Annotated in this window: 211 protein-coding genes, 1 pseudogene and 1 riboswitch (1 of these 213 only partly in view); of the genes and pseudogenes, 99 read left to right on the top strand and 113 right to left on the bottom strand. The window is 62.6% G+C overall.

Annotated elements, in window-relative coordinates; genetic code table 11:
• From ACQZ5H_RS11850 to ACQZ5H_RS11805, 10 genes are all read right to left on the bottom strand, one after another.
• Positions 1-711, bottom strand: the 5' portion of a protein-coding gene (locus ACQZ5H_RS11850) for an ABC transporter ATP-binding protein (protein WP_449097799.1). Its footprint begins 189 nt before the window's first position; the window shows 711 of its 900 coding nt (coding positions 1-711); the start codon lies at positions 709-711; its stop codon lies beyond the left edge, outside the window.
• Positions 708-1511 (bottom strand): ABC transporter ATP-binding protein, encoded by an 804-nt coding sequence (locus ACQZ5H_RS11845; RefSeq protein ID WP_449097798.1) that lies wholly within the window; start codon positions 1509-1511, stop codon positions 708-710. Before ACQZ5H_RS11845 ends, ACQZ5H_RS11850 begins: the two co-directional genes overlap by 4 nt.
• On the bottom strand, positions 1508-2386 hold the full coding sequence (locus ACQZ5H_RS11840; protein WP_413712516.1) for an ABC transporter permease: 879 nt from the start codon (positions 2384-2386) through the stop codon (positions 1508-1510). Before ACQZ5H_RS11840 ends, ACQZ5H_RS11845 begins: the two co-directional genes overlap by 4 nt.
• A 13-nt stretch (positions 2387-2399) precedes the next feature.
• Positions 2400-3377 (bottom strand): ABC transporter permease, encoded by a 978-nt coding sequence (locus ACQZ5H_RS11835; protein ID WP_449097797.1) that lies wholly within the window; start codon positions 3375-3377, stop codon positions 2400-2402.
• Positions 3378-3434: 57 nt separating this feature from the next.
• Positions 3435-5084, bottom strand: a complete 1650-nt coding sequence (locus ACQZ5H_RS11830) for an ABC transporter substrate-binding protein (RefSeq protein WP_449097796.1) — start codon at positions 5082-5084, stop codon at positions 3435-3437.
• A gap of 39 nt (positions 5085-5123) precedes the next feature.
• On the bottom strand, positions 5124-6146 hold the full coding sequence (locus tag ACQZ5H_RS11825; protein ID WP_449097795.1) for a glycoside hydrolase family 3 N-terminal domain-containing protein: 1023 nt from the start codon (positions 6144-6146) through the stop codon (positions 5124-5126).
• 24 nt (positions 6147-6170) lie between these two features.
• Positions 6171-6653: a GNAT family N-acetyltransferase gene (locus tag ACQZ5H_RS11820; protein WP_112712082.1), complete on the bottom strand. Its 483-nt coding sequence runs from the start codon at positions 6651-6653 to the stop codon at positions 6171-6173.
• A 185-nt stretch (positions 6654-6838) separates the two neighbouring features.
• Positions 6839-7480, bottom strand: coding sequence for a ThuA domain-containing protein (locus ACQZ5H_RS11815; RefSeq protein WP_112712080.1), 642 nt, complete (start codon positions 7478-7480; stop codon positions 6839-6841).
• Positions 7481-7497: 17 nt separating this feature from the next.
• Positions 7498-8598 carry a Gfo/Idh/MocA family protein gene (locus ACQZ5H_RS11810; RefSeq protein ID WP_449097794.1) on the bottom strand — a complete coding sequence of 367 codons (1101 nt, stop codon included), beginning with the start codon at positions 8596-8598 and terminating at the stop codon, positions 7498-7500.
• 35 nt (positions 8599-8633) lie between these two features.
• Complete coding sequence (locus ACQZ5H_RS11805; protein ID WP_449097793.1) at positions 8634-9833, bottom strand: ROK family protein; 1200 nt, start codon at positions 9831-9833, stop codon at positions 8634-8636.
• Positions 9834-10039: 206 nt separating this feature from the next.
• Between ACQZ5H_RS11805 and ACQZ5H_RS11800 the strand changes: the two genes are divergently transcribed.
• The 4 genes from ACQZ5H_RS11800 to ACQZ5H_RS11785 all read left to right on the top strand — a co-directional run bounded on the left by ACQZ5H_RS11800 (position 10040) and on the right by ACQZ5H_RS11785 (position 13868).
• Positions 10040-11347 (top strand): ABC transporter substrate-binding protein, encoded by a 1308-nt coding sequence (locus ACQZ5H_RS11800; protein ID WP_449097792.1) that lies wholly within the window; start codon positions 10040-10042, stop codon positions 11345-11347.
• A 69-nt stretch (positions 11348-11416) separates the two neighbouring features.
• Positions 11417-12355 carry a carbohydrate ABC transporter permease gene (locus tag ACQZ5H_RS11795; RefSeq protein ID WP_112712072.1) on the top strand — a complete coding sequence of 313 codons (939 nt, stop codon included), beginning with the start codon at positions 11417-11419 and terminating at the stop codon, positions 12353-12355.
• Complete coding sequence (locus ACQZ5H_RS11790; RefSeq protein WP_203430987.1) at positions 12348-13196, top strand: carbohydrate ABC transporter permease; 849 nt, start codon at positions 12348-12350, stop codon at positions 13194-13196. The genes ACQZ5H_RS11795 and ACQZ5H_RS11790 overlap by 8 nt, the downstream gene beginning before the upstream one ends.
• Before the next feature lie 63 nt (positions 13197-13259).
• Positions 13260-13868 carry a YdeI/OmpD-associated family protein gene (locus ACQZ5H_RS11785; protein WP_449097791.1) on the top strand — a complete coding sequence of 203 codons (609 nt, stop codon included), beginning with the start codon at positions 13260-13262 and terminating at the stop codon, positions 13866-13868.
• A 3-nt stretch (positions 13869-13871) separates the two neighbouring features.
• On the opposite strand, the gene thiD is transcribed toward ACQZ5H_RS11785, so the two are convergent.
• The 9 genes from thiD to ACQZ5H_RS11740 form a co-directional block, all read right to left on the bottom strand.
• The gene (gene thiD, locus ACQZ5H_RS11780) at positions 13872-14684 is read right to left on the bottom strand and encodes a bifunctional hydroxymethylpyrimidine kinase/phosphomethylpyrimidine kinase (protein ID WP_203430985.1); all 813 of its coding nucleotides are present in this window, start codon (positions 14682-14684) and stop codon (positions 13872-13874) included.
• Positions 14681-15316, bottom strand: coding sequence for a thiamine phosphate synthase (thiE, locus tag ACQZ5H_RS11775; RefSeq protein WP_449097790.1), 636 nt, complete (start codon positions 15314-15316; stop codon positions 14681-14683). The genes thiD and thiE overlap by 4 nt, the downstream gene beginning before the upstream one ends.
• Positions 15313-16116: a hydroxyethylthiazole kinase gene (gene thiM / locus ACQZ5H_RS11770; protein WP_449097789.1), complete on the bottom strand. Its 804-nt coding sequence runs from the start codon at positions 16114-16116 to the stop codon at positions 15313-15315. Before thiM ends, thiE begins: the two co-directional genes overlap by 4 nt.
• Positions 16117-16169: 53 nt before the next feature.
• Positions 16170-16266: riboswitch (TPP riboswitch) on the bottom strand.
• Positions 16267-16307: 41 nt separating this feature from the next.
• The gene (locus ACQZ5H_RS11765) at positions 16308-17369 is read right to left on the bottom strand and encodes an ABC transporter ATP-binding protein (protein WP_449097788.1); all 1062 of its coding nucleotides are present in this window, start codon (positions 17367-17369) and stop codon (positions 16308-16310) included.
• Positions 17370-17391: 22 nt separating this feature from the next.
• The gene (locus ACQZ5H_RS11760) at positions 17392-18246 is read right to left on the bottom strand and encodes a sugar phosphate isomerase/epimerase family protein (protein WP_449097787.1); all 855 of its coding nucleotides are present in this window, start codon (positions 18244-18246) and stop codon (positions 17392-17394) included.
• A gap of 34 nt (positions 18247-18280) precedes the next feature.
• A complete protein-coding gene (locus ACQZ5H_RS11755) occupies positions 18281-19519 on the bottom strand; it encodes an ROK family transcriptional regulator (protein ID WP_449097786.1) in 1239 nt (412 codons plus the stop codon).
• Positions 19520-19559: 40 nt separating this feature from the next.
• Positions 19560-20405, bottom strand: coding sequence for a carbohydrate ABC transporter permease (locus tag ACQZ5H_RS11750; RefSeq protein WP_130283764.1), 846 nt, complete (start codon positions 20403-20405; stop codon positions 19560-19562).
• Complete coding sequence (locus ACQZ5H_RS11745) at positions 20402-21331, bottom strand: carbohydrate ABC transporter permease (protein ID WP_449097785.1); 930 nt, start codon at positions 21329-21331, stop codon at positions 20402-20404. The genes ACQZ5H_RS11750 and ACQZ5H_RS11745 overlap by 4 nt, the downstream gene beginning before the upstream one ends.
• Positions 21332-21400: 69 nt before the next feature.
• Positions 21401-22699 (bottom strand): extracellular solute-binding protein, encoded by a 1299-nt coding sequence (locus ACQZ5H_RS11740; protein WP_112712052.1) that lies wholly within the window; start codon positions 22697-22699, stop codon positions 21401-21403.
• A 278-nt stretch (positions 22700-22977) separates the two neighbouring features.
• Between ACQZ5H_RS11740 and ACQZ5H_RS11735 the strand changes: the two genes are divergently transcribed.
• Positions 22978-24024 carry a Gfo/Idh/MocA family protein gene (locus ACQZ5H_RS11735; protein ID WP_112712050.1) on the top strand — a complete coding sequence of 349 codons (1047 nt, stop codon included), beginning with the start codon at positions 22978-22980 and terminating at the stop codon, positions 24022-24024.
• A 2-nt stretch (positions 24025-24026) separates the two neighbouring features.
• Here ACQZ5H_RS11735 and ACQZ5H_RS11730 read toward each other — a convergent pair whose 3' ends face one another.
• Positions 24027-25160 (bottom strand): winged helix-turn-helix transcriptional regulator, encoded by a 1134-nt coding sequence (locus ACQZ5H_RS11730; RefSeq protein WP_449097784.1) that lies wholly within the window; start codon positions 25158-25160, stop codon positions 24027-24029.
• A gap of 219 nt (positions 25161-25379) precedes the next feature.
• On the opposite strand from ACQZ5H_RS11730, the gene ACQZ5H_RS11725 reads away from it, so the two are divergent.
• Genes ACQZ5H_RS11725 through ACQZ5H_RS11715 form a run of 3 tightly spaced genes read left to right on the top strand, consistent with a single transcriptional unit; the run spans position 25380 to position 26608 of the window.
• On the top strand, positions 25380-25847 hold the full coding sequence (locus ACQZ5H_RS11725; protein WP_413712515.1) for an LBP/BPI/CETP family protein: 468 nt from the start codon (positions 25380-25382) through the stop codon (positions 25845-25847).
• 12 nt (positions 25848-25859) lie between these two features.
• Complete coding sequence (locus ACQZ5H_RS11720; RefSeq protein WP_449097783.1) at positions 25860-26354, top strand: NUDIX domain-containing protein; 495 nt, start codon at positions 25860-25862, stop codon at positions 26352-26354.
• Positions 26351-26608: a hypothetical protein gene (locus tag ACQZ5H_RS11715; RefSeq protein ID WP_449097782.1), complete on the top strand. Its 258-nt coding sequence runs from the start codon at positions 26351-26353 to the stop codon at positions 26606-26608. The genes ACQZ5H_RS11720 and ACQZ5H_RS11715 overlap by 4 nt, the downstream gene beginning before the upstream one ends.
• A gap of 21 nt (positions 26609-26629) precedes the next feature.
• On the opposite strand, the gene ACQZ5H_RS11710 is transcribed toward ACQZ5H_RS11715, so the two are convergent.
• Positions 26630-26830, bottom strand: a complete 201-nt coding sequence (locus ACQZ5H_RS11710; RefSeq protein ID WP_413711517.1) for a hypothetical protein — start codon at positions 26828-26830, stop codon at positions 26630-26632.
• A 301-nt stretch (positions 26831-27131) separates the two neighbouring features.
• On the opposite strand from ACQZ5H_RS11710, the gene ACQZ5H_RS11705 reads away from it, so the two are divergent.
• Entirely contained in the window at positions 27132-30158 is a 3027-nt protein-coding gene (locus ACQZ5H_RS11705; protein ID WP_449097781.1) for an alpha-mannosidase, read from the top strand.
• A gap of 20 nt (positions 30159-30178) precedes the next feature.
• Here the strand turns inward: ACQZ5H_RS11705 and ACQZ5H_RS11700 are convergent, their stop codons facing one another.
• From ACQZ5H_RS11700 to ACQZ5H_RS11690, 3 genes and pseudogenes are all read right to left on the bottom strand, one after another.
• On the bottom strand, positions 30179-32134 hold the full coding sequence (locus ACQZ5H_RS11700) for a response regulator (RefSeq protein ID WP_449097919.1): 1956 nt from the start codon (positions 32132-32134) through the stop codon (positions 30179-30181).
• A gap of 66 nt (positions 32135-32200) precedes the next feature.
• A pseudogene (locus ACQZ5H_RS11695) lies at positions 32201-33901 on the bottom strand (PAS domain-containing protein); the annotation flags it as partial.
• Positions 33902-34035: 134 nt separating this feature from the next.
• Positions 34036-34533 (bottom strand): cupin domain-containing protein, encoded by a 498-nt coding sequence (locus tag ACQZ5H_RS11690; RefSeq protein WP_203430972.1) that lies wholly within the window; start codon positions 34531-34533, stop codon positions 34036-34038.
• A gap of 132 nt (positions 34534-34665) precedes the next feature.
• On the opposite strand from ACQZ5H_RS11690, the gene ACQZ5H_RS11685 reads away from it, so the two are divergent.
• From ACQZ5H_RS11685 to ACQZ5H_RS11650, 8 genes are all read left to right on the top strand, one after another.
• Positions 34666-35193, top strand: a complete 528-nt coding sequence (locus ACQZ5H_RS11685; RefSeq protein ID WP_449097918.1) for a hypothetical protein — start codon at positions 34666-34668, stop codon at positions 35191-35193.
• 113 nt (positions 35194-35306) lie between these two features.
• Positions 35307-35675 carry a hypothetical protein gene (locus ACQZ5H_RS11680; RefSeq protein WP_449097780.1) on the top strand — a complete coding sequence of 123 codons (369 nt, stop codon included), beginning with the start codon at positions 35307-35309 and terminating at the stop codon, positions 35673-35675.
• Positions 35676-35753: 78 nt separating this feature from the next.
• A complete protein-coding gene (locus ACQZ5H_RS11675) occupies positions 35754-36827 on the top strand; it encodes an Ldh family oxidoreductase (protein ID WP_449097779.1) in 1074 nt (357 codons plus the stop codon).
• 108 nt (positions 36828-36935) lie between these two features.
• Positions 36936-37694, top strand: a complete 759-nt coding sequence (locus ACQZ5H_RS11670; protein ID WP_449097778.1) for a FadR/GntR family transcriptional regulator — start codon at positions 36936-36938, stop codon at positions 37692-37694.
• Positions 37695-37718: 24 nt separating this feature from the next.
• The gene (locus tag ACQZ5H_RS11665) at positions 37719-38693 is read left to right on the top strand and encodes a sialic acid TRAP transporter substrate-binding protein SiaP (protein ID WP_449097777.1); all 975 of its coding nucleotides are present in this window, start codon (positions 37719-37721) and stop codon (positions 38691-38693) included.
• 63 nt (positions 38694-38756) lie between these two features.
• On the top strand, positions 38757-39329 hold the full coding sequence (locus ACQZ5H_RS11660; protein ID WP_130283784.1) for a TRAP transporter small permease: 573 nt from the start codon (positions 38757-38759) through the stop codon (positions 39327-39329).
• 4 nt (positions 39330-39333) lie between these two features.
• On the top strand, positions 39334-40740 hold the full coding sequence (locus ACQZ5H_RS11655) for a TRAP transporter large permease (protein ID WP_112712024.1): 1407 nt from the start codon (positions 39334-39336) through the stop codon (positions 40738-40740).
• A gap of 9 nt (positions 40741-40749) precedes the next feature.
• Complete coding sequence (locus ACQZ5H_RS11650) at positions 40750-41784, top strand: L-idonate 5-dehydrogenase (RefSeq protein ID WP_449097776.1); 1035 nt, start codon at positions 40750-40752, stop codon at positions 41782-41784.
• Here the strand turns inward: ACQZ5H_RS11650 and ACQZ5H_RS11645 are convergent.
• From ACQZ5H_RS11645 to ACQZ5H_RS11620, 6 genes are all read right to left on the bottom strand, one after another.
• Positions 41781-42833, bottom strand: a complete 1053-nt coding sequence (locus tag ACQZ5H_RS11645) for an Ldh family oxidoreductase (RefSeq protein WP_449097775.1) — start codon at positions 42831-42833, stop codon at positions 41781-41783. The two genes, ACQZ5H_RS11650 and ACQZ5H_RS11645, sit on opposite strands and share 4 nt — an antisense overlap.
• Before the next feature lie 24 nt (positions 42834-42857).
• On the bottom strand, positions 42858-43820 hold the full coding sequence (locus tag ACQZ5H_RS11640; protein WP_449097774.1) for a hydroxyacid dehydrogenase: 963 nt from the start codon (positions 43818-43820) through the stop codon (positions 42858-42860).
• 55 nt (positions 43821-43875) lie between these two features.
• Positions 43876-44862 carry a 4-hydroxythreonine-4-phosphate dehydrogenase PdxA gene (gene pdxA / locus ACQZ5H_RS11635; RefSeq protein WP_112712016.1) on the bottom strand — a complete coding sequence of 329 codons (987 nt, stop codon included), beginning with the start codon at positions 44860-44862 and terminating at the stop codon, positions 43876-43878.
• 13 nt (positions 44863-44875) lie between these two features.
• Complete coding sequence (locus tag ACQZ5H_RS11630; protein ID WP_199625298.1) at positions 44876-46009, bottom strand: iron-containing alcohol dehydrogenase; 1134 nt, start codon at positions 46007-46009, stop codon at positions 44876-44878.
• A 308-nt stretch (positions 46010-46317) separates the two neighbouring features.
• Positions 46318-47508, bottom strand: coding sequence for a sialidase family protein (locus ACQZ5H_RS11625; protein ID WP_449097773.1), 1191 nt, complete (start codon positions 47506-47508; stop codon positions 46318-46320).
• A gap of 10 nt (positions 47509-47518) precedes the next feature.
• Positions 47519-48424: a dihydrodipicolinate synthase family protein gene (locus tag ACQZ5H_RS11620; protein ID WP_449097772.1), complete on the bottom strand. Its 906-nt coding sequence runs from the start codon at positions 48422-48424 to the stop codon at positions 47519-47521.
• A 283-nt stretch (positions 48425-48707) separates the two neighbouring features.
• Here ACQZ5H_RS11620 and ACQZ5H_RS11615 point away from each other — a divergent pair, with 283 nt between their 5' ends.
• The 7 genes from ACQZ5H_RS11615 to ACQZ5H_RS11585 all read left to right on the top strand — a co-directional run bounded on the left by ACQZ5H_RS11615 (position 48708) and on the right by ACQZ5H_RS11585 (position 56253).
• The gene (locus ACQZ5H_RS11615) at positions 48708-50348 is read left to right on the top strand and encodes an ABC transporter substrate-binding protein (protein WP_130283800.1); all 1641 of its coding nucleotides are present in this window, start codon (positions 48708-48710) and stop codon (positions 50346-50348) included.
• 138 nt (positions 50349-50486) lie between these two features.
• Positions 50487-51443 carry an ABC transporter permease gene (locus ACQZ5H_RS11610; protein ID WP_112712008.1) on the top strand — a complete coding sequence of 319 codons (957 nt, stop codon included), beginning with the start codon at positions 50487-50489 and terminating at the stop codon, positions 51441-51443.
• Between the two features lie 2 nt (positions 51444-51445).
• Positions 51446-52405, top strand: coding sequence for an ABC transporter permease (locus ACQZ5H_RS11605; protein ID WP_130283804.1), 960 nt, complete (start codon positions 51446-51448; stop codon positions 52403-52405).
• The gene (locus tag ACQZ5H_RS11600) at positions 52405-53409 is read left to right on the top strand and encodes an ABC transporter ATP-binding protein (protein ID WP_449097771.1); all 1005 of its coding nucleotides are present in this window, start codon (positions 52405-52407) and stop codon (positions 53407-53409) included. The genes ACQZ5H_RS11605 and ACQZ5H_RS11600 overlap by 1 nt, the downstream gene beginning before the upstream one ends.
• A complete protein-coding gene (locus tag ACQZ5H_RS11595; RefSeq protein ID WP_199625295.1) occupies positions 53409-54401 on the top strand; it encodes an ABC transporter ATP-binding protein in 993 nt (330 codons plus the stop codon). The genes ACQZ5H_RS11600 and ACQZ5H_RS11595 overlap by 1 nt, the downstream gene beginning before the upstream one ends.
• Positions 54398-55459 (top strand): four-carbon acid sugar kinase family protein, encoded by a 1062-nt coding sequence (locus ACQZ5H_RS11590; RefSeq protein WP_449097770.1) that lies wholly within the window; start codon positions 54398-54400, stop codon positions 55457-55459. Before ACQZ5H_RS11595 ends, ACQZ5H_RS11590 begins: the two co-directional genes overlap by 4 nt.
• Before the next feature lie 26 nt (positions 55460-55485).
• Positions 55486-56253 (top strand): FadR/GntR family transcriptional regulator, encoded by a 768-nt coding sequence (locus tag ACQZ5H_RS11585; protein WP_203430961.1) that lies wholly within the window; start codon positions 55486-55488, stop codon positions 56251-56253.
• On the opposite strand, the gene ACQZ5H_RS11580 is transcribed toward ACQZ5H_RS11585, so the two are convergent.
• The 5 genes from ACQZ5H_RS11580 to ACQZ5H_RS11560 all read right to left on the bottom strand — a co-directional run bounded on the left by ACQZ5H_RS11580 (position 56246) and on the right by ACQZ5H_RS11560 (position 60979).
• The gene (locus ACQZ5H_RS11580) at positions 56246-56638 is read right to left on the bottom strand and encodes a DUF779 domain-containing protein (protein WP_449097769.1); all 393 of its coding nucleotides are present in this window, start codon (positions 56636-56638) and stop codon (positions 56246-56248) included. The two genes, ACQZ5H_RS11585 and ACQZ5H_RS11580, sit on opposite strands and share 8 nt — an antisense overlap.
• 211 nt (positions 56639-56849) lie before the next feature.
• Complete coding sequence (gene adh / locus ACQZ5H_RS11575; RefSeq protein ID WP_112711994.1) at positions 56850-58358, bottom strand: aldehyde dehydrogenase; 1509 nt, start codon at positions 58356-58358, stop codon at positions 56850-56852.
• Positions 58359-58493: 135 nt separating this feature from the next.
• A complete protein-coding gene (locus tag ACQZ5H_RS11570; protein WP_449097768.1) occupies positions 58494-59456 on the bottom strand; it encodes a helix-turn-helix domain-containing protein in 963 nt (320 codons plus the stop codon).
• Positions 59457-59581: 125 nt separating this feature from the next.
• A complete protein-coding gene (gene tehA, locus ACQZ5H_RS11565) occupies positions 59582-60583 on the bottom strand; it encodes a dicarboxylate transporter/tellurite-resistance protein TehA (RefSeq protein ID WP_449097767.1) in 1002 nt (333 codons plus the stop codon).
• Between the two features lie 57 nt (positions 60584-60640).
• Positions 60641-60979, bottom strand: coding sequence for a carboxymuconolactone decarboxylase family protein (locus ACQZ5H_RS11560; protein WP_199625288.1), 339 nt, complete (start codon positions 60977-60979; stop codon positions 60641-60643).
• Between the two features lie 116 nt (positions 60980-61095).
• Between ACQZ5H_RS11560 and ACQZ5H_RS11555 the strand changes: the two genes are divergently transcribed.
• The gene (locus tag ACQZ5H_RS11555) at positions 61096-62010 is read left to right on the top strand and encodes an AraC family transcriptional regulator (protein ID WP_449097766.1); all 915 of its coding nucleotides are present in this window, start codon (positions 61096-61098) and stop codon (positions 62008-62010) included.
• An 18-nt stretch (positions 62011-62028) separates the two neighbouring features.
• Here the strand turns inward: ACQZ5H_RS11555 and ACQZ5H_RS11550 are convergent, their stop codons facing one another.
• The 6 genes from ACQZ5H_RS11550 to ACQZ5H_RS11525 form a co-directional block, all read right to left on the bottom strand.
• Positions 62029-63750 (bottom strand): ABC transporter ATP-binding protein, encoded by a 1722-nt coding sequence (locus tag ACQZ5H_RS11550; RefSeq protein WP_130283824.1) that lies wholly within the window; start codon positions 63748-63750, stop codon positions 62029-62031.
• Between the two features lie 250 nt (positions 63751-64000).
• Complete coding sequence (locus ACQZ5H_RS11545; protein WP_449097765.1) at positions 64001-64858, bottom strand: transporter substrate-binding domain-containing protein; 858 nt, start codon at positions 64856-64858, stop codon at positions 64001-64003.
• Between the two features lie 34 nt (positions 64859-64892).
• The gene (locus ACQZ5H_RS11540) at positions 64893-65657 is read right to left on the bottom strand and encodes an ABC transporter ATP-binding protein (RefSeq protein WP_449097764.1); all 765 of its coding nucleotides are present in this window, start codon (positions 65655-65657) and stop codon (positions 64893-64895) included.
• Positions 65654-66394: an ABC transporter permease gene (locus ACQZ5H_RS11535; RefSeq protein WP_449097763.1), complete on the bottom strand. Its 741-nt coding sequence runs from the start codon at positions 66392-66394 to the stop codon at positions 65654-65656. Before ACQZ5H_RS11535 ends, ACQZ5H_RS11540 begins: the two co-directional genes overlap by 4 nt.
• Entirely contained in the window at positions 66394-67113 is a 720-nt protein-coding gene (locus ACQZ5H_RS11530; RefSeq protein WP_449097762.1) for an ABC transporter permease, read from the bottom strand. Before ACQZ5H_RS11530 ends, ACQZ5H_RS11535 begins: the two co-directional genes overlap by 1 nt.
• Positions 67110-68534 carry a M20 family metallopeptidase gene (locus ACQZ5H_RS11525; RefSeq protein ID WP_449097761.1) on the bottom strand — a complete coding sequence of 475 codons (1425 nt, stop codon included), beginning with the start codon at positions 68532-68534 and terminating at the stop codon, positions 67110-67112. Before ACQZ5H_RS11525 ends, ACQZ5H_RS11530 begins: the two co-directional genes overlap by 4 nt.
• Before the next feature lie 173 nt (positions 68535-68707).
• Between ACQZ5H_RS11525 and ACQZ5H_RS11520 the strand changes: the two genes are divergently transcribed.
• The gene (locus ACQZ5H_RS11520; protein ID WP_130283836.1) at positions 68708-69343 is read left to right on the top strand and encodes a GntR family transcriptional regulator; all 636 of its coding nucleotides are present in this window, start codon (positions 68708-68710) and stop codon (positions 69341-69343) included.
• 47 nt (positions 69344-69390) lie between these two features.
• Here the strand turns inward: ACQZ5H_RS11520 and ACQZ5H_RS11515 are convergent, their stop codons facing one another.
• The 9 genes from ACQZ5H_RS11515 to ACQZ5H_RS11475 form a co-directional block, all read right to left on the bottom strand.
• A complete protein-coding gene (locus ACQZ5H_RS11515; RefSeq protein WP_112711970.1) occupies positions 69391-71115 on the bottom strand; it encodes an ABC transporter substrate-binding protein in 1725 nt (574 codons plus the stop codon).
• Positions 71116-71194: 79 nt separating this feature from the next.
• Positions 71195-71476 carry a DUF2160 domain-containing protein gene (locus ACQZ5H_RS11510; protein WP_112711968.1) on the bottom strand — a complete coding sequence of 94 codons (282 nt, stop codon included), beginning with the start codon at positions 71474-71476 and terminating at the stop codon, positions 71195-71197.
• A gap of 13 nt (positions 71477-71489) precedes the next feature.
• Positions 71490-72317 (bottom strand): carbohydrate ABC transporter permease, encoded by an 828-nt coding sequence (locus ACQZ5H_RS11505; RefSeq protein ID WP_199625279.1) that lies wholly within the window; start codon positions 72315-72317, stop codon positions 71490-71492.
• A gap of 14 nt (positions 72318-72331) precedes the next feature.
• On the bottom strand, positions 72332-73198 hold the full coding sequence (locus ACQZ5H_RS11500) for a carbohydrate ABC transporter permease (protein ID WP_449097760.1): 867 nt from the start codon (positions 73196-73198) through the stop codon (positions 72332-72334).
• 2 nt (positions 73199-73200) lie between these two features.
• Positions 73201-74271: an ABC transporter ATP-binding protein gene (locus ACQZ5H_RS11495; protein ID WP_112711962.1), complete on the bottom strand. Its 1071-nt coding sequence runs from the start codon at positions 74269-74271 to the stop codon at positions 73201-73203.
• A gap of 9 nt (positions 74272-74280) precedes the next feature.
• A complete protein-coding gene (locus tag ACQZ5H_RS11490; RefSeq protein ID WP_449097759.1) occupies positions 74281-75360 on the bottom strand; it encodes an ABC transporter ATP-binding protein in 1080 nt (359 codons plus the stop codon).
• A 42-nt stretch (positions 75361-75402) separates the two neighbouring features.
• Positions 75403-76932 carry a glycerol-3-phosphate dehydrogenase gene (gene glpD, locus ACQZ5H_RS11485; protein WP_449097758.1) on the bottom strand — a complete coding sequence of 510 codons (1530 nt, stop codon included), beginning with the start codon at positions 76930-76932 and terminating at the stop codon, positions 75403-75405.
• A 198-nt stretch (positions 76933-77130) separates the two neighbouring features.
• On the bottom strand, positions 77131-78363 hold the full coding sequence (gene pepT, locus ACQZ5H_RS11480) for a peptidase T (protein ID WP_449097757.1): 1233 nt from the start codon (positions 78361-78363) through the stop codon (positions 77131-77133).
• A gap of 77 nt (positions 78364-78440) precedes the next feature.
• On the bottom strand, positions 78441-79334 hold the full coding sequence (locus ACQZ5H_RS11475; RefSeq protein WP_449097756.1) for a LysR family transcriptional regulator: 894 nt from the start codon (positions 79332-79334) through the stop codon (positions 78441-78443).
• A gap of 128 nt (positions 79335-79462) precedes the next feature.
• Here ACQZ5H_RS11475 and ACQZ5H_RS11470 point away from each other — a divergent pair, with 128 nt between their 5' ends.
• The 3 genes from ACQZ5H_RS11470 (at position 79463) to ACQZ5H_RS11460 (ending at position 82604) form a co-directional block, all read left to right on the top strand.
• On the top strand, positions 79463-80074 hold the full coding sequence (locus ACQZ5H_RS11470; RefSeq protein ID WP_112717636.1) for a glutathione S-transferase family protein: 612 nt from the start codon (positions 79463-79465) through the stop codon (positions 80072-80074).
• 51 nt (positions 80075-80125) lie between these two features.
• Positions 80126-82180: a pyridoxamine 5'-phosphate oxidase family protein gene (locus tag ACQZ5H_RS11465; protein WP_449097755.1), complete on the top strand. Its 2055-nt coding sequence runs from the start codon at positions 80126-80128 to the stop codon at positions 82178-82180.
• A 76-nt stretch (positions 82181-82256) separates the two neighbouring features.
• Entirely contained in the window at positions 82257-82604 is a 348-nt protein-coding gene (locus ACQZ5H_RS11460) for a hypothetical protein (protein WP_449097754.1), read from the top strand.
• Between the two features lie 671 nt (positions 82605-83275).
• On the opposite strand, the gene ACQZ5H_RS11455 is transcribed toward ACQZ5H_RS11460, so the two are convergent.
• The 5 genes from ACQZ5H_RS11455 to ACQZ5H_RS11435 form a co-directional block, all read right to left on the bottom strand.
• A complete protein-coding gene (locus tag ACQZ5H_RS11455; RefSeq protein ID WP_449097753.1) occupies positions 83276-83914 on the bottom strand; it encodes an alpha/beta hydrolase family protein in 639 nt (212 codons plus the stop codon).
• A gap of 40 nt (positions 83915-83954) precedes the next feature.
• Positions 83955-84152 (bottom strand): hypothetical protein, encoded by a 198-nt coding sequence (locus ACQZ5H_RS11450; protein WP_112717644.1) that lies wholly within the window; start codon positions 84150-84152, stop codon positions 83955-83957.
• 92 nt (positions 84153-84244) lie between these two features.
• Positions 84245-85624, bottom strand: coding sequence for an aminotransferase (locus ACQZ5H_RS11445; protein WP_449097752.1), 1380 nt, complete (start codon positions 85622-85624; stop codon positions 84245-84247).
• A 36-nt stretch (positions 85625-85660) separates the two neighbouring features.
• A complete protein-coding gene (locus tag ACQZ5H_RS11440; protein WP_449097751.1) occupies positions 85661-87157 on the bottom strand; it encodes an NAD-dependent succinate-semialdehyde dehydrogenase in 1497 nt (498 codons plus the stop codon).
• 119 nt (positions 87158-87276) lie between these two features.
• Positions 87277-87774 (bottom strand): Lrp/AsnC family transcriptional regulator, encoded by a 498-nt coding sequence (locus tag ACQZ5H_RS11435; RefSeq protein WP_112717883.1) that lies wholly within the window; start codon positions 87772-87774, stop codon positions 87277-87279.
• A 160-nt stretch (positions 87775-87934) separates the two neighbouring features.
• On the opposite strand from ACQZ5H_RS11435, the gene ACQZ5H_RS11430 reads away from it, so the two are divergent.
• Positions 87935-88258 (top strand): DUF6074 family protein, encoded by a 324-nt coding sequence (locus tag ACQZ5H_RS11430; RefSeq protein WP_354541143.1) that lies wholly within the window; start codon positions 87935-87937, stop codon positions 88256-88258.
• A 4-nt stretch (positions 88259-88262) separates the two neighbouring features.
• On the opposite strand, the gene ACQZ5H_RS11425 is transcribed toward ACQZ5H_RS11430, so the two are convergent.
• From ACQZ5H_RS11425 to ACQZ5H_RS11350, 16 genes are all read right to left on the bottom strand, one after another.
• Positions 88263-88769, bottom strand: coding sequence for a hypothetical protein (locus tag ACQZ5H_RS11425; protein WP_112717650.1), 507 nt, complete (start codon positions 88767-88769; stop codon positions 88263-88265).
• A 68-nt stretch (positions 88770-88837) separates the two neighbouring features.
• Complete coding sequence (locus tag ACQZ5H_RS11420) at positions 88838-89869, bottom strand: CorA family divalent cation transporter (RefSeq protein WP_112717652.1); 1032 nt, start codon at positions 89867-89869, stop codon at positions 88838-88840.
• Between the two features lie 121 nt (positions 89870-89990).
• Positions 89991-92657, bottom strand: a complete 2667-nt coding sequence (locus ACQZ5H_RS11415; protein ID WP_449097750.1) for a nitrate reductase — start codon at positions 92655-92657, stop codon at positions 89991-89993.
• A gap of 207 nt (positions 92658-92864) precedes the next feature.
• Positions 92865-93200, bottom strand: a complete 336-nt coding sequence (gene nirD / locus ACQZ5H_RS11410; protein ID WP_112717658.1) for a nitrite reductase small subunit NirD — start codon at positions 93198-93200, stop codon at positions 92865-92867.
• 4 nt (positions 93201-93204) lie between these two features.
• Positions 93205-95655, bottom strand: a complete 2451-nt coding sequence (nirB, locus tag ACQZ5H_RS11405; protein WP_449097749.1) for a nitrite reductase large subunit NirB — start codon at positions 95653-95655, stop codon at positions 93205-93207.
• Between the two features lie 4 nt (positions 95656-95659).
• Positions 95660-96457 (bottom strand): ABC transporter ATP-binding protein, encoded by a 798-nt coding sequence (locus ACQZ5H_RS11400; RefSeq protein WP_449097748.1) that lies wholly within the window; start codon positions 96455-96457, stop codon positions 95660-95662.
• Positions 96458-96468: 11 nt separating this feature from the next.
• Positions 96469-97362 (bottom strand): nitrate ABC transporter permease, encoded by an 894-nt coding sequence (gene ntrB, locus ACQZ5H_RS11395; protein WP_449097747.1) that lies wholly within the window; start codon positions 97360-97362, stop codon positions 96469-96471.
• Between the two features lie 60 nt (positions 97363-97422).
• Complete coding sequence (locus tag ACQZ5H_RS11390; protein WP_112717666.1) at positions 97423-98721, bottom strand: CmpA/NrtA family ABC transporter substrate-binding protein; 1299 nt, start codon at positions 98719-98721, stop codon at positions 97423-97425.
• Positions 98722-99083: 362 nt separating this feature from the next.
• Positions 99084-100358 carry a CmpA/NrtA family ABC transporter substrate-binding protein gene (locus tag ACQZ5H_RS11385; RefSeq protein WP_449097746.1) on the bottom strand — a complete coding sequence of 425 codons (1275 nt, stop codon included), beginning with the start codon at positions 100356-100358 and terminating at the stop codon, positions 99084-99086.
• Positions 100359-100407: 49 nt separating this feature from the next.
• On the bottom strand, positions 100408-100995 hold the full coding sequence (locus ACQZ5H_RS11380; protein ID WP_112717670.1) for an ANTAR domain-containing response regulator: 588 nt from the start codon (positions 100993-100995) through the stop codon (positions 100408-100410).
• A gap of 106 nt (positions 100996-101101) precedes the next feature.
• A complete protein-coding gene (locus ACQZ5H_RS11375; protein ID WP_449097745.1) occupies positions 101102-102175 on the bottom strand; it encodes an ABC transporter ATP-binding protein in 1074 nt (357 codons plus the stop codon).
• Between the two features lies 1 nt (position 102176).
• A complete protein-coding gene (locus ACQZ5H_RS11370) occupies positions 102177-104105 on the bottom strand; it encodes a glycoside hydrolase family 127 protein (RefSeq protein ID WP_449097744.1) in 1929 nt (642 codons plus the stop codon).
• Positions 104106-104132: 27 nt separating this feature from the next.
• Positions 104133-104996 carry a carbohydrate ABC transporter permease gene (locus ACQZ5H_RS11365; protein ID WP_449097743.1) on the bottom strand — a complete coding sequence of 288 codons (864 nt, stop codon included), beginning with the start codon at positions 104994-104996 and terminating at the stop codon, positions 104133-104135.
• Positions 104993-105910 carry a carbohydrate ABC transporter permease gene (locus ACQZ5H_RS11360; RefSeq protein ID WP_449097742.1) on the bottom strand — a complete coding sequence of 306 codons (918 nt, stop codon included), beginning with the start codon at positions 105908-105910 and terminating at the stop codon, positions 104993-104995. The genes ACQZ5H_RS11365 and ACQZ5H_RS11360 overlap by 4 nt, the downstream gene beginning before the upstream one ends.
• An 83-nt stretch (positions 105911-105993) precedes the next feature.
• Positions 105994-107232 carry an ABC transporter substrate-binding protein gene (locus tag ACQZ5H_RS11355; RefSeq protein ID WP_112717678.1) on the bottom strand — a complete coding sequence of 413 codons (1239 nt, stop codon included), beginning with the start codon at positions 107230-107232 and terminating at the stop codon, positions 105994-105996.
• 40 nt (positions 107233-107272) lie between these two features.
• Positions 107273-108295, bottom strand: a complete 1023-nt coding sequence (locus ACQZ5H_RS11350) for a LacI family DNA-binding transcriptional regulator (protein ID WP_449097917.1) — start codon at positions 108293-108295, stop codon at positions 107273-107275.
• A gap of 196 nt (positions 108296-108491) precedes the next feature.
• Here ACQZ5H_RS11350 and ACQZ5H_RS11345 point away from each other — a divergent pair, with 196 nt between their 5' ends.
• The 4 genes from ACQZ5H_RS11345 to ACQZ5H_RS11330 all read left to right on the top strand — a co-directional run bounded on the left by ACQZ5H_RS11345 (position 108492) and on the right by ACQZ5H_RS11330 (position 111417).
• The gene (locus ACQZ5H_RS11345) at positions 108492-108773 is read left to right on the top strand and encodes a ribbon-helix-helix domain-containing protein (RefSeq protein ID WP_449097741.1); all 282 of its coding nucleotides are present in this window, start codon (positions 108492-108494) and stop codon (positions 108771-108773) included.
• On the top strand, positions 108763-109077 hold the full coding sequence (locus tag ACQZ5H_RS11340; protein ID WP_449097740.1) for a type II toxin-antitoxin system RelE/ParE family toxin: 315 nt from the start codon (positions 108763-108765) through the stop codon (positions 109075-109077). Before ACQZ5H_RS11345 ends, ACQZ5H_RS11340 begins: the two co-directional genes overlap by 11 nt.
• Before the next feature lie 128 nt (positions 109078-109205).
• Positions 109206-110399, top strand: a complete 1194-nt coding sequence (locus ACQZ5H_RS11335) for an acyltransferase family protein (RefSeq protein WP_449097739.1) — start codon at positions 109206-109208, stop codon at positions 110397-110399.
• A gap of 106 nt (positions 110400-110505) precedes the next feature.
• On the top strand, positions 110506-111417 hold the full coding sequence (locus ACQZ5H_RS11330) for an alpha/beta hydrolase (RefSeq protein WP_449097738.1): 912 nt from the start codon (positions 110506-110508) through the stop codon (positions 111415-111417).
• A 3-nt stretch (positions 111418-111420) separates the two neighbouring features.
• Here ACQZ5H_RS11330 and ACQZ5H_RS11325 read toward each other — a convergent pair whose 3' ends face one another.
• From ACQZ5H_RS11325 to ACQZ5H_RS11290, 8 genes are all read right to left on the bottom strand, one after another.
• Positions 111421-113424, bottom strand: a complete 2004-nt coding sequence (locus ACQZ5H_RS11325; protein WP_449097737.1) for a CocE/NonD family hydrolase — start codon at positions 113422-113424, stop codon at positions 111421-111423.
• Positions 113425-113480: 56 nt separating this feature from the next.
• Positions 113481-115112 (bottom strand): ABC transporter ATP-binding protein, encoded by a 1632-nt coding sequence (locus tag ACQZ5H_RS11320; protein ID WP_449097736.1) that lies wholly within the window; start codon positions 115110-115112, stop codon positions 113481-113483.
• Positions 115105-115932, bottom strand: coding sequence for an ABC transporter permease (locus ACQZ5H_RS11315; RefSeq protein ID WP_112717692.1), 828 nt, complete (start codon positions 115930-115932; stop codon positions 115105-115107). Before ACQZ5H_RS11315 ends, ACQZ5H_RS11320 begins: the two co-directional genes overlap by 8 nt.
• Positions 115929-116936: an ABC transporter permease gene (locus ACQZ5H_RS11310; RefSeq protein ID WP_199625249.1), complete on the bottom strand. Its 1008-nt coding sequence runs from the start codon at positions 116934-116936 to the stop codon at positions 115929-115931. Before ACQZ5H_RS11310 ends, ACQZ5H_RS11315 begins: the two co-directional genes overlap by 4 nt.
• A 92-nt stretch (positions 116937-117028) precedes the next feature.
• The gene (locus ACQZ5H_RS11305; protein ID WP_112717696.1) at positions 117029-118618 is read right to left on the bottom strand and encodes an ABC transporter substrate-binding protein; all 1590 of its coding nucleotides are present in this window, start codon (positions 118616-118618) and stop codon (positions 117029-117031) included.
• A 115-nt stretch (positions 118619-118733) separates the two neighbouring features.
• A complete protein-coding gene (locus ACQZ5H_RS11300; protein ID WP_449097735.1) occupies positions 118734-118949 on the bottom strand; it encodes a hypothetical protein in 216 nt (71 codons plus the stop codon).
• A gap of 377 nt (positions 118950-119326) precedes the next feature.
• Entirely contained in the window at positions 119327-120820 is a 1494-nt protein-coding gene (locus ACQZ5H_RS11295; RefSeq protein ID WP_449097734.1) for a carnitine 3-dehydrogenase, read from the bottom strand.
• 7 nt (positions 120821-120827) lie between these two features.
• Positions 120828-121730: a 3-keto-5-aminohexanoate cleavage protein gene (locus ACQZ5H_RS11290; RefSeq protein ID WP_449097733.1), complete on the bottom strand. Its 903-nt coding sequence runs from the start codon at positions 121728-121730 to the stop codon at positions 120828-120830.
• A 100-nt stretch (positions 121731-121830) separates the two neighbouring features.
• Between ACQZ5H_RS11290 and ACQZ5H_RS11285 the strand changes: the two genes are divergently transcribed.
• Positions 121831-122829 (top strand): GlxA family transcriptional regulator, encoded by a 999-nt coding sequence (locus tag ACQZ5H_RS11285; protein ID WP_449097732.1) that lies wholly within the window; start codon positions 121831-121833, stop codon positions 122827-122829.
• Here ACQZ5H_RS11285 and ACQZ5H_RS11280 read toward each other — a convergent pair.
• Entirely contained in the window at positions 122798-123673 is an 876-nt protein-coding gene (locus ACQZ5H_RS11280; RefSeq protein WP_449097731.1) for a LysR family transcriptional regulator, read from the bottom strand. The genes ACQZ5H_RS11285 and ACQZ5H_RS11280 overlap by 32 nt on opposite strands.
• A gap of 107 nt (positions 123674-123780) precedes the next feature.
• Here ACQZ5H_RS11280 and ACQZ5H_RS11275 point away from each other — a divergent pair, with 107 nt between their 5' ends.
• From ACQZ5H_RS11275 to ACQZ5H_RS11260, 4 genes are all read left to right on the top strand, one after another.
• Positions 123781-124689 carry a DMT family transporter gene (locus ACQZ5H_RS11275; protein WP_449097730.1) on the top strand — a complete coding sequence of 303 codons (909 nt, stop codon included), beginning with the start codon at positions 123781-123783 and terminating at the stop codon, positions 124687-124689.
• A gap of 132 nt (positions 124690-124821) precedes the next feature.
• The gene (locus ACQZ5H_RS11270) at positions 124822-125496 is read left to right on the top strand and encodes a dimethylsulfonioproprionate lyase family protein (RefSeq protein WP_449097729.1); all 675 of its coding nucleotides are present in this window, start codon (positions 124822-124824) and stop codon (positions 125494-125496) included.
• Between the two features lie 181 nt (positions 125497-125677).
• The gene (locus tag ACQZ5H_RS11265; RefSeq protein WP_449097728.1) at positions 125678-126634 is read left to right on the top strand and encodes a sulfonate ABC transporter substrate-binding protein; all 957 of its coding nucleotides are present in this window, start codon (positions 125678-125680) and stop codon (positions 126632-126634) included.
• Positions 126635-126720: 86 nt separating this feature from the next.
• A complete protein-coding gene (locus ACQZ5H_RS11260; protein ID WP_449097727.1) occupies positions 126721-128037 on the top strand; it encodes an LLM class flavin-dependent oxidoreductase in 1317 nt (438 codons plus the stop codon).
• A 17-nt stretch (positions 128038-128054) separates the two neighbouring features.
• Here the strand turns inward: ACQZ5H_RS11260 and ACQZ5H_RS11255 are convergent, their stop codons facing one another.
• The 3 genes from ACQZ5H_RS11255 to ACQZ5H_RS11245 all read right to left on the bottom strand — a co-directional run bounded on the left by ACQZ5H_RS11255 (position 128055) and on the right by ACQZ5H_RS11245 (position 130417).
• Positions 128055-128816: a hypothetical protein gene (locus tag ACQZ5H_RS11255; RefSeq protein ID WP_449097726.1), complete on the bottom strand. Its 762-nt coding sequence runs from the start codon at positions 128814-128816 to the stop codon at positions 128055-128057.
• A 33-nt stretch (positions 128817-128849) separates the two neighbouring features.
• The gene (locus ACQZ5H_RS11250) at positions 128850-130034 is read right to left on the bottom strand and encodes an MFS transporter (RefSeq protein WP_449097725.1); all 1185 of its coding nucleotides are present in this window, start codon (positions 130032-130034) and stop codon (positions 128850-128852) included.
• Between the two features lie 89 nt (positions 130035-130123).
• Positions 130124-130417 carry a hypothetical protein gene (locus tag ACQZ5H_RS11245; protein WP_199625238.1) on the bottom strand — a complete coding sequence of 98 codons (294 nt, stop codon included), beginning with the start codon at positions 130415-130417 and terminating at the stop codon, positions 130124-130126.
• 251 nt (positions 130418-130668) lie between these two features.
• On the opposite strand from ACQZ5H_RS11245, the gene ACQZ5H_RS11240 reads away from it, so the two are divergent.
• A complete protein-coding gene (locus ACQZ5H_RS11240; RefSeq protein ID WP_246777637.1) occupies positions 130669-131169 on the top strand; it encodes a Dps family protein in 501 nt (166 codons plus the stop codon).
• 53 nt (positions 131170-131222) lie between these two features.
• On the opposite strand, the gene ehuA is transcribed toward ACQZ5H_RS11240, so the two are convergent.
• From ehuA to ACQZ5H_RS11185, 11 genes are all read right to left on the bottom strand, one after another.
• A complete protein-coding gene (ehuA, locus tag ACQZ5H_RS11235; RefSeq protein WP_449097724.1) occupies positions 131223-132002 on the bottom strand; it encodes an ectoine/hydroxyectoine ABC transporter ATP-binding protein EhuA in 780 nt (259 codons plus the stop codon).
• Positions 131999-132691: an ectoine/hydroxyectoine ABC transporter permease subunit EhuD gene (gene ehuD / locus ACQZ5H_RS11230; RefSeq protein ID WP_449097723.1), complete on the bottom strand. Its 693-nt coding sequence runs from the start codon at positions 132689-132691 to the stop codon at positions 131999-132001. Before ehuD ends, ehuA begins: the two co-directional genes overlap by 4 nt.
• A gap of 12 nt (positions 132692-132703) precedes the next feature.
• Positions 132704-133369, bottom strand: a complete 666-nt coding sequence (gene ehuC / locus ACQZ5H_RS11225) for an ectoine/hydroxyectoine ABC transporter permease subunit EhuC (protein ID WP_130281052.1) — start codon at positions 133367-133369, stop codon at positions 132704-132706.
• Positions 133370-133430: 61 nt separating this feature from the next.
• Entirely contained in the window at positions 133431-134282 is an 852-nt protein-coding gene (ehuB, locus tag ACQZ5H_RS11220; RefSeq protein ID WP_130281054.1) for an ectoine/hydroxyectoine ABC transporter substrate-binding protein EhuB, read from the bottom strand.
• 61 nt (positions 134283-134343) lie between these two features.
• Complete coding sequence (doeB, locus tag ACQZ5H_RS11215; RefSeq protein ID WP_449097916.1) at positions 134344-135357, bottom strand: N(2)-acetyl-L-2,4-diaminobutanoate deacetylase DoeB; 1014 nt, start codon at positions 135355-135357, stop codon at positions 134344-134346.
• 7 nt (positions 135358-135364) lie between these two features.
• On the bottom strand, positions 135365-136543 hold the full coding sequence (gene doeA, locus ACQZ5H_RS11210) for an ectoine hydrolase DoeA (protein WP_449097722.1): 1179 nt from the start codon (positions 136541-136543) through the stop codon (positions 135365-135367).
• Positions 136540-137553, bottom strand: a complete 1014-nt coding sequence (gene eutC / locus ACQZ5H_RS11205) for an ectoine utilization protein EutC (RefSeq protein WP_449097721.1) — start codon at positions 137551-137553, stop codon at positions 136540-136542. The genes doeA and eutC overlap by 4 nt, the downstream gene beginning before the upstream one ends.
• The gene (gene eutB / locus ACQZ5H_RS11200; RefSeq protein WP_449097720.1) at positions 137550-138563 is read right to left on the bottom strand and encodes a hydroxyectoine utilization dehydratase EutB; all 1014 of its coding nucleotides are present in this window, start codon (positions 138561-138563) and stop codon (positions 137550-137552) included. Before eutB ends, eutC begins: the two co-directional genes overlap by 4 nt.
• Before the next feature lie 69 nt (positions 138564-138632).
• The gene (gene ehuR, locus ACQZ5H_RS11195; RefSeq protein ID WP_449097719.1) at positions 138633-140081 is read right to left on the bottom strand and encodes a MocR-like ectoine utilization transcription factor EhuR; all 1449 of its coding nucleotides are present in this window, start codon (positions 140079-140081) and stop codon (positions 138633-138635) included.
• Between the two features lie 138 nt (positions 140082-140219).
• Positions 140220-140525, bottom strand: a complete 306-nt coding sequence (locus tag ACQZ5H_RS11190; RefSeq protein WP_449097718.1) for a hypothetical protein — start codon at positions 140523-140525, stop codon at positions 140220-140222.
• Between the two features lie 31 nt (positions 140526-140556).
• On the bottom strand, positions 140557-141444 hold the full coding sequence (locus tag ACQZ5H_RS11185; RefSeq protein WP_449097717.1) for a LysR family transcriptional regulator: 888 nt from the start codon (positions 141442-141444) through the stop codon (positions 140557-140559).
• A gap of 112 nt (positions 141445-141556) precedes the next feature.
• Here ACQZ5H_RS11185 and ACQZ5H_RS11180 point away from each other — a divergent pair, with 112 nt between their 5' ends.
• The 3 genes from ACQZ5H_RS11180 (at position 141557) to ACQZ5H_RS11170 (ending at position 143707) form a co-directional block, all read left to right on the top strand.
• Positions 141557-142270: an SDR family NAD(P)-dependent oxidoreductase gene (locus ACQZ5H_RS11180; RefSeq protein WP_449097716.1), complete on the top strand. Its 714-nt coding sequence runs from the start codon at positions 141557-141559 to the stop codon at positions 142268-142270.
• Positions 142271-142361: 91 nt separating this feature from the next.
• Entirely contained in the window at positions 142362-142607 is a 246-nt protein-coding gene (locus ACQZ5H_RS11175) for a tautomerase family protein (protein ID WP_112717742.1), read from the top strand.
• Between the two features lie 32 nt (positions 142608-142639).
• Positions 142640-143707 (top strand): NAD(P)H-dependent flavin oxidoreductase, encoded by a 1068-nt coding sequence (locus ACQZ5H_RS11170; RefSeq protein ID WP_449097715.1) that lies wholly within the window; start codon positions 142640-142642, stop codon positions 143705-143707.
• 13 nt (positions 143708-143720) lie between these two features.
• Here ACQZ5H_RS11170 and ACQZ5H_RS11165 read toward each other — a convergent pair whose 3' ends face one another.
• Both ACQZ5H_RS11165 and ACQZ5H_RS11160 read right to left on the bottom strand, forming a co-directional pair.
• Positions 143721-144929, bottom strand: a complete 1209-nt coding sequence (locus tag ACQZ5H_RS11165; RefSeq protein WP_449097714.1) for a DUF3422 domain-containing protein — start codon at positions 144927-144929, stop codon at positions 143721-143723.
• Positions 144930-145066: 137 nt separating this feature from the next.
• The gene (locus tag ACQZ5H_RS11160) at positions 145067-145768 is read right to left on the bottom strand and encodes a GntR family transcriptional regulator (protein ID WP_162708721.1); all 702 of its coding nucleotides are present in this window, start codon (positions 145766-145768) and stop codon (positions 145067-145069) included.
• A 136-nt stretch (positions 145769-145904) separates the two neighbouring features.
• Here ACQZ5H_RS11160 and ACQZ5H_RS11155 point away from each other — a divergent pair, with 136 nt between their 5' ends.
• From ACQZ5H_RS11155 to ACQZ5H_RS11125, 7 genes are all read left to right on the top strand, one after another.
• Positions 145905-147416 (top strand): aldehyde dehydrogenase family protein, encoded by a 1512-nt coding sequence (locus tag ACQZ5H_RS11155; protein ID WP_449097915.1) that lies wholly within the window; start codon positions 145905-145907, stop codon positions 147414-147416.
• A gap of 145 nt (positions 147417-147561) precedes the next feature.
• Entirely contained in the window at positions 147562-148512 is a 951-nt protein-coding gene (locus tag ACQZ5H_RS11150; protein ID WP_112717750.1) for a sugar ABC transporter substrate-binding protein, read from the top strand.
• 66 nt (positions 148513-148578) lie between these two features.
• The gene (locus ACQZ5H_RS11145; RefSeq protein ID WP_199625224.1) at positions 148579-149598 is read left to right on the top strand and encodes an ABC transporter permease; all 1020 of its coding nucleotides are present in this window, start codon (positions 148579-148581) and stop codon (positions 149596-149598) included.
• The gene (locus ACQZ5H_RS11140; RefSeq protein ID WP_112717754.1) at positions 149598-150335 is read left to right on the top strand and encodes an ATP-binding cassette domain-containing protein; all 738 of its coding nucleotides are present in this window, start codon (positions 149598-149600) and stop codon (positions 150333-150335) included. Before ACQZ5H_RS11145 ends, ACQZ5H_RS11140 begins: the two co-directional genes overlap by 1 nt.
• Positions 150336-150364: 29 nt before the next feature.
• Positions 150365-151207: a 5-dehydro-4-deoxy-D-glucuronate isomerase gene (kduI, locus tag ACQZ5H_RS11135; protein ID WP_449097713.1), complete on the top strand. Its 843-nt coding sequence runs from the start codon at positions 150365-150367 to the stop codon at positions 151205-151207.
• A complete protein-coding gene (kduD, locus tag ACQZ5H_RS11130) occupies positions 151204-151959 on the top strand; it encodes a 2-dehydro-3-deoxy-D-gluconate 5-dehydrogenase KduD (protein WP_449097712.1) in 756 nt (251 codons plus the stop codon). The genes kduI and kduD overlap by 4 nt, the downstream gene beginning before the upstream one ends.
• A gap of 7 nt (positions 151960-151966) precedes the next feature.
• The gene (locus ACQZ5H_RS11125; protein WP_112717760.1) at positions 151967-152296 is read left to right on the top strand and encodes a cupin domain-containing protein; all 330 of its coding nucleotides are present in this window, start codon (positions 151967-151969) and stop codon (positions 152294-152296) included.
• Positions 152297-152320: 24 nt separating this feature from the next.
• On the opposite strand, the gene ACQZ5H_RS11120 is transcribed toward ACQZ5H_RS11125, so the two are convergent.
• The 5 genes from ACQZ5H_RS11120 to ACQZ5H_RS11100 form a co-directional block, all read right to left on the bottom strand.
• Complete coding sequence (locus ACQZ5H_RS11120) at positions 152321-154123, bottom strand: GGDEF domain-containing phosphodiesterase (protein WP_130281077.1); 1803 nt, start codon at positions 154121-154123, stop codon at positions 152321-152323.
• A gap of 155 nt (positions 154124-154278) precedes the next feature.
• A complete protein-coding gene (locus ACQZ5H_RS11115; RefSeq protein ID WP_449097711.1) occupies positions 154279-155853 on the bottom strand; it encodes an aldehyde dehydrogenase (NADP(+)) in 1575 nt (524 codons plus the stop codon).
• Positions 155854-155897: 44 nt separating this feature from the next.
• A complete protein-coding gene (locus ACQZ5H_RS11110; protein WP_449097710.1) occupies positions 155898-156728 on the bottom strand; it encodes a class I SAM-dependent methyltransferase in 831 nt (276 codons plus the stop codon).
• 603 nt (positions 156729-157331) lie between these two features.
• A complete protein-coding gene (locus ACQZ5H_RS11105) occupies positions 157332-158291 on the bottom strand; it encodes a hypothetical protein (protein ID WP_449097914.1) in 960 nt (319 codons plus the stop codon).
• Between the two features lie 158 nt (positions 158292-158449).
• Complete coding sequence (locus tag ACQZ5H_RS11100) at positions 158450-159274, bottom strand: bifunctional allantoicase/(S)-ureidoglycine aminohydrolase (RefSeq protein WP_449097709.1); 825 nt, start codon at positions 159272-159274, stop codon at positions 158450-158452.
• Between the two features lie 341 nt (positions 159275-159615).
• On the opposite strand from ACQZ5H_RS11100, the gene ACQZ5H_RS11095 reads away from it, so the two are divergent.
• The 5 genes from ACQZ5H_RS11095 (at position 159616) to xdhC (ending at position 166196) form a co-directional block, all read left to right on the top strand.
• Entirely contained in the window at positions 159616-160905 is a 1290-nt protein-coding gene (locus ACQZ5H_RS11095) for an NCS2 family permease (protein ID WP_413711442.1), read from the top strand.
• Positions 160906-161108: 203 nt separating this feature from the next.
• A complete protein-coding gene (uraH, locus tag ACQZ5H_RS11090) occupies positions 161109-161474 on the top strand; it encodes a hydroxyisourate hydrolase (RefSeq protein ID WP_449097708.1) in 366 nt (121 codons plus the stop codon).
• 2 nt (positions 161475-161476) lie between these two features.
• Positions 161477-162955, top strand: coding sequence for a xanthine dehydrogenase small subunit (gene xdhA, locus ACQZ5H_RS11085; protein ID WP_449097707.1), 1479 nt, complete (start codon positions 161477-161479; stop codon positions 162953-162955).
• A 3-nt stretch (positions 162956-162958) separates the two neighbouring features.
• Positions 162959-165313: a xanthine dehydrogenase molybdopterin binding subunit gene (xdhB, locus tag ACQZ5H_RS11080; protein ID WP_449097706.1), complete on the top strand. Its 2355-nt coding sequence runs from the start codon at positions 162959-162961 to the stop codon at positions 165311-165313.
• Positions 165314-165317: 4 nt separating this feature from the next.
• Positions 165318-166196, top strand: a complete 879-nt coding sequence (gene xdhC, locus ACQZ5H_RS11075; protein ID WP_199625211.1) for a xanthine dehydrogenase accessory protein XdhC — start codon at positions 165318-165320, stop codon at positions 166194-166196.
• Here xdhC and ACQZ5H_RS11070 read toward each other — a convergent pair.
• The gene (locus tag ACQZ5H_RS11070; RefSeq protein ID WP_449097705.1) at positions 166139-167080 is read right to left on the bottom strand and encodes a LysR family transcriptional regulator; all 942 of its coding nucleotides are present in this window, start codon (positions 167078-167080) and stop codon (positions 166139-166141) included. The genes xdhC and ACQZ5H_RS11070 overlap by 58 nt on opposite strands.
• Before the next feature lie 136 nt (positions 167081-167216).
• Here ACQZ5H_RS11070 and ACQZ5H_RS11065 point away from each other — a divergent pair, with 136 nt between their 5' ends.
• Both ACQZ5H_RS11065 and guaD read left to right on the top strand, forming a co-directional pair.
• Positions 167217-168458, top strand: a complete 1242-nt coding sequence (locus tag ACQZ5H_RS11065; RefSeq protein ID WP_449097704.1) for a urate hydroxylase PuuD — start codon at positions 167217-167219, stop codon at positions 168456-168458.
• Positions 168455-169789, top strand: coding sequence for a guanine deaminase (guaD, locus tag ACQZ5H_RS11060; RefSeq protein WP_449097703.1), 1335 nt, complete (start codon positions 168455-168457; stop codon positions 169787-169789). Before ACQZ5H_RS11065 ends, guaD begins: the two co-directional genes overlap by 4 nt.
• 62 nt (positions 169790-169851) lie before the next feature.
• Here guaD and ACQZ5H_RS11055 read toward each other — a convergent pair whose 3' ends face one another.
• Complete coding sequence (locus ACQZ5H_RS11055; protein ID WP_449097702.1) at positions 169852-170679, bottom strand: IclR family transcriptional regulator; 828 nt, start codon at positions 170677-170679, stop codon at positions 169852-169854.
• 166 nt (positions 170680-170845) lie between these two features.
• Here ACQZ5H_RS11055 and gcl point away from each other — a divergent pair, with 166 nt between their 5' ends.
• From gcl to ACQZ5H_RS11020, 7 genes are all read left to right on the top strand, one after another.
• Positions 170846-172630, top strand: a complete 1785-nt coding sequence (gene gcl, locus ACQZ5H_RS11050) for a glyoxylate carboligase (protein WP_449097701.1) — start codon at positions 170846-170848, stop codon at positions 172628-172630.
• A gap of 12 nt (positions 172631-172642) precedes the next feature.
• Positions 172643-173458 (top strand): hydroxypyruvate isomerase, encoded by an 816-nt coding sequence (gene hyi / locus ACQZ5H_RS11045; protein ID WP_449097700.1) that lies wholly within the window; start codon positions 172643-172645, stop codon positions 173456-173458.
• Positions 173459-173462: 4 nt separating this feature from the next.
• Positions 173463-174347, top strand: coding sequence for a 2-hydroxy-3-oxopropionate reductase (locus tag ACQZ5H_RS11040; RefSeq protein WP_449097699.1), 885 nt, complete (start codon positions 173463-173465; stop codon positions 174345-174347).
• A gap of 59 nt (positions 174348-174406) precedes the next feature.
• Complete coding sequence (locus tag ACQZ5H_RS11035; RefSeq protein WP_449097698.1) at positions 174407-175684, top strand: glycerate kinase type-2 family protein; 1278 nt, start codon at positions 174407-174409, stop codon at positions 175682-175684.
• 24 nt (positions 175685-175708) lie between these two features.
• Positions 175709-176311 (top strand): hypothetical protein, encoded by a 603-nt coding sequence (locus tag ACQZ5H_RS11030; RefSeq protein WP_112717796.1) that lies wholly within the window; start codon positions 175709-175711, stop codon positions 176309-176311.
• Between the two features lie 172 nt (positions 176312-176483).
• A complete protein-coding gene (locus ACQZ5H_RS11025) occupies positions 176484-177464 on the top strand; it encodes a sugar-binding transcriptional regulator (RefSeq protein ID WP_130281113.1) in 981 nt (326 codons plus the stop codon).
• Positions 177465-177523: 59 nt separating this feature from the next.
• Positions 177524-179578, top strand: a complete 2055-nt coding sequence (locus ACQZ5H_RS11020; protein WP_449097697.1) for a bifunctional aldolase/short-chain dehydrogenase — start codon at positions 177524-177526, stop codon at positions 179576-179578.
• 93 nt (positions 179579-179671) lie between these two features.
• Here ACQZ5H_RS11020 and ACQZ5H_RS11015 read toward each other — a convergent pair whose 3' ends face one another.
• The 3 genes from ACQZ5H_RS11015 to ACQZ5H_RS11005 are packed head-to-tail and all read right to left on the bottom strand — an operon-like array spanning position 179672 to position 183323.
• Positions 179672-180715 (bottom strand): substrate-binding domain-containing protein, encoded by a 1044-nt coding sequence (locus ACQZ5H_RS11015; protein ID WP_112717802.1) that lies wholly within the window; start codon positions 180713-180715, stop codon positions 179672-179674.
• Positions 180716-180765: 50 nt separating this feature from the next.
• Positions 180766-181809, bottom strand: coding sequence for an ABC transporter permease (locus ACQZ5H_RS11010; RefSeq protein WP_162708725.1), 1044 nt, complete (start codon positions 181807-181809; stop codon positions 180766-180768).
• Positions 181809-183323: a sugar ABC transporter ATP-binding protein gene (locus tag ACQZ5H_RS11005; protein ID WP_449097696.1), complete on the bottom strand. Its 1515-nt coding sequence runs from the start codon at positions 183321-183323 to the stop codon at positions 181809-181811. Before ACQZ5H_RS11005 ends, ACQZ5H_RS11010 begins: the two co-directional genes overlap by 1 nt.
• Positions 183324-183468: 145 nt before the next feature.
• Here ACQZ5H_RS11005 and mtnK point away from each other — a divergent pair, with 145 nt between their 5' ends.
• The 12 genes from mtnK to ACQZ5H_RS10945 all read left to right on the top strand — a co-directional run bounded on the left by mtnK (position 183469) and on the right by ACQZ5H_RS10945 (position 198895).
• On the top strand, positions 183469-184740 hold the full coding sequence (gene mtnK, locus ACQZ5H_RS11000) for an S-methyl-5-thioribose kinase (RefSeq protein ID WP_449097695.1): 1272 nt from the start codon (positions 183469-183471) through the stop codon (positions 184738-184740).
• Positions 184737-185831, top strand: coding sequence for an S-methyl-5-thioribose-1-phosphate isomerase (gene mtnA, locus ACQZ5H_RS10995; protein ID WP_449097694.1), 1095 nt, complete (start codon positions 184737-184739; stop codon positions 185829-185831). The genes mtnK and mtnA overlap by 4 nt, the downstream gene beginning before the upstream one ends.
• Positions 185832-185835: 4 nt before the next feature.
• On the top strand, positions 185836-186771 hold the full coding sequence (locus ACQZ5H_RS10990) for a transketolase (protein ID WP_449097693.1): 936 nt from the start codon (positions 185836-185838) through the stop codon (positions 186769-186771).
• A gap of 2 nt (positions 186772-186773) precedes the next feature.
• Positions 186774-187775: a transketolase family protein gene (locus ACQZ5H_RS10985; RefSeq protein WP_449097692.1), complete on the top strand. Its 1002-nt coding sequence runs from the start codon at positions 186774-186776 to the stop codon at positions 187773-187775.
• Positions 187775-188896 (top strand): RuBisCO large subunit C-terminal-like domain-containing protein, encoded by a 1122-nt coding sequence (locus ACQZ5H_RS10980; protein WP_449097691.1) that lies wholly within the window; start codon positions 187775-187777, stop codon positions 188894-188896. Before ACQZ5H_RS10985 ends, ACQZ5H_RS10980 begins: the two co-directional genes overlap by 1 nt.
• Positions 188897-189194: 298 nt before the next feature.
• Positions 189195-190502: an ABC transporter substrate-binding protein gene (locus tag ACQZ5H_RS10975; RefSeq protein WP_449097690.1), complete on the top strand. Its 1308-nt coding sequence runs from the start codon at positions 189195-189197 to the stop codon at positions 190500-190502.
• Positions 190502-191458 (top strand): carbohydrate ABC transporter permease, encoded by a 957-nt coding sequence (locus tag ACQZ5H_RS10970; RefSeq protein WP_203430878.1) that lies wholly within the window; start codon positions 190502-190504, stop codon positions 191456-191458. The genes ACQZ5H_RS10975 and ACQZ5H_RS10970 overlap by 1 nt, the downstream gene beginning before the upstream one ends.
• A complete protein-coding gene (locus ACQZ5H_RS10965; protein ID WP_112717818.1) occupies positions 191455-192276 on the top strand; it encodes a carbohydrate ABC transporter permease in 822 nt (273 codons plus the stop codon). Before ACQZ5H_RS10970 ends, ACQZ5H_RS10965 begins: the two co-directional genes overlap by 4 nt.
• A 4-nt stretch (positions 192277-192280) precedes the next feature.
• The gene (locus tag ACQZ5H_RS10960) at positions 192281-194332 is read left to right on the top strand and encodes an alpha-amylase family protein (RefSeq protein ID WP_449097689.1); all 2052 of its coding nucleotides are present in this window, start codon (positions 192281-192283) and stop codon (positions 194330-194332) included.
• Between the two features lie 138 nt (positions 194333-194470).
• Positions 194471-195505 carry a LacI family DNA-binding transcriptional regulator gene (locus ACQZ5H_RS10955; protein WP_112717821.1) on the top strand — a complete coding sequence of 345 codons (1035 nt, stop codon included), beginning with the start codon at positions 194471-194473 and terminating at the stop codon, positions 195503-195505.
• Between the two features lie 37 nt (positions 195506-195542).
• Positions 195543-196643, top strand: coding sequence for an ABC transporter ATP-binding protein (locus tag ACQZ5H_RS10950; RefSeq protein WP_449097688.1), 1101 nt, complete (start codon positions 195543-195545; stop codon positions 196641-196643).
• 2 nt (positions 196644-196645) lie between these two features.
• Positions 196646-198895 (top strand): glycoside hydrolase family 95 protein, encoded by a 2250-nt coding sequence (locus ACQZ5H_RS10945; RefSeq protein ID WP_449097687.1) that lies wholly within the window; start codon positions 196646-196648, stop codon positions 198893-198895.
• 44 nt (positions 198896-198939) lie between these two features.
• Here the strand turns inward: ACQZ5H_RS10945 and ACQZ5H_RS10940 are convergent, their stop codons facing one another.
• Positions 198940-199890 carry a LysR family transcriptional regulator gene (locus ACQZ5H_RS10940; RefSeq protein ID WP_449097686.1) on the bottom strand — a complete coding sequence of 317 codons (951 nt, stop codon included), beginning with the start codon at positions 199888-199890 and terminating at the stop codon, positions 198940-198942.
• 95 nt (positions 199891-199985) lie between these two features.
• On the opposite strand from ACQZ5H_RS10940, the gene ACQZ5H_RS10935 reads away from it, so the two are divergent.
• From ACQZ5H_RS10935 to ACQZ5H_RS10895, 9 genes are read left to right on the top strand one after another with little or no spacing between them, the layout of a single operon-like run.
• Positions 199986-200861: a dioxygenase family protein gene (locus ACQZ5H_RS10935; protein ID WP_130281141.1), complete on the top strand. Its 876-nt coding sequence runs from the start codon at positions 199986-199988 to the stop codon at positions 200859-200861.
• Positions 200858-201919, top strand: a complete 1062-nt coding sequence (locus ACQZ5H_RS10930) for a maleylacetate reductase (protein ID WP_449097685.1) — start codon at positions 200858-200860, stop codon at positions 201917-201919. Before ACQZ5H_RS10935 ends, ACQZ5H_RS10930 begins: the two co-directional genes overlap by 4 nt.
• Positions 201920-201976: 57 nt before the next feature.
• A complete protein-coding gene (locus tag ACQZ5H_RS10925) occupies positions 201977-203257 on the top strand; it encodes an ABC transporter substrate-binding protein (protein WP_199625170.1) in 1281 nt (426 codons plus the stop codon).
• Positions 203258-203310: 53 nt separating this feature from the next.
• On the top strand, positions 203311-204030 hold the full coding sequence (locus tag ACQZ5H_RS10920; protein ID WP_449097684.1) for an ABC transporter ATP-binding protein: 720 nt from the start codon (positions 203311-203313) through the stop codon (positions 204028-204030).
• Positions 204030-204752, top strand: a complete 723-nt coding sequence (locus ACQZ5H_RS10915) for an ABC transporter ATP-binding protein (protein WP_449097683.1) — start codon at positions 204030-204032, stop codon at positions 204750-204752. The genes ACQZ5H_RS10920 and ACQZ5H_RS10915 overlap by 1 nt, the downstream gene beginning before the upstream one ends.
• Positions 204739-205602 (top strand): branched-chain amino acid ABC transporter permease, encoded by an 864-nt coding sequence (locus ACQZ5H_RS10910; protein ID WP_449097682.1) that lies wholly within the window; start codon positions 204739-204741, stop codon positions 205600-205602. The genes ACQZ5H_RS10915 and ACQZ5H_RS10910 overlap by 14 nt, the downstream gene beginning before the upstream one ends.
• Positions 205603-205610: 8 nt before the next feature.
• Positions 205611-206726 (top strand): branched-chain amino acid ABC transporter permease, encoded by a 1116-nt coding sequence (locus tag ACQZ5H_RS10905; RefSeq protein ID WP_449097681.1) that lies wholly within the window; start codon positions 205611-205613, stop codon positions 206724-206726.
• Positions 206719-208473, top strand: a complete 1755-nt coding sequence (locus ACQZ5H_RS10900) for an FAD-dependent oxidoreductase (RefSeq protein ID WP_449097680.1) — start codon at positions 206719-206721, stop codon at positions 208471-208473. The genes ACQZ5H_RS10905 and ACQZ5H_RS10900 overlap by 8 nt, the downstream gene beginning before the upstream one ends.
• 7 nt (positions 208474-208480) lie before the next feature.
• Complete coding sequence (locus ACQZ5H_RS10895; RefSeq protein ID WP_449097679.1) at positions 208481-209368, top strand: intradiol ring-cleavage dioxygenase; 888 nt, start codon at positions 208481-208483, stop codon at positions 209366-209368.
• Between the two features lie 125 nt (positions 209369-209493).
• On the opposite strand, the gene ACQZ5H_RS10890 is transcribed toward ACQZ5H_RS10895, so the two are convergent.
• Positions 209494-210567, bottom strand: coding sequence for an ABC transporter ATP-binding protein (locus tag ACQZ5H_RS10890; RefSeq protein WP_449097678.1), 1074 nt, complete (start codon positions 210565-210567; stop codon positions 209494-209496).
• 98 nt (positions 210568-210665) lie between these two features.
• Between ACQZ5H_RS10890 and ACQZ5H_RS10885 the strand changes: the two genes are divergently transcribed.
• The 7 genes from ACQZ5H_RS10885 (at position 210666) to ACQZ5H_RS10855 (ending at position 217302) form a co-directional block, all read left to right on the top strand.
• Positions 210666-211343 (top strand): GntR family transcriptional regulator, encoded by a 678-nt coding sequence (locus ACQZ5H_RS10885; RefSeq protein ID WP_449097677.1) that lies wholly within the window; start codon positions 210666-210668, stop codon positions 211341-211343.
• The gene (locus tag ACQZ5H_RS10880) at positions 211340-212323 is read left to right on the top strand and encodes an alpha/beta hydrolase (RefSeq protein ID WP_449097676.1); all 984 of its coding nucleotides are present in this window, start codon (positions 211340-211342) and stop codon (positions 212321-212323) included. Before ACQZ5H_RS10885 ends, ACQZ5H_RS10880 begins: the two co-directional genes overlap by 4 nt.
• A 23-nt stretch (positions 212324-212346) precedes the next feature.
• Complete coding sequence (locus ACQZ5H_RS10875; protein WP_203430868.1) at positions 212347-213549, top strand: ABC transporter substrate-binding protein; 1203 nt, start codon at positions 212347-212349, stop codon at positions 213547-213549.
• Positions 213550-213613: 64 nt separating this feature from the next.
• Positions 213614-214537, top strand: coding sequence for a carbohydrate ABC transporter permease (locus ACQZ5H_RS10870; protein WP_203430867.1), 924 nt, complete (start codon positions 213614-213616; stop codon positions 214535-214537).
• Entirely contained in the window at positions 214534-215367 is an 834-nt protein-coding gene (locus ACQZ5H_RS10865; protein ID WP_413711404.1) for a carbohydrate ABC transporter permease, read from the top strand. Before ACQZ5H_RS10870 ends, ACQZ5H_RS10865 begins: the two co-directional genes overlap by 4 nt.
• 61 nt (positions 215368-215428) lie before the next feature.
• Positions 215429-216310 (top strand): sugar phosphate isomerase/epimerase family protein, encoded by an 882-nt coding sequence (locus tag ACQZ5H_RS10860; RefSeq protein ID WP_449097675.1) that lies wholly within the window; start codon positions 215429-215431, stop codon positions 216308-216310.
• Positions 216307-217302, top strand: coding sequence for a Gfo/Idh/MocA family protein (locus tag ACQZ5H_RS10855; RefSeq protein ID WP_449097674.1), 996 nt, complete (start codon positions 216307-216309; stop codon positions 217300-217302). The genes ACQZ5H_RS10860 and ACQZ5H_RS10855 overlap by 4 nt, the downstream gene beginning before the upstream one ends.
• A 10-nt stretch (positions 217303-217312) precedes the next feature.
• Here the strand turns inward: ACQZ5H_RS10855 and ACQZ5H_RS10850 are convergent, their stop codons facing one another.
• Entirely contained in the window at positions 217313-217492 is a 180-nt protein-coding gene (locus ACQZ5H_RS10850; RefSeq protein WP_449097673.1) for a hypothetical protein, read from the bottom strand.
• Between the two features lie 24 nt (positions 217493-217516).
• Here ACQZ5H_RS10850 and ACQZ5H_RS10845 point away from each other — a divergent pair, with 24 nt between their 5' ends.
• Together ACQZ5H_RS10845 and ACQZ5H_RS10840 are read left to right on the top strand one after the other, a co-directional pair.
• Entirely contained in the window at positions 217517-218269 is a 753-nt protein-coding gene (locus tag ACQZ5H_RS10845; RefSeq protein ID WP_449097672.1) for a COG4280 domain-containing protein, read from the top strand.
• The gene (locus ACQZ5H_RS10840; protein ID WP_449097671.1) at positions 218266-218487 is read left to right on the top strand and encodes a hypothetical protein; all 222 of its coding nucleotides are present in this window, start codon (positions 218266-218268) and stop codon (positions 218485-218487) included. Before ACQZ5H_RS10845 ends, ACQZ5H_RS10840 begins: the two co-directional genes overlap by 4 nt.
• Positions 218488-218734: 247 nt before the next feature.
• On the opposite strand, the gene ACQZ5H_RS10835 is transcribed toward ACQZ5H_RS10840, so the two are convergent.
• The 3 genes from ACQZ5H_RS10835 to ACQZ5H_RS10825 form a co-directional block, all read right to left on the bottom strand.
• The gene (locus ACQZ5H_RS10835; RefSeq protein WP_449097913.1) at positions 218735-219304 is read right to left on the bottom strand and encodes a dual specificity protein phosphatase family protein; all 570 of its coding nucleotides are present in this window, start codon (positions 219302-219304) and stop codon (positions 218735-218737) included.
• Positions 219305-219401: 97 nt separating this feature from the next.
• Positions 219402-220769, bottom strand: a complete 1368-nt coding sequence (locus ACQZ5H_RS10830; RefSeq protein ID WP_449097670.1) for an ATP-binding protein — start codon at positions 220767-220769, stop codon at positions 219402-219404.
• A complete protein-coding gene (locus ACQZ5H_RS10825; RefSeq protein ID WP_449097669.1) occupies positions 220756-221433 on the bottom strand; it encodes a winged helix-turn-helix domain-containing protein in 678 nt (225 codons plus the stop codon). The genes ACQZ5H_RS10830 and ACQZ5H_RS10825 overlap by 14 nt, the downstream gene beginning before the upstream one ends.
• A 196-nt stretch (positions 221434-221629) precedes the next feature.
• Here ACQZ5H_RS10825 and ACQZ5H_RS10820 point away from each other — a divergent pair, with 196 nt between their 5' ends.
• The gene (locus ACQZ5H_RS10820; RefSeq protein WP_112717907.1) at positions 221630-221893 is read left to right on the top strand and encodes a hypothetical protein; all 264 of its coding nucleotides are present in this window, start codon (positions 221630-221632) and stop codon (positions 221891-221893) included.
• A 20-nt stretch (positions 221894-221913) separates the two neighbouring features.
• Positions 221914-222690, top strand: coding sequence for a COG4705 family protein (locus tag ACQZ5H_RS10815; RefSeq protein WP_449097912.1), 777 nt, complete (start codon positions 221914-221916; stop codon positions 222688-222690).
• A 273-nt stretch (positions 222691-222963) separates the two neighbouring features.
• Here ACQZ5H_RS10815 and ACQZ5H_RS10810 read toward each other — a convergent pair whose 3' ends face one another.
• Complete coding sequence (locus ACQZ5H_RS10810; protein ID WP_449097668.1) at positions 222964-223404, bottom strand: hypothetical protein; 441 nt, start codon at positions 223402-223404, stop codon at positions 222964-222966.
• A gap of 22 nt (positions 223405-223426) precedes the next feature.
• Here ACQZ5H_RS10810 and ACQZ5H_RS10805 point away from each other — a divergent pair, with 22 nt between their 5' ends.
• The 3 genes from ACQZ5H_RS10805 to ACQZ5H_RS10795 all read left to right on the top strand — a co-directional run bounded on the left by ACQZ5H_RS10805 (position 223427) and on the right by ACQZ5H_RS10795 (position 225918).
• Positions 223427-223687 carry a phosphatase PAP2 family protein gene (locus ACQZ5H_RS10805; protein ID WP_449097667.1) on the top strand — a complete coding sequence of 87 codons (261 nt, stop codon included), beginning with the start codon at positions 223427-223429 and terminating at the stop codon, positions 223685-223687.
• A 158-nt stretch (positions 223688-223845) separates the two neighbouring features.
• Entirely contained in the window at positions 223846-224601 is a 756-nt protein-coding gene (locus ACQZ5H_RS10800) for an ABC transporter substrate-binding protein (RefSeq protein ID WP_449097666.1), read from the top strand.
• Positions 224602-224664: 63 nt separating this feature from the next.
• Entirely contained in the window at positions 224665-225918 is a 1254-nt protein-coding gene (locus tag ACQZ5H_RS10795; protein WP_449097665.1) for an NAD(P)/FAD-dependent oxidoreductase, read from the top strand.
• Positions 225919-226161: the final 243 nt, after the last annotated feature.

The raw sequence follows: 226161 nt of genomic DNA, 5'->3' as shown, positions 1-226161 counted from the left end.
ATCAGCCGTTGGCCCCCATTCGACGATCTGGCCGGAATACATTACGGCGATATCCTCGGCGACGTAGCGTGCCGTGGCGATATCGTGGGTGATGTAGAGAAGGCCGAGATTCATCTGCTGTTTCATCTCGTTCAGCAGGTTGAGGACGCCGAGACGCACGGAAACGTCGAGCATCGAAGTCGGCTCGTCGGCGACGATGATCTCTGGTTTTGCAGCAAGCGCACGCGCGATGTTGACGCGCTGGCGCTGGCCGCCCGAGAGTTCGTGCGGATACTTGGCGGCGACGATATCGGGGTCGAGGCGCACGCGCTGCAGAAGCTCGCGCACGGTCGCATCGATCGCCGATGTCTTGATATCGGGACGATGCAGCTTCAGCGGCCGCGTCAGGTGATAGGCGATCGTGTGCGCAGGGTTCAGCGAGGCGAACGGATCCTGGAAGATCATCTGCACCGAGCGGCGGTAGTCGGCGAGCTCGGCACGGCCGGCGGCGTCCACCGGCTTGCCCTTGTAGAGGATCCGGCCGGTCGTCGGCGCATATTCGCGCATCGCCATGCGGGCGCAGGTGGTCTTGCCGCTGCCGGATTCGCCGACAAGCGCCAGTGCGCGGCCGGGATGCAGCGAAAACGAGATCGAACGGGCGGCATGCACTGTCGAGCTGCCGTGGCCGAAGGTCTTGTTGACCTTGTCGAGAGAGAGGATCGCTTCGCTCATGCGAGCACGCCTCCATGCAATGAGGGGAAGGAGGCCCAGAGCTTCTTGGTGTAGTCATGCTGCGGCGTTTTGTAGATCGCCTCGGCCGTGTTCTGCTCCACAAGCTTGCCGGCGAGCATGATGCCGATGCGGTCGCAGAACTGCACCATCAGCCCGAGATCATGGGTGATGAACAGCACCGAGAAGCCGAACTGGCGGCGGAGCTCGTTGATGCGCTGCAGGATTTCGCGCTGAACGACGACGTCGAGCGCCGTCGTTGGCTCGTCCATGACGACCAGCTTGGGATCGAGCGCCATGCAGATGGCGATGACGATGCGCTGGCGCATGCCACCGGAAAACTGGTGCGGATAGTTGCGCATCCGGTCCGGGGGGATATCGACGAGCCTGAGCATCTCCGCGGCACGCTCGCGCGCCTGCGCCTTGGTCATGCCCTTGTGGGTCTTCAGCACGTCGTAGAACTGGTCCTCGATGCGCAGCACCGGGTTCAGCGAGTTCATGGCGCTCTGGAACACCATGGCGACTTCCCGCCAACGGAAATCGGCCAGCGCCTGCTTGTCGAGATCGAGCACGTCGCGGCCGGCGAGAAGGATTTCGCTGCCCTTGCGGATCAGCGCCGGTGGCTTGTGCAGGCGGCTGATGGCGAAGGCGATGGTGCTCTTGCCGCAGCCGGATTCGCCGGCGAGCCCGAAGACCTCGCCGGGGGCCACGTCGAAGCTCACATCGTCGACGGCGCGAAAGTCCTTTTCCTCGCCGATATAGTCGATGGTCAGGTTCTTGACCGAGAGAAGCGGCTTGTTCACAGGCGGCCCTCCCCGGTGCGGATCAGCGCCTTCCAGCGGCCGAGCTGGCCACCGGTGCGAAGCCGCGGATTGGCGACCTCGTCGACCGCGAAATTCAGAAGCGACATGCCGATGCCGAGCAGTGCCAGAGCAAAGCAGGGCGTCAGGATATCCCACCAGGCGCCGACCGAAAGGGCGGATGCCTTTTGTGCATTGTAGAGCATGGTTCCCCAGGACACGACCTTGGGATCACCAAGGCCGAGGAATTCCAGCGTCGCTTCGGTGATGATCGCGAAGATGACGCTGCCGATGAAGTTGATGCCGACGATCGAGATGACGTTCGGGAAGATCTCGAACATCATGATGCGCCATTGCGGCTCGCCCATCGTTTCGGCCGATTTGACGTAATCCTTCTGCTTCACCGAAAGCGTTTCGGCGCGGGTGACGCGTGCGCCCCAGGCCCAGGAGGTGCCGCCGAGGATCAGCGCGATGACGAGCGGGCTTGCCTGGCCGATGAAGGCGGCGAGCACGAGGAGCAGCGGCAGGTTCGGAACGACGAGCACCATGTTGGTGAAGAAGCTGATGACCTCATCGGTCTTGCCGCCGCGATAGCCGGCGATGATGCCAAGCGCGGTGCCGACGATGGTGATCAGCAGGCCGGCGCCGAAGCCGACGGCAAGCGAGGTGCGCGCGCCGTAGATCAGCCGCGAGAACACGTCCTGGCCGATGCGCGTCGTGCCGAGCAGATGATCGAGCGACGGCGCCTGGTGCGGCCGGCCGGTACGGGCCGTCGGGTCATATTGCGTGATCAGCGGCGCGGCGATGGCGACGATGATGATGAACAGGATGATGGCGACGCCGACGAGCGCCTTGCGATTGCGCAGGAGCCCGGAAATGAGGGTCTTCATGTCACGCTCCCTTCAGTCGCGGATCGAGCAGCACATAGCTGACATCGACGATGAAATTGGCAACCAGCATGGTCGTGGTCATGATCAGCAGCTGTCCCTGGATGACGGGATAATCGCGCGCCAGGATCGCCTGATAGAGGATGTTGCCCATGCCCGGGTAGTTGTAGACGACCTCGGTGACCAGCGAGCCGCCGAGGATGGTGCCGATGGCGATCGCCAGCGACGAGACGGTCGGCAGCAGCGCGTTGCGAGCGGCATACCAGATCATCACATGCCGGTCGGAGAGGCCCTTGGCACGGGCCATGACGATATAGTCCTCGCCGAGCAGGTTGATCATGTTGTTGCGCATGGTCACCGCAAAGCCGCCGGTCATAACGGCGCAGAGCGTCATCATCGGCAAGAAGGCGTGATAGAGGACGCTGCCGATATATTGCAGCGTGAAGGCCGGATCGAGCGACGGATCGGCGGCATAGCCATTCGGGAACCAGCCGAGCGTGAAGCCGAAGATGAAAACGACGATCAGCGAGGTGACGACGGCGGGAACCGAGGTCGCGAAGATCGCGACGACCGAGACGATGACGTCGAAAGCGCTGCCGCGGCGCCATGCGGCGAGAATGCCGAGGAAGCTGCCGATCGTGAAGCTGATGATCGTGGCGCTGCCCATCAGGCCGACGGTCCAGACGAGCGCGTGCCCTAGCACGGAGGTGACCGTCAACGGGAAATACTTGATCGACCGGCCGAGATCGCCGGTGAAGATGCTGCCGAGATAGGTCAGGTATTGCTGCCAGAGCGGGCCATCGACGAAGCCGAAGGTGAGCTTCAGCGCGTTCAGGCTCTCGGGCGGCAATTCGGCGCCGGCGCTGGAGAACATGATCTGCACTGGATCACCCGGCATCAGGCGCGGCAGGAAGAAGTTGATCGTCGCCGCCGCGATGAAGGCTGCCAGATAGAAGGCCAGGCGGCGTAACAGGAAAGCCATGGAAACTCCGTGAAATCGGGAGCGGCCGAGGGGTAGCCGCTCCCGAAGCTCCGTTGCTTACTTGACCGGCTCGAGGGCGAGCAGGTTCAGAAGGCGAGCGGGGTTGGTGCGCGAGATGGACGGATTGACGAAGGGGTTCTCCTTGGTCGACCAGCCGGTGAAGCGCTTGGTGTTGTACTGATACCAGTTCGGATTGTTGAAGACCGGGATCATCGGCAGGTTCTCGGCGACGATGCGCTGAGCCTTGTTCATCGCTTCCTTCTGCTTGTCGAGATCGGCAGTGTGCGTGAACTGGGTGACGAGGTCTTCGACTTCAGGGCTGAACCAGCGCTGCGCCGTAAAGCGCGTCTTGCCCTTGTCCGAAGCGCTGAAGGCGCGCTTGTAGGGATAGTAGGGCGAAGAGGATGCCGGCAGGCTGTTGATCGCGGCGTCGAACTTGCCTTCGATCAGGTCCGAGGTCCAGACGGCTTCCTCGGGGGTCTCGATCTTGGCGTCGATGCCGACCGCCTGCATGCCTTCGATGGCGATGTTGACGGTGTCGATCCAGTCGGTCCAGGAATTCGGAACGATGATCGTGAACGAGATCTTCGAACCATCCGGGTTGTCGCGGAAGCCGTCGCCGTCCTTGTCCTTGTAGCCGGCCTCGTCGAGCAGGGCCTTTGCGGCGTCGGCGTCATAGGCGGCGAACTTGCCGAAGTCGGCCTTCACGGACGGGTCAGCCCAGCTCTTGTAGAGCTCGCCCATCAGGCCCGGGTCTTCGTTCAGCGTCGGGTAGCCATAGCCGGCAACGTCGATCATCGTCTTGCGGTCGAGCGCCATGGAGACCGCGCGACGGAACTTGACGTCGTTGAACGCCTTCTTGTTGGCTTCGTTCGCTGTTTCCTGGTTGAACAGGAAGGCGACCATGCTGCTCGGCGAATACCAGTAGTGATAGTGGTCCGGGTCCTTGGAGACATAGACGTTGTCGATGTCAGGAATGAAGGAGACGCCCCAATCCAGCGTGCCGTCGGCGGTCGCCGTCAGGATTTGGTTGTTGTCGGCGAGCTGCGGGAAGCGCATGCAGTCGACCTTCAGGTGCGCGGCATCCCAGTAATTCGGGTTGCGGCACTGGTCGTAGGTCTGGCCGGTGAAACGCGGAACTTCGGTCAGCGGGCCGCTGCCGACGGGGTTTTCGTTGGCGAAGGTGACCGGATCGGCAACGTCCTTCCAGACATGCTCAGGAACGATCGGCAGCTGCGACAGCTGCTCGGCAGCGAGCGAGCTCGGGTCCTTCAGCGTGAAGCGGATGGTCTGGCCGTCGACGGCCTCGACGCCGGTGATGAAGCTCCAGATGCTGACGAAATCGAGCGCCGGGAACTTCTTCAGGTATTCGTAGGTGAACTTGACGTCTGCGGAGGTCAGCGGCTTGCCGTCCGACCACTTGAGGCCGTCGCGCAGCTTGAATTCGATCGTCTTCAGGTCATCCGACTGCTTGAAGCTTTCGGCGAGGCGATAGACCGGCTTGTTGCTGTCGAAGCGGTTGAAGATGACGAGCGGCTCGTAGATGAAGTCGAGCGTCGACTGGCGCGAGGACGTCTGGTTGAACGGGTTGAAATTGCGCACCCAGGTCGTTGCCGGTTCGATGTTCGCGGTCAAAACGGTTTGCGCCATGGCGGTGCCGGACAGCAGTGACAGAGCTGTCGCGGCGGCGAATATGTATTTTTTCACTTTATTCCCCTTGCTTGGTTACTTCGCGATACGTGCTGGTCAGGCGGCCAGCACGGTCTTGAACATGTCCTCGACTTCCGCATGGGCGGCGCGGACGTCGATCTTGAGATTGCCGAGACGGGCCTTGCCGGCCTCGATGCGGGCGATCGCTGCGTCGGTCAGCGGGCGGGCGGCCTTGGCGGCCGCTTCGCTTTCCGGGATGTCGCCATGGCTGTGGAGCGCGATGTCGAAACCGGCGTCCAGAACCTGAGCGACGCGCTCCGGCATGGTACCCTGCAGCGATTCCATGAAAATGCAGTCGGAGATCAGCACGCCTTCATAGCCCATGTCCTTGCGGATCACGTCATGCATGACCGGCGAGATGGAGGCGGGCAGCTCCTTGTCATAGGCCGAATAGACGACATGGGCGACCATGGCCCAGGGCGTATCCTTCAGCGCCACGAAAGGCTTGAAATCGGTCGCTTCGAGCGTTTCGCGGGAGGCGTCGACAACGGGGCGTTCCTTGTGGGAATCGAGCGTCGCGCGGCCGTGGCCCGGGATATGCTTCATGACAGGCATGTTGCCGGTTTCGAGCAGGCCATCGACGACCTCGCGGCCGAGGGCGGCGATGAAATCTGGATCCGGGCCGAAGGAGCGGGCGCCGATGACGGCGCTCGTCGTCGAAAAGACGAGATCGAGCACCGGCGAGCAGCCGCTCGAAAGGCCAAGTTCCGTCATCATCGCCCCCATGGCCTGGGAGGAAAGACGAAGGGCACGCTTGCCGAGTTCGAAATCACGTCCGGCGAGCTCGGCAAAGGCGCCGAAGCTGCGGAACAGCGGCCAGGGGCCGGCGTCGAGATGCTGAACGCGGCCGCCTTCCTGGTCGGTGAAAACAGGGGCGTCGTCGCGGCCGACGGCTTCGCGGAAGCGCTCGATCAGGATACGGACCTGTTCCGGGTTCTTCTGGTTGCGGCGGCCGACGAAGAGGCCGAGAGGATTGGTTTCGCGAAACATCGCAAATTCGTCGTCCGACAGGGTAGGGTTCGGCATGCCGACGAAAAGGGCGAGGGGGGTCTTGGACACTCTTTATGCTCCGGTCTTGAAATGTCAGGTCTTCGGCGCGCTTCTGAGCATGCCTTCGTAAACGCCCTTGTCGGGCGCGGGGATCGGCACGGCGCCGGCGGTCTTGGCGTAGAAATCGACAGGCCCCGCATCGCCGATGAAGGCGTAGGCGTGGCCGAGGGTCTTCATGGTCTGCAGGGAGGCGGAAAACAGCGCCAGGCCGATGCCCTTGCCGCGGGCCTCCCTGGCAACGCCTGTCGGGCCAAAGAAACCGCGGGCAGTCGTGTCGTAGCAGGCAAAGCCGAGCAGCTTTCCGTCCTCGACGGCGATGAGACAGGCATTCGGCTGGCGGGAAAAGGCGACGGTGACTTCGCTTGCCCAGTTCTCGCTGAAATGTTCGCGGACCCAGGAGGTGACGACATGCATTTCCGGCGGCAAGGCAGGCCGGATTTTGACACCGGTTTCAACCGCCTTTGATTTGAGTTCGTCGAGCTTTTTCGAATATAAGCTCACCAGCAGGTCGGGCACCTGTGATCCTCCGTATATTCCGTTATTACGGAATGTATCCCCTTTTAATGACATAGACTTCGCGATTTCGATCAGTCTTGTCAACAGGGAATCTGGCGGATGACAGAAGGCCGCGCCGTGCCGCGCCCAATGAAAATGGCCCGGCGCAGGGCCGGGCCATTAAAGAAACGCGAAAGATCAGATATTTACCTGGCTGCCCAGTTGGCGCCGCGGCGGAAGATGGTCTTCATCTGCGGCACGCTGAATTCCTTGGCCTGGTGGCCGAGCGAGGAATAGAAGACCCGGCCCTTGCCATATTTGCGCTTCCAGACGACGGGCATGACGACTCCATCGATCCAGTAGGCGTGGTCGCCGGTAAAAGTCGTCGTCGCCAGCACCTCGTTCGAGGGGTCGACATGCATGTAATACTGCTCCGACGTGTAAGGGAAATCGGTGATCCCCTCCATGACCGGATCGTCCGGGCGGGTGATATTGACCTTGTAGTCGATGATATTGCCGGGATGGGCCACCCACTGGCCGCCGATCATGAACTGGTATTCGACGCACTCGCGAAAGCTGTCGCCGGCGCCGCCATGATAACCGGCGATGCCGACGCCATTTTCGACGGCGGCCGCGAGATTCTTGATCTCTTCCTTCTCGATCTTCGACATCGTCACGATCGGCACGACGAGACTGAGGTCATGCACCGACGGGTCGGCAAACGCTTCGGTGCTGTGCTCGACATAGACCTTGAAGCCGTCCTCTTCGAGCATGTCCTTGATGATGGCGGCGCATTCCTGCGGCTCGTGGCCGCTCCATCCGCCCCAGACGATCAGTGCTTCACGCATTTCCATTCCTCCTGAAATTACTTGGCGAGCCGCCCGTCGACGAGCGATTCCGAGAGCGGCGCGGGCCGCTCGGTTGCCGTGGTGATGGTGACCGTGCGGCCGCTCTCGGACGCCGTATGGAAGGCTTCCATGACCTCGAGCACATGCAGCGCTAGGCTGCCATTGGCGCGGTGCGGCCGGTTCGAGCGGATGGCATGGGCAAGATCGGCGACGCCGATCGAGCGGTAATTGCCGTCGGCGTAAGGCGAGGTCAGGTCCTGCGGCTCGAAGCTGCCGCCCTTCTTCAAGAACTGCACCTCGCCGCCGAAGTGGTTCGGATCCGGCACGATCAGCGTGCCCTCGGTGCCGTAGACTTCCAGCGGCACATGCTTATGTCCCGCGACATCGAAGCTCATGCCGATCTGGACGACCGCGCCGTTCGCAAACGCCATGACGCCTGCGACATGGGTCGGCACGTGAACCGGGATCTTTTCGCCGTTTCGCGGCTCGCTGGTGATGACGCGCTCCTTGCGCGGCGAGACGGCAAAGCCCGCGACCTGCGCCACCGCGCCGAAGAGATTGACGAGGTCGGTGATGTAATAGGGGCCCATATCGAGCATCGGGCCGCCGCCGACCTCATAATAGAAGGCCGGGTTCGGATGCCAGCGCTCGTGGCCGGGGCACATGAAGGTGGCGGTGCCGCCGACCGGCTGGCCGATCACACCCTTGTCGATCAGTGTGCGGGCCGTCTGATGGCCACCGCCGAGGAAGGTGTCGGGTGCTGCGCCGATCCGCAGACCCTTGGCCTTGGCGGCCTCCGCCAATTTTTTCCCTTCCGCGAAATTAATGCCGAGCGGCTTTTCGGAATAGGTGTGCTTGCCTGCCTCAAGCGCCTGCAGCGCAACGGCGACATGGGCCTTCGGCACAGTCAGATTGACGATGATCTCGATCTTCGGATCGGCGAAGAGCTCATCGATATTTTTTGCGGGAACATTGAATTCGGCGGCCTTGGCATCGGCGAGTTCGCGGTTCAGATCGGCCACGCCCCTGATGTCGAGGATCGGGAAGGAGGCCATTGCCTTCAGATAAGCGCCCGAAATATTGCCGCATCCGATGATGCCGATACCGACCTTGTCCATGCTTTCCTCCCGATGGATATTCTGTTGTCAGCGCCCTAGAGCGCCGGCCCCGTGGTGCTCCAGGGCGATTCATAGAGTTCGTAGAGCGCGACGGCGGCAGCACCCTGCGCCCAGAAATCGTCGCTGGAATCGTCGAAGACGAGTTCGGTGACGCCCTTCAGCGACGGCGGGATCGCCACCGCATAGGCATCGCGCAGGCTGTTCAGGAACGGTTCGCCGAGCGCCAAGCTGGAGCCGACGAGGATGACGCGCGGCGGCGCGAATAGCGTGACGATATTGGCGATCGTCAGCCCCACGGCTTCACCGGCGCGGATCGCCGAGGCGATCAGCGTGTTGTCCTCGGCCTTGATCAGCGCCTGGGCATGGGTCATGCCGCGGCCGAGACGGATCGCTTCGGCAAACCGGCCATCCGCCTGCTGGTCGCCGAGGATGGCGCTCTCGCCTGCCTGTGTCGAAAGCCGGACCGTTCCCTGCGGTCCCATGCCGAGCACGAGGTCGCCGAGATTGTGGCTGAGGCCACCGGCGCCGCGGAACAGCTGGTTGCCGTGCAGCACCCCGAGCCCGAGCGTTTGTTCGAGCGAAATCAACACCATGTCTTCGAGATCACGGGCCTTGCCGAACCAGTGATGGGCAAGCGTGATCGCATGGGCGTCGCTCTCGACGATCGTCGATGTGCCAAGCCGCGCCGTCATCTCGGCTGCGAAATCGACATTCACCTCACGAAAGATCGGACTGCTGCGGACATGGCCGGTGCGATGCTCGATGACACCGGGAAGGCCGAGGCAGACAGTATCGACATCCTCGAGCGAGAGCCCGGCATCGACAACGCAGCGGCGCACGCCGTCTTCCACGAGATCGGCGATGACGGCGATCGGCTGCCGGTCGATCCGGATCGGAAGCGTCAGCTTCGACAGCACATCGCCGCGAAAATCGGTGACGACGAAGATCATCCGGTTGGCGGCGATCTTGGCGCCGACGACGCGGGCGGCATCCGGGTTCAGTTCCAGCATGACGCGCGGCCTGCCGCGCGCCGCCTCGTTGCGGATATCGCCTTCGTGGCGTGGCAGGATCAGGCCGTCGTCGAGCAGCGACGCGGTGATCGCCGAGACGGTTGTCGTCGACAGTTCGGTGCGCTCGCTGATCTCCACGCGCGAAATCGGCCCGTGGCGCCGGATCGTGTCCAGCACGTTCAAGCGATTGATTGCACGCATCAATTCGGGATCTGCGGTCTTCATGAAAAACTAGCCGGGCAATCGCATCTCTGGCCGAAACAGCCACATAATTTCGTCGGGGTGCGAATTAAATAACAGGCACATCCCGCCCACTGTCAAGCGCGATCGGCAAAAAATCAGGCGGTCGGGTTGACAATCGGGCCAAGCTCCATTGAATTATTCCGCATTGGGGAAAAATTGGTGAGGACAGTTCCCCTGGGAGGAAAATCATGACGTATATGCACAAGGGCCTGGCCCTTCGCGGCAAGCGCATTGCATTTCTGGCCGCCGCCGCAGGGGTCTCGCTGATGCTCGGCGCCGGTGCCGCCTCGGCCAAAACGGTCGTCAAATGGCTGCATCTGGAGCTCGATCCGAAATTCGTGGCGAAGTGGGAAGAGATCGTCAAGAAATACGAAGAGCTGCACCCCGATGTCGATATCCAGATGCAGTTCCTGGAAAACGAGGCCTTCAAGGCCAAGCTGCCGACGCTTCTGCAGTCGGACGACGTGCCCGATTTCTTCTACACCTGGGGCGGCGGCGTCCTGAAACAGCAGTCGGAGACCGGCGCGCTGCAGGAGGTTACCCCCGCGCTTGACGCTGACGGTGGCAAGCTGCGCAACCAGTTCACCCCGGCCTCCGTCAACGGCATGACCTTTGACGGCAAGGTCTGGGCGGTTCCCTACAAGGTCGGTCTGGTCAGCTTCTTCTACAACAAGGAGCTCTTCGCCAAGGCAGGCGTGAAGGCCGAGGATATCAAGAGCTGGGCGAACTTCCTCGATGCGGTGAAGAAGCTGAAGGATGCCGGCGTCGTGCCGATCGCCGGTGGCGGCGGCGAGAAGTGGCCGATCCACTTCTACTGGAGCTACCTCGTCATGCGCGAAGGCGGCCAGAAGGTCTTCGATGCCGCCAAGAAGGGCGAGGGCGAAGGCTTCCTGGATCCCGCCATCATCAAGGCCGGCGACGATCTTATCGAACTCGGCAAGCTGGAGCCTTTCCAGCCCGCCTATCTCGGCGTGACCTGGCCGCAGGCGCTCGGCGTCTTCGGCGACGGCAAGGCGGCGATGATCCTCGGCTTTGAAAATACCGAAGCCAACCAGCGCAAGAATGCCGGCGATGGCAAGGGGCTCGCCCCCGACAATATCGGCCGCTTCGCCTTCCCGACCGTCGAAGGCGGTGCCGGCAAGGCAACCGATACGCTGGGCGGCCTGAACGGCTGGGCGGTGACCAAAAAGGCATCCAAGGAAGCGCTCGACTTCCTCGCTTACCTGACCAACGCCGACAACGAACGCGAGATGGCAAAGAACGCCATGCTGCTGCCGGTCGCGGTCGGTGCCGATGATGGGGTCGTCAACCCGCTACTCGGCGAATCCGCCAAGCAGCTGGCTGGGTCCACCTGGCACCAGAACTTCTTCGACCAGGATCTTGGCGCTGCCGTCGGCCGCGTCGTCAATGATGTCTCGGTCGAAATCGTCTCGGGCCAGATGAGCTCCAAGGATGGTGCCCAGCAGATTCAGGACGCGTTCGAACTCGAGCAATAAGCCTCCCAGCAAGCACTCCCGGCGCCGCGTGGCGCCGGGATATGACACGCGCATGCGAAGGCAGGACATATGGCTGAGATTTCCGTTTCATCAGGCGTTCGGACCGCGCCGCCTAGCAAGGCCGCCCGAAAGAACCGCAGTTCGATCGCGCATGACCGCTGGGCGGTGCTGCTGCTCTTCCTGCCGCCGGCGCTGATCCTCTTCACGCTCTTCGTCATCATGCCGATGGGCGAGGCGGCCTGGTACAGCCTCTACAAGTGGAACGGCTACGGCACGCCGACCGAATATATCGCGCTCAAGAATTTCCAGGTTCTGTTCCGCAATGCCGCCTTCAGCCAGGCGCTGATCAACAACGGCCTGATCATCGTCGTTTCCATCGCCATCCAGGTGCCGCTGGCGATCTGGCTGTCGACGATGCTGGCGCATCGCATCCCCGGCGTCGTGACCTACCGGCTGATCTTCTTCCTGCCCTATGTTCTCGCCGATGTCGCCGCCGGCCTGATCTGGCGCTTCGTCTATGACGGCGACTACGGGTTGTTCGCGGCCATTGCCGGCTTCTTCGGCATGGCCAATCCCTATGTGCTCGCCGACAAGGACGTGGCGATCTATGCGGTGCTCGGCGTCGTCGTCTGGAAATATTTCGGTTTCCACATGATGCTGTTCATCGCCGGGCTGCAATCGGTCGACAAGAACGTGCTTGAGGCTGCCGATATCGACGGCGCCTCCGGCTGGCAAAAATTCCGCTACATCACGCTGCCGCTGCTCGGCTCGACGCTCAGGCTCTCGATCTTCTTCGCCGTCATCGGCTCCCTGCAGCTTTTCGACATGATCATGCCGCTCACCGGCGGCGGACCGTCGAACTCGACGCAGACCATGGTGACCTTCCTCTACACCTACGGCGTCATGCGCATGCAGGTCGGCCTCGGCAGCGCCGTCGGCGTCGTGCTGTTCATCATCTGCGTCACGCTCGCCTTCGGCTACAAAAGGATATTCATGCGCAATGACTGATACGACCGACACCATTCGCATGCCCGCGACGACGAAGGTCTATCTCTACGTCTCGTTGACCCTCATCGCCGCCCTCGTGCTGATCCCGCTGCTGACGACGGCCCTCGGCGGCTTCAAGACGCTCGGCGACCTGCGCGTCAATCCCTTCGGCCTGCCCGCCACATGGCAATGGTCGAACTATACGGATATCCTGTTCGGCGAGCGCTACTGGCTGCAGATCTTCAATTCGCTGGTCATCGCCGTCCTCACAGTGTCGCTGACGCTGATCGTCTCGTCGATGGCGGCCTTCACCTTCGCGCATGTGCGCTTCTTCGGCTCGTCCTTCCTGTTGAACTACTTCCTGCTCGGCCTGATGTTCCCTGCGGCGACGGCTATCCTGCCGCTCTTCATCCGCATCCGCGATCTCGGACTGCTGGACACCTATTGGGGCGTGGTGCTGCCGCAGGTGGCGTTCGGGCTCGGGATGAGTATCCTGCTTTTTAGAAACTATTTTCGCAACCTTCCGGAAGAATTGTTCCAGGCGGCATTCGTCGATGGCTGCGGCTACATGCGCTTCTTCTGGTACATCTCGCTGCCGCTGTCACGGCCGATCATCGCCACCGTCAGCATCATCTCCTTCGTCGGCAGCTGGAACAGCTATATCCTGCCGCTGATCATGCTGAATTCGGAATCGAAATATCCCTGGCCGCTCGGCATCATGGTCTATCGCGGCGAGTTCGGCACCGAATGGCAGCTGGTACTCGCCTTCATCACCCTGACGATCATGCCGACCGTCATCGTTTTCTTCCTGGCCCAGAGACACATCATCGCCGGCCTGACGGCGGGCGCGGTCAAATCCTGATGTTGCCGTTTCTGCCGCGGCCGTTACCATGGCCGCGGCACGGCATCATGGGAGAGCAGACGGTTGGCGCCGATAAAGGTCGATCCGGATAAGGTTCGCGAATTCAAGACGAAGCAGGATTTCTACGACTGGCTGGCCGCGCATCACGACCGTGAAAGCGAGGTCTGGATCCGCATCTTCAAGGTCGCATCCGGCTTGCCGTCGATCACGCCGGTCGAGGCGATCGACGCTGTGCTCTGCTGGGGCTGGATCGATGCGGTGAAGAAAAGCCTGGACGAGAAGAGCTATCTCCAGCGCTACACGCCGCGCGGCAGGAAGAGCATCTGGAGCCAGATCAACGTCAACAATGTCGCCCGCCTCGTCGAGGAGGGACGAATGACCGAGCACGGCCTTCGCGAGGTCCAAGCCGCGAAAGCGGATGGCCGGTGGGACCGGGCCTATGGCAGCGGCAAGGACCTGAAGATCCCCGAGGATCTGCAGACGGCGATCGACGCCGATCCCAAGGCCAAGGCGATGCTTGCGGCGCTCAGCGCGCAAAACCGCTTCGCGCTTGCCTTCCGCGTGCACAATATGAAGACGCCGGCGGGCCGCGAGCGGAAGATCGCGGCCTTCGTCGAGATGCTGGCGAAGGGCGAGACGATCTATCCGCAGAACAAGAAGCCGAAGGTCTGAACCTCAGAGATCGGCCTTGTCCCAGAGCGCGTGGAAATGCTGGACCGGGCCATGGCCGGAACCGACGGTGAGCGTTTCTGCAGCCGCAACGGCATCGGCGAGATAGCGCTTGGCGATCGCGACCGCTGCCTCCGGCGTCTTGCCCTTTGCAAGCTCGGCCGCCAAGGCGCTCGACAGCGTACAGCCGGTGCCGTGTGTGTTCTTCGTCGGAACCCTTGGAGCCTCGAACCAGGTAATATGGCCGGCGCTTGCCAGCACATCGGGGCTGTCAGTGCCGCCGAGATGGCCGCCTTTCAACAGTACCATGCGCGGTCCGCGATCCAGCAGTTTGCGCGCCTGCTGCTGCATGGCATCGCGGTCTTGGGCGTGGTCCTCGCCGAGCAGCGCCGCCGCTTCGGGGAGGTTCGGGGTCAGCATCGTTGCCAGCGGCAGAAGGCGGTCGGTGAGCGCGCCGATCGCGGCGATATCGAGGAGGGCGGCGCCGCCCTTGGCGATCATTACGGGGTCGAGCACCAGCGGGATGCCGCGATGCGGATGCAGCGCATCGGCAATTGCCTCCGCGATCCCGGCATTGGCGATCATGCCGATCTTGACGGCATCGACGCGGACATCGGCAAAGACCATGCGGATCTGCTCGGCGACGAAATCCGGCGAGACGGTCTGCACTGCTGAAACGCCGGTGGTGTTCTGCGCAGTCAGGGCCGTCAGCACAGCCATGCCATAGGTGCCGCGGGCGGAGAATGCTTTGAGGTCGGCCTGGATGCCGGCGCCGCCCGATGGGTCGGAGCCGGCGATCGAGAGAACGTTGCGGATCATTGTCCTGCCTTTCTGATGCGTTCGGCGATTGCAGCCGTCGCCGCTTGCGGATCCGGCTGGCCACAGATCGCCGAGACGACCGCAAGCCCTTCCGTGCCCGTTGCGAGCACTGGCTCCACATGTTCCGCCTTCAGGCCGCCGATTGCCACTGAGCGAACCGGGCAGACACGAACCAGCTCCTCCAGACCTGCGATGCCGATCGGTTGCTTGTGATCCGGCTTGGTCGCCGTCGCGAAAACGGGGCCGATCCCCGCATAGTCGACGATCGCGGGATCTACGGCTGCGGCAAGTTCAGGCGTCTCGACGGAGAGGCCGAGAATCATATCAGGCCCGATGCGGCGGCGGGCCTCGGCGGCGGCGAGGTCTTCCTGGCCGATATGCAGCCCATCGGCGTTGAGCGCGATTGCCGCTTCGACGTCGTCATTGACGACAAGCAGTGCTCCGCTTCCTGACAGGACCCGCTGCAGTGCCCGGCCCGTCTCGATCATCTGCCGGGTAGTCGCCGTCTTGTCGCGCAGCTGCACGATGGTCGCCCCACCGGCGACGGCTGCGCGGGCGGTCTCGACAAGCCCGTACCCGGCGCAGAGCTCCGGGTCGAGGACGAGATAAAGGGAGAGGTCGAAGCTCTTCACGCCTGGCTGATCCTTGCTGCGGCGTCGAGCGCCGGACCATCGAGCGCGGCAAGCGCATCGAGGAAACGCCAGGAGAAGGAGCCAGGGCCCTTGGCTTCCTGTGCCGCCTGTTCGCCGGCAACGGCAAACATTGCGAGAGCGGCGACCGTCGCATCGAAGGTCTCGTCAGAGGCGACCGCGGCGAAGGCGCCGGTCAGGCAGGTCAGCGAGCAGCCGAGCGCGGTGATCTGCGGCATCAGCGGCGAACCGCCGGAAATGCGAACGGCGCGGGTGCCATCGGTGACGAAGTCGACCGGGCCTGTGACCGCGACGACGGCGCCATATTGCGCCGCGATGCTGCGGGCGGCCCCTTCCGCCTGCTCGACGGGATCGCGGCTATCGACGCCCTGGCCACGGCTCTCGCTGCCGGCCAGCGCGATGATTTCGGATGCATTGCCGCGGATGATCGCCGGGTTGAGGTCGAGAAGTGCCGCGACGCTTTCGCGGCGGAAGCCGGTGGCGTAATGCGCCACGGGATCGAGAACCCAGGGTTTGCCATTGCGCGCAGCAGCCTTCGCCGCCTGCTTCATGCCGCTGACCCAGGCGGGCGAGAGCGTGCCGATATTGATGGTCAGTGCACCGGAGAATGCGGCGAATTCACCGGCTTCCTCCTCCGCATGCACCATGGCGGGCGAGGCGCCCGCGGCCAGCACGACATTGGCGGCGATATTCATCGCGACATAGTTGGTGATGCATTGAACGAGCGGCGGCGCGGCGCGCAGCGCAGTCAGCAATTGCCCGGGTGATCTCGAAGTCGTCATCTTGCGTCCCTTTTGGGGCGGGGCAAGACGCGGGAGGCCAGGCACATGGAAGCGAAGGGCCTCGAGCGACTCCCTCCGCCAGCATTATCTGGTTCAGGTTCGAAGGGTACTTCTCAGCCCGCCTTTCGGCGAACGCCCCTGTCTCTCAACACCACGGTCATCGCAAATTATCAGCGGCTTGTCACGCCCTATCAGTTGAGCCGGGCTTCGCCGCTGGCGATGCGCTGCTCGTCGGCGCCGAAGAGATGTACGGCATCGTGAATGGGCGCCACCTTAAGGATGTCGCCGGGCGCCGCTCTGATCCGCTCGCGGAAGACGCAGCTGATCGTCTGCGCGCCGAGCCGGGCGATCACCAGTGTTTCCGATCCGGTGGGCTCGACGACGACGGTGGTGATCTCGATGCCATTTGGGTCGAGCTGCAAATGCTCCGGGCGGATCCCGTAGGTCACCGCGTCGGCGGGGCGACGGTCGCTCGGCAGGGTGATGCCGTCCTCGGTGCGGAAGCCCGTATCCGTCATGCTGCCCTTGATGAAATTCATCGCGGGCGAGCCGATGAAGCCGGCGACGAAGAGATTGTTGGGCCGGTCATAGAGGTCGAGCGGCGAGCCCGCCTGCTCGATGCGCCCATCCCTCATGACGACGATCTTGTCGGCCATGGTCATCGCTTCGATCTGGTCGTGGGTGACGTAGATCGTCGTCGTCTGCAGCCGCTGATGCAGCTCCTTGATCTCGGAGCGCATCTGGACGCGAAGCTTGGCGTCGAGATTGGAAAGCGGCTCGTCGAACAGGAAGACGGCGGGATCGCGCACGATCGCCCGGCCCATGGCAACGCGCTGGCGCTGGCCGCCCGAAAGCTGCTTCGGATAGCGTTCGAGCAGGCTTTCGAGGCCGAGTATCTTTGCGGCATTGCCGACCCGCTTGTCGATCTCCGCCCGCGGCATGCGCTTCAGCCGCAGCGAAAAGCCCATGTTCTTGGCCACGGTCATATGCGGGTAGAGCGCATAGTTCTGGAACACCATGGCGATGTCCCGGTCCTTCGGCGCCAGCTCGTTGACGACATGCTTGCCGATCTGGATTTCGCCCGACGTGATGCCTTCAAGCCCGGCGATCATTCTGAGCAGCGTCGATTTTCCGCAGCCGGACGGGCCGACGAGGACGACGAATTCGCCGTCACGGATATCGACCGAGACACCCTTGATGGCCTTGAACGCGCCGTAGTCCTTGCGAGCATTATTGACTGAAACATGAGCCATTATCGTCCTCCCCAGGCTGCGATCAAAGCTTGTCCAAGACGGTTCTGAGATAGCCGAGGCCGACTCGTTCGCCTTCCTTGCGGGCCTCCAGGTCCTTGCCCGGCCAGCCATAGGCGGCATCTTCATGCTCGATCGAAATCGTGCCGTCGAAGCCGTAGCTGCGCGCCTGCTTCAGGAACCTCGACCAGTCGAGCAAGCCGAGGCCCGGCAGCTTGTACCGCCACCAACCCTTGCCATGGTAGCCGACCGCCTGCAGCGCGGTCGCATCGACCGCCGTGTCCTTGGCATGCAGGATGACGATGCGATCCTTGACGGCATCCAGCGCCAGATAGGGATCGATACCCGTCCGCAGAAAATGCGAGGGGTCGAATTCGAGCCCGAAACGCCGGTCCGGAATGCGCTTGAAGAGCTCCTCGTAGCCCTTTGGCGTCGTACCGACGAAATTGTCCTTCGGCCCAGGCCAGTTCTCGATGGCAAAGGTCAGGCCGCTGGACGCGGTCTCGGCGATCAGGCCGTTCATGTAAGCCGCGAAATCGTCGTAGTTGGCCTCGTCGCTGGCCTCGTCATTGCGGCCGGGGAAGATGACGAAAACCGGCACGCCGGTTTCGCCGATCGCCTGGGCGAATTCCGCGGTGCGCGAGCGCAGATCCTTGCGCTTGGCGTTGTCGGCGTCGAGCTGGTTGCCGAAATAGGTGATCGAGGAGACAAAGAGATTACGCTCGCGGGCAAGCGAGACGGCGGCCTTCACCCTGTCAGGGGTCTTGATGTGTCCGCCGACATCGATCTCGATGGCATCGAAACCGGCGGAAGCTGCGAAATCCACCACTTCTTCAAGCGGCCGGTCGTTGAACGTCGACGTATAGAAACCGATCCTCATCAAAATCCTCCCATGCGCCGCCGCAGCGGCCGTGCTAATTGTTCAGGCGATCCATGTATTTCAGCGGTGAACGGGTGCGTTGAACCTCATCCGATGACGCCAGCATCAGCGCCGCGGCCATCGGCATGGCGGCCGCCCCGATCGCCGAGGCATCCTCGCCGAGCGAGGCGCGGTGGATGGAGGGCAGGGCGCCGTCGCTGGCGTCCAGATGCTCGTGCACATAGCGCAGCAGCTCGTCGATCATGCGGATCGGCAGCCGGCCGCCGACCAGGATGGCATCGGGATCGACGATCATGCCGACATGACGGACGGCGACCGCGAGATGCGCGCTCATCTCCTTAAGCCACTGCGAGACCAGCCGCTTGCCGCGGGTATCGAGCGTCAGGAGATCCTGGGGCACACTGACCTTGATCCCATGCTCGGCGAGGAACTGATAGAGGCAGAAGAGCGAGAAGATCTCGCCGAGCAGGCGAACCTTCTGCGTGCTTTCGTCCTTTCCGTCGGCGATCGGCACCCAGCCGATTTCACCGCTGAGGCCCATGGCGCCGCGATGGCCATTGCCGTCGAGAACGAGACCGCCGCCGGGGCAGGCGTTGACGGCGATATAGAGGAAGCTGCGGCTCTCGGCGCCGAGCCCGTAATCGAGCTCGGCCAGTGCGGCAGCGTTGGTTTCGTTTTCGATGAAAACAGGATGCTGCGTCAGCTCCTCCAGAGCAGCGCGCACATCGAATTCCATCCATTCCCAATAGTCGGCGGGCCTGCCGGGAAAGGCGATTTCGCCGAGCCAGTCCGGCATCGCCAGGCCGATGCCGGCCAGATGCGCGTCATCGATCAGGCGGCTGCGCTGGAAATGCGATATCGCGTCCGCCGACAGCTGCATGAACTCGGCCGGCAGGATGTAGCGCTTTTCGTGATGGACACGGGCGCGGACGTTGCCGACGGCGTCGACTGCGAGGATGGTCAGATGGTCACGATCGATATTGATGCCGATCGCGAAGAAAGCGTCAGGATTGATCTCAAGCTCGATTGCCGGCTGGCCGCGCAAACCGTGGCGGCGGCGGGCCTCGATGATCAGCCCCTCGTCAAGCAGGCGGTCGACGATGCGGGCGATCGCCGGCTTGGTGAAGCCCGTCTGTCTTGCGATCTCCGCCCGCGAAATCGGCGCCTGCCGGTGGATGCAGCGCAGCACGACCGCGCGGTTATGCTCGCCTGCATCCTCGACATTGGCCCCGCTGAGATCGGGGGAGAGCTTGACATCAGGGGTCTGGTTCATGATCGCGATCCTTCGTCTTCCATCGACATCAGAGCCGCTCTCATCCCTTCACCGCGCCGCTTGTCATCGCGCCCAGGATCAATCGCTGGAGCGAGAGGAAAGCCACGATCGCCGGTACGACGGAGATCAGGCAGGCGGCGGCGAGCAGCTGAATGGACGAGTCGGTCTGCATGCCACGGAAGTTAAAGATCCCGACGCCGATCGGCATCAAGTTGTTTTGCGTCAGCAGCAGAAATGGCACGAGGAACTGCGACCAGCCGGCGATGACGGTGATGATGAAGACGGAAGCGATGCCCGGCGCCGAGAGCGGCAGGACGATCCGCCAGAACACCGAGAACCGGTTGCAGCCGTCGATCATCGCTGCTTCGTCGAGACTGCGCGGAATACCATCGACGGTGCTCTTCAATAGCCATGTCGCGAGCGGCACGCCGAGCGCGATATAGACCATGACCACGGCGAAATGCGTGTCGAGCAGGCCGAGCTTGTTCATGTAGCGGTAGAGCGGGACCATGATGACCAGCGGCGAGATCATCTGGAAGAGCAGCAGGCCCATCATCGACAGGCCCTTGCCGCGGAACTGGAAGCGCGAGAAGGCATAGGCGGCCGGCAACGCGACGATCAGCACCCCGAGGCCGCTGAGGGCGGCGAGTTTGAGGCCGTTCCAGAGGTAGATGGGGAAGTAGCTGTTGTTGAGAACCGTGACGAAGTTCTCCATCGTCGGGTTGTGCGGAATATAGCGGGCGACGCCGCGATAGATTTCCCGCCGGTCGCGAAGCGCCATCGACAGGAGATAGCTGAGGGGGCCGGCGAAGAAGACGAACATCGCCAGCATGAAGAGATAGCTCAGAAAGTCGCCGAGGCGGGTGCCGGTGCGCCTGCTGCTCATTGCTCTTCCTCCTTGGGCAGGAACGACGCATAGACGAAGGCAAGCCCGAGGCTGATGATCAGCATCAGCACCGACAGCACGCTGCCTCCCGACAGATCGTAATTTCTGAAGACGATGTTGAAGACATAGAGCGAGATCACCTCGGTCGCGCGGCCGGGGCCGCCGCCAGTCAGCGTGATGATCGCATCGAAGGTGTTGAGCGTCATGATCGTGATCAGGATCATGTTGACGAGGATCGCGGCGCGCAGCTGCGGAATGGTGACGAAGAAGAACTGCTGCGATCCCGTGGCGCCATCGACTTCGGCCGCTTCGTAGAGTGAAGGATCGATCGCCTTCAGCGCCGCATACATGACGACCATCGAGAAGGCCGTGCCGCGCCAGATGTTGGAGATCAGCGCCGACCAGGGCGCGATCGACGGATCGGAAAGCCAGGCGACAACGGGCAGATGCATCATCCGCAGGATACTGTTCAAGGCGCCATAGGGCGCTTCGGAAAACAGCATCTGCCAGATGATGCCACCGGCAATGCCGGGCACGACCCAGGCGACGAGGGCGGTGGTTCTGAGAATAGTGGTGCCGAACAAACCGCGCTTTTCGCCGCGAACGACGACGACGGCGACGGCAATCCCGAGGATCTGCTGGCCGACGACGCTGCCGCCGACGAAGACGAGGGTCGCCCACATGATATCGGGCAGCTGCGGAGAACTCAGCGCGTTGGTGATCGAGCCGAACGTATATTCCTGGTTATCGCCGATCAGCGTCGCATTGGTGAAGGACAGCCGGAAGACGTCGATCACCGGGTAAAGATAGAAAATGCCGATGACGATGATGACGGGCATGATCCAGGGCAGGGGCGCCCCGGCGAAACGGCGCATGAACGATCTGCTGTGAGGCGGGCTGGCAGCCTCGATGGCGATGGGGCTCATAGGGCTTCTCTATCCGGGTTTGACGGGACCGGCGGCGCCCGTCATGGGCGCCGCCGCGATCTCAAATCGTTAGAGACGCTTGTAGGCCTCCAGCGTCGCGTTGAACGCGGCGTTCAGAGCATCTTCGGGCTTCTTGGTGCCGGACAGCACGTCGCCCATCATGATCTGGATCTGGTTGGAAATCTCAGGATAGATCGGCGCACCCGGACGTGCCTGGCCATTCACCAGGGCATCGGCGAAGGTCTTGTTGGCCTCGGTCGCGAAGACATCGTACTTCGTGAACAGCGACTTGCGCGTCGGCAGCTGCTGTTGCAGCGCGTTGGCCGGGCCCATATAGACCTCGCGGGCGAGGTTGGCGCACATCTCGACCTTGTCCTTGTCCTTGGCAAAGGACGCGATCGTCCAGCCGCCTGTGCCGGTCGAGCGCTGATCGGCGGTCGGGCCCGGGATCGGCGAGAAGGTCCAGTTCTTGAACTCGTCCTCGTCGAGCGTTGCCTTCAGCTGCGCGTATTGCCAGTTGCCGCCGATGAAGAGCGCCGTGGTGCCCGCCGCAGCTGCGGCGTTCAGGTCGTCGTAATTGCCGATCGTGGTGACACGCTTCGGCGCAGCGCCTGAATCGACGAGGTCCTTGTAATAGTTGAGGGCCTTGAGGAATTTCTCCTTGTTGTCGCCTTCGCCGAAGACGGGTTTTCCGGAATCGTCGACGAGCTTGCCGCCGAGCGCCCAGTAGTTCGCGAGCCAGTCGAAGGTCGAGCCTTCATAACGGCCGGCATTGAAGAGGATACCTTCCATGCCTTCGCCAACGGACGCGATGCCGGCCTTCTTCAGGTCGTCCCAGGTCTGGGGTGCATCAGCCACGATCGACTTGTTGCGATAGAGGACGCGCAGATCGGTGTCCCACCACCAGGCGCGGATCGTCTGATCCTTGTCGGTGATGCCGCTGCGGATGAAGGGGAAGAGGTCGTCGATTTCTTCCTTCGAGAAATAGGGCGTGAAGTCGGCGAGAACCTTGTTGACCATGAACTGCGACAGCACGAAGGAGTCGACGGCGGCGCAATCGGGCGCGTTGCCGGCCTTCGCCTGCTCCAGCATCTTGGCCTGCTCGGTGCCGATATCGGCCGACATGAACTGCATCTGCAGCTTCCAGTCGGGATGCTTCTTGATGAACTCGACGAACAGCTTCTGGTAGCCTTCGGCAATCGCCGGGTCGGCATTGTTGGGACTATCGTTAGTCAACCGCACGATGAGCGTCTTCGGGGCATCGGCAGCGCCGATACGGTCCTTGGTCGCCAGTTCTTGGGCAAATGCGGCAGGCACTGAAAATAACATTGTGCTCAGCGCTAATGCGCTGACGAACGCTCTCTTCATGATGGGTCTCCTCCCCATTTTCAACGGATACAGCCTGGTGGTCAGTTGACCTCTCCTCAATTCCATGCTGCATTAATTAGATTAAGTTACTTTGATTTGATGTCAAGCCAGACTTGGGAGGAATGAGATGCTGGCGACATTCAATACAAGCTAGGCGGGCTGAACCGCACTTTCCAACGAGATCGACAAGGCGTTTTGCGGAGATCCGCAACACGCAAAGGATGTGTTTTGCCCGGCTGCCGTGGCGGCAGCCGCACCCGATATCTATGGAGGATAGAATGCGATTACTCATTCTCGGCACTGGCGGAATGGCCAATCAGCACGCCATGCGGTTCAAGGAGATCGAAGGCGTCAGCGTCGTCGGCGGTGTCGATGTCGTGCCCGAGCGGCTGGCGGCCTTCTGCAGCGAACACGGTATCGCCCATCAGTTCAGCTCGCTCGAGGACGCGCTTGCCTGGGGCGAATTCGATGCGGTGGCGAATGTCACCCCCGACCGCATCCACCACCCGACGACGCTGCAGGCGGTTGCCGCCGGAAAGCATGTCTTCTGCGAGAAGCCGCTGGCGACCGACGCCACCAAGGCAATGGAGATGACCGAGGCGATCGAGAAATCCGGCAAGGTCGGCATGGTGAATTTCACCTACCGCAACTCGCCAGCACTGCAGAAGGGCAGGCAGATGGTGCTCGCCGGCGAGATCGGCGAAGTCAGGCATGTCGAGGCCTCGCATCTGCAGAGCTGGCTGGTCGGCCGCCACTGGGGCGACTGGAAGAGCGAGAGCAAATGGCTGTGGCGCCTTAGCAAGAAGCACGGCTCGAACGGGGCACTCGGCGATATCGGCATCCATATTGTCGACTTCGCCTCTTATGGCTCCGGTCTCGACGTGGCGCATGTCTTTGCCCGGCTGAAGACCTTCAACAAGGCGCCGGGCCACAAGATCGGGGAGTACGACCTCGACGCCAATGACAGCTTCACGATGAATGTCGATTTCACCACCGGTGCAATCGGCACCATCCAGGCAACCCGTACCGCCGCCGGCCAGATGGACCAGCTGCGCCTTCGCGTCTATGGCGAGACCGGATCGATCGAGATGATCTACGACACCGGCAAATCGACGCTGCGCGCCTGCCTCGGCGAGGACGTCCACACCGCGACCTGGCGCGATGTTCCCTTCGATCCTGTCGAGACCAACTACCAGCGTTTCGTGCAGGCGGTTCGCGCCGGCAAGACGCAGGAGCCGTCCTTCCGGCGGGCTGCCAATATCCAGAAGGTTCTGGACAAGGCGCTCGCTTCCGACCTCAGCCATACGGACGAGGCACTGGCCTGAGATCAGGCCGAGACCGGCGGCAGCAGCGTGTTGAGGAAGGGCAGGAGTGCTGCCCCCAGCGCAACGCCGCCGCCGCTGAAACTTGCCGGTTTCATCGGCGAGATCCAGGGTGTCAGGAAGGGGCGCTTCGAGGTATCGCGGCGCTCCACCGACAGCTGATGGATCAGCGCCTCGATGACTCCGCGCGGCAGATCGCTGCCGATCATGATGACGCTCGGGGCGACGAAACCGGCAATGCCGATGATCGGATCGAGCAGGTGGCTCGCGACATCGCGGATCCATTGCGCCAGCTCGGGCGAGGAAATGTCCTCGCCTGACAGGAGCCGGGCACAGTCTTCCTTGCCGACCGCAGCGCAAAGCGAGCCGAAACCGGCAACCTTGTTCAGCGAAACGTTATCCGGCCCGGTCCGCATCTCGCCGATACCGCCGGCGCGGCCATGAACGCCGGAATAGGGAACGCCGCGAACCAGAAATCCCGCCTGCACGTCGTCATCGAGCACGATCATCGCCAGGCCGCCCGCAGGCGCCGGCGTGCCGATCGTGCGCTCGGCGAGCAGGCCGGCGGTGCATTCGTTTTCCGTCTCCGGCCGCGGCAGGCCGGATAGCGCGGCGAGCTCTTCGCTCTGAGCCTCGCTCCAGATGTTTGAGGCAATGCCGACGCCGACGATCGGCAGATCGGCATGGCGCTCGATCATCGATCCGATGGCCTCGCTGACCGATGCCGTGGGGGCCGCCGGATCGAGAGAGAAATAGATGCGGTCGTGGACCTGGCCGCTGAGATCGATCAGCACCGCCTCGCTGCGGCGGGCGCGCACCCGGATGCCGATCGAATAGGCGCCTTCCGGCCGCAGCGCGAATTCCGTCGCGGTCGGACCTCCGCCGGCGCCATTGCGCCGGTTCGAGATGACCAGTCCCTCTTCGCCGAGGCGGCGCAGGATATTGGTGATGCCGGGGCCGGTCAGGCCGGAATGCTGGCCAAGCTCCATGCGCGTCAGCGGCCCATGCCGCCGGATCGCCTCCAGGATGACGCGGATATTCCGGTCGGCGATCTCTCCGGATCGCAACCCCACCGTTTTGCCCCGCGCAACGCCCGTTTCCTGGGCCTGACGCCGCGGCCCTGATCGAAGATACCGCATGACCGACTTCCTTGAGCGCTTCACTGCTCTTTAGCCGAGAAAGTGATGAAAGTAACGCCCACCCTATCGTAAGTATCTGATTTCCTGCCGAAGAATTCCAAGTCTCCGCATGCGGGCAATTGGCGCCTTGCTTATGGCACAAGCGCCTGCGAATCCTAGATGAGGACGGCGGCCTCACAAAACGGCCGCTGCTGCGAGGAGAATGCAATGCGAAGATCGATGAACATGCTTGCCGCCGCGGCCTTGATCGCACCGATGACCATCCCCGTTCCGGCAAGTGCCGCAAATGCGCTTGAGCGCGCCATCGGCGAAGCCCAGCCCTGCCGATCGCTGAAGGCCAAGGCATCGAGTTTCGGGGTCAGCGTCGAGATCGGGGTCGACAAGCTCGACTATGTGAAGATCGACCAGCTGCAGCTATCGGTGAACGGCAACCTCGCCGACGCTAAGGTTCGCGGCACGCTTGCCTGCAAGACCTCCGACAATGCCATGGTCCAGGGCGGCTTCTCGGCGACCGCCGATGTCAGCGTTCATGTCGATCTCGCGACCTGCAAGACCACTGAAAGCTCGATCGAGATCACCGATACCGGCGGCAATCTCGGCGACGTGGTCAAAAGCCTCAAGGACGAGATCTCCGGCGCGCTGCGTCGCGGCCTCGAACGCAACATGTCCAAGCTCTGCCAGAAGTGAAGGGCGTATCCGATGGCGGTGCGTAGCGCAGGCCTACTCATCCATCGCGCCGCCGCCGGCGGCCCCGAAGTGCTGCTCGCCCATCCCGGCGGCCCCTTCTGGGCGCGCAAGGACGAGGGCGCCTGGTCGATCCCGAAAGGTATCGTCGAAGCAGGAGAGGAGGACCTCGAGGCGGCGATCCGTGAAACGCGCGAAGAACTCGGTGTCGTCATCGAAGGCGACTTTCGCCTGCTCGGCGAATACAGGCAGCCGGGCGGCAAGATCGTCATCGCCTGGTCGGTCGAAACCGATCTCGATGCCGATCATATCGAGAGCATAGAATTCGAAATCGAGTGGCCACCGAAATCCGGCAAAAGGAAGCGCTTTCCCGAGGTCGACCGCGCCGGATGGTTTTCGCTTGAACAGGCGGCGGAAAAGATGCTCAAGGGACAAAGGCCAATGCTGGACGACCTCCAGAAACAGCTGGCATTGTCACCAAAACCACAGTCCCGGAGGACGCCGCATTGAGAACGATCGTCATCGAGTGGGAATCGATGAATTCAGGCGCACTCTACGTCGCCCACTTTCCTGAACCCTTCCTGATGTCCGATGCCGACTACAGGGCATTCGAGGCGGTCTTCGCCAGCTGGCAGCGCCGCTACTGGGAAGGCGTCGGCGAGACGAGGGTGGAGGAAACCAAAGGACCGCAGGCGCTCGTCCGCGCGCTCCGCGGATTGGGATATGACGTCGCGAGCAGGGGGACTGTGCCGCCGGGTGTGTAGCGGCTCAGCTATCGAGCGAAGCTAGCGATCCTTCTGCGCTCTCCACCGAAGGAGATAGGCGAACCCCGGGGCAATCAGCGCTCCCGCCAGCATCCATTCCATCAGCGTCAGCGGCGTCTCGTCCGGGTCGTGCCCGGTCAAGAAGAGGAAAAGAAAGAACGCAAGAACGCCTGCTACGATCAGAGCGAGTGAGAAAAACAGGCTCTTGCGATGGCTTTGCATGGGTCGGCCTCTCCGGGAAGTGCAGATCGGCTGAAAGCTAGTAGTCGTTCGTTCTTTGGCAAGCGAGTTTATAGCAGGTGTTCGACAGCGAATAGGCGCGGGTCCGTGAGGCGTCGGATGCCACCACTCACGCAAATCTCCCATAACCGATCTCATCCGTCCTTGACGTGAAAACAAAGTTACTTAATCTAAGAGGCGTGGCGCGATCCGATGGAGGAGACGGATGCGCGGCGCGCTTTTTTGTGCGTGATCCCCCGTTCTCCCCGATGATCCGTTGCTGACATTTCCGATAGGACACGCCATGTCTCTGACCATTGCCCAACGCCTAGACAGCCTGAAGGCCCGCACCGCCGAGCTTGCGCATTGGCGCGACAGGCGCAGTGTTTCGATCGATGGCTGGACCTTCGATGGCGAGCCGATCGCCCACCGTCAGGACTGGCCGCATCGCAACGGCACGGTGCATTTCCAGGCTTCGGCAAAGGCGCCGGCCGATTGGCCGCTCGACAAGATCCGCCTGCAGCTCGATCTCGGCGGCGAGAGCCTGATCACGCTGAACTATGCAGGCGGGAAAGCCGAGACATTCGGTCTCGATCCCTATCACCAGGAATTTCCGGTCAAGGACCGGGTGTTTTCGATTACGACGGAGAGTGTCGCGCGCTTCCCTTTCGGCGAGCCGAACCGGGCGCCGAGGCTGAACAGGGCGCGGCTGATCTGGCTCGACGAGCCGGTGCACCGCTTGCATCTGCTATTGCGGCAGATCGCCGAGGCCGCTGGTGTCCTGGGCGAGCATGAGGCGGTTCCCTATCTGCTCGAAGCAGCCGAGCAGGCGCTCGCGTCGCTCGATTGGCCCTCGGATACCGCGGCCTATGTGTCGCGCACGTCTGGCGCTGTCATGCAGCAGAAGATCTGGGAGCTGCCGGAGCTGCAGGCCGATCCTGCCGGTCTCGACGACGAGCAGAGCGGTCTGGCGCAATCGGCCCATGATGCGCTGCTGGCCCGGCTGAAAAAGCTGCAGAAGCGCTTCCCGCCGAATGGCGAGCTGCTTCTGACAGGCCATGCCCATATCGATCTCGCCTGGCTCTGGCCCTATCGCGAGACGCGCCGCAAGATGCGCCGGACCTTCAATACGGCACTGTCGCTGATGGAGCGTTCGGCCGATTTCCGCTTCAACCAGTCGACCGCGCATTATTACGCGCAGATGGAAGAGGACGATCCGGAACTGCTGGAGCGGATCAAGGAAAAGGTTGCCGAAGGCAAGTGGGAAACGGTCGGCGGCATGTGGGTCGAGCCCGACACCAATATGCCGACAGGCGAAAGCCTGGCGCGCCAGGTGCTGTACGGCCAGCGCTATTTCGAGAAGATGTTCGGCACCCGCCACACCGTCTGCTGGCTGCCGGATTGCTTCGGCTTTTCAGGCGCCTTGCCCCAGATCCTCAGGCTCGGCGGCATTGACAGCTTCTTTACGATCAAGGTCAACTGGAGCGAGACGAACCATATCCCCTCTGACCTCTTCTGGTGGAAAGGGCTGGATGGCAGCCAAGTTCTGACCCACACCTTCGACAATCCGATGCATGGCTATAACGGCTTCGTGCAGCCCGATTGCTTCGTGCCGACCTGGAAGAATTTCCGCGGCAAGACCCAGCACGATACGTCGCTGCTTGCCGTCGGCTACGGCGATGGCGGTGGCGGCGTGACGCCTGAAATGGTCGAGCGCGAAGTGCAGCTTCGCGACTTCCCGGCGATCCCGCAGGCGCGCTGGGGACGGGTCGAGGATTTTTACAAGCGGGCGCATGAGGCCGCGTCCGAAAAGCAGCTTCCGGTCTGGGATGGGGAAATCTATCTCGAACTGCACCGCGCGACGCTGACGACGCAGAGCGGCGTCAAGCGCAAGCATCGCCAGGCCGAGCGTGCCCTGATCACCGCCGAAACCATCGCCTCGCTCGCCCATATGCTGGGGGCGGAGAAGCCGCGCAGCCTCGAAAGCGACTGGCGCGTCGTGTTGAAAAACGAGTTCCACGACATCTTGCCGGGGTCGAGCATTCGCGAGGTCTATGCCGATGCCGAGCACGAGCTCGACGGCGTGATCGGCAATGCGCGGCAAGAGCAGGCCGCGGGTCTTAATGCACTCACCGGCGTGTTGCCGAAGGGCGGCGTCTCCTCCGCTCTCGTTGCCGTCAACCCGTCACTGTCGTCTCGGCCGCTGAATGCGACACTTCCCGATGGCACGGTCATCTCGTCTGCCGATATCGTCGCGCCGCTCTCCGTCGCGGTGTTCGATCGCAATGGCCTGAAGCCGGCAGGTGCTCTGAAGGCGACCAAGCAGGGGCTGGAAAATGACCATCTTGCTATCGTCATCGGCAAGGATGGCTCGGTCACCAGCCTGGTTCACAAGGCGAGCGGCCGCGAGGCCATCGATGGTTCGGCGAACCAGCTCTGGGTCTATCCGGCCGACAAGCCGCGCAACTGGGATGCCTGGGATGTCGACGTCGACTATACGGCGAAGGCTATCCGCCTGGAGACGCCTGAGAGCATCGAGCTGGTCGAGAGCGGTCCATCGCGAGCGTCGATCCGCGTCGTCCACCGCTACCGGAACTCGCGCGTCACCAATACCTATGTGCTGACGGCCAATGGAAAGCGGCTCGATATCGAGACGGAGATCGACTGGCATGATCGGCGCACGCTGCTGCGCACGCTAAACCCCGTTGCCGTCAGCGCCCGCACAGCGACGTTCGAATGCGCCTATGGCGTCGTCGAGCGCGCCACGCATACGAACACCTCCTGGGAGCAGGCGATGTTCGAGGCGGCGGCTCACCGCTTCGTCGATATCAGCGAGCCGGGCTTCGGCGTCGCGCTGCTCAACAATGCCAAATACGGCCATAGCGCCCGCGGCAATGTCATCGGTATGAGCATCGTGCGTGCTCCGGTCTATCCCGATCCGCTCGCCGACGAGGGATCGCAGAAGTTCACCTATGCGCTGATGCCGCATGAAGGGGCATGGCATGAGGGCGGGGTGCTCGACGAGGCGCTCGACCTCAACCAGCCGCTGATGACGGTCGAGGCCAGCGGATTGGCCGTCGGCACGGTGTCTCCCGTCGCGGTCGAGGGGACTCCGGTTGCTTTCTCGGGGCTGAAGTCTGCGGAAGAAGGCGAGGGGCTTGTGCTTCGCCTCTACGAACCGGCAGGGCGCCGCGGCAAGCTTTCTCTGTCGCTGCCGTCGGGCTGGAAGGCATCCGGTCCGTTGAACATTCTCGAAGAGCCGATGGAGCGCAAAGGCGGGGCCGATATCATGCCTTTCGAGATCAGGACCTGGAAGCTGCAGAAGGTCTGAGAAAAATACCGGCGCGCTCGCTACCGCGAGCGCGTCTGCTTCAGAACGGCAGCCGTGAGATCGGCCTGGCTATAGGGTTTGACCAGCACGATGGCGCCGGCATCCGCCTCGAAGCCAGCGACCGATGAATTGCCGGTGGCGAAGATCACCGCGAGCCCGGGGTCGATCGCCCGTGCCTGCTTTGCGAGCTCCGCGCCCGAGATACCAGGCAAGCCGACATCGGTCAGCAGGATATCGAAGCTGCCGGGGCCGAGCTTCGGCAGGGCCTCCTCGGCGCTGCCCGCTTCGCTGACGGCATGGCCGGATTGCTGCAGCATTTCCGACGTATCCATGCGGATGAAGGCGTCGTCCTCGACATAGAGAATGCGCAGGGCTGTCGCCTCGGCCGGTGCTTCCTGCGGCGTGGTCCGGCGTTCATGGTGGGAGGCCTTGGCCATGTTGCGCTGGCGCTGGTTGTTCAGAACATGGCGGATCTTGCGGGCCAGCGCATCGCGGCTATAGGGCTTCGACAGCAGATCGACGCCGGCATCCAGCCGTCCGCCATGGACGATCGAGTTTTCCGTATAGCCGGACGTGAAGAGGACGGCGATCTCAGGCAGCCGTTCCTTCGCCTTGCGCGCCAGCTCAGAGCTTTTGAGCGGGCCGGGCATGACGACGTCGGTAAACAGGAGGTCGATCGCGATGCCGCTTTCGATGACGGTCAGTGCGCTCGCCGCATCTTTCGCCTTGAGAATACCGTAGCCGAGATCGGCCAGCATCTCGACGACGGTGGCACGCACCTCCTCGTCGTCCTCGGCAACTAGGATTGTCTCCTTGCCGCCGGTCGCCGGCCCATGATCGCCCTCGGCGAGCAGGTCCTCTTCCTCCAGCGTGCGCGGCAGATAAAGGCGCACGGTCGTGCCCTGGCCGATCTCGGAATAGATCTTCACGTGACCGCCGGATTGCTTGACGAAGCCGTAGACCATCGACAAGCCGAGGCCTGTTCCCTTGCCCACCGGCTTGGTGGAGAAGAAGGGTTCGAACACCTTGGTGATGATATCCGCCGGCATGCCGGAGCCGGTGTCGCTGACCGCCAGCATGACATATTGGCCGGGCGCCACGTCGACATGCTTGCGGGCATAGTCGTCGTCGATGGAGGCATTGCCGACCTCGATCGTCAGCTTGCCGCTGCCATCCATCGCGTCGCGCGCATTGATCGCCAGATTCAGGATGGCGTTCTCGATCTGCACCGGATCCACGAAGGTGTTCCACAGGCCACCGGCGCGGATCGTCTCGATCTCGATGGCCTCTCCGATCGTCCGGCGCAGCATCTCGCCCATATTGGCAACGAAGCGGCCGACATCGACCACCTTCGGTTCCAGCGGCTGACGGCGGCCGAAGGCGAGCAGCTGGCTGGCGAGCTTCGAGCCGCGGTTGACCCCGGCGAGCGCGTGCTCGATGCGCTTCTGGGCGCGCTCGTTGCCGCCGACATCCTTGCTCAGCAGGTAAAGATTGCCGGCAACGACCTGCAGCAAGTTGTTGAAATCGTGGGCGACGCCGCCGGTCAGCTGGCCGATCGCCTCCATCTTCTGCGTCTGGCGGATCAGCTCCTCGGCGTCGCGCAGCGCGGCTGCCTGTTCCTTCTCGGCGGTGACATCGCGGCCATAGGCGAAGACCATGTTGCTTTCGAAGGAAAAGCGCCAAGAAACAGTGCGTTGGCCGCCGTTCTTGTGGTTGAGGCTAAGCTCCAGCCCCTGCATCTCCTCGCCCGATACAGCCTGCTTCAGCGCTGCATCGAAAAGCGGCGGATCGCCGTCGACAAGGAACTCGCAGAGATGATGACCGGTAACTTCCTTGCGCCGGTGGCCGAGCAGATCGGACCAGGCCGGATTGATGGCGCGGACTTCGCCATCGGGACGCATGACAACGAGGATGTCGCCGGAATTGCGCCAGACGCGGTCGAGTTCGGCGCTGCGTTCGGCGACCTTCTTTTCCAGCGACGAGGCGAGTTCCTGCAGTGCCTGCTCGGCCCGGCGGCGCTCGACAGCGGTGCGGGTGCGCTCGGCAAAGTCGCGGATGAAATCGAGCTCGACCTCCGGCCACTCGCGGGGCACGGCATTGTTGAGGAAGAGGACGGCGGCGATCTGGCCTTCTTCGGTCAGTGGCACGGTGACGGCCGAATGGACGCCGATGCCCTTCAGCGCATAGGAGGTCGCGGCCGTACGCGGGTCCTTGTCGACATCGGCGAAGACGACGGTTTCGTTGCGCTTGAGGTCGTCGATATAGGTGCCATATTCCCGAAAATGCAGCGTGCCTGCGATGCTCGGATTGCCCGGCACGTTCCAGTCGCGCTCGATCGTCACCGTCTCGGCAATCGGATCGATCGTGCCATAGCCGGCGCGGGTGACATGCAGCGCCTTGCCGAGGATCTCGGCGGCGGCGTAAGCAATTTCAGCGGGTTCGGTGGTCTGGCGGATGCAGTCTGCGAGCTCGATCAGTGCCATGCGCCGCGTCTCCTCGCTGCGCGCGTCGGTGATATCGCTGTTGACGCCGATCATGCCCAGGAATTCGCCGCGCACATCGAAGCGCGGCCGGGCGTCGGTATGCAGCAGCCGGTATTCGCCGTCCGAATTGCGATAGCGGGCCTCGACGCCGAAGGCCTCGCGCTTGGCGACCGCCTTGCTGACGAAGGCCATCAGCGGAGCGACGTCGTCTGGGTGGATCGTGGCGTTCCAGTCGAAGGCCGAGACATCGGCTTCGCCCACGCCCCAGAACTGGCGCATCGCGGCGTTCAGATAGAGGCAGCGCATCTGGTCGTCGCTCATCCAGAGCATGACCGGCGCATTCTCGGCGACCAGCCGGAAGCGGGACTCGCTCTCGCGCGCGGCATCCTCCGCCTCTTTCCGCTCGGTCACGTCATAGCCCTGTACGAAGATGCCGGAGACGCGGGCATCTTCGCCAAGGAGCGGCTGATAGATGAAATCGAGATAGCGCTCGATGAGCTCCGCATCCGGCTTCTGCTGCAGCTTCACCAGCTGTTCGGAGCCGATATAGGGGATGCCCGTGCGGCGCACTTGGTCGAGCAGCGCCACGAAACCCTGCTCCTCGACTTCGGGCAGTGCCTCGCGGATCGTCTTGCCGACGACATCGCGATGGCCGACGAGCTGCTGGTATGCGGCATTGGCGATTTCGAAGCGATGCTCCGGGCCGCTCATCGTCGCGACGAAACCGGGCGCCTGCTCGAACATCTTCTGCAGACGGGTCTTTTCGGCGCGCAGCTGCTGCTCTGCCTTCACCTTTGCGGTGGTCTCGACGACGATCGCCATGACGGCAACCGGCGTGCCGCTCTCGTCGCAGATCGGCGAGTAATCGAGCTTCGTCCAGAGCCGCTCGGGCTCGCCGCTGCCGCCGCGATAGAGGATGAGTTCCTGATCCTCGTATGCGAGCGTGCCGCCGGCCAGGCCGACCTTCATCACATGATCGTTGAAATCGGCGACCTCGGGCCAGCCCTCGCGGACCTTCGAGCCGAAGAGCTCCGGGTGACGGCGTCCGGCAAAAGCCGAATAGGCGTCGTTGTAGATCATCACGCCATCCTCCTTCCAGAGGGTGACGATCGGCACCGGGGAATGGAGGATGAGGCTGCAAACGCTTTTCAGGGTCGGCGACCACTCGCCGATCGGGCCGAGCGAGGTCTTGGACCAATCGAAATTGGCAATGATGTCAGCGGCCTCGCTTCCCTTTTTCAGAAAGGAATGCCCGCTCATGCTGTTTTGATGCATCTCGACCGACCCGGGTTTCCTCTCGGAAACTGTCCATGAACACGCCAATAAGTATAGGGCGAATGCAAACCGGCAAGGGGCTGAAAAAGATAGGCGGTAAAACCGGTTAACGCCCGTTCTTAAGCCTTGTGGATCGGGTCGATCCAGGCGACCTGTTCGGGCTTTTCGACCGGCTCGATATCGAGATTGACGACGACGGGCTCCTGGCCGGAGCGCACCAGCACGCATTCCAGCGTCTCGTCGCGGCTGGCATTGATTTCCTGGTGCGGCACGAAGGGCGGCACATAGATGAAATCGCCGGGTCCGGCTTCGGCGACGAATTCCAGGTGCTCGCCCCAGCGCATGCGCGCCTTGCCCTTGACCACGTAGATGATGCTTTCGAGATCGCCGTGATGATGGGCGCCGGTCTTGGCATTGGCGTGGATCACGACCGTGCCCGCCCAGATCTTCTCGGCGCCGGCGCGCGCATTGTTGATCGCAGTGGCGCGGTTCATGCCCGGGGTTTGCGCCGTGTTCGGATCGAGCGAATTGCCGGGAATGACTTTGACGCCGTGCTCGCGCCAGTCGACAGGGCCGTCATCATGGTGATGGGGGTGGTCGTGGTGGTCATGGCTCATTCGTGGTCCTCCGTTGCGCCGATTGTGCCCGCCGTTCGGCCGCCGAGGCAAGAGCGGAAATGCGCCATGGAGTTTGACAGCCCGGGCTGCTATCCCATCGGCAGCAATGATGAAAACCACGAGTGCGATGCAATGAGCCACATTCCCCAGATCGACTACGAAACGGCATCGGCGGAGATCCGCGAGGCGCATGACGAGGAGGTCAAGGTTCGCGGCCGGATGACCAATATGAAGCGCACGCTGCTGCATTCGCCAGCCGCCCACCGTATCTATGCCGAATGGTTCACGCTGCGCGCCGAGCTCAACCCCGCCGTCAACGACCGGGAGATCTGGATCTTCTCGCATGCGATCTCGAAAGCCAGCAAATCGAAGATCGCCATTACCTTCTTCCGCCGGGCGCTGATCAATGCCGGGTTTGACCCCGATGCGCTGAAGCTGTCCGATAACGAGCAGCTGCTCGCCCGCTTCGGAACCGCGATCGTCGCCGATTCCAATGCCATCCCCGCCGAGATCTGGGAGGCACTGAAGGGGCGCTATCCGGCCAAGGTTCTGGTCGATCTCGTTGCCTTCGCCGGGATCATGCTGGCAACCGCCGTCTTCAACAATGTTGTCGACGTCGATTTCGATCCGGAGCTCGAGGCTTTTGCCGAGCGCAGCTGACTGCCGTTACGTCAGGTTGAGAAGCGCCCGGTATCATTTCTGTGCAAATCCGACCGGCATCCCCAAAAAGCGGGATATCGCTGGCTCTTGAATGGTAAGATAACCCGCCCTGGTTGAGCGGCGATTCGGTATCCAACGCCGCTCCCATAGGGGGAGTGAGCATGATGTCAGATGTGATCGCACAGATCGCCCGCGCGGCGGCAGAGCTTGAGGCCGAGCTTCGAGCGTTGCTGCAACTCGAGCAGGATGCGCCGCCATCCCTCCGAGACGATCTTGATGTTCTTCCTTGCCTTCTCGTCGAGCGCTTTCCGCAATTGTGTGATGAGCGTGCCGAGCTTCGCGGCCTGCTGAAAATCGGCCGGGCGGCCAGCCGCTCCGAACATCTCTCTCCAGCGGTTGCCGCCGCTGCGCTGGCGATGGTGGCGGAGTTCCGGGCGATCATCGCAAGGCTCAGCGCAAGGCCGGTGGTGATCGGCGTCTGATCCCATCTCAGCCGCTTTACGGCGAGCGGAAGCTCGCCTAGTTCTGTCGGGACGCGTGACTGGAACGGATAGAGCGGCATGCCCCATGACACGACTTCCCCCCGCGGCGGCCTGACGCCGCTCGTTTCGATCGACAGTTTTTGCCGCAAGGTCTTTCTTGCAGCCGGGACCGACGAGGCGACCGCCGATGCCGCGACGCGGGCGATGATGCACGGCACCCGCCATGGTATCGATAGCCACGGCGTCCGTCTCCTCGGCCATTACGTGAAGGGGCTGACCGAAGGCCGCCTCAATCCGCGGCCGCAGATCGCCGTCGCCAGCAACCTCGGCGCTATCGCTTCGCTCGATGCCGACAATGCCCATGGGGCGCTCGCGACCTATACGGCGATGGCGCACGCCTCGCGTCTGGCCGTCGATTTCGGCATCGGTGCCGTCGCGGTGCGCAATTCTTCGCATTTCGGACCGGCCGGAGCCTATGCGATGACGGCGGCCGGTCATGGCCTTATCGGCTTCGCCTTCTGCAATTCCGACAGCTTCGTTCGCCTGCATGACGGGGCGATGCGCTTCCACGGAACCAACCCGATCGCCTGCGCTGTGCCCGTCAGGGGCAGCGACCCCTGGCTGTTCGACATGGCGACCAGCGCCGTGCCCTATAATCGCGTGCAGCTCTATCGCAGCCTTGGTCGCGAACTGCCGGCCGGCGTCGCCTCCGACGAGCGCGGCTATGACACCCGCGACCCTGATATTGCCGACATGCTGGCGCCGCTCGGCGGTGAATTCGGCTTCAAGGGTGCCGGTCTCGCCGGCATCTCCGAAATCCTCAGCGCCGTGCTGACGGGCATGAAGCTCAGCTTCGACATCGCACCGATGCCCGGTCCGGATTTTTCGACGCCGCGCGGCCTCGGCGCCTTCGTCATCGCGCTCAACCCTGAGGCCTTTCTCGATCTCGAGACCTTCGACGCGGGAATGAAGCGCTACGTCGAGAGGCTCAGGAATTCGCCCGCGCGCGACGGGTTCAAGGTCATGGCGCCGGGTGACCGGGAATGGGCCGTTGCCAGGGAACGGGTCGAACGCGGTGTCGAACTCGATCCGGCGACCGCTGACAGTTTCCGCACGCTTTCCGTACAATACGGTGTGGACTTCCCGGCCTGATTTCATGCGGCGCATTGACGCACAACCGCCCCGATGTTACGCATGAGTCAATTGGTCAGGCCAGTTGACCAGTTGTGCGCTTGAGGAGAAGCGCGCCGGGGAGGCCACATGTTTTCGGCTGTTGAATCACGCCGCCTCTACAGGCAGGTGGCGGACCAGATTCGTTTGATGATAACCAGCGGCGAGCTCGCCGTCGGGCAACGCTTGCCGGCCGAGCGCGACCTCGCCGAGCAGCTGTCCGTCTCGCGCCCGACGGTGCGCGAGGCCCTGATCGTTCTTGAGGTCGAAGGCCTCGTCAACATCCGCATGGGCTCCGGCATCTATGTCGTGCGCCAGCACAGCGTCGCGGCAGCGCCAGCCGAGCCGGAGCCGGTCGAAGGCCCGTTTGAGCTGCTGCAGGCCCGCGCCGTCATCGAATGCGCCATTGCCGAAGAGGCGGCGAAAGCCGCGACCCCAGCCGATATCGCAGCGCTCGACGATGCCTTGAACAGCATGCGTGGCCTGGTCGGCGACCCCAGTGCCGTGATCGCCGCCGACCGCGCTTTCCATACCGGCATTGCCGCGATCGTCCGCAATGCGGCGCTGATCCGCGTCACCGGCGAAATGTTCGACATGCGCATGACGCCCTATTTCGAAAAGCTCGCGAGCCATTTCGAGGGGCCGGCCACCTGGCTCAGCGCCCTTGAGGAGCATCAGGCCATTCGCGACGCGATCGCCGCCGGCGATCCTGATGCCGCGAAGGCCGCGATGCGGGCGCATCTTGCCATGTCGCAGAAGAGATTTTCCGAAAGCTTCGGGGAGGAGTTTCCGGGAGAGGAGGGGCGCGGCCATCCGGCCGGTCCGAAGAAAGGAAATGCAGTCACTTAAACCAGAGCTCGGGAGGAGAGAGCGATGAAGATGAAATTGGCAACAATTCTTTGCACCGCGGCGGCGATCATGGCGTCGACGGCATTTGCGCATGCGCAGACGGTCCTGAAATGGGCGCATGTCTACGAAACGTCGGAACCCTTCCATACGGAATCGGTCTGGGCCGCAGGCGAGATCAACAAGCGCACCAACGGCCGCTACAAGATCGATGTCTTCCCGGCCTCGCAGCTCGGCAAGGAAGCCGATATCAACCAGGGCCTGAAGCTCGGCACCGTCGATATCATCATCTCCGGTTCGAGCTTCGCCGCCCGCGACTACAAGCCGATCGGCGTCACCTATTTCCCCTACATCTTCCGCAGCCCGGAACACCTGATCGCCTATACCAAGAGCGACGTCTTCAAGCGCCTTGCCAAGGGTTATGAAGACAAGACCGGCAATCACATCGCCGCCGTCAGCTACTACGGCACCCGCCACACGACCTCCAACAAGCCGATCGCCAAATGCGCCGATATGGCCGGGTTGAAGATCCGCGTGCCTGACGTGCCGGCCTATCTCGCCATGCCGCGCGCCTGCGGCGCCAACACCACGCCGATCGCCTTCGCGGAAGTCTATCTTGCCCTGCAGAACGGCACGGTCGAAGCGCAGGAAAACCCGCTGACGACGATCGAGGCGAAGAAGTTCTATGAGGTGCAGAAGAACATCATCCTGACCGGCCACATCGTCGACCATCTCAACACGGTGATCTCGAAGACGCTGTGGGCGAGCCTCTCCGACGAGGACAAGAAGATCTTCGGTGACGTCATGCAGGAAGCTGCCGAGCGCACCACCAAGACGATCGAAGGCAAGGAAAACAGCCTGATCGCCACCTTCAAGGAAAAGGGCCTGAATGTCGCCGAGATCGACAAGGCCGACTTCGAGAAGACCGTCATGGAGAAGGTGAAGTTCGAGGACTTCGGCTACGAAAAGGCCGATTGGGAAGCGATCCGCGCGATTCAGTAAAGCCCGCGGTGCGGCGCCTTCGGGCGCCGCGCTCATCCTTTCCGCAGGGGACCAACGCCGCCCATGACGCAAGAAATCCATACGCCGGTGACCGCCGAAGAGATCGGTCACGAATTCGAAGGCCATGCGCCGACCGCCAATATCTCCGATTATGCGATCGAGGACTGGATCACGCTGATCATCTTCTGGCTGATGGCGGGCTGCGTCTTCCTGCAGTTCTTCACCCGCTATGTGCTGAACGACAGCTACGCCTGGACCGAGGAAATCGCCATCAACTGCCTGATCGGCGTCGTCTTTCTCGGGGCCGTCATGTGCGTGCGCACGTCACGGCACATCCAGGTCGATGTCTTCTATCACTATATGCCGGCAGGTCTGGCGCGCGTGCTCGCCACCTTCGTCGATATCGTCCGCATCGGCTTCCTGGCCTATGGCTGCTACCTGATGTGGCGCTATGTCGACATCGTCGCCGACGAGCAGATGGTTACCATCGATCTGCCTCGCAACATCGTCTTCTACAGCGTGCTGATCGCCTTCGTGCTGATGCTGATCCGCGCCGTCATCGTCTTCATCGCCAATATGCGCCGCGGCTACTCGGTTCTCGAGCGCCCCGAAGAATTCCAGACTGTCGAGGGTTGATCCAATGCTGCTGCTTCTTGGCTCGTTTCTGCTGCTGATGGTGATCGGCGTTCCCGTCGCCATCTCGATGGCCGTCGCATCGGTTCTCTACATCGTTCTCTACGGCGTCGCTCCCGATATCATCGTCGCCCAGCGCATGATCGCCGGCGTCGAGAGTTTTCCGCTGCTTGCGGTTCCCTTCTTCATCCTCGCTGGCAACCTGATGAACTCGGCAGGTGTCACCGGCCGCATCTATTCTTTCGCGGTGGCACTCGTCGGCTGGATGAAGGGCGGCCTGGCGCAGGTCAATATCATCGGCTCGGTAATCTTCTCCGGCATGTCCGGCACGGCGCTCGCCGATGCTGCCGGCATCGGCACCATCGAGATCAAGGCGATGAAGGATCACGGCTATCCGGTTGAAGCCGCCGTGGGCGTTACCGCGGCATCCGCGACGCTCGGCCCGATCTTCCCGCCGTCTCTGCCCTTTGTCATCTACGGCATGATGGCCAATGTCTCTATCGGCGCGCTGTTCATGGCCGGCATCCTGCCGGGCATCGTCATGACGCTGTTGATGATGGTGACGGTCGCCGCTTTCGCCTACCGCAAGCGCTGGGGCGCGGATGCGCCCTTCGACGTCAAGCAGCTGGTTTCGGCGGGCATGGAAATCGTCGTCGTACTGCTGGTGCCGCTGTCGATATATCTGATGATGCTTGCCGGACTTTCGATGAATGCCGCAGCCGGTATTGCCCTGTTAGTACTGCTCGGCCTCGACTGGTATTTCGGCTTCTCCGCCGTCATGGCGCTGATGACGCCGGTCATCCTGATCGGCGGCATGACCATGGGCTGGTTCACGCCGACTGAGGCGGCCGTCGCCGCCGTTCTCTGGTCGCTGTTCCTCGGTCTGGTACGCTACCGCACGATGACCTTCTCGACACTTGCCAAGGCGAGCTTCGATACGATCGAGACGACCGCTTCGGTTCTCTTCATCGTCACGGCGGCCTCGGTCTTCGCGTGGTTGCTCACCGTCAGCCAGGCGGCCCAGCTGCTCTCGGATGCGATCCTGTCGATTACCGACAACAAATGGGTGTTCCTGATCCTGGTGAACCTGCTGATGCTGTTCGTCGGCTGCTTCCTCGATACGATCGCGGCGATCACCATTCTCGTGCCGATCCTGCTGCCGATCGTCGCCAAGTTCGGCATCGATCCGGTTCAGTTCGGCCTGATCATGACGCTCAATCTGATGATCGGGCTGCTGCACCCACCGCTCGGCATGGTGCTTTTCGTGCTGTCGCGCGTCGCCAAACTGTCGGTCGAACGCACGACGATCGCCATCCTGCCCTGGCTGGTGCCGCTCTTCGTCGCATTGATCTTGATCACCTTTGTCCCTTCCATATCTCTCTGGCTGCCGCAGCAGCTCGGTTTGCTACGGTAGGAGGAACAGATGCAGACACGTCTCGCGCGCCTTTACGGCAAGGGTGATCTCAGGATCGAAAGTGGGGCCGTTCCGTCGCCCGGACCGGGGGAAGTGCTGCTGAAAATGGCGGCCGCAGGCATCTGCGGCTCCGACCTGCACTATTACCAGGATGGCGGCTTCGGGCCGGTGAGGGTCCGCGAGCCGATCATCCCCGGCCATGAGGCGGCGGGTGTCGTCGAGCAGGTGGGCGCAGATGTAAAGCTGAAGCCCGGCACGCTTGTTGCCGTCAATCCGAGCCAGCCCTGTGGTCATTGCGAATACTGCCGGAAGGCGATGCCGATCCACTGCCTGGAAATGCGCTTCATGGGCAGCGCCATGCGCCTGCCGCATGAACAGGGCATGTTCCGCGAATGGTTCGTCGTGCCAGAGAAGCAATGCTTCGAGGTTGCGCCGGGAACGAGTGCGGCGGAAGCTGCCTGTAGCGAGCCGCTCTCCGTCTGCCTGCATGCCGCGTCAAGGGCGGGCGAGATCCGGGGCAAGCGCGTCCTTGTGACAGGCGCCGGGCCGATCGGTTCGCTGATGGTTGCAGCTGCCAGGCACCACGGCGCCGAGGAAATCGTCGTCACCGACCTTGCCGATGCGGCGCTGCAGCGGGCGACCGCGATGGGCGCGACGCGGGCTGTCAACGTCTCCGCCGGGGCTTCGGCACTGGCGGAATTCGAGGCAAATAAGGGCTATTTCGACCTGGTCTTCGAATGCTCGGCGGCGGCGCCGGCCATCCGCAGCGCGATCGCCACCGTCAAGCCGCGCGGCACGATCGTCCAGGTCGGCGTCTCCGGTGAAGTGCCCGTACCCCTGAACGCGATCGTCGCCAAGGAGCTGCACATCCACGGCACGCAACGCTTCCATGAGGAATTCGCGACCGCGGTCGCGCTGATCTCCGACCGCGCCATCGACGTCCGCCCGATCATCAGCCACAGCATGCCGCTGGAGCAGGCCGATGCCGCCTTCGTGCTGGCAGGCGACCGAACCGCCGCCTGCAAGGTGCAGCTGACGTTTTAGGCGGGTAGTGCGACACCCAGCCGCTCGGCATGCGGCTTCAGCGAAGCCATGATCCCTGGGAAGAGGGCGACCCCATCGGTCAGCGCCTTGCGCTTGCGGGCGAGGCCATTTTCGCCGGGGAGACGCACGCGGGCGACGCCGGGGCGGGGTGGGTTGTTGTGGCAGGCGTCAGCGAGCCAGCCGGTCTGGCGGAGAAACGCTTCCCGGCCGCCGAAGGCTTCGGGATCGAAGACCTGCACGGTGACGGCGGCATTGGTGCCCTTCGGAGCATCGACGCGGCCGTAGCCGGCAAGACCCTGCGTGAAGGCTTCGACATGCAGGGCCATGCCGTAACCCTTCTGGCCGTGATCGAGGCCGCCGGTCGGCAGCAGCGTGCCGCCGCGCTCGATGACGCGCGGATCGCGGCTCGGGTTGCCGTTCTCGTCGAGCAGCCAGTCATGCTCGTATTCCCTGCCTTCTCGAATGAGCCGCTGCGCCATGTTGACGGTGGTGATCGAGGCGCTGATGTCGATGAGGATCGGATCGCCGGGCGTCGGGATGCCATGGGCGACCGGGTTTGGCGTGTAGACGCCGCGCGTGCCGCCGAAGGGCGCGACCTGGGCGCCTGACGGGCTGGAGCTGGCGATGCTGACCACGTAGCCGAGGTCCGTGGCGAGCGTGAGATAGGCGGCGAGGCAGCCGATATGGTGGCTGTCGGCAATCGTCACGGTGGCCGTGCCATATTGCGCGGCGCGATCGCTGGCGAGCTTGACGGCTTCCGACGTCAGCCATGCTCCGGGCAGGCGCTTGCCATTCCAGGCAATCGCCGGGCCGCGGTCGGAGATGACATCGGGCGCACCGGATACCTTCATCACGCCATCGGCAATGCTTTGCAGATACCAGCCGGCAAGAGCGAGGCCGTGCGTCGTGTGGCCGAGAAGATCGGCTTCGACGAGAAAGCGCGAGACGGCTTCGGCCTTGTCATCTTCGAGGCCGGCAGCCGCAAACAAGGAAGTTGCGAAGGCGCGCAGCTTGTCTGCCTGATAGAGGGTCTCAGTCGTATCGGCCATGGGAGCCTCCGGATCGTTGAAAGGTCAGCGGGCGAGGAAACGCGGATGCAGCGCCTCGCCGCGCAGCGTCGCCAGCACATGTTCGGCCGAGATGACCGACATGGCGCGCTTGGCATCGAGTGTGACGCCGGCGACATGCGGCGTGACGATGGTGTTCGGCAGCGAGAAGAGCGGGTTGTCCTTTTCCGGCGGCTCGACGGCAAAGCTGTCGAGGCCGGCTCCAGCGAGGTGGCCGCTTTTCAGCGCGTCGACCAGCGCCGTCTCGTCGACGACTTCGCCGCGGGCGGTGTTGACGAGGAAGGCGCCGCGCTTCATCAGTCCAATGCGGCGCGCATCGATCAGGTCGCGCGTCTCTGGCGTCAGCGGGCAGTGCAGGCTGACGATATCAGCGGTCGACAGAAGCTTGTCGAGATCGGTCTCGCGGGTAAAGCCGTCGAAGGCTTCGGCGGGCGTATGCGGATCGAAGGCGGAGACCTCCATGCCGAGCGCCTTCGCCATCTTGCCCAGCGTCTGGCCGATGAAGCCGAAGCCGACGAGGCCGAGGCGCTGACCGCGCAGCTCGCGGCCGTGATACTGGCCCTTGTCCCAGGTTCCGGAGCGGATCAGCGCATCCTGGCGGGAGAAATCCTTGACCAGCGCCATGATCAGCGCCAGCGCGTGTTCGGCAACGGAGATGCCGTTGCTCCCCGTGGTCATCGAGACGGGAATGCCGAGTTCGGTGGCTGCCTTGACGTCGATATCATTGGTGCCGACGCCATGCTTGGCGATGTGGCGCAGACGCCCGCCGGCCTGCATTTCTTCGGCGCCGAGGACATCGGCGAGCAGGCGGATGATGGCGCCGTCCGGTTGATGTTCCCGCATCAGGCCGATCACCGTCTGGCGGTCGATATAGGGCTTGGTCTGGACGACCTTGACGCCTTCCTTCTCCAGCACCTCCCGGCCTTCGGGCGCGAGTTCTCCTCCGAGAACGAGTACGGTTCTCTGCATGCCTGCCTCCTCATTTCCCCCCCGGCAGAGCGGCGCGCAGGCGCCGCCCGGTCCGCTATGCGGCCTTGCGCGGCGAGCGCGCCATCAGCCGAGCGTAAGCGATGGCCGAGAGCATGTTGACGTGATTGGCCTTGCCCGTTCCGGCAATATCGAAGGCCGTGCCATGGTCGACCGAGACGCGGTCGATCGGCAGGCCGAGCGAAACGTTGACGGCGGTCTCGAAGGCGACGAGCTTGATCGGGATATGGCCCTGATCGTGGTACTGGGCGATGACCAGGTCGAAGGCGCCGTTGTAGGCGCGGGCAAATACCGTATCGGCCGAAATCGGGCCGACGACATCAATGCCCTTGGCCTGCGCCAGTTCGACGGCAGGCGCCAGGAACTCGGCATCCTCGGTGCCGAACAGGCCGTTTTCGCCGCAATGCGGATTGATGCCTGCGACCGCGATGCGCGGCTTCATCCCGAGACGCATGAAGTGGTTATGACCGGCCTCGATCGTCGCCAGCACACGCTCGGTCTTGGCGCGTTCGATTGCGCCGCGCAGCGAAACGTGGGTGGAAACGTGGATCGTGTTCAGCCGCTCGGAGGCGAGCAGCATGAAGGAGCTCTTCGAACCCGTCAGATGCGCGAGCAGACCGGTGTGGCCGTCGAAATGATGGCCGGCGAGGTTCATCGCTTCCTTGTTGATCGGCGCGGTGACGATGACATCGGCTTCGCCGGACATGGCGAGATCGACGGCGCGGCTGATGTATTTCACCGAGGCGTCGCCGGCGACCGGGCTGACCTTGCCGATCTCGGGCAGGGGAGCGCCGAGTTCGACTTCATCGACTGCGATGGTCGAACCGTCTTCGGAGGCGGCGGAGCCGAAGCGCAGACCGGTGCCGGTGGCGCGATCGGCGCGAACAAGCGCTTCCGTATTGCCGACGATGACGAAATCCTTGCGCTCGCCGGCGGGCATTGCCGCCAGCGCCTTGACGATTACTTCGGGGCCGACGCCTGCGGGATCGCCGAGCGTTACGGCCACTTTTGCATTCTTCGTCATCGGTCAAATTCCCTTAAAAAGCAGCTTGATAAATGGCGCGGATATCATCGCGGGCGAGATCGCGCGGATTGTTGTCGAGCAGGCGGCGGATGGCAAAGGCATCGTCCGCCATGGCGTCCAGATCGTCGGCGGGGACGCCGAGGCCCGAGAGCTTCATCTCGATGCCGAGATCGGCGCAGAAGGCATACGCCGCATCGAAGACCGAGCGGACGTCATCCGATGTCTGGTAGCCGAGCGCTGCCATGACGGCGCGGGTCTTTTCCGGCACTGACGGCGTGTTGAAGGCCAGGACATGCGGGAAGATCAGCGCATTGGCGGCGCCATGGGCGACATGCCAGCGGGTGCCTAGCGGATAGGCCAGCGCATGGCCGCCGGCCGTATTGACCGGGCCGAGGCAGAAGCCGCCATAGAGCGATGCAAGCGAAAGACCGGCGCGTGCTTCCGCATCCGAGCCGTCCTTGACGGCGCGGGCGAGATATTTACCGACAAGACGGGCACCTTCGATCGCGTAGATGTCGATCATCGGGTGGGCCTTGCGGTTGGTGAAGGCCTCGACGCAATGGGCCATGGCATCGACGCCGGTGGCAGCCGTCGTGCGCGCCGGGACGGTGAAGGTCAGCGCCGGGTCGATGACCGCGATATCGGCCAACATGTAAAGGCTTTCGACGGCGAGCTTCGCCATCGTCTTGGGATCGGTGACGAGGGCGCGGGTCCCGGCCTCGCTGCCGGTGCCCGATGTCGTCGGCACCTGTGCCAGCGCGACCTTGCGCGGACCGGTGACCTTGTGCGGGCCGACGACCTCGTGGAGGGTCTGGGACGAGCCGGCGAGAACCGCAGCGAGCTTGGCAAGATCCATGGCGCTGCCGCCGCCGAAGCCGACGATCAGCTCGGCCTGCGCGGCGTTTGCGGCCTCCAGCACCTTGTCGAGATTGGGAATATCGGGCTCGGGCGTGACATCGGCGAAGACCGAGACATGGCCCGGAAGTTCGAGCACATCGACGCGCGAGGCGTTGAACGCATCCGAGATGACAAGCGTACGGGCATAGCCCTTGGCGGCCGCCCACTTGCCGAGCTTGCCAGCCGTGCCGACGCCAAACTCGATGATTTCAGGCCTGACAACCGTGATAGGCGAATCCAGACTGACCATGACACGGCTCCTCCATGATTACGGCCAAAGCCGCTATTGATGTAAAGTTGTTATATCAACTGTATGTTTCTGGCAATAAGGCGGGCGATGGTTTTTGAGCAAATTCGCAGAAAACCTATGCGGTAGCTACTGATCAGCCGTCTGGACGCACTCAATAAGACATTGATTTCTTGTTATTTTGCGAGCGAATGGAGCGCTCTATCCCCTAGCACCCCTCTTATTGCCGAGGTGAAAGACGCGCTGCATTCACTTGTAAATACAATCAAGGATTTCGCGCCAAATGGCGCGAAATCCTGTCGTTCAGGGGCTTAGATCGCCACATCACTTGGCAGGCGAACATATTTGATCGCCCGCCGATAGTAGGTGTAGGCGATGTGCAGCGTCCCATCCGGCCCCTCGGTGATCGAGGGATAGGAGAATTCGCGGTTGAGCGAATCTTTGGAATTGTTGCTGAGGCAGTAACCGTCGCCGGTGTCGAGATCGATGTGGGAACCGAAGCTCTGGCCGCCATTCGTCGAGATCGCCAGGCTCAGGGGCGCACGCGGAACGCCCCAGACGGCCTTGCGGCGTGTCGCAACGGGTGTTTCCGCAGCCTTTACGTCGTCCTTGTCGCTTTCGATCTCGTCATAGAGCGACTCGCGGCGGGCATCCGATGTCTCGGCGTTGCTGTGGTTGTAAACCATGGCAATGCGGCCGTCTCCAAGCTTGGTTGCCTGGATCGAGGAGTTGTTGTTCGGCAGGTTGACCGGCTTCGGTGCCGACCAGCTGTCGCCATTATCCCCGGATTCCGATGACAGGACATGTTCGGAAAAACGGTTGCGGAAGAAAGCGACCATTTTGCTTCCGTTGAGCGGGATGATGTTCATGTGCACGGCGCCGAGGCTCTCCGGCACGTCGACCATCTTCCAGCTCTGGCCCTGATCCCGCGAGACCAGAACGCCTGCAGTATCGGCATCGCCGCTCCAGCGCTGGCCGGGCAGGCTGACACAGCGGAACGCCGGCAGCAGCCAGGTGCCTGCGGAATTGACGATGACAGGCTGGCGCACGAAAGTGCCCGGAAGATCGCAGAGAAGGCGGACGGCGCCGAACGTCTTGCCGCCATCTTCGGAGATCCGGCACTTTACAACTGAGCCGTCCTGATCGCCAGATGTCTGCGAGGTGTAAAGCAGCCAGACATTTCCGTCCGGGGCATTGAAAATCAACGGGTTCTGTTCCGATTTCGCCGGATCGTCGGAGAGTTTTTCCGCTTCGGACCATTGATCCGCGCCGGGCGCAAGCCGGGACATGTAAACGGAAATGTCGCCCATTCCTTCCATCGTGCCGCCGAACCAGACGCAGGTCAGCGTGCCATCCGGCAGGAAGGCCAGATTGGCGGCGTGGTTCTGGATGCAGCGGGAGGGCAGAAAGGCGTCGGCCCGGCCCGGCTGAGCCGGGTTCGGGGCGATCTTGCCGGTCATCAGCGCCGGTACGGCTTCCGGCGGGAGCGCGGTGAAGCTCATGGCATCCTCCTTACGGCAGCTGTGCGTAACCTTCGGCAAGTGCGGCATATTCCGCGTCGGTGAGGGCAACGAGCGGCGGGCGCGTGCGCTTCCAGGCGGCATTGCCGGTCTTCAGGCCAACCATCGCCTTGATGGTCGGGATCTGCACGTAGGAATTGGAAAGCGTGCGGTAGCCGTTGATACGGGCCTGGGCCGCATCGACCTTTGCCGTCTGGGCTTCGTCATGGACGTAGTCGTAAACGGTGCGCAGCGAGTCGGCGACGAGGTTCGAGGTTGCCGTGATGCAGCCTGCACCGCCGGCCTTCAGCAGCGGCAGCAGCAGCGGATCGGCGCCGCAGAGCACGGAGAAGCCCGGATATGCTGCGATGATCGCCTGCATGTTGTTGAAATCGCCTGCAGATTCCTTGATGCCGACGACAGTGTCAGGGAAGGCTTCGACAAGGCGGCCGATCAGCGGCACGGAAAGCGGAATGCCCGAAACCTGCGGGATGTGATAGAGGATCACCTGCAGGCGGCTGTCATTGACGCCTTCGAGGATCGCCGAATAGGCGTTGAACAGGCCGTCGTCGGAAACGCCCTTGTAGTAGAAAGGCGGCAGCATCACGACCTTGGTGACGCCGAGCGACAGCGCATGCTTGGTCAGTTCGATCGTTTCAGGAATGGCGGCAACGCCGGTGCCCGGCAGCAGCTTGTCCGGCGAGATGCCGGCCTTCAGTGCGGCTTCAAGCAGCATGCGGCGTTCGCTCATCGAGAAGGAGTTGGCTTCGCCCGTCGTGCCGAGCAGGGCGACGCCATGGCAGCCTTCCTCGATCAGGCGCTTGCAGTGCTCGATAAACAGGCCGACATCCGGGCTGCCGTCGGCGTTCAGGGGTGTCGTAGCGGCGCTGAAAACGCCCGTGATCTTGTGATTGCTCAACGCATCCTCCTCTGCAGCGCAAGGCCGCTCCTGGCTATATCAGTGCGTGACTTTTCCTCGAAATGATAAGTTGTTGTCAATCTTACAAGCTGCGTCAGAATGACATGCGTATTTTATCCTATTGAAATTAAATGGTAAAAATTTTTGTCCAAAGTTTGGAAGTTGAAATCTGTAAATTTGGATTGACAGATTTACATTATCGCGCAAATCTCTGGGGCATTGTAAAGCGTCCGGCTCGGGGAGGGTTTTCGAGTACGCGCTGTTTTGCCCATGGGAGGAATGTATGACAGACCGCAATGACAAGAATGCTTCCACGGTGTCGCGCCGCGATGCGCTGAAGCTCGGCCTCGCCGCCGGCGTCGGCTTCACGCTGTTCGGCATGAGCGCCCGCATCGTCATGGCCCAGGAAGGCCAGGTGCTGAAGGCCATCAACCCGGCTTTTGACCAGGATTGGTCGCCGCTGCGCGGCGGTGGCCGTACGTTCCGCTGGAACTCCTTCTGGTGGGCATCGCCGATGTATTTCGACGCCGAAGGCAAGCTCAACCCCTACGTCTTCACCAGCTGGGAATCGCCGGACAAGAAGGTCTGGACCTTCAAGATCGACCCGAAGGCCGTCTTCTCCGACGGCAGCAAGATCACCGCTGCTGACGTCAAGGGTTCCTGGGAAGTCGCTTCCCGCCCCAACACCAAGAGCCAGCGCGCCGATCAGGTCATGGGCAAGGTCGAAGGCTACAAGGATGTCGCCGGCGGCTCGGCCACCGAGATTTCCGGTGTCGCAACGCCTGACGAAGGTACCGTCGTCGTCACGCTGACGGAAGCCGATCCGATCTTCTTCATGCGCCTTGCCAACCACATCATCCCGATCACCAAGGCTTCGCAGTCCAAGGGCAGCGATGGCGAGGAAGTGGCTGACTGGTACAAGCCGGATAACAGCGCCGTCTATTCCGGCCCGTTCAAGCTGACCGCCATCGATATCGACGCGGGAACGCTGACCTTCGAGCCGAACGAGAACTTCTTCGGCACCAAGCCGAAGCTCGCCCGCATCGAGATCGCCTCGATCGAAGACAACGTCACGGCAACGCAGCTGATCAAGTCGGGCGAATACAACGCTCACACCGAGCTGGTCACATCGACGATCATCCAGGATCTCGGCCCGGAATTCTCCGCCGGCCCGATCATCCCGACCAGCCAGCACTTCTGGTTCAACGTCAAGCGTGCGCCGATGGACGATCCGAAGGTTCGCCAGGCGCTGATCATGGCGATCGATCGCGATGGTCTCTTCAAGGCATCCTATCCGGATGGTCCGCACAAGAAGGCCGACCAAATCCTGAACTCGGTTCCGGGTGCCGACAATTCCGGCTTCGAGCCCTATCCGTACGATCCCGAAGGCGCCAAGAAGCTGCTTGCTGAATCGAGCTACGGCGGTCCCGATCGCCTGCCGAAGATCATGTTCGTCGGCATTTCGGCTCCGGCCATTCAGGCCGCTGCCCAGTTCATCGCCGAGCAGTGGCGCCAGAACCTCGGCATCACCGCTGTCGACATGAAGCCGCAGCAGGACTCTTATGCCGGTCCGGACCAGAACTCGGTCCAGATCTTCCGCGACGACGTCGGCACCCGCGTTCCGGATGCCGTGTCCTATCTCGCAGGCTGCATCGCCTCCACTTCGTCCAACGCCCAGAACAAGCTCGGCGGTTACAAGAACGACAAGGTGGATGCGGCTCTGGCAGAGGCAGCAACCAAGGCTGCCGACGATCCGGATCGCGTCAAGCTCGCTCAGGATGCCCAGAAGGCATTCCGCGACGATTGGGCGTTCATTCCGTGGTATTCTCAGGCCATGTCCCGCTGGGCAACCAAGGACGTCAAGGGCATGGAGAAGAACCTCGACTGGCAGGTCGTCGCTCCCTGGGACGTATCGGTCGGCTGATTGAGACGGTAAAGCCGGTCTCTCCAGCCCTCAAGCAACCGCGCGAAGGCCGCAAGGTCTTCGCGCAAGTTTCAAGAAGAGTAGGCGCGTTCCGCGCAGTTTGCGGTAAACGCGCCTGATAACAGGTGGGAGGTGGCCTTGCTTCGCTATGTACTAACGCGATTTGCCATCTGGATTCCGTCGGTTCTGGTCGTGATGCTCGCCGTCTATGCGATGGCCTTCTACGGCGCCGGCGATCCGATCAAGCTGATCTTTCTTCGTGCGCCGGGCGACGTCGCCTATAATCCGGAGCGCATCGAAGCCATCCGCGAAAGCGCGGGCCTCAACAAACCCTTCATCGAGCAGTTCGGCTATTACATCTGGAACCTGCTGCATGGCCAGTTCGGCAATTCGCTGACCTCGGGCCGTTCGGTCTGGGCCATGGTTTCGGCCGCCGCCCCGGTTTCCTTCAAGCTGGCGCTCTGTTCCATCATCCTGACGGCTGTCGTGGCGATCCCGCTCGGCATGCTGGCAGCGCTGAACCAGAATTCCCGCGTCGACTACACGATCACCGGTACGGCGCTGTTCCTCTGGGCAATCCCGGCCTATGTCGCCGGTCCGCTGCTGATGGTCGGCCTCATCGTGCTCCTGCCGATGATCAAGGTGCCCTATGGCTGGGGCGGCGTCTTCGACGTGCGCATCATCCTGCCGCTCATCGTGCTTTCATTCCAGCCGATCGCGCTGATCGTGCGCCAGACGCGCGCCGCCGTCATCGAAGTCCTATCGGAGGATTTCGTCCGCACCGCCCGCGCCAAGGGCGTGCCTGAGCTGGTCGTTGCGATCAAGCATATCCTGCGCCCGGTGCTGACGCCCGTCGTCACGCAGCTCGGCCTTATCATGATCACCATCGTCAATGGCGCGATCTTCGTGGAGCTGGTCTTCGGCCTGCCAGGCCTCGGCCGTCTCACGGTGCAGGCGCTGACGAATTCCGATTATCCGGTCATCCTCGCCATCACGCTTATCGGATCCTTCCTGGTGATGATCTCGAACCTGCTCGTCGATGTGCTCTACCCGATGCTTGACCCGCGTGCCAACGACGCAAGAAGGAGCCGCTGACCATGTCCGCCATCCCTCTCTCGACAATCGAAACCGCCGACGAACTGCCGGTCAACCTGTGGCGCGACGCCTGGTACCGCCTGAAGCGCAACAAGCTTGCGGTCTTCGGCCTCATCGTGGTGCTGATCCTCGCCTTCGCGGCAATCTTCGGGCCGTATCTCACGCCCTATGATTACCTGACGCAGGATCTGCAGGCCCGCAATGCCGCACCGTCGCTGGCGCATCTCTTCGGTACCGACGATCTCGGCCGCGATGTCTTCAGCCGCGTCGTCTTCGGCACGCGCACCGCCTTCCTCGTCGCCGTCATCGTCACCTTCATTGCCGTGATGATCGGCCTGACGCTCGGCGCCATCGCCGGCTTCTTCGGCAACCCGTTCGACCGCGTCATCATGTGGCTGACGGATGTCACCATGTCCGTGCCGAACCTGCTGCTCGTCGTCGTCATCAACGCCTCGCTGAAGTCGCCGATCACCAACTGGATGGAGGCGCAGTATCAGGCGACTCTCAATCCCTTCTATCGCCAGACGATCTGGGTCGACTTCCTCCTGGTCTTCGGTTCCATGGCGCTGATCTCCTGGCCGCCCTATGCGCGTCTCGTCCGCGCCCAGGTGCTGTCGATCCGCAGCCGTCCCTATATCACGGCCGCCCAGGCGCTCGGTCTCTCCAACTGGGTGATCATCAAGCGCTATGTCATTCCGAATGCGCTCGGCCCGCTCATCGTCTCGGTCAGTGCCGGTCTCGGCACGGCGATGGTTCTGGAAAGCGCATTCTCCTTCCTCGGCGTCGGCGTCAATCCGCCGACCCCCAGCTGGGGTAACATGATCTCGGATGGTCTGCGTGTCTGGCAGCACTATCCGCATCTTCTCGCCGCTCCGGCGGCCGTGCTCGGCCTCGCTTCGGTAGCCTTCAGTTTCCTCGGCGACGGTCTCAACGACGCGCTCAACCCGCGGGGCAGCAAGTGATGAACACGAAGACATCTGAACGCCTTCTCGATGTTCGCGACCTGACGGTCGAGATCGACACCCGCCGCGGTCCCGCCGTCGTCGTCGATAGCATCGACCTCTACGTCAACAAGGGCGAAACGCTCGGCGTCGTCGGCGAATCCGGCTGCGGCAAGAGCCTGACCATGTTGAGCCTGATGCGGCTGCTGCCGAACAAGATCAAGGTCACCAAGGGGACTGCGCATTTCGACGGACGCGACCTGCAGAAGATGTCGAATGGCGACCTGCGCAAGGTGCGCGGCGGCGATATCGGCTTCGTCTTCCAGGACCCGATGACCTCGCTCAACCCGGTGATGCGCGTCGGCGACCAGATCTGCGAACCGCTGATCTATCATCGCAAGATGAGCAAGGCGGAAGCGCGGACCCGCGCCGTGGAACTGCTGCGCCTCGTCGGCATTCCCGGTCCCGAAGAGCGGCTGATGGCCTATCCGCACGAGCTTTCGGGCGGCATGCGCCAGCGCGTGATGATCGCGATCGGCCTTGCCTGCAATCCGAAACTCCTGATCGCCGACGAGCCGACCACGGCGCTCGACGTGACGATCCAGGCCCAGATCGTCGATCTGGTGAAGGACCTGCGCGCCAAGCTCGGCATGTCGGTCGTCTGGATCACCCACGATCTGGCGCTGATCGCCGGCCTCGTCGATCGCGTTGCCGTGCTCTATGCCGGTACCGTTGTCGAGGATGCGCCGGTCGACGAACTCTATGCGCGCCCGAGCCATCCCTACACGCGCGGTCTGCTGTCCTCTATCCCGAAGCTCTCGGACTCCCCGGCAAGCCGTCTCTCCTCGATCGGCGGAACGCCGCCGGAGCCCGGCCGCCGCCCGAAGGGTTGCCCCTTCGCACCGCGCTGCCCGCTCGCCGAAGCCGTCTGTCACGAGCGCGTGCCGAAGCTCGAGCCTGTTGCGGGCGCCGGCAATCATCGCGCCGCATGTTTCGTCGTCCAGAAAATGCAGGAGGCCGCGTGATGGGTGCCCAACCGCTTCTGAAAGTCGAAAACCTCGTCAAGCATTTCCACGTCAAGCTCGGCGCCTTCGGCGAGCGCTCGGCGACTGTCTATGCGCTCGACAATGTCAATCTCGACATCATGGAAGGCGAGACGCTGTCGCTCGTCGGCGAATCCGGCTGCGGCAAGTCGACGACCGGCTTCACGATCCTCAACCTCTACAAGGCGACATCCGGCAGGGTGGTCTACAAGGGCCAGGATATCGCGACGCTCGATGAAAAGCAGATGCGCCCCTTCCGGCGCGACCTGCAGATCGTCTTCCAGGACCCGTATTCGACGCTCAACCCGCGCATGACGATCGGCGAAGCGATCGGCGAGCCGATCCTGTTCCACAAGCTCGCCACCAAGGCGGAGCTGAAGAGCAAGGTCGATGCGCTGCTGACCGATGTCGGCCTGCCGACCCGCTTTGCGCAGCGCTATCCGCATGAGCTCTCCGGTGGCCAGCGCCAGCGCGTCGTCATCGCCCGCGCACTCGCCTGCCAGCCGAAATTCATCGTCTGCGACGAGGCGATCTCGGCGCTCGACGTGTCGATCCAGGCGCAGATCATCAACCTGCTGCTCGACCTGCAGGAAAAATACGGGCTGACCTACCTCTTCATCGCCCACGATCTGGCCGTTGTCCGCCACATCAGCACGCGCGTCGGCGTCATGTATCTCGGCCGTCTGGCCGAACTCGCGAGCCGCGAAGAGCTGTTCGACAACCCGCTGCATCCCTATACGAAGGCGCTGCTCTCGGCCGTTCCGGAAACCGATCCGGAGCATGAGCGCACCCGCCAGCGGCAGATCCTGCAGGGCGACGTTCCGAGCCCGCTCAATCCGCCGACGGGCTGCCGTTTCCACACGCGCTGCCCCGTCGCCATGGACGTCTGCTCCAAGGTCATTCCGGAATGGAAGGAAGCAAAGCCCGGCCATCTGGTCGCCTGCCACGCCGTCAACACGGGACAGACTGCATGACGTTGAAAGCCGCCATCATTGCCGACGACCTGACGGGAGCGCTGGATACCGGCACGCCCTTCGTGGACGCCGGGCTTTCGGTGGCGGTGGCGATCGATGTCGAGACGGCCGATGAGGCGCTTGCGGCGGGGACCGATGTCGTCGTGATAAACACCGCTTCGCGCGCCTTGTCGGAAGACGATGCGGCGCGCCGCGTGCGCAAGGCTGCCAACGCTTTGAGCGCGCGGCAGCCGGCGATCGTTCTGAAGAAGATCGACTCCCGGCTGAAGGGCAATGTGGCGGCCGAAAGCGCGGCACTGGCAGATGCTCTTGGACTTTCCCGGATCGTCGTGGCGCCTGCAATCCCCGATCAGGATCGAACCACCTATCGCGGCTTCGTCGTCGGCCGCGGCGTCGAAAAGCCGATTGCCGTCGCCGATCTCTTTACCGGCCGCGATATGGATGTTGTTGTCGCCGACGCCGAAAGCGATTTCGATCTCGACGATATCGTGCTTGGCAATGACTGGAACAGCGTGCTGGCCGTCGGAGCCCGTGGTCTTGGCTCGGCGCTCGCCCGCAAGATCGGCCGTGCCGGTGGGCATCCGCTGCCCTTTCAGGCATCGCTTCGCACACTCTTTGCCTTCGGGTCCCGTGACCCGATCACGGCGGCGCAGATGAACCGTCTCGAAGCCGCAGGTGCGCTGCGCGCCGTCATCGATGCGCCGATGGGCAGCGTCGAATGTGGCGAGGGGCTGGCGTTGCCGCTGCTTCTGCGCTGCACCGGCGAAATCGCCGGAGAGGGCGCAACGGTTGCCCGCCGCTTCGCAGGCGGTGTAAAATCGGTGATCGATGATACCAGGCCGGACATGTTGATGGTCGGCGGTGGTGACACGGCGCTTGCGGTCTTCCGCGAACTCGGCATCAAGACGCTGATGCCGAAGGGAGAAATCGAGGCAGGCGTGCCGTGGTTTGACGTAACGGCCGCCGACGGGCGGCATTTCCGGTGCGCGGTCAAGTCTGGGGGCTTCGGCAATACCGAGAGTCTGCTAAGACTGGTTCCACGGAATCAGGCGGCTTGAGCATGGTACCGGCGGGGAGAACAGGTGTGGATGAAGCAAATGGCGCATCGCTGAATGCGGGTAACGGTCCGGCTGCAAAGCCCGAGCGTGGCAAGGCGGTGAAACTCGTCGACCGCGTCTTCGACCAGATCCTCGAGCGCATCCGCGCCGGCAACTATCCCCCGGATTCGCGTCTGCCAGGCGAGCACGAGCTTGCCTCGATGCTCGGCGTTTCCAGGCCGATCGTGCGCGACGCGCTCGCCAAGCTTCGCGAGCAGGGCACCGTCTACGCCCGCCAGGGCGCCGGCACTTTCGTCAGCGCGCATGGTTCGCCGACGACGCAGCTTGCCTATTCGCCGGTCAAGACGATTGCCGACATCCAGCGTTGCTATGAATTCCGCCTGACGATCGAGCCCGCGGCTGCCTTTTTCGCCGCCAAGCGGCGCGACGAACAGGCGATCCAGAAGATCGCTTCGGCACTCTCCGATCTCCGGGAGGCCACCAGCCACCAGCTGCACCGCAGCGACGCCGACTTCGTCTTCCATCGCGCCGTCGCCGAAGCTGCGAACAATCACTATTACACCGCCTCGCTCGATGCGCTGAAGCCGCATATCGCGGTCGGCATGCATCTGCACGGCCTGTCGCTGCTCGGCCCGCGCCAGGGGCTGGAGCAGGTCTACGAAGAGCATAACGAGATCTACAGGGCCGTCGCCGAAGGCCGCGCCGACGATGCGCGCAACCTGATGCAGACCCACCTCGAAGGCTCTCGCGACCGTCTGTTCGAAGGCCGCGTTCTCGACCTGTCCTTCAAATAGCCCGCCGGCCGATGTCCGGAATGGCGCAGGCCTCACCGCCGCCGAAGATGCGCGAGCGGGTGAGGAAGCGTTTCTCGCGTCCGTTGTCGAGCGAGAACATCCCGCCGCGGCCGGGCACCACGTCGATGATCAGCTGCGTATGCTTCCAGACCTCGAACTGGCTGCCGCTGATATAGACCGGGACGCCGGCGATCTCGCCGAGTTTGACATCTGTTTCCCCGATCCGGAATTCATCGGCCGGATAGCACATCGGCGATGAACCGTCGCAGCAGCCGCCGGATTGGTGAAACAGGATATCCGGATGATCGGCGCGGATTTCGGCGATCAACTCGATTGCGGCGTCGGTGGCAAGCACGCGCGGTTCGCCGTTGAGTGTTTCTTCCATGTTGTTCCTCCCGTGGATGAGGAGGGAAAACCCCTCCCCAACCCCTCCCCACGAGGGGGAGGGACTAACTTGAGGCACCGACTCGCTTCGCAAATCAGCGTTCTCGCGAACGCGAGGTTGCTATGAGGCGCGGAGAGTCCAACGGCTTAGCCCCTCCCCCTTATGGGGAGGGGTTGGGGAGGGGACTTTTCGCCTCCCGCCGCCGTCCTTCTCAAAAGAACCCAAGCGCCTTCGGGCTGTAGCTCACCAGCATGTTCTTGGTCTGCTGGTAGTGGTCGAGCATCATCTTGTGGGTCTCGCGGCCGATGCCGGATTGCTTGTAGCCGCCGAAGGCCGCGTGGGCCGGGTAGGCGTGGTAGCAATTGGTCCAGACGCGGCCGGCCTGGATTTCGCGGCCGAAACGGTAGGCGCGGTTGCCGTCGCGGGTCCAGACACCGGCGCCGAGGCCGTAGAGCGTGTCGTTGGCGATCTCGAGCGCTTCCTTCTCGTCCTTGAAGGTGGTGACGGAGACGACCGGGCCGAAGATCTCTTCCTGGAAGACCCGCATCTTGTTGTGGCCCTTGAAGATCGTCGGCTTGACATAATAGCCGCTGGCAAGCTCGCCACCGAGATCGTTGCGGGCGCCGCCAGTCAACACCTGAGCGCCTTCCTGCCTGCCGATATCGAGATAGGCGAGGATCTTCTCCAGCTGCTCGCTCGATGCCTGGGCGCCGATCATCGTGGCGCTATCGAGCGGGTTGCCCTGCTTGATGGCTTCGACGCGCTTCACCGCCTTTTCCATGAAGCGGTCGTAGATCGACTCCTGAACGAGCGCGCGGCTCGGGCAGGTGCAGACTTCGCCCTGGTTCAGCGCGAACATCGCAAAGCCTTCGAGCGCCTTGTCGAGGAAGTCGTCATCCTCGGCCATCACGTCGGCGAAGAAGATGTTCGGCGACTTGCCGCCGAGTTCCAGTGTGACGGGGATGAGGTTCTGGCTGGCATATTGCATGATCAGCCGGCCGGTCGAGGTCTCGCCGGTGAAGGCGATCTTGGCGATCCGCGGGCTCGTTGCCAGCGGCTTGCCGGCTTCGAGGCCAAAGCCGTTGACGATGTTGAGGACGCCAGGCGGCAGCAGGTCGCCGACCAGTTCGGCCCAGACGAGGATCGACGCCGGGGTCTGTTCGGCTGGCTTGAGGACGACGCAATTGCCGGCGGCAAGCGCCGGCGCGAGCTTCCAGGCGGCCATCAGGATCGGGAAGTTCCAGGGAATGATCTGGCCGACGACGCCGAGCGGCTCGTGGAAGTGATAGGCGACGGTGTCATTGTCGATCTCGCCGATCGAGCCTTCCTGGGCGCGGATGCAGGAGGCGAAGTAGCGGAAATGGTCGATCGCCAGCGGAATATCGGCCGCCATGGTTTCGCGGATCGGCTTGCCGTTGTCCCAGGTTTCTGCCTGCGCCAGAAGCTCCAGTTTGTCTTCCATGCGCTGGGCGATCTTCATCAGGATATTGGAGCGTTCGCCCGGTGCCGTGCGGCCCCACTTGTCCTTGGCCGCATGGGCAGCATCGATCGCCGCGTTGATATCCTTCTCGTCGGAACGCGGAATCTCGCAGAGTTTGCCGCCGGTCACCGGCGTGATGTTGTCGAAATATTTGCCGCCGATCGGCTCGCGCCACTCGCCGCCGATATAGTTGCCGTATTTCAGCTTGAACGGCGACTCGACGATTTTCTGATGCAGCATGTCATCCTCCCTTGATGATGCCTGGTTCAGGAGTGAACCGGTGGAGGAAATCTGCTCGTCTTTTGCTCTTCGAAATACCCGCCCGGAGCAATGCCGCACTGCACACTGTCGCAGCGCTGCGACAGGCGAGAACCCTCAGTGCAAGTTCAACCGCTTCATTTTGCGGTGGAGCGTGGCGCGGCTCATGCCGAGATTGGCGGCGGCCTGCGAGACATTGCCGTTGGTGCGTGTCAGCGCCCTGAGTAGAGCGGCGCGCTCGGCATCCATCAGCGCTTCCTCGCCGTCTGCCGGGCGGCTTTCCTGCAGCGCATCGGCGGCCGGGATACCGGCGGCGATCCGGCGGTCGTCGAGTTTCAAGGCCAGCCGGGCGGCGCGGGTGGCGCCGAGCACGAGGTCGTGCCGGTCGACGGCAAGCAGGGCTGCTGCCGAATTGGTGCCGGAGGGCACCATCAGGAAGCGCGAACCGGCAAAGGCGCTGCGGAAGATGTTGAGCTCGATGCGCATCGCCGCGTCGCGCACGGCCTGCGCGAGGATCGACAGGGTCATCTCGTTGACGTCGTCGCGGCAGGTCGAGATGTCGAGCGCGGCAGCCAGCTGGCCGCGATGGTCGCGAATCGGCGCCGTGGTGCAGCTGAGCTTGATATTCGAGGACAGGAAGTGCTGGTCGCGGAAGATCGAGACGGAACGCTCGTCGGCGAGCGCCGTGCCGATGCCGTTGGTGCCGATGCTCGCTTCGGTCCAGACCGAGCCGGTCCAGAGGCCGAGGTCGTTGAATTCCTTGTCGTCGGCGCTCGCGCCGCGCCGCTCCAAGGCGACGCCCTCGCGGCAGGTCAGAAGCAGGCAGCATCCCGCCTTGCCGACCGTCAGGAACAGCTTGTCGAGCTCGTCGTTTGCGTCGCGGATCAGCTGTTCGGATTGTTGGCGGGCGAGGCGGAATTCCTGCTCGGTCAGACGGAGCGGCGCGCGCTTCTCTTCAGGGGTCAGCTGATGCTTGTCCATGCAGCGGCGCCAGGAGGCGACGATCGGGGAGCTGGCGGCGGCAGAGTTCTGCTGCGCCCACGTATAGACATGGTCGGCATGCGCTGTGAATTCGTGCATCTGCTCCTCCCACGGAACGTAGACCGCAGTCTGGGGCAAATACCGTCTCATTGCAATTCTGCTTAATTAAGCAGCCCATTCCATGCCGCAGGGGAACTGTCGCAGATCTGCGACAGTTCGATGCGTCAGCTGGCCTTCGGCTGTGCGGCAGGCAGAAGCTTGCCGCGGGCGATGAGCCAGAGCGTGCCGATCGCGATAAAGCCGACGATGGCGTTGACGGCGATGAAGATCACCACCGCAAGGCCCTGGAGTGCGGCATCGCTGCTGTGGCTTGCGACGCGGATGGCGGCTGTCGCCAGCGCCGTGGCGCCGAAGGTGAAGGCCCAGTAGGAGCCGGCGAAGGGCTGCTTGGTGATCCACGGCAGCAGGCGCAACAGGATGGCAGCCTCGAGGATGGCGTAACCCAGCATCGCATGAAGCAGCATATCCGGCATTCCGCCATTGACGCTGAGATAGGCGACGCTTCCGACAGCCGGAGGGGCAAGCTGGATGCCGAGCGTCGGGCGCAGCTGTACCGCAAGTTCCGGTGCCGTCAGCAACCGGTGCAGCAAGACCGAGTCGATCGCCAGCCAGGCGAAGAAACCGGCGCCGAAGGCGAGCTGACCGAACTCCTGAAAGCCGAGCGCACCGAGAACGATAGCGCTGACGAAGGAACCTGCGACCGTCGGCAGGTAGAGGACCGGCGTCGTCGTGGTCACGTCGCGGCCGCCCTGCCACAAGGCTCCGGTCCGCCACAGGGCGAAGGCGAAGGTGAAGACGAAGCCGGCGGCAAAGAGGATTTCGGTCGCCGGCCGCGAATAGGGCAGCAGCGCGAGCCCTGCGAGCATCGTTGCGACACCGGCGAGGCCGACGAAGCAGCATTGCACCGCATGCTCCAGCTCCGCCAAAGCTTCGCCGCGGGCGTTCAGCCACTTCAGGCCGTAGAGGACGCTGACGGCGAACCAGACGGCGACTGCCAGCAGGCTGAGGATCTCGCCCGATGCGGCCGGCAGTCCCCAGACGGAGGCGGCCACCCGCCAGCTATTGCCGAGCCCGGCAATGCCGAGCACTATGCCGAAGAAGGATGCCGGGACGCGCGGCATCTGAAAACCGGTCCTTGCCGGAATGTCTGCAGCTTGCATTGCCATGACCTCGCTTCATCAGGGGAGCGGAAGGCGGCGCGCCTCCCGCATCGTCGAATGCACTTACTTGGCGATCGCCTCTGCGGCGTCGAGAACGCGGGCAGAATAGACCATGGCGGCGCCGGCATTGATAGCCACGGCAACACCGAGCGCTTCGGAGATTTCCTCCTTGGTCGCGCCCTGCTTCAGGGCTTCGGTCGTATGGACGGCGATACAGCCATCGCAACGCACTGTGACTGCGACTGCGAGCGCGATCAGCTCGCGGTGCTTCGCATCCAGGTAATTCGTCTTCTGCCCGGCGGTCGAGAGTGTCTGGTAGCCCTTCACCGTCTCCGGAACGGTCTTGCCGAATTCACCGATCCGGGCGATCAGCTGGCTACGATATTCTTTCCAGTTCAACATGATTTTGCCTTTCCATCATCTGCAGCAGCTCTCTCGCTGTCTGTTGAGATGGAATATGGACTTTTCGTGTGATCCGATGAATGTTTCAGAAGTTCAATTTATAGCGCGATCGTCTCATGGATATTCTCAGCCGCCTTATCGACCTTGCCGGGCTTCGCACCAGCCTGGACATCCGCTGCCGCCTCGAAGGCGCCTTCGAGATCGACCACGAACCGGCGGCCCGCGGCGTCATCCCGTTTCATGTGGTCCTGTCCGGCAACTGCCGCCTGCGGCTTCCCGACCGGCGGGTGGTCGAGCTGACCGCAGGGGATTTCCTCATGCTGCCGCGCGGCGAGGCGCATCTGATTGTCGGCCGGGAGAGCGGTGCCGGGCCGGGCCCGGTGCGGTTGATACATGACGGCATGCTGCCGGTGCGCGAGAACGGGGAGGGAGCGCCCGATGTGGATCTGCTCTGCGGGCATTTCGATTCAGCTACCGGGTCGTCGTCGCTGCTGCTAGATACCTTGCCCGATGTCTTTCATGCCTCGCTTGCCGGAGCGCAATCGGAGGAGACACTGAAGCTGCTGGTCGGCATCCTGCGCGACGAGGCGATGCATCAGGAAGCCGGCGCGCTGACGATCGCGACGGCGATCTGTCTGGCGCTGCTGACGATGGCACTCAGGGCGCAGAATACGGCCGCGCTCGGCACCGCGGGTCTCCTGGCGCTGATCGCCAATCCCCGCTTTTCGCGGGCATTGAAGGCTGTGATCGCGAACCCGGCGGAGGATTGGACGATCGACCGGCTGGCCTCGCTCAGCGCCATGTCACGCGCCACCTATGCCAGACAGTTCAAGGAAACGTCGGGGATGACGGTGGCGGGCTTCGTGACCGATCTCAGGATGACGCTCGCCAGCGACCTGCTGATCCGCACCCGCCGAACAGTCGCCGATATCGCCGCCGAGGTCGGCTATGACTCGGAGGCGGCCTTCGGCAAGGCATTCAAGGCAAGGCGTGGAGTGCCGCCGGCGCGCTTCAGGCAGCAGATGGCCTGAAGCGCACCGGGCTTTTCGTCAGGCGACCGCGCCGAACTGGGCGTTGTGCAGGCGGGAATAGGCGCCGTTGCGGGCGAGAAGTTCGGCATGCGTGCCTTGCTCCTCGATGCCGCGCGGACCCATGACGACGATCCGGTCGGCATTGCGGATGGTGGCCAAGCGGTGGGCGACGACCAGTGTCGTGCGTCCTTCCGACAGTTCCGAAAGCGCCTGCTGGATCGCATATTCCGTTGCCGTATCGAGCGCCGAGGTTGCCTCGTCGAGGATCAGGATCGGCGGGTTCTTCAGGAAGATACGGGCGATCGCCAGGCGCTGCTTCTGGCCGCCCGAGAGTTTGACGCCACGCTCGCCGGTCGGCGTATCGAGACCTGCCGGAAGCGAACGTACGAACTCGTCGAGCGATGAGCGCCTGAGCGCTTCCATGATGTCTGCATCCGATGCGCCGAGACGGCCATAGGCGATGTTCTCGCGGATGGTCGAGCCGAACAGGAAAACATCCTGCTGCACGATGCCGATCTGGCTGCGCAGCGAGGCCTGCGTCATGTCGCGGATATCGATGCCGTCGATGGTGATGGCGCCCGATGTCACATCGTAGAAGCGCGGCAGCAGCGAGCAGATCGTCGTCTTGCCGGCGCCGGAGGGGCCGACGAAGGCGACGGTCTCGCCTGCAGAGATCGTCAGGTTCAGCTTGTCCAGCACCTTGCCGTGATCGGAATAGCCGAAGGAGACGTCCTTGTAGGCGATATCGCCGTGCAGCGACCTAACGGTGACGGCATCCGGACGGTCGGCGAGATCCGGCTCGGTGTCGATCAGCGAGATGAAGCGCTTAAAGCCGGCGATACCCTTCGGATACATTTCGAGCACCGAGGTGATCTTGTCGATCGGGTGGAAGAAGACGTTGACGAGCAGCAGGAAGCCGACGAAGCCGCCATAGGTCAGCTCGCCATTGACGACGTAGAAGGTGCCGGCAACCATGATGACCAGCTGCACCAGCCGGGTGCTGAGATAGCTGAGCGCAATGCTCGCCGTCATATAGCGATAGGCGCTGAGCTTGGTCTCGCGGTAGCCTTCGTTATTGAGGGCGAAGAGCTCGCTCTCATAGCCTTCGTTGCCGAAGGCCTTGACGACGCGGATGCCGCCGACGCTTTCCTGAACGCGGGTGTTGAAGTCGCCGACTTTGCGGAACAGGTTGCGCCAGGTGACCGTCATCTTGGCGCCGTAGCGGCTGACGAGCCAGGTCATGAACGGCACGATCGTCGTCGTCAGCAGCGCCAGCTTCCAATGCACCGTGAACATCAGGATGAAGGCGCCGATGAAGGTCATGATGGCGATGAACACGTCCTCGGGACCATGATGGGCGACTTCGCCCACCTCTTCGAGATCCTTGGTGACGTGGGTGATCAGATGACCGGTCTTGTTGTTGTCGAAATAGCTGAATGACAGCTTCTGGATGTGGTCGAAGGCTTGGCGGCGCATGTCCGACTCGATCGAGATGCCGAGCGCATGACCCCAATAGTTGACCACAGCCATCAGGCCGGTGTTGACGGCATAGACCGCGAGAAGTGCAGCCGCAACGGCGGCGATCAGCCCCCAGTCACGGCCGGGAAGCAGCTCGTCGACGAAGAGTTTGACGGCAAGCGGAAAGCCGAGTTCCAGGAGGCCGGCAATGACGGCGCAGCCGAAATCAAGGAAAAACAAGCGCTTGTAACGCGCATAGTAGGAGAAGAAGCGACGAAACATGAGTGCCCTCCAGGGCAATATCTGTCAGGATCGTAGGATGGGAAGCGGGCCGAACAGACGAGCCCAATCGGCACCGCTGTTCAGCGTTGTGTTGTGCCGAGATTTCGCATCGTGACGATCCTCCTTCATGAGTCGCTGCAGGGACTTATAGTATGACAGCATCGCGCTGTCACTACAGATTGTGCTGAAAACAAGAAAGCCCGGCGAGGCTGCGCGTCGCCGGGCTCTGAGAACGCAAAGCGTCAGGGCCTCACTTCGGCGTGACGTCGAAGCCAAACCACTTTTCCGACAGCGTCTTGATCGTGCCGTCGGCCTTGGCAGAAGCGATCGCTTCGTTGAACAGCGCCTTCAGCGCGGTGTCGTCCTTGCGCAGGCCGACAGAGCTACCGCGGCCGAGGAAGCCGCCCTGGAAGCGCGGACCCGTCGTCGTCATGTCTTCGTTGCCCGGCTTCTGCGAAGCGGTGGTGAGATAGGCCATCGAGGCCATCACCAGATCGACGCGGCCGGCCTTGAGGTCGAGATCGTGCTCTTCCGTTGTCTTGTACTCGCGCACCTCGACGACGCCCTTCAGGTACTTGTCGACGAAGGCGGCGGCGGTGGAAGCGGTCTGCACACCGATGGTCTTGCCCTGCAGCGCCGGCTTGATCTTCTCGATCTCGGCGGCTGCACCGGCCTCGTCGCTGGCGAGCGAGAAGACCTGGCCCTTCTCAGGCAGGCCTGCCAGATCGCTTTCCTTCGAGGTGGCGAAAGCTTGGCCGGTAGAGCCGTAGGAATCGCTGAAGGCGATCACTTCCTCGCGCTTGGCGGTCGCCGACATGCCGGAGATGATGGCGTCGAACTTGCCGGCATTCAGGCCCGGGATCATGCCGTCGAAGTTCTGGACGACGACCTTGCACTCGACCTTCATGTGGGCGCAGAGATACTTGGTGAGCTCGATCTCGTAGCCGTCGAGCGTGCCGTCCGGCTTGGTGAAGTTGTAAGGCTTGAACGCACCTTCGGTGGCGATCGTCACCGTCGTCCACTTCTTGTCGTCGGCATGGGCGATGCCTGCGGTAGCAATAACCGCCGTTGCGGCTGCTGCGGTCAGAACCCGCGAAAGAATTGTCATTTTAGCTCCCCTTTTCTTGGTTTGGGCTGAGAGATTATTTGCTGATGAACTGCCGGAAGCGTTCCGAGTGCGAATTGGCAAAGACGTCCTGCGGGCGGCCATCCTCTTCGACGACGCCCTGATGCAGGAAGACGACGCGGCTGGAGACGTCGCGGGCAAAGCCCATTTCGTGGGTGACGACCAGCATCGTGCGGCCTTCCTCGGCGAGCGCGCGCATGACGCGCAGCACTTCACCGACGAGTTCCGGGTCGAGCGCCGAGGTTGGCTCGTCGAACAGCATCACCTTAGGGCGCATGGCGAGCGCACGGGCAATCGCGGCGCGCTGCTGCTGGCCGCCGGAAAGGTGGGCCGGATAGAAATTGCGCTTCTCGGCGATGCCGACCTTGGCAAGCAGCGCCTCGGCTTCCTCGATGCATTCGGCGCGATTGCGCCCCTGAACGTGAACGGGTGCCTCGATGACGTTTTCGAGCACGGTCTTGTGGGACCAGAGATTGAAGCTCTGGAACACCATGCCGAGCTGCGAGCGGATGCGGTCGACCTGCTTGCGGTCGGCCGGGCGGCTGCCGCCCTTGGCGTCGGGCAGCATGCGGATCGTTTCGCCGGCCACCGTCACTTCGCCGGAATTCGGCGTCTCCAGGAGATTGATGCAGCGCAGGAAGGTTGACTTGCCGGAGCCGGACGAGCCGAGGATCGAGACGACGTCGCCTTCGTGGGCATCGAGCGAAATGCCCTTCAGCACTTCGACATTGCCGAAGCTCTTGTGCAGGTTCTTGACGCTGAGAGCGGTTGCCGCGGTCATCGGGCGTCTCCTTCAAGTGCGGGCGCAGCTTTCACTGCCGGATGATAGGGAACGGGCTGGCGCAGATGCGGGCTCAGCCAGTATTCGACGAGATGGACGAGCCGGGTCAGCAGGAAGTTGATCGCCAGGTAGATGGCTCCGGCAACGATGAAGACTTCGATCGCCCGGTAGGATTCCGAGATGATGCGGGCGGCGACGCCGGTGACTTCCATCAGCGTGATGATCGAGGCGAGCGAGGTGGCCTTGACCATCGAGATCATCTCGTTGCTGTAGCCGGGCAGAGCCTGGCGAACCGCGAGCGGCAGCACGATGCGGCGGAATTGCATCAGCCGTGGCATGCCGCAGGCGCGGGCCGCTTCGATCTGGCCGAAGGGAACCGAAAGCAGGCCGCCGCGGATGATTTCGCTGGCATAGGCGGCGGTATTCATGGTCAGCGCCAGCACGGCGCACCAATAGGGCTCGCGCAGGAACGGCCAGAAGATGCTGTGGCGGACGGCCGGGAACTGGCCGAGGCCGTAATAGAGCAGGAAGATCTGGACGAGCAGCGGCGTGCCGCGGAAGACGAAGACATAGCTGCGGGCGAACCACTCGAGCGCCTTGTTGCGGGAAAGGCGGCAGAGGGCGATGGCCAGCGCCAGGACGGCACCGAGCGCAATCGAGGTCGCAGCAAGCTCGAGTGTCAGCGGAATGGCTGAAACCAGGCTGACGAAGGTTTCAAACAGAAATTGCCAGTCCATCAGCCTCTCCTCACGCCACGCGAAAAGTGCTTTTCGGCACGCCGCAGAAACAGGCCGGAGCCGGTGGAGATGACGAGGTAGATACCGCCGGCAATGACATAGAAATCGAAGGGCAGGCCGGTCGAGCCGGCGGCGATCTGCGTCTGGCGCAGCAACTCGGCGACGCCGGTGATGGAAACGAGGGCGGATTCTTTCAGGACGACCTGCCAGACATTGCCGAGACCGGGCAGCGCATGGCGCAGCGTCAACGGCGCGACGATGCGGCGGAAGCGCAGGGCGCGGCCCATGCCGCAGGCGATTGCCGCTTCGATTTCACCGGGATGGACCGCCTTGAAGGCGCCGCGGAAGACTTCGGTGAACTGGGCGCCGGAGGTGACGCCGACGGCGAGCGAACCGGCAAGAAAGCCCGGGAAGCCGAGAAAGCCCTCGGCGCCGAACAGCTTGCCGATCGCGGTGACGGCAGCGCTACCGCCGAAATAGAAGAGGTAGATGACGAGCAGATCCGGGATGCCGCGAAGGACTGTCGTATAGGTATCAGCCGCGATCTTCAGGCCGCGGCCGCCCGATATTTTCGCCCATGCGCCGAAGGAACCGATCACGGCGCCGGTCGAATAGCCTGCGAGCGCGATCAGAACGGTCATCCACGCGCCTGCAAGCAGCGCCTTGCCCCATCCGTCGGGACCGAAGCTGATAAGCTCGAGGATGCCCGGCTGGTTCATGATGCCTGCCTTTCGGGAAGCGGCGGCTGGACGTCGTCAGGGATCGGATTGACGAATGGCGTCCCATCGAGGCGGCCCTTCAGGTCCGCCTTGGCCGCCTCGATGAGATCGGGATTACGGATCAGGTCGATGGCGGTGCTCGCCATGACCTTCGCCGCGTGTTCCGTGCCCTTGTGGGCAGCCGGAAGTTTGCCCTGGGCAACGAGCTGCCAGGAATGGCCGGGCGTGCCGATCGCATAGGTGGCACCGCGCATCTGCACGGTCGGAACCACCCAGCTGACGCTGCCGACATCGGTAGAGCCGACGATGGAGCTGTCACCGGCATAGAGCGGGAAGATTTCCTCGCAGAGCGGCTGGTCCTTCTTCGGTTTCAGGCCGAAGCGGGCGTAGGACGAGGCGATGTCCTCGGGGCTCATCGTCGCCTGGAACTTGCGGGCCGTCTCGCGATCGGTCTCGTCGAAAACAGGCGGGCCGACGCGCTGGAGATTGGCGAACATCAGGTCCTCAAGCGGCACGTTGCCAACGAGATTGGCGTCGCCGCTGATCACTTCGCTGCGCACCGTGGTCTCGGTCATCAGCGCAGCACCCTCGGCAACCTTCTTGACGCGGGCGACCAGCGACAGCAGTTCGGGCAGGTTGCGGGCGCGCACGAGGTAGCGCACCGTTGCCTTGGCCTGCACGACATTCGGGGCCGAACCGCCGGTATCGGTCACGGCATAGTGGATGCGCGCGCTCGACGGCATGTGCTCGCGCATATAGTTGACGCCGACATTCATCAGCTCGACGGCATCCAGCGCGCTACGGCCGAGATGCGGGGTGGCGGATGCATGCGAGGCGCGGCCGCTGAAATGGAAGTTCAGCTCGTTGCAGGCGAGCGAGACCGGATTGTTGACGCCTGCAAAGGCTGCCGGATGCCAGCAGATGGCGATATCGACATCGTCGAAGACGCCGGCACGCACCATGAAGCCCTTCGACGATCCGCCTTCTTCGGCCGGGCAGCCGTAATAGCGGATGCGGCCCTTCAGGCCGTTCTCGGCCAGAAAATCTTTCACGGCTGAAGCCGCCAGCATGGAGCCGGCGCCGAGCATGTTGTGCCCGCAGCCGTGGCCGTTGCCATTGACGGAGGCTTCGCGCTTTTCGGCGAGGCCGGCGACCTGGCTCAGGCCGGGCAGGGCGTCGAATTCGCCGAGAATGGCAATGACCGGACCGTCTTCGCCGGCTTCACCCATCACAGCCGTCGGCAGGCCGGCAATGCCGCGCTCGACCCTGAAGCCCTCGGCTTCCAGCTGGCGGGCATGCTCTTCGGCGGAGCGATACTCTTCGTAATTCGTCTCCGGCATATCCCAGATGCGATCGCTCAATGCGGCGAAGGCTTCGCTCTTGGCTTCGACGATGTCCCAGACGGCTTCGGTGTTTTTCATGACTTTCAAAACGGCTTCGTTTCGCATAGTATCCAAAATTGGCGCCAATTTAGGTTACAAAAAATTTTCGCGCAATCCATGGGCATGAATAAATTTTGGACGACCTCAAACGGTTGCCACGCCTACAGAATTTGGAACAGGCGTGTTATCGGTGATGAAAAAGGGGATTGGAAATGGCTGACGTCGTGATGGAAGAAGAGCCGGAATCGGCCAGCGCGCGCGACGTGACTGACTTCATCCTGCAGGACATTCTGGCCGGTGTGCTGCTGCCCGGCACCTGGCTGAAGCAGATCGACCTCGAGCGCCGCTACAAATGCACACGCCCGGAAGTGCGCCGCGCGCTGGATCGGCTGGCGCAGAAGCGCCTCGTCGAGCATGTCCCGAACCGCGGCTATCACGTCTATGAGCCGGATGGCCGCCGCGCCCAGGAAGTCAGCGAAATCCGCATCATCCTGGAAACCGCGATCGCGGCAACGATCGTTTCGAACGCTGCTGCCGACGAGATCGCCAAGCTCAGGAAGCTTGCCGATCATTTCGACCTGATGGTGCTGAACGGAACGATGCTGGAGCTCTACGAAGCCAACCTGGCCTTTCACCGCCAGCTGCTGACGCTCGGCGGCAATATCGAACTCGTCGACCTCATCACCGAGATCCGGCAGAGAACGTCTTCAGCACCGGTCTCGCAATGGCGCACGCGCGCCCGGGTCGAACAGTCCGGCCGCGAGCATCATCAGATGATCGATGCGATCGCGGCCGGAAATGTCGAGAAGCTGAAGGAGCTGGTCCGCCAGCACATCCTGCAGCGTTGATGAAAGCGGGCCGGGAGCCTCGTCTCCCCCGGCCGGCACGGCCATGATCAGTTGGACTGCCAGCTCTTGACCAGCTCGTCGTAGTTGATCGTGACCGGCTTTTCCTTCTCGTTCTCGATCTTCAGCTGCGGAGCGAGGTTGCCTTTGGCGACGGCATCCTTGTTCCAATATTCGAGATCGTGCTCCTCGGCGAGCTTCGGCCCGATGTCACCCTGAACCTTGGCGCGTTCGAGGCGCTGCAGCACCTTTTCCTGCTCGGAGCAAAGCGAATCCATGGCTTCCTGCGCGGTCTTTGCACCGGAAGAGGCGTCACCGACGGCCTGCCACCAGAGCTGTGCGAGCTTCGGATAGTCAGGAACGTTGGTGCCGGTCGGCGACCACTGGACGCGGGCGGGCGAGCGATAGAACTCGATCAAGCCGCCGAGCTTGGGAGCGCGCTCCGTGAAGCTCTTGTCGCGAATGGTCGACTCGCGGATGAAGGTCAGGCCGACATGGCTCTTCTTCACGTCCACGGTCTTCGACGTCACGAACTGCGCGTAGAGCCATGCGGCCTTGGCGCGGTCGTCGGGCGTGGACTTCATCAGCGTCCAGGAACCGACGTCCTGATAGCCGAGCTTCATGCCGTCCTTCCAGTAGACGCCATGCGGTGAGGGCGCCATGCGCCATTTCGGCGTGCCGTCCTCGTTGACGACGGGCAGGCCGGGCTTGACGGCATCAGCCGTGAAGGCCGTGTACCAGAAGATCTGCTGAGCCACTTCGCCCTGCGCCGGAACCGGGCCGGATTCGGAGAAGTTCATGCCCTGCGCTGCCGGCGGTGCGTAAGCCTTCAACCAATCCAGATATTTCTGGATCGAGTAGACGGCAGCCGGGCCATTGGTATCGCCGCCGCGGGCGACGCACGAACCGACAGGACGGGAGTTCTCGTCGACCTTGATGCCCCACTCGTCGACCGGAAGGCCGTTCGGGAGACCCTTGTCGCCGTTGCCGGCCATCGACAGCCAGGCGTCGGTAAAGCGCCAGCCGAGCGACGGGTCCTTCTTGCCGTAGTCCATATGGCCGAAGACCTTCTTGCCGCCGATGTCGCGGCCGGTGAAGAATTCGGCGATGTCCTCATAGGCCGACCAGTTGACCGGCACGCCGAGATCGTAGCCATACTTCGCCTTGAAGTCGGCCTTGTTCTTCTCGTCGTTGAACCAGTCGTAGCGGAACCAGTAGAGGTTCGCGAACTGCTGGTCGGGAAGCTGGTAGAGCTTCTTGTCCGGCGCGGTCGTGAACTTGGTGCCGATGAAGTCGTCGATGTCGAGGCCGGGATTGGTGACGTCCTTGCCTTCGTTCGCCATCCAGTCGGTCAGCGAACGCGCCTGCTGGTAGCGCCAATGGGTGCCGATCAGGTCCGAGTCGTTGACATAGGCGTCGTAGATGTTCTCGCCCGACTGCATCTGCGTCTGCAGCTTTTCGACGACGTCGCCTTCGCCGATGAGGTCGTGGGTGATCTTGATGCCGGTGATCGCCGTGAAGGCGGGCGCCAGCACCTTGGATTCATATTCGTGGGTCGTCAGGGTTTCGGAAACGACCTTGATGTCCATCCCGGAGAAGGGCTTGGCAGCGTCGATGAACCACTGCATTTCCTTTTCCTGGTCGGCGCGCGGGAGCGACGATAGATCGCCGATCTCCTTGTCGAGGAAGGTTTTCGCCTCGTCCATGCCGGCATAGGCAGAGCCCGTCATTGCCAGCAAAATGCCTGCTGTCGTCGCTAGTAGATGCCGTCGCATAATATCCTCCCAGGGTTTGCGATTGCAGTCTTCACGTCTCAGGCGGCCAGTACCCCCGGCCATCTGTCTCACCTTGGCATCACACGTATCGGAACACGCCGATGGCGTAGATCACGGAGATGCCAAGAGCCCACCACAGGCCGGGTCCAACAAGACCCAGCCATGCCAGATGAATGAACGCTGCCCCCAGCAGCGAAATGAAGAGACGGTCGCCGCGCGTCGTCTCGAAGCGCAGCAGGCCGGTGCGCGGCGAGCCGCCGGGCACGAAATATTCCCAGACGCTCATGCCGACGAGCAGCATCAGGATCGTCAGGAAGAACAGCGCCGTCGGCAGCGTCCAGGCCATCCAGGAAAAGGTCATGGTCGTCTCCTCCTCAGACGCGGCCCAGGGCAAAGCCCTTGGCGATGTAGTTGCGGACGAAATAGATGACGAGGGCGCCGGGCACGATGGTCAGCACGCCGGCCGCAGCCAGCACGCCCCAGTCCATGCCCGCTGCCGAAACGGTGCGCGTCATGATCGCCGAGATCGGCTTGGCGGCCGTCGTCGTCAGGGTGCGGGCCAGAAGCAGCTCCACCCACGAGAACATGAAGCAGAAGAAGGCGGCGACGCCGACACCGCTGGCGATCAGCGGCATGAAGATCTTCACGAAGAAGCGCGGGAAGGAATAGCCGTCGATATAGGCCGTTTCGTCGATCTCCTTCGGCACGCCGGACATGAAGCCTTCGAGGATCCAGACAGCCAGCGGCACGTTGAACAGGCAATGTGCCAGCGCAACCGCGATATGCGTGTCGATCAACCCGAAGGCCGAATAAAGCTGGAAGAAGGGCAGCGCGAAGACCGCCGGCGGCGCCATGCGGTTGGTCAAGAGCCAGAAGAACAAATGCTTGTCGCCGAGGAAACGGTAGCGCGAGAAGGCATAGGCGGCAGGCAGTGCCGCCAGGACCGAAATCACCGTGTTCATAACGACATAGATGATCGAGTTGATGTAGCCGTTATACCAGGACGGATCGGTGAAGATGACCGTGTAGTTTGCGAGCGTCGGGTTCTGCGGCCAGAGCGAGAAGGCGCCGGTGATCTCCGAATTCTCCTTGAAGCTCATGTTGACGAGCCAGTAGATCGGCAGCAGCAGGAAGACGATGTAGAGCGTCGAAACCACCCAGGAGAAGTTTCCGGCGGGCTTATATTTCATTGTCTGAGCCATGGTCCTCTCCTTTCTCAGCTATTGGCGTCGCTGCTGGTCATGACCGTGTAGAAGATCCACGACAGCAGCAGGATGATCAGGAAGTAGATGATCGACATCGCCGCAGCCGGGCCGAGATCGAACTGGCCGACGGCCATCTTCACGAGGTCGATCGACAGGAAGGTCGTCGAATTGCCGGGACCGCCGCCGGTGACGACAAAGGGTTCGGTGTAGATCATGAAGCTGTCCATGAAGCGCAGCAGCACGGCGATCAGCAGGACCCGCTTCATCTTCGGCAGCTGGATGTAGCGGAAGACGGACCAGCGCGAGGCGCCGTCGATCTTGGCAGCCTGGTAATAGGCATCCGGGATCGAGACGAGGCCGGCATAGCAGAGCAGCACGACGAGGCTCGTCCAGTGCCAGACATCCATGACGATGACGGTGATCCAGGCGTCGACGGGATCGCGGACGTAATTGTAATCGAGGCCGATCGCTTCCAGCGTATGGCCGAGCAGGCCGATATCGACGCGGCCGAAGACCTGCCAGATGGTGCCGACGACATTCCACGGAATGAGCAGCGGCAGCGACATCAAGACGAGGCAGACGGGGACGCCTAGGCCTTTCTTCGGCATGTTCAGCGCGATGAAGATGCCGAGCGGGATCTCGATTGCCAGGATGATCAGCGAGAAGGCGAGGTTGCGCTGCAGAGCTTCCCAGAAGCGGTCCGATTCCAGCGTCTGCACGAACCAGTCGGTGCCTGCCCAGAAGAATTCGTTGTTCCCGAACGTATCCTGCACCGAGTAGTTGACGACCGTCATCAGCGGGATGACGGCCGAGAAGGCGACGAGCACCAGCACCGGCAGAACCAGAAGCCAGGCCTTGTTGTTCCAGGTCTTTTCCATGTTCAGCCCTCCCTGCCGACGCGCCAGGAATTGGCGTAGATGCTGATCGCAGCGGGATCGAAACGAACCCGCGCATCTTCAGGAATTTCGGCATCCTCGGGGACGACGATCGCCAGCGGCTGATCGGCGAAGCGGGCGCGCACGATCTTCTGGCGGCCGATATCCTCGACCTTGGAAATCGAGACAGGCATGCCCTCGCGCCCGAGGCGGATGAATTCAGGGCGGATGCCGAGCTCGACCTTGGCGGCGCCTGACGTGTTCGGCGCATAGTCGAGGCTGATCGCTTCCTGCCCGACATTGACGACATTTCCGGATACCTTGGCGGGCATCACGTTCATGCCCGGCGAGCCGATGAAATAGCCGACGAATGTGTGACTCGGCCGCTCGAAGAGCTCGGCCGGCGTGCCGATCTGCACGATCTCGCCGTCATACATGACGACGACCTTTTCGGCGAAGGTGAGCGCCTCTGTCTGGTCATGCGTGACATAGACCATGGTGAAGCCGAACTGCTTGTGCAGCCGCTTCAGCTGCGAGCGCAGCACCCATTTCATATGCGGGTCGATGACCGTCAGCGGCTCGTCGAAGAGGATGGCGTTGACGTCGTTGCGCACGAGGCCGCGGCCAAGCGAGATCTTCTGCTTCTGGTCGGCCGTCAGCCGCTGCGCCTTGCGCTTTGCCCAGTCGGAGAGGTCGATCATCTCGAGGATCTCGCGAACGCGCCTGTCGACTTCAGGCTCGGCGACGCCGCGGTTGCGCAGCGGGAAGGCCAGATTGTCGTAGACGGTCATCGTGTCGTAGATCACGGGAAACTGGAACACCTGCGCGATGTTGCGCGCCTGTGTCGAGAGATCGGTGACATCCTTGCCGTCGAACAGGATGCGGCCATGCGATGGCTGAAGAAGTCCTGATATGATGTTGAGAAGCGTGGTCTTTCCGCAGCCGGACGGGCCGAGTAGCGCATAGGCGCCACCATCGGCCCATTCGTGATCGACTTCCTTCAGCGAATAGTCCTTCTCCGACTGCGGATTGGGGCCGTAGGCGTGGCGGATATGGTCGAGCGTGATGCGTGCCATGTGAGCCTCCTAAGCCGCCTGGTTGCCGGTTGCGATCGCCCGGCCATCCGGCCCGAAGGCCATGAGGTGGCGGGTGTCGAGATAGACGGCGATCTCGGTATCCGGATCGATGTCGTGGATGCCGTGTGCCAGCATCACCCAGCGCACGCCGTTGAAATCCACATGCACGAAGCTTTCCGAGCCGGTGATCTCGGAGATTTGCGTCTTTGCGATCAGCTTCGGCGACGCCTGCGTCTGTGTGGCGAGCGCCAGATGATGCGGGTGGAAAGCGATGGTGACGGCGCCGTCGGCCATGCCGGAAAGATGCGCCGGCGCAGCGAACTCGACGCCGCTAGCGTGCCGCAGGATCGGGCCGCTCTTGACGACATCGATGAAATTCAGCGGCGGATCGGCAAAGGTCTTGGCGGTGACGAGATCGACGGGGCGGCGATAGACCTCGATCGTCTTGCCGAATTGCGTGACGCGGCCTTCGTTCAACGTCGCGGTACTGCCGCCGAGAAGCAGAGCTTCCGAGGGTTCGGTCGTCGCATAGACGAAGATCGCCCCGGAGGCTGCGAAGATGCGGGGCAGCTCCTCGCGAAGCTCTTCGCGCAGCTTGTAGTCGAGATTGGCGAGCGGCTCGTCGAGCAGCACGAGGCTGGCATTCTTGACGAGGGCGCGGGCAAGCGCCGTGCGCTGCTGCTGGCCGCCGGAGAGATTGAGGGGCGTGCGGTCGAGGTAAGGCGTCAGCTTCATCAGGTCGGCGGCCTTGCGCACCTCGGTGTCGATGGTCTTTGCATCGCGGCCGGCAATGCGCATCGGTGAGGCGATGTTCTCGTAGACCGACAATGCCGGGTAATTGATGAACTGCTGGTAGACCATGGCGACATTGCGCTTCTGGACCCGCACGCCGGTGACGTCGGCGCCGTCGAAATGAACCGATCCGCTGGTCGGGCGGTCGAGCCCGGCCATCAGCCGCATCAGTGATGTCTTGCCGGAGAGCGTCGGTCCAAGCAGGACGTTCAACGATCCCCGTTCGAGTGTCAGATCGGTCGGGTGAATGTGGTATTCACCCCCCACCATCTTGGCGGCATTGCGCAGTTCGAGCATTCCGGTTCCCGTGCCTCCTCAAGACGGGGACCACATGCCGTCCTACCCGGCGAGCTGTGCGGGCAGGGCGGCGATGTACTCCTCCAATGTCTGCATCTGTTCCGTCGTCATGTGTAGTCCGGCCTTCGTTCGCCTCCAGAGAACATCCTCAGCGGTGAAGGCCCATTCATGCTGCATGAGATAGCGGACTTCGGCCTCATAGAGATCCGACCCGAAATGCCGCCCGAGATCGGCGGTCGAGGCTGCCTTGCCGAGCAGGATCGTTGCCCTGGTGCCGTAACGGCGCGTCAGCCGCCGCGCATGAGCGGGCGCCAGGAACGGATAGGCCGCCTGCAGCTTGGCCACTTCCGCCTCGAACCCCTGCGCCGGGAAATCCCCGCCCGGCAGATGGCTCTTCGCCGTCCACGGCGAACCCTTGATGCCGATCGCTTCGCCGATCTTCTCCAGCGCATGTTCCGACAGGCGCCGGTAGGTGGTGAGCTTGCCGCCGAAGACGTTGAGAAGCGGCGCGGCATTCGCCTCGCTGCCGTCTTTGCCCTCAAGCTTCAGCACGTAATCGCGCGTCGCCTCCTGCGCCTTCGAGGCACCGTCGTCGAAGAGCGGGCGGACGGCCGAATAGGTCCAGACGATATCGTCGGCGGTGACCGGCTCCTTGAAGTATTCGCTTGCCGCCTTGCAAAGGTAATCCGTCTCTTCCGCCGATATCCTGACATCCTTGGGATCGCCGCCATAATCCCGGTCGGTGGTGCCGATCAGGGTGAAGTCGTCCTCATAGGGAATGGCGAAGATGATGCGGTTGTCGGGGTTCTGGAAGAAATAGGCTTTGGGACCGTCGAACTTCTTCCTGACGATGATATGGCTGCCCTGCACGAGCCGGACATGGCGGGCCTCGTTCTGGCCGAAGGCGGCGCGGATGACGTGATCGACCCAGGGACCGGCGGCATTGACCAGCATGCGGGCCTGATGCGTCTCGCTGCGGCCCGAGAGCGTATCCACCGTCTCGACGACCCACAGCCCATTCTCGCGCCGCGCTGACACCACTTTGGTCCGCGGCATGATCAGCGCGCCCTTGTCGGCGGCATCCCTGGCGTTCAGTACCACCATGCGGGCATCGTCGACCCAGCCGTCGGAATATTCGAAGGCTTTGGTGAACAGCGCCTTCAGCGGCTTGGCTGCCGGATCGCGGCGCATGTCGAGCACTGATGTCGGCGGCAAGAGCTTGCGGCCGCCGAGGTGATCGTAGAGGAACAGCCCCAGCCGGATCAGCCAGGCCGGGCGGATGCCACCCTTGTGATAGGGCAGAACGAAGCGCATCGGCCAGATGATATGCGGCGCCATCGCCCAGAGCACTTCGCGCTCCATCAGCGATTCCCGCACGAGACGGAACTCGTAATGTTCGAGATAGCGGAGCCCGCCATGGATCAGCTTGGTGGCGCCCGACGAGGTGCCGGAGGCGAAGTCGTTCATCTCCGCCAGCGCCACCGAATAGCCGCGCCCCGCCGCATCACGCGCGATCCCGCAGCCGTTGATGCCCCCGCCGATCACGAATAGGTCGTGCAGTGTTTGGCCCACATTCCCCTCCCGTGCGTGCCATCAGTTTCGATTACCCTCCCCGGAAAACCGAAACTTGAGAGACTAGAAGTGAAGACGAACCGAATGTCAAACGAATGTTTGCGGGGGCCTAAAACGATCTTAGGGGCGCGAAACATTGCTCAGCTGTGCAAAGAGCGAAAATCCAGCTTTCGGATTGAGTTAGCGGTTTGGCGGGCCTCAAGCCCGCTCTTCCCAGATCTTGGCTGTTTCGACGATCGTCGCCACGGCCTTTTCCATGTCCTGGATGCTGACCCATTCGAGCGGCGAGTGGAAGGCATGGCCGCCGTCGAAAATGTTGGCGGTGGGCAGGCCCATGAACGAGAGGCGCGAACCATCGGTGCCGCCGCGGATGCTGCCGCGCACCGGGTTCATTCCGGCCCGGCGGATCGCCTCGATCGCGTGTTCGACGATCTCCGGATTGCGGTCGAGCACCGATTTCATGTTGCGGTACTGGTGCTTGACCTTGAACGTGTAGGAGGAGCCGGGATAGGCGGCGATGACCTCCTTGACGATCCCTTCGAGCAGGACCTCCTTCTCGGCAAGGCCCTCATCGACGAAATCGCGGATGATGAAGCCGAGCTCGGCCTTTTCCATCGATCCCGTCACGCCGGTCGGGTGGATGAAGCCTTCGCGGCCGGATGTGGTCTCGGGGGCGATATGCTTCGGCAGCTTGGCGATGATCTCCCCGGCGATCTTGATGGCATTCTCCATCTTGCCCTTGGCAAAACCCGGATGCATGGCGACACCCTGGATCGAGATCTCGACGCCATCGGCCGAAAAGGTCTCGTCCTCGATCTCGCCGGCGGTCGAGCCGTCGATCGTATAGGCAAATTCGGCGCCGAGCTTCTTCAGGTCGACCTTGTCGACACCGCGGCCGATTTCCTCGTCCGGCGTGAAGAGGATTTTGATGGTGCCGTGCTTGATCGAGGGGTTGTCGACCAGAACCTTCGCCGCGGTCATGATCTCGGCTAGGCCGGCCTTGTCGTCGGCGCCGAGCAGCGTCGTGCCGTCTGTCGTGATGATATCGTTGCCGATCTGATCCTTCAGCGTCGGATGGTCGGCGACGCGGATCACCTGTTGCGTATCGCCGGTCAGCTTAATGTCGCCACCCTGATAGTTGCGGACGATCTGCGGCTTGACATTAGTGCCGGTGAAATCGGGCGCGGTGTCCATATGCGAACAGAAGCAGATGACCGGGACGGTCTTTTCCGTGTTGGCCGGGATCGTCGCGTAGACATAGCCATGTTCATCCAGATGCGCGTCCGAAAGGCCGATCTCCAGCAGTTCCTTGACCAGCACGCGCCCGAGATTCTTCTGCTTTTCGGTCGAGGGCTGGCTCTTCGATGTCGGGTCGGACTGCGTGTCGATGACGGCGTAGCGCAGGAAGCGGTCGAGAACGGAGCTGGTCATGGGGTCATCCGGTGATTGCCTGTGGGGAAGACCGGTATAGACCGTGACGGCGCCAAGGTGAACGGCGTTTTCTGCCGTCAGCGCAGGACGGCACGCAGCCGCGGCGCGGCGAAATCCAGGAATACCCTGAGCTTCAGCGGCAATACGCCCTGCGACAGATGCACGAGATGGACGGGCGAGGGCGGCTGCTCGAACTCTTCCAGCAGCGGCACCAGCAAGCCGCCTTCGACGGCGCGTTTTGCCTGGTAGGAGAGGACCCGGGTAATCCCGAGGCCCGCCACCGCAGCATCGACGGCGGCTTCCGCCGTGTTGACCGACAGCCGCGGGTGGATCGGCGCGGCGATCTCCTGATCGTTTTCCCGCAGGGTCCAGAACTGCGCGGAAAAGATGCCCTCGAAGGAAACGCAGGCGTGGTCGGCAAGCTCGCGCGGATGCGCCGGGCGGCCCTGCCGCCGGAGGTAATCGGGGCTAGCATAGATCGTCCGGCGGATACTGCCGAGCCGGGTGGCGATCAGGTTGTTTTCCGAGAGAGTGCGGATGCGCAGCGCCACATCGATATGCTCGTCCGCCAGGCTGACCGGCCGGTCGCTCATCGTCAGCCGCATGTTGATGTCAGGGAATGCCTTCAGGAAGTCGGTGATCACGGGCAGCACATGCAGCCGCCCGAAAACGATCGGCGCCGTCATCGTCAGATCGCCCTTGGGGGAGAGATACTCGCCCGAGGCGCGCCGCTCCGCCTCCTCGACGCGGCCCAGGATCTCGCGCGCCGCGCTCACATAGCCTTCGCCTGCTTCCGTCAGCGAAATCCGGCGATTGGTGCGCCTGATCAACCGGATGCCGAGATGTGTCTCGAGCTCGGAGATCTTGCGGCTGACTGTTGGCAGCGGCGAGTGCAGGGCGCGCGAGGCTGCGGAGAGGCTGCCGTTTTCCACCACCGCCAGAAGCACGCTCATCGCATCGAGACGATCCATTTTGCCTTCCGGAAAATGAGAGGATGATTATCGAAATCACTATCTACTACAGGAAATCGGAAATCACTAGGTTTCTTCGCAGGTCATCAGGGCCAACCGCTTCAACCCGCTGCAAAAGGAACCCCGCCATGAAGCTCTATCATTTCCCGCTCTCCGGCCATGCGCACCGCGCCGTGCTCTTTCTCTCGCTCCTCGGCGTCAAGGCGGAGCTGATCGAAGTCGATATCCCCAATGGCGAGCACAAATCGCCGGAATACCTGAAGATCAATCCGTTCGGCCAGGTGCCGGTGCTCGACGACGATGGCGTGATCGTCAACGACTCCACTGCGATCCTCGTCTATGTCGCCAAAAAGCTCGGCCGCAAGGACTGGCTGCCGGATGACCTGCCTTCGGTTGCCAAGGTGCAGAAGTGGCTTGCCGTGGCGGCAGGCGAGATTGCCTACGGCCCGGCCGCGGCCCGTCTGATTACGGTGTTCGGCGCGAACTTCCGTCCTGAAGAAGTGATCGCCCGTGCGCATCGCATCCTGACGCTGATTGATGCCGAGCTCGAAAAACACCGCTTCATCATCGGCGACCGGCCGACCATCGCTGACATCGCTCTCTACAGCTACATCGTCAACGCACCGGAAGGGAATGTCGATCTGACGCCCTACCAGGAAGTGCGCAACTGGCTCGCACGGATCGAAGCACTGCCGGGCTTCGTCGAGTTCCGCAAGACCGCAGCCGGTCTTGCTGCCTGATTGCAGGCTGCGGCCGGAATTGTCCGGCCGCTTTTCTCACAGGAGGCACCAATGCTTGATGGCGTCGAAAAACCAGCTTCGCCCTGGCATGAGGGCGAAATCGAGTTGCAGCGGAGCGTTGGCGTCGCCGAACAGATGGAACCTGTCGGCCGCCGGGTGCTGCGCACCTTCCTGCTCGATCAGCATCGCGAGTTCTACCCGCTGCTGCCCTTCATCGCGATCGGCAGTGTCGATCCCGATGGTTGGCCCTGGGCGACGATCCGCGCCGGAAAGCCGGGTTTCATGCATTCGCCCGATCCGCTGACGCTGACCGTCGAAGCCGGCCGCGACGCAAGCGATCCGGCAGAGCGCGGCATGGAAGACGGCGATCCGATCGGCCTTGTCGGCGTGGACCTCATCACCCGCCGCCGCAACCGTCTGAACGGCACGGTCAGCCGCAGCAGCGACGACCGCTTCGATGTCGGCGTCGCCCAGAGCTTCGGCAACTGCCCGCGCTACATCCAGAACCGCTATTTCGAGTTCGTCCGCGATCCGGCCGCACCGTCTTCCTCGACGGCAATCGCCTCGGACGGGCTGGATGCGGCAGCGCGCAAGATCATCGAAGAGGCCGACACATTCTTCGTCGCCTCCTATGCCGATCGTCCCGATGAAGGGCGGCAGGTCGACGTCTCGCATCGCGGCGGCAAGCCGGGCTTCGTCCGCATCGAGGCCGATGGCAGCCTTACCGTGCCTGATTTCAACGGCAACCTGTTCTTCAGCACGCTCGGCAACTTCATCGTCAACCCGCGCGCCGGGCTTGTCTTCGTCGATCACGAGACCGGTACCGTGCTGCAACTGACGGGCAGCGTCGAGGTCATTCTCGATTCGTCGGAGATTGCCGCCTTCGAGGGGGCGGAACGGCTGTGGCGCGTCAAGCCGCAGAAGGTCGTGCTGCGGCCGGATGCCTTGCCGCTGCGCTGGACCTTCGCCGAAAACGGCTTCTCGCCGAGCAGCCTGATGACCGGCAGCTGGGTCGAGGCCGACCGCCGTCTGAAGGCGGCGGCCAAGGCCAGGGCATGGCGGACATTCCGCGTCGAGAAGGCGGTCGACGAGAGCGAGACGATCCGCTCGCTCTATCTGGCGCCCGTCGATGGCGACGCCTTGATCCCTCATCTGGCCGGTCAGCATCTGCCGGTGAAGATCACCGATGGCGACGAGGCGCTGCGCCGCAGCTATACGATCTCAAGCGCGCCATCAGACGGTTATTACCGGCTGAGCGTCAAGCGCGAGGGCCGGGCATCGCAGCGGCTTCACGCACTGCAGCCGGGCGGCGAGATCGAGGCGATGGCGCCCGGCGGCGCCTTCACGATCGAGGCCATGGAGCGCAAGCGGCCGGCCGTGCTGCTGGCCGCCGGCATCGGCATCACGCCGCTTCTGTCGATGCTGCGTCACGTCGTTCACGAAGGCGACCGCACGCGCCACCGCCGCCCGATTTGGCTGTTCCGCTCGTCGCGGACGCGCGCCGAACGCGCCTTCGATCGCGAGATCGCCGAGTTGGTCGAGCGCAGCCAGGGTACCGTCCATGATATCCGGGTGCTGAGCACTCCCGCCGCCGGCGACGAGGGCAGCTATGACGCTGCGGGCCGGATCGATATGGATCTGTTGAAGGCACATCTGCCGTTCGGCGATTATGATTTCTATCTCTGCGGCCCGGCGGCCTTCATGCAGTCGGTGCACGATGGTTTGCGTGGGTTGAACGTTGCGGAAGAGCGTATCCATGCGGAAGCCTTCGGTCCCTCGGCGCTGAAGCGTGATGCCAAACCGGCCGCTGCAGCAGCAGCGCCCTCAAAACCGGCGGCCACCGAGCCGTCGCGGGTGATCTTCACACAGTCGGCCAAGGAAGCGCGCTGGAAGCCGGGTGACGGATCGCTGCTGGAATTTGCCGAAGCGCGCGGGCTGACGCCCGCCTATGGCTGCCGCGCTGGCAATTGCGGCGATTGCAAAACGCGGATCGTCAAGGGAGACGTCAGCTATATCACCGAGCCGAGCTATCCCGTCGAAGCGGGCGAAGCGCTGATCTGCAGCGCAGTTCCGGCCGAAGGCGGCGCCCTGCATCTGGAGCTCTGAGGTGGGCTCACTGCCTTGTGAACGAACAATCCTCGTGGTCGCCGGTTAGCCAGATGACATCAGAGGAGTTTTCAAGATGTTGAAATCGCTCATCACTGCATCGCTCATCGCCGCCTCAATGGCATCCGCGGCGCTTGCCCAGACGACGGTCAGCCCCCCGGGCGGTGCATCCGGCAGTGGCATGACCGGCTCGCACCAGTCGATCAGCCCCAATATCGGCGGCGGCACGACCGGTCGAACCGCAACTGATCCCGGCATCACCAACAGCACCATTAACCCCGGTACCGTCGATCTCAACAAGGGTGGCCGGACCATCAATCCGGGTGGCGTCAACCGGGCCATTCCCCCGTCTATCCCGTGCGCCGGACAGCAAAACAATAGTGGCGATGCTGCCGGCACGATGGCGCCCGATTGCGCGCAGTAAAAAGCTTCGAAACGGTGATAAAGGCCCGCTCTAACATGCGGGCTTTCTTGCATTAACCTGGCCTATACCAAGAAATGCGATACTCGTTTTGCGTTCTTTACCAGGTGGCACACGTTGATGGAAAATCTGTCCCACTATCAAACAGGAGGGACAGCATGAACGCTGCACCAAATTACGGTCTGATAGGTCTGGTAAGCGTAACAATGATCGTTATTGCTGCCGCCGTTTTGACTTACGCCGCGTGAGTCAAACAGACCATGTCATATCGCGCCAAATCTCATAAGGCGCTTGGCGAAGGCATCTCCCGGGCCTCGTTAAGCTTACCCCGTAACCACCATATCAGCATTCGCTTGAATCCTTGATATTTCAAGGCATTCTCCGGCCGTGGCCACACAGCCGGTTGAAGTATTGCGTACCGGCTTCCTAGTACGCCCGCCTCCCTGCTTTACCGGGAGGCGGGTGTCCTTTGGGCAACAGCTCTATGCATTGCGAAGAATCCGCGCAAAGTCGAATAGACCCTCTTGAAATTCCAAAACCGTGACGCTATCTAGCGCTCACCACCCGTATCGATGGCCTGCGCGGCTGACCTCTGGTCCGCTGAGCTTTCGCCGTCCGGGCAATAAAGAAAAGGCGCTCCCCTCTGGGTCGAGCGCCTTTTTCTTTTTCCGCAGTTATTTCAGGTTCGCCGCCCAAGCGGAGGCTTCGCGGCCCAGCGTCTGCAGATGATCGGCGGCCGAGAAGCCTGAGAGCGTCTTGCGCGGCACCAGATCGTGGTCGCCATCTTCCAGCCAGAGTATGCGGATCGCCTTGGAAAGTGTGTAACCCTCGACCTCCGGCCGGGTGCCGAAAGGATCGCGGGTGCCCTGGACGATCAGCGCCGGGGTCTGCAGGTTTTCCAGATGCGCGGTGCGCAGCTGCGCCGGTTTTTCTGGCGGATGGAAGGGATAGCCTAGGCAGAGGAGACCGGCGATCTTGCCGGCGGCATGAAGCTCGTCGGCCACCATGCTGGCAACCCGCCCGCCCATCGACTTGCCGCCGATCACCAGTTTGCCCTTGGCTCCGAGCGCCGCAACGGCATCGCGATATTCCGGCTGCAGTGTCTCTGCCTTCGGCGGGGGCTTGCGCTGATCCGAGGTGCGGCGCGCCGCCATGTACCCGAATTCGAAACGGACGACGCGGAAACCGGCATCGGCGAGTGCTGCCGCGGCAGCGTTCATCGACTTGGAATCCATCGGCGCGCCCGCGCCGTGGGCGAGTAGAATGGTGGTTCCGGCATCTTCGGGGCCGGTGATGAGAAAGCGGCTGTCCATCAGGACGTTCTACCGCCTGACGAACTGTCCGGCCAGTCCCTCAATGGAAACGCGGCAGGTCGGGGAGGTTGGAAAATTCCTCGGTGAGGATCTCGGTCAGCGCCACCAGCACTTCCTTGCGCGAAAAGCCGGCGGCTTCAAAACGATCGATCAGATCGACGGCGTCAAGTTCCACTTCGCCGCGGCAGTGCTCGACGCGATCTGCAGAAACCAGCATTGCTTCTTCAAGTGTCAGCATCTTCGTGCTCCCTTCTGAATAAGCAACTTTCGAGAGCGCAGTTGGTTCCGCGCTCTCGCAGGGGAGCCCGCACGTCGCGGGCTTCGCCAAGCTCAGAGAGACTTGAAGACCGTATCGATGGCGCCTGCTGCCGCCTTGACGACGATATCGGCCTCCTCGCGGGTCAGGCAGAGCGGCGGTGCGAAGCCCAGGATGTCGCCCTGCGGCATAGCGCGGCCAATGACGCCGCGCTCGAGAAGGGCGGCGGCAATCTGCGGGCCGACCTTGCGGGAGACGTCGAAGAATTTGCGGTCGTCCTTGTCCTCGACGAATTCGATCGCCGCCATCAGGCCGTCGCCGCGCACTTCGCCGACATGCTTGTGAGAGCCGACGGCCTTGGCGAGTTCGCTGCGGAAGTAAGCGCCGGTCTCGCCGGCATTCTTCACGAGATCGAGCTCGTCGATCAGTTCGAGATTGGCGATGCCGGCCGCCGCGCAGATCGGGTGCGCCGCATAGGTCCAGCCGTGGCCGATCGCGCCCATCTGGTCGGAACCCTGGACCAGCACCTGCCAGACCTTGTCGGAAACGATGGTGCCGGAGAGCGGGGCGTAGGCCGAGGTCAGGCCCTTGGCGATGGTGATGAGGCCGGGCTTCATGCCGTAATGATCGGAGCCGAACATGGTGCCGAGGCGGCCGAAGCCGGTGACGACTTCGTCGGCGACGAGCATCACGTCATACTTGTCGAGAACCGCCTGGATCTTCTGCCAGTAGCCCTTCGGCGGCGGCACGATGCCACCAGTGCCGAGGATCGGCTCGCCGATGAAGGCGGCAACCGTATCCGGGCCTTCGGCCAGGATCATCTCTTCAAGCTTGTCGGCGCAATATTGCGAGAACTGCTCCTCATCCATCGAGCGGTCGGGGCGGCGGAAGTAATAGGGTGCCTCGGTGTGCAGGACGGGAGCGCGCGGCAGGTCGAAGGCCTTGTGGAAGAGCTCGAGCCCGGTCAGCGAGCCGGTCATGACGCCGGAGCCGTGATAACCGCGCCAGCGCGAGATGATCTTCTTCTTCTCCGGGCGGCCAAGGATGTTGTTGTAGTACCAGATCAGCTTGATGTTGGTCTCGTTGGCATCCGAACCCGACAGGCCGAAATAGACGCGGCTCATGCCTTCAGGCGCCCGGTCGATGATCATCTTCGACAGCGTGATCGACGCTTCCGTGCCGTGGCCGACATAGGCGTGGTAATAGGCGAGGTTCTTCGCCTGGTTGGCGATCGCATCGGCGATCTTCTGTCGGCCGTATCCGACATTGACGCAATAGAGACCGGCAAACGCATCCAGGCTGGTGCGGCCGTTGGTATCGGTGATGTAGGCGCCTTCACCCGAGGAAATGACGCGCGTCGGCGTCTCGCCGCGGGCATGCATGCCCATATGCGTCGAGGGGTGGAAGAAGTGGTCACGGTCCCAGGCGTTGAGTTCGTTGCTTCTGTTGAGCATGGCTGATGTCCTTGATGTCTGGATTGGGAGGGCCGCTTACGCGGCAGTGTCGATGCAGAGATATTTGAGCTCGGTGAAGGCCTCGATGCCGTGGCGCGAGCCCTCGCGGCCGATGCCGGATTGCTTCCAGCCGCCGAAGGGGATCGGTCCGCCTGTGATCTTCACACGGTTGATGGCGACCATGCCGTATTCCAGCGCCCGGCCGAGCCGCATCTGGCGTGCGCCATTGGCGGTCACGACATAGGCGACGAGGCCGTATTCGGTATCGTTCGCCTTGGCGACGACTTCCTCTTCGGTATCGAAGACCGTGATGCCGGCGACCGGGCCGAAGGTTTCCTCGTGCATGATCAGCGCGTCGGCCGGTATGTTCGAAAGCAGGGTCGGCTCGTAGAACAGTTTGCCGGCCTTGTGGCGCTTGCCGCCGGTGATGAGCTTGGCGCCACGCTTCAGGGCGTCCTCGACCTGTTCCTCTACCTTGGCGACGGCCCGCTCATGCATGAGGGGACCGATCTCCGCATCCGCCGAAAAGCCGTCACCGACCTTCAGCTGGCGGATGCGCGATGCGAAAGCCTGTTCGAAACGCGGGGCGACCGAGCGATGCACGAAGATCCGGTTGGCGGCGAGGCAATCCTGCCCCGACGTCGCGAACTTGGCATCGATGGCGATCTTCACGGCCTGCTCGATATCGGCGTCCTCGAAGATGATCAGCGGTGCATGGCCGCCGAGTTCCATCACCAGTCGCTTCATCGTCGGCGCGCATTGTGCCGCAATCAGCCGGCCGATGCCGGTCGAGCCGGTGAAGCTGACGGCACGCACCCGGTCGTCCTCGCAGAGGCGCCCGACGATGGTTGCTGCATCGCCGGTAACGACGTTGAAGACGCCGGCGGGAATACCGGCGCGTTCGCCGAGTTCGACGAGAGCTAGTGCCGAGAGCGGCGTTTCGGAGGAGGGGTGGGCGACGACGGCGCAGCCCGCTGCAAGTGCCGCGGCCGCCTTGCGGGTGACCATGGCAGAGGGGAAATTCCAGGGGGTGACGATCGCGATGACGCCGAGCGCCTCGCGGCGCACGATCATTTCGGCGCCCGGAAGATGGCTCGTGACATTCTCGGCATTCAGCCGTTTGCCTTCCTCGGCATACCATTCGATGAAGGATGCGGCATAGTCGATCTCTCCGAGAGACTCGGCGAGCGGCTTGCCCTGCTCGAGCGTCATGATCAGCGCCAGATCGTCCTTGGCGGCGAGCATCAGATCGTACCATTTTCTGAGAATGCGGGCACGCTCCTGCGGCAGCAGTCCGCGCCAGGCGGGGAGCGCCCGTGAGGCGGCATCGATGGCGGCGGTGGTCTCAGTGGCGCCGAGGCTTGCGACCCAGGCGACGGTCGCGCCGCTTGCCGGGTCGGTGACCTCGAAGCTCTTGTTGTCGGCAGCGGACGTCCAGCGGCCATCGCAATAGGCGAGGTCGCGCAGCAGATGCCTGTCCTTGAGGCGTGAAAGCGCCTGATGAAAATCGGGGCGGGCAAAAACCGCAGTCATGTCTTGTCTCCTCGTTAGCGACACCGAAGTCTTTCATGGGAGGAGGCGAGATTTTGTCCTTTGAGGGCGCTTCAAACAGAGAGATTGTCTAAGGCTGAGGGCCGGGCCGCATGATCTCTCTATGCGTCGTTCGAGGTTTCGCCCGGCTGTACCAGAGCGGCGACCGGCAGCACGGTCTCGTCCTTGACCGTCTTGGTGACGATATAGGTGAAATAGCGCTCGATCCCGAGCTCGCGGTCGAGCAGCCCGTCGATCAGCCGCTGGTAGGCATCGATATCGGGGGCGGCGATCCGCAGGAAGTAATCGACCCCGCCGCCGACGGACCAGCAGCCGACGATTTCGGGGATACCGGCGATCGCCCGCTCGAAGCGCTCGAAATCGCTCTGCCGGTGGTTGGCCAGCGTGACCTCGACCATGACGCTGGCGACCGGGGCGATTTTGCGCAGCGCGATGCGTGCGTGATAGCCGGTGACGATCCCTGCCTTCTCGAGCTTGCGCAGCCGCATCCAGCAGGGCGTCGGCGAAAGGCCGGCCTTTTCTGCCAAAGCAAGTTTGGTAATGCGGCCATCCCGCTGAATCGCATCGAGAATTCTGAGGTCGATGGCGTCTAACTTCATGATCTTTCCGGGCTTGCAAATCATTTCATGAGCGAAGCGCGACAATGGAAGCGCATTTTGCCGCCGTCAATCCGGCGATCGAAATCGCTGTCTTCCTGTGCGCAAGCAGTCGTTAACCATCGCCGGTCTAACGATTGTGCTGACAAAACGGGATGATTCGATGGATGCCTCTCCTGCGGCGCTTCTGGCCGCTCTCAAGAACAGCGAACTTTTGATCGTGCGTGACGTGACCAAGGCGGGCGATGTCGATCGCTGTGCCGAGACGCTCGATAACCTGCATGGCGAGGCAGCCGTGACATTCTGGAAGGCCGAATGCCGCCGTCTGGCGGACGAGCTTGGCCAGTGCGGCCTGTCGGAAGACGCCGTGCGCGATCGCGTTCTCGATTTCCAGGCGACGGTGCAGACGGCGCTCGTCCAGCGCCATCAGGCACGGGCTCTCTCGGCAACGCGCGCCGAGCAGCAGAAGAAGCGCCGCACGGCCTGAACCGTCACTGCCGGCGCAGGCTGATCTCGCTTGTGGTCACCGACTTGCCCGACGCCGGATCCTTGTCGATCGTCTGGATCAGCAGCTGGCTGTTGCCGCGCTTGCGGATCGTCATGTTGGCATTGCGGTCGCCGTTGACGAGCCGCGCCCAACGGACAGCCAGATTGATCACATCGCCCTGGCGGCTGCCCGAGAGCTGCGACGGCGAGCCGGACGGGCCGGTATAATTGCCGGAATAGCGCGTGCCGCGCGCCGAGAGGTCAGCGGAGATCGCCCGGTTGACCACCAGAAGGCCCCGGCAATTGCCTCGCATCGAGATCGAGGCACCTGGTGCATCTATATTGAATTTGCAGGAAACATTGATCGGCGAGCTGCCGATCTTTCTGAGCACCTTGCCGGTGCCTGTCCAGCTGCCGCTGAGCGGCTGCAGGAAACCCGCCTCGTCGGCGGCGGCCGGAGCGGCGGCACAGAGACCGGCAAGAACTGCAATAAGACGTGCTTGACGACGCATGATCTCAATCCCCCTGAGCGGAATTGGGACAGAACGCTGTCCGTCACCCACCGGTTCCGCGCCGGCACTCAAAGCCAGTTGATGCGCTTCAGCACGTAGAGCGTCGCCACCGAAGTCGCCGCCACGAAAGCGACGATAATGATGAAGGCCCAGGTGTCGTTGACCCCTGGAATGCCGCCGACATTCATGCCAAAGAGGCCAGCCACCACGCTCGGCGGCAGGAGCAGCGCCGCAAGTGCGGCAAGCCTGTTGGAATTGCGGGCGATGCGCTCGCTGATCACGGTCGAAAGGTCGTCATGCAGGATGCCGGTGCGGTCGCGGATCGCGTCGAGATATTCGATGAAGCGCATCAGCTTGTCGATGACCTCGCGCATCCGGAGCTTGTCGCGCTCGGCAAGCCAGGGCGCATCGTCGTGCTCGATACGGTTCAGCGCGTCACGCTGCGGAGCGAGGTAGCGCCGCAGCTGAACAGCGCGGCGGCGCAGCAGCTTGAGACGCTCGCGCACTTCGGCGGCTTCGCCGTGAAAGATCAACTCGTCGAGCTCATCGACTTCCTCGTCCATCTGGTCAAGAACAGGCTCCAAGTCTCTGACAAGCTTGTCGCTGACGAGTGCCAGAAGCTCGCCGGTGCGTTTGGGCCCCTTGCCCTTCTCCAGCGCCTGTCGGATGTCGCGCAGCGCCGTGATATAGTGCCCGCTGTCGCGCAGCGTGACGACGCGGTTTTCATCGACCCAGGCATGCAGCGGCACGAGATCGAGATCGACGGGCGCGTCTTCGGCCTCTTCGGGTGGTGCCGCGCAGACGCCGCGCAGGATGATCAGCAAACCGTCGTCGACAGGCTCGACACGCGGGCGGGATTCGTCTTCCAGCAGGGCATCCGTCACCAGCGGATCTAGGCCGCCACGCTCGGCAACCCAGGCGGCCGCGGCAACGTGATCGCGTTCCAGGTGAACCCAGAGAATGCCATCGGCAGGCTTCCAGTCGCGCAGACCGGAGGCACCGATCTCGCGACAGCCGCCCTTGCCGTCGAGTAGCACCGCAAAGCGAATGCCCGGCTCGGCGCCGTAATTCAGCTGGATCTTCGGGGCCGCAATTTCCATCCGCTCGCCATCCTCCCGTGGAATGCAAAAAGAAAGCGAAATCATACGCCTATATGCGCATGGTTTAGCACTTCGCGAGGGCAGACGGAACTACAGTTTCTGATCGGTGATTGCCCGCCCGCTACTCGGCGGCTGCAGCAAGGCACCCGTCGATGATGGTGCGGATTTCGGCGCGGCAGGAACCGCAATTGGTGCCGGCATTGAGCGCCTTGCCGATTGCCTCGACCGAATGGCAGCCATTGCGGATCGCGCCGGTGATCTGGTTGACGCCGACGCCGAAGCACGAGCAGACGGTGGCGCCGGGATCCGGCTGGTCCGCTCCCGGCCGCCCGGCCGCGATCGCGAAGCGCTTGCGCAGATCGCCGTGCGAGGCGGTCAGCTGCTGCACGGCCCAGGCCCGGGCAACGGCGACCGGTTCGGGAGCGACGAAGAGGGCGGCGAGCAGCCGCGTGCCGTCAAAGAAGGCAAGCCGCGTTTCGCCGGTCGCCCCGTCGCAATAGCCGAGCGGCTCGACACCGGCAGGAATGCCGAGATGCTTGCGGCACCAGTTCGCCCAGTCGGCTATCTCAGCGCAGGCCGCGAATTCCAGCCGCCATCCGCTTTCTGCCTTGGCGAGAGCCCAATAGTCGCAATCAAGGTCCTCGGGCCTCGCGGCGGAAATGGCAAAGCCGTAGTGCTCTGCCTTGAGCGGTCGTGCCCTGACGGCGACGTTTTTCGAGGCAGGCTGGCCGGAGACGGGATCGACAACGGGTGCCACGGCCGCATCGATGCGGGCGCGAGCCGAGAACTGGCCGTTCCAATGCATGGGAACGAAGACACTGCCGCGTGCCTGGCGCTCGCTGATCAGCGAGCGGACGACCGCCGTGCCATGCGGGCTCTCGATCTCGACCAGACCGGCGCCGCGGATACCGAGCTCGATGGCGTCCCGCGGATGGATTTCGGCGAAGGGTTCGGCGATATGGGCGGAAAGGCGGGCGCTCTTTCCGGTGCGCGTCATCGTGTGCCACTGGTCGCGGATGCGGCCGGTGTTCAGTGTTAGCGGATAGTCCGCGCTCGTCCTGTCCGTTTCCGGAGGGTTGACGGCAATGAAGCGGGCGCGCCGGTCGGGATGGAAGAAGCCGCCATCGGCGAAGAAGCGTTTGCCGCCGGGGGGAGTGGGAGTCTCGGCCAAAGACGCTGGCCATTGGAAAGGGTGCAGCGCCCGATAGGCTGCGTCGTCGATGCCGGCATAGGCGCCGATATCGAAATCGCGGCTGCCCTCATTTTCGAAGGCGGAGAGGGCGGCATGCTCGGCAAAGATCGCTGCCGGATCGGCAAAACCGAACGCCGCCTCATGGCCCATGCGCCGTGCGACTTCGGCAAGCTGCCACCAGTCGGCACGCGCTTCGTCGGGAGCCGGCAGGAAGGGGCGTTGGCGCGAGATGCGGCGCTCGGAATTGGTCACCGTACCATCCTTCTCGCCCCATCCGAGCGAGGGGAGGAGGACGGCGGCATGGCGCGTGGTGTCCGTGTTCCCAACGATATCGGATACGACGACGAAGGGGCAAGCGGCGATCGCAGCTTCGACGGCATCGGCATCCGGCATGGAAACAACGGGATTGGTCGCCATGATCCAGAGCGCCTTGATGCGGCCTTCGGCGACAGCCCTGAACATATCGACCGCCTTCAGGCCGGGCTTGGCGGCAATGGCGGGCGAAGACCAGAAACGCTGCACGCGGTCGCGATCCCCAGCGTTCTCGATCGCCATATGCGCGGCCAGCATATTGGCCAGTCCGCCGACTTCGCGCCCGCCCATGGCGTTCGGCTGACCGGTCAGCGAGAACGGCCCCATGCCGGGACGGCCGATCCGCCCGGTCGCCAGATGGCAGTTCAGGATGGCATTGACCTTGTCGGTGCCCGATACCGACTGATTGACGCCTTGGCTGTAGCAGGTGACGGTCTTCTCCGTCGTCTCGAACAGCCGGAAGAATTCGCGCAGCTGCATGGCGGGAAGGCCGGTACGCTCCAGGAGTTCATCCCAGCTGAGAGCCGCCGCGGAGGCAAAGGCCTCGGCAAAGCCCGCCGTATAGGCGCCGATGTAGTTCTGATCGATCGCCGGGCTGGTCGCCAGATGCGCGAGCAGGCCGGTAAACAGCGCCACATCGCCATCCGGACGGATCGCCAGATGCAGATCGGCTATGTCCGATGTCATCGTCCGGCGCGGATCTATGACGACGATTTTCATGCCGGGCCGGGCCGCCTTGGCGGCGGCGAGCCGCTGGTAGAGAACGGGATGGCACCAGGCAAGGTTCGAGCCCGTCAGGATGACGAGATCGGCAAGCTCGAGATCCTCATAGGTGCCGGGGACCGTATCCGATCCGAAAGCGCGGCGATGGCCGGCGACCGAGGACGACATGCAGAGGCGGGAATTGGTGTCGATATTGCCGGATCCGATAAAGCCCTTCATCAGCTTGTTGGCGACGTAGTAGTCTTCGGTCAGCAGCTGGCCGGAGACGTAGAAGGCGACGGCATCAGGGCCGTGTTCGGCGATGGCTTCGGAGAATTTCGTCGCGACGAGGTCGAGCGCGGTGTTCCAGCTGGTCCGCGCGCCGTTGACTTCAGGATGGAGTAGGCGGCCGTCGAGATCGATGGTCTCGGCGAGCGCCGAGCCCTTGGAACAGAGGCGGCCGAAATTGGCGGGATGATCGGGGTCGCCCCTGACGGAGACCGATCCGGTGTCGTCGACCTTGGCGATGACGCCGCAGCCGACGCCGCAATAAGGGCAGGTGGTTTTGGTTTCAGTGGGCATGGGGGTTGGCCCTCATGCTGTGGTGCGTGGCGCTACCCCCCTCTGTCCTGCCGGACATCTCCCCCACAAGGGGGGAGATCGGCTGGGCGGACCCGCTCGTCTCCGCTTCGATTGTTTGGGGAGACAGGTGCCGCGAGTCAATCTCCCCCATTGTGGGGGAGATGTCCGGCAGGACAGAGGGGGGTATTGTCTCCACCATCGTTCCAATCACTCGGCCGCCATCATCAAACTCTCGAACGCGATAAATAGCGCCCCATCCTCATTCCGCACAGGGATCGTCCGCACCACCCCGTCATCGGCCCCAAGCGCCTTGCCGGTTTCCAGCGAGATCACCCAGTTGTGCAGCGGGCAGGTGACCGCCTTGCCGTGAACGATGCCCTGCGAGAGCGGTCCGCCCTTGTGCGGGCAGTGGTCTTCGATTGCGAAGACCTCGTTTTCGGCCGTGCGGAAGACGGCGATCTTTCCCTGCGGGGTCTTCACGCAGCGCGCGCCGCGCAGCGGGATGTCCGAGATATCGCCGATCGAGATCCAGTTCATATCCATCTCCTCACTCCGCCGCTTCGCTGAAGCCGACGGTCGCCATCGGCTTGAACTCGTGCTTGTCCTTGCCGGAGACGCGCTCCGACCAGGGATCGACCTGGGCAAATTTCTGCGAGAAGACGAAGCGCTCGTAGTAGCCGGTGCGCTTCTCGGTATCCTCCATGATCTGCCGGCGGATTTCGTCGAGGCCGATGCGCTTGGCCCATTTGTAGATGCGCTCGAGATAGCGGCCCTGCTCGCGATACATCTGCGTCAGCGCCACGATATGCTCCAGCGCTTCTTCCTCTGTCCTGACAAGGCCGAGCACTTCGGTGCCCTTGATGTCGAGACCGGCAGCACCGGCGAAATGGATCTCGAAACCGCTGTCGACGCAGATCACGCCGATATCCTTGCAGGTCGCCTCGGCGCAGTTTCGCGGACACCCTGAAACCGCCAGCTTCAGCTTTGCCGGCGTCCAGGAGCCCCACATGAATTTCTCGATGCGGATGCCGAGGCCGGTCGAATCCTGCGTGCCGAAGCGGCACCAGTCGGAACCGACGCAGGTCTTCACGGTGCGCAGCCCCTTGGCATAGGCCTGGCCGGAGATGAAGCCGGCCTTGCCGAGATCGGCCCAGACGGCGGGAAGGTCTTCCTTCTCGATGCCGAGCAAATCGATGCGCTGGCCGCCGGTGACCTTGACCATCGGTATCTCGAACTTGTCGACGACATCGGCGATGGCCCGCAGCTCGTTTGCGTTCGTCACGCCGCCCCACATGCGCGGCACGACGGAATAGGTGCCGTCCTTCTGGATGTTGGCGTGCACACGCTCGTTGATGAAGCGCGACTGGTAGTCGTCGGCATATTCATCCGGCCAGTCGGCGACCAGATAGTAGTTCAAGGCGGGGCGGCACTTGGCGCAGCCGCAGGAGGTCTTCCATTCCAGCTCCTGCATGACAGCAGGAATGGTCTTCAGCTTCTTTGCCTTGATCAGGCGGCGCACGTCGTCATGGCCGAGCTCCGTGCAGGTGCACATCGGCGTGACGGCGGCTGGGTTATAGGCATCGACGAGCGTCAGCGACATCAGCTGTTCGACGAGGCCGGTGCAGGAGCCGCAGGAGGCCGAGGCCTTCGTGTGTGCGCGCACGTCATCCAGCGAGGTCAGCCCCTTGGCACTGATCGTCGATGTGATCTTTCCCTTGCAGACGCCGTTGCAGCCGCAGATTTCCGCATCATCCGGCAAGGCTGCAACGGCCGCCATAGGGTCCAGCGGCGACCCTCCCTGATAGGCTTGGCCGAAGATCAGCGTGTCGCGCATCTGCGAGATGTCGGTCGCCTTCTTCTTCAGGTCGTTGAACCAGGCGCCATCGGCCGTTTCGCCATAGAGCACGGTGCCGATGATCCGGTTTTCCTTGATTACGAGGCGCTTGTAGACCCCGGCGGTCGCATCGCGCAGGACGATTTCCTCGCGGTCGTCGCCATCGGCAAAGTCGCCGAGCGAGAAGAGCTCGATGCCGGTCACCTTCAGCTTTGTCGGCGTATCAGAATGGACGAAGGCAGGCTTGCTGTCGCCTGCCAGATGCGAGGCGGCGACCCGCGCCATCTCGTAGAGCGGCGCGACCAGGCCATAGACCATGCCGCCCACCTCGGCGCATTCGCCGACCGAATAGATGTCGCCATCCGAGGTCTGCATCCCGGCATCGACGACGATGCCGCGGTTGACCGCGAGACCGGCATCCTTGGCGAGATTGATATTCGGGCGGATGCCGACCGCCATGACCACGAGCGTCGCCGGAATGATCGTGCCGTTGTCGAGCTCGATGCCCTCGACCTTGCCGTCGCCGACGATCGCCTTGGTATTGGCCTTGCAGATCACCTTGATGCCGCGTTCCTCGACGGCCTTCTGCAGCAGGTAACCGGCCGCCGGATCGAGCTGGCGCTCCATCAGCGTCGGCATGACGTGGAGAACGGTGACGTCCATGCCGCGCTGGGCAAGACCGGCAGCCGCCTCGAGACCGAGCAAGCCGCCGCCGATGACGACCGCCTTTTCACGCGACTGGGCGGCAAGCAGCATGGCCTGCACGTCGTCGAGATCGCGATAGGTGATGACACCCGGCAGGTCCTTGCCGGGAACCGGGATGATGAAGGGCACGGAGCCGGTGGCGATGACCAGCTTGTCGTAGCTTTCGGTGACGCCATGATCCGAGGTCACGGTCTTGGCCGTGCGGTCGATGGCGACGATCTTGTGGCCCTTGTAGAGCGTGATCCCATGGTCGATGTACCAGCCGTCGCCGTGGATGACGATCTGCTCGTAGGTCTTCTCGCCGGAGAGAACCGGCGAGAGCATGATGCGGTCGTAATTGACGCGCGGCTCGGCGTTGAAGATGGTGACGGCGTAGCGGCCGGGCGCCTGTTCGAAGAGATGCTCCAGCATGCGCCCCGGCGCCATGCCATTGCCGATGATGACGAGTTTCTCGGACATGGTGTTACTCCGCAGCTTCGACGAAGCGGTGACGTTCGTAGAGGAACTTCAGCACGGCCTCGCGGCATTTGAGGTAGGTTCGGTCGGAGGCGAGCTCGATGCGGTTGCGCGGACGCGGGATCGGCACGTCGAGGACTTCGCCGATCTTGGCCGCCGGGCCGTTGGTCATCATTACGATCCGGTCGGAGAGAAGCACCGCTTCGTCGACATCGTGGGTGATCATCACCATCGTGTTGCCGAGCCGGGCATGGATTTCCATGACGGCATCCTGCAGATGGGCGCGAGTCAGCGCATCGAGCGCGCCGAAGGGCTCGTCGAGCAGGAGGATCTTCGGTTCCATCGCAAGCGCTCTGGCGATGCCGACGCGCTGTTTCATGCCACCGGAAATCTCGGCGGGGCGCTTGTCCTTCGCGTGAGCCATCTGCACGAGGTCCAGATTGGCCATCACCCAGTCATGGCGCTCCGCCTTCGTCTTGCTGCTGCCGAAGACCTTGGAGACGGCGAGGTTGACGTTCTCGTACACCGAGAGCCAGGGAAGCAGCGAATGGTTCTGAAAGACGACGGCGCGTTCCGGCCCCGGCGCGTTCACCTCACGGTTTTCCAGCAGGACGGCGCCCGAGGAGACGGGCGTCAGTCCGGCGATCAGGTTGAGCAGCGTGGACTTGCCGCAGCCGGAATGGCCGATGATCGAGACGAATTCGCCCTTGGCGATCGTCAGGTTGATCCCCTTCAGGACTTCGGCACGAACGCCGCCGCGATCGAAATGCTTGTCGATATGGTCGAGCTTCAAATAAGCGGTCATCTCTGATCTCCTCAATTTGCCGAAGCGCCGCGGGTGATCAGCCGGCCGGCTGCCGCCACGAGCTTGTCGAGGGCGAAGCCGACGACGCCGATATAGGCGAGGGCGACGATGATGTCGGGCAGGCGCGACGAGTTCCACGCATCCCAGATGAAGAAGCCGATGCCGACACCGCCGGTCAGCATCTCGGCGGCGACGATCGCCAGCCACGAGAGACCGACGCCGATGCGCATGCCGGTGAAGATGTAGGGGGCGGCCGAAGGCAGCATGATCTTGAAGAAGAACTCGATCTGGTTCAGCCGCAGCACCTTTGCCACGTTGCGGTAATCCTGCGGGATGTTGCGCACGCCGACGGCGGTATTGATGATGACGGGCCAGATCGAGGTGATGAAGATCACGAAGATCGCCGAAGGATTGCTGTCCTGGAAAGCAGCCAGCGACAGCGGCAGCCAGGCAAGCGGCGGCACGGTGCGCAGCACCTGGAAGATCGGGTCTAGGCCGCGCATCGCCCAGACCGACTGGCCGATGATCGCGCCGATGACGATGCCGCTGACGGCGGCAAGTCCGAAGCCGTAGGCGACCCGCTGCAGTGAAATCAGCACACGCCAGCCGAGGCCGATATCCTGCGAGCCGTAGTTGAAGAACGGGAAGGCGATCAGATCGTAGCTTTCCTGCCAGACCTGATGCGGCGAGGGCAGGGAGGCCGTCGGCGACGAACAGAGAATCTGCCAGACGCCAAGCATCAATGCGAGCACGACGAGCGGCGGCACGACATTGCGGGCGGCGGCTGTCGCAAGCTGCCGGACGTTGACGCGGCGCGAAGGCGCCTTGGTCAGGCGCACCACGTTCGCCGTCTTGGGGGCAGGCTGCGCTGGGGTAATCGGTTCATTCTTTGCGAGGGCTGACATGCGATCGCTCCTTAAGGCAAGAAAAGGCCGGCGCGCCCGTCACGCGCCGGAGGCGGGGAACTAGGACGCGGCCTTGATGGCAAGGCTGTCGAGATAGGCCGAGGGGTTCTCGGGATCGAAGACCTTGCCGTCGAAGAAGGTCTCCTTGCCGCGCGAGGAAGACGCCGGAATATCTGCGGCGGCGACGCCGAGATCCTTGGCGGCCTGGCGCCAGATATCTTCGCGGTTGACCTTGTCGACGAGCGCCTTGATGTCGGTGTCGGGCGCGAACTTGCCCCAGCGGATGTTCTCGGCCATGAACCAGGTGTCGTGGCTCTTGAACGGGTAGGAAACGCCGCCTGCCCAGAATTTCATGTAGAGATCGGTGCCGTGGGCGACGCGGCCATTGCCGTAGTTGATGTCGCCCTTCAAGCGGCCAAGCACGTCCTTTGGCGGCACGTTGAACCACTGGCGCTTGCCGAGGATCGTCGCCATCTCTTCCTTGTTGTCCATGCTGTCGCACCATTGCTGGGCTTCCATCACGGCCATCAGAAGGGCCTTGGCGGCGTTCGGGTTCTTCTCGATCCACTCGGTGCGCATGGCGAGCGCCTTTTCCGGGTGGCCCTTCCAGAGTTCGCCGGTGGTCGCCGCGGTGAAGCCGATGCCCTGATTGACGAGCTGCTCGTTCCAGGGCTCGCCGACACAGAAGACGTCCATGTTGCCGACCTTCATGTTCGCCACCATCTGCGGCGGCGGGACGACGATGGTCGAGACGTCCTTGTCGGGATCGATGCCACCCGCGGCGAGCCAGTAGCGGACCCAGAGATCGTGCGTGCCGCCGGGGAAGGTCATCGCCACCTTCACTTCGCCGCCCGCAGCCTTCTTCTTCTCGAAGGCGGCCTTCAGCTTGGAAGCGTCGAGCTGCACGCCGGTCTCGGCATATTCCTTGGCAACCGAGATGCCCTGGCTGTCGTAGTTCAGCCGCGCCAGGATCGACATCGCCACCGGCTGGTTGTTTTGCGTCACCTTGCCGGCCTGCATCAGGTAGGGCAGCGGCGAGAGGATATGGGCGCCATCGATGCCGTTTGCCGCGCCGCCGAGCACGAGATTGTCGCGGGTGGCGCCCCAGGATGCCTGCTTGGCGACGTCGACATCGGGCATGCCGTGCTTTTCGAAGAGGCCCTTCTCCTTGGCGACGATCAGCGGCGCGGCATCCGTGAGCGCGATGAAGCCGAGCTTGGCGCCCGTCACTTCAGGTGCTGCAGCCGCCGCAAAGGCGCCGGATGGGAAGGCCGAGCGGACCGCACCGATCAGGGCCGCCGTCGCTGTCGTCTTTAGAAGATTGCGGCGGCTGAAGCTGCCGGTGAGGATCTTGGTCATGCGCAGTTCCCCTTATTGTCGAGTGGTCGCCGGATTTCGGGCACAAAAAAACGCCGCTCGGAGATTGCGTCTTCGGGAAGGAAGGGTCCCGGACTGCAAAAACCTTGCGACGTCGATGTCTCTTGCAAGCGCTTATCGCGCGCTCATCTGCCTGGATCGCCGTTGATCCGGGCGCTATTAGCCTTGCAAAGGCCGTGCCAATTTCAGATCGCTGCCGTCAATTGATTGAAAGCGTTTGGTATTCTGCCTTGAAATGATGGCAGGTGAATTTTTATGCGTTCTAAAATTCTGCGCATCTTTTATGCGAATGCCTAGATGGAAGCGGACCGCGCTGCTAGCAATTTGTGCAGCGCGGCAGACCTTCAGCCCTCGTCCGGCTGCCGGATGGCGATCGATGCGCTCTTCACTTCGAAGCCGTTGATGTAGGCAGCGAAGTCGCCCGGATCGAAGATACGGCCGTCCATGAAGCGCTCGCCATCGCGGTCTCCCTCGATGCGAACATCGGCATCCTCGGGCGTGCAATCCTCGCCGAGTGCGGCGCGGTAGAGGTCCGGCCGATAGGCGGAAGCGGCGGCGCGCGCCAGCGTCAGGCTGGGCTCGGCCTGGCCCCAGCGGATCATCTGGCTGTAGATCCAGAGCGCCTGGCTCGGGCGCGGATAGTTGGCGAACTGGCCGTGGAACTGGAAATAGTTCTCGATCACGCGACGGTTGCCCTTGGCGTCGAGGCTGAACTCACCGGCAAGAACGTGGCGGATGATCTCAACGGGCGCCGCGATGTAGCGCGGATCGGCAAGGACGTCAGCGAGCGCGTCATGGTTTGCCGCGTCGTCGCACCAGCGCGCGGCCGCATCGAGCGCAACGATCAGCCGCGAGACGGCTTCCGGATGGCTTGCGGCCCAATCCGGCCGCATGCCGATGACCTTCTCGGGAGCTGACGGCCAGATATCCTGCTTGGCGGCGACGATGCGGCCGACGCCGCGCTCGGAGGCGACCATGTTCCAGGGCGCGCCAACGCAGAAGCCGTCGATCGCGCCTGCGGCAAGCGCATCCGATGTCAGCGGCGGCGGGACGACGACGAGCTTGACGTCATGATCGGGATCGATGCCGCCGGCGGCGAGCCAGTAGCGAAACTCGTAATTATGCGAGGAGAAGGGATAGGTCATGCCGAGCGTCGGCATCGGTTCGCCGCGTGCCCGCATATCGGCAAGCACGGCGGCAAGCGCCTTGGCATTCTCCATCGCGCTCGCGGTTTCCCCGGTGCCCGCGACCTGCTGCATGCGTTCGAAAAGCCGGGTCGAAAGCGTGATCGCATTGCCGCCGCGGCCGAGCGAGAAGGGCGTGATGGTCGGCGATGGATTGGAGCCGAGGCCGAGCATGGCGGCAACCGGCATCGGCGAGAGCATGTGGGCAATGTCGAACTGCCGGAAAGCCAGGCGGTCGCGGACATTCGCCCATGAAACATCCTTCACCAGCTCGAGTGCGATGCCCTCCCTGGCGGCAAAGCCGAATTCGGCGGCGGCAATCAGCACCGATGCATCGACAAGCGGGATGAAACCGGCGCGCAGAACTCTCGGTCCCTCGCCATTCGACAGGGCGGGAGAGGTGATGCGGGCGCTGCCGCTGGCAATCTTGGTCAAGGCGTTCACTCCAGCGTCCTCCAGGCGCTTACTGCATCGCGGGCCGGGCTCACATCAGCAGCCCCGCAGCCGTCACGACACTTTGCGCGATTTCGGACATTTTCTTTTTCTCATTCATCGCCGTCTGGCGAAGCAACGCAAAGGCTTCCTCTTCCGAAAGGCCCCGCATCCGCATCATGATGCCCTTGGCCCGCTCGATGACCTTTCTCTCCTCCAGCGCTGATTTGGCGTCGGCGAGTTCCCGTTGCAAGCGGCTGAAGGCATTGAAGCGGCTGACAGCCATGTCGAGGATCGGCTTGACGCGCTCCTTCTTCAGCCCGTCGACGATATAGGCGGAGACGCCGGCTTCCACGGCGGCCTCGATCGAGGCCGTATCGGAGCGATCGACGAACATGGCGATCGGGCGGCTGATCGAGCGGGTCAGCTGGAAGAGATGTTCCATCATGTCCCGGTTCGGATTCTCGATGTCGATGATGATGACATCGGGTTTCAGCGTCTCGATGATCCGCGCCACGCCCTGCACCTCATGGATGACGGTGACGCGCATATGCCCCGCCTCCCGCAATCCCTCTTCGATGATCGAGGAGCGGATCGCGTTTTCATCGATGACAAGGATCGTCAGGTCGAAGTGGCTCATGCAGCATTTATGACGCAGTGCAGCAATGCTGGCAAGCGGATGGCCATAAAAATGGGCAGTATCAACAAAAGCCTACGAAATAGGCTCTTGTTGATACAGGAGCCAATCAGGCGACAGCGAGGCCGCCTTCATCAAACAATCGGATATCCGCGGGAGCGGCGCTGAGAAAAATCCGGTCTCCGGTGTTGATCTCCGCCGCCGAGCGATATTCGACGGTGACCGGCTGGCCGTCGGGCAGCTGGCAATAGAGATATTGCGTGCCGCCGAGATATTCGGCGAAGTCGACCGTCGCCTCCAGCCCGTCCGTGCCGGTGGTGCTGACGGTCAGATGCTCAGGCCGGATCCCCAATTTCACCCTGGCGCCCGATACCAGTGCGCTCCCGGCGAGACCTGATTGGACCGCCTGTCCGCCAGTCGAAACCCGGCCCGCTCCCTGCCACATGGCGTCGAGCAGGTTCATCCGCGGCGAGCCGATGAAGCCGGCGACGAAGGTATTGGCCGGGCGCTCGTAGATTTCGCGCGGCGTGCCCGATTGTTCGATGCGCCCGTCGCGCAGCACGACGATCTGGTCGGCGAGCGTCATCGCCTCGGTCTGGTCGTGGGTCACGTAGATCATGGTGTTGCCGAGCTCGCGATGCAGGCGGGCGATTTCGATGCGCATGGAGACACGCAGCTCGGCATCGAGGTTCGATAGCGGCTCGTCGAACAGGAAAACATCGGGCTTGCGCACGATCGCCCGGCCGATCGCCACGCGCTGCCGCTGGCCGCCCGATAGCTGGCCGGGGCGGCGTTCGAGAAGGTGGTCGATCTTAAGGATCGCTGACGCGGCCTTCACGCGCGCCTCGATCTCACCCGCTTGCGTGCGCGCCATTTTCAGCCCGAAGGCGAGGTTTTCGCGCACACTCATATGCGGATAGAGCGCATAGGACTGAAAAACCATGGCGATGCCGCGGTCCGAGGGATCGAGATCGGTGACGTTGCGCCCCTTGATCTCGATCTCGCCGTCGGTGACATCCTCCAGCCCGGCGATCATGCGGAGCAGGGTCGACTTCCCGCAGCCGGAGGGACCGACGAAGACCACGAAGGATCCCTCCGATATCGTCAGGTCGATGCCATGAATCACATCCAGGCTGCCGAAGCTCTTGCGAACTCCGGCAAGCACGACGCCTGTATCCGCCATCTTATTCACCGCGCGCCTCGCCGGCACGGACCCAGACGAGCATTTCGCCCGGTTCGCGGTTGTCCCAGAAGGGGTAGGGTACGAAGCGGGCGGTGGACGGCTTCGCGGAAGGCGGCGCGGTCCGGTAGAGGTCGGCGCCCCAATCCGAAGCGTCGCGGCTGACGGGCAGGTCGAGAGCGACCGCGCCGCGAAGCCCCGTGATTTCAGAGACCTTCGCCTTCGACGGATCGGCCGAAAGCGAAATGCCGTTGAGACCGGCGCCATTGTCGGCCTCCTCGACGCAATAGACCAGCGGCCCGCGCATCAGTGCGGTGCGGCCGGCATCCTGGCGGACGAGCGGGTTGGCGAAGAGCTTGCGCGCCGCAAGCGGAATGACGAGATCGACCGCGTCGCCGCTCTTCCAGTCGCGCTCGATCCGAGCATAACCGTCCGTCGATATGGCTTCGACATTGACGCTCTCGCCATTGACCGAAAGCGTCGCGCCGTCCGCCCATTCCGGAATACGCAGCGACAATGCGAAACGGGCCGGGCGGTCGAGATCGAGGTCGACATGGATGGCTCCGTCCCAAGGGTAGCGGGTCGTCTGCGCCAGTTCAATCTTCGCGCCCGAAAGCTCGAAGCGGGCCTTGCTTTCTCCATAGAGATGCACGGCGATTTCGTCTTCCGCCACGGCGTACATATAGGAGCCGACGGAGGCCAGCAGGCGGGCGATATTCGGCGGGCAGCAGGGGCAATGGTGCCAGATCCAACGGTGATGCTTGCCGGCGCTCTCCAGCGGGTTCTCGTAGAAGAAGGTCTTTCCATCGAGCGAAAGGCCGGCCATGGCGCCATTATAGAGCGCCTGCTCCATGATATCGGCATAACGCCGGTTCGGGCCGCGACCGAGCATGCGGTTGGCCCAGAAGACCAGACCGACGGAGGCGCAGGTCTCGGCGTAGGCGCTTTCGTTCGGCAGGTCGTAATAGTCGGTGAAGCCTTCGTTGGACGCCGCCGGGCCGATGCCGCCGGTCACATACATCTGCTTCGTCGTCAGGTCGTCCCAGAGCGTTTCGAGCGCCGAGGTCAGCGTATCATCATTATACTCGGTGGCGATATCGGCCATGCCGGCATAGAGATACATGGCGCGCACGGCATGGCCGACGACCTTTTTCTGATCGCGCACCGGCAGATGCGCCTGGCCATATTCATAGGTCTTCTGGTGAAAATCGGCAGCGCTGCGGCCGTCGCGCACCGCTTCCTCGGTGAAGAAATGCGGCTCCTGTCCGCGCTCGTCGACGAAGAATTTCGAGAGGTCGAGATATTTCTTCTCGCCGGTGACACGCGCCAGCTTTACCAGCGCCAGTTCGACTTCCTCATGTCCGCAATAGCCGGCAAGCTTGCCCGGGCCATGGCCGAAAACGGTGATCAGGTAGTCGGCATAGCGGCACATGATATCGAGCAGCTTGCGCTTGCCGGTCGCCTGGTAATAGGCGACTGCGCCCTCGATCAGATGTCCGGCGCAATAGAGTTCGTGATGGTCGCGCAGGTTCGTCCAGCGGCGGCCAGGCTGCACGCGCTGGAACCAGGCGTTCAGGTAGCCGTCCTTGTCCTGCAGCTTCTCGTACATGTCGATGATTTCGTCGACGCGCGCCTCAAGCTTCGGATTGGCGCGGCGATAGAGCGAATAGGCGACAGTCTCGATCGATTTGCCGAGGTCGCTGTCCCAGAACATCTGCGTCGACCCACCCCACGGGCCGAGCGGAATGACGACGCCGGGGCTTGGCTGGCTGACGTCGATCGCCTGGATCATGCCGGCCTTGACGCAGCGGTCGAGCAACGTTTCGGCCGTTGAATCGCAGATCGCATCCTGGCGATCGCCGAAAAGGCCGGCGAGCTCGACGCTCGGGACGGGCAGGGGGCGGAACTGGCGGTCTCTCTTCAGCTTGTTCATGGCTTCATCCATTTCGTTGAAAGATCATCATTTCACCGCGCCGGCCATCAGCCCGCGCATGTAGTAGCGTTGCAGAAGCAGGAAGACGATCAGGCAGGGGATCGTCATGACGACGACACCGGCCTGGACCGCACCCCAGTTGATGGCGCCGAGGCGCCCGGCGCGCACCGCCGTCATCAGGACGGGCAGCGTGTATTTCTCGTTGCTGGACAGCAGCACGAGGGCGGCAAGGAACTCGTTCCAGGCGTTGAGGAAGGCGAAGATCGCGACGGTCGCGACGCCGGGCAGGACGAGCGGCAAGAGCACCCGGATCAACAGTTTCAGATCGCGTGCACCGTCGATCCGCGCCGCTTCCTCGATCTCCTTCGGGACGGCGTCGAAGGCATTGCGCATCATGAAGACCGAGAAGGGCAGCTGCAGCGTCACATAGACGAGCGTCAGCCCGAGCAGCGAGTTGTTGAGGCCGAGCTTGGCGAGAATGATGAAAAGCGGCGTCAGGATCGACTGGAAGGGGATCATCAGCGTGGCGATGATCAGCACGAAGAGCACGTTCTTCAGCGGGAAGCGGTAGCGCGAGAAGCCATAGCCGGCGAGCAGGCTGACGGCGACCGTCAGCACGACGGTGGCGAGCGACACGAAAAGCGAGTTGATCATGTGCTGCCAGATGCCGGCGCCGAAAGTATCGAGCAGAGCATAGGCGTCGAAGCTCACACCCGTCGTCGGCCATGGCGGCAGCGGCGGCAGGCTCGCCTCCGTGCCGTGACGGAACGATGAGAGGAGCGCGATGACGAAGGGCGCCAGGAAGAAGACCGACACGGCAATGCCGGTGACGTGATAGGCGGATTGCGACCGGAAGCGCTTGCGGGCGCGGCGTCCTCTCGAGGAGATCATGGGCGTTCCTCCCCGACCCTGAGCAGCCACAGCTGGACGATGGAGATCGCCACAAGGATCGCCAAGAGCGCGATCGACAGCGCTGCGCCATAGCCGAGATTGAAGGACACGAAGGACTGGTTGAAGATGTAGTAGACCACCGAGATCATCTTGTTCTGCGGCCCGCCGGAGGTCATGATGTAGAACTGGTCGAAGGCGAGAACCGAGCCGGTGACCGAGACGACCAGCGCCAGCGCGATCGTGCGGCGCATCAGCGGCAGTGTCAGATGCCGGAAGCGCTGCCACCGCCCGGCGCCATCGATGCGCGCGGCTTCCGTCAGTTCGGATGGGATCGCTTGCAGGCCGGTCAACAGGATGATCATCGTGAAACCGGCAATCTTCCAGACGACCATGACGATGATGGTGGCGAAGGCAGTATCGAAGCTCGCCATGATATTCGGGCTGCGCTCGACGAGGCCGAGCGCCCGCAGCGCCGGGCCGAAGAAGCCGCTATCGACATTCGCCAGCCACACCCAGAGCAGCGAGGCAGTCGCGAGGCCGACGACGACGGGCAGGAAGATGATCGTCCGGTAGGTGCTGACGAAGCGCCGCTCCTTCTCCACAAAGATCGCAAGCGGGAACGCAACGGCAAAGATCGCGATGGTGACGATGACGGTGTAATAGGCGGTGAAGTTCAGTGCGGCCATGAAGCGGCTGTCGTTGAACATGCGGGTATAATTGGCAAAGCCGATCCAGCGCTGGGCGCCCATCAGCGGCCAGTTATGCAGGCTCATCCAGCCGGTGAAGATCACGGGCATCACGAAGAAGACGATGACGAGCGCCATGGCCGGCGCGATGTAGAGAAGCCCGCGCCATTGCGATCTGCGCCGCCTCTTGCGGCTGCCGGCAGGGCGCTGGGGACCTGAAACGGTCATCGAAATGCTCCGCATCTTTCATTGCTGCATGGAATGGATCGGCCGGAGAGCTGCCACTGCTCCCCGGCCGCGGCCGGGAGAGATTATTGGCCGCTGTCTATGATCGACTGCATCTCGGACTGGGCGCTCGAGAAGGCTCCGTCTTCGTCGTCACCGAAGATCGCTGCATTGGTGAAGGTCGCCCAGGGGCCATTGGCGCTGTTGATCAGATCATTGAACTGCAGCGTATAGGGCGTCTTGGCGATCGAGATCGCCTTCAGGCCGACCTGCATGCGCGGGTCGAGCCCGGCAAGCACCTGATCTGCAATGTCGCCGCGGGTCGGAAGGCTGCCATACTTGGCCATGACCTTCTGGCCATCCATCGAATAGATATATTCGAGGAACTCCTTCACCGCGTCGATCTTCTTCGTGCCCTTGGTGATGACGAAGTTATCGCCACCGGCAAAGGACGACGGCTTGCCATCAACGCCCGGGATGAGCGTCACGCCGAAATTGATATCGGGATGGCTGGTGACAAGCGTGCCGATCGCGAAGGCGCCGAGCGACTGCTGGCCGATCTTGCCGTTGGTGAAGCTCAAGAAGTTCGAGCCGTTGTCGCTGGCCGCACCTGCCGGAACCAGGTCCTTCTTGACCATGTCGCGATAGAAGCCGACGGCCTTGCGCATCTGCGGCGTATCGAGGGTCGCGGTCTTGCCATCTTCCGACAGGATATCCGCACCCGCGCCCCAGACGAGTGGCGTGAAAGTGAAGATCATGCAGCCGCCGCAGCCGCCGCCGGAGAAATAGAAGCCGTAGGTGTCGTCGCCAAGCTTGCGGATCTTCTCGGCATTGGCCGAAATCTCTTCCCAAGTGGTGGGCGCCTTCTCGGGATCGAGCCCGGCCTTCTTGTAGAGGTCCTTGTTCCAGGCGAAGACCGAGGTCTCGACCGAGAGCGGCAGGCCGTAGATCTTGCCGTCATAAGTGCCGAGGCGGACATGCGACGGCGACAGCGAGTTGAAGTAGGGCAGGCTCTTTGCCCAGTCCGAGAGGTCTTCGAGCTGGCCGGCCGCAGCAAAGGCCGGCGTATAGATCAGGTCCATCGACAGCGCATCGGGCGCCTGACCACCGGCGATCGCCGTCGCATATTTCTGCACCAGTTCGCTGAACGGCACTTCGGTGGCGACGACCTGGTTCTCGTGGCTGGAATTATAGGCTTCGACAACCTTCTTGAAGGCGTCGCCGATGCCGGAACGGACCCACATTTCGATCTTCTCGGCAGCCGAGGCTGTCGATACGAGGCTAAGGGTGGCAATGCTCGTTGCCACCAACAGACGCTTCATCATGGCACTCCTCCCAATATGGCGCGTCTCCTTCGCGCCGTTTCTAAATCCCGAGGGCGTCGCCCCCGCATGTCTGCCGCACGACGAGGCGGCACGGCAATTTCCGCACGCCGGGCTCCACCGGGCGTCCCTCCGCAAGCGACAGGATCGTCAATCCCGCCTGCCGCCCGAGTTCCTTCAGCTCCATATCCACTGTCGTCAGCGGCGGCCGGGTTTGCGCCGCGACAATCTCCCAATTGTCGAAGCCGACCACCGACACATCCTGCGGCACCTTGATGCCGCGCTCGCGCAACGCATCGATGACGCCGCGGGCGATCTGGTCGTTGCCGCAGAAGATTCCGTCGGGCTTCTCACCGGGCGCACTCCAGAGCCTCGCCACCGCATCATGCCCCCAGCCTTCCGACCAGACGCCGAAAAGAACCGGCACGCCGTCGCCAGCGACCTCGCGATAGGCATTGGCACGCTCGCGGACCGAGACGAAATCCTCCGGCCCGGTAATATGGGCGATCCGCCTGCGCCCAAGTTTCCGCAGCCACTCCGTCGCAAGCCGCGCGCCATGCCCATCGTCGGAACTGAACGTGACGCTGTCGGGTGCTCCCTCGGTGAAGGCGTAGACGACGGGCACGTTCAGGTTCGACAGATCGACTGGTAACCGTCTGTCCAGGCGCTTTCCTGTGGCAATGATGCCGTCCACCTGCTTGTCGAGCATCGCATCGACATGGATCTGACCGAGCGCCGGATCATCCTCGATGGCGCAGAGGAAAACCGAGACGCCGTGATCGACCAGCGCTTCGGAAACGCCGGCCATGACAGGCAGCGTGAAGCGGCCGTAAGTGTCGTTCGTCAGCAGCCCGATGGTGAAACTGCGCTTGCTCAGGAGACCCCGTGCCAGAGCATTCGGCCGGAACCCGATCTCCGCTGCGATGCGCTTCACCCGCTCGCGGGTCTCGGCACCCATGCGGCCGGTATCGTTCAACGCCTTCGATGCCGTCGATATGCTGACGCCCGCGGCCGCAGCCACGTCATGGATGGTAATCCGCCCGCGTTTTCCTCCCGAGATGTTCAGCTCTTCCTCCTAAGCTTTGCGATGAGAAAACCTTTTACCAAGTGTTGTGTCAAGTGAGAAAAGGTTTTCTCTAATGCAAATGTTAGCGATGGCGGAGGACGAAATTGCGGCGGCTTCTGGCGCATTCCAATGGAGGGCGTTCTTGGCAAATTGCCGTCGCGGTGGTAATTTTTACCACCGAGATGGAGAATACTTCATGGCCAATGTCGAGAAAATCAGCGTTTCAATGACGCCGCAGCAAGCGGAGTTGCTGAGAGACGCCGTCAGCAGCGGCGCCTATGCGAGCAGCAGCGAAGTCATCCGCGAGGCGATGCGGGACTGGTCCGCAAAGTGGGAGACCCGGAAAGGCGACATCGAACGTCTGCGGCGCCTCTGGGCTGAGGGCAAGGCCAGCGGAGAGCCTGTCTCGGTTGACTTCGAGACGCTGCGTGACGAAGCGCGCCGGGAGTTGAGCGCGGCTCGCAAAAATGCCGGTTGATCTGGTCTGGCTGCCACAGGCTCTCAAAGATGTGCGCGACATCTACGTGCGTATCGGCTTGGAGCAACCCCAGGCGGCCGAGCGCTTCTTCGACAGTTTTGAACGCAAGGCGAAGCTGCTGGCCGAACAGCCGCGTATGGGAGCGCGTCACCCGGAGATCGGACCGGCTGCGCGGATGCTGGTCGATGCGCCGTTTCTGATCCTCTACGAAACCATCCCCGATGATGAGGACACACCGGTTGAGCGCGTCCAGATCGTTCGCGTCGTCGATGGCCGCCGTGATCTTCGCGGCCTGTTGACTTAGGTGCAGGGAATCGCCGCCCACTCAATCCGCTAATAAAGCAGCAGTTTACGAAGTTTCGGCAGCGATCCTTAACGTCTGGGGCGTAGAGAGGTCGGATGATGATGCTGCGTGGGGATCCGTCGTCTGCGATGAGAGTGAGACTTTACTATGTCGATCGCCTGAGGGTCTTCGCCTTCGGATTGCTGATCCTTTATCATTCCTCGGCTGCCTTCTTCCCCGATATGGGCTGGCTGCTGCATAGCGAGAATACCAGCCGCGGCCTGTCGCTGGTCATGGATTTCCCGCGTGCTTGGCGCTTTGCGCTCCTCTTCTTCATCTCCGGCATGGGCGTCGCCTTCACCTTCAAGCCGGAGCAGGGGCTGACGTTCATCTACAAGCGCACGGTGCGGCTGCTCATCCCGCTGCTCTTTGCCATGGCCGTCATCGTCGTGCCGCAGGTCTGGTACGAGCGGATGTATGAGAACGGTTATACCGGCTCGTTCCTCGAATTCTGGCTGACGCGCTATTTCACTGAGGGAAAATATCCGACCGGCAATTTCACCTGGGCGCATATGTGGTTCGTCGCCTATCTGCTGGTGATGTCGGTGATTTGCTATCCGATCTTCCAATATCTGCTGCGGCCCGGAAATCCCATCTTCGCCTGGTTCGAGCGCGTCGCCAAAACGGGCGCCATCTACCTCTTCTTCCTGCTGCCGCTCGGCCTCAATCTGGCGCTGTCGCCGATCTATCCGCGTGAGACCAATGCGCTCTATAATGACGGCGCGTGGTTTGCCGTCTGGGCCAGTTGGTTCGGCCTCGGTTTCCTGATTTCCCGCCATCACCGGGCGCTGATCGGCACGCTGATTGCGCGCCGCTATGTCAGTGGCGGGATTGCGCTTGCGACCACCATCTGGCTCTACCTGGCATCCTGGACAGTTGCGCCGGAGCAGGCGATCGGCAGCTACGACGTCAACGAAACCCTGCTCTTCAAGACCAGCGTCTTCCTGCTCGCCTGGAGCATGATTTTGACCCTGATCGGTTTTGCGGCGCGCTATCTCAATCAGCCGAGCGAGCGGCTGGTGACGATGAACCGGCTGGTCTTCCCGCTCTATATCGTCCACCAGACGGTGACCGTAGGAGCGCTCTACTATGTCCTGCCGCTCGATCTTCCGGCGATCCAAAGCTTTGCGCTCGTCGCCGCAGCAACGGCTGTCATCTCGATCGCTTTCGCGGTTGTCGTCGATCAGCTGCCGAGCCCGCTGCGTCAATTGGTCGGCCTCACGGAGAAGCCGCAGCTTGCGCGTGACGGCGAAGCTTTGGAGCGCTCGGCGCGGCGTGGATAATCGCCGCTCTGGCGGGTTCCAGCGCGCCGATGGCGTCAATGCGCTTGCATAGGCTCTGCGGCCAATCCTATCGTGCATGATGTCGCCGAACCGCATGGATTGCATCATGACCGTCACGCGCCCGATGCCCGAAGAGAAGGGCATTCTTGAGTTTCTCGAAATCTGCAGCAGCGTCTATTCGGATGACGCCGTTTCGCAATCGATCGAGGCGCAGCGAGCGCAATATGATGCCCTTTGCGCCCGCTTCAGCCCGCCGCTCCCCGATGGTCTGACATTCGTCGATAGCCGTATCGGGGACGTCCCGACGCGGCGCTATCGCCCCGCGAAGGTCACGACGCCGACGCTGCTCCTTTATCTGCATGGCGGCGGCTTCGTGGTCGGTTCGCTGGAGAGTCATCATGCGATCTGCGCCGAGATCGCCAATTTCGCAGGCGCAGAGCTCGTTGCCGTCGACTACCGGCTGGCACCGGAGCATCGCTGGCCGGCGCAGACCGATGATTGCTTTGCCGTGATGGAAGCTCTCGCCGCAGGCGGCAACCGCATCGTCCTGATCGGCGACAGCGCCGGCGGAAATCTTGCAGCCGGGCTCGCCCTGCGGGCTCGGGACAAGGAGATCGCGGGCATTGCAGGACAGGTGCTGATCTATCCGGCGCTCGGCGGCGATCTGACGACGGGCTCCTATGTCGAGATGGCCGATGCGCCGGGGCTGACGACAGCCGATGTCGCCTATTATCGCGAAGTGCTCCAGGCTCCGGCCGGTGATCCCGTTGCCGGTGCGCTCGCCACCAACGATGTCAGGGGCTTGCCGCCCGCCTATATCACCGGGGCGGCCTTCGACCCCTTGCGTGACGATGCCCGCCACTATGCGGCGCGGCTGGCGCAGGCGGGGATCGAGGTCTGGTTCCGCGAGGAGCCGCAGATGGTTCACGCCTGGCTGCGCGCCCGCCATATGAGCGAGGGCGCCAAGCAAGGATTTCGTGCTGTCTGCGAGGCCGTCCGCCGGTTTGCGGCGGGCTGACGCTTACATCAGGTCGCGGGGAATGCGCATCTCCGCAAACACCTTCTCGAATACCTGCACCTCACCCTCATAGGCGGTGACCACGGCGCTGATGATCCAGTCGCTGGCGCTGCAGGCGATCTTTGCCGTCGCCACCGTCCGCACGAACCAGTCCGGGCGGCGCATGTCGCAGGTCCAGGTCGAAATGCCGGTCATAGACAGGGGATCGCCCGGTGAGATCGACCAGACCTCCTCGCGCAGCTGCCGGGTCGAGAGGCCGGTATCCGGATGTTCAAACAGCCCGGTATCCTCGTGGATGCGGTAATCGGTGCGATTGGTCGAGAGATCCTTCAGGACCTGCCGCTTGGTGACGCCAGGCGCGTGCTCGATATATTTCGGCAACGGATCGGGGTTCTCAGGCTCTGGGATCGCAATCTGCTCATGCGCGCCGAGCAGCGGCAGACCGAGGCCGAGCGAGGCGATGTCGATCTCGACGCCGGCATCTTCGGGCGGAGGCAGGACCATCGGCCAATAGGCGGTCGAGATCGCCAGACGGATCCGATGCCCCTTGCGGAAGCGATAGCCGCAGGCATCGAGCTCGAGCCGGATCGAGACCTTCTCACCGGGTGTCAGCGCCTCCGGCTCCGCATTGCCGTTGCGATGGGTGAGGTTGATCACCCCAAAGGCGACGCGGGTTGCCGTCCCATCCGGATGCACATCGACGAGACGGGCGCAGAGATTGCCGGTCCTTGCCTGCGTGCGCAGCGACAGCGTCAGCACCGGGCGGCCAAGGTAGTCGTGATCCGATCCGAGCGGGACCGTCTCGAAGGTCAGCGAGCCGGCATCGTCTGAGCGCTGGTCGAGCGCCATCTCCGCATCCGGCTTCAGCGTGAAATATTCGCCCGAGGAGGTGCCGGTATCGAGCGGCGAGCGCAGATAGACGGCATGTTCCGGCGCTTGCGGGATCGGCATTCCCTCGGTTAGCTTGCCGAATTGCTCGACATAGAAGCACTGCATCTCCGGCTTCGACCAGACGTCCTTGGCGACCCAGAAGCCAGGATCGAAATCGCGTCGTGGGGCAGGGCGGATGGCATCGAGAATATAGGCGCGTGTCTGCGGCAGCCGGTCGATGCCGTTGTCTTCCCCGCGCAGCCACTTGTTCCACCAGGCGATCGCCTCGCCATGGAAATCGGTGCGCGGCTTCGGCCAGGCGAAGTGCGGGTATTTGTGCACCCAGGGGCCGATCAGAGCCTTCGCCTTGTCGCCCAGCCCCTCGATCGCCATCAGCGGCGTGTTGCGATAACCGTCGGCCCAGCCGGCGATCACAAGCGCCGGGATCTCGACCTCTAAGAAATCCTCGGAGATCGAGCCATGCTGCCAGAATTCGTCGCGGCGCTGGTGGCTCAGCCACTCCTCCATGAAGAAGGGCTCGTGCTCCAGCCGCTCCAGCCACATCTCCTTCCAGCGCTCGCCGACAAGAGCGGGATCGGGCGAGCGGGACTGATAGCCGAGCATGGTCGCGGCCCAGGAAAGCTGGGCCGAGAGATGGCAGCCGTTCTTGTAATGGATATCGTCGTTATAGCGATCGACGGTGGAAGCAATGGAGATGACCGCCTTCAGAGCCGGCGGGCGCAGCGCTGCCACCTGCAGGCTGTTGAAGCCGCCCCAGGAAATGCCCATCATCCCGACGGAGCCGTTCGACCAGGGCTGCGCCGCGATCCAGGCGATCAGCTCGCAGGCATTGGCAAGCTCAAGCTCGGTATATTCCCCGTCGATGACACCCTCGGATTCGCCGGAGCCGCGAATATCGACGCGCACACCAGCAATCCCTGCGGCTGCAAAGACCGGATAGGTCGACTCGTCACGCAGGCAGGTCCCATCTCGCTTGCGGTAGGGCAGGAACTCGAAAACCGCGGGAACGGGATCGCTCTCCGCCCCATCCGGCATCCAGATGCGGGCGGCAAGCCGCGGCCCATCCTTGAGCGTGATCCATTGGTTCTCGATCGTCGTGAAGCCGCGCGCGGTCATGTCTCTTCCTTCATGCACTCTCATGGGAACGAGGCGGCTTGCGCCGCCCCGAAATCTCAGTTGCCGGCGCTTTCCATCCGGCGCGTCGCCAGCACACGCTCCAGCCAGCCGATTTCCATTTCCGGCACCGATTTCAGAAGCAGGTCGGTGTAGTCGTCGAAGGGCGGCGAAAGCGCTTTCGATTTCGGTCCGAACCGCACCAGCTTGCCACGGTGCATGACCGCAACGCTATCGGCAATCGCCCGGACGATCGCGATATCGTGGGTGATGAAGATGTAGGAGAGCTGCTCTTCCTCCTGAAGCCGCATCAGAAGCTTCAGGATGCCCTCGGCGACCAACGGGTCGAGTGCTGAGGTCGGCTCGTCGCAGAGAATGAGCTCCGGCTTTGCCGCAAGTGCCCTGGCGATCGCCACGCGTTGCTTCTGGCCGCCGGAAAGCTCGGCCGGATATCGGTCGATGAAGCCGTTGCCCATCTCGATCTGATCGAGCAGTTCCTTGACGCGCGCCGTCTTCTTCGCGCCCCGCAGGCCGTAATAGAAGGTCAGCGGACGGCCGATGATATCGCGCACCGTCTGACGCGGGTTCATCGCGGTATCGGCCATCTGGTAGATCAGCTGCATCCGCCGCAGGTCGTCGTTGGGCCGGTTGCGAAGGCTCGGCGTCAGCGGCTTGCCATCGAAGATGATCTTGCCTTCGTTCGGCGGAAGAAGTCCGGTGATCACCCGCGCAAGGGTGGATTTCCCCGAACCGGATTCACCGACCACGGCAAGCGTCTGCCCTTTGGGCACATGCAGAGAAACTCCGTGCAGAACCTTGAAACCGTTGGAATATTCGGCGCTGATATTCTCGACCTTCAGCAACGCGCCGGATTGATCCGGCGCCTCGTCGCGCGCCGTCTGACGGACGTTCACCAGGGCGCGCGTATAGTCCTGCGCCGGCGCCTCGATGATCTGTTGCACGCTGCCATATTCCACCGTCTTGCCGTGGCGGAGAACCATGATGTCGTCGGAGATCTGGGCGACGACGGCAAGGTCGTGGGTGATGTAGAGGGCCGCCGTATGCGTCTCCTCGATCGCGTGCTTGATCGCCGCGAGCACGTCGATCTGAGTCGTCACGTCGAGCGCCGTCGTCGGCTCGTCGAAGACGATCAGCGACGGATTGGAGCAGAGCGCCATCGCCGTCATGGCGCGCTGCAGCTGGCCGCCGGAGACCTGATGCGGGAAGCGGTCGCCAAAGGTTTCGGGACTCGGAAGACCCAGCACCTGGAAGAGATAAAGCGCGCGCTTGCGCGCCTCCTCCTTGCTCATCAGGCCGTGCTTGACGGAGGCTTCGATCACCTGGTCGCCAAGCTTGTGGGCCGGATTGAAAGCGGCGGCCGCCGACTGCGCAACATAGCAGACACGGGCGCCGCGGATCTGGCGGATGCCGCCCTTGCCGAGCGGCAGGATGTCCTTACCGTCGAGCAGGACTTCGCCGCCGGTGATCTCGGCGCCGCCACGTCCATAGGCGAGAGCCGAAAGGCCGATCGTCGATTTGCCGGCGCCGGATTCGCCGATCAGGCCAAGAACCTTGCCCTTTTGCAGGTCGAAGGAGACGCCATCGACGATCGTCACCCGCTTCGGCGGCTCGCCCGGCGGATAGCTGGTGGCCTCGATCTTCAGATTGCGAACTGAAAGAAGCTCAGGCATCGCCGCGTCCTCCCTTGAGGCTGGATGTGCGTTTCAAAAGCCAGTCGACGACGAGATTGACGCAGACCGCGAGCGCGGCGATCGCCGTACCCGGAACCAACGCTGCGGAAATCCCGAAGATGATCCCGTCCTTGTTGTCCTTGACCATGCCGCCCCAGTCTGCGGCCGGCGGCTGGATGCCGAGGCCGAGGAAGGAGAGGGTGGACAGGAAGAGGATGGAGAAGGCGAAGCGCAGGCCGAATTCGGCGAGCAGCGGTGAAAGCGTGTTCGGCAGGATTTCGCGGAAGATGATCCACAGCTTGCCTTCGCCACGCAGCTTGGCGGCTTCGACGAATTCCATGACCGCGACATCGAGCGCCACGGCGCGGCCGAGGCGATAGACGCGGGTGGAATCGAGGATCGCCATGACCAGGATGAGGATGACGATATTCTGCGGCAGAACGGCGAGAACCACGAGCGCGAAGATCAGCGTCGGGATCGACATCATCAGGTCGTTGAAGCGTGAGAACACGGTATCGATGATCCCGCGCGAAACGGCGGCCGTGAAACTCAGGATGATGCCGAGCGAGAACGAGATCAGCGTTGCGCCGAGCGCCACGAAGAGCGTGGTGCGGGCGCCGTAGATCAGCCGCGAAAGGATATCGCGGCCGAGATTGTCGAGGCCGAAGAAATACTGGTTGTCGGCGACCTGCCAGACATTGCCGACGACTTCCGTTTCGCCATAGGGGGCGATCCAGGGCGCGAAGATCGCGAAGATGAAGGCAATGACGATGCCGATGATGCCGATCCAGGCGGTGATGGGGATATCTCTCAATCTCATCGCGGATGCCTCAGTCTCGGGTTGGCAACGATCGCCAGAATGTCGGCAATCATGTTCAGGAAGATATAGACGGCGGCAAAGATCAGGCCGCAGGCCTGGACGACCGGCATGTCGCGGACGGTGACGGCATCGACCATGTACTGGCCCATGCCGGGATAGACGAAGACCACCTCGACCACGACGACGCCGACGACGAGATAGGCAAGATTGAGCGCCACGACGTTGATGATCGGCGCCAGCGCATTGGGTGCGGCATGTTTGACGATCGAGCGGAAGGCGCCGAGGCCCTTGAGTTCGGCGGTCTCCATATAGGCCGACGACATGACGGAGAGGATTGCCGCCCGGGTCATGCGCATCATGTGGGCGAGAACGACGAGCACGAGAGTTGCCGTCGGCAGCGCGATCGCCTTCAGCCGCTCGACGAAGCCCATGCTGTCATAGACGGTCGCCGGGAAGGTCGCGACGCCGAGCTTTACGGCGAAGAACATGATCAGCAGGTAGCCGATGAAGAACTCGGGCAGCGAGATCGCCGCGAGCGAGATGACGTTGATGATCTTGTCCGGCATCCGGTTTCTGAAATGCACCGAGAGCATGCCGAGCGCGACGGCGAGCGGTACGGAGATGAGAGCGGCAAAGCCAGCCAGGAACAGCGAGTTGCCCAAGCGCTTGCCGATCTGCTCGCTGACCGAATTCTTGCTTGCCCATGAGGTGCCGAAATCGCCCTGGACGGCATTGCCGAGCCACTCGACGTAACGCGTCGTCACCGGCCGGTCGAGGCCGAGATCCTGGCGGATGTTGGCGACCGCCTGCGGCGTGGCCGACTGGCCAAGATAGGTCGTCGCGAAATCGCCGGGCAGCGCTTCGAGGCCGCCGAAGATCAGGATCGATACGGCAAAGAGCAGGACGAGCGAGAGCACGAAGCGCTCGATGATGAGGGCGAGCAGCGGAAAGCGCTGTCGGAATCTGAGACCCGGCAAAGGGTTGCCGGTCGATGAACTGGGCATGGCGAAGGCCTCGCGCTGAAACGTCAGGGGGACCGCAAGCCTTGAGCTTGCGGTCCTGGTTCAGTCAGAGATGGCGGGGAAGCCCCCGGCCGTCAGGCATCGAGCCAGACGCGGGTGGCGACATAGCCGTTCGACATGTCGTTGCCGATATCGTGGACATAACCCTTCACCTGCTTCGAGCAGGCGTTCACGAAGTCGTTGAACATCGGCAGGATCAGGCCGCCTTCATCGCGCACCATCATCGCCATGGTGCGGTACATGTCCTTGCGCTTGGTCTCGTCGAGTTCCGAGCGTGCTTCAAGGAGCAGCTTGTCGAAGTCCGGACGCTTGAACCGCGTGTCGTTCCAGTCGGCCGTCGAGAGATAGGCCGTGGAATACATCTGGTCCTGCGTCGGGCGGCCGCCCCAGTAGGAGGTCGAGAAGGGCTGGACGTTCCAGACATTGGTCCAGTAGCCGTCGCCCGGCTCGCGCTTGACCTCGATCTCGATGCCGGCCTTCTTGCAGCTTTCCTGATAGAGAACAGCGGCATCGACGCCGCCCGGGAAGGCGACTTCGGAGGTGCGCAGCAGTACCGAGCCGCTGTGGCCGGATTTCTTGTAGTGGAAGGCCGCCTTGTCGGGATCGTAGGCGCGCTGCTCGATCCCTTCGGGGAAGAGGGCGTAGGTATTGTTGATCGGGAAGTCGTTACCGACCTTGCCGTAGCCGCCGAGGATCTTCTTGACCATCGTCTCGCGGTCCATGGCGTATTTCAGGGCAAGCCGCAGGTCGTTATTGTCGAACGGCGCCTTGTCGCAATGCATGATGAAGACATAGTGGCCGCGGCCGGAGGTCGAGAGAATCTCGACGGTCGGCGCGCGCTTCAGAAGGTCGACTGTCTTCGGATCGACGCGGTTGATATAGTGCACCTGGCCGGAAGAAAGTGCAGCGATACGGGCGGTCGCGTCGTTCATGCCGATGATTTCGATCGAATCGACATAGCCGCGGTCCGAACGCCAGTCGTCTGCATTCTTCTCGAACGTGGCGCGAACGCCGGGCTCGAAGCTCGTGAGCTTGTAGGGGCCGGTACCGATGGAGGCGAGCGGATCGTCATTTCCGCCATTCGGCTGGATGACGAGGTGGTAGTCCGTCAGCAGCAGCGGCATGTCCGCATTGCCTTCGGTCAGCGTCAGGACGAGGTTGCCGCCGTCGGCCTTGACGTCCTTGATCGAGCCGAGAACGCCGAGCGCGCCGGATTCCGACTTCTTGTCCGTGTGGCGTTTCAGGGTTGCGACGACGTCGTCGATCGTCAGTTCCTTGCCGTTGTGGAACTTCACGCCCTTGCGGATCTTGAAGGTCCAGGTGGCCGCGTCCTTCGACGGTTCCCAGGATTCGGCGAGCGAGGGAACGGCGGCACCGGTCAGCGGATCGGATTCGACCAGCATGTCGCCCCAGCAGCGGCCGACGCAGAACATGAACTGCGAGAGAAACTTCGCCGGGTCCTTGGAGTCGGTGGCGGCACCACCTTCAAGGCCGAGCTTCAGGTGGCCGCCGCGCTTCGGTTCGGCGGCTTCGGCGCTTTCGGTGAAGAGCTTGTCGGCGACGGCAAGCGTCAGGCCGGCAGCCATGGCGCGTCCCAGAAATTCGCGGCGGTTCAGCCCGCCTGCGGTAACGCGGCTTGCGAGATATTTTGTGTAGTCGTTCATTCCCCTGTTCCTTCTTGTCTCGATTGAAGAATTGGCAAGTGGACCGCAGAACCGGTTTCCTCTTCCGGTGCCAGGTCCATGTTCGTTCGGGAAAACGTCGCGGTTGGTGCCGCCCTTATCTTCCTTTCTCGGTTAGACGATTGCGCGTGGGTGTGGGCGCCAGCTTGATGGCGCGGCGATCGGGAATGCCGGCGGTTGTTTTTGTCCGGCTTGTTTCCTGAAGATCGGAATTCTGGGTAAGGATGGCGCCCGCGATGGCGAGACGACAGCGGGCCGCATGCGTTCTGGCTGCGGCGGAGGGCAGGGAAGTCAGCAGCTCAAAGGTGGTCAAGCTACGTCCGTTCAACCTATGCTACCTCCGCTCTTTCCGCGGGGGAACCTTTGAGAGCTGCCCCGGCAATGAATATGCATGAGATCGAATTAAGGGCCACTTTGACCGGCCGGGGGGCCGGTGAAACGACATCATATACATCGTCTGCGACATATCGAGCATATGCTCGTCTGAAGGGCGATTTTGCATTGACGGTTACAAGCCGTGCTGAAGTCGAATAGCAAGAGGCTGATCCTGCAGACGAGGATGGGTTCCTATCTCTCTGGTTGTATTGAGTGATTTCTCTGCTGTTAGTGGCCGCCGATTCCGAAGCCCCGCAAGGCGCAGCCTTGCGGGATCTGCTTTCGGAAATGGAGGCCGGCTGACAGATCATCGTCTCATCCCTGCTTTCTCTGCCCGACATGGCGGCCGGCGCCATCCGGGGCGGGGAGCGAGGCGTGAGCCTCAGCGATCGCCTTCGCCTCCGCCAGGATTTCCGGCGGCGCCGGAACGGCCTTGCCGGCCTTCGAGTCGACATGCAACAGCATCTGTTCAGCGGTGGCGAGCACCTCGCCGCTCGCCGTATCGCAGATCGTGTGAAAGACGTGCAGCCGCTTTTCATCGACCGAAAGCAACTGGCAGGTCGAGTAAATCGCCTGGCCAAGCTTGGCCTCGCCGAGATGCCGGATATGGGTCTCGACGGTGTAATAGCTGTGCCCGGCTTCGACATAGGCGAGACCGGCGCCGATCAGCCGCAGCAGGGCGTCGGTCGTATCGCCAAAGACCTGCAGGTAGCGATGCTCGGTCATGTGACCGTTGTAATCGATCCAGGCGGGGCTGACCTTGGTATCGACGAGCCGCAGCGGCGCCGAGGTTTTCGCCTGCTCGGCCGGCTTTGCTGCTGCCCAGAGCGAATGCTCGAAATCCTTGAGCAGCTTGCCCGCACCCCAGCCCTTGCCGCCGTCGCCGGCTTTCAGCGCCTGGAAGATACCGGCCAGGTTTTCATCGCGAATACGCTCCAGCTCGCGGATCGACAGGTCGCCGGCCTGCTCATCCGATTGCTGGCCGATCTTTTCGACTAGAGCATCGTCGAGATCGACGACATCGGTCAGCTTGGTCCAGGGCCACTGCAGGCAGGGGCCGAACTGCGCCAGGAAGTGGCGCATGCCTGCCTCGCCGCCGGCGATGCGATAGGTCTGGAACAGACCCATCTGCGCCCAGCGCAGGCCGAAGGAATAGCGGATCACGTCGTCGAGTGTCTCAACGGTGCAGATATCGTCCTGGATCAGCCACAGCGCCTCGCGCCACAGCGCTTCCAGTAGTCGGTCGCCGACGAAGGCCTCGATCTCCTTGGCAATATGAACGCCCTTCATGCCGATCGGCGGCAGCTTTTCCATAGCCGCCTTGATGGTTGCATGGCTGGTCTTCTCGCCGCCGACGATCTCGACCAGCGGCAGCAGATAGACCGGATTATAGGGGTGGGCGACGAAGAGGCGATCGGGAAACTGCATGTCGCGCTGCAGATCGGTCGGCAGCAGGCCCGAGGTCGACGAACCGATCAGCGCATCGGGGCGGCAGGCCGCATCGATCTGGGTCAGGACGCCACGCTTCAGATCGAGGCGTTCGGGCACGCTTTCCTGGATCCAGTCGGCATCGACAACGGCTTCTTCGAGCGTCTTGCAGAAGGTCAGCTTTCCGCGCGGGGGCAGGGGAGCGCCTGTCAGCATCGCATAGGCGCGCTCTGCATTGGCGATCACCTCGCCGACAATGCGCTGCGCTTCTGGATGCGGGTCGAAGACATCGACATCGATCCCGGCCAGCAGGAAGCGGGCGATCCATCCGCCGCCGATAACGCCGCCACCGACACAGGCTGCCTTGTTGATCTTGATCATGCAGCCCTCAGCGCTTCTTCAGCTTCAGTTTTTCACGCACGGCCTCTGGGCCGATGATGCGCGCACCCATGCCTTCCACAACCTGCACAGCCTTTTCGACGAGCTGCGCATTGGTGGCGAGCATGCCCTTGCCGGCATAGAGATTGTCCTCCAGCCCGACACGGACATTGCCGCCCGCCAGGACCGCGGCAGCCGGGTAGGCCAGCGCATTGCGGCCGATCGAAAAGGCCGAGAAGGTCCAGTTCTTCGGCACGTTGTTGACCATCGCCATGAAGGTGTTGAGATCATCCGGCGCACCCCACGGAATGCCCATGCAGAGCTGGATCAGCACGGGATCCTCGATCAGGCCCTCTTCGGCAAGCTGCTTCGCAAACCAGAGATGGCCGGTGTCGAAGGCCTCGATTTCGGGGCGCACGCCGAGATCGGTCATCTTCTTCGCCATCGCCCGCAGCATCGAGGGCGTGTTGGTCATGACGTAGTCGCCGAGACTGAAGTTCATCGTGCCACAGTCAAGCGTGCAGATCTCCGGCAGGCATTCGGCGATATGGCTGACACGCTCGCTGGCGCCGGCCATGTCGGTTCCGGCGGGGTTAAGCGGCAGCGGCCTTTCGACATCGCCGAAGATCAGGTCGCCGCCCATGCCGGCCGTCAGGTTCAAGACGACATCGACATCGGCGGAGCGAATGCGGTCCGTCACTTCGCGGTAGAGATCGTTGCGGCGGCTGGCGGCACCGGTCTCCGGATCGCGAACGTGACAGTGAACAACGGCCGCCCCAGCCTTGGCGGCGTCGATCGCGGAATCCGCGATCTGCTTGGGAGTAATGGGAACGTGGCTGGATTTGGAAACCGTGTCACCTGAGCCGGTGACGGCGCAGGTGATGAAGACATCGCGGTTCATCGCAAGAGGCATCGTGTTCTCCCTCGTATTGCACCCATTACGCGGCAATCGGGACGTCCGTGCTTTGCATTAACGGAGGTGATTGATACAGTATCGGCAATCTGGAGACTTCATGCTCACCCGCTCGAACGACCGCCTCGATCTCGATCTTCTCGTCCTGCCGGAGACGAACCTCATCCTGCTCGCCTCCGTCATCGAGCCGATGCGCGGCGCAAACCGCATCGTCGGCAGCGAGCTTTATCGCTGGCGGCTGCTGACGCCTGATGGCGCCCCGGTGCTGACGACGAGCGGCATTCCGGTGCCCGCCGCCGGGGCATTCAGCGCCGCGCGGGAGGATGCGCCGCTCTTCGTTCTCGCGAGCTACAACTGGCGGCAGAGCGCCACGGCCGCGCTGAAAATGCAGCTTTCGCAGGCGGCGCGCCATCGCAGCGTCATCGCCGGTATCGAATCCGGCACATGGCTGCTCGCTGAATCCAGCCTTCTCGACCGCCTGACAGCAACGATCCACTGGGAGGATTTCGAGGATTTTTCGCTGGCCTACCCGCAGGTAAAGGCGGTCAAGGACCGCTTCGTCATCGACGGAAAGCGTCTGACCACGGCAGGCCCGCTGCCGACCGTCGATCTGATGCTCGAAATTATCCGCCAGCGGCAGGGCTATTCGCTGGCGCTCGAGGTCAGCCGTCTGTTCAGCTACGAGCAGGTGTCGTTCCACAACGAAAGCCAGCTTTCGCCCTCTGCCGCAGGCCTCAGCATGCGCGATCCGCGCGTGGCATCCGCCGTGCGGCTTATGGAAGAGCATATCGAACAGCCGGTGATGCTCAGCCGCATCGCCAAACGCGTCGGCGTCAGCGCCCGTCATCTGCAGGGATTGTTCCAGGAGAGCATCGGCGCGCCGCCGCATGTGCACTATCTGGCGCTGAGGCTCAATGCAGCGCGGCGCAAGGTCATCGAGACCAAGGCCTCCTTCGCCGATATCGCCGCCGCCACCGGCTTCAACTCGGCCTCCGCCTTTGCCCGCAGCTATCGCGCCAGCTTCTCGGAAAGCCCGTCCGACACCCGCAGGCGCCTACGCCGCCCCGTTACACCAGCGCCTGATAGCCGATCGGCTTGAAGGCGTCGCGCACCATGTCGGCCAGTTCGCGTACGGCTTCGGTCGAGTGATAGGGGTTGCGCCGCAGGACGACCTTGGACGTATCGACCGGCGCAAAGCCGTCGTCGGCCGTCAGTTCGCGGCAACCCGGCGGAATGTGGCTGCGCGACAGCGTCGTCACAGCAAGCCCGGCCACGACGGCATTCTGCAGGCCCGAGCTGGTGTCGGCGATGAAGGCGATGCGGTAGCGCCGCCCGATCTGGTCGAGGGATCGCAGGGCGAAATCCCGGCACCAGTTCGAATTCCTGTAGATGGCGATCGGCATCGGATCGAGATCGTGCAGGCGGTGGACCTGCGACGTCACCCATACGGTCGGATCGATACAGAGAACCTCGCCGCTCGACTGGTTGCCCCAGTCGAAGACGACGGCGAGATCGAGTTCGTCTCGCTCCAGTGCCGCGAGGTTCCTGACGGTGTAGTCGCAGGAGACCGTCACCTCGACGGCCGGATGGCGGACGGCGAATGCCGCAAGCGCTGCCGGCAGCACCGTCTGGCTGTATTCCTCGGGGATACCGATACGGACAGGGCCGTCGAGCTCCTTGGTGCGGATCGTTGCCGCCGCCTCGTCGAGGAGATCGATGACCCGCTGCGCATAGGGCAGGAGCTGCAGTCCCCAGCGCGTCGGCACGACGCCGCGGGCGCCGCGCTCGAACAGAGTCTCGCCGATCGTTTCCTCGAGCTTCTTGATCTGCGCGCTGACGGCCGATTGCGTCCGGCCGATCGCCTGCGCAGCCGACGAAAAATTCGACGTCTCGACGACGACAAGGAAGGTGCGCAGCAGATCGCTTTCGATAGGTTGACGCATTCTCAAGCCACAAAAAAATCAGATGGCAGCTATCTCAACTATTCGTTTGCTTAATGTCAAGAACGGTAGCAAACAGAGCAAATCAGACCTCTGGTTCGGGAAAACCAATGTCACTCAATACGGACGTCCGCCCGCTCGGCCTGAGCGAGCACGAAAAGGGCGTCATTCTGGTAGTTGCCGCCACGCTGGCTTGGAGCGCGAGCGGCATCTATTCACGTCTCCTGTCCATCGACGCATGGACGACGATCGCCTGGCGCTCGCTGTTCGGCGGATTGTTTCTCTTGATACCGAGCTTCTTCCTCGAAGGCGGATTGTCGAGAAAGCAGTGGGCCTCGATTTTCCATCCCTCGGGCATCGCGATGATCGCCTGCCAGACCTTCTGTCAGGCCTGCTTCATCGGCGCGCTCTACACCACCAGCGTCGCCAATGTCGCCGTCATCTATGCGACGGCGCCCTTCATCGCCGCACTCCTCGGCTGGGTGCTCCTCAAGGAGCGGGTCGGCAGCCGCACGATGATTGCCGGCGGCGCCTGCCTTCTCGGCGTCATCATCATCGTTGCCTCGTCGATCGGCGGCGGAACTGGCTTCGGCGATCTGCTGGCGCTGGGGATGACCGCCTCCTTCGCGCTGATCATCGTCATCCCGCGCATCAGCCCCGGCGTGCCGAGCCTGCCGCCGACCATCGTCAGCGCCTTTCTGACGTTGGCGATCTTCTCGCCCTTCGGTTCGGTCGGTTCGATCGATACCTATAACTGGGTGGTGCTGGCGGCCTTCGGCGCGACGAATTTCTCGATCGCGCTCGTCCTGTTCCTCGCGGGTGCCCGGCGCATGCCGCCGGCCGAGGCCGCGCTCATCGGCACGATGGAAATCGTGCTGACGCCCTTCTGGGTCTGGCTGTTCTTCGCCGAGCAGCCGCCGCTCGCGACGCTCCTTGGCGGCGCCGTGATCGTCGCGGCCGTCGTCTGGCATACGGCGGGCGACCTGCGGTCGAGCCGGCGCGCGCCGGCGAAAGGCTGATGCTCCGCAGGAGTTTTCGCCAGCCGTCTTGACCGCGCTTTCGCATTGGTGTTGATCCGATGCCTTCGCGAAACTATTTGCGCTCAGGTTGCGCCGCCTTTGGGTGGCGCGAAGCGCTCCGGAATATACCCGATGTCGAAATCCAAGCTGAGGAGAGATGCCGATCTCCTCTTGCACCGAGGAACCAGAACCGAGGAGGCCTACCCGGCGAGCCGCGCCCGCAGGCCGGCCGAGGTGCAGCGGCTGATCGGCGCGATCGGCAGCCTGATGCTTGCCGATGGCACGCCGATGATGGAAAAATTCGTCGCCGGCAAGATCTTCCACCTGCTGCAGCAGCCGGGCGCGGTCTCGACCCGTCCCGCAACACCGCTGAAGCTGGTGCCGCAGCTGCAATTCGCGCTGCGCCAGATCGCGTCCAAGGGCAAGCCCTTCGCCGAGGTGGCGGCCGCCATCAACGACGTCGCGAAGAACCTCGACTGGGTCTCCAGTAAGACCGGCCCCTTCGCCAGCATGAATATCGAGACCGCGCATGCCCATGCGATCGTCGCCGGTGCGTCGGGCCTCGAAGAGCGGGAAGACGTGACGCTCGGCCTGACGATCATGGAGCCCTACAGCCGCTTTCCAGATCACGTGCAGTATCGCGCCCGCGTGTTCCTGGCGCTCTCCGATTGCGAATTCCTCTGCGACGACCGCGGCTGGCAGCAGGCGACGCCGGGCTCGGCCTTTTATAATGAGGCAGGTCACACCGTCGCCATGCGCTGCACCGCCCGTCCGCTCCTGGCGGCCTGGTGCCAGATGGAGCGCTGAGCTCTTTCACTGTCGCAGGCCGCACCAGCAGCCGATTTTCGCTGTCCTGAGTATAGGCAACACGGTTCGACAACGCCGCAGGAAAATCAAATTCCTCAGAGTCTATGAGAATAGCATAGTTATTCTAGTAAATCTGTAGACATAAATTACTTTGCTCGACGAAGTCTTTCGGAGGGCTATCATGGACATTTCAAGACGCGCTTTTACGGCTGCACTCGCAGGCGCTGCCGCTACCCTGCCATTCATCAAAGCCGGTACGGCCGCCGCAGCCGACAAGGTCGTGCGCATCGGCTATCAGAAATACGGCACGCTGGTGCTCTTGAAGGGCAAGGGCAGTCTGGAAGCCAAGCTGCAGGCAATCGGCTATTCGGTCGAATGGACCGAGTTTCCCGGCGGGCCTCAGCTGCTCGAGGCGCTGAATGCCGGCGCCGTCGACTTCGGCTCCACCGGCGAAACGCCGCCGATCTTCGCCCAGGCGGCCAGTGCGCCGCTGGTCTACGTGGCCCATGAACCGCCTGCGCCGCGCGGCGAAGCGATCCTCGTTGCGAAGGACAGCCCGATCAAGGCGGTTGCCGATCTGAAGGGCAAGAAGGTCGCCTTCAACAAGGGCTCCAACGTCCACTACCTGCTGGTCAAGGCGCTTGAGGAAGCTGGCCTCACTTATGCCGATATCGAGCCCTCCTTCCTCGCCCCGGCCGATGGCCGTGCGGCCTTCGAGCAGGGCGCCGTCGATGCCTGGGTGATCTGGGATCCGTTCCAGGCCGCGGCAGAAGAGGCGATCGAAGCGCACGAGCTCAGAAACGGCGAGGGCATCGTCCCCAACCACCAATTTTATCTCGGCACCAAGACGCTGGTCGACGGCCATGCCGAAGCCGTCGATACGGTCATTGCCGCGATCGCCGAGATCGACGAATGGGCCAAGGCCGACGTTTCCGCCGCCGCCAAGGAACTCTCGCCGCTGGTCGGCATTCCCGAGCCGGTGCTCGTCAAGGCGCTGGAGCGCCAGTCCTATGGCGTGAAGAGCCTCGACGATACGGTCGTGGCCCAGCAGCAAGCGATCGCCGACACCTTCTTCGAGCTGCAGCTCATCCCGAAGCAAGTCACGATCGCCGACGCCGTGCGCCGCGCCAAGGCGTGAAGATCCGCTGAAGGCATCAAAGTTTCGGAGCCGCTGCCTTCCGCAGCGGCTCCGCAATGTCTCGACCCCGCATCCCAGGACAGATCATGGCTGACGCAAGCCCTACGCGGCAAATGAGCCTTACCGCCTTCCTCATGCCTGCTGGGCAGCATTCGGCGGCATGGCGAGATCCCCGCTCGGCCTCGGATGCCGGTGTGGATTTTGCGCATTACAAGGCCATGGCCCAGCTCGCCGAAACCGGTAAGCTGGATGCCGTGTTCCTTGCTGATTTCGCGGGCAGCATCGGCTCGGGGGAGGTGGAGGCGGCGTCGCGTTCCTCCCATGACATCAGCTTCGAACCGATTACGCTACTTTCGGCGCTCGCCGCCGTTACAGAGAAGATCGGTCTGGTCGCGACGGTCTCCAGCACCTTCAACACGCCCTACGACCTCGCGCGGAAATTCGCCTCGCTCGATCTGATTAGTGGCGGCCGGTCGGGATGGAACCTCGTTACATCGGTCAATGAGAGCGAAGCCTATAATTACGGCCTCGAGGAGCATGTTCGTCATGCGGACCGCTATGCCCGTGCCGCAGAGTTCGTCGATGTCGCCAAGGGACTCTGGAGCAGCTGGGAGGAGGGTGCCTTCGTCCGCGACCGCGAGGCGGGCCGCTTCTTCGATCCGTCGAAGATGCATGTGCTCAATCACGAGGGCAGGCATTTCAAGGTGCGGGGACCGCTCAATGTCGGCCGTTCGCCACAAGGCGCGCCGGTGATTTTCCAGGCGGGATCGTCGGAGGCGGGACGCGAGCTGGCGGCGCAATCCGGCGAGGCGATCTTCACGGCTCATCAGACACTATTGTCTGCCCGGGAATTCTATACCGACGTAAAATCCCGCCTCGGACGCTATAGGCGGACGGCCGAGCAGATGAAGATCATGCCCGGCGCCTTTCCGGTGGTGGCCGAAACGCAATCCGAAGCCGAAGACATCTTCGAACGGCTGCAGAACCTGGTTCATCCGGAATCCGGGCTGCTGCTGCTGTCCCAGCTCGTCGGCTTCGATCTCAGCGGATACTCGCCCGAAGACCCGCTGCCCGATATGCCCGAAACCAACGGTAACAAGAGCAGGCAGAAGCTGATCGTCGATCTGGCCCGCGAGAAGAACCTGAACCTCCGCCAGATCTACCAGCATATTGCCGGCGCGCGCGGGCATTGGACGATCGCCGGCTCGACGAAACAGGTGGCAGACGCGCTTGAGGATTGGTTCGTGGGCGGCGGCGCAGACGGATTCAACCTGATGCCGCCGGTCCTGCCCGACAGTCTGGAGCGCATCGTCCATCTGCTGGTGCCGGAGTTGCAGCGCCGCGGGCTGTTCAGGACGAACTATTCCGGGCGCACGCTGCGATCCCATCTGGGGCTTGCCTAGGCGAACGTGCCTGCCAGCTAGTCACAGGTCACCGCGTTCCAGCCTTGGGGGACGCCCTGTTCCTCGCGGACGAACTCGAAATTCTCGAAGTCGGCGGCCATCAGGATGACGTTTCTGTCGGGTTGCCCATCGGCGCCGCGCAGATAGATGCGGCGGCGGGTCGGGAAGACCAGTCCTTCGAACGTCCGGTGGTCGTAGAGATAGTGAGCGGCGGTCCCGCCGCCCGCGATCTCCACCGAATAGTCCTGACGCCGGATCAGGGCATTGCTGTCGAAGTAGAGCACCTGTTCGCTGGAATGCGTGACGTAGGAAGCCGGGAACCGGACTCTTATGGCCCGCCAGACTTCGCCGTCCTCGTGCCACGGTTCGATCTCTTCGCAGCTGACGCCATCGGTCAGCAGCGAGAAGGGCAGTGTCAGGTAGGTCCACATCGCGTATCCGGCGAAATAGACGAGCTGTGAGGCGCTCCATGGCACATTCGGCGTGAATGACTGGCGCGGATTGTCCAGCCATTCGAGCGTCGCGCCTGCGGCGCTTTCGACTGCAGTCCGGAACGGTTCGTAGATGCCGATCTGTTCCGGTGCCAGAAATGGATCGAAGGTCGTCTTCTGCAGGCGCGTATCGATTGTCACCCGCGTCGGCCTTTTCGCAAACGCTTCCTGTCCGCGAGCCTTCAGCGCCAGACCATCCGGCGTCATCGTCGCGGTGATCTTTCGGATGCGCTGCCATCTGTCGAGGCCGCCGTGGGCCTCAATGGAGGATTTGATCAAGTCGAGCATTGTCAGACCTTTCTGTATTGCAGAGGTTTGGCCTCAGGCCGCCTTCTGGCGCTGATCGGGTGCGCTGCGGCTGCGCGAAGCGGCAATCGCCCGGTCGGTGAGCTCTGAGGCAATCAATGCGGCGGCGACCAGACCTGCGGCGACGAAGCCGAGATTTTGGCTGCCGACGATGTCGATGGCCGTTGCGCCGATGATGCCAGCCGCGGTGGTTCCGAGAAACACCGCAGAGTTGTTGAGGCCGAGCACGATCGGCGCAATCTGCGGCGCGATGCCGACGATGCGGTGCTGCTGCGGCACCGTGCTGCCCCAGCCACAGGCGCCCCAGAGCAGGACGGCGGGCACGGCAGTCCAGAGGCTGGCGCCGCTCCACTGCAGAAGCAGGAAGTTCACAAGCACCATACCGAGCATCGTGATCAGCACTTTCCGCGAACCGATCGCGTCGATCAGCCGGCCGGCAAGCAGGTTGGAGACCGTTCCGGCCGCGCCCCAGAGCACCAGAAGCCCGGCGAGGATCGCCGTATCGCCACCGATCGTGCGGCCGAAGACGACCGAGAAATAGGTGTAGATGGTAAAGGCGGCGCTGAAGAACAGGAAGGTCGTGGTCAGCGCCAGACCGATCCTGGCATCGGCGAGCGGCGCCAGACGCTTGCCGAGCGAGACGGCAGGCGGCATCGGAATATGCGGCAGGAAGACAAGCACGCCGGCGCCTGCGATGGCTGCCAGCCCCGAGACGAAGACCATCGTCCAGTGCCAGTCACCGAGACCGCCGATCAATGTGCCGATCGGAGCGCCAAGGGCGGTCGAGACGGTCATGCCTGTGGCGACGACCGAAAGCGCAAAGCCGCGCTTCTCGGGCGCCACGATCGACGCGGCCGAGCCGGTTGCCGTCGGGGCGAACATGGCGGCTCCGAGACCGGCGAGCGCGCGGGTGGCGAGCGCCATTTCGAAATTGGGTGAGAGCGCCGTTGCGAGATTGGCGATGACGAAGATGCCGAGACCGGCAAGCAGCAGCCTGTTGCGGGGCATATGTGCCGCGGCTGCCGCAATGACAGGCGCCAGCACGGCGATCGTGGCCGCATAGATCGTTGTCATCTGCCCGGCAGCGCCGATGCTGACATTGAAGTCGCGGGCGATTTCAGGCAGCACGCCGGCAACGACGAAACTGTCGGTACCGAGTGCGAACATGCCAAGGGCAAGAACGAGAAGTCGTCTGTCCATCAAAGAATGATCCGTTTTGAAGATGTGTCACGGCAAGGCAGTGGCGCCGGCGGCCAACTGGGAGAATGGCCGCCGGAACCAGGCTGCAGCTACTTGCCCTGAATGAGCAGGCCGAGCGGCGCCAGCGGGCCGACCGGAATGAACTGGTAGGAGGCAAAGCCGCCGGTCACCAGCGGAAGGCCTTCGACTTCGGCCTTCGCCTGCTCAATGGAATCCACGTTCATCAGGAAGATGACGCCCGGGGCGTCCTGGCGGGCCCAGAACTGCTCGATCTTGCCATTGAGATAGTGCTGCAGCGTTGCCGGCACTTCCTTTGGCATGATCTCGCGGCGCTGCTCGTCGGTGACGGGCTTGATGATCGATCCGATAGCTAGAACTTTCATGATTTTTCTCCGCAGAAGGCGTTGAGTTGCGAGAGGGAAACTAGCGATCGGCGGCCTCAGTCACTATCGGCGTAAACGCCAACTTTAGCATGGTTTACGCCAGAGGCGTCAGCGTTCGGATCGGCATCGGGAGGAGCGCCTGATCTGCTGGCGCTGACCAGACCGGCCGAAATTTTGTCGCACTTATTGAAGCGAACGGGGCGAGCGGTACCTTGAGCGGAGTTACTCGCTGCTCCACGGAGGGTTAGACAGTGGAAAAACGTCCTGCGCCGTCGCTCAAAACGCCTTCAGACCTGAAATCGAATGCCATCACCGACATATCGGCGGCGATGACCGCGATCCTTGCCGATGTCTTCACTCTGTATTTGAAGACCAAGAACTTCCATTGGCACATGTCCGGCCCGCATTTCCGCGACTATCATCTGATGCTCGATGAGCAGGCCGAGCAGATCTTTGCGATGACCGACGACATCGCCGAGCGGGTCCGCAAGATCGGCGGAACGACGCTGAAGTCGATCGGTCAGGTGTCCCGCCTGCAGCGGCTTTCGGACAATGACGCGGATTACGTGACGCCCGATGACATGCTGGCCGAGCTCAGGGACGACAACAAGCGGCTCGTCGAGATGTTCCGGGAGGTGCACAACCTGACCTCCGAGCATAATGATCACGCGACGACCAGCCTGATCGAGAATTGGATCGACGAGACCGAGAGGCGCGTGTGGTTCCTCTTCGAAACGACACGCACCCGCTAGAAAGACGGTTACCCAATTTCAAAGGCCCGGAGCTTAGCTTCCGGGCCTTTTCATCAAGCCAGAACCGACGACAGAAATTCCCGCGTCCGCTGCTCGCGCGGTGCGCCGAATATTTCTTCGGGCGCGCCTTGTTCGCAGATGCGGCCCTTGTCGAAGAAGCAGACCCGGTCCGAAACTTCCCGGGCGAAGCGCATTTCATGGGTGACGAGCAGCATGGTCAGGTCGTGCTCGTGCGCCAGGCCGCGGATGACGGAGAGCACTTCGCCGACGAGTTGCGGATCGAGCGCCGAGGTCGGCTCGTCAAAGAGAAGCACCCGTGGGCGCATTGCCAGCGCGCGGGCAATCGCTACGCGCTGCTGCTGGCCGCCGGAGAGCTGCGAGGGATAGAAGTCCTTCTTGTCGGTGAGACCCACCATGTCGAGCAGTTGCAGCGCCCGCGCCTCGGCTTCTGCCCGCGCGATGCCGAGCACCCGCAGCGGCGCCTCGACGATATTGCGCAGCACCGTCATATGCGGAAACAGATTGAAGCTCTGGAACACCATGCCGACATGGTTGCGGATCTGGCGCAGATGGTCTTCCGAAGCCTTGAACGGGCCTTTGCCGTTCGGCTCGTGATAGGACATGTCCTGCAGCGTCAGCTTGCCGTCCTGAAACGGTTCGAGCGTCATCAGGATGCGCAGCACCGTGGACTTTCCCGACCCGGACGGGCCGATCAGCGTCACCTTCTCGCCTTTCCTGACTGTGAAATTGAAGTCGTCGAGTACCGTCAGCGGGCCGAAGCGCTTGGCGACGTTGGAAAATTCGATGATAGGCGGATTGTTATTCTCGGTCATCGCAAGGGGATTCCTGCTTTCGGAAGGGCTTTCTGCAGGCGGTGGAGACCGGCCGAGCAGATCAGCGTCAGGAGGAGGAAGATCAGGCCGACAAGCGTCAGCGGCACGAGATATTCGAAGGTGCGTTCGCCGATCATGTTGGCAAGGCCCATCATCTCCATGACGGTGACGACGGAAAGAACCGGTGTTTCCTTGATCATGGCGACGAGATAGTTGCCCATGGCCGGCACGATCCGCGGGATGGCCTGCGGGATGATGATGTCGCGATAGGCCTGCATGCGCGTCAGATTGAGCGCCGTTGCCGCTTCCCATTGGCCGCGGGCCACGGCCTCGATGCCGCCGCGATAGACCTCGGATGTGTAGGCGGCATATTGCAGGCCAAGGGCGATTGCGCCCGTCAAAAAGGCCGGCAGCACGACGCCGAAATCGGGCAGCACGTAATAGAGAAAGAAGAGCTGCACCAGAAGCGGCGTGTCGCGCAGAAATTCAACGACGAAGGCGGTCGCCCAGGAGATCGCGATCACGCGGCTGCGGCGCAACAGCGCGAAGACGAGGCCGAGCACGAGCGCGATGGCAAAGCCTGCCGCCGCAGCCTTCAAGGTGACCGTCAGGCCGATCAGGATGATCGGCAGGATCGAGCTCGTATAGGTGAGCCAGGTCGTCGTATCCCATTCGTATCCATACATCATGTGATCATATCCTCACGAACGGGGCATCTGCGGGAAGGCGTGGCCACGCCGCACGAAATGCTCGATCACCCGGATCGCCACCATCAGCACCAGCGACATGGCGAAGTAGCAGAGGAGCGTGATGGAATAGATGCTCGCGCTATCCAGCGTGATGTTGCGGATCGATTGGGCCGCGAAGGTGAGATCGGCAATCGATATCAGCGACACGAGCGAGGAGAGCTTGAGCGTCTCGATCGCCAGATTGCCGAAGGCCGGCATCATCTCGACGATCGCCTGCGGCAGCGAGATGCGAAACAGCGTCTGGAAACGGCTGAAATTCAGGGCACGCGCGGCCTCCAGCTGCTGCACAGAAACGGATGACAGCGCCCCGCGCACGATCTCGGCGCCATATCCACCGGCATGGGCCGCCAGCACCAGGATGCCCGTGGTGATCGGATCGAAGCTCAGACCGACGAGCGGCAGCGCGTAGTAAAACCAGAAAAGCTGAACGAAGAGCGAGGTGCCGCGAAACACCTCCGTGTAGCAGAGCGCGACAGCCGAAAGGATCGGCCCTCCCTCGACGCGCAGGATGCCGAAAATGAAAGCGAGCACCGCGCCGACGGCAATCGACGCAAGCGTGATCGTCATCGTGATGAATGCACCATGCCAGAGCATTGGCAGGTAGGCTGTCCAGTTCATACGGAAGTCTCCTGATCGTTAGGAGCGGCGCCCGACCGATCGGATCGGGCGCCTTCTGCCGTTACTTGCCGGCGCAGAGGTCGTCGACCTTCTTGTCGGCGGCCGCAGCGATACTCTGTTCGGACAGGCCGTACTTGGTGAGGATCGCCTTGTACTCATCCGTCGTGCGGAACTTGACGAGGGCGGCGTTGAAGGCGTCGCGCAGTTCCTTGTCTTCCGGGCGGAAGGCAAAGCCACCGTAGTTGCGAACCGGCGCATCCTTGACGATCGGGTCCGTGAACGGCGCAACCTGCTCGACCTGGGCCTGGCCCTTGGCGAGCGCCGCGACAGTCAGTTCGGTCGCCGCATAGGCGTCGGTGCGGCTCTGCACGGTCGGGATAGCATCGGCATTGGCCGGAATGAAGACGATCTGCTCATCCTTGACGCCGACGGCGCGCAGGAAGTCGACATTGTTGGCGCCGGAGACGACGGCCACCGTCAGCGACGGATCCTTGGCGATGTCGGCATAGGTCTTCAGGCCCTTCGGATTGCCTTTCTTGACGAGCAGGCCTTCGCCATAGGACGAGTTCGGCTCGGTGAAGGCGACCTGCTTGCAACGTTCCGGCGAGATGTTCTGCTCGGCCGCGGCAAAATCGAAGCGCTTGGCTTTCAGGCCCGGGATCAGCGTGCCGAATGGCGTGACCGTCCAGTTGATCTCTTCGATCCCCATGGATTTCAGCACGGCGCTGGCGACATCGGGACCGATGCCGGCAGAGGTGCCATCGGGCTGCATGTAGGAATAGGGGACTTCATTGGCGGTCGCAGCGCGGATGTAACCCTGCTGCTTGACCTCCTCGAGTGTCAGTGCGCTGGCAGACGTTACGCCCAGCATCAGTGCAAGGGCGGAAAGGCCGGCGATTGTCTTGATTGGCATGCGAATTCTCCTCTGGTTAGGGTTTTGCTGTCCGTTTTCGGATCTCGCGGGTTCTCTACGGTTAGGTCTCCTCCGTGATCGTGGCGATCACGGAAAGGCAGTCGCCGGCCTTGATCAGACCGGGTACGTGGCGCGCCGCGAGCACGCCATCCATGGCGGCGCGGTACTCGATTGGCGCAATGCCGGTTTTGCCGACGGGGTAGACACGGGCGATGACCCCGCCTGTCCTGACCGGATCGCCGAGATCGGCGGCGAAGGCGATCAGTCCCTCATCCTGCGCAAAGGTGAAGCAATCGCTCGATGGCATATCCAACCAACGAGTGGGCGCGGCATTCGGTTCACCCAAAAGGATCCCGGCATGCCGCAGGAGGTTGAGGCTGCCTTTGCGGGCGATCTCGATCGACCGCGCCGTGGCGGTCCCGGCACCGCCGAGCTCGGTCGTCACGAAGACCTTGCCCATCTCCTCGACGGTCGTATCGAGCATGCCGACCGCATCGATCTCCAGCATCTTCATCGAAAACGGTGCGGCGAAGGCGGCGACGGCATCGAAGCAGCGCGCTTCCTGATCCTTGTCCGGCAGTTCGTGGGCTGCGGCATAGGGCAGGAAGTCCAGTGTCCTGCCACCGGAATGGAAGTCGAGCACGATATCGGCGAGCGGTATCAGGTGGCGCGTGACGTAGTCGGCGATCTTCTCCGTCACCGTGCCATCCGGACGCCCCGGAAAGCTGCGGTTCAGATTGCCCCGGTCGATCGGCGAGGTCCGCGTGCCGGCGCGAAACGCGGGATAATTGAGCGCTGGAACGATGATGACGCGTCCGTTGATCGCGGCGGGATCAAGCGTCTGCGCCAGTTCGAAGAGTGCCGCCGGCCCCTCATACTCGTCGCCGTGATTGGCCCCGGTCAGAAGCGCGGTCGGGCCTTCGCCATTGGCAACGACGCAGATCGGGATCATCACCGAGCCCCAGGCGCTGTCATCGCGGCTATAGGGCAGACGCAGATGTCCGTGCTGCACGCCCTTGCCGTCGAAATCGACGGAAGGGGTGATCGGCGAAGGACGGAGCGCGGCGCTGGTCAGCATTGCATCAACCCTTCACGAACAGCTGGCGCGGCACGTTCGACAGGCATTCGACGCCGGTCTCGGTAATCGCGATGCTTTCGGTGATTTCCAGTCCCATATCCTCGAGCCAGAGACCGGTCATAAAGTGGAAGGTCATGCCGGGCTTCAATTCCGTCCGGTCGCCGGGGCGCAGGCTCATGGTGCGCTCGCCCCAATCCGGCGGATAGGAGAGCCCGATCGGGTAACCCGTGCGGTTATCCTTGATGATCCCGTATTTTTTCAGCACGGCAAAGAAGGCGTTGGCGATGTCCTCGCAGCTGTTGCCTGGCTTGGCCGCCGCAAGCCCGGCTTCCATGCCTTCGAGGGTCGCCTTCTCCGCATCGAGAAAGGCCTGCGTCGGCTTGCCGAGAAAGACGGTGCGCGACAGCGGGCAGTGATAACGCTTGTAGGCGCCGGCGATCTCGAAGAACGTGCCCTCGCCAATGCGCATCGGCTTGTCGTCCCAGGTGAGGTGTGGCGCGGAAGCGTCGGCGCCCGACGGCAGAAGCGGTACGATTGCCGGATAGTCGCCACCGAACTCCGGCGTTCCCCTGATCCCTGCATCATAGATTTCGGCCACGAGATCGCATTTGCGCATGCCGGGTTCGACGACCTCGACGATGCGCTTGTGCATCAGCTCGACGATCTTGCCGGCCTTGCGCATATAGTCGAGCTCGGTCGAGCTCTTGACGGCGCGCTGCCAGTTGACGAGGCCGGCTGCGTCCTTGAAGCGGGCGTTCGGCAGGTTTTTCTGCAGCGAGGCGTAGGCTGCCGCCGAGAAATAATAATTGTCCATTTCAACGCCGACGGTCAGCCCCGACCATTTGCGCTCGTCGATGATCTGCGAGAGCAGATCCATCGGGTGGCGCTCGGTCGACTGCACATAGTGATCCGGATAGCCGATGATGTTGTCGTGGTGAAGGTACGCGGTGCGCTTGGCGCCATTGGCATCCTGCTTGCGGCCGTACCAGATCGGCTCGCCTGATGGCGGCACCAGCACGCATTGATGCACATAGAAGGACCAGCCATCGTAGCCGGTGAGCCAGTGCATGTTGGACGGGTCGGTGACGACAAGCAGATCGATCCCGGCCTTTTCCATGGCATGACGGGTCTTGGACAGGCGCTCGGCATATTCCTCACGCGTAAAGTTCAGCGTCACGCTCACGCGGCATCTCCCATTTCTCTTCTGTTTTCGATTGTCTGACCGCTGCCTGTCGCTGTCGCGCGGCTGACGGCCAGATTGGCGATCGCAGTGTCCTGCACGCCGGTCCCGGTCAGGTCGGCAAAGGTTATGTCCCCGGCGCTGACGCGGCCCTTCGCCGTACCGGCGATCACCGCGCCGAGCTCGGCGAACAGCTGCTCCGGCGTTGCGGCGCCTGCCCTGATGGCGTGGTGCAGTTCGCCGAGAATGCGCGTCTGCGACAGGCGGTCGGCAATGTAGGTGGCGCGGGCGAAAACGGCCGGATCGATCTCGTTCTTGTGTTCGGAGTCCGATCCCATCGCGGTCAGGTGCTGGCCAGGTTCCAGCCAATCGGCCATCAGGATGGGCTTTTCGGCCGGTGTCGTCGTGACGACGATGTCGCTGCCGCGTATCGCCTCGCGCGGATCGGAGAAGGCGGTAACGTCGATGCCCAATTGCCGCGCGCATTCGGCCGCGAGCTTTTCTGCCTTTGCATGATCGCGCGCCCAGATGCGCGCCGATTTGATCGGGCGCACCAGCATCAGCGCCGAGAGCTGCAGTTGCGCCTGCATGCCGGCGCCGAAGATCGTGGCGACGGAAGCCTCCGTGCGCGACAGATGCCGGGCGGCGACCGCACCGGCTGCGGCGGTGCGCACGTCGGTCAGATAGCCGTTGTCGAGAAGCAGCGCTTCGACTAGCCCCGTCTTGGCGCTGAACAGGATCATCAGCCCGTTGAGGCTCGGCAGTCCGAGCTTCGGATTGTCGAAGAAGCCGGGGCTGACCTTGATCGCGAAGCCATCGAAACCCGGCACATAGGCCGTCTTGACGTCGACTTCACCGCGGAATTCAGGAATGTCGAGCCGCAGGATCGGCGGCATCGCCACCGGCTGCGTCGCCAGCGCCAGGAAGGCCTGCTCGACGCAGTCGACGGCCGAGATATCAAGGCTGACGGCGGCGCGCAGGTCTCTTTCCGTCAGGATGCGGATGCGGCTCATGCAGCACCTCCCTCGATAATGTGCCGGTGAACCCTGGCGTCGATATTGCCGCCCGATAGGATGACGGCCGTGGGGCCGGTGAGCTCCACCTTGCCCGCGAGAATGGCGGCAATGCCGACCGCTCCGGCGCCCTCGACGATCTCGCCTTCTTGATGCGAGGCATGACGGATTCCCGCGGCGATTTCCTCCTCCGTCAGCAGCACGATGTCATCGAGCAGGTCGCGGCAGAGCGGGAAGGTCACACGGTTTAAAAGGCCGATGCCGCCGCCGAGTGAATCCGCCAGCGTCTCCTCTTCGCGGACCGCTACGGGCCTGCCCGCGGCGATGGAAGCATGCATGGCCGCGCCGCGCTCCATCGAGATGCCGATGATCCGTGCCTGCGGCTTCAGCGCATTGACCGCGACAGCGATGCCGCCTGCCAAGCCGCCGCCGGAAAGGGGGATGAGAACCGTCGCGACATCGGGCAGGTCCTCGACGATTTCGAGGCCGATCATGCCCTGACCTGCAACGACGTCAGCATGATCAAACGGCGGGATCGGCGTCAGACCGCGGCTTTCGACCAGCCGCTCGACCTCATCCTGCGCATCGTCCTGCGACACGCCGACAATGCGGATTTCGGCACCGAGCGCCCTGATGGCCTCGACCTTGTTGGCCGGGACCAGCGATGACATGCAGACCGTTGCGGGAATGCCGAGCGCCTGCGCGGCATAGGCAACGGCACGGCCGTGATTGCCGGTCGAGGCGGTGACGAGGCCGCGCTCGCGGGCTGCAGGATCGAGCGAGAGAATGGCATTCGTCGCGCCGCGCAGCTTGAAGGCGCCGATCGGCTGGCGGGTCTCGAGCTTGAGATAAACGGGTTGGTGAGCCTGCCTGGAGAGGGAAGCGGAGTGAGTGAGCGGCGTGCGCGTCACGCGTCCGCGGATGCGATCGGCAGCGTGCTCGATGTCAGCCAGGCTGACCGGCAGCGTCTCGTTTTCTGTTGATCTCGGCTCGCTCTTCATGATTGTCATGTTGAGAGCGAAGTAAAATCATGTCAATTATTATATTGTAATGATTCAATGATTGTCCTGAACCGGACATCAGCCGATGGAGCCGACGTCGTAGACAGGCGGCAGCTGTTCGAACGCCTGGCGCACTGTCGTCAGCGCCTTCCGGAGCGTGGCGTGGCTCATCCGCCCGCCAAGGCAGATCCGGATGCCGCCGCCGTGGCCGGGACCGGCAATGAAGGGCTCCGACGGTGTGACCGCAACATTCTGATTGGCAAGCGAGCGCACCAAGCCATCTTCGGTCCAGTGCTGCGGCACCTTCAGCCAGGCACAGAGCGACAACGGGTGACCGGAGGCAAAATGGTCGCCGAGGATTTCGGCGGCAATGCGCTGGCGCGAGCGCGCCTCATCGCGCTGTATCGCCAGCAATTCCTTCGCCGTGCCATTCTCGACCCAGCGCGTGGCGATCTCGGCCGTGAGATAGGTGCCGCTCCAGCTCGATACCCTAAGAATGGAAGCAGCGCGGATCGAATAGGCCGGCGGGACGACGAGGTAACCGACCCGCAGGCCGGTCAGCACCGTCTTGGTGAAGCTTGTGGCGAAGAAGCCGAGATCGGGTAGAAGCTCGGTGATGGAAGGCAGGTCCTCCTCGATCATCGGCCTGTAGACCTCATCCTCGATGACGAAGATGCCGTAGCGCTGCGCGATTTCGGCGATCGCGCGCCGGCGCTCTGCACCGGCGACGTGGCTCGTCGGGTTGTTGAGCGTCGGAATGAGCACCAGCGCCCTGACGCTGCCGACGGCGCAAGCCGCTTCCAGCGCATCGGGCAATATACCCTCAGCATCTGTCGGCAGTCCCTTCAGGCTGAAGCCGAGAATATTGGAAAGCCCGATGATGCCGTGATCGGTGAGGTTTTCGCACAGCACGACATCGCCGGAGCGGATGATGCAGCTCAGGGCGAGGAAGATGCTGTGCGCTGCCCCGTTGGTAACGAGAATGCGCTCGGCGCCCGCGCTGACACCCATCGGCTGCAGCCAGAGCCGCGCCGCCTCGCGATGCCGGTCGAGGCCGGCGATCGGCCGGCAGGGACGCATGAAGCTCGCAATATCGCTCTCTGCAAGCTCGCGAAAAATCTCGCGGGAAGCGTCCTCATGGGCATCGAGATAGACAGCGCGGATGATCGAGAGGTCGAGCACCTCGTTCTGGCTGTGATCGAGCATCATCCGGCCCGCGCGATCGGTGACGCGCGCCTTGACGAAGGTGCCGCGGCCGATTTCGCCGCTCAGATAGCCGAGCCTCTCCGCTTCCTTGTAGGAGAGACTGACGGTCTGCACCGAAAGGCCGAGTTCGCGCGCCAGATCGCGATGCGTCGGCATCCGGTCCATCGGCTTGAGGATGCCGGAATCGATATCGGCGATGATCCGTTCGGTCAAAGCCGCATGCTTCGTCTCGCCCTTCTGCTTCGCCACGCTCGGCCGCCAGACGACCGGCTTTGTCGCGGGAGTCGGATCGGTGGCGAAAGGATTGGCTTGGCGGCGCATGAATTGTCTCGTTTTGAAGGCGATAATTTCATGACATTATGCACGCTTCGAGCAAAAAGATGAAGCGCCCCGCGCCGCCGATCGCGATCAGCCGCAAAAACCACTCAAAGCGTTACGCCGCCGCTGTTTTTTTGGCTCTCAGATCCCGGAGCCGTCGAGATTCTGTTCGTCCTCGCCTTCCCAGGGTGTGGGCATCGCGGCGCGGTTAACGTCGACCGTTGGAAGCGGCATCCAACACTTCAGTTCCGGTTCGGCATATTCGATAATCTGCCCCGGCGAAGAATCGGATGCCCGCCAGCCCTCGGCGCCAAACCGGTCGCCATTCGACCAATAGGCAAGATCGACCTCGGCAGGCCCCTGTTCGACGGCGCGGATCGTCACAAGGATCCGGCTGCCGTCTCTCGGTGCGCTTGCCATGTGGCGCCAACGGTCTGGTTCGGCCATTTTCTTCCTCCCATGTTGATCTTCGTCAGTCTCACGCCTCGAAAAGCGTTCGCTCCTCAGCAAACTTCCGGGCGATGAAATCGCAGACCGCTCGTATCGGCGTCTCTTTGCGATCCTGGCGGCGAGTGAGCAGCCAGATCTCGCGCGGCGGCGGAACCTGCTTGAGCCGGCAGAGCCTGAGGGAGCGCTCGACGCGTCCGATATAGTGGGGCAGAAGCGCCAATCCGGCGCCCGATCTCGCAGCAGTTGCCTGCGCGACCTGATTGTTGGCGCGAAACACCAGCCGTTCATTCGGGAACTCCCGGGCAAGCCATGCGGCTTCCGGGAGGTAGGAATTCGTCTCGTCAAACCCGATGAATTTCGGCGCAGCACCTTCCTCCACCTCTTGGCAGATGGCCGGCGTGCCGTAGAAGCCGAACGCCATCGGCAGCAGCAGTTTTGCCATCAGGTCTCCATCCTGAGGCCGGCCGAGGCGAATGGCAACGTCTGTTTCATGACGCTCAAGGCTCACTGAGCGAAGATCGGTGGCGAGATCGATGTCCAGCCCGGGAAACTGAAGCGGGATTTCGGCAAGGCGCTCCGTGAGGAAACCCTGCGCAAGCGCCGGAGGGGCATTGATGCGAACCAGCCCCCTGGGCGCGCCATCGGTGCCGCCGCGTACCAGCGTCTGAACTGCCGTCTCCATGTCGCTGGCAACCGCGAGCGCCTGCGTGCCCGCTGCTGTCAGGACGTAACCGTCCGGCCGTCTCTCGACCAGCTTCTCGCCGAGCGTCGCCTCGAGCGAGCGGATCCGCCGCGCGATGGTCGCGTGATTGACCGACAGGGTGCGGCCCGCCGCCGAGAGGCTGCGATGCCGCCCGAGCGCCAGGAAGACGCGGATGTCCTGCCAATCAGGCTCTGTGCGTTTTTTCTCAGCCACTGAGAACCAATAGCCAATTTCACACAAGATGTCACCAGCCTACCTCTGGTGGGCAAGACAATCAGCCCGCCGGCTGACCGCAGTCAGCGGCCGGACAAGGAAGGAAATCATCATGAGCAGCGAACAGAAAGTCGTCATCGTCACCGGCGCCTCGCAGGGCCTGGGTGCCGGTATCGTCAAGGCCTATCGCGAGGCCGGCTATGCCGTCGTCGCCAATTCCCGCAATATCAAGCAATCCGCCGACACCGGCATCGTCGCGGTACCCGGCGATATCGGCGAGCGCGCCGTCGCGCAGACAGTCGTCGATACCGCCATCGAGCGCTTTGGCCGCATCGATACGCTGATCAACAATGCCGGCGTCTTCATCGGTAAGCCCTTCGTCGACTATACGACGGACGAGCTCGCCAATGTGCTGAAGGTCAATATCGAGGGCTTCTTCCATATCACGCAGCTGGCGCTGCCCCATCTGGAAAAGCATCACGACGGGCATATCGTTCAGATCACCACGACGCTTGTTCATCAGGCTCTCTCCGACGTGCCGTCGGGTCTCGCCCTGCTGACAAAGGGCGGCCTTGATGCTGTCACCCGCGGTCTGGCGATCGAATATGCAAAGCGTGGCGTGCGGGTGAATGCCGTGGCACCCGGCATCATCAAGACGCCGATGCATCCCGCCGAAACCCACGAATTCCTCAAGGGCCTGCATCCGGTCGGCCGCATGGGCGAGATCGGCGATGTCGTCGATGCCGTCCTCTATCTCGAACGCGCCCGCTTCCTGACCGGCGAAACCATCAATGTCGATGGCGGCCAGCACGCCGGACGCTGGTAGCTCACGCTTGCCCGCGTTCTGCGCGGGCAGCTCTCCACGTTCATCAACCGCCGCGTCGGATCAGACGACCGGCATAGCGAAGGTAAGAACCATGCCTTATGTGAATATCAAGGTGACGCGCGAAGGAACGGCGCCAGGCGCGCAAGCTACGACGCCGGAGCAGAAGAAGGCGCTGATCAAGGGCGTCAGCGATCTGCTTTTCGAAGTGATGGGCAAGCCGCATGCTTCGACATTTGTCGTCATCGACGAGGTCGAATTGGAAAACTGGGGCGTCGGCGGGGTGACCACTCCGGAATTTCGCCGGAAGCAGGCTGAACAAGACGCCAAATCCGAATAGGGTTGCCGGCGGGCGCCACAGAAAAGGAAGTCGTGACCATGGAATCCCGGAAAGACAGCCGCATCACCGATCTCTTCGGCATCGATCTCCCTATCATCCAGGCGCCGATGGCGGGAGCCACGACGCCGGAGATGGTGATCGCGACGAGCGAGGCCGGCGGTCTGGGCTCGCTGCCCGGGGCGATGCTGACGGTCGAACAGATGCGAAGCGCGCTCGACCAGATCCGCGCCGTGACGCGAAAGCCTGTCAACGTGAACTTCTTCGCGCATGCCGCTCCTGAGCCGGACCCCTCCGCGCAGATGCTGTGGCGGGCGGCGCTGTCTGCCTACTACGTCGAGCTCGGTCTCGATCCGGCCGATGCTGTTCCGTCGTCCAATCGCGCGCCGTTCGACGCGGCTTTCTGCGAGATCGTCGAGGAGTATCGTCCCGAGGTCGTCAGCTTCCATTTCGGCCTTCCGGGCGACGCGCTGCTTGCAAGGGTGAGGGCGACGAATGCCAGGATCATCGCTTCTGCCACCACGGTAGCCGAGGCGCGCTGGCTCGAAGAGCGCGGCGTCGATGCCGTCATCGCCATGGGATACGAGGCGGGCGGCCATCGCGGCAACTTCCTGAGTATGGATATGGCAACCCAGGTCGGGACTTTCGCGCTCGTCCCGCAGATCGCCGATGCCGTCTCTGTGCCGGTGATCGCCGCTGGCGGCATTGCCGATCAGCGCGGTGTGCGCGCCGCTTTCGAACTCGGCGCATCCGCGGTCCAGGTGGGCACGGCCTATCTCCTGACGCCGGAAGCGAAGGTCACGGAGTTTCACCGCCAGGCGCTGCGCGCCGGAGGCGCGGACAAGACGGCGCTGACCAATGTTTTCACCGGCCGCCCGGCCCGCGGTTTCATGAATCGTCTGATGCGTGAGATCGGCCCGCTCTCGGATATCGCTCCGGCGTTCCCGACAGCCGGTGGCGCCCTGATCCCGTTGCGCACGGCCGCCGAAAAGACGGGCAGCTCCGATTTCTCAAGCATGTGGTCCGGGCAGGCCGCGGGGCTGGCAAAGGAGAGATCCGCTGCCGAACTCACCTGCTATCTCGCCGCGGCGATCAGGGAGTAGGGCAGCCCGCTCCCTAGTGCTCCGAACTTAACGCATGCTTGACCCGCAGGATCGTCAGGCAGACCGTGCCGATGACGATCGGGATCGAGACGAGCATCACCAGCGGATCGATGTGATATCCGGCATGGTCTGCGGTTTCGAACACGACCTTCAGCAGGCTGAGCAGGTAATAGCTGATCGCGATGATCGAGAAGCCCTCGACGGCGCGCTGGATTTTCACCTGTGTCGCCGCCCGTTCGGCCATGGCCTGGATCTGCACGGCGTTCTGGTGTTCGATCTCCACCTGAATGCGCGTCTGCAGAAGATCGATCAGATGGGTGGTCGCCTGTGACAGCTGTTCCAGCCTTAGCGCCGTCGCCTGGCAGGTGCGGACGGCGGGTTTGAAGCGGCGCGCCACGAAAGTGCCGTAGCGCTGGAAGCCGGGCACATGGGTTTCGCGCAGCAGCGCGATGCGTTCCTCGACAATAGTCGTGTAGGCGCCGGTGGCGCTGAACCTGTTGCGGGTCTCAGCGGCCGCCGAAATGATCTGCGAGGAGAGCACCGTGATATCGGCCAGCAGTTCCTTGTGCTCGTCTGCCGGGATCAGCAGATTACGGTTCGTCAGCTCGATCAGCTTCCGGTCATAGGCACCGATCATCGGGGCCAGACGATGAGCGACCGGCAGGCCGAGCAGAGCCATCGCCCGGTAAGTCTCGATCTCGAAAATGCGCCGGACCATCCGGCCGAGTCGATGAGCGTTCAGATCCCTGTTGAAGAGTAGGATGCGGCTGGAACCATCCTGTCGCACCTTGAAATCGGAGCAGACGAGCGCGGAGCCGCCGCCGATGAAGGAGGCCGCGGTGTCGCCGAAGCCGAACCTAGCCAGATGCGGCGGGAGGTCCTCGGTGGTTTCGTCGACGACTAGGATCGCCACCCGGCAGATCTGTTTTGGCGATGCAATGCCAGTCAGTTCCAGCACCTCGGCATCCGATAGTTCGGAAGCCGGCCATTCGGCGGCGTCGGTTGAGAGCTTGCGAAGCCGCGTCACCGTTACGAATTCGGTGTGGCGCTCGACGCGGACTGCGACATCCGCTTCATTCGACAGGGTGTCGTGAAATCCCATATGGCTCGCCGCACTGCCTTCGCCCGGCATGATGGCGACGTGCTCGACGAAAGCCGGGCCATCGAAATAGATCGACGGGCGCGCGTGTAGTTCTGCATTGAAATCCGACGACGATCCCATCTCTGCTCCATCCCCAAGGTGGGAGGACGCTACAAAGGGAGATTCGAGAAGAAAAGCCGTAACCGCTGCTCGAATTAGGTTTGCCGCATAAATATCGATTTAACTCAAGGGCGAGACGGCGGGGCGCCGAAGTCGCGCTATTCGAACAGATCCGGATGGTCCGCTTCGATCTGCGGCAGATCGGAAAGAATGCCGTTCAGATGCGCGCGCATGGCGGCATCGGCGGCATCGGGGTTGCGCGTATCGATCGCGGTGATGATTGCCTCATGCTCGGCGATCAGCCGCAGCATGGAATCCGGATGGCGGAGCTGCAGGTTGCAGACGCGGTCCATATGCGCCTTGATGTCGGAGATGGCGTTCCAAGCGAGACTGCAGCCCGCGCCCTCGGCGATCGCGATGTGAAACTGTTCGTCCTCGCGGCGGAAGGCGTTGTGGTCCTGCGCCTCCATGGCGGCGCGCTGGCGCGTCAGGATCGTGTCGATCCGCCGCCGCGTCCAGGTGTCGAAGCTTTCGCTGGCGCGGCGGGCAACCGCCGTCTCCAGCGCCTCGCGCACGAAGCGGGCTTCCATCATCTGCCGCGCCGAGATACGGACGACGACGGTGCCGCGATTTGGGCGGATATCGACGAGTTTCGATTTGCCGAGCGCGATCAGCGCTTCGCGCACCGGCTGCCGTGACACGCCCATACGGGTGGCGATTTCCTGTTCGGAAAGCCGCATGCCGGGGGCGAGCTCCAGCTGAATGATCAGCTCGCGCAGATCGCGCTCCACCTGTGCTGCGGCGGTTTCGCCGGTCTCAACCTTTAAAGTTTCGAGGTGCATATCTCGTGCCGCCGTCATGCGTTGACATCCATTTAAAACCACCATACAGTACCATACAATTCAAACGCAACATAAATCCGGCGGTGCAAAAGCCGGGCAAATAGGGAGGGGCCGGCAGCTTGCGTCCGGCCTTGAGGAAGCATTGTTGTCTAAAATGTCGAACTTCATCACGCCCGATTCCAGTGATCCGCGTCTCCACATTAAATCCCGCTATCAGATGCTTGTCGATGGCAAGTCTGTCGACGCATCGTCGGGCAAGACGATCGATCGCGTCAGCCCTGGGCATGCGGGTGTGGTGGTCGGCACATGGCCGGACGCATCAGCCGATGACGTGAGACAGGCGATCGCCGCTGCCCGCCGCGCCTTCGATACCGGTCCCTGGCCGCGGATGTCGGGCGCAGAGCGCTCCCGGCTGATGTTCAAGGTCGCCGATCTCATCCTGCAGAGGCAGGAGGAGCTGGCCTTGATCGAAAGCCTTGAGGTCGGCAAGCCGATCGCGCAGGCGCGCGGCGAAATCGGCTTCTGCGCCGATCTCTGGTCTTATGCGGCGGGTCAGGCGCGCGCGCTCGAAGGGCAGTCCCACAACAATATCGGCGATGACCGCCTCGGCCTCGTGCTTCGCGAACCGGTCGGCGTCGTCGGCATCATCACGCCCTGGAACTTCCCCTTCATCATCGCCTCCGAGCGCGTTCCCTGGGCGATCGGCGCCGGTTGCACCGTTGTCCTGAAGCCCTCGGAATTCACCTCGGGCACCTCGATCCGCATGGCGGAACTGGCTCGTGAAGCGGGCATTCCCGACGGCGTCTTCAACGTCGTCACCGGCTACGGCGATCCGGCCGGTCAGGTGCTTGCCGAAGATCCCGGCACCGATATGGTCGCATTCACCGGCTCGGTGCGCGTCGGCACCAAGCTCGGCGAGATTGCAGCGCACAGCGTCAAGCGCGTCGGCCTGGAGCTCGGCGGCAAGGGTCCGCAGATCGTCTTTGCCGATGCCGATCTGGAAGCCGCCGCCGATGGCATCGCCTATGGCGTCTATCACAATGCCGGCCAGTGCTGCATTTCCGGCAGCCGTCTTCTCGTCCAGGAAGGTATCCGTGATGCGCTGATGGAGCGGCTGCTCGATATCTCGCGCAAGGTCACCTTCGGCGATCCGCTGAACGAGCGCACCAAGATCGGTGCAATGATCTCGGAGGCCCACGCCGCCAAGGTCCATTCCTATGTCGAAGCGGGCGTCAAGGAAGGCGCCGAACTGCTGCTCGGCGGCGCGCGGGCAGGCGAGGGGGCCGGTCTCTATTATGCGCCGACGGTCTTTGCAGGCGTCACGCCCGATATGTCGATTGCCCGCGAAGAAATCTTCGGGCCCGTGCTTTCGACGCTGACCTTCAAGACGGCGGACGAGGCGGTGGCGATGGCGAATGCCAGCGACTACGGGCTCTCGGCCTCCGTCTGGACCAAGGATCTCGAAACCGCGCTGCAGAGCATCCGCCGCATCAGGGCCGGTCGCTGCTGGATCAACAGCGTCATCGACGGCACGCCGGAACTTCCGATCGGCGGATACAAGAAAAGCGGCCTCGGCCGCGAGCTCGGCCGCTACGGCTTCGACGAATATTCGCAGTTCAAGGGCATCCACGTGACGCTCGGGCGCCCGGCGCCCTGGTTCGCCTGACGATTAAGCAGGTCCTTTCGCCAAGGCAGGAGAGCGGAAGGGCTTGATGGGGGAAATCTCGGCTGGCGCGATCTTTGGTCGGAGCTCGCCAGCCGAGAATTGGGTCTTTCGACCCGTATTGCACATCCAAAGGGAGGATACGCAAATGAAACTGACCAATCTTAAAGCCGCGGTGCTTGCCGCGGGCTTTGCCGCCATGGCCTCGTCGACGGCGCTTGCCGCAGACGTCAAGGCGACGATGATCATCTATCTTGATCCGAGTGTGCAGTTCTTTAACCCCGTGGTGAAGGGCGCACAAGATGCAGCGGCACAGTTCGGCGTCGATCTCGACGTGCAATATGCCAACAACGATCCGGTTCGCCAGAACGACCTGATCGAGAGCGCGACGGCAAGCGGCGTCGACGGCATCGCCGTGGCGATCTCCTCTTCGGATGCGTTCGACAGCAGCATCTGCGCGGCCGTCAAAGCTGGCATCATCGTCATCGGCTTCAACAATGACGACCTCGAAGGCGCCAAGGGCAATTGCCGCCAGGCCTATGTCGGCATGGATGAGTTTGCATCGGGCTACGAGCTCGGAAATCGCATGATCAAGGAGTTCGGCCTGAAGTCCGGCGACGTCGTCTTCAATCCGCGCGAAATCCCCGAGGCGAGCTTCGCGGTCGCGCGCGGCGGCGGTATCGAAAAGTCGATGAAGGAGGCCGGCATCAAGGTCGAGACCGTACGCGCCGGACTGGACCCGGCCGAGGCACAGAACATCATCGCCCAGTTCCTGGTCGCCAATCCTAACGTTAAGGCGCTGTTCGGCACCGGCTCGGTCACCTCGACCGTCGGGGCAGGCGCAATCAAGGATGCCGGCGCCAAGATCCCGTTCGGCGGCTTCGACCTGGCGGTCGAGATCGTCAACGCGGTCGAATCTGGCGCGATGTTCGCCACCATGGACCAGCAGCCTTACCTGCAGGGCTACTATCCGATCGCCCAGATCGCGCTCGCCAAGAAATACGGCCTGACGCCGACCGACGTCGATACCGGCCAGGGCGCCTTCCTCGACAAGTCGCGCATCAGCTCGGTCAAGCCGCTGATCGGCAGCTACCGCTAAGCGACAGACAAGGGGAACCGCCTTTGCGGCCGGTTCCCCGCTCTCCCAAAAATCGAGTACCAGACCGTGACACCTATTCTTGCAGAGAGTGCCGCGCCCCGGTCGCGGACCCAAAAACAATCGATCCTCAAACAGATCATGGGAAAGCCGGCAGGCGCAATCTTCCTCGTCTTCATGACGCTGCAGATCGTCTGCATCGTCGGAGCGCTGCTCTATCCCGATGACTTTCGCTACCTGTCGCCGCAGAACCTGACGATCCTGATGAAGGCGATCCCGGTGCTCGGCTGCCTGGCGCTCGGCGCCGGCGTGCTGATGATCTCAGGGGAGTTCGACCTGTCGATCGGCTCCGTCTACACCTTTACCGCCATCCTGATGGCAAGCCTCGTCAATCTCGGCATCAGCGCCTTCATCGCTGCGCCGATCGGTATTCTGGCGGGCGTGATGATCGGGCTTCTGAACGGTCAGATCACGCTGCGCTTCGGGCTTCCGTCGTTCATCGTGACGCTCGGCGGCCTGCTCTTCTGGCGTGGCGCCGTGCTGCTCTATAACGGCGCCGTTCAGGTCCGCTTCGATCCGGAAGCCGCCTTTACCAGCCTGTTCTCGGGCAGCCTTTTCGGCATCAACGCGGCCTTCATCTGGATCATTCTGCTGGTCGCAGCCTTCCATCTGTTGCTGCACAGCCACCGCTTCGGCAACCACGTGTTTGCGACCGGCGGCAATCGCGGCGCGGCGGAGGCGATCGGCATCAATACCGGCCGCGTCAAGCTGATCGGATTTGCGATCGCCGGCGGCATGGCGGCCGTTGCCGGCATCCTGGCAACAACCCGCGTCGGCAGCGTTCAGCCGGGGCAGGGCGCAGGTCTCGAACTGCAGGCGATCGCCGCCTGCGTCATCGGCGGCCTGTCGCTGCGCGGCGGCCGGGGGTCGATCATCGGCATCTTCCTCGGCGTGCTCCTCATCCACACCATCACCGATGTGCTGCTGCTCCTGAGAGCGCCGGGCTTCTACCTCGACATGTTCATCGCGACGCTCATCGTGCTGGCGGCAATCTTCAACCATCTCATCGAGCGGCGGGGGCTTGCGTGATGTCGAAACCCAATCTTCTCGAACTCCACAATATCTCAAAGAGCTTCGGTGCGCTGACCGCGCTCAGCAACCTGAGCTTCCATATCGGCGAAGGCGAAGTGGTCGGCCTGCTCGGCGACAACGGCGCCGGGAAATCGACGACGGTCAACCTGATCTCCGGCATCCACAAGCCGACCGATGGATATCTGACCGTCGACGGCAAACGGACGCTCTTCACCTGCCGTTCGGATTCGGCCGATGCCGGTATCGAGACGATCTACCAGCATACGGCGCTGGTCGATTCCCTCTCGATCACGCGCAACATCTTCATGGGTCGCGAGTTGACCGATCGCTTCGGTTTTCTCAGGCAGGCAGAGATGCGCGAGATTGCCATGGAGGTGCTGAAAAACGCCGTCCATATCGCCGGCATCGACTCGCCCGATACGCTCGTCGGCAATCTTTCCGGCGGGCAGAAGCAGGCGGTGGCAATCGCCCGCGCCGTCTATTTCAAGAAGCGCGTCCTGCTGCTCGACGAGCCGACCTCGGCTCTTTCCGTTCGCGAGACGGAAGCGCTGCTCAACCAGGTGCTGAAGCTGAAGGCCGAAAATGTCTCCAGCGTGCTCGTCACCCACAATCTCTACCATGCCTACCAGGTCTGCGACCGCTTCGTGATCATGAGCCACGGGACGAAGGTATTCGACGTCGAAAAGGCCGACACGACCGTCGGGCAATTGACCGAATATGTCGTGCTGAGCTGACGCAGATGTTCAAGACAAGAGGCAAATGAATGACCCTATCTGTCAAAACCCGCCAGGTCGTCGGGCCTGAGGATGCCGCGCGCCGCAACACACAGGGGCTGCGTGAAGGCTTCGTCATCGAAAACCTGTTCCGCCCCGGTGAGATCAACCTCACCTATAGCCACCTCGACCGGATGATCGTCGGCGGCGTTTCGCCGACCCGGGAGGCCCTCGAGATTTCCCGCGTTCCCGAGACCGGGACGGATGCTTTTCTCGAACGCCGCGAGGCGGCGATCGTCAATATCGGCGGTGCCGGTAGCGTCACGGTCGGGGACAAGACCTATGAACTTGGTTTCCAGGAGGCGCTCTATATCGGCATGGGAGCATCAGCCCTTCGCTTCGAGAGCCGCGATGCCAGCGAGCCGGCGCTCTTCTATCTGCTGAGTGCGCCGGCGCATCGCGCCTGCCCGACGGTCCTCATCACCCGCGATATGGCGCGCAAGGTGGCGCTTGGTTCGGCCGAGGAATCCAATGCGCGGACCATCAACCAGTATGTGCATCCCGATGTCTGCGACAGCTGCCAGCTTCTCGTGGGGTTGACGATGTTCGAGCTGGGCTCGGTGTGGAACACGATGCCGGCGCATGTCCATGACAGGCGCATGGAGGTCTATCTGTATTTCGGCATGCAGGAGCAGACGCGCATTTTCCACTTCATGGGAGAGCCGAGTGAAACCCGGCATGTCGTCCTGAAGAACCACGACGCGGTGCTCTCGCCGGGTTGGTCGATCCATTCGGGCGCCGGCACCGGCCGCTACGCCTTCATCTGGGCGATGGCGGGCGATAACATGAGCTTTACCGATATGGACAAGGTTCCAATGGACGCGCTGCGGTGACCGGTTTCGATCTGAGCGGCCGCTGCGCCATCGTCACCGGCGCCAATACCGGCATCGGCCAGGCGATCGCAGCCGGCCTTGCAAGCGCCGGCGCCGACGTCATCGGCGTCGGGCGCTCGGCAATGACGCAAACGGAGGCGCTGGTGCGCGGCCACGGCCGCAGCTTTCACACCATCACGGCTGATCTCGCAAGGACAGAGGCCGCACGCGCTGTCATCGAACAGGCCGTAGATGCCGGAGCAACGCCTGATATCCTCGTCAACAGTGCCGGCATCATCCGCCGCGCCGACGCACTGGATTTCACCGAAGAGGATTGGGACGCGGTCATCGACACCAACCTGAAATCGGCCTTCTTCCTCTGCCAGTCCTTCGCGAAGAATGCGATCGCGCGTGGACAGCCCGCGAAGATCATCAACATCGCCTCGCTCCTGTCTTTTCAAGGCGGTATCCGCGTTCCCTCATACACGGCCGCAAAAAGCGGCCTTGCCGGTCTGACGCGGCTGATGGCGAACGAATGGGCAGGCCGGGGCATCAACGTCAATGCGATTGCGCCTGGCTATGTCGAGACCAACAATACCGAGGCGCTGCGCGCCGATGCCGAACGCAGCGCGGATATCCTCAAGCGAATTCCGGCGGGCCGATGGGCGCGGCCGGACGATATGGTGGGTGCGGCGATCTTCCTTTCCGCTCCCGCTTCCGATTATGTGCATGGCGCCATCCTGCCCGTCGACGGCGGATGGCTAGCCCGATGAAAGGATCATGATGTCATTCTTCTCCCTTCCCGAAGACACGGTCTGGACCGAGGTCGCCCCCGGCAATCGCCGCGCCGTTCTGAGCCAGAGACCCGAAATGATGCTGGTCGCCTTCCGCTTCGAGGAAGGTGCAGTCGGGGCTCCGCATTCCCATCCGCATACGCAGGTGAGCTATGTCGCCGAGGGCGCGTTCGACGTCACCGTCGACGGCAAGACGACCCGCCTGGAGCAGGGCAGCAGCTTCATCGTCGCGCCGAACCTGGTCCACGGCGTCGTCGCGCTGGCGCCCGGCCTGCTGATCGACACGTTCACGCCGCGCCGCGACGATTTCCTATAAGCCAGCCCGCCGCGCGAGAGCCCCTCAGACACCGACGCGCGTCAGCGCGCCGGCCTCTGCCGATGGTCTCTGCCCTTTTGTCCTGAGCAGCTCGGTTGCCGTATCGAAATCGACGGCGCGCGAGAACAGGAAACCTTGGCCGAGCACGCATCCCATCGCAACGAGATCCGAGACCTGGCTTTCGGTCTCGATGCCTTCGGCAACGACGCGGATGCCGAGTTTTCCGGCGATGCCGACAAGTCCTTCGACGATAGCGGCGCCCGGCTCCTCGTGGATGAGCCGATCGACGAAGGATTTGTCGATCTTGATGATATCGACGGGGACGGTGAGCAGGTGGGTGAGGGAGGCATAGCCCGTGCCGAAGTCGTCGAGCGCGACGCGCAGCCCCTGTTCCCGGAAGGCGCTGATCTCCTCGCCGATCATGTGGTCGCGGGGGTCGAGATAGACGGACTCGGTCACCTCCAGGATCACATGTTCCAGCGGCACGCCCTTTGCGGTGAAATGCTCCTGCAGCTTTGCCTGGAGATTGCCGGTGTGGAAATCCGCGGCTGATAGGTTCAGGCCGACGTGTTGCAGCGGCAGGCCGAGATCGAGCCAGCGGCGCATGTCGGCGGCGACGGTCACGAGCATGAGCTCGGTGATCTGCAATGCGATATCGCCATCCAGCATCGCCTCATGGAAATGCGCCGCGGCAACGACGTCGCCCGAGGCCGTCCGCATCCGGCAAAGCGCTTCGAAGCCGACGATCTCCTTCGTGTCGAGGCGAACGATCGGCTGGTAATGCGCCTCGATCCGTCCTTCGGCGAGCGCAATGCCGACATCGCGAATTGCGCGGAACCTGCGTGTCAGCGCCGTGCCCATGCCGGGATAATAGGCGGTGAACTGGCCGCGATAGCGCGACTTGCCGTGATAGAGCGCGATATCGGCGTTCTGGCGCGCGTCGCCATTGCCGGAGATGGCGCCGCCTGCGGTCACCGACGGGAAGACGACGTGCCTGTCGCATTGCGCCGGGCGCTTGATTTCACGGAGTATGGCGTTGCAGTGCTCGGTCAGCTCATCGATGCCGATGCCGTCGAAGATCACGGCAAATTCGTCGCCACCGAGCCGGAAGGTCCGATCCCTGGGGACGGCGGCAGCAATACGCCGCGCCACCGTCTGGATCAGGGCGTCGCCCGCGCCATGGCCGAACGTGTCGTTGACCAGTTTGAGGTTGTCGATATCGGCAAGCAGCAGCCCGAAGTCGCTGTTTGCGGCCTGCAGGCCGTGCAGCACTTCGTTGAAGCGCGCCCGATTGGCCTGTCCCGTCAGCGCATCTGTATAGGTGAGGCGCTCCCTTTCCCGGGTGCGCTCGTCGCGTTCGATCGCGATTGCGCAGAGATGCGTGCAGGTCTCGATGACTTCCTTGTCATGGCTCTCTGGATGACGGCCGTTGCCGAAGTAGAGGGCGAAGGTGGCGATGACCTTGCCGCCGCTGATAACAGGCGTCGACCAGCAGCCTAGGAGCCCGAGCGGCAGGGCAAGCGCCCTGTATTTGGCCCAGCGCGCGTCGCTCGCGATATCCGTGACGATGACGGGGACGCCATAATAGGCGGCTGTGCCACAGGAACCGGCAAGCGGGCCGATCTCCAGATTGTCGAGTGCATCGCTGTAATGCTTCGGCAGGGAGGGAGCCGCGAGCGGGTGCAGGACGCCGTTTTCAACACGAAGGACCGAACATTGAATGCCCGGCAGGCGGGCTTCCACCAGACGGCACAATGTTTCCAATGTTTCGGTGAGCGGCTCGCCCTTGGCGATCCGTTCGAGAACTTTGTTTTGCAGTTCGAGCATATCGGCGCCAATGAGGTTGGAATACCCAGGGTAGGCGCAGAGACCACAAATCTCGTTTCCGGAACTGCTAAAATACGATCTATCGTTGTTTTTTAATGTAAGCCGACTGTCGGGAGATGCCGATCTTCGCAACCGGCACCTCCCAGTCTCGCAGGTTAGCGCTTCCCGTCAACGAGATGCGGAAGGGCTTCAAGCGTGCCGGGCTGCAACTCGGCGGGGAGGAGCGCCTGCGGCATATCCTGGTAGCAGACCGGCCGCAGGAAGCGTCGGATCGCGAGCGTGCCGACCGAGGTCGTGCTGCTGTCCGATGTCGCCGGGAAGGGGCCACCGTGGACCATGGCATGAGAGACTTCGACGCCCGTCGGCCAGCCATTGGCAAGGATGCGCCCGGCGCGCCGCTCAAGAACCGGAATGAGCGGGCCGGCTGCAGCGACGTCCTCGGGCTCGAGATGCAGCGTCGCCGTCAGCTGTCCCTCGAGCTGTTCGGCGGCGTCCCGCATCTCATCGACGCTGTTGCAGACGATCAGCAGCGAGGCCGATCCGAAGATTTCCTGGCTCAGCTCCGGGTTGGCGAGGAAGCTCTTCACATCGGTCTTGAACACCGCCGCGCGGCCGCGGTTCGGCCCTGCGGGCGGCTGGCTTTCGGCAGCCGCCGACACGCCGTCGTGAGCGGCAAGCGCATCACGCCCGGCTTCGTAGGCTGCATGAATGCCGCTCGTCAACATCGGTGCCGGCTGGTGGGCGCCGAGCTCGGCCTCGAGCGTCTGGAGGAAAGCCGAAAGCCCTGCGCTCTGCTGCACGAACATCAGGCCCGGGCTGGTGCAATATTGGCCGGCGCCGAGCGTCAGCGATGCGGCATAGCCCTTGGCGATCGCTGCAGCGCGCTTTTCGATCGCCTGTGGCATGACGAAGACGGGATTGACGCTGCTCATTTCGGCATAGACGGGGATTGGCTCGGGGCGGGCCGAAGCCAGCGCCACCAGCGCAAGGCCGCCGCGGCGCGAACCGGTGAAACCGACCGCCTTGATCTTCGGGTTCTTGACCAGTGCCGTGCCGGCGGCGATTTCGCCGGGGAGATAGGAGAACACGCCTTCCGGCATTCCCGTCCGTTCTGCGGCGCTGCGGATGGCGCGGGCGACAAGTTCGCCGGTGCCAAGATGTGCGGGATGGCCCTTGACGACGACAGGGCATCCAGCCGCCAGCGCCGACGCGGTGTCTCCGCCCGCAACCGAGAAGGCGAGCGGAAAGTTGCTCGATCCGAAGACGGCGACGGGGCCAAGCGGGATCTGGCGCATGCGAAGATCCGGGCGTGCCAGCGGCTGGCGATCCGACAGGGCGCTATCGATGCGCAGATCGAGCCATTCGCCATCGCGCACAGTCTGAGCAAAGAGGCGCAACTGATTCAATGTGCGTGCAAATTCGCCTTTGAGCCGCCCCTCCGGCAGGCCGCTTTCGGCACCCGCGCGTTCGATGACGGCCGCCTGCGAGGCGTCGATTTCTTCGGCGATTGCATCCAGGAAAGCGGCACGCGTTGCGATCGGCAGCTGGCGGTAGCGGTCGAACGCATTCCAGGCGAGGTCGCAGGCGCGGGCGACGTCTTCTTCCGAGGAATTGCGGAATTCGGGTGTAAGGGTTGCCGATGTCGCGGGATTATACGCGATCAGCGTCTTTTGGCCGGGAGCCACGTCGCTATTGCCGATCAAGGCGGCCCCGGTGATGCGATCTGACATGAAATTGTCTCCGTCGATATTCTTCATTCTTGCCGGTAATGCGATCAGGGCTTTTGCGCAATCGCCTGAATGAGGCCGGCCCTGCCTTCGCGCAGATTGCGCCCGAGATTGCGGCCGGCAATGCCGAACTCGCTGCCCATGACGACATGAAGGCCGAGCGCCGGAGGTTTCGCCGCTGCTGCCTGCGCGCGCTGGCGCGCCTCGAACCAGTCCGCACCGGCTTCCGTGCAATCCGTCCACGACGTGATGCGGAAGCCCTGCGAAACCAGCGCGTCTCGCATCTCCTCGGCGGTCACGACAAAACTCATCGCCGGTTGCTCGGCCCATGGTACCGGGAAATGCATGGGAGTGACTTCGCCGGCGACGACGTCATAGATCGCCAGCTTCCCGCCGGGCCGCAGGACACGGAACGCCTCGCGGTAGAAGCCGGCGCGATCCGCGATGTTCATCGCGACATGCTGCGTCCAGGCGAGATCGAACATGCCGTCGTCGAACGGCAGAGAAAGCGCATTTGCCTGCTTGTAGGCAACCTTTCCGGAAAGGCCGGTCCGCTCCGCCAGGAAGCTCGCCGCATCGACGAAAGACTGGCTGAGATCGATGCCCGTCACCTTGCAGCCGAACCGCGCCGCGAGATAGCGCGACGGTCCGCCGAGGCCCGAACCGATATCGAGCACCGCTGCCGAGCCGTCGATATCGAGAGCATCGGCAAGCTCGACCGTCGCCGCCAGGCCGCGCGAATGAAACTGGTCGAGCGGCGCGAGATCCTCAGGCGCCAGCACGCGGCCATCAAGGCCATCGGCCGCAAGCGCTGCTTCCAGACGCTCCCTGAGGCTGCCACGATCGTAATATTGCTGAATGGATTGGTTTTCGGCCATCGCCTGATCTTCCTGTCGCCATCATGCGGCCGTGCTGGCGAGGAGCCAAACATCGGCCAGGATGCCGATTTATAGCCGGGCGTGAGGCCGAGGCCTATCGGCATAAATGCCAATCTTGAGGTCATTTACGCCAGATGAAAGGGCGGCATCCGAAGCGCTGTTGGCGGCAATTGCGGGGAGCGGCCAACGATGGCGCCGGCCGCTCCCTGTCTCCGAGCGACCCGCCGCCTGGCGCTCAAGGAGGAGGACATGATACGCCTCCAAGGCACATGAAGGTATCAATCCGATGAAAGTCTGACGGCGCGTGGCCGATGAGCCGCAGCAAAACGTTCCTGCGGCAACAGAGAATAGCGCTATTTCAAGAGCTTGGCCTGTGGACAAGTGGTGGAAAACCTGTGCAGCCATCAGGCCGGTAAAGCCGGAGTGTTCTTCTCTTGTTCCGTTGCGGCTTGCGCTCGGCCTGCGACTCGGGTCACATTGTCCTCAACCAAGCTTCGGCCTCCGCCGCAACTGACGCCGAAGATTTGGTACGGGCGCTCCCTTCTGGTCGAGCGCCCACTTTTTTTCGAAGAGGCTATTCTCTGCGAATGATCGCGCTTCGGATCAGTTGGTCGTGCTGTCGCACATCGGCACGGGGCGCGAGGGCTGCGGCGGATGATCGGCCTTGTACTGGGCGATGATCGGCTCGAGCTTTTCCTTCGGCCAGAACTTCGGAGAGCCGATGGCTTTCAGGCAGGAGGCGTTCCAGTAGCTGCCGTTGGTGACCGGCGATTGGCCGGCTGCGACGGCTTGCGCGACGGCTTTGATGTCGCTGGAATCCGGGTAGATGTAGAGCGTCGTCGGGTTGCCATCGACCATGGACAGAACCTTCGGCGCATCGGATGGCGACCAGCTGGTGCAGCCGTCGCTGCGACCGCCCGCATAGGTCACGAGTTTGCCGAGCGGCGTATAACCCTGGCTATTGGCATAGGGGCTGTCGGGCTTCTTCTGCATGCAGATGCCGGATACGAGGGCAGCCGCATGGCCACCGATCGCCCGCTGTCTGGCATTGGCGGTCTCACCGATCCCGTCGAACTGCACGAAGGAGCGGATGAAGGCCGCCTGCCGGTCGGCGCTGGTGCGGTAATAGCCTTTGAAGGAGGTTTTGATCTCGCTCGTCAGATAGGCGCCGCCGGCGGTCAGGTTGGAATCCAGCGCGTTGCCGAAATTCTTGGCGCATTCCCGGCCATTGGAGAAATTCGCCACACCTTGAAGATTGCGCCCGCCACCGTGACCGGAAGAGATCACGCTGAACGACATGTCGCCCTCGCAGATCACATAGAACCGGCCGCTCGACTGGTCGCCGGGGTCGTTCGGCCGCGTAGCGTCCATCGCGAAATAGCAGCCGTTCCGGACTTTGCCTTCGGCCACCTTCGAGAAATAGAGACTGCGCGCGCGCTGGAGGACGGGCAGGGCGATCTGCCCGTCGTCGACGCCGACATGCTCCATCAGCCAGTTCGGGATCGGCAGCGTGGAGCCGGACGGCGCCGCCTGTGCGGAAGCCGCCATCGAGAGAAGCGCCATGCCGGCAAAGCCAAGGAGTGAAAACCTTCTGGACACGGCGCATTCTCCTGGCAGTTTCGCGGCACTATTCGTTCGGCGCGGGTTGGTCGATCCCACCTAGCTTATAGATGATGGTTTAATAAGTTTTAACGGCCGGGCAACGATCTGCTGGTTGATTGTTACCGCCCGAGCTTCATGTGCCGGTTCACATCCTTGTAGAGGAGGTAGCGGAACTTGCCGGGTCCGCCGGCATAGCAGGCCTGCGGGCAGAAGGCGCGCAGCCACATGAAGTCTCCGGCTTCGACCTCCACCCAGTCCTGATTGAGCCGGTAGACCGCCTTGCCTTCAAGCACGTAGAGGCCGTGCTCCATGACATGGGTCTCCATGAAGGGAATGATCGCACCCGGCTCGAATGTGACGATCGTCACGTGCATGTCGTGGCGCAGATCGAGCGGATCGACGAAACGGGTGGTCGCCCACCGTCCCTCGGTGCCCGCCATCGGCGAGGGCGCGATATCCTGTTCGTTGGTGAAGATGGGTTCGGGAGTGCCGAGACCTTCCACCTTCTCATAGGTTTTGCGGATCCAGTGGAAGCGTGCGGTTTCCTCGCCACGGTTTCGCAGCTGCCAGCCGCAGGAGGGCGGCAGGAAGGCATATCCGCCGGGACGGAGCACATGATTTGCTCCCGCAAGCTCGACGCTGATCTCCCCCTCGACGACGAACAGCACGCCTTCGGCCATCGGATCGGCCTCCGGCTGGTCGCTGCCGCCTCCGGGGGCGACTTCCATGATATATTGCGAGAAAGTTTCAGCAAAACCGGAAAGCGGACGCGCAATCACCCAAAGGCGCGTCTTCTCCCAGAAGGGCAGGTAACTGGTGACGATATCCATCATCACGCCCTTGGGGATGACTGCGTAGGCTTCCGTGAAGACGGCGCGGCCGGACAGGAGCTCTGTCTGGGCAGGGTTGCCGCCACGCGGCGAGAAGTAGGTAGGCTTGGTCACTTTGCACTCCGCGAACTATTGTGCATATATCGATGGGTGCCCGACGATATCGGGGCAGAAACGGGCCGAGCAGCGTTGCAGACGGCCGTTTCAGGCGGTCTGGCCGGCCGCTCTGCGACCTTGAAGAGCAGAATAAAGCGCGCCGAAACAGTTGCTAAAATTTGAAAGTCTTTTGCATTTTTTCGGGGAAATCCTGATCTAGCGCCGCGCTTTCAGGCAAAGCACAATCCCTCTCAGCAGGAAAATTCCGGATTTCGGGTTTCTTGCGCCTGTATCCGGAGGAGATGCAGGCGGCCCCATGACATAGGGCAGCGCCGGGAGCGCTCGCCTCGGGAGGAATTATGTTCGAACGGCTTTTCAAATTGCAGGAGCACGGGACGACCGTGCGCACCGAACTCATCGCGGGCGTCACGACGTTCCTGACGATGTCCTATATCATCTTCGTCAACCCCGACATTCTGTCGAGCACCGGCATGGATCGTGATGCGATCTTCGTTGCCACCTGTCTGGCAGCGGCACTCGGCTCGATCGTCATGGCGCTGGTCGCCAACTGGCCGATCGGCATGGCGCCGGGTATGGGGCTCAACGCCTTCTTCGCCTTCACCGTGGTCGCCGCCCTGGGCTTTACCTGGCAGCAGGCGCTCGGTGCCGTCTTCATCTCGGGCATGATCTTCGTGCTCCTGACCGTGACAGGCGTGCGGCGCTGGCTGATCGATGGCATCCCGCATTCGCTGAGAAGCGCGATCGCCGCCGGTATCGGTCTGTTCCTGGCGATCATCGCGCTGAAGAGCGCCAATATCGTCGTTGATAATCCCGCGACACTCGTTGGTCTCGGCAATCTGCGCGAAACCGGCCCGCTGCTGGCGATCTTCGGCTTCTTCGTGATTGCCGTGCTCGATGCGCTGAAGGTGCGCGGCGCAATCCTGATCGGCATTCTCGCCGTCACTGTCCTCTCCTGGATCTTCGGCGTCAGCGAGTTCAAGGGCATCGTCTCGATGCCGCCGTCGATGCTGCCGACATTCATGCAGCTCGATATCGTCGGTGCGCTGCATGGCGGCCTGGTGCACGTCATCCTCGTCTTCGTGCTCGTAGAGGTGTTCGATGCCACCGGCACGCTGATCGGCGTTGCCAAGCGCGCGAAGCTGATCGAAGAGGGCAGGCCGAACCGTCTGAGCCGGGCGCTGCTCGCCGATAGTGCCGCGATCGTCGCAGGCTCGCTGATGGGCACTAGCAGCACGACCGCTTATGTCGAAAGCGCCTCCGGCGTGCAGGCGGGCGGCCGCACCGGCCTCACAGCACTGGCTATCGCCGTGTTGTTCCTGGCAGCGCTCTTCATCTCGCCGCTCGCCGCTTCGGTGCCGAGCTACGCGACGGCCCCGGCTCTGCTCTATGTCGCCGGCCTGATGATGCGCGAGCTCACCGAGATCGATTGGGACGACCTGACGGAAGCCGCACCGGCAGCCCTGACGGCGCTCGCCATGCCCTTCACCTACTCGATCGCCAATGGTCTTGCTTTCGGCTTCATCAGCTACGTCGTGCTGAAGATCGGCACCGGCCGCTGGTCGGTTCTGCATCCAGCGACGCAGATCGTCGCGGCGCTCTTCGTGGTGCGCTTCGCCTTCTTCGCTTAGCCGCGAAAGCCACATAAAACCGGGCCGTTCGAGGGGACGGCCCGGCTTTTTGCGTTCCGGTTTCCGTGATGGCGGCTTTGTAAAGCCCAATCCTGCCCGCCATTCCCCCTCTAAAACTTGAAAGTCTCGAAGGATCTCGCTGCTTTTCAGGGGAATGGCCCTGTCCGATATTGGAGACAGGAGTGCTACGCTTGGGAGAAATCATGCAGTCTCATGTAACAGGAGCCGGTCGGCTCACGACCCATGTTCTGGATACGGTGCGCGGAAAACCCGCCGACAGGCTGCGCATCGACCTCTACCGCATCGAGGACGAAACGGCGCATCGGCTGAAGTCGGTCAATACCAACGACGATGGGCGCTGCGATCAGCCGCTGCTGTCGGACGAAGCGATGCGGGCCGGGACCTACGAGCTGCGCTTCCATGCCGGTGACTATTTCCGCGGCACAGCGGGTACGGCCGAGTTCCTCGATATCATCCCGATCCGTTTTGCCATCGCCGACGAGCGTGTCCACTACCATGTGCCGCTGCTCGTCTCGCCCTTCAGCTATTCCACCTACCGCGGGAGCTAGTGATGACTGTCGCCATCCGCCAAGAGTTGCGCTTCATTCTTAATGGGCAGGACATCGCTCTCTCAGATGTCGCGCCGGACCAGACGCTGCTCGACTGGTTGCGCCTGTCGCGCTCGCTGAAAGGTACAAAGGAAGGCTGTGCCGAGGGCGATTGTGGCGCCTGCACCGTGCTCGTCGGGCGGCTGACGCCGGCGGGCGGGCTTGTCTATGGGAGCGTCAATGCCTGCATCCGCTTCCTCGGATCGCTGGATGGCTGCCATGTGGTGACGGTCGAGCATCTCTCCGGCCGCGACGGACGATTGCATCCGGTGCAGCAGGCGATGGTCGACTATCACGGCTCGCAATGCGGCTTCTGCACGCCGGGCTTCGTCATGTCGCTCTATGGGCTCTGGATGCAGACGCCGGAGCCATCCGACCGGCAGATCGAGATCGCGCTGCAGGGCAATCTCTGTCGCTGCACGGGCTACGAACCGATCCTCCGTGCCGCGCGTGCCATCTCCAGCTATGGCGGGACTGCCAGGGATCCACTGCTCGTCGAACGCACGGCGATGATCTCGCGATTGCAGGCGCTGCGGGACGGTGCGCGCGTCGAAATCGAGAATGGCGGAAAGCTGATCGTCCCTGTCGATCTCGACGACTTCGCCGCGATTTTCGAAGCGTCTCCTGCCGCCACTGTCGTCGCCGGTTCCACCGATGTCGGCCTCTGGGTCACCAAGCATATGCGCCGGATTTCGCCCGTCATCTTCATTGCCGGGCTGCAGGAACTGAAGACGGTCTCGGTGAAAGATGGCCTGATCTCGATCGGCGCCGGGGTCACCTATTCCGAGGCGATCGAGACGCTGTTGCAGCACATTCCGGCGCTCGGTGAACTGGTGAACCGCATCGGCGGCCAGCAGGTGCGCAACATGGGCACGATTGGTGGCAACATCGCCAACGGCTCGCCCATCGGCGACACGCCGCCGCCGCTGATTGCGCTGGGTGCGACACTCACCCTGCGCAAGGGTGCCGAGCGCCGCACGATCCCGCTGCAGGACTTCTTCATCGCCTATGGCAAGCAGGACCGCCAGCCCGGCGAATTCGTCGAGGCCGTGCATGTGCCGGTGCCTGCGGCCGATGAGACATTCGCGGTCTACAAGGTGACGAAGCGGCGTGACGAGGATATCACGGCGACGCTCGCGGCCTTCTCTCTCAAGCTTTCGAACGATGGCACGGTTGCGGGAATACGGATCGCCTATGGCGGCATGGCCGCGACGCCGAAACGGGCTTTTGCCGTAGAGGAGGCGCTGCTCGGGCAGCCCTGGACAGAGGCCACCGTTGAACGCGCGATGGAGCGTTATGCGGAGGACTATGCGCCGCTGAGCGACATGCGCGCGACCGCCGAATACCGGGCGCTGGTGGCAAAAAACCTTCTTCTCAGATTCTACCTGGAAACGACATCGGGCGCCGAACAGGCGCAGCTGTCCAGATACGAGGCTGCGTGAGCCATGAACAAGCACACTGCCGACATCAAGGCCGAGACGATCACCGGCGGCGTCCATACCAGCCCGCGCCATGATTCCGCACACAAGCACGTTGCCGGTACAGCGATCTACATCGACGATATCGCCGAACCCGCCGGCACGCTGCATGCCGGGCTTGGCCTGTCGAATGTTGCGCATGGCATCCTGAAGGAGGTCGATCTCTCGGCCGTCGCTGCCGCACCCGGCGTCGTCGCGGTGCTGACCCATGAGGATGTGCCGGGGGTCAACGATATCTCGCCGTCCTATATGAACGACGATCCGGTGCTTGCCGTCGGCAAAGTGGAGTTTCACGGCCAGCCGATCTTCTGCGTCATTGCCGAGACGCGCGAGCAGGCGCGCCGCGCAGCACGCCTGGCAAAGATCACCTATGAGGAACTGCCGGCCGAGATCGACATATGGGACCTCGACGTTTCGACCCATCGCCAGGTCGTGACGCCGCTGACGCTGAAACGCGGCGATGCTGCGGCCGGGCTCGAAAGCGCGCCGCGCCGTGTGAAGGGCCGCATGCGCCTTGGCGGCCAGGACCATTTCTATCTCGAGGGACAGGTGTCGCTGGCGCTTCCCGGCGAGGATGACGAGATCATCGTCTATTGCTCGACACAGGGGCCGAGCGAAACCCAGCACATGGTTGCCCATGCGCTCGGCGTGCCGAGCAATGCCGTGACGATCGAGGTGCGCCGCATGGGCGGCGGCTTCGGCGGCAAGGAAACGCAGGCAAACCAATGTGCGGCGCTGGCCGCGATCGCGGCCAAGAAGCTCGGCCGTCCGGTCAAGCTCCGCCTCGACCGCGACGAGGACATGGCCGCGACCGGCAAGCGGCACGACTTCGCCATCGATTACGATGTCGGCTTCGACGAGGAAGGCCGGATCCTGGCGATCGATTATACGTTCGCGCTGCGTGCCGGTTTCTCTGCCGATCTCTCCGGCCCGGTCGGCGACCGCGCGCTGTTCCACTGCGACAACGCCTATTTCTTCCCGGCGGTGCATGCGAAATCGGCGCCACTCTACACGAATACGGTTTCCAACACCGCCTTCCGCGGCTTCGGCGGACCGCAGGGCATGGTCGGCGCGGAGCGCGTCATCGACGAGGTGGCTTTTGCCGTCGGCAAGGATCCGCTCGAAATCCGCAAGCTGAATTTCTACGACGCCATGGGCGTCGAGGGTGAGCGCAATCTCACGCCCTATCACCAGAAGGTCGAGGATTGCATCATCCAGCGGATCGTCGCGGAGCTGGAGGAGAGCGCCGACTATGCCGGCCGCCGCCAAGCGATCCAGGAGTTCAATGCCCGGAACCGTGTCGTCAAGCGTGGCATCGCGCTGACGCCAGTGAAGTTCGGCATCTCCTTCACCAAGACGGAATCGAACCAGGCCGGTGCACTGGTGCACGTCTATACCGATGGCTCCGTGCATATGAATCACGGCGGCACGGAGATGGGGCAGGGGCTTCATCTGAAGGTCGCGCAGGTCGTGGCCGAGGAGTTCCAGATCGATCTCGACCGGGTAAAGATCACCGCGACAACGACGGCCAAGGTGCCGAATACTTCGCCGACCGCTGCTTCCTCGGGTGCCGACCTGAACGGCATGGCGGCGCAGAATGCGGCACGACAGATCAAGGACCGGCTGATTGCCTTTGCAGCCGAAACCTATCAGGTGCCCGCCGAGCAGGTGATCTTCCTGCCCAACCGTGTCAGGATCGGCGCGAACGAGATCGCCTTCAACGATTTGGTCAAGAAGGCCTATATGGCGCGCGTCCAGCTCTCGGCTGCCGGCTTCTACAAGACCCCGAAAATCCATTGGGACCGCGCCAAGGGCCGCGGCCATGCCTTTTATTACTATGCCTATGGCGCTGCCTGCTCGGAGGTTTCGATCGATACGCTGACCGGCGAATATGTCGTCGAGCGCACCGATATCCTCCACGATACCGGCCGCTCGCTGAACCCGATCATCGATATCGGCCAGATCGAAGGCGGCTTCGTCCAGGGCATGGGCTGGTTGACGACCGAGGAGCTGTGGTGGGACGGCAAGGGGCGGCTTCGCACCCATGCGCCGTCGACCTACAAGATCCCGCTCGCCTCCGACCGGCCGAAAATCTTCAACGTCGCACTGACGGACTGGTCGCAGGCCTACGAGCCGACCGTCCATCGCTCGAAGGCCGTCGGCGAGCCGCCCCTTCCGCTTGGCCTCTCCGTGCTGCATGCTCTTTCGGACGCGGTTGCGAGCGTTGCGGATCACAGGATCTGCCCGCGTCTCGACGCGCCGGCAACGCCCGAGCGGGTGCTGATGGCGATCGAGCGGCTCAAAGCGGCGAACAGGGAGTGAGCGCATGCCTGCCGCGCGTGAAGACATCCGGGATTTTCTGCGCCGTGAACCGGCTTCGATCCTGATCGAGGTCGTGGGTGCGGCGGGTTCGACGCCGCGCGATACCGACGCCTGGATGCTGGTTTCAGAGCGGGCGATCTTCTCGACGATCGGCGGCGGCCAGCTGGAGCATATGGCGATCGACCAGGCACGCCGGGCGCTGCGGCTGCAGACCGCTGCAGGCACGATGAATGTGCCGCTCGGCCCGGAGATCGGCCAGTGCTGCGGCGGCCGGGTCAACCTCGCGCTGACGGCGGTCGATGCTCGCCTTGCGCGGGATCTCGTTGCGCGCAGTGACCGGGAGATCGCTGCGCGCCCGCACGTCTATGTGTTCGGAGCGGGCCATGTCGGCGATGCGCTGGCCATGGCGCTGTCGCTCGCGCCCTTGCGCGTCATTCTCGTGGATACACGCGAAGATGAGCTGGCCGCCTCGACCGTGCCGCGGATCGAGACCTGTCTGACGGCGATACCGGAGGCGGTCGTTCATGACGCCCCGGCCGGCAGCAGTTTCGTGATCCTGACCCATGACCATGCGCTGGATTTCCTGATCACTGCCGAAGCGCTCAGCCGCCCCGACGCCGCCTATGTCGGCATGATCGGCTCATCGACCAAGCGGGCGACCTTCCGCAGCTGGCTGTCGCGCGAGGTTGGTCATCCCGAATTGTTCGACAAGCTCGTTTGCCCGATCGGCGGAACCGTCGTGAAGGACAAGCGACCGGCCGTCATTGCAACGCTCGCCGCCGCCGAAATTATGACGGCGGCGCTGAGCTGGTCGGCAAGGCGTGCTCAGGCGCCTTCGGTCTCGGCGGGTTCGTCATCCAGCAGCTTGCCGATCAGCCGCTGACAGCGGTCGGCCATGAAATCGATCATCAGCCGCACCTTCGGATCCTGGAAGCGCTTGTGCGGATAGAGAGCGGCAAGCTGCACGGAGGCGGGCGGACTGTCCTTCAGGATCTCCACCAGCTTACCTTCTCTCAGATAAGCCTTCACCTCGAAGAGCGGCTTGTTGATGATGCCGCGTCCCTCGAGCGCCCATTGCGTCAGGACATCGCCGTCGTCGCTGTCATAGGGGCCGCCGACTTCGAACTTGCGCAGGCCTGCTGCCGTCAGGAGCGTCCAGAAATATTCTTTCGAACCGGGATAGCGCAGCAGTAGACAGTCGTGCTTGTCCGAGATCAGCGCATCCGCATTCTCGGGCATGCCGCGCCGTTCGATATAGTCCGGCGAGGCACAGAGCACGCGCTGGCAATTGAGGATGCCGCGCATGCGCAGGTTCGAATCCTCGAGAACGCCAAGTTTGAAGGCGACATCGACGCCTTCGGCGAGGATGTCGACATTGTGGTCCGAGAGGCGCACCCGCACCTCGATATCGGGATATTTGTCGTGGAACTCGGGGATGCCCGAGGCGATCAGCCGGCGGCCGATGCCGAGCGGCGCGGTGATGCGCAGCGACCCCTTGGGATTGCGCGACAGGTCGGCAATCGCGCCCTCCGCCTCGTTGACGGCCTCGATGATCTTGACCGCCCCTTCATAGAAGACGCGGCCATGCTCCGTCGGCGACAGCTTTCGTGTCGTCCGGTTGAAGAGCCGGACGCCGAGATGGCTTTCCAGCTCCTTGATGCGGTTGCTGGCGACAGCAGGCGTCACGCGCTGGTCGCGCCCCGCGGCGGAAAGCGTACCGAGTTCGATCACGCGAACGAAGACGCGGATGTTATCGAGATAGGACATAGCGCTTTCTACCACATCATTTCATGGGACAGCGGCCGCGATCTTATAGATTTTTTTGAAAGTGTTCGAGGATTTCACGGGATTTCCGGGGAAGTCGCGCGATGGCAGAACCGTTCCCGATAACTGGGAGGTCTCCATGTACGAATATGCCATCGCCTGGGATTGGGTGACATTCGCCGTCCGCTGGCTGCATGTGATAACGGCAATCGCCTGGATCGGCTCTTCCTTCTATTTCGTGGCGCTCGATCTCGGCCTGAAGAAACGTCCCGACCTGCCGCCCGGCGCCTTCGGTGAGGAATGGCAGGTCCACGGCGGCGGCTTCTACCATATCCAGAAATATCTGGTGGCGCCGGCCAACATGCCCGACCATCTCGTCTGGTTCAAATGGGAGAGCTATGTCACCTGGCTTTCGGGCTTCGGCATGCTCTGTCTCGTCTATTATGCCGGGGCGGATCTCTACATGATCGATCCTCACGTGCTCGACGTGTCCAAGCCGGTGGCTATTGCCATCTCGCTCGGAACGATCGCTGGCGGCTGGATCATCTACGACCTGATCTGCAAGTCGCCATTCGGCAACGACAATACGCGGCTGATGGTGGCGCTCTATTTCATCTTGGTTTTCGTCGCCTGGGGCTATACGCATCTGTTCACAGGCCGCGCCGCCTTCCTGCATCTCGGTGCTTTCACGGCGACGATCATGTCGGCCAACGTCTTCTTCATCATCATCCCGAACCAGAAGATCGTCGTCGCCGACCTGCTGGCCGGGCGCACGCCGGATCCCAAATACGGCAAGATCGCCAAGCAGCGCTCGACGCATAACAACTATCTGACGCTGCCCGTCCTGTTCCTGATGCTGTCGAACCACTATCCGCTGGCCTTCGGCACCGAGTTCAACTGGATCATCGCCTCGCTGGTGTTCCTGATGGGCGTCACCATCCGCCACTACTTCAACACCCGCCATGCCGATGCCGGCAATCCGACATGGACCTGGATCGTAACCGTCATCATCTTCATCTGCATCATGTGGCTGTCGACGGTGCCGAAGATCCTGACGGGCGATGCGGCGGAGGCGAAGATCTCGGCAGCTCAGCAGCCCTTCGTCACCGCCGAGGCCTTTCCGAAGGTGCGCGATACCGTGCTGGGACGCTGTTCCATGTGCCATGCGCAGGAGCCCGGGTGGGAGGGTATCATCAAGCCGCCGAAGGGCGTGACCCTGGAAACTGACCGCGACATCGCCGCCCATGCCCGCGAGATCTACCTGCAGGCGGGCCGCTCGCATGCCATGCCGCCCGCGAATGTCACTCAGATCACCGACGACGAGCGGCGCCTGCTTGTGTCCTGGTACGAGAGCGCCATCAACGGAGAGAAGACCCAATGACCGATATCCTGATCCGCGGCCGCGTGCTGACTTTCATCTCCGAGCCGCAGGGCATCGATGACGATGCCTCCTATCGCTATTTCGAAGATGGTGCGGTTCTGGTGCGCGGCGGCAAGATCGTCACTTCGGGCGTCTATGGCGATGTCAGGAAACTCGCCGCCGCCGATATCAAGGTCGAGGATCACCGCCCGAACCTGATCCTGCCGGGCTTCATCGACACGCATCTGCATTTCCCGCAGACGCAGGCGATCGCCTCCTATGGCGCGCAGCTGCTGGAATGGCTGAACACCTATATTTTCGTGGAGGAGCAGAAGTTTGCCCGCCCCGCGCATGCCGCCGAAGTCGCCGGCCGCTTCATGGACGAGCTTCTGTCGAACGGCACGACGACTGCCGTCGCCTATTGCTCGGTTCATCCCGAAAGTGTCGATGCCTATTTCACGGCCGCCGAGCAGCGCGGCATGGGCGTCATCGGCGGCAAAGTGATGATGGACCGCAATGCGCCGGAAGCGCTGCGCGACACGCCTGAGCGCGGATATGACGAGAGCAAGCGGCTGATCGAGAAATGGCATGGGCGGGGCCGCGCGCGCTATGCGATCAGCCCGCGCTTCGCCATCACCTCGACACCTGAACAGATGGAGATGAGCAAGGCGCTGGTTTCCGAGCATCCGGATTGCTACGTGCAGACCCATCTCTCCGAGAATCTCGACGAGATCGCCTTCGCCACCTCGCTTTATCCTGCGGCAAAGGACTATACGGATATTTATGCCCGCTACGGCTTGTTGAACGAGCGGACGCTGCTCGGCCATTGCATCCACATGAGCGACAGGGAAATCTCGGTTCTCGCAGAGACAGGTGCCGTCGGCGTCTTCTGCCCGACATCGAACCTCTTCCTCGGATCCGGCCTGTTCGACAGCGCCCGTTTCGACAAGCTCGGCGCCCGCTGGTCGGTCGCGACCGATGTCGGGGCGGGTACAAGCTTCTCGATGCTGGAGACCATGGACGAGGCCTATAAAGTTCTGCACCTGCAGGGCCAGCGGCTGACGCCGCTCAACTCCTTCTACCGGATAACGCGCGGCAATGCCGTGGCGCTTGGTCTCGAGCAGGAGATCGGTTCGCTGGAACCGGGTGTGACCGCCGATATCGTCATCCTCGATTCCCGCGCCAAGTCTGCGATGGAATACCGGATGCGGACAGCGCGGTCGCTGATCGAAGAACTCTTTATCCTGCAGACGATGGGCGACGACCGCTGCATCGCCGAGGTCTATGTTGCCGGCAAGGCGATGAAGAAGCCCCGGCGCGCGACCGCCGATAGGCAGCTCGAAACCGCCTGATCTGTCGATCAGATCAAATCCTGCCGCCGGCCCTCACGAAGGCCGGCGCTTTGCATTTAAGCTCAGGGCCGTTTCGAGCGTCCGCCCATCGCCTTGGTCAAGCCCTCGGCCACGCTCTCCACCAATGGGCCGATGGCCGCAATCTTCTCATCAGGCAGCCGCACGGCCGGTCCCGAGATGGATATTCCGGCAACCGCTTCGCCATACTCGTCGAAGATCGGCGCGGCGACGCAGCGCATGCCGAGCGTGTGCTCCTCATCGTCGATCGACCAGCCGCGGGCGCGGATCTCCGCGACATCGCCAAGCAACTTCGGCAGGCTGTCGCGCGTCTTGCCGGTGAAGTGCTGCAGCGGCCGGCCTGCCAGCAGCGCCTCGATCCGCTCATCCGCCCAAGTCGAGAGAATGGCCTTGCCGATCCCTGAGGCATGGATCGGCCCGCGGCGTCCAGGCCGGAAGAAGGCGCGCATCGGCGCGTGGCTTTCGACCTGGGAGATGAAGACCACGTCGCCGTCATCCTCGATCGCGATATTGGCGGTCTCGCCGCATTCATCCATCAGCTGCTTCAGGAACGGACGGCTGATCGTGCCGAGCTTGCGGAAACGCAGATAGGCCGTGCCGATCTCGAAAGCCCTGACGCCGATCGTCCAAGCACCGGTCTCGCCATCATGCGTGACCATGCCGTGCTGCGCCAGCGACGTCAGCAGCCGGTGTACGGTGGAGGGCGCCATGCCGGATTGCTCCGCAAGATCTGTGAGGACAGCGCCTTCAGCCTCCGCCACCAGTTCCAGAAGCTTCAGGCTGCGGTTGAGCACCTGGACCGAGGAGGGAGCCGCGTTCTCGGACGGCTTGCGTCCCGGTTTGCCTCTCCCTTTTTCCTGATGCTCCGCCATGCCATCATCTCCTGTCCCTCGGTGGTCATGACATAGCCGGACGCGATCGATTGTTCCAGATTCATTGAAAATGTTTATTTCCACATGATGGTATTGATTTCCATTTTTGAATTGCGCCGTGTGCAGGATGCGTTAGCCTCATCTTCCAGATACGGAGGATTATCCAATGGCAAGAATGCGAGCTGTCGATGCAGCGATACTGGTTCTGGAGAAGGAAGACGTTGATTGCGCCTTCGGCGTTCCGGGCGCTGCGATCAACCCATTCTATTCGGCGCTGAAGGCGCGCGGCTCGGTCCGCCACATCCTGGCGCGGCATGTCGAGGGCGCAAGCCATATGGCCGAAGGTTACACCCGCGCCAGCGCCGGCAATATCGGCGTCTGCATCGGCACGTCAGGCCCGGCCGGAACCGACATGATCACCGGCCTCTACTCGGCCTCGGCCGACTCGATCCCGATCCTCTGCATCACCGGCCAGGCGCCGCGCGCCCGCCTCGACAAGGAGGATTTCCAGGCGGTCGATATCTCCAAGATCGCTGCCCCCGTCACCAAATGGGCAGTCACGGTCATGGAGCCGGCGCTGGTTCCCTTCGTCTTCCAGAAGGCGTTTCATATCATGCGCTCCGGCCGCCCCGGGCCTGTTCTGATCGATCTGCCGGTTGACGTTCAGCTGGCCGAGATCGAGTTCGACATCGACACCTATGCCTCGCTCGGCGCCTACAAGCCACAGGCCACCCGCGCCCAGGCCGAGAAGGCCCTGACGATGCTGAACGAGGCCCACCGCCCGCTGATCGTCGCCGGTGGCGGCATCATCAATGCCGATGCCTCCGATCTGCTGATCGAATTCGCGGAGATTACCGGCGTCCCCGTCATCCCGACGCTGATGGGCTGGGGCACGATTCCCGATGATCATCCGCTGATGGCCGGCATGTGCGGGCTGCAGACATCGCACCGCTACGGCAACGCCTCGCTGCTCGCCTCCGACTTCGTGCTCGGTATCGGCAACCGCTGGGCCAACCGCCACACCGGCAATGTCGCGACCTATACGAAGGACCGTACCTTTGTGCATGTCGATATCGAGCCGACGCAGATCGGCCGCGTCTTCGCTCCCGATTTCGGCATTGTTTCGGATGCCGGCGCGGCGCTGAAGCTGCTGCTCGACGTCGCCACCGAATGGAAGGCCGCGGGCAAGCTCGCCGACTGGTCGGCATGGGCGGACGAGTGCCGCGACCGCAAACGCACGATGCTGCGCAAGACGCATTTCGACCAGACGCCGCTGAAGCCACAGCGCGTCTACGAGGAGATGAACAAGGCTTTCGGCCGCGATACCTGCTACGTCTCAACGATCGGGCTCAGCCAGATCGCCGGCGCCCAGTTCCTTCATGTCTACAAGCCTCGCAACTGGATCAATTGCGGTCAGGCCGGACCGCTCGGCTGGACGCTGCCGGCCGCCCTTGGCGTGCGCGCCGCAGATCCGAACCGGCCGATCGTCGCGCTCTCCGGCGACTACGATTTCCAGTTCATGATCGAGGAGCTCGCCGTCGGCGCGCAGCACAAGCTGCCCTACCTGCATGTGGTCGTGAACAACTCCTATCTCGGCCTCATCAGGCAGGCCCAGCGCGGCTTCAACATGGATTTCGAGGTCAGCCTGGCCTTCGAGAATATCAATGCCTCCGGCACGGCCGAACCCGGCTACGGCGTCGACCACGTCGCGGTTGCCGAAGGGCTCGGCTGCAAGGCGATCCGCGTCCGCAGCCCCAACGAATTCCAGGAGGCATTCGCGACCGCCAAGCGGCTGATGGACGAGCATCAGGTGCCTGTCGTCATCGAGTTCATCCTCGAACGCGTCACCAATATTGCCATGGGTGTCGATATCGATTCAGTCATTGAGTTCGAGGACCTTGCCGAGCGCGGCGAGGACGCCCCGACCGCGACGCTGGCGCTGCTGGACTAGGAGGAGAACACCATGCCGAAATTTGCCGCCAATCTGACCATGCTTTTCAACGAGGTGCCCTTCATGGAGCGCTTCGCACTGGCCGCCAAGGCCGGCTTCGAGGGCGTCGAATACCTGTTCCCCTACGAGTTCGACAAAGCCGCACTGCGCGCTGCGCTCGATCTCCACGGCCTGACGCAGGTGCTGCACAATCTGCCGGCCGGCAACTGGGCGGGCGGCGAACGGGGCATTGCCATCCTGCCTGACAGGATCGACGAATTCCGCCGCGGCGTTGCCGAAGCCATCGACTATGCCACGACGCTCGGCTGCCCGCAGGTCAATTGCCTCTCCGGCATCGCGCCCGTCGGCCTGCCGCACGAGGTGCTGCGGACGACCTTCGTCGCCAACCTGAAATACGCCGCCGCAGAACTCGGCACGCACGGGATCCGGCTGCTGATCGAGCCGATCAACCGCTTCGATATCCCGGGCTTCTATCTCAATACGCCGGATCAGGCTGCGTCGTTGATCGCCGAAGTCGGCAGCGACAACCTGTTCATCCAGTACGACCTCTATCATCAGCAGCGGACCCAGGGAGAACTGATCGGCACCTTCACCAAGCATCAGGCGAAGATCGCCCATATTCAGTTGGCCGATAATCCCGGCCGTCACGAGCCGGGCACCGGCGAGATCGCCTATCCCTTCGTTTTCGAACAACTCGACGCCCTCGGCTACGACGGCTGGATCGGCTGCGAATACAAGCCGCGCACGACGACCGAGGTCGGGCTCGGCTGGTTCGCCGCCACCTCGCGAGCGCCAGTCAGCGCAGACATTCTCAAGATCAGGAGCTAACACCATGGCAACAATCGGATTTATCGGCCTCGGTATCATGGGTACGCCCATGGCCCGCCACCTGCAGAATGCCGGCCACACCATCGTCACCTCGAAATTCGCCATTCCGCCGCGCCAGGAACTGCTCGACAACGGCCTGCAATTCGTCGAGACGCCGAAGGCGCTCGCCGAAAGCGTCGACATCATCATCCTGATGCTGCCCGATACGCCTGAGGTGAAGGACGTTCTCTTCGGCGAGAACGGCGTTTCCTACGGCCTATCGGCTGGCAAGCTCGTCATCGACATGAGCTCGATCTCGCCGATCGAGACCAAGGACTTCGCCGCCAGGGTGCGCAAAACAGGTGCCGAATATATCGATGCTCCGGTGTCCGGCGGCGAGGTCGGCGCCAGGAATGCGACGCTGTCGATCATGGCCGGCGGTTCGCAGGAAAGCTTCGACCGCGCGCTGCCGCTCCTGCAGCTGATGGGCAAGAACATCACGCTGGTCGGCGATTGCGGCGACGGCCAGGTTACCAAGGTTGCCAACCAGATCATTGTCGCGCTGACGATCGAGGCGGTCTCCGAAGCGCTGGTCTTCGCTTCGAAAGCCGGCGCCGATCCGGCCCGCGTGCGCTCGGCGCTGATGGGTGGCTTTGCTTCCTCGCGCATCCTCGAGGTTCACGGCGAGCGCATGATCAACCGCACCTTCGAGCCGGGTTTCCGCATCTCGCTGCACCAGAAGGACCTGAACCTCGCGCTGCAGGGCGCCAAGACGCTCGGCATCTCGCTGCCCAACACCGCGGCGACGCAGGAACTCTTCAACCAGTGCGCCGCCAATGGCGACAGCGGGCTCGACCATTCCGGTCTGGTCACCGCGCTGGAGCGGATGGCCAACCACGCCGTCGCATGAGAATGGGGCCGGCCGGACGACAATTCCGGCCAGCCCTCCCAACATCAGGAGAGCCCCACATGCCGCCGATCGCCGATCCCCGCGCTTTTCTGGAAGGCCTCTTCCAGGCCGCCGTCGCCGCAGCCGATCCGGACAAGGCGCTGGCCGGTTGCCTGCCTGACAAGCCGAAAGGCCGCACGGTGGTGATCGGCGCCGGCAAGGGCGCAGCACAGATGGCCCGCGCCTTCGAACGGCTGTGGGATGGCCCGCTCTCCGGCGTCGTCGTCACCCGCTACGGCTACGCCGTGGACTGTGAACGCGTCGAAATCCTCGAAGCCGCCCATCCAGTACCGGACGAAAACGGCCTTGCCGCTTCCGCCAGGCTGATGGCGGCGGTCAGCGGCCTGACCGGGGACGATCTCGTCGTCGCCCTCATCTGCGGCGGCGGCTCCGCACTGCTTCCGGCACCTGCCGGAGACCTGACGCTCGCCGACGAAATCGCCGTCAATAAGGCACTGCTGGCCTCAGGCGCACCGATCGATGCGATGAACGCCGTCCGCAAGCAGGTCTCGCGCATCAAGGGCGGCAGGCTGGCGGCACTCGCCCATCCGGCCCGCGTCGTCTCTCTCGTCGTTTCCGACATTCCCGGCGACAACCTCGCCCTCGTCGCCTCGGGACCGACCATCCCGGATAGAAGCACAGCCGCCGATGCCTTGCGGCTGATCGATCGCTACCGCCTCGATCTCCGCGAAGCGGTGATACGCCATATCCGCGAGGGCAGGGACCCGGCGCCAGAGCCGGACAGCGCCTGCTTTGCAGGAAACGAAGTGCATCTGGTGGCGTCCGCCTGCGTTTCCCTGGAAGCGGCAGCAAAAGCTGCCCGCAACGCCGGTATCGAAGCGGTGATCCTTTCCGATGCAATCGAGGGAGAGGCCTCCGAAATCGGCCGCATGCATGCGGCCATTGCCGCCGCAATCGCCCGCCGCGACCGGCCGTTTTCGAAACCCGTCGTGCTGCTCTCGGGCGGCGAGACGACAGTGACGATCAAGGGGGCGGGGAGGGGCGGGCGCAATGGGGAATTCCTGCTCTCCTTCGCCCGCTGCATTGCCGGATTGAACGGCATCTCGGCGCTGGCCGCCGATACCGACGGCATCGACGGCTCGGAAGACAATGCGGGTGCCTTCGCCGATGGAACCACCGTCGACCGTCTTCTCAGCCGCCGGATGGATGCTGCCGATCTCCTGGCCAATAACGACAGCTGGTCCGCCTTCAATGCGCTCGGCGATCTCTTCGTCCCCGGACCAACCGGCACCAACGTCAACGACTTCAGGGCGATCCTGATCCAGCCGTCCGAATGATCAATATGCGGGAAGGGGAGTGCCATGACGACCGCTCAAAACTCGGCCCGCCTGATCATCGAAATGCGATCGCTGGCGAAGGACCTCTTCGCCACCGGCATCAACGCATTGAGCCTTGCGGGATCGGGCAACGTCCACTTCCACCCCAGAATGGCGCAGCTCGCCTGCCTCGACGCCGTCCGCAGCGCCGCCTTCCAGTATTTCCAGACCGTGCTGGTAACGCATTCGGCCATAGCTGACGATGCATCATTTTCGGCATCGAAACTGCTCGAACTTGCCGAAGGCGCAGGCACCATCGACGGAGCCGTGGCGATCGTCAACGGGCGCATCCAGAAAGGCCCATGCAACAACCGCCTCGCGCTGAGCTTCGCGCTCGCCGCCGCAAAAGCGCGCCTCCACCGCCCCTGGATCTTCCTCAGCGGCACGACCGGCCACCGCGAACACCGCTATCACTCCGCAGGCGCCCTCGTTGACGCCGGCACATGTCCCTGGATCTGGCCGCTCGGAAAGCAGGCCGATGACCTGCCGGTCGATCTTCTGCCACTGCTCGCCGACGCCGGCGGTCTGCTGATGGCGGATGCAGCGGCGTCCTATGCGATGAATATTGATTTGATTCTGCTGGCTTGATGGTTGGCCGACCGATCGGCCTTCGCGGCGCCGATCGCTGCTGCCTGAATTTCCGTCATAAAAATGCGATGATAGAGGGCGCTCTTGCATCAACTTTGCAAGGGTTTCACTCCAGCGTTGACTTTTGTCAGCGCTGATGACTAATGTCAGATATCGTTTCCTGAGATGAAAAATGCCAGTTCGATCTACCGATCCAATAATCCATAAGGCCGCTTGGCTCTACTATACGCATGGCCTGCGTCAGGACGAGGTTGCCCAGCGCCTGGAAATCTCCCGCGCATCGATCGCTACGTACCTTAGGCGGGCGCGCGAGATGGGGATTGTCACAATCACCACCTCCTCCGAACTCTTTACAGACGACGTGCTTGCGCGGGAACTGGAAGATGCGGTCGGCCTGAATACGGTCTGGATCGTGCCGGAGGATCGGCAGGCCATGAATGCGGAGGCCGAGATGCCGGTCGTCGCGGCATCCGTATTTCTCGAACTGATCAACAAGGGTGACCGCATCGGCGTTGCCTGGGGCCGCACCGTCTATCATATCGCGGACGTCATGCCCTTTGCCGATCTGCGCGGCGTGACCGTCGTTCAACTCTGCGGCAATCTCGGTGCGCCCTATTCCTATCGGCCCGACCAGTGCACGACGGAAATCGCCCGCAGGCTCAATGCCGAAGGGATTAATCTCTATGCACCGCTCGTGCTTTCCTCGGAACGGCTTGCTGAGGAGCTTCGCGCTGAGCCGGTCATTCGTGAGCAGCTCGCGACGATTTCCGATTGCGATCTGGCGCTCTATTCGGTGGGTGGCATCGAGAAGGACAGCCATCTCGTCAAATGCGGCGCGCTTTCGGCTGGGGAGATGGATGAGATGGGCGCAAAGGGGGCGGCCGGGGTCATTGCCGGGCAGCTCATCGATCGGGACGGCCGCTGGATGGATTGCTCCCATAACCGGCGCTGCATGTCCGCCGATCTGACATCCATCCGCTCGATCAAGAAGCGCATGCTCGTCGTTCAGGAAGACAACAAGTTTGAATCGCTGGTCGCGGCCCTGAAGGGCGGCTTCGCCTCGCACCTCATCGTCACGACATCGATGGCGCGTCGCGTGCTGGAGCATTGGAGCCGCGAGGGGCTTGGCAAGGGTGGTTCGGGCACGCCTTGACGCCCACAGGTTCGGGTCCGCCGATGCCGGCTGGGCCGGTTTATCGGGAGGATGACATAATGGAAAATCTCTGGCGCGACGATGACGCCGAAAAGGTCGTTTCAGACTATGCCGCCAAGGGCGTGAACCGCGATCTGGCGCTGCGCACCTATACGACACGTCTGCTCGGCGGTGAGCCGCGGCTGGTTCTGCATGGCGGTGGAAACACCTCCGTGAAAACGGAAATGACCGATCTCGTCGGCGACACCCATGCCGTGCTCTGCGTCAAGGGCAGCGGCTGGGACATGGGTACGATCGAGCCGGCTGGCCTGCCGGCCGTCAAGATCGGCGCGCTGCTGAAGAGCCGCAAGCTCGCCAGTCTCGGCGACGAGGACATGGTGACGCTGCTGCGTGCCAATCTCATCGATCCCGGAGCGCCCAACCCGTCGGTGGAAGCGCTGCTTCATGCCTTCCTGCCGCACAAGTTCGTCGACCACACCCATTCGACTGCCATCCTCGCCATAGCCGACCAGGCAAGGAGCCGGGAGATGAGCGCTGAGCTCTTCGGCAAGAAGATGGGCTTCGTGCCCTATATCATGCCCGGTTTCGCGCTCGCCAAGGCGGCCGTCGAAGTGTTCGAGCGGGACCCGACGGTCGAAGGCCTGATCCTCGACAAGCACGGCATCTTCACCTTCGGCGAGACCGCGAAGGAAGCCTATGACCGGATGATCCATTACGTCACGGTCGCCGAGGATTACGTGAAGGACAATGGCCGCAATGTCTTCACGCCGGCCGCCCTGCCGTCTTCTCTCGCAAGCCCTGACGACATCGCCCCCATGCTGCGCGGCGCTGTCGCTGTCGACCGGGGCGAGGGGCGTTATGACCGTATGGTGAGCGTCTTCCGCACATTGCCGGCCATTCTCGCTTTCGTCAACGCCGCTGAACTATCCGATATGGCGGCGCGCGGTGTCTCGACCCCCGATCTTTCGATCCGCATCAAGACCGGCCCGATGGTACTGCCGGCGCCTGCCAGGGACGACCTCGCAAGCTATCGCGATGTCATCGACAGCCACGTCGCCGCTTTTGCTGCCGACTATACGGAATACTTCCGCAGCAACGATGCGCGCGACGACGTCAAGCGCATCATGCTCGACCCTATGCCGCGTCTGACGCTGGTGCCGGGTCTCGGCATGTTCGGTCATGGGCGGACCTTCAAGGATGCGACGATTGCCGTCGATGTCGGCGAGATGTGGATCGAGGCTGCGCGCGATGCCGAATCCGTGGGACGCTTCGAGCCGGTAAGCCGCCCGGATCTCTTCGATCTCGAATACTGGTCGCTCGAGCAGGCCAAGCTTGCCGGCGCCAAGCCTAAGCCGTTCACGGGGCAGGTCGCCATCGTCACCGGTGGGGCGGGTGCTATCGGTGCGGCTGTCGTCAAGGCTTTCGCAGCGGAGGGCGCCCATGTCGTGGCGCTTGATCTCGATGGCGAAAAGGCGGCGGCGGTCGCCAGAGCCGCGGGCAATAATTCGATCGGCATAGCCTGCGATATCACCGATTCCAGCTCCGTGCGGGCAGCCTTCGACAAGGCCGTCGCCACCTTCGGCGGCGTCGATATCGTCGTCTCCAACGCCGGTGCTGCGTGGGAGAGCCCGATTGCCACGATGGACGACGCCGTCCTGCGCAAGAGCTTCGAATTGAACTTCTTCGCCCACCAGACGGTGGCGCAGAATGCAGTGCGGATCATGAAGGAGCAGGGAACAGGCGGCGTGCTGTTGTTCAATGCCTCCAAACAGGCCGTCAACCCCGGTGCCAAGTTCGGCGCGTACGGGCTGCCGAAGGCTGCGACGCTGTTCCTCTCCCGGCAATATGCACTGGAGCACGGCGCCGACAACATCCGCGTCAACGCCGTCAATGCCGACCGTATCCGTTCCGGCCTGCTCAACGACGAGATGATCGCCAACCGGGCCGCGGCCCGCGGCGTCTCCGTCAAGGACTACATGGGTGGCAACCTGCTCGGCCTCGAAGTGACGGCAGAAGACGTCGCCCGTGCTTTTGTCCATCAGGCACTCGCCGAGCGCACGACCGCCGACGTGACCACTGTCGACGGCGGTAATATCGCTGCGGCGATGCGCTGATCTTTCATATCACCCGCGGCCCCGCTTTCTCTGCGGGGCAAGAAAAAAGGGCGGCTCAGCGAGCCGCCCCTTTCCATTCTACCCTTCAGAAAGTCAGGGCTTCGGCATCCAGGCCGGCATGGCGACATCGGCATGGGCGAACTGCGGCAGTTTCGTGCCGAGCTCTTCCATGTTCTTGATGTCCTGGTCGTTGAGATCCTTCTGGGTGATCAGCGTCGGCGGGACGATGACCTGCTTGCCCGGATCTTCGCCGGCCAGCAGCATGGCGAGCGAGCGCACCGAGACTTGGCCGACCACGGCCGGGTTGGTCGCGGCTGTTGCGGCCCAGGCGGAGCCCGGCTCGCGCATAGCGGCGATGTCGGAGGTTGAGATGTCAGCCGAATAGATCTTCACGTTGGAAGACAGGCCGGCTTCGTCGACGGCGATCTTCACGCCCTTGGCGAATTCGTCGTAGGGGGCGAACATCACGGTGATGTCAGGATTGGCCGAAATCACCGAGCGTGCCTGATTGGCGACCGAGTTTGCAATCGGGTTGTCCATCGTGCCGAACTGGGCAGCTTCGTTGATGCCCGAATACTTGCCCTTGAATTCCTTCCAGGTCTCGTCGCGGCGGTCGAGCGGCGCGATGCCGGCGACATAGACGTAACCCGCCTTGAAGCTCTCGCCGTTATCCTTGATCGCCTGCTCAAGCGCGAGGCGGGCGAGGTCACGGTCGGACTGTTCGACCTGCGGGATCTTCGGGTTCTCGACGTTGACGTCGAAGGCGACGACCTTGATGCCGGCGTCGACGGCACGCTGGGCGGCTTCCTTCATGGATTCCGTCAGGCCGTGCTGAATGATGATGCCCTGTACGCCAAGGGCGATCGCCTGGTCGACCATATCGGCCTGGAGGGCGGCATCCTGGCGGCTGTCGAAGACCTGGAGCTGGACGCCGAGTGCCTTGGCCTGCGCTTCGACGCCCGCGAGATAGGACTGGAAAAAGTCGCCGGTCGAAAGATAGCGCACGAGCGCGATCTTCACGTCGCCCGGCTTGTCGAACGGCTTAGGCATGTCAGCTGCAAAGGACGGCGCGGCAAACGAGGCCGCGGCCATCAGCCCGAGCGTCAGCTTGCCCAGGGTTCTGCGTGTAAAATTCATGTCAGTCTCCTCCACTGGTGAACTTTGGTTGTCCGCTGAGGCCTCCCGCCTCAGCGTTTGCCTCTTTTCGAGAGCGCAAAGGTGAAAATCAGGGCGACGACGAGGACGGCGCCCTTGACGAAGTCCTGGGTGTAATAGGGAGCGTTCATCATCGTCAGGCCCTGCAGCAGGATGCCGACGAAGAGCGCGCCGACGGCAGTGCCGAAGGCATTCGGTTTGGCCGCGCCAAGCACGGCAAAGCCGATCAGGGCTGCGGCGACGGCATCCAGGAGCAGATTGTTGCCCGAGGCGATGTCGCCGCGGCCGAGGCGGGCCGCAAGCAGGATGCCGCCGATGGAAGCGAAGACGCCGGAGATGATGTAGGCCCAGATCTTGTAGGCATTGACCGGCGCGCCGGCCAGGCTTGCGGCGCGCTCGTTGGAGCCGACCGCATACATCATGCGGCCGAAGCGCGTGTATTGAAGAAAGAACCAGATCACGATCGCGAGTACGATCAGCACCACCACGGAAACCGGCACGAGATTAGGCAGGATCAGATCGAAACGGTGGCGGCCGAGCGCCAGGAAGCCGGGGCTGAAGGCGCCGGTCGCCGTCGAACCGTCCGGCAGCGTCATGCCTGTCGCGATCGAGCGTCCTTCGGTCGGGATGCGCTGGAGGCCGAGCAGCAGGAACATCATGCCGAGCGTCGCGAGAAGATCGGGAACGCGCATGTAGACGATGATGATACCGTTGATCAGGCCGACGAGAACGCCGACGGCAAGGCACGCGAGTGTCGCGGTCACCGCATCGCCACCCATGACGACCATCACGTAGGACGACGCCATCATTGCTGTGGTGGCGACCGAGCCGATCGAGAGGTCGAAGCCGCCGACGACGAGCGTTGCGGTAACGCCGAGCGCCAGGATGCCGGTGATCGACACGGATTGCAGAATGAAGACCGCGCTTTGCGGTGAGGCGAAACCGCCGGTGACCAGCGAGAAATAGAGCACCATGCCGGCGAGCAGCACGAGGAAGCCGTATTTGATTGCGGCCTCACGGATGTTCAGGGCTGGCGGAGCAACGGCGCCGGTGGATTTGCTCTCTTCACTCATCATCATGCGCTGACCTGTTGATAGAATTGCCCGGCGAACTCGGAGAGCAGCCGATCGACATCGATGTCGGCATTGCGATGCTCGCCGACGATGGTTTGTTCCGACATCACGAAAATGCGGTCGGCGACTTCAAAGGCTTCGTCGAGCTCTGTCAGAAAAAGAATGGTGGCCCGTCCGGCCGCCGACGCCCTGAGTTTTTCGCCGATATCGCGGCGAGCTGCGATATCGACGCCCTGGAAGGGTTCGTCGAGAATGAGCAGGCGGGAGGCCTCGGAGAGCCAGCGCCCGACCATTACCTTCTGCTGGTTTCCGCCCGACAGGGTGTGCATCTCGTCACGTTCACTGCGGCAGACGACACCGAGCGACGAAATCTGCTGGCGTGCCTTCGCCCTTTCCGCCCGCCGGCTGGCGATGCCGAGGAATGAGAGACGGCGCAGGAAGGGCAGGCTGATATTTTCGTAGATGTTGAAATCCGGCACGATGCCGCTCATCGCGCGGTCCTTGGCGACGAGGAAGACGCCCCGGGCGATCGCCTGTCCCGTTGTCTTCGGCGCATAGCGCACCCCGTCCAGCGTCATTTCACCGGCTGACGGCGCACGCTCGCCAAACAACGTTTCGGCGAGCGCCGTCTTGCCGACGCCGACAAGGCCGGTGACCGCAACGATTTCGCCATCGCCGAGATCAAAGTCGAACGGCCGCGTCTGGTCGGAAAGCTTGAGGCCGCGAGCGCTGAACACCGGCGCGCCGGCATCGCGCACGGCGACGGCGCCGGCGGAAACCTTGCGGCCAAGCATGGCGTTGACCGCGCTTTCGTAATCAAGCTCCGGCCCTTCGAAGCGGCCGGTGATGCGGCCATCGCGCAGCGCCACGATGCTGTCTGCTAGGCGGCGGATATCCGACATGCGATGCGAGATGTAGAGAATAGCGACGCCGCGCGCCTTAAGGCGGTCGACGAGATCAAACAGCCGGTTCGCCTCGGCGCTGGAGAGTGACGACGTCGGCTCGTCAAGGATCAGCACTTTTGGTTCGTGCGCCATGGCGCGCGCGATTGCCACCATCTGCCGGTCGGCAAGCGTCAGGTCGTTGATATTGGCGCCCAGATCGATCGCGAGCCCCATGCGGGACGCGACCACGGCAGCCTCGCGCCGCACCCTGCGCGGATTGAAGAACAGCCGCGCCCCGCGTCCGTTCAGCCGGTCGAGCGTGAGGTTGGTCGCCACGTCGAGATCGGCAACGACGCCGTCATTGATGTTCTGGTGAACGGTGACGACGCCAGCGCGGATCGCTTCAGCCGGTGTCGCCGGATCGAAAGCGCTCGCAGCCAGCGTGATCGTGCCCGCGTCTCGCATGTAGACCCCGGAAAGGATGCGGACGAGCGTAGATTTGCCGGCGCCGTTGGCGCCCATCAATACCGTCACTGCGCCTGCCTTGAGGTCGAAGTCCACACCCTGCAGGACCGGTACCGGACCGAAGGATTTGCGCACGCCCTCAATGCGAAACAATGCCTGTTCGCTCATTTTCTCCTCCCATTGATCCCAAGTTAGGACAGCATCTCGTCAAATGTCAAGGCGGTTGACATTTGACAGAATGATGCCTTAGCTGTGGGCAAAGAGGGCATGGTGGCAGGCAGAGGAGGCGGCCCCATGTTCAGGAGGAGAACATATGGATAGCCACGTCTTTGAGGCGTTGAGTATAGAGTCATTGCCGGTACGGCTCGGCGGCAACGCTGCGATCACGCAAAGAATCGGGGACGATTGCGGCCGTTGGCAGGTCCATGAGGTCGGTGACGGCAACCTCAATCTGGTGTTCATCGTCACCGGCGAGAAAGGCACAGTGATCGTCAAGCAGGCGTTGCCCTATGTGCGCCTGGTCGGCGAGAGCTGGCCGCTGCCGCTCAAACGCTCGTTCTTCGAATATCATGCGCTGAAACGCCAGGGCGCGCGTGATCCCGGCATGGTGCCGGAGGTCCTTCTCTTCGACGAGGCGCAGGCCATCATCGTCATGGAGTTCCTGACGCCGCACGTCATCCTGCGCCGCGCGCTGATCGATGGGCGCGAGCTGCCGAAGATCGGCCGCGATCTCGGGCTGTTCGTCGCCCGCACGCTTTTCCGCGGCTCGGATCTCCATATGCCGACGCGCGACAAGAAGGCTGACGTCGCGCTGTTCAGTGACAATGTCGAGCTTTGCGACATCACGGAGAACCTCGTGTTCTCGGACCCTTACTTCGAGGCGGCGCTCAATCGTCACACGACGCCACAGCTCGATCCCCTTGTTGCCGAGCTTCGCGCCGACCGCGACCTGAAGGTGGAGGCGCAACGCCTGAAGCACATCTTCTCGGCCAAGGCGGAAACGCTCTGCCACGGCGACCTGCATACCGGTTCCGTCATGGTGACCGATGACGAAACACGCGTCATCGATCCGGAATTCGCTTTCTACGGACCGATCAGCTTCGATGTCGGCATGCTGATCGCCAATTTCTGGATGAGCTATTTTTCACAGTCCGGTCATGAGACCGCGCCGGGCGCGCGTGACGGTATGCGCGCTTACCTGCTCGATACGATCGACACGCTCTGGGAAACATTCCGCGCCGAGTTTTCGAGCCTGTGGCGCACCGAGCGCAAGGGTATCCTCTATCAGGCGAGCCTCTTCGAGAGCCGCAACGATGCGCTCGCTGCCGAGCAGGCGTTGAACCTCGTCATCAGCGAAATATGGGGTGAGATGCTGGGCTTTGCCGGCATCGAAATCCACCGCCGCATCCTCGGCCTTGCCCACAACGCCGATTTTGAAACCATCGCCGACCCCGACCGCCGCGCGCATTGCGAAAGCAAGGCGCTGACGTTCGGGCGCCACATCGCCGTCAACCGGCAACGTATCCACAGTCTCCGCGACATTCGCGAGACTGTGGAGCGGCTAGAAAAGGAGACTATCGCGTGAAAGTCGGAGAACGCCATTACCACACTATATGGCTCAACGACGACGGCCGCGCCGTCGATATCATCGACCAGCGCTGGCTGCCGCACGAGTTTCGTGTCGTTACGCTGAAGACCGTCGCCGAGGTCGCGGTCGCCATACGCGACATGTGGGTTCGCGGCGCGCCGTTGATCGGCGTGACGGCCGCCTACGGCGTTGCGATCGCCATGGCGGTTGACCCCTCGGACAAGCATCTCGATGCTGTCTGGGAAGAGCTCAACGAAACGCGCCCGACCGCCATCAATCTGCGCTGGGCGCTGAATGCGATGCGCGATCACCTGCGGCCCTTGCCGGAAAGCGAACGGGCCGAGGCCGCCTACAAGCGCGCTGCCGAAATTGCGGAAGAGGATGTTCAGCTCAATCGGGCGATCGGCGCCAATGGCCTGGATATCATTCGGAAGATCGCAGCAGGCAAGAAGCCCGGCGAACCGGTGCGCGTCCTCACCCACTGTAATGCTGGCTGGCTTGCGACCGTTGACTACGGTACAGCGACCGCGCCGATCTATATGGCCGTTGAGGAAGGCATTCCGGTTCACGTCTATGTCGACGAAACCCGGCCGCGGAACCAGGGCGCCTATCTCACGGCCTGGGAAATGAATGGCCATGGCGTGCCGCATACGCTGATCGTCGACAATGCCGGCGGCCATCTGATGCAGCACGGCGATATCGACATGGTCATCGTCGGCACCGACCGCACGACGGCGAATGGGGATGTCTGCAACAAGGTCGGAACTTACCTGAAGGCGCTCGCTGCACGCGATAATGGCGTACCCTTCTATGTCGCCCTGCCGTCGCCGACGATCGATTGGACGGTGCATGACGGCATCAAGGAAATCCCGATCGAGGAGCGCTCTGCCGACGAAGTCAACTTTGTTCAGGGAAAGGCGGCAGATGGCTCTATCTCAAGCGTGCGCATTTCGCCCGAAGGAAGCCCCGCCGCCAACCCGGCCTTCGACGTTACGCCTGCTCGTCTGATCACCGGCCTGATAACCGAGCGCGGCATCGCAACGCCGTCGCCGGAAGGTCTGAAAGCACTTTTCCCCGAACGGAACTGAGACGATGACCCTATCCAACCACAAATCCACGGAAGACATCGCCCTCGGAATCCGGCGCCGGGTCTTCTTCCATACGATGGCAAACAATGGCGGCTATCTGAGCCAGGCCTGCTCTGCCGCAGAAAGCCTTGCGCTGCTCTATAACGAATTTCTGACGCTCGGCGCGCCTACGCTTCCCAAGGTGCCACTGCCATTCGCAGGCGTACCATCGGCACATAATCCCGACGCATTCACCGGTGCTGGCTACCACGGCCCGTTCGCGCCCGAGTTCGATCGGCTTTTCATTTCGCCGGCACATTATGCGCTGGTCATCTACTCGGCCCTGATCGAGACCGGACGCATGGACGAGCATGCACTCGACCACTTCAACAAGGACGGCGGGTCAGTCGAGATGATCGGCGCCGAGCATAGCCCCGGGATGGAAGTAACGACCGGCTCGCTGGCACAGGGGCTTTCCATGGCCTCGGGTGTCGCCTGGGCGCGATCGAGAAAGGGCGAACCCGGTAAGGTCTGGGTCTACATGTCGGATGGGGAATTCCAGGAGGGACAGACCTGGGAGTGCCTCGCGGCCATGTCTTATCACCAGATCGACAATATCCGGGTGATCGTCGACGTGAACCGGCAGCAATGCGACGGTGCGATGTCCTCCGTGCTCGATCTCGGCGATCTTGCCGCGCGAGTGAGCTCCTTCGGCGTGACATGCCGTTCGGTCGATGGTCACGACCTCAATGCGCTCCGGGAAGCGGCGGCCAGCGCCGAAGCCGGGAAGCCGCTGGTGATCCTCGCCAACACGTCACCCTATCAGGGCATGAACTTCCTGAAGAAGCGCTTCCCGCGCCTGCATTACGTGCGGTTCAAGAGTTCGGACGAGCGGTTGGAAATGCAGACAGCCCTTGCCGCCGAACTCGGCATCGACATGAACGCAGCAGAGAGGGCCTGATTATGGTCGAGATTGTCAATCGTCCCTATGCCAAGGCGTTCGAGGCCTTCGCCGTCACGCGACCCGAGGTGCTATGCCTTTCGGCGGACCTGACCTCTTCCTGTGAGGTCGATGGTTTCAGAGACCGGCACCCCGAGCAGTTTCTCTCGCTTGGCATGGCCGAGCAGAACATGCTGTCGTTCGCCGCCGGCCTCGCCATGCAGGGTTATCGCCCGTTTCTTCATACGTTTTCGGTGTTTCTCTATCGCCGTCCCTATGATCAGCTGATCAATTCCATCGCCTATTCCAATCGCAAAGTGCGCCTCATGGGCTTCCTTCCGGGGATCACGACGCCCGGCGGCATCACCCACCAAGCGATCGAAGACATTTCGGTGATGCGCGCAGTGCCGAACATGACCGTGCTGGAAACTGGCGACGCGACCGAAGTCGAAACCGTGCTGGAGGTCGCTGACGCCATAGACGGCCCGGTCTATGTGCGCGTGCTGCGCGGGGAAGTGCCGAGGCTCTTCTCCACGCCATTCGAATTCAACAAGCTGCGCACGCTTTCCGAGGGAGATGACATTCTCGTGGTGAGCTCGGGTGTCTGCACCGAAGAAGCGCTCCGCGCGATTGGACCGCTGACCGATCGCAAGATCGGCGTTCATCATCTGCATGTCTCGACGTTGAAACCCTTCGACAGGGCAGGGCTGCTCAAGGCCGCGCGCGGCAAGAAGGGCATCGTCACGCTGGAAAATCACCTGGTGACAGGCGGCCTCGGCTCACTGGTGGCCGAAATCCTCGCCGAGGAAGGACTTGGCATCCGGCTGAAGCGGCTCGGTCTGAACGACACCTTTGCACATGGCGCCTCCAAGCCGTATCTGATGAAGAAATATGGTCTCGACGCCGGCGCCCTCGTCTCAGCCATTGAGGAGCTTCTCGGCAAGAAGCTCGATATCGGCGAGGAAGAGCTGATGGAGGTGCGCCTCGATCACGTTCATTCGGCGCAGAAGGCCGAGGCGCTTTGATGGCTGAGCGTTTTACCGTCACCTATTTCATCCGTGGGGCCGACGCTGCCGAGGCGAAGGCACGGGCGCTCGACATCGCGCTTGAGCAAACCGTCGAGATCCCACGCGCTGCTGTCCCGAAGGGCTATGTCGAGGATGTGATCCTCGGCCGCCTGGAGGGCATCGAACAGGTGAGAGACAGCCGGTCGGGCTTTCTGGCGACCATCTCCTATTCCGAGGATGATGTCGGCGGCGATTTCCTGCAGTTCCTCAACATCGTCTTCGGCAACAGTTCCATCAAGCCGGGTCTGAAGGTGGAAGATATCGGTCTTTCATCCGGCATTCTCGATCTCTGCAAGGGACCGCGCCACGGCATTGCCGGCTTGCGGGCGCGCGCCGGAATAGGCGAGGCGCCTCTGCTCATGTCGGCGATTAAACCGGTCGGTTTGTCGACAAAGGAGCTGGCCAGTCTGGCCCACGACTTCGCGATTGGCGGTGTGCATTTCGTCAAGGACGATCACGGTCTTGTCGACCAACGGACCTCTCCATTCAGTGAACGTTTGAAGGCCTGTGTCGCGGCTGTCGGCGAGGCCAACGCCAAAACCGGCGGCAGGACGAGCTTCGTTCCGAATATCACCGGACCCGCGACGGCAATCGTCGAGCGAGCCAAAGAGGCGCAGGAAGCGGGGGCAGGCGGCGTCATGATCGCACCGGCTCTTGCCGGCTACGATATCATCCGCACACTCGCCGCCGATCGGGATTTCACGCTGCCGATCGTCTCTCATCCGGCCTTCTCCGGCGCCAACGTCGTGTCACCCGATTGCGGCTTCACGCATCGTACCTTCTTCGGAACCCTGCACAGGCTGATGGGGGCTGATGCCGTCATCTATCCGAATTTCGGTGGCCGTTTCGGCTTCAGCCGCGAGGAGTGCCTGTCGATCTCTTCTGCCTGCTCGGCAAAACTGGGTGGCCTGAAAACCATCGCGCCGGCTCCGGGCGGCGGCATGACGCTCGATCGTGTCGCCGAGATGCGCGCAGCCTATGGCAACGACATCATGTATCTTGTCGGCGGTGCGCTGCTTATGGATCCGGACGGTGTCGTTGCTGCGTGCCAACGCCTCGTCAGCAAGATTTATGACTGAATTTGGATCCGTGCGGCGGCTCAGCTGAGCCGCACGCTTTTTGTCTGGCCCGGTAGGCTCCCGCGACCAGAAGAATTTCGGCCGCCACGCTGATGTCGTTGGGGCAGGGGAGCTAGTGCTGCCATCGTCCTAGCCGATGCCACTCCCCGCAATCCCGCAAATTTTTCCAATCTTTCCAACCACCTACGGTGTATCGTTTGATTATCGACAAAAAACACTTGCGACCATCGATTTAGATGATAACGTTTCAACTAAATTGAATGCCGAATGCGACAGTCAACGTTTGGGAGGACGTGACATGACCAGCAGCAGTAGATTTATGCCTGAAATCAGCCGCCGCACCCTGCTTGCAGGGGCCGGGAGTGCGGCCCTAGTAGCGATGACGGGCGGTGCCCGGGCACAGGAGGCCGTCAGCGGCGAGCTTGTCGTGCTCAACTGGCTCGGCGGTTCCGAAGCCGACATGATGAAGACGGTTCAGGCCGGGTTCCTGAAGAAATATCCCGATGTGAAGATCCGCGAGGTGCTGATCACCGGCCAGGGCGACATGCGTGGCGGTATCCGCACGGCGCTGATGGGCGGCGAGGTGGTCGATGTGCTGATCAACACCTGGCCCGCCTTCCGCAAGGAGCTGCTGGATGCCGGCATGCTCCGGCCCGTCGACGACCAGTGGAAGAGCTTCGGCTGGGACAAGGTCATTAGCCAGTCCTGGAAGGATCTCGGCGCCATCGATGGCAAGACCTACGGCCTGACCTACACGTTCGGCGACCGTTCCGGCATCTGGTACAAGAAGGAACATCTCGCCAAGGCCGGCATCACCGCGCCGCCGAAGACCTGGGACGAGTTCGTCGCAACCTTCGCGAAGCTGACGGCAGCCGGTTTTTCGGCCCCGGTCGCCATCCCCGGCAAATACTGGGCGCATGCCGAGTGGTTCGAAACACTGCTCCTGAGGACGGCCGGCGTCGAGACGGCGGCGAAGCTTGCCGCGCATCAGATCCCCTGGACCGATCCGGTGGTGAAGACGGCGCTGACGAAATACAGCCAGATGCTGCAGGCCGGCTGCTGCGGCGCCACCAACGGCATGCTCGCCAATGACTGGGATGGCGAAGCCGACCAGATCTTCCAGGCCAATGCCAAGAACTACCTGCTGATCGGCATGTGGATGAACAACCGCGCCAAGAACGACTACAAGCTCGTCGAAGGCAAGGATTACAGTCTCTTCCAGTTCCCAGCACTCGGCATGGGTCATGACGACACCTCGAGTGTCGATGCCAAGGAACTCTTGGTCACGGCAAACGGCGCCAACCCGAAGGCCGCGGACGCATTCCTCGACTATTGGACCAGCGCCGAAGCCGCCAATATTCTCGCCAAGGCAGGTTATGCCTCGCCGAGCAGCAATGTCGACAAGTCGCTCTATGGCGAAGCCCAGAAGGTGGCGACGGAAGCCGTCGCAAGCTCCAGGCTACAATTCGTGCTCGGCGATCTGCTGCCCGGCGACCTCGTCGACGAGTATCGCGTCCAGCTGCAGAAATTCCTGCAGGATCCGTCGGAGGCGAATATCGACACGGTGCTCGCTGCCATCGAGGCCAAGGCCCAAGGGTCTTACTGATGCTGGGCTCCTCCGCTTCCCCTGTCCGGGGAGCGGCGGGCGTGATGCAGGGTTCTCCGCTGGCTGGCATCCAGGGCCGCCGGCGTCTGCTCAGGGACACGCCCGCCGCACTCATCCTGATCGCACCGGTGATCGTGCTTTTTGCGATCGCCGTCGTCTATCCGCTGGCGGAAACGATCCGGCTGAGCTTCTGGGATATCCAGGGGCTCAGAAAGCCGGCCTTCATCGGCTTCGGAAACTACGCCAAGCTGTTTGCTGACGCGGCCTTCCGCCATACGCTGCTGACGACGCTGATCTTCACGATCGGGACGACGGTGATCTCGGTGGGGATCGGCTGGGTTCTGGCGATGATGTGCGCCTTTGCGCCGCGCGAAACCTTGCCCTTCCGGGTGATGATCTTTGCGGCTTTCGGCATATCGGAGGCAGTGTCCGGCTATATGTGGCTCGGCATCTACCGGCCGGATGCCGGGGGGCTGCTCAATTCGCTGATCCAGCTTCTTGGCTTCCAGGGTTTTGCGCACGCCTGGCTCGGTGACGCCAATACGGCGCTCTGGGCGCTGATCATCGCCGCCTCCTGGAGCGGTGTCGGCCTGCCGCTGATGCTGATCTTTGCCGCCATCCAGGCGATCCCGAAATCGGTGCTGGAAGCGGCCTATATGGATGGCGCCAAGCCGGTCTCGACCATGCGCCACATCATGATGCCGCTGTCGATGCCGGGCGTTCGCGTCGCCATCTTCATCAACCTGCTCGGCGCGCTGCGCGCTTTCGATATCATCTACATCCTGACCGGCGGCGGGCCGGTGCGTTCCACGGAGACGGTCGGCTATTTCATGTACCGCGAGTCCATGACCCAGTTCAAATTGGGCTACGGGGCGGCCGCCACCGTCATCCTGCTGCTCGCCGTTCTCATCGTCTCCATTCCCGCGATCATCCAGCGGACGGCAGGTGCACGATGATTGGCAAAGCACCCCGCTGGATCATTATCGCCGTCGGCATCGTCGCCTGTATCTGGGTGATCCCGATCCTCGGCATCGTCGTCACCTCGCTGCGACCACCGCAAGGCGTGTCGCTCGGATGGTGGCATTTCGAGAGCTTCGATTTCACGCTCGATGCCTGGCGCAAGGTCTGGGACAAGTATCCGCTGGCACCCTCGATGTGGGTGACGATGAAGACCGCGGCGATCGCAACGGCGCTGACGATGCTTCTGACGCCGGCAGCCGCCTACGCCTTCCACTTCCTGAATTTCCCGTTCAGGCGCCTGCTGCTGATCCTGATCATCAATGCCTTCGTACTGCCGCAGCAGGTGGTGATCATCCCGCTCTTCACGCTCTGGCGCGATCTCGGGCTGATCGACAGCATCTTCTCGGTGCTGATCCCCTATGTCGGCCTGTCCTTTGCCTGGTCGATCTTCCTCGTCAAAAACTTCTTCGAGGACTTTCCGCGGGAGCTCGTCGAGGCGGCCCGGATCGATGGCTGCGGCCCACTCGCGACCTTCCGCCATGTGGTGCTGCCGAACAGCCTGTCGCCGATCTTTGCGGTCGGCATCCTGCAGTTCCTCTGGACATGGAACGCGCTGCTTTTGCCGATGCTCTTCCTGCGCAGCGATGTTCCGCTTCCGGTGCTGCTTGCCCGCATTTCGGGCAGCTACGAAATCAACTGGGACCAGAGATCGGTGGCCGCCATCATCACCACCATCGTCCCGCTTGTCGTTTTCCTCGTCTTCCAACGTCAGTTCGCCGCCGGCTCGCAGACCCGCACCGGCGCAAAGGAATAGAACCATGCCGAAACTTACCAACAAGCCGCTTCGCTACCGCCAGATCCATCTCGATTTCCACACCTCTGAGCATATTCCGGGCATCGGCTCGGATTTCGATCCGGAGGCTTTCGTCTCGACGCTGAAGGCGGCGCATGTGGATTCGATCACGATCTTCGCCAAGTGCCATCACGGCTGGTCCTATTATCCGACCAAGGTCGGCAAGCCGCATCCGCATCTGGCGCGGCCGGATCTGCTCGGCGATATGGTCAAGGCTCTCTCTGCCGCCGATATCGAAAGCCCGATCTATATCTCGGTCCAGTGGGATGAGCTGACGGCGCGCGAGCATCCGGAATGGCGGGCGATGAGCGCATCCAACCGCTACCAGCACGCGCTTCCCGGCGATCCCTCGGCAGGCAAGCAGCTGAGCCCGGCCTGGCACACCCTCTGCCTCAATCACGAGGGATTGAGGAAATACATTCTCGATCAGGCACGCGAAGTCGCCCAGATCTATCCGACGCAGGGCCTGTTCTTTGACATCATCCTGACGCCCGATTGCGTCTGCGCCGCCTGTGTCGAGCGCATGCAATGCGAGGGTCTCGATCCTGAGAATCCCGCCGATCGGCTGAAGAACGATGAGGCCGTCAACGAGCAGTTCCGCCGCGAGACGAGCAAGGCGCTGTTCGAAGAATTCCCTGGCCTGCGGGTGTTCTACAATTGCGGCCACATTCACAAGCAGGGGCCGGAGCGCTTCGGAACCTATTCGCATCTCGAGCTCGAAAGCCTACCGACGGGGGGCTGGGGCTACGACCACTTCCCCTCGAGCGCGCGCTATGCGGCAACGCTCGGCATGGATTTTCTCGCGCATACCGGAAAATTCCACACGTCCTGGGGCGAGTTCGGCGGCTTCAAGCATCCCGACGCCCTGGAATATGAATGCGCACAGATGATCGCGCTCGGTTCCAAATGTCTGGTCGGCGATCAGCTGCATCCGAACGGTGCGATCAACCCGGACACCTATGCCTCGATCGCACCCGCCTACCGGCGCGTCGAAAAAATGGAGCCTTTCCTGGAAGGCGCCAGGCAGATCTCCGAAATCGCCATCCTTTCTGCCGAGCATATGAATCCGGAAGGGGCCAGAAACCATCCGAGCGACGATGGCACCGCGCAGATGCTGCAGGAGTTGAAGCGCCCCTTCGATGTCATTGATATCTCGGCCCGTTTTGAACAGTATCGGCTGCTGGTCCTGCCCGACGAAATTACTGTCGATGCCGCCCTCGCGGCCCGGCTGAAGACCTACCTTTCCAATGGCGGCAAGCTCATCGCTTCCTGGCGCTCGGGTCTGGGCGAAGACGGCCGCTTTGCCGTCGATTTCGGCATCGAGCGCCAGCCCGAACCGGTGTCCTTCAAGCCGAGCTATGTGAAGGCCGACAAGGTCCTCGACACGTCGATGCCGGAAACGGCCTTCGTCTTTTACGACGAGGCGGAGACCGTTCGCTCTACCGGCGCAATGGTGCTTGCCGGCATCTACCCGTCCTATTTCAATCGCTCCTACAAGCACTTCTGCTCGCATCAGCACGCGCCCGACAATCCGGATGCTGATATGCTGGGTGCCGCCGTCACCGAACATCGCGGTGCGGCCTATATCGCCTATCCGATCTTCCGGCTCTACCGGGCCATGGGTCAGCCGCTCTACAAATATGTCGTGCGCGGTCTTCTCGACCGCCTCGTTCCGAACCCGGCCATGGTCACCGACCTTCCGTCTTCGGGCCGCGCAACGTTGACACGCCAGGTCGAGCACAACCGCCATGTCCTGCACCTTCTCTACGGGCCGCCGCAGATCCGCGGCAAGGCTGTCCGCGGTGACGACGGTTCGACGCGGGTGATGGAGATGATCGAGGACATTCCGGCGATCGGCCCGATCAATGCAACGGTGCGCCTGCCTGAGAAGCCGAAGCGGGTATTCGACGCGATGACCGGCGAGGAGCTCGCCTGGCATGCCGCCGCCGATGGCGCCGTCAGCATCACCGTGCCGCGCCTCCACATCCACAGCGCCGTGGTCTTCGAAGGCGCCTGATTGAGGCGGCCGTCGCCGGACGGCCGCACCTAGCGCCTTTGCCGCTTACGCTGGTGGGCGGCAAGGCGCTGGGTTATATGACGAAATGGCGTTATTGGGGCGCCGTTTTGGCGATAGACGTGCAGGGGTTTGCTTGAAATGGACGAGACGGATCACACAGCTGGGAGAAAGCGCGGAGCGACGATCATCGACGTTGCCAAGGTGGCAGATGTCGCGGTCGGCACCGTGTCGCGCTATCTCAACGGCCAGACGATCCGCCGCTCGAACCGCGAACAGATCGAACGGGCGATCCAGGATCTCGGTTACAAGCGCAATGCCGCCGCTGCGTCGATCCGCACCGACCTGACGCACATGATCGGCTTCCTGGTGCCGACCTTCGACGAGTTCCATGCGCGCATGCTGGAGCATCTGGCAAATTCCGTGCGCCGGACCGGGCGGGCGCTCCTGACCTATTGCCACGGCGGCGATCCGCGTGTCGTGGCCGAAGCGCTTGATTTCTTCGCCGCCCAGCGCGTCGATGCGCTCATCATGGACGGGACGGCCGAGGTTTATGACCGCGTCGACGATCTCATCAACCATGACATCCCGATCATCTTCTACAACAACGACGTTAGAGGCCTCGCGGCAGACCGGGTGATGGTCGAGAACCACAAGGCGAGCTATCGGCTGGTCAGCCACCTGATCGACCTCGGCCACCGCCGCATAGGCATCCTGACCGGCGATCCGCGCAATTCGTCCGGCATCGAGCGCCTGGCAGGCTACGAGCAGGCGCTACGCGAACGGGGGATCGCGCCCGATCCGGCACTTGCCGTACGCGGCAACTGGCGGATGGACGGTGGCTACGAGGCGACCAAGCGGCTGATGTCGGTGGAGACCCCGCCGACCGCGATCTTTTCCGCCAACTACGGCATGGCCGTCGGCGCGCTCAGCTGGCTGAAGGAGAACGGCCGTCATGTGCCCGAGGACGTGTCGCTGGCGAGTTTCGACGACGTCGCTGTTTTCCGCCTCTACGAGGCGGGAATCACCGCCGTGGCGCAGCCAGTCGCCAGCATTGCCGAAACGATTACCGACATTCTCGTCGAGCGTCTGGCGGAACCGGCGGGCGGGGCGACGCGCAGCGTCGTTCTGGAATGCGACATCATCCTGCGAGGCTCGACGCGCAGGGTGACCTGACGCGCGCTGCCCGCCAAGCGGTTAAAGGGAGGAAGCTTTGGCCAGCGTTGAACTGCAGAATATCGACAAGTCCTATGGCAGTTTCGAAGCCATCGGCGGCCTCAACCTGAGCATCGATGACGGCTCGTTTACCGTTTTCGTCGGCCCGTCCGGATGCGGAAAATCGACGCTCCTTCGGATGATCGCCGGTCTCGAAAAAATCACCGGCGGCGACCTCAAGATCAATGGGCGGCGGATGAACGAGGCCGACCCGATCGAGCGCGGCGTGGCCATGGTCTTCCAGAATTACGCGCTCTATCCGCATATGACCGTCGAGCAGAATATCGGCTTTTCGCTCCGAATGGCCGGCATGGCGAAGGACGAGATTGCGCGCAGCGTCGCCGCCGCGGCCGCAACGCTGCAGATCGAGCCGCTGATGAAACGCAAGCCTGCCCAGCTTTCCGGCGGCCAGCGCCAGCGCGTGGCAATCGGCCGGGCGATCGTCCGCAATCCCGAAGTCTTCCTGTTCGATGAGCCGCTCTCCAACCTCGACGCGGAACTCAGGGTCTCGATGCGCGTCGAGATCGCCAAGCTGCATCGCCGCATCGGCGCAACGATGATCTATGTCACCCATGACCAGACGGAAGCGATGACGCTTGCCGACAAGATCGTCGTCATGCGCTCCGGCAAGATCGAGCAGATGGGAACGCCGGACATGCTCTATGCCGATCCGGACAACCTCTTCGTCGCCGGTTTCATCGGCTCGCCGCGCATGAATTTCCTGGAGGGAACGCTGGGGGTGGACGGGCTCGTCAGGCTCGATTGCGGCGCGAGCTTCCGCCCGGATCTGATGTATGGCGGCGGCCGTGACGTTCCCGTCAAGGTCGGCATCCGGCCGGAACATTTCACCGGGCAGGAGGGCGCCGGCGGCGCCATCGAGGTGAAGGTCGATGTCGTCGAAAACCTCGGCGGGACGCGCTTCATCTACGGCACGCTGTCCTCCGGGCAATCCGTCATCGTCGAGGATCGTTCCGAGACATCGCGCCGTCCCGGCGAGACGGTGACCGCGGCCTTCCCGGCGCGCAAGGCGCTGCTGTTCGGCGCAGACGGTCAACGCCTCCGCGATCTGAAACCTGCAAACGCCATTCCGGCGGAGTGATCATGAACGACGATATTCTCTGGTACGACAGGCCGGCCAGCCTTTGGACGGACGCCCTGCCGCTCGGCAACGGCCGGCTCGGTGCTATGGTCTTCGGCGATCCGCATCACGAGCGGCTGCAGATCAACGAATCGACTTTCTGGGCCGGCGGCCCCTATCAGCCGGTCAATCCTGACGCCTACGCTTACCTGCAGCAGGTGAGGGAGCTGATCTTTGCGGGGCGCTATGCCGAGGCCGAAGCCATGGCCGAGGCACATCTGATGGCGCGGCCGATCAAGCAGATGTCCTATCAGCCGGTCGGCGATCTTCGGATCGAGCTCTCCCATCGGCAGGACGTCTCCGGCTACCGCCGAAACCTCAATCTCGCAACGGCAACCTCGGTCGCCTCCTACACGGTCGATGGCGTCAGCTTCCGCCACGAGACCTTCATTTCGCCTGTCGATGATATCCTTGTGATGCGGCTTTCCGCCGACAGGAAAGGGGCGATCAGCGGAAGTATCTCGATCGACAGCCCGCAGCGCAGCGCGCTGAGCAAGATCGAACCGCAGCAGCTGATACTGTCCGGTACCGGTAAATCTGAGTCCGGCATAGCCTCTGCCTTGCGCTTCACCTTCGGCATCAGGGTGATCAACAGCGGCGGCGAGCTGAGAGCAGCGCCCGGAGGCATCGATGTCGAGGCCGCGGACGAGCTCATTATCCTGCTCGACGCCGCCACCAATTTCAGGCGCTATGACGACGTCTCCGGCAATCCGGACCGGGATATCGAAGACAGGCTCGATCGTGCATCCCGCCGCGCCTATGCCGATCTTCATCGCGATCACATCGCCGAGCATCAGCGGCTTTATGGCGGCTTCTCCATCGATCTCGGGTCATCGCCTGCCGCAGGCCTGCCGACGGATCGGCGCGTCGCCGAATTCGCCAATGGGCATGATCCGGCTCTGGCGGCGCTCTATGTCCAGTTCGGCCGTTACCTGATGATCGCCTCGTCGCGGTCGGGCACCCAGCCCGCCAATCTTCAGGGCATCTGGAACGACCAGACCGATCCGCCCTGGGGCAGCAAATACACCGCCAATATCAATCTGCAGATGAATTACTGGCTGGCGGCGCCCGCCAATCTGACCGAATGCATCGAGCCGCTGATCGCCATGGCAGAAGATTTGGCCCAAACCGGGCAGGAGATGGCGAAGGTGCATTACCGCGCCCGCGGCTGGGTCATGCATCACAACACCGATCTCTGGCGTGCCACAGGCCCGATCGACGGCGCGCAATGGGGCCTCTGGCCGACCGGCGGTATCTGGCTGATGGCGCAGCTTCTCGATGTCTGCGATTACCTCGATGATCCCGAGACCACCCGAAAGCGCCTGTTCGCCGCAGCGAAAGGGGCCGCCCAATTCATCTTCGACGTGCTCGTGCCGCTGCCCGGCACGGACTATCTCGTCACCAACCCGTCGCTTTCGCCGGAGAATATCCACCCGCACGGCGCTTCGATCTGCGCCGGTCCGGCAATGGACAACCAGCTGATCCGCGATTTCCTCACGCTCCTGCGTCCGCTCGCCGTCTCTACCGGCGGCGAGGCGGCTCTCGTATCGGAGATCGACGATATCCTGCCGCGCCTTGCGCCCGACCGTATCGGCGCCGCCGGCCAGCTGAAGGAATGGCTTGAGGACTGGGATATGGACGTGCCGGAAATCCACCACCGCCATGTCTCGCATCTCTACGGCCTCTATCCGAGCTGGCAGATCGACATGGACAGGACCCCGGACCTAGCCGCCGCCGCCCGCCGCTCGCTGGAAATCCGCGGCGACGACGCCACCGGATGGGGCATCGGCTGGCGCATCAATCTCTGGGCCCGGCTGCGCGACGGCAACCACGCCCTCGACGTCGTCAAGCTTCTCCTCAGCCCCGAGAGAACCTACACCAACCTCTTCGACGCCCACCCGCCCTTCCAGATCGACGGCAATTTCGGCGGCGCGGCCGGCATCCTGGAGATGCTGGTTCAATCAAAACCGGGGCAGCTGAGGCTGCTGCCGGCATTGCCCAGCGAGTGGCAGGGCGGATCGGTCTCGGGTCTTAGAATCCGCGATGGGATCGTCATCGACTTGTCTTGGGAGGATGGGCAGCCCACGCATGTCAGGCTGGTTGGCAAGCGTGATGCCGAAGTGAGTGTTATCGTAGATGATCGCAGCATCGAGGTATCGCTGTCTGCCTTGGAGCCAAGGGATGTCGATCTCAGGCGCTCGCTAGGTGGCTAGGTTGGTGATGCGGCGTCTAGTTGACGCGATCAAATTTCCCGTTGCTATTGCCCCCAAATAACCGCTTCCTCGTGCCGCTTGATCAGGTGGCGAAGCGTCTGGAAGCCGGAGCGGATATAGGTGGCGAATTGTTCGACGGCCGGTGTGCGTGGGGCATCGACGCGCTTGAGGATGGCAAGTGCGCGTTCCGGATGCGGGATGTTGATCGGCAGCGCGGTGATCGATCTTTCCTTGCGCTGGGCGAAGACGACGCTGTGCGGCATGACGGTCAGCGCATCCGAGGCTTTGAGATAGTTGATGACGCCCATCAAGGAGCCACCGGAGTAGCGCACCTTGATTTCGGTGCCGCCGAAGGACAGGAGCAGGGCGCGGAGGTCGGCAAGCAGCGGGCTGCCCGGAGGCGGTGCGACCCAAGGATAGCTCAGAAGCTGGCTCGGCAGCAGTTTTCTCTTCAGAAGCAGGGGATGCGTGAGCCCGCAGGCGATCACGTTCCGGCCGGGAAGAATTTGCTGGAATTCCAGTCCGGAACCTTCGTCGAGAATATCGATCGGGCAGATGGCGATGTCGATCTGGTCGGCTTTCAATCCGGCGCGCAAATCCGGGAAATAGCCGTAGCTCTGATCAATGCGCACATCGGGATGGGTGGCCTGGAACTCGGCGCAAAGCCCGGCGATCAGGGAATCCATGAAAAAGGGCGTGCCGCCCACCCGAACGACGCCGCTATTGCCGATCCGGAAGCTTTCCACGAGGTCTGAGGCCTTGCGGGATGCGGCAAGCATGACGAAGCCGTGCTCGGCCAGCGCCAGGCCAAAGGCCGTTGGCTGCAACGGGCGCCGGCCCTTGATGAACAGGGGCTCGCCGACGCGCTTTTCGAGCATCGAGAGCGTTCTCGATACCGCCGACTGCGCCAGGCCCAGCAGCGCTGCCCCCTCCGTGACGCCTCCGGTTTTCACGACTGCCGCAAGCTGGATCAGGTGTCTTTCATCTATCTTCATAACAATCTGTTATAATGATCGGCAACAAAATCATCAACTGGCCCCGGAGGCGCTGTTAATGTTCTCTTCACCCACAGGCGATGAGGAGGAAAAGCATGGCGGGCCATATTCCGACGCTGACCTTCAGCGAGGCGACATCGTCAGAGGTGTTTGCCGAGCGGCTGGCCGGTCAGAAGGATGCTGACATCGCGCAGCTGCTCGCCGCCGCCGTTGCCCATGTCCACGACCTCATCAAGCAATTCAGGCCGACGCAGGAAGACTGGCGCAAGGTCATCGCGTTCCTGACGGATGTCGGACACGCCTCCGACGAGCGCCGCCAGGAGTGGGTGCTGCTGTCGGATCTGACGGGCGCTTCGGCGCTGGTTGAAGCGATCAATTCCCGCAGGCCGAAAGGGGCGACGCCCAATACCATTCGTGGCCCCTTCTTCCGCGACGATGCGCCGGAGCGCCGGGCCGGAGCCTCGATATCGCTTGACGGTATCGGCGAGCCCCTGGCTGTCTCGGTTCGTGTCGAGGATCTCGATGGCTTGCCGATCCCAGGCGCGGCGGTCGTCACCTGGCAGGCGAATGACCAAGGCTTTTACGAGAACCAGCAGCCGGACCTGCAGCCCGAACATAACCTTCGCGGACTGTTTCGCACCGGCAGCGACGGACGGGTTGCCTATCGCTCCGTCGTGCCCTCGGGTTACGGCGTGCCGGGAGATGGCCCTGTCGGCCGCTTGCTTTCGGCGGCGGGGTTTCCACTGCATCGGCCTGCCAACCTCCACTTCGTGATCCGCGCCGAAGGCTTCGAGACGATCACGACGCATGTTTATGACGCGAGCGATCCGTTGCTGGCGGAAGATGCGCTTTTCGGTGTTCGTCCCGAGCTCGTTCATAGTTTCGATCCGGCCGATATCGATGGCCGGAGGGGAAAGGCCGTCGCGCTGACATTCGTGATGGTGCGCTCCAAGCCGGGGAGAGCGGCATGAGCACGAGGTTTTCCTATGCAGGCAGCCCCGCCCGCATCGTCTTCGGAGACGGAAGCCGGGACAGCGTGCGGCATTGGATCATGAAGTGGGGCGCGACGCGTGCGCTGGTTCTCTCCACTCCGCATCAGAAGCCGGATGCCGAGGCGCTCGCCCATGATATCGGTGATCTCGCCTGCGGTGTCTTCGCCGCCGCCGTCATGCATACGCCGATCGAGGTGACCGAGGCGGCGATGAAAGTTGTGGCGGAGACGCGCGCTGACTGCGTCGTCTCGCTCGGCGGCGGCTCGACCACCGGCCTCGGCAAGGCAATCGCCTACCGGAGCGACCTTCTGCAGATCGTCGTGCCGACGACCTATGCCGGGTCCGAGGTCACATCCATTCTCGGCCAGACCGAAGGCGGCCGGAAGACGACGGTAAAGGACGCGAAAATCCTGCCGGAAGTGGTGATCTACGATCCGCTGCTGACGCATGCATTGCCCGTTGCGATGAGTGTCGCGAGCGGCCTGAACGCGATGGCACATGCTGTCGAAGGCCTCTATGCGCAGGATCGCAACCCGATCTCCAGTCTGATGGCGGTGGAGGGGTTGCGGGCCTTCGCGCGCAGTCTCCCCGAAATCGTCAAGGCGCCCGGAAATGCGCAGGCGCGCAACGACGCTCTCTATGGCGCATGGTTGTGCGGAACCGTGCTCGGGGCGGTCGGGATGGCGCTGCATCACAAGATCTGCCACACGCTCGGTGGCTCCTTCGATACACCGCATGCCGAGACGCATGCGATCATGCTGCCACATACCGCGGGCTTCAATGCGAAGGCGGCGGCCAATGAGCTTGCCCCCGTTGCCGAGATTTTCGGCGGGTCCGTCGGCGGCGGGCTCTGGGATTTCGCCAAATCCATCGGCGCGCCGCTCTCGCTGCGGGATTTGGGTCTGACGGAGGCCGATCTCGACAAGGCGGCGGGGATCGCGGTCGAGAACCCCTATTGGAACCCGCAGCCAATCGATCGTGGTTCCATCAGACGGCTTTTGCAGAATGCCTGGGAGGGCCGCCGGCCAGCCGAGTGAAGTTTATCGCGCAGTGGAGCGCGCTCTTTGGGAGGAGAGGGGACTATGGGAGGTCACATGTTTACGAGACGCGATTTTCTGAAGACGACGGCAGCCGGCGGTGCGATCATCGCGACGTCGGGGCTAGCAGCACCGGCCATCGCTCAGGACAAGGCGATCAAGCTCGGCTATGTCAGCCCTCAGACAGGGCCGCTTGCGGCCTTCGGCGAAGCAGACAAGTTCGTCATCGACGCCTTTCTGGCGACGACGAAGAAGCAGGGGCTGAACTACGAGGTCGTCGTCAAGGACAGCCAGTCCAATCCGAACCGTGCAGCCGAGGTTGCCAAGGAGCTGATCGTCAACGACGAGATCAACCTGATGCTGGTCTCGTCGACGCCGGAGACCACCAACCCGGTTTCGACAACCTGCGAAGGCGAGCAGATGCCCTGCATCTCGACCGTCGCGCCCTGGCAGCCGTGGTTCATCGGCCAGCAAGGCAATCCGGGCGACCCGGCGTCGTGGAAGCCGTTCGACTATGCCTATCACTTCTTCTGGGGCCTCGAGGATATCATTGCCGTCTTTACCGGCATGTGGGGACAGATCGAGACAAACAAGAAGATCGGCGGCCTCTTCCCCAATGATGGAGACGGCAACGCCTGGGGCGACAAGGTTGTCGGCTTCCCGCCGGTTCTCGAAAAACTGGGCTACGGCCTGACGGATACCGGCCGCTACCAGAACCTGACCGACGACTTCTCGGCGCAGATCAATGCCTTCAAGCAGGCGAATACCGATATCCTCACCGGCGTCATGATCCCGCCGGATCTGACGACATTCTGGAACCAGGCAAAGCAGCAGGGCCTCAAGCCGAAGATCGCCTCGATCGGCAAGGCGCTGCTTTTCCCACAGACCGTGGAAGCGCTGGGTGACGCAGGTCACAACCTGTCGACCGAAGTCTGGTGGACGCCGAGCCATCCGTTCAAGTCGTCTCTGACGGGCGATAGCGCGGCTGCCGTTGCGGACGCCTTTACCAAGGCGACCGGCCGCCCGTGGACGCAGCCGATCGGCTTTGCACATGCGCTGTTCGAGCTCGCAGTCGACGTCATGAAGCGGGCTGAAGATACCGCCGACGGCGATGCCGTTGCCAAGGCGATCGGTGAAACCAAGCTCGATACGATTGTCGGACCGGTCGCTTGGGGCAGCGACAAGCTTCCGCCCTTTGCGCAGAAGAACGTCGCCAAGACACCGCTTGTCGGCGGGCAGTGGCGTCTCAAATCTGGTGGCGGCTACGAGCTGGTCGTCGTCGAAAACAGCCTTTCGCCCAACGTGCCGCTCGGCGGCAAGCTCGAAGCGCTGGCGTAACTGGCTCGACCCACCTGGCTGATCTGCCGGGTGGGGGCGAGTGGAGGTGATCCATGTCCATACTGGAACTCAAAGGTGTCTCGAAGTCCTTCGGCGCGCTCGTCGTTGCCGAAGACATCGGATTTTCGGCGAAAGAGGGCGAGGCGCTCGGCGTCATCGGGCCGAACGGCGCCGGGAAATCGACGCTGTTCAACCTGATCAACGGCAACCTTCCGGTCGCCTCAGGGTCGATCGTCTTTGACGGAAAGGATGTGACAACCGTTCCGCCCATGCAGCGTTGCCTTGCGGGCATGGGCCGCACCTTCCAGATCCCGCAGCCTTTCGAGAGGCTCACCGTCTATGAAAATCTGCTCGTCGCTGGCGCCTTCGGCTCGCGGGCCAGCGAGGGCGACGTGGCGGCATTTTGCGCCGATATTCTCGTGGAAACAGGCTTGATCGGAAAAGCCAACGCGCTTGCGGCGTCGCTGACGCTTCTGGAGCGTAAACGTCTTGAGCTTGCCCGGGCGCTTGCCACCAAGCCGAAGCTTCTATTGCTCGACGAGATTGCCGGTGGCCTGACCGACGGTGAGTGCCAGCAGCTGGTCGCAACGATCAAGCGGGTCCATGGCCGCGGCGTGACGATTATCTGGATCGAACATGTTCTGCACGCGCTGACGGCAGTCGCCGAGCGTCTGCTGGTCCTCAATTTCGGCCGGGTGATCGGCATCGATGAACCCGACGCGATTATGGCGTCCCGCGAAGTGCGCGAGATCTATCTCGGAATGGAGGTGTGATGGCGAACCTTCTTGAAACCCGGGGGCTCACGGCCTTCTACGGCGATTTCCAGGCGATCTTCGGTGTCGATCTCGAACTCCAGGCCGGCGAGACCATTGCCGTGATCGGCGCCAATGGTGCCGGAAAATCGACTTTGATGCGCTCGATTGCAGGCGTGATTTCCAATGCGCCGGCGATGATCCATCATCGCGGGCAGCCGATCGGTGCACTTGATGCCGCCGATGTCGTCTGCCGCGGGATCGCCTTGGTGCCCGAGGGCCGCAAGTTGTTTCCATCCCTGAGCGTTGAAGAAAATCTGCAGATCGGCAGCTATGGCAAAAGAGCGCCCGGCTACTGGTCGCTGGAAACGATCTATGCGCTTTTCCCGATTCTGAAGGAGAGAAGGCGCAATCCGGCAACTGCGCTTTCCGGTGGGCAGCAGCAGATGGTGGCGATCGGCCGTGCCTTGATGTCAAATCCGGAAGTGCTGCTTTGCGACGAGCTCAGCCTCGGTCTTGCGCCTGTCGTCATCAAGGACATCTACGGTGCCTTCTCGAAGATCCGCGCATCGGGCGCGGCGATCGTCATCGTCGAGCAGGATATCGCGCAGGCGCTGAAGGTCGCCGACCGCATCTACTGCATGATGGAGGGCCGCATCACTCTCACCGGACGACCCGCGGAACTCGACCGGGCCGCTATCCACGCCGCCTATTTTGGAGCTGGTACCCATGAGTTGGCTTGATACACTCCTGCAAGGCGTGCTGCTTGGCGGCCTCTACGCGCTGTTTGCCGCCGGCCTCAGCCTGGTCTTCGGCATAATGCGCCTCGTCAATCTCGCCCATGGCGATCTGATCGTGCTGGCCGCCTTCCTGATCCTGCTGATCGTCTCGACGCTGGGGCTCGATCCGTTCCTGGCGGCGGTCATTGCCGCTCCGCTGATGTTTGGGCTCGGTTGGCTGCTGCAATATCATCTGCTGAACCGTACGCTGGGCAAGGATATCCTGCCGCCACTGCTCGTCACTTTCGGTCTCTCGATCGTTATCCAGAACGGGCTTTTGGAAACATTCACTGCCGACAGCAAGCGTGTTTCGGCCGGCGCGCTCGAAACGGCATCGATCCAGCTTGCCGGAATAAACGCCGGCCTCATGCCGCTGCTGACCTTCGCGTCGGCCGTCGCCGTCATCGTGGCGCTCAATCAGCTGATCTACCGCACCGCTCTCGGACGCGCCTTCCGGGCGACCTCCGATGACGTCGTCACCGCCCGCCTGATGGGGATTCGGCCGAACTCGATCTTCGCGATCGCCACAGGTCTTGCGATGATGATCGTCACCGTCGCTGCGCTCTATCTCGGCGCGCGCGCCAATTTCGACCCGACCTCCGGCCCGTCCCGGCTCATCTACGCCTTCGAAGCGGTGATCATCGGCGGTCTCGGATCGCTCTGGGGAACGCTGGCGGGCGGCGTCATCCTCGGCGTGGCCCAGACGGTCGGCGCCTCGATCAATCCCGAATGGCAGATCCTTTCCGGGCATATCGCCTTCCTTCTCGTGCTTCTCTTCCGGCCACGCGGCCTCTTCCCGAGAGCAGTGGATTGAGGCGCGCCATGACGACAGGTTTCAACACGATGACGGATGACATCAACGCAAAGGGTGCATGGAGGATCGAGACGCGGACGAAGCTGTCCGGCCTCTTTTCCATCGCAGCCATCGCCGTGGTCGTCCTGATGGCGGCTGCGCCTTTTGCCGTATCGCGCGGTGTTGTCCAGGACCTCTTCTTCATCCTGACGATGCTGACGCTGGCGCAGAGCTGGAATTTGCTGGCCGGCTATGCGGGTCTCATTTCGGTCGGGCAACAGCTCTTCGTCGGATGCGGCGCCTACGCCCTGTTCGGCCTAGTCATCCTGGCGGACGTCGATCCCCTGATCGCCATCCCGCTTGCCGGCCTGCTGGCAGCACTGGTTGCCATTCCGACCGCCTTCTTCTCCTTCCGCCTCTACGGTCCCTATTTTGCGATCGGCACCTGGGTGATTGCCGAAGTCGGGCGGTTGCTGCTTGCGCAGTGGAAGGCGCTTGGCGGTGGAACCGGCACCTCGCTGCCGCGCGATGCCACACGCGATATGCTGGGACTTTCCGCCCTCGGCGACGGGTTCGGCATGCGGCCCGCCGCGGCCGCAGATGCGCTCGCCTATTGGCTGGCACTGGCGCTCGCCGTCGCCACCATCACGCTGATCTACAAGCTGTTGCGCAGCAAGCACGGGCTTGGCCTTGCCGCAGTCCGCGACAACGAAACCGCTGCCCGTGCACTCGGCGTCGATGCGCTCCGGTTGAAGTCGGCGATCTATCTGCTGACCGCATTCGTCACAGGCATGGTCGGCGCGCTGATCTATCTTCAGAAAGCACGGATATCTCCGGACGCGGCCTTCTCGCTGACCGACTGGACGGCCTACGTCGTTTTCATCGTCGTGATCGGCGGCATCGGCACGATCGAGGGGCCGCTTCTCGGGGTTCTCATCTTCTTTGCGCTGCAAAATGCCTTTTCGAGCTACGGCTCCTGGTATCTGCTGGCGCTCGGAGCATTGGCGATCGTCACCATGCTTTTCGCACCCCAGGGGCTCTGGGGGCTCATTTCCCGGCGTACCGGCTGGGAGCTATTTCCGGTCCGCCGCCTGCTGAAGGGCGGACCTGCATCATTCGACACAATGGGAGGGCCGAATGGCTGATATAACCACCGACGTCTTGATCATCGGAACCGGGCCTGCGGGTTCTGCAACGGCCGCTTTGCTTGCGACCTACGGTGTCGAGCCGCTCGTGATCAACCGCTATCGCTGGCTGGCGACCACGCCGCGCGCGCATATCACCAACCAGCGGACAATGGAGGTCCTGCGCGATCTCGGCCGTGACGTGGAGGACGAGGCCTATCTCTTTGCGACCGAGCAGGAGCTGATGGGCCAGAACGTCTTCTGTACGGCGGTCGCGGGCGAGGAGATCGGCCGCATGCAGAGCTGGGGCAACCACCCGCTGTCGCAGGCCGAGCACATCCTGACCTCGCCAGGGCGCATGAACGATCTGCCGCAGACCTATATGGAGCCGCTGCTCTTCAAGACGGCGTGTTCGCGCGGCGCCCAGTCGCGCATGTCGACGGAATATCTGAGCCATGTTCAGGACGGGGAGGGCGTCACGACCACCTGCCTCGACCGCCTGACCGGCAAGGAACTGACGATCCGTTCCAAGTTTCTGATCGGCGCCGATGGCGGCAATTCCAAGGTTGCGGAGCATGCCGGCTTGACCTTCGAGGGCAAGATGGGTGTTGCCGGTTCGATGAACATCCTCTTCGAAGCCGACCTTTCGCGTTATGTCGCGCATCGCCCATCGGTTCTCTACTGGGTGCTGCAGCCGGGCGCCGATGTCGGCGGCATCGGCATGGGCCTCGTGCGCATGGTTCGTCCCTGGAACGAATGGCTGATCGTCTGGGGCTACGACATCAACCAGCCGGCGCCACAGGTCGATGATGCATTCGCAACCAAGGTGGTGCGCGAACTCGTCGGCGTTCCCGATCTGACACCCAAGATCAAATCGGTCTCGACCTGGACGGTCAACAACATGTACGCGACGACGATGTCGAACGGGCGGGTCTTTTGCATGGGCGATGCCGTGCACCGCCATCCGCCGTCGAACGGGCTCGGGTCCAACACCTCGATCCAGGACGGTTTCAACCTTGCCTGGAAGCTTGCGATGGTGCTCAAGGGGCAGGCCGGAGCAGGGCTGCTCGACAGCTATCAGGCCGAGCGCGCGCCGATCGCTAAGCAGATCGTCACGCGCGCCAACAAGTCGATCGAGGAATTCGGCCCGATCTTCAAATCTCTCGGCCTTCTGGATTCCGTCGACCCGGTCAAGATGCAGCAGAATATGGATGCGCGCTGCAACGACACCGAAGACGCCGAGCGCCAGCGCGCCGCCATCCGCGAAGCGATCGCCTCCAAGGTTTATGAATTTGATGCGCATGGCGTCGAGATGAACCACCGCTATGCCTCGAATGCCGTAGTCAAAGACGATCAGCCCGAACCGAAATTCGAGAAGGACGCCGAGCTTCATTTCCAGCCGACATCCTGGCCGGGCGCCCGCCTGCCGCATGTCTGGCTGTTCGGCCAGAACGGCGAGAAGATATCGAGCCTCGACCTGGCGGGGCATGGGGTGTTTACCATCCTGACCGGCATCGGCGGGGACGGATGGCAGGCTGCGGCCAAGGCCGTTGCCAAGGAATTCGGTATCCAGATCAACGTACACAAGATCGGACCGCGGCAGGTCTGGCAAGATCTGACCGGCGATTGGGCGCGGGCTCGGGAAATCCGTGATGCCGGCGCGCTTCTGGTTCGCCCCGATCACCATGTCGCGTGGCGCGCCGAGGTGGCGGTACCCGATGCCGAAGGCGAGTTGCGCCGCGTTCTCAAGACCGTTCTGGACCGGTGAGGCAGAAATGAGCAGCGACGAAAGAGGATATTTCACCGAGGCAAGCTCGGTCGAGGTCGTCACCAGCCGGAACGTCAACGCCAAGAGCGAGCGGCTGAAGCAGGTGATGGAGGTCGTGACGCGCAAACTTCACGAGGCGGTCAAGGAACTGGAGCCGACGCAGGACGAGTGGATGGAGGCGATCATGTTCCTCACCCGCACTGGCCACACCTGCACCGACTGGCGCCAGGAGTTCATCCTGCTGTCGGACGTGCTCGGCGTTTCGATGCTTGTGGACGCCATCAACAACCGCAAGCCGTCCGGCGCTTCGGAAAGCACTGTGCTCGGGCCTTTCCATGTCGCTGACGCACCGGAACTGCCGATGGGCGCCAATATCTGCCTCGATCAGAAGGGTGAGGACATGGTCATCAGCGGCCGTGTCCTCGACACCGACGGAAAGCCGATCGAGAATGCCGTGATCGACGTCTGGCAGGCGAATGACGAGGGTTTCTACGACGTCCAGCAGAAGGGCATCCAGCCGGATTTCAATCTCCGAGGCATCTTCCGCACGGGCGCTGACGGTCACTACTGGTTCCGCGCCGTGAAGCCGAAATTCTACCCGATTCCGGATGACGGACCCGTGGGGCAGCTGCTCGCTCAACTCGGCCGCCATCCCTACCGTCCGGCGCATCTGCACTACATCATCAAGGCCGATGGCTTCGAAACTCTTACCACTCACATCTTCGACCCTGACGATCCCTACATCCACTCGGACGCAGTGTTCGGAGTCAAGGAAAGCCTGCTGGCGGAGTTTCGGTTGAGGGAGGACGCCGGCAGGGCCAGGGTACTTGAGTTCGCCGACAAATTCTGGGATGTCGAGCACGATTTCGTCTTGGCGCGAGATGCCGGCCGCTAGTGGCTGGGTGGTTGAGGCTGTTCATCTGGCGCAAATTTCAGCCATTTGGCCAGCGAGTTGCCTCCAGCGATCCTGGTTTACCTTTCTGCGGCCGTGGGTTGATTACCATCCCTTCACGCATCCGATCAGGACAATCTCCTGCCGCTGCTCGCATCGAAGAGATGAATGTTCCCGCTTGTGCAGCGGAAATGCATCGTGTCGCCGACAGTCAGGTCGCTGTTTCTCGGAAATTCGACGCTCAACATTTTCGAGTGGCCAATTTCGACGTAGCCGTAAGTCTGGCTGCCCAGTCGCTCGGCAACCATAAGCTCGCCGCTGAACCAAGCGTGATCCGCGGAACATTGGGTGAGATCTTCGGGCCGAACGCCGAGCACGATGTCCCGGGTCGAGGCGCCCGACGCAATGGGAGTCTGAAGCGGCAGATGCCGGCCGAGGATCTGGATGCCGGCGCTGTCGGCTGTGAGCGTCGCAGGTATCGTATTCATGGTCGGGCTGCCGATGAAGCGGGCGACGAACAGGCTGGAGGGCTTGTGATAGAGATCGAGCGGCCTGCCGATCTGCTCGACGACCCCGCCGTTCATGACGACGATGCGATCCGCCAGTGTCATCGCCTCGACCTGGTCATGCGTGACATAGACGGTCGTTGCTTTCATGCGGTTGTGCAGCTTTGCGATTTCGAGCCGCATTTCGACACGAAGCGCTGCGTCGAGGTTGGATAGCGGCTCGTCGAACAGAAACGCGGCGGGCTCCCTGACGATCGCCCGGCCCATGGCAACGCGCTGGCGCTGCCCTCCGGAGAGCTGGCCAGGACGCCGCTCGAGATAATCGGCGATTTTCAGCACATCCGCTGCCTGTCCCACCCGGCCCGATATCTGATCGTCCTTTTCGCCCCGCATTTTCAGGCCGAAGGACATGTTTTCGCGGACCGTCATATGCGGATAGAGCGCGTAGTCCTGGAACACCATGGCGATATTCCGCTCGGCCGGCGCCAGCTCGTTCACGCGTGCGCCATCGATGATCAGGTCGCCTCCGGATATCTCCTCGAGGCCGGCGATCATCCGCAGCAGCGTGGATTTCCCGCAGCCGGATGGCCCGACCAGCACAAGGAATTCTCCGCTTCTGATGTCCACGTCGATGTCGTGAATGACCTTCAGCGAGCCGTACGACTTCTGGATTCTTTTCAGTTCGATTCCGGCCACATGTTCCTCCCAGATCGAAATTTCTGACTTGACGCTCATTATCGAGATCAATATCGATAATGATACTTCATTGGATTGGCAACCGTTCGGACCGGCACATGGCATATTTTCCTCCCAGGCAGACAGCGAGCAGGCCCGCAAAGGCGGGGGCGGCCTTCGATGCTCTGAAGCGCGACATCATGCTCGGCGTGCTGGAGCCCGGCACAGGGCTCACCGAACTGGATCTGGCCGCGCACTTCCAATGCAGCCAGGGCACCGTTCGCGAAGCGCTGCTGCAGCTTCAGGAAGAAGGTCTCGTGTTGCGAAAGGGGCGGCGGGGCACGCAGGTCTCGGAATGCACCGAAGACGAGGCGATCGAAATGTTCCGCCTTCGCCAGCAGATCGAAGGAAACGGCATGGCGCGCGTGATGCGGGCGCCGAGCCGGACTTTGATCCGGGATCTGAACGAGCTGTTCGACAAGATGATGTCGGCCGCAAAAGCCGGTGATGAACTGGAGCTTGCCGCCTTCGACAGAGATTTCCATCGCCGTGTTTTCGAAGATGCAAACCTTCCGGCCCTCGACCCGATCTTGCATCGCTGCCTCGTTCATAATCACCGCTTCAAGATTTCCCGCAGCCCGGCAGCCAGAGATCTCGAGGCAACGGCAGGGCGCCATCGCAGCATCATCGACTGCATCGAAAGCGGCGATGCGCTTCGCGCCACCAAGGCGATGCAGCATCACATCGCGACGATTGTCGATCTTGGTCCCGAGGTGTTTCCGGAGGCGACGCAGTGAGCGCGTCCGTGGATATGTCGGGAGAACTGTCCGGGGAATCGATCGCCTTGATCGAGGCGGTCTATCGCGAACTCGGTGCTCTGCCCGATCCGACGACGCTGCCGCCCGCTGAAGGACGCGCTCAATCGCTCGCCGCTAACGTGCGATGCAACACCGAGATGCCTGCAATGGATTTCGCTGGCGATGTCTGGGTGGACGAAGACGCCGCCTTGGGCGCGGCGCGGACCCGTCTCAAGGTGCTGGTGCCGCAAGGCGCTCGCCCCGGTGTCATTCTTTTCATCCACGGTGGCGGCTTCGCTTTCTGTTCACCCGAAACGCACGAACGTTGTGCACGGGTGCTTGCTGTCGAGAGCGGAATGCCTGTTGTTCTGCCGGATTACCGGCTGGCGCCGGAAGATCCGTTTCCTGCCGGGCTCAAGGACGTCGTCTCGGCGCTGCGAAGCGTCTTTGCCGCGACGAAGGAGGCTGGCGTCAGGAGCGGACCGGTTCTGATCTCGGGTGACTCGGCCGGGGCGAACCTCGCATTGTCCGCGATGCTGCACGAGCAGGCAACCGGCGGAGCCAAGGCCGATGGCGCCTTGTTGTTCTATGGAAATTACGCCCGATCGTTCGAGACCCCGTCCTATATCCGGTTCGAGAATGGTCCAGGCCTGACGCGGCCGAAGATGCGGCGCTACTGGAGCTTTTATGCCGGCGAGCAGGCGATTGACGGCAATCCCCTGGCTTGCCCGCTGATGGCTGACGATGCCGCCTTGGCGTCGTTGCCTCCGCTGTATCTCATGGCGGCGGCCGTCGATCCGCTGCTCTCCGACACACTTGAGCTTGGCCGGCGCCTTCGGGCGCTCAGCCGTGACGACGAACTGCAAATCGTCCCGGGCGTCATGCACGGGTTCTTGCAGAACACTCGTGAACTTGCCGCGGCGCGGGAGGCGCTTCATGCGGCGGGCAATGCAGCAAGGCGGCTGACTGGCCGCCAATAGCGTTAAAATAAGAGGAGGAAGGCATGAAAATTCTGAAGACTTTGGCGCTCGGCGCCGCCCTGGCAGCTTCGGCCGCCTTTAGTCACGCCATGGCGGCGGAGACCGTCCGCTTCTGGTACCATTTCGACAATCCCGCCAACCCGATGTCGGACCTGGTGAAGAAGTTCGAAACGGCAAACCCGGATATCAAGATCGAAGCGGAAAACGTTCCGTGGAACAGCTATTACGACAATCTCTACACCTCGATCGTGGGCGGCAACGCGCCTGACGCCGCGATGGTGAAGCTGTTCGCACAGCCGCGGCTCGTCGAAATGGGCGCGCTGGAGCCGCTCGGCGATCGGATCGACGCCTGGAAGGGCAAGGCCGATCTGCTCGACAACCTGCTCGAGCTGAACAAGGGACCTGACGGCCAGCAGTATTACCTGCCGATCCAGTATGTCGTTCTCTATCTCTATTATCGCACGGACCTCTTTCAGGCCGCAGGCCTGAAGCCGCCGACCACCTGCGAGGAGTTCAGGGACGACGCGATCAAGCTGACGAAGGCACCGGATACCTACGGCTTCGGGCTGCGTGGCGGTAAGGGTGGATGGGACCAGTGGGGCTCGTTCGTCATGTCGCAGGGCGCCGAGCTGAAGCCGGGCGGTCTGACGACCCCGGAAGCGATCGCTGCCAACCAGTGGCTTGTCGATCTCTTCCAGAAGGACAAGGTCATTCCGCCCTCGGCACCGAACGACGGCTTCCAGGAAATCATCGCCGCCTTCAAATCCGGCAAGACGGCAATGACCATCCATCACATCGGCTCCTCCAAGGATCTCGTGGCGGCGCTGGGTGACAAGGTATCGGCCGTGCCGGTGCCGAAGTGCGGCAAGGGACAGTGGACATCCTATGGCGACGAATCCCTGGCGATCTTCTCGTCGTCGGCCGTGAAGGATGCGGCATGGAAGTGGATCTCCTTCCTCGCCGAGGGCGAAAACAATGTCGCGTTCAACAGTGCGACCGGCCAGATGACCGTGACCAAGAGTGGTTCGGCGAACTGGAAACTGCATGAGCGCCGCTTTGTCGATGCGACGGTGCAGTCGCTGCCCTTCGCCAAGGTGCTGCCGCAGACGTCCGCAGTGACCGAGTTCGTCAACACGGCGTGGCAGACCAACATGCAGCAGGCTCTCACCGGACAGATCACTGCAAAGCAGATGATGGAACAGTTGCAGACGCTTTTTGCCGAGTAGTCCATGGGCGACGGCTCCGGTTTGCTCCGGGGCCGTCCACCGCAGTTCGTCCCCGGAGCCGATCATGTCTTTATCGACGACCTCTACCCCGATGCGCCGAAGCCGAATTCAATGGCGTTCGGAACGCATCCTTCCCTACATGCTCCTGGCGCCGGCCGTCTTCGTCACGATCGTCATCGTGTTCATGCCGATGATCCAGGCGGTGTGGACGAGCTTCTACGATCTCGTGCTCTTCAGGCCGAATGCCAGCAAGTTCGTCGGCTTCGCAAACTATGTGAAGCTGTTCAACGACCCGGTCTTCTGGGCGGCGCTCTGGAACACGATCATCTGGATCGGTCTGACGGTGCCGCTGCAGATGGGGCTCGGCCTGCTGACGGCGCTGCTGCTCAATCGCGAATTTCCGTGGCGTGGTCTCGCGCGCGCTTTGATCATCATTCCCTGGGCTCTGCCGAGTGTCGTCATCGCGCTCATGTGGCGCTGGATCTACGATCCGAATACCGGCGTTCTCAACGACATCCTGATCTATCTCTCGATCGTCAAGGCAGCGGTGCCGTGGCTTGCCGATCCCAATGTTGCGATCTACGCGATCATCGCCACTTTGACCTGGCAGGGATTTCCGTTCTTCGCGGTGATGATCCTCGCTGGCCTGCAGGGCATTCCGAAAAGCCAATACGAGGCCGCGTCGATCGACGGCGCGTCGCCCTGGCGTCAGTTCCTGCACATTACCTTGCCCGGTATCGCGCCGGTTCTGGCGACTGCCGGGTTGCTCCGGGTGATTTGGGTTGCCAATTCGATGGACGTGATCTTCGTCATGACCGGCGGCGGCCCGGGCTACGCGACGTATACGCTGCCTCTCTATGCCTTCATCAAGGCGCGCCAGAATCTTGATTTCGGCTACGGAACCTCGATCGCCGTGACCTTCACCATTTTCCTCGGGGCGTTCGTCGCCGTCTATCTGGCCCGGACGATGCGGGAGGTGCAGAAGTGAAAAAGCCCGGAACCCTTCGGCGTATCCTGACGACCGACCTGCCGGTCGCGTTGCTGGTGATCTTCGCAATGGCACCCTTCGCCTGGATGATCCTGACGTCCCTGACACCTACCGCGGCGCTCAACGCCAGCGGAGTGTCGCTTTCGCCGGCCGGATGGAGTGCCGACAACTACGTCAGGCTTTTCGAGCAGACGTCGTTCCTGAAGAACATGATGGACAGCCTGATCATCGCCGGCGGGACCGTCGTCGTCGGCCTGATCGTCTCGGTCACCGCGGCCTATGCCTTTTCGCGGTTTCGCTTTCCGGGCCGGAAACTGTTGATGCTCCAGTTCCTGCTGATCAACATGTTCCCGATCGTGCTCCTCATTCTTCCGCTATTCGTGCTGATGAGAAAGTTCGGAATATTGGACACGCATCTTGGCCTGATCCTCGCCAACGCGACCGTCGCCATTCCTTTTGCCGTCTGGATGCTGACGAGCTACATCGGGGCGATCCCGAAGAGCCTCGACGAAGCGGCGATGACCGATGGCGCCTCACGGCTGACCGCGTTGCGGAAGGTGGTGCTGCCGCTGACCATGCCGGGGATCATCTCGACCGGCATCTATATCTTCATCACCGCCTGGAACGAATATCTCTACGCCCTGACGCTCGGCGGCCGCAACGTGCGCCCCGTCACCGTGGCGATCCAGACCCTGATCGGAGAATACCAGATCGAATGGGGTCTGCTCGCGGCGGGTGCCGTCGTCGGCGCCATGCCGGCAACCATCCTCTTTCTTCTCGTGCAACGGCGCCTCATCGGCGGGCTGACCCAGGGGGCGGTCAAAGGCTGACGTCTATCGATTTTCAATCGGGTTCGGCAGTTCGAACCTCGCTCTTAAAAAGGAATGGCAGATGAACCCGATCGGGTTGATTTCGATGCAATATGCGCGGCCCTTTACAGCCGAGCACTTTCCGCTGTTTGCGAAGATGCGGGAACACGGTTTTGATTTCGTTGAGCTTCTCGTTCCCGAGGTGGGCGAGCTCGACATCAAGGAGGCACGCAAGGCTCTTGATGATGCCGGGCTCGGCGTGGTGCTCGCAGCCCGCGTCAACCTTCAGCGCAATCTCGCATCAGCCGAAATCCAGGCTCATCGGTCCGGGGTCGAATATCTCAAATACACGGTCGATTGCGCTGCGGGGCTCGGCGCGAAGATCGTCGGCGGCCCGCTGACCGGCAACCCGCTGGTCTTTGCCGGCCGGCCGCCACAGCCTGTCGATGAAGCCGAGCGGCTGGCGCGCAAGGATCGCTGCGTCAGAGGTTTGAAGGAGGCAGGGGAGTATGCCCGGAATGCCGGCGTTACCCTGGCGGTCGAGCCGCTCAACCGGTTCGAAAGCGACGTCCTTTGCACGACGCAGCAGGCGATGGAATTGCTCGACGCTGTCGATCATCCTGCCGTGAAGCTTATGCTGGACACGTTCCACATGCACATGGAGGAGAGCTCTCTCGCCGAAGCCATCCGGCTGGGTGGCGATCGCATCGTGCATTTCCAGGCGAACGAAAATCATCGCGGCTTCCCCGGCACCGGCATGACCGACTGGGTCGAAGTCTGCCGGGCGCTGCACGAGGTTGGCTATACCGGCCCGATATCGCTAGAGCCTTTCCGGCGCACCGACGACCGCTTCGGCGTGCCCTTTGCCCAGTGGCGCGCGCCCCACGAGGACGAGAGCGATCGCCTCTCGGCGTCGAGCGCCTTCATGAAATCCCACCTCCTGCTTACGGAATATCGTCGATGACTATGAAAATCGGTTGGATCGGTTGCGGCATCCACGCAACCCAAATGCTTCTCCCGCAGCTCGTCCGTCATGACGTGCAGCTGGTCGGACTGTGCGATATCGACGGCGCGCGCCTGAAAGGCGCTGGCCGCCAGTTCGGTGTCACCAATCTCGTGACCGACGTCGAGGATCTGCTGCGCACGCCTGGCCTCGACGCCATCGGCATGGCGGTCGGCCCGGACCAGCATCTGGCCTTCGGCAAGGCGGCACTTGAGAGGGGCCTGCCCGTCTTCATGGAAAAGCCGCCATCCGGAAGTGCCGCAGGCGCACGCGAACTGCTGGCCGCCTCCGAGAAGGCGAAGAAGCCGCTGCTGCTGGGGTTCATGAAGCGATACTCGATCGGCAACCGGATGGCCGCAAACATCGTCAGGTCCGGCCGTTTCGGCGAGGTGATGGGACTGACCGGCTATTATATGACGGCGCCCGGATATTTTGCCGGAAACGTCGATTACACCGGCTTCTTCCTGCACCACTGCGTCCACTATATGGACCTCGTCTCATTCCTCGTGTCGCCCGTACGGACGATCTCGGCGCGAAAGGTCGAAAAGACGCCCGGCCGCGTGCTCTTCCATGTCGGCTTCGAATTCGAATGCGGCGCGATCGGCAACATCGCGATGGGAACCATTCAGTCTCGCGGAACGCCGGTGGAGCGTATCGAGCTGATGAGCGATCACCAGCGCATCGAGGTCGACGACGTGATCGAGATCAAATGGCACAGGAATCCTCCATTCAAGATCGACGATCTGGCTGCGACGCTCAAGGACGATAGCGACACTCTGACGTGGAAGCCGAATTTTACGGCCGCCGCAAATGAGGACCCGAAAGGCTACCACTCACTGCTGGCAGACGTCGTTCCTGCACTAGCCGGTGCATCAACTCCGGCGCCAAGCATTGCGGACGGTGTGATCGCGATGGAGCGGCTGGAGACGCTGCGCACAGAGCTCGATTTGTGAGTTCAGGCCCTCAAACGAGGATCGAGTTTGCCGGCGTCGGCGTTTGCTGAGGGATCAAGCTGATCGGCTGGAGACAAACAGCGCCCGTCGCGGCGATCATTGCGAGCGCGTTCAGGTGATCGTCAGCCTTCGTGAATAGGTGCGCTGTGGCGCGCATCGCCAGCGTCGAAGTGCGGACGCCGGTCTTCAAGATTACTCTAGGGCACGAGTCGAAATGACATCCGTCACAAGCATTGCCTCAACGATCAGTGCTGCATTCCTCGGCTCGCTGGTCGAGGTGGTCGAAGCATTCACGATCATTCTTGCCGTCGGTGTGACGCAGAGCTGGAAGCCGGCGTTCATCGGGACCGGTGCCGCCCTTGTCGTCCTCGGCCTTTTGACGATAGCTCTCGGGCCGCTGCTTGGTCTCATCCCGATCGAAGCGCTGCAGTTTGCCATTGGCACGCTTCTGATCCTTTTCGGCCTGCGCTGGCTCCGCAAAGCTATTCTTCGGGCCTCCGGCTATATTGCGCTTCATGACGAGGAAAAGGCCTTTGCAAAGGAGAGCGAGAGCCTTCGCCGGCACTCGGCCGACCAGCGAGCCAATCTGCTTGCAGGTATTGCCGCCTTCAAGGCTGTCCTGCTTGAAGGCATCGAGGTCGTCTTCATCGTGATCGCCACCGGAGCAGGGCAGGGAATGACGGGGTATGCCAGCATCGGCGCTGCCGCAGCCTGTATTCTGGTCCTGATCGTCGGGCTGTTCGTCCATAAGCCGTTGTCGTCGGTTCCGGAAAACAGCCTGAAGCTTGTCGTTGGCCTGCTTCTCAGCGCCTTCGGGATTTTCTGGACCGGAGAGGGCATCGGCGCTCGGTGGCCCGGTGCCGATCTGTCGCTGATCCCTATCTTTGCGGCGCTTGCTGTTTTCTCCTGGCTTGCCGTGAAAGGCCTTCGCCAGCATCGCATCGCGGACGAAGGGGCTGTGCGATGAAGCGCCTTTTCACGATCGCCTTCGAGGAAGTCGCCGGCATGTTCGTCGACGACGGCGCCCTTGCCATCTTGGCGCTCGGTCTCATCCTCATCGTCACCGCGGCCGTCAAGTATGCTCATCTCGAGGCTCTAGCAGGTGGGGTCATCCTCCTGATCGGCTGCATCCTGATCTTGTTGGAAAGCCTTTGGCGCGCTGCGCGCAAAGCCGGCAAGCGATAGGTCTCGAAAGGCAAGTCGGACGAATGGCGCCCATACGTCAGAGCGCGGAACGCGGCTCACTGATCCAGAACGGTCTCAAGCGCTTCAAGCTGCCCGCTGGCCACTACATGACCGTTTTGCCGTGGCGGGCGTTTTATGAGGTGTCGCGTTTTGTGGCGCGCTCGAGCCTCCTTTTGCGCAATCTTTGGCCGGGACGCTGAAAGAACCGCGCTTTGCTGGCGCTTTCATCCGGAAAGCGATCCGCTGGTCAGCCCTTGCGCTCGAAATGCGCTTCGAGATCTTCCCAGCTTGCATCCATCGGCCAGGCAGCCGAAATCAAGGGGAGCGCGACGTGGCCATAGTAGAAGGAAAGTTGCCTTTCGGCTCTGTCCTCACCTTCACCAGCGATCCTGTCGGTATAGATCGCCGAGACGAGCCCGGTGCGGTCGGATCCCGACTGGCAGTGGACAAGGATCGGCTTGGGCGCTGCCACCATGATCGCCACGATCTCGTCGGCGCGGCCCGGTGTCAGCTTCCGGGAGGCCGACATCGCAAAATCGATATGCTCGACGCCGAGTTCGGCGGCGGTTCTGATTTCCGCCTGGTACCAGGCGGCATTCTGCTTTTCACCACGCAGATTGATGATCGTTTTGATGCCGTGATCTTTGACATAGGCGTCGAGCTGCGCCGGGGTCGGCTGCGCCGAACGGTAAAGCTGCCCCTTGATGACAATATGGAAATTTCCAACGGCCTGCAGGTATGCAGCATAGCCGCCGAGAGCTCCCCCGATGGAGAGAACGGTTCCGACGGCAATGGATAGCTTGGCGTGGTTCTTCATCGTGTCTCGCAGCATGGCGTGTTGCGAAGCTGATGATGTGATTTCCTGACGGCCACCTGAATGTCAGATTTGTGACTGCCGAGGGGCCTGCAACCTTCTATCCGGCCGATGGCGGCGGATCTGGAAACGACACGGCAACTGCCAGTCCCGGGCGATTGTCGCCAAGCTCGATATGCGCAAAATGTAGATCCGCAATGGCCCTTACGAGGGTGAGGCCAAGTCCGCTTCCTGATGTCGTTCGGCTCTTGTCCATGCGGTAGAGGCGCCTGAACACATTGTCTCGTTCGTCCGAAGGGATACCCGCTCCGTTATCGACCACGCGAAGAACCGTCTCACCGTCGGCCTGCAGCAGAGCCATAACGATCCGTGTCCCTTCGGGACAATGGGTGATGGCATTCTCGACGAGATTGACCACCATCTGGGTGAGGAGTTCTCTGTCACCCATAATCTCGACCGAAGGCGAGGGGAGCAACTCGAGTACCTGGCCATTGTCTTCGGCCACGCTGGCATAGACCTCCTCGACGAAGGTCAGGATCCCGGCAAGGTCGACTTTCTGGAAGCGCTGCCGGCGCGCGCCGGCTTCGATCTGCGAGATGCGCAGCAGGGCCTCGAAAGTCGCGTTGATCTGGTCGCTTTCGGCGCGCGCATCGGCCAAAAGCGAGCCGACATCGCGACCGCCGGCGGCACCCTCAATCGCATCGCCGAGCGTCATCTTCAGGCGATTGAGCGGCGTCTTGAGTTCATGGGCGATATCGGCACTGACCTGGCGCATCCCCTCGACCAAGCCCGAAAGGCGGTCGAGAGCGCTGTTGATCTGCATCGCCACGAGATCGAGGTCATCGCTTTTTCCCTTGAGCGGAATCCGGCTCTCGAGCCGTCCGTTGGAAACGTCGAGCATCGTGCGGGCGACCGCATCAAGGCGGTGTTGGGCTCTGGCTGCCAGAAAGATGCCGCCGCCCAGCGCCGCGACGACAACCAGCAGGGCCGCCCAGCCAAGGCTCACCAGCACGATCTTCAAGAGGTCGTCCATGTCGGAGAAACTCTCTCCGACCACCAGGAGGTTCGGTCCAAGTTCGGTGACTTGGATCCTGAATCTGCCGGAACCGGGCAGGCCGATGTCTTCCGGATTGATGGTGTAGACGCCCGGCGGCATCTTGATCGCTGTGAAGTTGCCCGCGAGCCTGTTCCCCCTCGCATCGACAAGCGAATAGAGCCCGTCCTTGGTCGTCTGCAGATTGACGTAGCTGTTCAGCGTCGCGATCAGATCTTCCATGTCATCGGGCGCATAGGTCGATGCAATGACGGAATTCATCTCCTGAAGAGACGCATCCATCTCATGCGCGAGGCCCGTGCGCAGCATGTGATACATGACGGCGCCGCTGACGACGAACGTCAGGATGAACAGCACCCCAAAGGTCATGGCCAGTCTGAAGGGCGTGCTACGGCGCAGGCTAACGAGGCGCATGGAGGCTGTATCCGGTGTTCCTCAGCGTATGGAGGAGCTGCGTCTGGAACGGCTTGTCGATCTTGGCGCGCAGCCGGCTGACATGGGTCTCGACGACGCTGGTCTTGGGATCGAAATGAAAATCCCAGACGCGTTCGAGCAGCATGGTCTTGGTCAGCACCCGTCCTTCACCACGCATCAGCACTTCCAGGAGGGTGAATTCCCGCGGCTGAAGCTCAATCGCCTGACCGGCGCGGCGGGCCTCGCGGCGGATCAGATCCAGTTCGAGATCTGCGACCCTCAGAACTGTCTTCTGCTCCTGAACCGGCGGGCGCCGGGCGAGCGCGTTTACCCGCGCAAGCAGCTCGGAGAATGCAAATGGCTTGACCAGATAGTCATCGCCGCCTGCCTCTAGTCCCTCGACGCGATCGTCGACGCCGCCGATGGAGGTCAGGAACAGGGCAGGGGTGCCGACGCGGGCTGCGCGCAGAGACCGGACGAGCGACAGGCCGTCTAGGCCGGGCAGCATCCGGTCGACGACGATCACGTCATAGGCTTCGCGCTGAGCCTGGAAGAGCCCGTCGCGTCCATCGGCGAGGACATCGCAGACATGCCCTGCCTCTGCGAAGCCCTTGGCCACGTATTCCGACGTCTTGCGATCGTCCTCGACCAGGAGAAGGCGCATTTGAGGTTTTCACCAGATTGATGTTCGAGCGAAAGTGTAACCGCGATGATGCGCATCCTACAACATACGGTTTCGTAAAGTCGCGGCCTTACCAAATGGTATGGTTCCGGCAAGGCGCTTGTATGTCCCGGTCAATATCGTCCCCCTCGCTGCAATCCTGCTGCATCAAAACCGCTCCAGCGAGAGGACCAAAATCATGAAGACAATCGTAGCCGCCGCCGCTTTGAACTCCGTCGTGGCTCTCGGGCTCATCGCAATCGCCGTGCCCGTTCACGCCGCCGTACCCTGCGAAGACATGCTGAAGGACATGCGTGCTGCGAAAGCGTCCGCAAAGCTTTCAGGCGCCGACATGAAAAAGGTCGAGGAACTCGAGACCAAGGCGGTCGAAAGGTGCAATGCCGACGACGACACGCGCGCGGACAAGTTCCTCACCGAAGCCATGCAGATCATCGGCAAGTGAGCGGAGGATAGACCATGACCATGGCAAACCAGCAGCTTGCCGCGCCGGAAAACCGCGTGCCCGAGGTGACCGTCGATTTCTGGCTCATCAAACTCATGGCGGTCACCATGGGAGAGACCGCAGCCGACTATCTGGCCGTCAATCTCGGCCTCGGCCTGACGCTGATGTCCATCATCATGACCATCGTCCTCGTCGTCGTGGTCGGAGCACAATTTGCACAGAAGCGCTATGTGCCTGCCGCCTACTGGGCCGCCGTGGTTCTTATTAGCGTCGTCGGGACGCTGGTGACCGACAACCTCACGGACAATTTCGGCGTTTCACTGGAGGCATCGACGATCTTCTTCACGGTCGCGCTCGGCGCTACGTTCCTCGGATGGTATCTGGCGGAGCGAACGCTTTCGATCCACACGATCTTCACCAACCGCCGCGAAGGTTTCTATTGGCTGGCAATCTTGTTCACATTCGCGCTCGGAACGGCCGCGGGCGATCTGGTGGCTGAGAAGTTCGACTTCGGGTATCTGACGACCGCATTGATCTTTCTGGCACTGATCGTGGCGATTGCTGCGGCGTACTTCATCCTCAAGGTGAACGGCATCGCGGCGTTCTGGCTGGCATATATCTTCACCCGCCCGCTCGGCGCTTCGTTCGGCGATCTGCTATCGCAGCCGAGTGAATATGGTGGCCTTGGTTTCGGGACGATCTACACAAGCTTCGCTTTCCTTGGAGCGATCATCCTGATCGTCATCTACATGACGGCCAACCAGGATCAGCGTGAAACAACCGGGCTTTCCCGCTGAACGAGAGGCAGCCTTCGTACCGGGCGAGATCTCGGCTCCAGGCCGATCCGCTCGGCTTCGAGGAAGTCCTGGCGCAAATGGGACGTTGGAGCACTGGAAGTGCTTCCGCCCACGGCATCCACATCGCTACGCTCGGAGCAGGTTCCGCTCGCAGGGTTTGGATTTTTTACGGATCCGTAAAGAATTCAGCGGGATCCGTTCAGGTTCCTGTCAGGCGCAACCGGAATATGGCGGCGACGTCTCATTTCCATGAAGAGCGCCGCGATGACCACCCTACATGCTGTCTCCCGCCAATGGACCTATCTCGATTCCTTCCTCGTTCTGACGGCGTTCTGGTTTTTGTTGCTGGCGATATTCCATGCATGGCCGATGATCGATGTCAGGATTTCGCAGCGTTTCTTCAGTTCGGCGCTCTGTGTGGACCGAGCCACGGTGCCGCAATGCGGATATTTCACGCTCAGCAAGGTTGCCTGGATCACGACCCTTCGGTGGCTTCTCTATGCGCTGCCCTATCTGGCGGCCGCGGCGGTCGTGATTGCGTTGCTGGTTGCGGGATACTCGCCGAGTCTTCGCTATCGGATGCCGGTACAGCGGCTTTGGATATCCCTCCTCAGCCTCGGCATCGGAACCGGGTTGATCACCAATCTGTTCCTCAAGGCGCATTCCGGCCGGCCGCGTCCGTTTGATACGGATCTCTTCGGCGGCAAGCTCCAATTCATGCCGGCGGGATCGTTCAATGGAGCCCTGCGAACGAAACTGCTCGTTCGTATCGGGAGAAGCATCCGACGCAGGCTGGCTGATATGCGTTCTCTTTGTGTTGCCACCCCGCTACCGCATGTGGACGGCACCTCCCGTCATCCTGGCTTCGCTTGCGACAGCCGGACTTCGGGTGGCCGTCGGCGCGCATTACGCGTCCGATGCAACGCTTGGCCTGCTGCTTTCGATCGCCGTCTTTCTGGGCCTGCTCGCGCTTGAGGAGCGCATCGCGGAGCGCTGAATCAAGTCTCATCTTCCAGAGTAGCCGTATATCGGACTTGGCAGCCGTAGCCGAGGCGCGGCTGCGCCCGGCGGCGCACGCCGTGGCCTGTTCAGGGTTGTGAAGCAGGTCGGAATTGCTACACTCAGCAGGCGAATAATTCCAAAAAGGGAACAGCAATGAAAAAGACCATCCTCCTGGCTGCCGTAGCCTTGCTGGCGGCAACACATCTTGCCTGCGCGGACGACACGATCCGCATTGCAACCGAGGGCGCCTATCCTCCGTTCAACTATGTCAAATCGGATGGCAGCCTCGAAGGTCTCGATGTCGACATGGCGAATGCGCTTTGCCAGGAAATGAAAGCCAAGTGCAAGATTGTCGCCCAGGACTGGGATGGCATCATCCCGGGACTTCTCGCGAAGAAATACGACGCCATCATCGCATCGATGAGCATCACCGACGAACGCAAGAAGCAGATCGACTTCACCAACAAATACTATACGACGCCGCTTGCCGTTGCGGTGCCGGAGGATAGCGACCTCAAAGGCGTTTCGATCGAGGACATGAAGGGCAAGATCGTCGGCGCGCAGGCATCGACGACGCAGGCTGATTATCTCAACGACCACTATGCCAAGGGTGGAGCCGAAGCGAAGATGTATCCGACCCAGGACGAAGCGGTCGCCGATCTGCAGAATGGCCGCATGGACGCTTTGATTTCCGACAAATTCGTGGTCGTGGACTGGCTGAACAAGGCCGGCAAGGATTGTTGCAAGCTGCTTGGCGACGTTCCCGGTACCCAAACGCAAGCCGGAATCGGCATTCGCCAGGGCGACACCGAGCTGAAGGAGCGCTTCAACAAGGCGATCGATGCGCTCGTCGCCAACGGCAAGTACCAGGAAATCACCAGAAAGTATTTCCCCTTCGACATCTACTGATCGCCTGGCGATCCAGTCGCGCAGAGGTCCAAAAGCCTCTGCGCCAACCCTGTCAGCTATCCGATGAAAACAGACATCCTCGTTCTCGGTGCCGGCATCGTCGGCGTAAGTGCGGCCATACATCTCCAGGATCGCGGCCGCTCGGTCGTGCTTACCGACCGCGGTGAGCCGGGCGGCGGGACCAGCTACGGCAATGCGGGGCTGATCGAGCGCTCCTCGGTCATCCCTTACGCCTTTCCGCGGCAATTTACGACGATCGCAAAATACGCGTTGAACCGCGCGTCCGACGTCCGCTACGACCCTTTCTATCTGCCCCGGATCGCGCCCTGGCTGGCACGTTACTGGTGGCATTCCTCACCTGCCAATCTGGAGATATCGACCCGCGCGCTTCTGCCTCTGGTCGAGGCCAGTATCAGCGAACATGACAAGCTGATCGAGCGGGCAGGGGCGTCTCGCCTCATCCGCTCTGACGGCTGGATCTCTTTTTACAAGGACACCCGGCGGTTTGATGCCGCCCGGGCGGAGGCTGCAAGTCTATCGAAATATGGACTGGCGATCAGGATCCTCGATGGTCCGGCGTTTCAGGCGCTCGAACCGGCTTTCGCGGCAACAGACACGGAAATCGCCGGCGCCATTCACTGGCTCGATCCGAAAACCGTGACCGATCCGCAAGCGCTGACAGCCGCCTATGCGGGAGCCTTCACTGCCTCGGGCGGCAGGATCGTCCGCGCTGATGCGGCGATGCTGTGCGAGGAGAAGAACGGCTGGTCGCTGGCGGCAGAAGACGGCTCGATCCTGGAGGCGAGGGAGGTCGTCGTTGCCCTCGGCCCGCAATCCGGCCTGATCTTTCGAAAGTTCGGTTACGCTCTGCCGATGGCCGTCAAGCGGGGCTATCACCGGCACTACGCCCAGAGCGGCGGCCAGCCACTCGGCCATTCGGTCGTTGACGAAGAAGCCGGCTACGTTCTGGCACCGATGGCCCGGGGCATTCGCTTGACGACCGGTATCGAGTTCGCTGCACCCGATGCGCCGGTCAACACAATCCAGCTCGGCCCGGCCGAGATGATGGCACGCGCACTCTTTCCGCTTGGTGATCAGGTGGAGGCAACGCCCTGGCTCGGCCTTCGTCCGTGCCTCCCGGACATGCGCCCGGTCATCGGCCCGGCGCCACGCCATGCGGGTCTCTGGTTCAATTTCGGCCATGCACATCACGGCCTCACGCTCGGGCCTGCCGGCGGGCGGCTCTTGGCGGAGCAGATGGTTGGTGAAGAAACCTTTGCGGACCCCAAACCATTCCATCCGCAACGCTTCCTTTAGCCGCGGGCAACAGGCGCCGGTATCGTCGACGGCCGACATGGACGGTGATACTGCGGAGAGTACGGCGGCCAAGCGAGACCGTCGCATCTCTAACTGGCACAACTGTCGCCGCTTTACGAAATAGAATGTACTAACGTCCATCCGATGTGGCGGGAGAGTTGGAATGTCCGGCGGTTTGCAAGGTAGAAATGTCCGCGTGGTCATCACACGGCACAACGGTCAGCCCCGATCTGAGCGGCTGAT

The sequence above is a fragment of the Rhizobium sp. 21-4511-3d genome, assembly GCF_053522545.1.
The sequence above is the reverse complement of the archived record's forward strand: the minus strand, read 5'-3'. Positions and strand labels throughout refer to the sequence as shown.

Bases quoted from the DNA above. Each gene is read 5' to 3' on its own strand.
- ACQZ5H_RS11380 (WP_112717670.1), bottom strand. From the start codon at position 100,995: ATGAGCCACTTCGACCTGACGATCCTTGTCATCGATGAAAACGCGATC.
- ACQZ5H_RS10800 (WP_449097666.1), top strand. From the start codon at position 223,846: ATGAAAAAGACCATCCTCCTGGCTGCCGTAGCCTTGCTGGCGGCAACA.
- pdxA (WP_112712016.1), bottom strand. From the start codon at position 44,862: ATGACGAAGAATGCAAAAGTGGCCGTAACGCTCGGCGATCCCGCAGGC.
- ACQZ5H_RS10870 (WP_203430867.1), top strand. From the start codon at position 213,614: ATGTCTTTATCGACGACCTCTACCCCGATGCGCCGAAGCCGAATTCAA.
- ACQZ5H_RS11805 (WP_449097793.1), bottom strand. From the start codon at position 9,833: ATGAAGACCGCAGATCCCGAATTGATGCGTGCAATCAATCGCTTGAAC.
- mtnK (WP_449097695.1), top strand. From the start codon at position 183,469: ATGGATAGCCACGTCTTTGAGGCGTTGAGTATAGAGTCATTGCCGGTA.
- pepT (WP_449097757.1), bottom strand. From the start codon at position 78,363: ATGACCAGCTCCGTTCTCGACCGCTTCCTGCGCTACGCCGTCATCGAC.
- ehuD (WP_449097723.1), bottom strand. From the start codon at position 132,691: ATGATGTATGGATACGAATGGGATACGACGACCTGGCTCACCTATACG.
- xdhB (WP_449097706.1), top strand. From the start codon at position 162,959: ATGAACAAGCACACTGCCGACATCAAGGCCGAGACGATCACCGGCGGC.
- ACQZ5H_RS10900 (WP_449097680.1), top strand. From the start codon at position 206,719: ATGGCTGATATAACCACCGACGTCTTGATCATCGGAACCGGGCCTGCG.
- ACQZ5H_RS11390 (WP_112717666.1), bottom strand. From the start codon at position 98,721: ATGACCAAGATCCTCACCGGCAGCTTCAGCCGCCGCAATCTTCTAAAG.
- ACQZ5H_RS11360 (WP_449097742.1), bottom strand. From the start codon at position 105,910: ATGACCGTTTCAGGTCCCCAGCGCCCTGCCGGCAGCCGCAAGAGGCGG.
- ACQZ5H_RS10805 (WP_449097667.1), top strand. From the start codon at position 223,427: ATGGAGCCCTGCGAACGAAACTGCTCGTTCGTATCGGGAGAAGCATCC.
- ACQZ5H_RS11520 (WP_130283836.1), top strand. From the start codon at position 68,708: ATGGCTGACGTCGTGATGGAAGAAGAGCCGGAATCGGCCAGCGCGCGC.
- ACQZ5H_RS11270 (WP_449097729.1), top strand. From the start codon at position 124,822: ATGTCGAAATCCAAGCTGAGGAGAGATGCCGATCTCCTCTTGCACCGA.
- ACQZ5H_RS11260 (WP_449097727.1), top strand. From the start codon at position 126,721: ATGGCTGACGCAAGCCCTACGCGGCAAATGAGCCTTACCGCCTTCCTC.
- ntrB (WP_449097747.1), bottom strand. From the start codon at position 97,362: ATGTCAGCCCTCGCAAAGAATGAACCGATTACCCCAGCGCAGCCTGCC.
- ACQZ5H_RS11365 (WP_449097743.1), bottom strand. From the start codon at position 104,996: ATGATCTCCTCGAGAGGACGCCGCGCCCGCAAGCGCTTCCGGTCGCAA.
- ACQZ5H_RS11070 (WP_449097705.1), bottom strand. From the start codon at position 167,080: ATGTCCTATCTCGATAACATCCGCGTCTTCGTTCGCGTGATCGAACTC.
- ACQZ5H_RS10955 (WP_112717821.1), top strand. From the start codon at position 194,471: ATGGACGAGACGGATCACACAGCTGGGAGAAAGCGCGGAGCGACGATC.
- ACQZ5H_RS11295 (WP_449097734.1), bottom strand. From the start codon at position 120,820: ATGATCAAGATCAACAAGGCAGCCTGTGTCGGTGGCGGCGTTATCGGC.
- ACQZ5H_RS11290 (WP_449097733.1), bottom strand. From the start codon at position 121,730: ATGCCTCTTGCGATGAACCGCGATGTCTTCATCACCTGCGCCGTCACC.
- ACQZ5H_RS11255 (WP_449097726.1), bottom strand. From the start codon at position 128,816: ATGCTCGACTTGATCAAATCCTCCATTGAGGCCCACGGCGGCCTCGAC.
- ACQZ5H_RS11465 (WP_449097755.1), top strand. From the start codon at position 80,126: ATGCTTGATGGCGTCGAAAAACCAGCTTCGCCCTGGCATGAGGGCGAA.
- ACQZ5H_RS11545 (WP_449097765.1), bottom strand. From the start codon at position 64,858: ATGACAATTCTTTCGCGGGTTCTGACCGCAGCAGCCGCAACGGCGGTT.
- ACQZ5H_RS11645 (WP_449097775.1), bottom strand. From the start codon at position 42,833: ATGGCCGATACGACTGAGACCCTCTATCAGGCAGACAAGCTGCGCGCC.
- ACQZ5H_RS11040 (WP_449097699.1), top strand. From the start codon at position 173,463: ATGGCAACAATCGGATTTATCGGCCTCGGTATCATGGGTACGCCCATG.
- ACQZ5H_RS11150 (WP_112717750.1), top strand. From the start codon at position 147,562: ATGAAACTGACCAATCTTAAAGCCGCGGTGCTTGCCGCGGGCTTTGCC.
- ACQZ5H_RS11515 (WP_112711970.1), bottom strand. From the start codon at position 71,115: ATGCGACGGCATCTACTAGCGACGACAGCAGGCATTTTGCTGGCAATG.
- ACQZ5H_RS11035 (WP_449097698.1), top strand. From the start codon at position 174,407: ATGCCGCCGATCGCCGATCCCCGCGCTTTTCTGGAAGGCCTCTTCCAG.
- gcl (WP_449097701.1), top strand. From the start codon at position 170,846: ATGGCAAGAATGCGAGCTGTCGATGCAGCGATACTGGTTCTGGAGAAG.
- ACQZ5H_RS11745 (WP_449097785.1), bottom strand. From the start codon at position 21,331: ATGAGCCCCATCGCCATCGAGGCTGCCAGCCCGCCTCACAGCAGATCG.
- ACQZ5H_RS10975 (WP_449097690.1), top strand. From the start codon at position 189,195: ATGACCAGCAGCAGTAGATTTATGCCTGAAATCAGCCGCCGCACCCTG.
- ACQZ5H_RS11555 (WP_449097766.1), top strand. From the start codon at position 61,096: ATGGATATTCTCAGCCGCCTTATCGACCTTGCCGGGCTTCGCACCAGC.
- nirD (WP_112717658.1), bottom strand. From the start codon at position 93,200: ATGGATATGAACTGGATCTCGATCGGCGATATCTCGGACATCCCGCTG.
- ACQZ5H_RS10910 (WP_449097682.1), top strand. From the start codon at position 204,739: ATGAGTTGGCTTGATACACTCCTGCAAGGCGTGCTGCTTGGCGGCCTC.
- ACQZ5H_RS10925 (WP_199625170.1), top strand. From the start codon at position 201,977: ATGTTTACGAGACGCGATTTTCTGAAGACGACGGCAGCCGGCGGTGCG.
- ACQZ5H_RS11335 (WP_449097739.1), top strand. From the start codon at position 109,206: ATGAGAGTGAGACTTTACTATGTCGATCGCCTGAGGGTCTTCGCCTTC.
- eutC (WP_449097721.1), bottom strand. From the start codon at position 137,553: ATGAGCCGCATCCGCATCCTGACGGAAAGAGACCTGCGCGCCGCCGTC.
- ACQZ5H_RS11690 (WP_203430972.1), bottom strand. From the start codon at position 34,533: ATGAGCCATGACCACCACGACCACCCCCATCACCATGATGACGGCCCT.
- ACQZ5H_RS10980 (WP_449097691.1), top strand. From the start codon at position 187,775: ATGGCTGAGCGTTTTACCGTCACCTATTTCATCCGTGGGGCCGACGCT.
- ACQZ5H_RS11655 (WP_112712024.1), top strand. From the start codon at position 39,334: ATGCTGCTGCTTCTTGGCTCGTTTCTGCTGCTGATGGTGATCGGCGTT.
- ACQZ5H_RS11540 (WP_449097764.1), bottom strand. From the start codon at position 65,657: ATGACCGCGGCAACCGCTCTCAGCGTCAAGAACCTGCACAAGAGCTTC.
- ACQZ5H_RS11795 (WP_112712072.1), top strand. From the start codon at position 11,417: ATGGCTGAGATTTCCGTTTCATCAGGCGTTCGGACCGCGCCGCCTAGC.
- ACQZ5H_RS11125 (WP_112717760.1), top strand. From the start codon at position 151,967: ATGATGTCATTCTTCTCCCTTCCCGAAGACACGGTCTGGACCGAGGTC.
- ACQZ5H_RS11755 (WP_449097786.1), bottom strand. From the start codon at position 19,519: ATGAACCAGACCCCTGATGTCAAGCTCTCCCCCGATCTCAGCGGGGCC.
- ACQZ5H_RS11005 (WP_449097696.1), bottom strand. From the start codon at position 183,323: ATGAGCGAACAGGCATTGTTTCGCATTGAGGGCGTGCGCAAATCCTTC.
- ACQZ5H_RS11140 (WP_112717754.1), top strand. From the start codon at position 149,598: ATGTCGAAACCCAATCTTCTCGAACTCCACAATATCTCAAAGAGCTTC.
- guaD (WP_449097703.1), top strand. From the start codon at position 168,455: ATGACCGATATCCTGATCCGCGGCCGCGTGCTGACTTTCATCTCCGAG.
- ACQZ5H_RS10885 (WP_449097677.1), top strand. From the start codon at position 210,666: ATGGCATATTTTCCTCCCAGGCAGACAGCGAGCAGGCCCGCAAAGGCG.
- ACQZ5H_RS11590 (WP_449097770.1), top strand. From the start codon at position 54,398: ATGACGTTGAAAGCCGCCATCATTGCCGACGACCTGACGGGAGCGCTG.
- ACQZ5H_RS11445 (WP_449097752.1), bottom strand. From the start codon at position 85,624: ATGCTCAACAGAAGCAACGAACTCAACGCCTGGGACCGTGACCACTTC.
- ACQZ5H_RS11490 (WP_449097759.1), bottom strand. From the start codon at position 75,360: ATGCTCGAACTGCGCAATGCCGCCAAGATGGTGGGGGGTGAATACCAC.
- ACQZ5H_RS11730 (WP_449097784.1), bottom strand. From the start codon at position 25,160: ATGCGGTATCTTCGATCAGGGCCGCGGCGTCAGGCCCAGGAAACGGGC.
- ACQZ5H_RS11325 (WP_449097737.1), bottom strand. From the start codon at position 113,424: ATGACCGCGCGCGGCTTCACGACGATCGAGAACCAATGGATCACGCTC.
- ACQZ5H_RS11810 (WP_449097794.1), bottom strand. From the start codon at position 8,598: ATGGACAAGGTCGGTATCGGCATCATCGGATGCGGCAATATTTCGGGC.
- ACQZ5H_RS11435 (WP_112717883.1), bottom strand. From the start codon at position 87,774: ATGAAGTTAGACGCCATCGACCTCAGAATTCTCGATGCGATTCAGCGG.
- ACQZ5H_RS11685 (WP_449097918.1), top strand. From the start codon at position 34,666: ATGAGCCACATTCCCCAGATCGACTACGAAACGGCATCGGCGGAGATC.
- ACQZ5H_RS11025 (WP_130281113.1), top strand. From the start codon at position 176,484: ATGCCAGTTCGATCTACCGATCCAATAATCCATAAGGCCGCTTGGCTC.
- ACQZ5H_RS11275 (WP_449097730.1), top strand. From the start codon at position 123,781: ATGTCACTCAATACGGACGTCCGCCCGCTCGGCCTGAGCGAGCACGAA.
- nirB (WP_449097749.1), bottom strand. From the start codon at position 95,655: ATGTCCGAGAAACTCGTCATCATCGGCAATGGCATGGCGCCGGGGCGC.
- ACQZ5H_RS11065 (WP_449097704.1), top strand. From the start codon at position 167,217: ATGTACGAATATGCCATCGCCTGGGATTGGGTGACATTCGCCGTCCGC.
- ACQZ5H_RS11175 (WP_112717742.1), top strand. From the start codon at position 142,362: ATGCCTTATGTGAATATCAAGGTGACGCGCGAAGGAACGGCGCCAGGC.
- ACQZ5H_RS11705 (WP_449097781.1), top strand. From the start codon at position 27,132: ATGTCTCTGACCATTGCCCAACGCCTAGACAGCCTGAAGGCCCGCACC.
- ACQZ5H_RS11055 (WP_449097702.1), bottom strand. From the start codon at position 170,679: ATGGCGGAGCATCAGGAAAAAGGGAGAGGCAAACCGGGACGCAAGCCG.
- ACQZ5H_RS11815 (WP_112712080.1), bottom strand. From the start codon at position 7,480: ATGCGTGAAGCACTGATCGTCTGGGGCGGATGGAGCGGCCACGAGCCG.
- ACQZ5H_RS11345 (WP_449097741.1), top strand. From the start codon at position 108,492: ATGGCCAATGTCGAGAAAATCAGCGTTTCAATGACGCCGCAGCAAGCG.
- ACQZ5H_RS11570 (WP_449097768.1), bottom strand. From the start codon at position 59,456: ATGCACGAATTCACAGCGCATGCCGACCATGTCTATACGTGGGCGCAG.
- ACQZ5H_RS10855 (WP_449097674.1), top strand. From the start codon at position 216,307: ATGACTATGAAAATCGGTTGGATCGGTTGCGGCATCCACGCAACCCAA.
- ACQZ5H_RS11190 (WP_449097718.1), bottom strand. From the start codon at position 140,525: ATGGCCGAACCAGACCGTTGGCGCCACATGGCAAGCGCACCGAGAGAC.
- ACQZ5H_RS10835 (WP_449097913.1), bottom strand. From the start codon at position 219,304: ATGAAGAACCACGCCAAGCTATCCATTGCCGTCGGAACCGTTCTCTCC.
- kduI (WP_449097713.1), top strand. From the start codon at position 150,365: ATGACCCTATCTGTCAAAACCCGCCAGGTCGTCGGGCCTGAGGATGCC.
- thiD (WP_203430985.1), bottom strand. From the start codon at position 14,684: ATGATCCGCAACGTTCTCTCGATCGCCGGCTCCGACCCATCGGGCGGC.
- ACQZ5H_RS11430 (WP_354541143.1), top strand. From the start codon at position 87,935: ATGGATGCCTCTCCTGCGGCGCTTCTGGCCGCTCTCAAGAACAGCGAA.
- ACQZ5H_RS11340 (WP_449097740.1), top strand. From the start codon at position 108,763: ATGCCGGTTGATCTGGTCTGGCTGCCACAGGCTCTCAAAGATGTGCGC.
- ACQZ5H_RS10860 (WP_449097675.1), top strand. From the start codon at position 215,429: ATGAACCCGATCGGGTTGATTTCGATGCAATATGCGCGGCCCTTTACA.
- ACQZ5H_RS11460 (WP_449097754.1), top strand. From the start codon at position 82,257: ATGTTGAAATCGCTCATCACTGCATCGCTCATCGCCGCCTCAATGGCA.
- ACQZ5H_RS10820 (WP_112717907.1), top strand. From the start codon at position 221,630: ATGAAGACAATCGTAGCCGCCGCCGCTTTGAACTCCGTCGTGGCTCTC.
- ACQZ5H_RS11675 (WP_449097779.1), top strand. From the start codon at position 35,754: ATGCCCCATGACACGACTTCCCCCCGCGGCGGCCTGACGCCGCTCGTT.
- ACQZ5H_RS11735 (WP_112712050.1), top strand. From the start codon at position 22,978: ATGCGATTACTCATTCTCGGCACTGGCGGAATGGCCAATCAGCACGCC.
- ACQZ5H_RS11370 (WP_449097744.1), bottom strand. From the start codon at position 104,105: ATGAACAAGCTGAAGAGAGACCGCCAGTTCCGCCCCCTGCCCGTCCCG.
- ACQZ5H_RS11580 (WP_449097769.1), bottom strand. From the start codon at position 56,638: ATGGAAGAAACACTCAACGGCGAACCGCGCGTGCTTGCCACCGACGCC.
- hyi (WP_449097700.1), top strand. From the start codon at position 172,643: ATGCCGAAATTTGCCGCCAATCTGACCATGCTTTTCAACGAGGTGCCC.
- tehA (WP_449097767.1), bottom strand. From the start codon at position 60,583: ATGGCAATGCAAGCTGCAGACATTCCGGCAAGGACCGGTTTTCAGATG.
- ACQZ5H_RS11110 (WP_449097710.1), bottom strand. From the start codon at position 156,728: ATGGCCGAAAACCAATCCATTCAGCAATATTACGATCGTGGCAGCCTC.
- ACQZ5H_RS11630 (WP_199625298.1), bottom strand. From the start codon at position 46,009: ATGGTCAGTCTGGATTCGCCTATCACGGTTGTCAGGCCTGAAATCATC.
- ACQZ5H_RS11525 (WP_449097761.1), bottom strand. From the start codon at position 68,534: ATGAAAAACACCGAAGCCGTCTGGGACATCGTCGAAGCCAAGAGCGAA.
- ACQZ5H_RS11725 (WP_413712515.1), top strand. From the start codon at position 25,380: ATGAACATGCTTGCCGCCGCGGCCTTGATCGCACCGATGACCATCCCC.
- ACQZ5H_RS11310 (WP_199625249.1), bottom strand. From the start codon at position 116,936: ATGCCCAGTTCATCGACCGGCAACCCTTTGCCGGGTCTCAGATTCCGA.
- ACQZ5H_RS10875 (WP_203430868.1), top strand. From the start codon at position 212,347: ATGAAAATTCTGAAGACTTTGGCGCTCGGCGCCGCCCTGGCAGCTTCG.
- ACQZ5H_RS11535 (WP_449097763.1), bottom strand. From the start codon at position 66,394: ATGGACTGGCAATTTCTGTTTGAAACCTTCGTCAGCCTGGTTTCAGCC.
- ACQZ5H_RS11330 (WP_449097738.1), top strand. From the start codon at position 110,506: ATGACCGTCACGCGCCCGATGCCCGAAGAGAAGGGCATTCTTGAGTTT.
- ACQZ5H_RS10990 (WP_449097693.1), top strand. From the start codon at position 185,836: ATGACCCTATCCAACCACAAATCCACGGAAGACATCGCCCTCGGAATC.
- ACQZ5H_RS11020 (WP_449097697.1), top strand. From the start codon at position 177,524: ATGGAAAATCTCTGGCGCGACGATGACGCCGAAAAGGTCGTTTCAGAC.
- thiM (WP_449097789.1), bottom strand. From the start codon at position 16,116: ATGACGACTTCGAGATCACCCGGGCAATTGCTGACTGCGCTGCGCGCC.
- uraH (WP_449097708.1), top strand. From the start codon at position 161,109: ATGCAGTCTCATGTAACAGGAGCCGGTCGGCTCACGACCCATGTTCTG.
- ACQZ5H_RS11560 (WP_199625288.1), bottom strand. From the start codon at position 60,979: ATGTTGAACTGGAAAGAATATCGTAGCCAGCTGATCGCCCGGATCGGT.
- ACQZ5H_RS10830 (WP_449097670.1), bottom strand. From the start codon at position 220,769: ATGCGCCTCGTTAGCCTGCGCCGTAGCACGCCCTTCAGACTGGCCATG.
- ACQZ5H_RS10940 (WP_449097686.1), bottom strand. From the start codon at position 199,890: ATGAAGATAGATGAAAGACACCTGATCCAGCTTGCGGCAGTCGTGAAA.
- ACQZ5H_RS11790 (WP_203430987.1), top strand. From the start codon at position 12,348: ATGACTGATACGACCGACACCATTCGCATGCCCGCGACGACGAAGGTC.
- ACQZ5H_RS11625 (WP_449097773.1), bottom strand. From the start codon at position 47,508: ATGAGCTTCACCGCGCTCCCGCCGGAAGCCGTACCGGCGCTGATGACC.
- ACQZ5H_RS11440 (WP_449097751.1), bottom strand. From the start codon at position 87,157: ATGACTGCGGTTTTTGCCCGCCCCGATTTTCATCAGGCGCTTTCACGC.
- ACQZ5H_RS11550 (WP_130283824.1), bottom strand. From the start codon at position 63,750: ATGTTTCGTCGCTTCTTCTCCTACTATGCGCGTTACAAGCGCTTGTTT.
- ACQZ5H_RS10960 (WP_449097689.1), top strand. From the start codon at position 192,281: ATGCCGAAACTTACCAACAAGCCGCTTCGCTACCGCCAGATCCATCTC.
- ACQZ5H_RS11505 (WP_199625279.1), bottom strand. From the start codon at position 72,317: ATGGCTCAGACAATGAAATATAAGCCCGCCGGAAACTTCTCCTGGGTG.
- adh (WP_112711994.1), bottom strand. From the start codon at position 58,358: ATGCTGCATCAGAAAATCGTCGAGTCGCCGTTCAAGCTGAAATACGGC.
- ACQZ5H_RS11415 (WP_449097750.1), bottom strand. From the start codon at position 92,657: ATGCCCACTGAAACCAAAACCACCTGCCCTTATTGCGGCGTCGGCTGC.
- ACQZ5H_RS11010 (WP_162708725.1), bottom strand. From the start codon at position 181,809: ATGATGAGTGAAGAGAGCAAATCCACCGGCGCCGTTGCTCCGCCAGCC.
- ACQZ5H_RS10895 (WP_449097679.1), top strand. From the start codon at position 208,481: ATGAGCAGCGACGAAAGAGGATATTTCACCGAGGCAAGCTCGGTCGAG.
- eutB (WP_449097720.1), bottom strand. From the start codon at position 138,563: ATGACAATCATGAAGAGCGAGCCGAGATCAACAGAAAACGAGACGCTG.
- ACQZ5H_RS11640 (WP_449097774.1), bottom strand. From the start codon at position 43,820: ATGCAGAGAACCGTACTCGTTCTCGGAGGAGAACTCGCGCCCGAAGGC.
- ehuR (WP_449097719.1), bottom strand. From the start codon at position 140,081: ATGCGCCGCCAAGCCAATCCTTTCGCCACCGATCCGACTCCCGCGACA.
- ACQZ5H_RS11615 (WP_130283800.1), top strand. From the start codon at position 48,708: ATGACAGACCGCAATGACAAGAATGCTTCCACGGTGTCGCGCCGCGAT.
- ACQZ5H_RS11500 (WP_449097760.1), bottom strand. From the start codon at position 73,198: ATGGAAAAGACCTGGAACAACAAGGCCTGGCTTCTGGTTCTGCCGGTG.
- ACQZ5H_RS11455 (WP_449097753.1), bottom strand. From the start codon at position 83,914: ATGGACAGCCGCTTTCTCATCACCGGCCCCGAAGATGCCGGAACCACC.
- ACQZ5H_RS10930 (WP_449097685.1), top strand. From the start codon at position 200,858: ATGAGCACGAGGTTTTCCTATGCAGGCAGCCCCGCCCGCATCGTCTTC.
- ACQZ5H_RS10920 (WP_449097684.1), top strand. From the start codon at position 203,311: ATGTCCATACTGGAACTCAAAGGTGTCTCGAAGTCCTTCGGCGCGCTC.
- ACQZ5H_RS11530 (WP_449097762.1), bottom strand. From the start codon at position 67,113: ATGAACCAGCCGGGCATCCTCGAGCTTATCAGCTTCGGTCCCGACGGA.
- ACQZ5H_RS10935 (WP_130281141.1), top strand. From the start codon at position 199,986: ATGGCGGGCCATATTCCGACGCTGACCTTCAGCGAGGCGACATCGTCA.
- ACQZ5H_RS10795 (WP_449097665.1), top strand. From the start codon at position 224,665: ATGAAAACAGACATCCTCGTTCTCGGTGCCGGCATCGTCGGCGTAAGT.
- xdhA (WP_449097707.1), top strand. From the start codon at position 161,477: ATGACTGTCGCCATCCGCCAAGAGTTGCGCTTCATTCTTAATGGGCAG.
- ACQZ5H_RS11375 (WP_449097745.1), bottom strand. From the start codon at position 102,175: ATGGCGGATACAGGCGTCGTGCTTGCCGGAGTTCGCAAGAGCTTCGGC.
- ACQZ5H_RS11105 (WP_449097914.1), bottom strand. From the start codon at position 158,291: ATGGCGCTTCTCTCGATGGCGGCTTCCGCACAGGCGGCGCCGTCCGGC.
- ACQZ5H_RS11740 (WP_112712052.1), bottom strand. From the start codon at position 22,699: ATGAAGAGAGCGTTCGTCAGCGCATTAGCGCTGAGCACAATGTTATTT.
- ACQZ5H_RS11425 (WP_112717650.1), bottom strand. From the start codon at position 88,769: ATGCGTCGTCAAGCACGTCTTATTGCAGTTCTTGCCGGTCTCTGTGCC.
- ACQZ5H_RS11115 (WP_449097711.1), bottom strand. From the start codon at position 155,853: ATGTCAGATCGCATCACCGGGGCCGCCTTGATCGGCAATAGCGACGTG.
- ACQZ5H_RS10965 (WP_112717818.1), top strand. From the start codon at position 191,455: ATGATTGGCAAAGCACCCCGCTGGATCATTATCGCCGTCGGCATCGTC.
- ACQZ5H_RS11400 (WP_449097748.1), bottom strand. From the start codon at position 96,457: ATGACCGCTTATTTGAAGCTCGACCATATCGACAAGCATTTCGATCGC.
- ACQZ5H_RS11470 (WP_112717636.1), top strand. From the start codon at position 79,463: ATGAAGCTCTATCATTTCCCGCTCTCCGGCCATGCGCACCGCGCCGTG.
- ACQZ5H_RS11595 (WP_199625295.1), top strand. From the start codon at position 53,409: ATGGGTGCCCAACCGCTTCTGAAAGTCGAAAACCTCGTCAAGCATTTC.
- ACQZ5H_RS11670 (WP_449097778.1), top strand. From the start codon at position 36,936: ATGTTTTCGGCTGTTGAATCACGCCGCCTCTACAGGCAGGTGGCGGAC.
- ACQZ5H_RS11750 (WP_130283764.1), bottom strand. From the start codon at position 20,405: ATGAGCAGCAGGCGCACCGGCACCCGCCTCGGCGACTTTCTGAGCTAT.
- ACQZ5H_RS11665 (WP_449097777.1), top strand. From the start codon at position 37,719: ATGAAGATGAAATTGGCAACAATTCTTTGCACCGCGGCGGCGATCATG.
- ACQZ5H_RS11155 (WP_449097915.1), top strand. From the start codon at position 145,905: ATGTCGAACTTCATCACGCCCGATTCCAGTGATCCGCGTCTCCACATT.
- ACQZ5H_RS11800 (WP_449097792.1), top strand. From the start codon at position 10,040: ATGACGTATATGCACAAGGGCCTGGCCCTTCGCGGCAAGCGCATTGCA.
- ACQZ5H_RS11030 (WP_112717796.1), top strand. From the start codon at position 175,709: ATGACGACCGCTCAAAACTCGGCCCGCCTGATCATCGAAATGCGATCG.
- ACQZ5H_RS11180 (WP_449097716.1), top strand. From the start codon at position 141,557: ATGAGCAGCGAACAGAAAGTCGTCATCGTCACCGGCGCCTCGCAGGGC.
- ACQZ5H_RS11660 (WP_130283784.1), top strand. From the start codon at position 38,757: ATGACGCAAGAAATCCATACGCCGGTGACCGCCGAAGAGATCGGTCAC.
- ACQZ5H_RS11600 (WP_449097771.1), top strand. From the start codon at position 52,405: ATGAACACGAAGACATCTGAACGCCTTCTCGATGTTCGCGACCTGACG.
- ACQZ5H_RS11320 (WP_449097736.1), bottom strand. From the start codon at position 115,112: ATGCCTGAGCTTCTTTCAGTTCGCAATCTGAAGATCGAGGCCACCAGC.
- ACQZ5H_RS11765 (WP_449097788.1), bottom strand. From the start codon at position 17,369: ATGGCTCATGTTTCAGTCAATAATGCTCGCAAGGACTACGGCGCGTTC.
- ACQZ5H_RS11650 (WP_449097776.1), top strand. From the start codon at position 40,750: ATGCAGACACGTCTCGCGCGCCTTTACGGCAAGGGTGATCTCAGGATC.
- ehuB (WP_130281054.1), bottom strand. From the start codon at position 134,282: ATGCCAATCAAGACAATCGCCGGCCTTTCCGCCCTTGCACTGATGCTG.
- ACQZ5H_RS10985 (WP_449097692.1), top strand. From the start codon at position 186,774: ATGGTCGAGATTGTCAATCGTCCCTATGCCAAGGCGTTCGAGGCCTTC.
- ACQZ5H_RS11095 (WP_413711442.1), top strand. From the start codon at position 159,616: ATGTTCGAACGGCTTTTCAAATTGCAGGAGCACGGGACGACCGTGCGC.
- ACQZ5H_RS11245 (WP_199625238.1), bottom strand. From the start codon at position 130,417: ATGAAAGTTCTAGCTATCGGATCGATCATCAAGCCCGTCACCGACGAG.
- ACQZ5H_RS11510 (WP_112711968.1), bottom strand. From the start codon at position 71,476: ATGACCTTTTCCTGGATGGCCTGGACGCTGCCGACGGCGCTGTTCTTC.
- ACQZ5H_RS11265 (WP_449097728.1), top strand. From the start codon at position 125,678: ATGGACATTTCAAGACGCGCTTTTACGGCTGCACTCGCAGGCGCTGCC.
- ACQZ5H_RS10915 (WP_449097683.1), top strand. From the start codon at position 204,030: ATGGCGAACCTTCTTGAAACCCGGGGGCTCACGGCCTTCTACGGCGAT.
- ACQZ5H_RS10845 (WP_449097672.1), top strand. From the start codon at position 217,517: ATGACATCCGTCACAAGCATTGCCTCAACGATCAGTGCTGCATTCCTC.
- ehuC (WP_130281052.1), bottom strand. From the start codon at position 133,369: ATGAACTGGACAGCCTACCTGCCAATGCTCTGGCATGGTGCATTCATC.
- ACQZ5H_RS11015 (WP_112717802.1), bottom strand. From the start codon at position 180,715: ATGAATTTTACACGCAGAACCCTGGGCAAGCTGACGCTCGGGCTGATG.
- ACQZ5H_RS11835 (WP_449097797.1), bottom strand. From the start codon at position 3,377: ATGGCTTTCCTGTTACGCCGCCTGGCCTTCTATCTGGCAGCCTTCATC.
- ACQZ5H_RS11160 (WP_162708721.1), bottom strand. From the start codon at position 145,768: ATGACGGCGGCACGAGATATGCACCTCGAAACTTTAAAGGTTGAGACC.
- ACQZ5H_RS11250 (WP_449097725.1), bottom strand. From the start codon at position 130,034: ATGGACAGACGACTTCTCGTTCTTGCCCTTGGCATGTTCGCACTCGGT.
- ACQZ5H_RS11710 (WP_413711517.1), bottom strand. From the start codon at position 26,830: ATGCAAAGCCATCGCAAGAGCCTGTTTTTCTCACTCGCTCTGATCGTA.
- ACQZ5H_RS11305 (WP_112717696.1), bottom strand. From the start codon at position 118,618: ATGAACGACTACACAAAATATCTCGCAAGCCGCGTTACCGCAGGCGGG.
- ACQZ5H_RS11315 (WP_112717692.1), bottom strand. From the start codon at position 115,932: ATGAGATTGAGAGATATCCCCATCACCGCCTGGATCGGCATCATCGGC.
- ACQZ5H_RS10825 (WP_449097669.1), bottom strand. From the start codon at position 221,433: ATGCGCCTTCTCCTGGTCGAGGACGATCGCAAGACGTCGGAATACGTG.
- ACQZ5H_RS10970 (WP_203430878.1), top strand. From the start codon at position 190,502: ATGCTGGGCTCCTCCGCTTCCCCTGTCCGGGGAGCGGCGGGCGTGATG.
- ACQZ5H_RS10905 (WP_449097681.1), top strand. From the start codon at position 205,611: ATGACGACAGGTTTCAACACGATGACGGATGACATCAACGCAAAGGGT.
- ACQZ5H_RS10945 (WP_449097687.1), top strand. From the start codon at position 196,646: ATGAACGACGATATTCTCTGGTACGACAGGCCGGCCAGCCTTTGGACG.
- ACQZ5H_RS10840 (WP_449097671.1), top strand. From the start codon at position 218,266: ATGAAGCGCCTTTTCACGATCGCCTTCGAGGAAGTCGCCGGCATGTTC.
- ACQZ5H_RS11495 (WP_112711962.1), bottom strand. From the start codon at position 74,271: ATGGCACGCATCACGCTCGACCATATCCGCCACGCCTACGGCCCCAAT.
- ACQZ5H_RS11605 (WP_130283804.1), top strand. From the start codon at position 51,446: ATGTCCGCCATCCCTCTCTCGACAATCGAAACCGCCGACGAACTGCCG.
- ACQZ5H_RS11165 (WP_449097714.1), bottom strand. From the start codon at position 144,929: ATGGGATCGTCGTCGGATTTCAATGCAGAACTACACGCGCGCCCGTCG.
- ACQZ5H_RS11450 (WP_112717644.1), bottom strand. From the start codon at position 84,152: ATGCTGACACTTGAAGAAGCAATGCTGGTTTCTGCAGATCGCGTCGAG.
- ACQZ5H_RS11720 (WP_449097783.1), top strand. From the start codon at position 25,860: ATGGCGGTGCGTAGCGCAGGCCTACTCATCCATCGCGCCGCCGCCGGC.
- ACQZ5H_RS11475 (WP_449097756.1), bottom strand. From the start codon at position 79,334: ATGGATCGTCTCGATGCGATGAGCGTGCTTCTGGCGGTGGTGGAAAAC.
- ACQZ5H_RS11120 (WP_130281077.1), bottom strand. From the start codon at position 154,123: ATGCTCGAACTGCAAAACAAAGTTCTCGAACGGATCGCCAAGGGCGAG.
- ACQZ5H_RS11355 (WP_112717678.1), bottom strand. From the start codon at position 107,232: ATGATGAAGCGTCTGTTGGTGGCAACGAGCATTGCCACCCTTAGCCTC.
- ACQZ5H_RS11280 (WP_449097731.1), bottom strand. From the start codon at position 123,673: ATGCGTCAACCTATCGAAAGCGATCTGCTGCGCACCTTCCTTGTCGTC.
- ACQZ5H_RS11760 (WP_449097787.1), bottom strand. From the start codon at position 18,246: ATGAGGATCGGTTTCTATACGTCGACGTTCAACGACCGGCCGCTTGAA.
- xdhC (WP_199625211.1), top strand. From the start codon at position 165,318: ATGCCTGCCGCGCGTGAAGACATCCGGGATTTTCTGCGCCGTGAACCG.
- ACQZ5H_RS11420 (WP_112717652.1), bottom strand. From the start codon at position 89,869: ATGGAAATTGCGGCCCCGAAGATCCAGCTGAATTACGGCGCCGAGCCG.
- ACQZ5H_RS10815 (WP_449097912.1), top strand. From the start codon at position 221,914: ATGGCAAACCAGCAGCTTGCCGCGCCGGAAAACCGCGTGCCCGAGGTG.
- ACQZ5H_RS11285 (WP_449097732.1), top strand. From the start codon at position 121,831: ATGCTCACCCGCTCGAACGACCGCCTCGATCTCGATCTTCTCGTCCTG.
- ehuA (WP_449097724.1), bottom strand. From the start codon at position 132,002: ATGACCGAGAATAACAATCCGCCTATCATCGAATTTTCCAACGTCGCC.